This window comes from Dyella ginsengisoli (genome assembly GCF_044904665.1).
GTDB classification, from domain to species: Bacteria; Pseudomonadota; Gammaproteobacteria; order Xanthomonadales; family Rhodanobacteraceae; genus Dyella_A; species Dyella_A ginsengisoli.
In genome coordinates this window covers 733044-899272 of sequence record NZ_JADIKM010000003.1, presented here as the reverse complement: position 1 = coordinate 899272, position 166229 = coordinate 733044, and the positions used below count along the sequence as shown (strand labels likewise).

Below are 166229 nucleotides of genomic sequence, written 5' to 3'. Positions count from 1 at the left end.
CACGCTCACTGCCCAGCAGCTCGCCGTGTTCGGCTCGATCGATCCCGGCGTACTAGCCCAGCTCCGACTACATGTGCAAAGGTGAGCCTAACAATTCGTTCAAGGCGGACGGCTCCGCCGCCGCTTAACTCCAGCGTTAGGACTCACACATGTTGCAGCTAACGGTGATGGTGATGGGCTGGCTTTTCGCGGGCTGCACGGGCACGTACATGTATTCGTTCTGGAAGTTTCGTGACATTGTCAAAGCGGAAAAACCCGAATGGCTTGGGGAAAGTAGTGGCTCGCTAGACTCCATCTATAGTTGTCAGCATATTTTTGGAGGTCGTAGGCACTCGGTAGCATTGATTCGTATCGCCTACGGTCCGCAATTGGGTCAGCTCAACTCTTCTCTCGCCGCTGCATATGCCAGGCGCATTCGGTTTTGCCTACCTTCGTGTCTCGTTCTATTTGCGGTAATCATCGGTTTGGGCCTCGTGCAAGCGTCCTAACCAATCATTCGAGGCGGACGGCTACGCCGCCGCTCAACTCCAGCGTTAGGCCGCAGATGAGCCACTTTCGCGCATTTGAAGTTGAAGCACTTCGGCTTCTTGGCACTGCAACGCTCGGCGACGCTGTAGTGGAGGCCGTCTGCCGTGACGCCGAGTTCGTTAGCTACAACCATTCTGGCGTTGGGTACTTCCTAACCGTTCGCCATCATTTGTTGCCCAAGGCACGCACGGTTCTTAGCCATCCGATGGTTCTTGGCCAAGTGGGCGAAGTAGTTGGTAGCTATCTCGCATTCGTTCAAGACAATGAGCTCATGCTTGAGTACGCTGGCACAACCGATGTTCCAGAAAACGTCCGAGATCTTCCTGTCCAGGTTGTAGCGCAAAGCACTGCAACCTAACCACTCATCCAAGCGGACGGCTGCGCCGCCGCTTAATTCCGGCGTTAGGCTTTTCAGAAGTACGCCCCGCTACTCATAGCCAGGAAGCGACATGTACCTTAGTTCAGAAGTCTATGAGTGGCCGTTTGACGCTTATGAGCGCAGCGGGGTTGATGAGATCGACTTCCTATTCAGAGGGCACACCATTTGGGAGCATGCCGCCAAGCGCCTCGAAGGGGACCCAACAGATCTGCATCGAGTCGACTGCATCGGCGCCTTGCGACGTGCCATCAACCAACGCCTCAAATCGCTGCAAAGTGTCTATCACTTTGACAAACTCCCAACCAATCTGGCCAAGCGTCAGCTCCTCGAAAGGATGCAGGAATTTGGCCTTGTTCGACCAACACTTCTAAAGGAATTGCTTGAGGTCCGGAACCTGATAGAACATCAAGATTCCGACCCGCCAAGCCTGGAGCAATGCCACCGATTCGTGGACATCGTTTGGTACTTCCTGAAAAGTACCGACGAACTGGTAACTTGGTCTGTGGATTGGATCGCATATGAAGAACCGGGAGAGAACTCTAAGGTACTAATCTCGGTCAAACCGGCTGAAAACTGGGCGATCCGTGTGGATGGAACGCTACGACCCGATTTGCTGCTGGAGGAGTCAATGCCAGATGCGTTGAAGTTGGTCAACGTCAAAACTAAGAGCGTCAAAGGTCGCAAGGGTTCTACCCCGTTTTCGCGGACGGTTGAGTTAAGGCCTTAAAGGCCAAGTCCCGAGCATCGAGTCTGCGTTGCATGCGGGGATTGTGGACGCGTTCGATGTAATCGAAAACGTCCGAGCGCGCGGCGCCCAGGGTCACGTAGTGCTGGCGGTGGATCCGTTCGCGCTTGATCATGCCGAAGAAGCCTTCGGCCGCTGCGTTGTCGGCACAGTGGCCGACCGCACTCATGCTGCTGCAGATGTTGTGGTCGGCGAGGAAGCGCTGATAGTCCCCACTGGTGAATTGCGTGCCGCGGTCGGAGTGGAGCACCAAGGGACTCCGGTCCGGACGTTGCCAGCAGGCCATCAGCACCGCCTTGATCACCATGTGCCGATCCTGGATGCCGGACATCGACCAGCCAACAATCTTGTGGCTGTAGAGATCGAGCACGGTGCACAGGTACAGCCAGCCTTCGCCGGTGTGGATGCAGGTGATGTCGGTGACCCATTTGGTGTTCGGTTCCAGCGCTGAGAAGTCCCGTTCAAGGTGATTCCTCACATGACCGGGCCGAACGCCCGTGCGCTTGCCACGGATCGGCCGACGCCGCGGCACGCCAAACAGGCCGTACCGAGACATCAGGCGCGCCACCCGGTTTCGGCTGGCCGTCTCACCGTCGTAGCCCAGCTCTTCGTGCATGCGCGGCATGCCCATCACGCCATCGCTGGCCTCGTGATGCTCGCGGATTCGCGCCAGCAAGCGCTGGTTGTCGAGCGCACGAGCGCTTGTGGGCCGCTTGCTCCAGGCATGGAAGCCGCTGGTCGACACCTTCAGGCATCGACACATCAACTGGACAGGGTAAGCACCGCGACAGCGTTGGATCGTCTGATACTTCAGCTCGATTCCCTGGCGAAGAACGCTGCCGCATCGCGCAAAAAATCCCTTTCCTTCTTCACCCGGGCCAGCTCCCGCTTGAGCGTGGCCATCTCCTGGTCACGGGGCACGCCCGAGCCGGTGAAGGTCTTCGTCTTGCCCGCCTCCAGCTCTCGGCGCCACCGGCCGAGAACACCCGCACCCACCCCGATGTCGCCGGCGATCTGACTGAGGTTGGCACCCGGCTGGCGGGTCAGCCCAACGGCCTCACGCTTGAACTCGTCGCTGAACTTTCTTCGCTTGGTCATGACACTCCTTTTGGCCGATCTTCGACCTTCTTGGAAGTGTCCGCGTTAACGGGGTAGAACCCAACCAATCATTCGAGGCGGACGGCTACGCCGCCGCTCAATTCCAGCGTTAGCGGTCGATGAAGTCCCACGGGGTGTAGGCCAACATGCTCTACGGAAATCCAAATTGGAGTCGGAACCCTGATTGGCCTCGGGAGCTTGCCGAAGAGCTTGGCAACATAGCAATCCAGTTTGCCAATTATGAGTTCGTCTTCAGTCACCTTGTGGGCTTCGCCGAGCGCCTCGACAAGCCCACGCTATACCGCGAAATACTGACGCTTCCGCCATCAGAGAAGTTGAGGAGGTTGAGAGGCTTCGTGGCTGACAAGTCAGACGAAATCTCACGCATCTACTCAAACCTTTGCGATAGATTCGAAGTCGTGCTCACCGACAGAAATCGCTACCTGCACGCTTATTGGTATAAGGCTGCACCTGGCTCCAATGAGTTCGTGTTTGTCGACATACACGGCAAAAAAGACAAGTTGAGCAAGGAGACCCATAAGTGCACGATACGCGATGTCGCGGTGGTGGGCATGGCTTGTGCCATACAAATGCATAACCTTAATATGCTTCGCGGAATGCCTGAAATAGACGGATTTTTTGAATATCTTTCTCTGCCAGATGCCCTCCCGATTCCTAACGCAGCTCCACGTAAGATACCGTACGATCATCGTAAGAAGGCGGCAGAGCGTGATAAATAGTTGTAGTTCCTATCGCTGGCGAAGTACCCAAGGTTCGCGTTGGCCGCTAACATCTCAATGCGGCGGACGCGGTTCCCGCGCCGCTGATTTTGGGCGTTAGATTCACCGGAAGAATGGGCGCCATGCCAAAAAACGCTCAAAAACATTTCGCCACGACGCTATATGCGGCTCTCGGACTTCTCAGCGTGAACAACCTTGTCACTTTAGCCGGAGGGAACATTCGTGCGCTATTGCCACTGACCGTTCAAGCCTTCGTTTTGGCAGTCATCTATTTCGACCCGGCCTGGTCCTATATTGTTGTCAAAATCTGGGCGCTTTTCGGAATATTTGCGGGGCTGGCAATGTGGCTAGCAGTGGCGTTCGATGGCCCCGAGCACTTCGGCTCTTTGTCTGACGCAATATTCAATTCCATCGTATTTGTGGCTAGCCTATACTTTTTCAAATTCGCTAAGACATCTCTCAGTGACGAGCAAAAACAAATCTAACCACTCATTCAAACGGGCGCCGTGCCGGCGCCGCTTAACTCAAGCGTTAGGCGTCACCATACATGCCGGAGGCCCATATGCGACTCGCTCCGCTGATTTGCGTGCAAGACGTTGAGGTAAGTAGCCGCTGGTATCAGCGCTTGCTGGGGTGCGAAAGCGGTCACGGCGGCACCAAGTATGAAAGGCTCAATTCAAAAGGTCGTCTGATTCTTCAGCTGCACGATTGGAACGAGGAACATCAACACGGCCGTCTGGGTGATCCGGACCTGCGCCCTCACGGCAATGGCGTGCTGTTGTGGTTTGAACTGGAGGACTATGAAGCTGCGGTGCAACGAGCGGCCGAGATGCAAGTGGAAGTCACTCGGCCTAGCCACCTCAGCGAGAATCTGAATTGGGAGCTCTGGCTACGTGACCTGGACGGCTACGCCGTTGTGCTGACCAGTCCATTGCCCCAGTCAGGTCAAGACGTGACACCTGGCAATTCGTCCAAGCCGCGCTGAGGACGGCGCCGACGCCTTATCTCACCGTGAAGGCTCATGATTCGCATCTCGACGATTCTTGCTGCACTACTTTGGATCTCGTGCTCTCCCTCGAATGGACAGGGCGCAACGTCGGCTTCTGAACAACAGGTTCTTGCCTTCCGTGCCGCAGTCGCAGTGGGCGATCGCGCCTCCGTGAGGGCGTTGTTTGCGCTTGACACCGACGGTGCGGCGGCAGAAGACAAAGACATCGTGCTAGGTGGTCTGATCCGAGTTCATCCTCGCCTCTTTCTGCAGGAGCTACGGCGGAGCGGCCATGGCAATTGCAGGCCGTGCCTTGAAGGAATTCTCGGGAACCTGGGAGACGAGTTCGTTGACCGCTTTGCCGCACAGGCAGAGGAATTGGGCAAGCGTCGTCAAGCCTTGCTCTCTGTGGCTGACAAGGACCTGGCCCCTCTCAGAGACGCTTGCATTCGAGTGCTGGACGACCAGATCCGGCAAGCAGACGAGCAAGCGCGATGAGGCCCAACCTGGGGCCAGCTGCGAGGCCGGTCGCTTTTAGGCGATTCGCTCTCACGGGACACTGCTGCAATCAGCAATCGACCGTTTCTCGCGATCATCCGTCATTGACGCAAAGAGCTTGTGGTGGATGCCGCGCAAGGCGCGTGCCGGCACGTCATGCACTGGCAGGGCGATGGGTGGTGGGCATGGGTTCTTGCTTGATCCGGGGCCGGAGGATCAAGACAGGGTATCGCCGCGTAGACGGCGCGCGCGGGACGGTGTGTCCCCGGCGCTGCCCAGTCGGCTCCAGGCCCTGCGCAGCTGCACGTCCGAGCTGAAGCCGGCCAGTTCCGCTGCCTGGCCGACGCGGGCACCAGCGCGCAGGGCCGCTTCGGCCGTGGTCAGGCGGATGCGTTGCAGGTAATGCAGCGGCGAGGTGCCGGCGTGCAATGCGAACAGCCGCGCCAGATGCCGGGGCGAGACGCAGGCGACGCGCGCCATTGCCTCCACCGTCCAGTCGGCCTGCGGCTGCTGGCAGATGGCGTCCTGCAGCCGGTGCAACGGCAGGTGCAGGTGGCCGCGGTGGGCGAGGAACGGCGACAGCTCCGGGTCGGCCGGGCCGCGGCGCAGTGCCACCACCATCGTTTCGGCCACGCGCGCGGCGACCAGTGGGCCGCAGACGTCGGCGATGCGGTGCAGGATCAGGTCGATGCCGGTGGTGACGCCGGCGCTGCTCCACACCGCGTCCGCGGTGACGAACACGCGATTGGCCACCACGCGGCAATGCGGTGCCGCCGCGCGCAGTTCGTCCAGATGCTGGTGATGGGTGGTCGCGTCGCGGCCGTCGAGCAGCCCCGCGTGTGCGGCGAGCAGGCTGCCGGCGCACACGCAGACCAGTTCGCGTCGGCCCTCGTGCAGCTGCAGCGGGCGCAGCCAGTCGAGCAGGCGGCGCGTCGTCGTACGGCGCACGTTGAACGCGCTGCCCGGTTGCCCGAGCAGCACGATCCAGGTGGGGCGCGGGTCGTCCTCACCCAGCACCGGCAACGGCGCGATGTCGCGCAGCCGGATGCCGACCGAGGTCATCGGCTCGGGGTCGGGGCCGACGAACTCCACCGCGAAGGCCGGCGGCTGGCCCTGTTCGGCCAGCACGCCGTTGGCGATGCGCAGCGCTTCCGCCGGGCCGGCCCAGTCCAGCGCCAGGCTGTCCGGCAACAGGGCGAACAGCACGCGCACCGGCGTTTTCACGGCTGCGACCTGGCCCGCCGTACGGCCTCGTCCACCGTGCAGAGGGTGGCGAAGCGGTCGCGCAGCACGGTCTCGGTGCGCTGCACGATGTCGTCGGCGCGCAGCACGCCACCATCGGGAATGGTCATGTCGAAGGTCAGCGTGGCGGCGGTCACGTAGTCCACCTCCCAGCCGAGATCGGAGGCGTTGCGCGTGGTGGTCTCGCAGCACTGCTCGGTGCGGATGCCGCTGACGATCAACCGGCGGATGCCGTGCTGCACCAGCCAGACGTCCAGCCCGGTGCCCACCAGTGCGCTGTGCCGGGACTTCACGAACTGTGCGGCGGCGTCGAACTCGACCAGCCCGTCGATCGGGCGGACGTGGCCGGAGCGGGCGGAGAAGGGGTTGTCGGCGGCGTCCGGACCGTCCTGGTGCAGGATGCGCACCACCGGCACGCCGGCGGCGACGCACTGCTCGATCAGCGCGTTCTGGGCAGCCAGGTAGGGCGCGAAGCGGTCCTCCCGGAAGTACGCGCGGTGGCGAAAGGATTCTTGCGCATCGATCACTAGCAGACATGTATTCATGGAAAGCTCCGTTGGGGTTGGAGTCGCCATTTTCAGGAGTTCTCAACGATACCGAGTGCCAGCCTGCGACAGCAAACAGACAAAATCGGACATGGTCATGCGGACTGGTCTGCTGGGGCCTGGCGCCTCAATCGGCGTGCGAATGCGGTGGCGCCGCCTCGCGGCAAACGGCCGCCCGGCTGTCGCGTCAGTCGACTCGACTACCGCCGGGCGGCGACCGGCGCTGACGCAGCGCCGTGCACCGGTTCCGCCGGCTCGCCGGGTTCCGCAGCGGCGGCGGGCAGCGGCTCGCCGGCGGCGTTGATGATCGTGCGCAGCTCCTCGCCGCTCAGCGTTTCGCACTGCAGGAGGCGGGTGGCGGCTTGGTCGAGCCCCGGGCGATAGCGGCGCAGCACATCGAGCGCGGTGAGCAGGGCCTGGTCGAGCAGATGCTTGACGGCCAGGTCGATGGCGGCGGCGGTGACTTCGGCGTACTGGCGCGGACGCCAGGTGTCGAGCGGCACACCCAGCACCGAGGATGCGTCCGGTTCGTAGCTCACGGTGCCCAGCTCGGCGACCATGCCGAACTGGGTGACCATGCTGCGCGCGATGTCGGTAGCCTTGGCCAGGTCGTCCGCCGCGCCGGTAGATACGTCGCCGAACTCGAGCATTTCCGCCGCGCGGCCACCGAGCAGCACGGCCATGCGCTGCTGCAGCTCCGGCCGGCCCATCAGGAAGCGGTCCTCGGTGGGGCGCTGGATGGTGTAGCCCAGCGCGCCGATGCCGCGCGGCACGATGGAGATCTTCTGCACGCGGGTTTCCTGCGACAGCGCGAGCGCCACCAGCGCGTGGCCCACCTCGTGGAAGGCCACCACTTTGCGCTCCTTGGGGGTGAGCACGCGGCTGCGCTTTTCCAGGCCGGCGATGATGCGCTCCAGCGCGCTCACCAGGTCGTCGGCGGTGACCGCATCCGCGCCGCGCCGCGTGGCGAGCAGCGCCGCCTCGTTAGCCAGGTTGGCGAGGTCGGCGCCGCTGAAGCCGGTGGTGAGCGCCGCGATCTGCTCCATGTCCACGCCGGGGTCGAGCACCAGCTTGCGCAGATGCACCTGGAGGATGGCCAGGCGTGCGCTTTTGTCTGGTCGGTCAACCAGGATCTGCCGGTCGAAGCGGCCGGAGCGCAGCAGAGCGGGGTCGAGAATTTCCGGGCGGTTGGTGGCGGCCAGCAGCACCACGCCGCTGCTGGGGTCGAAGCCGTCCAGCTCGTTGAGCAGCTGGTTGAGCGTCTGCTCCTTCTCGTCGTGCCCGCCGCCGGGGAGCGATGCGCCGCGGGCGCGTCCCACCGCGTCCAGCTCGTCGATGAAGATGATGCACGGCGCGTTGGCCCGCGCCTGCTCGAACAGGTCGCGCACGCGCGCGGCACCCACCCCGACGAACAGCTCGACGAACTCCGAGCCGCTGATGGAGAAGAACGGCACGCCAGCCTCGCCGGCCACCGCGCGCGCCAGCAGGGTCTTGCCGGTGCCCGGTGGTCCCACCAGCAAAATGCCCTTGGGCATGTGCGCGCCGAGCCGGCCGTAGCTCTTGGGCTCGCGCAGGAAGCGGATCACTTCCTGCAACTCTTCCTTGGCCTCGTCCACGCCCGCCACGTCGGCGAAGGTGATGCGGATATCGCGCTCCACGTACACCTTGGCCTTGCTCTTGCCGATCGCGGTGAGCCCGGCCGCGCCGGCGCCTCCGGCCATGCGTCGCAGCACCAGCAGCCACACGCCGATGAAGAGCAGGGTGGGCAACATCCAGCCGAGCAGGCGCATGAACAGGCCGGGGCCGGGCGCGGCGCTGAACTCCACCTTGGCCGCAGCCAGCGCATCGGCCAGCTCCGGCGCCACCGGCACGGTGGTGAATTGGCGGGGTTTGCCATCGGCGCCGGTGGCCTTGTAGGTGCCGGTGATCACGTTGTCGCCCACGCGCACGCTCTGGATCTCGCCCGCCTGCAGCGCCGTGCGGAACTGGCTGTAGGGAATGGACTCCACGCTGCCCTGCTGCATGCGGATGGCCAGCTGGAACGCCAGCAGGAGCAGCATCGGCGGCAGCCAGTAGCGCAGGAAGGTCTGGAGGTTGGGCTTCATGGGCGGCGCAGGCCTTCGCGCGGCGGGATCGTTCCCATGAGAGGGGCTGCGGTGCGTGGGCGTGTTGATGCCGGTCAATCGGAGCGGAAGCGTGAAGCCGTGTTCTGACGTGGCGCGGAGGCGCGCATTCCCGCGTTGATGGGGGTCAAGGCCCGGGGTGTCGGCCGGCCCTAGTGTGTGGACGTGGGCGATCGGCCGCGCAGGAAAGGGTGTCGCGATGAGGCTTTCGAGGCGGGGATCGCACGGTTCGACGGCCGGGATGCGCCCGTGGTGACGCCGGTGGACAAGCCCGCGGCGACACCGTCGTCCGGCGCTCCGGCGATGGCGACCGTGCTGGGCACGGCGTCCGGTGGCCGGCGCTGGCGTGGCGCGCTGCGCTGGCTGCTGGTGCTGCTGGGCGTGCTGGTGCTTGCCGGCATGGGCTACGTGCTGCTCCGGCGCAGCAGTGCCGCCGCGCAGCCGCGCTACCAGACCGCCGAAGTCACGCGCGGCGACCTGGTGGTGACGGTGGCGGCCACCGGCAACCTGCAGCCGACCAACCAGGTGGAGGTGGGCAGCGAGCTGTCCGGCATCATGGAAGCGGTGCGGGTGGACGTGAACGACACGGTGAAGCGCGGCCAGGTGCTGGCGCAGCTCGACGTGTCGCGCCTCAAGGACCAGATCGCCAACGCGCGCGGCGCGCTCGACGCCGCCCGTGCGCAGGTGCGGCTGACCGCCGCCACGGTGACCGAGACGCGGCTGCAGGTGAGCCGGCTCACCCGCATGTTCGCCAGCAGCGGCGGCACGGTGCCGGCGCAGGTGGATATCGACACCGCCCAGGCCGCGCTGCAGCGGGCGCTGGCGGCGCAGGCCAGCGCGCAGGCCGCGGTGGCGCAGGCGCAGGCGGCGCTGAGCACCGGCGAGACCAACCTCGCCAAGGCCTCGATCCGCTCGCCGATCGACGGCGTGGTGCTGACCCGTTCGATCGAGCCGGGCCAGACCGTGGCCGCCTCGCTGCAGGCGCCGGTGCTGTTCACGCTGGCCGAAGACCTGTCCAAGATGGAGCTGCAGGTGGACGTGGACGAAGCCGACGTGGGCCTGGTGCGCGACGGCCAGCGCGCCACCTTCACCGTGGACGCGTACGCGGGGCGCGAGTATCCGGCGCAGGTGCGGCGCGTGGGCTTCGGCTCGCAGACCAAGGACGGCGTGGTGTCCTACCTCACCGTGCTCACGGTGAACAACGACGACCTCAGCCTGCGTCCGGGCATGACCGCCACCGCAGCCATCGTGGTGAGCGAGCACAAGCAGGTGCTGCTGGTGCCGAGCGCGGCGCTGCGCTTTACCCCCGCCTCAGCCAACGCTGCGCCGTCCGGTGGGCTGGTGAGCAAGCTGATGCCACGGCCGCCGCACGGCGCCAGCCGCCCCGCCGCCGGCGGCAACGGCAAGGCGCGGCAGGTGTGGGTGCTGCGCGACGGGCAGCCAGTGGCGGTGCCGGTGACGTTGGGGGCCAGCAACGGCCAGCTCAGCGAAGTGGCCAGCGACGCGCTGCAGCCGGGCATGCGGGTGATCACCGAGAGCCTCGGCGGTGCGCCGTGAGCGCGACCGCTGGCGCCGCGCCACCGCTGATCGAGCTGGTCGGCGTCACCAAGACTTACGGCCAGGGCGCGGTGGCGCTGCAGGCGCTGCGCGGCGTCGACTTGGTGGTGGAGCAGGGCGAGTTCGTGGCGATCATGGGGCCGAGCGGCTCGGGCAAGTCCACCGCGATGAACATCCTCGGCTGTCTCGACGTGCCGACCACCGGCAGCTACCGCTTTCGCGGCACGGCGGTGGAGACGCTCACGCGCAACCAGCGGGCGCTGCTGCGGCGGCATTACCTGGGCTTCGTGTTTCAGGGCTACAACCTGCTTGGGCGCACCTCGGCACTGGAGAACGTGGAGCTGCCGTTGCTGTATCGCGGCGAGCCGCCGGCCGCGCGCCACGCCGCGGCGCGTGAGGCGCTGGCCGCGGTGGGGCTGACCGGCTGGGAGCACCACGCGCCGGCAGCGCTGTCCGGCGGCCAGCAGCAACGCGCGGCGATCGCCCGCGCCATCGTCACGCATCCGTCGGTGCTGCTGGCCGACGAACCCACCGGCAATCTCGACACGCTGCGCAGCCGCGAGATCATGGACCTGATCGTGGCGCTCAACCGCGACCGCGGCATCACCGTGCTGATGGTGACCCACGAGCCGGACATGGCCGCCTACGCGCGGCGCGTGGTGCGCTTCGTCGACGGACGGGTGGAGAGCGATACGCGCCAGGCGGTGGCGGCCTGATGTTCTGGAACACGCTGCTGCTGGCGTTGAAGGAGATCCGCCGCAACCTCACGCGGAGCTTCCTCACCGTGCTCGGCATCCTGATCGGCGTGGCCGCGGTGATCACCATGGTGACGCTGGGTAACGGCGCCACGGCCGCGGTGTCCGCGCAGATCTCCAGCCTGGGCAGCAACCTGCTGATGGTGCGCCCGGGCCAGCGGCTGGGTCCTACTCGCGATACCGCGGGTGCAGCGGCGTTCCGGCTGGCCGACGCCAGCGCCATCGAAAGCCAGGTGGGCGAGCTCAGCAGCGTGGCGCCGGTGGTGTCGCGCACGGTGACGGTGGTGCACCTGGCCAGCAACTGGTCCACCAGCGTGGTGGGCACCACCAATGCGTACTTCAGCGCAGGAAGTTGGAAGCTCGCCGCCGGACGGGCGTTCCTCGATGGCGAGCTGCAGGCCGGCAAGGCGGTGTGCGTGCTCGGGGAAACCACCCGCAGCAAGCTGTTCGGCAGCGAGAACCCGGTGGGCAGCGCGATCCGCGTCAAGCAATTCGCCTGCGAAGTGATCGGCCTGCTGGCGGCGAAGGGGCAGTCCTCGATGGGACGCGACCAGGACGACGTGATCGTGATGCCGCTGCGCACCGTGCAGCGTCGCCTCGCCGGCAACCAGGACGTAGGCATGCTGCTGGTGTCGGTGCAGCAGGGCGCCTCCACCGCGCGGGCCAAGCAGCGCATCGAGGCGCTGCTGCGCGAGCGCCGGCATATCGCGCTGGGCCAGGAAGACGACTTCAACGTGCTCGACACGCGCGAGATCGCCGACATGCTCTCCAGCACCACCCGCGTGCTCACCCTGCTGCTGGGCGCGGTGGCGGCGGTGAGCCTGCTGGTGGGCGGCGTGGGGATCATGAACATCATGCTGGTGTCGGTAACCGAGCGCACCCGCGAGATCGGCATCCGCCTTGCCGTGGGCGCGCTGGAGCGCGAGGTGCTGCTGCAGTTCCTGATCGAGGCGGTGGTGCTGTCATCCATCGGCGGCCTGCTCGGCGTGCTGCTGGCGACGGTCGGCTCGATCGTGCTGGCGCGCGTGCTGCTGGTGCCGTACCTGTTCGGCCTGCCGATCAACCTGCTGGCGTTCGCGTTCTCGGCGCTGATCGGCGTGGTGTTCGGCTACTTTCCGGCGCGGCGTGCGGCACGGCTCGACCCGATCGAGGCGCTGCGGCACGAGTGAGCTCCCTTGGCGACGGGTGCCGACGGACGCCATGGCGTGGATACTGGCGCCACACCTTACTCACCGGCGCAGGCACCCATGGGCAAGACCCGACTCGAGGCATTCAGCGATGGCGTGCTCGCCATCATCATCACCATCATGGTGCTGGAGATGAAGGTGCCGCACGGCGAGACGATGGCGGCGCTTTGGCCGCTGCTGCCGGTGTTCCTGAGCTACGTGCTGAGCTTCGTCTACGTGGGTATCTACTGGAACAACCACCACCACATGCTGCACCTGGCGCACCGGGTGAGCGGCGGCATCCTGTGGGCGAACCTGCACCTGCTGTTCTGGTTGTCGCTGCTGCCGTTCGCTACCGGGTGGATGGGCGAAAACCACTTCTCGCAGGGGCCGTCGGCGCTGTACGGCGTGGTGCTGCTGATGGCGGCAGTGGCGTACTGGCTGCTGCAGCGATCGATCATCCGCTCGCAGGGCGAGGACTCGCCGCTGGCGCGCGCGGTGGGCGGCGACTGGAAGGGCAAGCTGTCGCCGGTGATCTATGCGGCGGGGATCGCGGCGTCGTTCTGGGCGGCTTGGCTGTCGCAATTGTTCTACGCGCTGGCGGCGCTGCTGTGGCTGGTGCCGGATCGGCGCATCGAGCGGGTGCTGGCTGGGCGGGAGTCGTGAGGTCGATCGCGATCGGCGCGTAGCGGCGGCGCTTCGACTTCGCCGGCGTGCCGCCGGCTACGCTCGGTGCGAACGGTTCGAGGGGTAGTCCTTCTCCCGCCGGGAGAAGGTGGCGCGCAGCGACGGATGAGGGTGCGCTGCGTAGCGCGGTGACTCGCCTTGCTGCGGACCCTCACCCCAACCCTTCACCCCAGCCTCTCTCCCGGCCAGAGAGGTTTTTTCACCCCGTTGCCGCGCGACGTATCGCCTGATCCGGGTCAGTACGGCCGGTCGGCGAACGCTCCAGAATGTGGATGCACGGTATCGCCCGAGAGCGTGGCGGATCCGGCATTGCACCCACCCAAGGAGAGCGGTTGTGTCGAGCAAGTCGTACAAGCAGATCACCCACGATCTGAATCAGTCGATCGCCAGGATTCGCGCCGAGGCGCCCGGCACCATGGCCGGCTTTTCGGCGATGTCCAAGAGCGCCATGGAAGCCGGCGCGCTGTCGGCGATCGACAAGGAGCTGATGGCGCTGGCCATCGGCGTGGCCACGCACTGCGACGGCTGCATCGGCTTCCACACCAAGGCGCTGGCCCGGCTGGGCGTGGAGCGCGCCAAGCTGATGGAGACGCTGGCGGTGGCGGTGTACATGGGCGGCGGGCCGTCGCTGATGTATGCGGCCGACGCCGTGCGCGCCTACGAGGAGTTCACGGCCGCGGACTGAGCGGCCGCGGCCGGTGTCCGCTCAGCTCGTGGCCCGCGTCGGGAGCGAAGCGCAGGTGCCACACGGTGGAGCTGAGCGACACCACGGTCACCGCGATGAAGGCGAAGGAGAAGTCCATCACCCGCGGCTGAGCGTGCCCGCCCACGCCCATCGCCAGCTTCAGCAGCAGGGCGCCGGCGCAGATGCCGAACGAGAGCATCAGCTGCTGCAGAGTGCTGTACAGGCTGTTGGAGGCACCGAGCCGCTCGCGCGGCACGCCTTCGTAGGCAACCGTGTTGTAGGCGGCGAACTGGAACGACATGAACGCGCCGCAGGCCATCAGCAGGACGAACATCAGCGCGAACGGCCAGTGCGGCCGGAAGAACGCGCACACCGCATAGCCCAGGCTGCTCAGCACGCCGTTGTAGAGCATGCCGTTGCGAAAGCCGACCAGCTGCAGCAGGCGCGGCGTGAACGAGCGGGTGAGCAGGGCACCCAGCGCGGTGGCGAGGATCAGCTGGCCGCTGCGCACGGCGGAAAAGCCGAAGCCGATCTGGAACATCAGCGGCAGCAGGAACGGCTGCGCGCCCTGGGTGATGCGCATCAGCGAGCCGCCGATGACCGAGAGGCGGAATGAGTCGATGCGCAGAAGCGAAAGATCGAGCAGCGGATCGCGCCGGCGCCGCTCGTGCCACAGATAGGCGAGCGAGGCGCCCGCACCGACCAGCAGCAGGCCGAGCGCCACCGGCAGGTCGGCGCTCTGGCCGATCAGCTCCAGCCCGAACAGCAGGCCGCCCAGCCCGACGCCGCACAACGCAAAGCCGCCCAGATCGAAGCGCGGTGGTGCGGCGGCAGGCGGGATCGTCGCGATGAAGCGCTTCACCAGCCAGTAGCCCAGCACGCCGATCGGCAGGTTGATGTAGAAGATCCAGCGCCAGCTGAGGTAGGTGACGATCAGCCCGCCCAGCGGCGGCCCGGTGAGCGGGCCGAGAAACGCCGGCACCAGCGACCACGACATCGCCGACACCAGGTGCTTGCGCTCGATGGTGCTGAGCAGGATCAGCCGGCCGATCGGCGCCATCATCGCGCCACCGGCACCCTGCAGCAGGCGCGCGGCCACCATGGCGGGCAGGTTCGGTGCCAGCGAGCAGGCGATCGAGCCGAGCAGGAACGCGCCGATGGATGCCGCGAACACGCGCGTGGTGCCGAAACGTTCGGCCACCGCGCCGCTGGCCGGAATGAGGATCGCCAGCGCCAGCAGGTAGCTGGTCATGGCGATGCTCATGGCCGGCGCGCCGACGTGGAAATCCCGCGCCATGGTGGGCAGCGCCGTGGCCAGCACGGTGGCGTCCATCTGCTCCATGAAGATCGCGCACGCCACGATCAGCGAAGTGATGCGGTAGTCGGGAAACACCGGCTCCGTCGAGACGGGCGCGGCAGTTTCCGCGGTGGGCTGGCTCACGGGGCGGCTCGGCGGAAAGCGGCAGACACAAGCCAGCGGCGGGCGCGGGGACGGCGTCGATGGCACGGATGCGTGTGGGGTGCACGCGGGCGGCGCAGTATCCCGCGCGGCGGGGTGGGTCACAAGCGAGATGGGCGATTCATGGCGTTGCGCAGGACGGGGCGCGGTTTTCCCTTCTCCCGTCGGGGGAAGGTGGCGCGCAGCGACGGATGAGGGTGTGGGGTGCGCGCGATTGCCGATCGGGAACGATGAGCCCGCCGCTTCGTTCCGAACCCTCACCCCAACCCCTCTCCCGCGGGGAGAGGGGCTTTGCGATCTGGGAGTTCGCGCCGGTCATCGGCTCTGCGGCGCTTTGATTTCGCCGGCGTGCCGCCGGCGACGCTCAGCGCGGACGGGGCGGTGCCCGCAGTGAGCAACCCTGCGTAGAGCCGTTCCTTCTCCCACCGGGAGAAGGTGGCGCGCAGCGACGGATGAGGGTGCGGCACGCGCCCGATTTCCGACCGGGAACGATGGGCCTGTACCGCTTCGTTTCGCACCCTCACCCCAACCCCTCTCCCGCGGGGAGAGGGGTTTTACTGGATGCTTACTGCGCGTCGACCGGCAGGGTGGGAGGAGCCGGCGGCGCGGGCGGCATCGGCGGGCGCGGCGGCGGGGGCGGGACGGGGCTGGCTTCGGCCCATTTGGCCATGGCCTTGTCGCCGATGACGCTGCGGATCTGCTCGCAGCTGGCGGCGTCCTGACTGCGGCGTTGCTCGTCGAACTTCTGCCGTTGCCGGGCCTGTTGCTCGAGCGCCTGCTGCACCTGCGCTGCCTGCGCGGCGCTGATGCCCAGTGTGGTCTGCCAGCGGGTGTCCTTGGTGAAGTCCGGCAGGACCGGATGCGGCGGCGGGGAGGGCATGTCGTGCAGGCAGCCGGGCGGCAGCGGCGGGATGCCGTCGACAATCCAGTGATGCTGGCCGTGCGCGAACAGCGGCGTGTCGACCATCGGCGTGGCGCGTTGGGCCATTGCGCTGCCGGCGACGGTGAGACCGACCAGGGTGGCGATGAGGCGGGTGGTGAGGGTGCGGCGGGTCATGCGGTGATCTCCTTGCGTGGCCGGCGGAATCCGACGCCACTCACGATGACCTGCAACATCGCAGGGAATATGCAGGGATTGAGGACGCGAGGGCCGCGCGCCGCGGCTATGCTCGTGGCCCATGGTTCGCACCCCTTCCTCCGCGCCCGCTGCCGTCCCGCCGCGAACGGGCCTGCGCCTGCGCGTGGCGCACAAGCTGTTCCTGCTGCTGGCGATGGCGATCGGCCTGTCGCTGCTGGCGATGGGCGCGCTGACCGTGCGCAACCTGCGCAGCGGCTTTGTCGATTACGTCAACGCGCTGGATCTGTCGCGCCTCGATCCGCTGGCGCAGGCGCTGGGCCAGCGCGAGGACGCCGGCCGCGGCTTCGACGGCCTGCGCGATCGCCAGGCGTGGGATGCGCTGCTGCACGAGACGCTCGATCATCGCCCGCCCCGCGCGGTACCGGCGGATGCCGAGCCGCCGGAGCCGCCGCTGCCACCGCTTCCGCCCGCTCCGCCGCCTCCACCGCCGCCGCCCCCGGCTCCGCAGGCGCATGTCCCGCCGCCGCTGCCGCTGCCGCCGCGCGTGTCGCTGCTGGATGCCACGCACCAAGTGATCGCCGGCGAAGCGCCGCCAGCCGATGCGATGGAGCGTCCGCTGCGTCGCGATGGTGCTGTCGTCGGCTGGCTGGCGCTGCGTCCGCTGACTCGTCCGGTGGACCGCCGCGACACCGCCTTCCTGGCGGCGCAGGTGCGCGGCATGGCAGAACTGGCGATCGCACTGCTGGTGCTGGCGATGGCGGTGGCGTGGTTTTTCGCGCGGCATCTGCTGGCGCCGCTGCGCGCCGTGGAGGACGCGGCGCGGCGGCTGTCGGACGGTCACTACGGCGTGCAGCTGGCCAGCGATCGCCACGACGAACTCGGCGACCTGGTGCGCCACGTGAACCGCTTGAGCGCGGCGTTGCAGGCGCACGAGAGTGCCCGCCAGCGCTGGATGGCTGATATCTCGCACGAGCTGCGCACGCCGCTGGCGATCGTGCGCGGCGAGCTGGAGGCGATGCGCGACGGCGTGCGCACGCTTGATGCCAGGGGACTGCAGTCGCTGCACGAGGAGGTGATGCGGCTGGATCGGCTGATCGATGACCTGCACCAGTGGTCGATGGCCGATGCCGGTTCGCTCAGCTATCGCCCGCGCTCGCTGGATCTCGCGGCGCTGCTGGCGGACGGCTGCGCGCGCCTCACAGATGCGGCACGCGATGCGGGGCTCACACTGACCTGCAGCGGAGATTCATTGCCCGTGCACGGCGACGCCGATCGCCTGCGCCAGCTGATCGACAACCTGCTCGGCAACAGCCTGCGCTACAGCGATCGCGGCGGTCGGGTGGAGGCGTCCGTGTTTGCCGATGGCGACCAGGCCTGCCTGCGCGTGGACGACACGCCGCCCGGCGTGCCGGCGGCAGACCTGTCGCGATTGTTCGAGCCGCTGTACCGCGGCGAGCATTCGCGCAATCGCGCACGCGGCGGCAGCGGACTCGGGCTGGCCATCGCGCAGCGCATTGCCGTGGCGCACGGCGGCACGCTCGCCGCCGCGGTCTCGCCGCTGGGCGGACTGCGCATGGAACTGCGCCTGCCGCGGGAGGTGTCCTGAGATGGCCCGCGTGCTGATCGCCGAGGACGAGCCGAAGATCGCCCAACTGCTGGCGGACTACCTGGCCCAGGCCGGGCACGAGGCGCTGACGGTGGGTGAGGGCGATCGCGTGTTGGCCAGCGTCGCCGCCGAGCGTCCGGACCTGCTGCTGCTCGACATCATGCTGCCGGGCACGGACGGGCTTTCCATTCTGCGCGAACTGCGCCGCAACAGCGCCCTGCCGGTGATCATGCTCACCGCCCGGGTGGAGGAGATCGACCGCCTGCTCGGGCTGGAGCTGGGTGCGGACGACTACATCTGCAAGCCATTCAGTCCGCGCGAAGTGGTGGCGCGGGTACGCGCGCTGCTGCGACGGGCCGTGCCGAACGCGCCGGCCAACCCCTTCACGGTGGACGAGGACGCGCGGCGCGTGTTCTACCTCGGCCGCCCGGTGCCGCACACCACCACCGAATACCGCCTGCTGCACGCATTGCTCACCCATCCGGGGCGCATCTACTCGCGCGACCAGTTGCTAGACCTCATGCACGACGACCTGCGCGACGTGACCGATCGCGTGGTCGACAGCCACATCCGCAACCTGCGTCGCAAGCTGGAGGACATGGCGCCGGGGCAGACCTTCATCCACTCCGTGTACGGCGCGGGTTATCGCTTCGAGATGTCCGAGGCCTGAGCAGGCGTGGCCTGCCACAAGTCACTGTGAGCTCAGGCCTATGGTGGCAATGGCCGTCCTTTGCTGTCATGCGCACCTCTGAACTGCTCAAGGTGCGCGGGCCATGCTTGCGATAGAAACGCGTGCGCTGACGCGCCGCTTCGATGCCGGCCACGGCGTGCATGGGCTGGACCTGGCCGTGCCGAGCGGCAGCGTGTACGGCTTCCTCGGTCCCAACGGGGCGGGCAAGACCACCACGATCCGCCTGCTGTTGACGCTGCTGCAACCGGACGAAGGCGAGATCCGGTTGTTTGGGCGGCCGCTCACGTTGCAGTCGCGCGAGCTGCTGCGCGAGGTCGGGTCGCTGGTCGAGGGGCCGGCGCTGTATCCGCATCTGTCCGGCCGCGAGAACCTGGAGGTGACGCGTCACCTGCTCGATGTGCCGGCTGAGCGCATCGACGAGGTGCTGGATGTGGTGGGGCTGGTGCAGGACCAGCACCGCCGCGTGCGGATCTATTCGCTGGGCATGCGCCAGCGCCTCGGCATCGCGCTGGCGATGCTCGGCCGGCCGCGGTTGCTGATCCTTGACGAGCCCACCAACGGCCTCGACCCGGCCGGTATGCTCGATCTGCGCCTGCTGCTGCAGCGCATGGCCACGCAGCTGGGCATGACGGTGTTCGTCTCCAGCCATCTGCTGTCCGAGGTGGAGCAGGTGGCCTCGCACGTGGGCGTGCTGCATCGCGGGCAGCTGTTGTTCCAGGGCACGCCGCAGGCGCTGCGCGAGCGGCACGGTGATCCGCTGACCATCCGCTGCAACGACGTGGCGGCGGCATGCGGCGCGCTCGCAGCGCTGGGCGAATCGGTGCAGGCAGTGGACGAGGCGACGCTGCGCGTGGTCGCGCCGCAGCGTCCGGATCACGAGATCAATCGCTGGCTGGTGCAGCGCGGCTACGAGGTGCATGCACTGGGCCGAAGCCCGCGCTCGCTGGAAACGCTGTTCTTCGACATGACCGACGAGAGGGCGTGCGCATGAGTGCCCTGCTGCGTGCCCTGGCGGCCGAGCGGATCAAGCTTCGCCACACGCTGGCGGCCGGCATGGTGGTGCTGGCGCCGATGGTGGTGCTGGTGCTGACCGTGCTGCAGCTGAGCCTGAGCACGCTGCATGGGCGGCCCGCCGGATCGGGCGGCGAAGCCTGGCTGCATTTCAGCAGCGGACTGTTCGTGCTGTGGAGCTTCCTGATGTTGCCGCTGTTCGTGACGCTGCAGGCGGCGCTGCTGGGCAACATGGAGCACGCCAATCGCGCATGGAAGCATCTGCTGGCACTGCCGCTGCCGCGCTGGAGCCACTACGCCGCCAAGTTGTGCGTGCTGGCGGCGATGGTGGCGTTGTCCACCCTGCTGCTGGCGGCGCTGGCGCCGCTGGCCGGCTGGGTGGTGATGCATACGCAGCCGGCCTACGGGCTGGCCGGCCCGCCCCCGTGGCGCTGGCTGGCAGGCCATGCGCTGGCGTGCATGGCGGCGGCATCCTTCCTCACTTCATTGCAGGCGTGGGTGGCGCTGCACTGGCGCAGCTTCACCACGTCGATCTTCGTCGGCGTGGCCGGCACCGTGTCCGGCTTCCTGATCGGCCAGTCGGCGCGGCTCGGGTCGTGGTTCCCGTGGTCGATGCCGTTGCAGGTGTTCGCCACGCGCGCCGATCACGTGGTGCAGGTGGTGACGGCTAGCCTGATCGGCGGTGCGCTGCTGGCATTGCTGGGCATGTGGCAGTTCGATCGCGGCGAAGTGGTCTGAACTGCTCGCTGTCCGGGAAACCGGCGCGGTGCGGACAGGGGCGCGCGCGCCGCGGCATCGCTACACGTACGACAGCTCCAGCAGCACCCGCACCAGTTGCGATTGCCGCCGCGTTTCGGTCTTGTCGAACAGCGAGCGCAGCTGGGTGCGCACGGTGTTCTTGGTCACGTGGGTGCACTCGGCCGCCTCGTCCAGCGACAACCCCTCCATCAGCTGCTGGGCGAGCCGCGCCTCGGCCGGCGTGAAGCCCCACTGGGTCCTCAGGGTGGGCGTGAGGGTGGTGGCCGCGGGCAGCTCCAGCGGCTTGATGAAGGCGATCACGCTGACCCGGGATTCCGACCACTGCGCGCCGGCCAGCATGTCGGCCGGGCACAGCTTGAGCATGCCGCACAGCTGGCCGGCGCGGCTGTGGATCTGCAGCACCGTCGGGGCCGCAGCCGTGTCCGCTGCAAGCTTGGCGAGCGCCTGCTGCAAACGATGATCATCCGGCGCGTACGGCAGGGTCAGGCGGCCATCCGGATGGCGCGCGAACAGCCGGCCGGCCTCCATCTGCCCGGCGGCGCTGTTGCAGAACAGCAGGTGGCCGCCAGCGTCGAGCATCGCGACGCCTTTGCTCAACTGGTCGAGGGTCGAGCGGAATCGCTGCGACTGGCCTTCCAGCCAGCTCAGGCGCTGTTGCAGCACGTAGACATTGCGCAGGTGAGGCAGCAGCGATCGCGCCAGCGCGAGTTCGGCCTCGTCGAAGCAGCCTTCTGCCGCGCCGCGGTTGATCGTGAGGACGGCGAGGTCGCCGGGCCGATGCTGATACAGGCACAGCGCCATCCCGTGGGCGATCCCGGCCGGCTGCATGAATTCAGCGTGGTAGCGGGTGGCCCGGAGCTCGTCGTCTTCCATCAGCCCGCGATCGTCGGCGATACCCTGCGAGAGCAGCGTGCCGACGCCGCGCTCGAACCATGGGCGTTGGCACGACGTGTTCCGATGCACCTTCAGCAGCGCATCGGACAGTCCGATGGATTGCGTCAGCCGTCCGCGGCGGGGGTGCTTGTCATGCACCTGCAGGGCGACCACGTGGGAGCGGAAGGTCGCGGCCAGCAGCGTGAGCAGCGGGCCCCAGTCGGGCGCACGCAGGTCCATGCCGTAGATGGCATCGAGCAAGCTGGTACTGCGCCTCCGATCCATGTCCGCCATCTCCGCGGCGTGGGTGCTGTCATCTCATGCATTTGGATGATGACGGGCCGGAAACCTAGCAGTAGAAAGTTGCTCAGGACGTGAAAACGCAGCGAGCACCTCGGTGATCCACGGGTGGGCATCCGATGGCCTCCAGCGGCACGGTGCTCACGGGTCGCATGGTGATCGATTCGGTGCGACGCGCGATGTGTAACGCATGCTCGGGAAGCGTGTGCATCGTGCCTGTTCGGCAGCGGTCGCGCACCTCGCCGGTTCATCGGCGAGCCCTTGCAGGCAGCGGTGCCGGCAGGGAACCGAGCCGCTGCACTGGCCGGCGCGTTGCGTCATCGGGACGCGCGCTGCGGCGCGCGGTCCGCCCTTCATCACCCGCGGCGTTGCTGGCCTGCTCGCCGCATCACGGAGAACCAACATGATCACCCGAAGGCGCTTTCTCCAGTCATCCCTCACGGCCGCCTTGGTACCGCTGCTCCCGTCGGTACTGCCGGTGTCGGCGCAGGCGACCTCCACGTTGAGGACTCGCCCGAACTGGACCACATTCCGCAAGAGCACGCTGTTCCAGGTCTACCTGAATACGGTGCAGAAAATGCGCGCCAACACCAATTCGGCCGACCCCAACAGCTGGAATTACTGGGTTAACGTGCACAAGAATTTCTGCCCTCACGGGGTGCCGTATTTCCTCGCCTGGCATCGTGGCTTCCTGTATCGAATCGAGACGCAGATGCGCAAGATTTCCGGCGTAGGCGCCCTCAGCGTGCCGTACTGGGACTACTACCAGGATCCGGTGATGCCGGTGGAATTCACCGACACCACCAGTCCGCTCTACATCACCAACCGCAAGGGCACGGACGTGACCAACGCGCTCACCCTCGCGCCGTTCGCGGACACGGTGGTGAATTTCCAGCGCGGCCTGGTGGACGCCTTCGAGACCAGCCTGGAGACGCAGCCGCACAACCCGGTGCACAACCTGATCGGCGGAGCGATGGGCGCAGTGACTGTCTCGCCCCGGGACCCGATCTTCTGGAGTCATCACGCCAACGTCGACCGGCTGTGGGCGGCGTGGGTCGCCGCCGGCAACGGGCGAACCATGCCGCCACGCACCGATGCGTACTGGTCCGGTTCGTTCAACTACGGCCCCGCGGTCTCGAAGATGGCCCGCTACTGGGCCATGTCAACCACCGGCCTGGGTTACCAGTACGAGGATGAGACCATGCCGACCGCGCTGCCGGCGCCCACGCCGTACCTCACTGCCTCTGCGCTGACCGTGCAGGGAGCCTCCTCGACGCTGCCCAATGCGATCTCGGTGTCGCTCGGCAATGGCCGGCCGCTGTCGCTGGATCACCGCTCGCTGAACCTCACTGTGCCGCTGACCGACAAGGATCGGGCCATGGTGCGCTCGTTGCTGTTGCGCCAGGCAGCGACCGACGCGCCGCCGCTGGTCAACACCTCCCTGCGCGTGGTGCTCGATGGCGTGCGGCTGACCCCGCTGGGGCGCCAGGGCGGCTACTTCTACAAATTGTTCATCAACCTGCCGGTCCAGAAAGGCGTGTCGCAGCCCGAGAGCCGGTATCTGATCGGCACGCTCGGTCCGTTCGAAATCACCGGCATGCTCAATCACGAGGCCTTGATGGGTGGGAAGGTGCATGGCGAAAACGACCCGGTGAGCCTGAGCTTCCCGGCGACGGACGCCCTGCAGCGGCTGTGGCCGGTGCAGCTGGACAAACTGACCATCTCGTTCGTGCGGGTCGACGCCGGCGCGCCGGTGAAGGGGGAGGTGATCACGGTGCAGTCGTTCCGGCTGGAGGCGACCGACAACACGGGCATGTAGGCCAGGGGTCCGGCGCCGGGAAAAAACGGCGCCGCACCATCGGAGCTGCAAACGAGAACGGCGCCGCATCGCTGCGGCGCCGTCTCGATGATCCACGAAGCGGATGGCAGGTTTACAGCGCTTCGAAGATGCCCGCCGCGCCCATGCCGGTGCCGATGCACATGGTCACCATGCCGTACTTCTGCTTGCGCCGGCGCAGACCGTGCAGCAGCGTGGCGATGCGGACCGCACCGGTGGCGCCCAGCGGGTGGCCGAGCGCGATGGCGCCGCCCAGCGGGTTGACCTTGGACGGGTCCAGGCCGAGATCGCCCATCACCGCCAGCGCCTGCGCGGCGAAGGCCTCGTTGAGCTCGATCCAGTCCAGCTGATCCTGGGTGATGCCGGTCTGCCGGAGCGCCTTGGGGATCGCTTCCTTCGGGCCGATGCCCATCACGTCCGGCTTCACGCCCGCCACCGAGAAGCCGACGAAGCGGGCCAGCGGGGTGAGGTTGTATTCCTTGATCGCCTTCTCGCTGGCCAGCAGCACGGCGCCGGCGCCGTCGGACATCTGCGAGGAGTTGCCGGCGGTGACGCTGCCGCCGAAACGATCGTTGCGGAACACCGTGCGCAGCTTGGCCAGCACTTCCATGGTGGTGCCGGCGCGCGGGCCCTCGTCGGTGTCGATGGTGCGGCTGTCGGTGACGATGCCGCCGGTGGCGAGGTCGGGGTAGTGGTCGTCGAGCTGGAACGGGGAGATCTCCTCCTTGAACTCGCCGGCGGCGATGGCGGCGAGCGCGCGGCGGTGGCTCTCCACGGCGAAGGCGTCCTGCTGCTCGCGGCTCACCTTCCAGCGCTCGGCCACCTTCTCGGCGGTGATGCCCATGCCGAAGGCGATGGCGCGGTCCTCGTCGTTGGCGAAGATGGTCGGATTCATCGCCACCTTGTGGCCCATCATCGGCACCATGCTCATGCTCTCGGTGCCGCCGGCGAGCATCAGGTCGTCCTCGCCCAGGCGGATGCGGTCGGCCGCCATCGCCACGGCCTGCAGGCCGGACGAGCAGAAACGGTTGATGGTGACGCCGGGCACGGTGTCGGGCAGGCCGGCCAGCAGCACGCCGATACGCGCCACGTTCATGCCCTGCTCGGCCTCGGGCATGGCGCAGCCGATGATGGCGTCGCCGATGCGGTGCGGGTCGATGCCCGGCGCCTGCGCCATCACGGCGCGGATCACGTGGGCGAGCATGTCGTCCGGACGGGTGTTGCGGAACACGCCGCGCGGCGCCTTGCCGACCGGGGTGCGGGTGGCGGCGACGATGTAGGCGTCTTGCACTTGCTTGGTCATGGTCTGTTTCCTTTGAGTGACCTCGAAGCCGGGCTTTTTTGTTCGTCATTCCCGCGAACGCGGGAATCCATCGTGTTTCTGGCGTCAGATCAAGATGGATCCCCGCTTGCGCGGGGATGACGTTCGGCGGCTTCGGGGTTTCCGGTGATGGAGTGGGTCGGTCGCAACGCCTATCAGTTACGCAGCGGTTTGCCGGTGGTCATGGTGTGGGCGATGCGGGCCTGGGTCTTTTCGGTCTTGGCCAGCTCCACGAAGTGCTTGCGCTCCAGCGCCAGCAGCCACTCCTCGTCGACCATTGAACCGCGCTCGATCGCGCCGCCGCAGAGGCAGTCGGCGATGCGGGTGGCGATGTCGATGTCGTGCGGGGAGGCGAAGTAGCCCTCCTGCAGGTTGGCCAGCGAAGCCTTGAAGGTGGCGGTGCCGACGTCGCCGGCCACCGGCACGTTGCGGCCGGGCAGGGGCGGGCGGTAGCCGCTTTCGGCCATCGCCGCGGCGACCTTCTTGGCGATGTAGAGCAGCTCGTAGCTGTTGAACACCACCACGTCGTCCTGCCGCAGCAGACCCATCGCCTTCGCTTCCAGCGCGCTCGCCGAGACCTTGGCCATGGCGATGGTCTCGAACACCTTCTTCAGCTCTTCGAACGGATCGGCGGGGTTGGCCTTCGCCGCGCGCACGGCCAGCTCATGCAGGCCACCGCCGGCCGGCAGCAGGCCCACGCCCGCCTCGACCAGGCCGATGTAGCTCTCCAGCGCCGCCACGGTGCGTGCCGAATGCATCTGGAATTCGCAGCCGCCACCGAACGCCATGCCGCGCACGGCCGACACCACCGGCACCAGCGAATACTTGATCGCCATGCTGGTGGCCTGGAAGTTGGCGACCATCTTCTCGAAGTCGTCGAACTTGCCCGCCTGCAGCAGGCCCAGCGCGCCCTTCAGGTCCGCGCCGGCGGAGAACGGCTCGCCGGTCTGCCAGATCACCACCGCCTTGAGCTTCTCTTCGGCCAGCTTGATCGCGTGCTGCACGCCGTCGAGCACGAAGTCGTTCACCGTGTTCATCTTGGTCTTGAACGAGAGGATGCCGACGCCGTCGTCGCCCAGCGTCCACAGGCGCACACCCTCGTTCTCCCACACCGTGGTGCCCTGGTCGAATTTCTCGCCGAGGATCGGATCGGGGAACAGCTGGCGCGCGTAGACCGGGTGCGACGAGCGCGGCTTGTAGCTGCCGGCGCTGGCCGACCAGGAACCGTCTTTGCCGTGCACGCCGGCGCGGCCGTCGGTGACCCAGCCGGGCAGGGGCGCGCTGCTCATCGCCTTGCCGGCGGCGATGTCCTCGGCGATCCAGCCGGCCACCTGCTGCCAGCCCGCAGCCTGCCAGGTCTCGAACGGGCCGAGCTTCCAGCCGTAGCCCCAGCGGATCGCGAAGTCGACGTCGCGCGCGGTGTCGGCGATGTCGACCAGGTGGTAGGCGGTGTAGTGGAACAGGTCGCGGAACACGGCCCACAGGAACTGCGCCTGCGGGTCGCTCGATGCGCGCAGCTTGCCGAACTTCTCCGCAGGGTCCTTGATCGCCAGGATCGCGGCGACCTCGTCGGAGGCCTTCTGCTCGGACGGGCGGTAGTCCTGCTTGGCCACGTCCAGCACCACGATGTCCTTGCCGGCCTTGCGGTAGAAGCCGGAGCCGGTCTTCTGGCCGAGCGCGCCCTTGTCGATCAGGCCTTTCAACCACACCGGCGCCTGGAAGTACTGGTGCCATGGATCATCCGGCAGGGTGTCGGCCATGGTCTTGATGACGTGCGCCATGGTGTCCAGGCCGACCACATCCGCGGTGCGGTAGGTCGCGCTCTTCGGGCGACCCAGCGCCGGGCCGGTCAGCGCATCCACCGTGTCGAAGCCGAGCTTGAACTGCTCGGTGTGGTACATCGTCGAGAGGATCGAGAACACGCCGATACGGTTGCCGATGAAGTTCGGGGTGTCCTTGGCGATCACCACGCCCTTGCCCACGGTGGTGGTCAGGAACGCTTCCAGGCCATCGACCACGGCCGGGTCGGTCAGGCGGGTGGGGATCACTTCCACCAGGTGCATGTAGCGCGGCGGGTTGAAGAAGTGCACGCCGGTGAAGCGGTGGCGCATTTCTTCCGGCAGCGCCTCGGCCAGGCCGTTGATCGACAGGCCCGAGGTGTTGGAGGCGAGCACCGCGGTGGCGGAGACGTGCGGCGCGATCTTCTTGTAGAGATCCAGCTTCCAGTCCATCCGCTCGGCGATCGCCTCGATCACCAGGTCGACATCCTTGAGATGGTCCAGGTGCTCGTCGTAGTTGGCCGGGATGATCGCGGCGGCGAGGTTCTTGTCGGCGAGCGGGGCGGGCGAGAGCTTGGCCAGGTTGGCTATGGCCTTGAGCGCGATGCCGCTCTTCGGGCCGTCCTTCGCGGGCAGGTCGAAAAGCACGGTCTCGACGCCGGCATTGGTGAGGTGGGCGGCGATCTGCGCGCCCATCACGCCGGCGCCCAGCACCGCGGCCTTGCGAATGCGCAGCGTGGATGAGGAGGTTGGTGCAGCAGTCATTGGCTTCTCCATAAGGTCGAACTCGAAGGATCGGACTCGGCAGGTAAGGTCAGTAAATGGAACGGGACGGTCGGAACCGTCCGGTGGAAGGCATCAGGGGTGGCTCAGGCCGGCGGCGGCGAAGCGGATCAGGTGGGCGGCGGTCTGCTCGCGGTGCTGCTGCTCGCTGACGTTGTCCTTGCGCTGGATCATGCCGAAGCCGGACATGGCATGGGTGAGGGCGCCGGTCACCAGATCGATACGCCAGTACAGCTCGGCCTTCTCCAGGTGCGGCAGCAGGCGCGCGAACTCGGCGGTGAACTGGCGCATGACGTGGCCGTAGTTTTCCGACAGGAACTGGCGCAGGGTGTCGTCGTGCTCGGCAAAAGCCCGCGCCAGCACGCGCATGAACAACGAGCCATTGCCTTCGTGCGACAGTTCCAGCGCCGGCCGGATGTAGGCGGCCAGAACGTCCTCCAGCGTGGTGCCGGGTTGCCCGGCCACCTTGGCCAGTTCGGCCAGGCGGTGCTGGTTGAGTGCGTCGAGGCGCCGCTTGAACACCTGCTCGACCAGTTTTTCCTTGGAGCCGAAGTGGTAATTCACTGCGGCCAGGTTGACCCCGGCCGAAGCCGTCAACTGGCGCAGCGACGCGCCGTCGAAGCCGCGCTGGGCGAACAGCGCCTCGGCAGCGGCGAGGATGCGTTCCTTGGTCGAGGTCGGATTGTTCACGCAGAGGTCCACCGCCAGGGGCAGGAATCAAACGATCGTTTGAGCATACGCGGGAGGCTTCTCAGCCGTCAAACGAACGTTTGCGGCGGCGAGCAGGCCGGTTGCGATTGAGCTAGAATCTGTCAAACTTTCGTGAGCTAAATCCGCATTCCTTGTCGGAATTAGTTCCAATTCGCCGGTTTTGCCGGCCCGAACCTCTTCTCATTTCCCGTATCCCGGAGCAGACCCGTATGGCGCTGGAGCGCACCCTTTCCATCATCAAGCCCGACGCCGTCGCCAAGAACGTGGTCGGCGAGATCTACGCCCGCTTCGAAAAGGCCGGCCTGAAGATCGTGGCCGCCAAGATGAAGCACCTGTCGCGCAAGGAGGCCGAGGGCTTCTACGCGGTGCACAAGGATCGCCCGTTCTTCAACGCGCTGGTGGAGTTCATGATCTCCGGCCCGGTGATGATCACCGCGCTGCAGGGCGAGAACGCCGTGCTCGCCCATCGCGACCTGATGGGTGCGACCAACCCGAAGGAAGCCAAGCCGGGCACGATCCGCGCCGACTTCGCCGAGTCGATCGACGCCAACGCCGTGCACGGCTCCGATGCCGTCGAGACCGCCAAGGCCGAGATCGCGTACTTCTTCGCCGAGACGGAAATCTTTCCGCGCTGAGGTATGCCGTGAACCAGGTGGTGCAACTTCCTTCCGACCCGAACGCCGCTGGCGGCAAGGTCAATCTGCTCGATTTCGATCGCCAGGGTCTGCGGGACTTCTTCTCGCAGATCGGCGAGAAGCCGTATCGCGCCGAGCAGGTGATGAAGTGGATCTACCACCACCTTGAGGACGACTTCGGCAAGATGACCGACGTGGGCAAGGCGCTGCGCGCCAAGCTCGATGCCACCTGCTACGTCGGTCCGCCGAAGACGTTGTTCGACAAGGCCGCCGCCGACGGCACCCACAAGTGGCTGCTCGGCATGGATGGCGGCAACGCCATCGAAGCGGTGTACATCCCCGAGCCGACCCGCGGCACGCTGTGCGTGTCCTCCCAGGTCGGCTGCGGGCTCAACTGCCAGTTCTGCTCCACCGCGACGCAGGGCTTCAACCGCAACCTGTCCACCGCCGAGGTGATCGGCCAGATGTGGGTGGCGGCCAAGTACCTGGGCAACATCACGCACCAGAATCGCCGCATCACCAACGTGGTGATGATGGGCATGGGCGAGCCGCTGCTGAATTTCGACAACGTCACCAAGGCGATGAGCCTGATGCGTGACGATCTGGGCTTCGGCCTGGCATCCAAGCGCGTAACGCTGTCCACGGCCGGTTTGGTGCCGATGATCGACAAGCTGTCCGAGACCATCGATGTCTCGCTGGCGGTGTCGCTGCACGCGGCCAACGACGAGCTGCGTACCGAGCTGGTGCCGCTCAACAAGCGCTATCCGCTCGCCGAGCTCGAAGCGGCCTGCCAGCGCTGGATCGCGCGAAAGCCGCGCACCTCGATCACCTTCGAATACACCTTGATGAAGGGTGTCAACGATCAGCCCGAGCATGCCCGGCAGCTGATCAAGTTCATGCGTCGCCTGCCGACGTGCAAAGTAAACCTGATTCCGTTCAATCCGTTTCCTGGGACACGTTTTGAGCGTTCGGATGCCGATACGATCCGGACTTTCCAGACGCAGTTGCTCAATGCAGGCATTCTCACGATGCTCCGTCGCACCCGCGGCGACGACATCGATGCCGCCTGCGGTCAGCTGAAGGGACAGGTGCTGGATCGAACGCGCCGTCAGGCTGAATTCCAAAAGCGTCTGGATCAGGGGGCTGTCCATGCGGGTTGATCGTTGGGGGGGGGTGCTGTTGTGCGCACTGCTGGCCGGGTGCGTCAGCACGGGCGGCAGTCGATCCGGCAGCGAGGACAGTTCGGGCGACCACTTGCCACGCACCAGCAAGGCCCAGCAGGCCGAGGACGCCGCCCGCATCCACACCGAGCTCGGCCAGCACTATCTGGAAGGCGGCGACCTGCAGACCGCGATGGAAAAGCTCACCAAGGCGCTGCAGTTCGACGACAACTATGCGCCCGCGCACACCGTGATCGCCGTGGTCTACGAGCGCATCAACGACCTTCCCAACGCCGAGCTGCACTATCGCCGCGCCGTGGCGCTGGAACCCGCCAAGGGCGGGCCGAACAACAATCTCGGCGCGTTCCTCTGCCGCGAGGGCAAGCCGCAGGAAGCCGAAGCCTACTTCCGCAAGGCAGTGGCCGATCCGTTCTACAAGACGCCCGACGTGGCGCTCACCAATGCCGGCGTGTGCCAGCTCAAGAGCAACAACGCCGCGGCGGCGCAGGCGGATTTCCGCGAAGCGCTGCAGAAGAATCCGAACAACGCCGAGACCCTGTTCCAGCTTGCCAACCTGCTTTATCAGGGCGGTGATGCGTTTCGCGCACGCGCCTTCCTGCAGCGCTTCGATGCGCTCGGTCGGCCGTCGCCTGACGCGTACCGGCTGGGTTACCTGATTGAATCCCGCCTGGGCAATACGGACGCTGCCCAATCGTACCGCCAGCGGTTGCTGAGCCAGTTTCCGGATTCGGACCAGGCTCGCACCATCGATCAATCCGCCAGTCCATGACCCAGCAGACCCCTTCGCAAGGCCAGGAACTCCGCGATCAGGATCTCTTCGCGTCGCCCGGTCCGATCAGCGCTTCCGCACAGCCCATTGAGCCCAGTTTCGGCAGTTGCCTGCGCGCCGCGCGCGAGCTGAAAGGTTTGGCCCTGGAGGATTGCGGCCACGCCCTGAAGTTGCCGGCGCGCGTGCTGCGCCAGCTGGAAGGCGGCCAGTACGATGGCATCGACTATCAGGTCTACCTGGGCAGCTACATCACCAAGTACGGGCGCCATCTCGGACTCGACGATGCGCTGATCCAGGCCGAGGTGTCGCGCATCCGTCGCCAGGAAGAGCCCCAGCTGGTGGCCACCGGCGGCATTTCACATTCGCGCTATCTGCTTGAACGCTATGCGACTGCGGCGACCTACGTCGTGCTGACGGCGGTGATCATTGTGCCGATGGTGTGGCTGGGCGTGCGTGGCACGCTCAATCGCGACATCAGCCATTTCGCGCCGCTCGATGCGTCGCCGGTGGCGCAGCAGGAGCTGCCGGCCGGCAGCGCGTCAGCCGCTTCCTCTGGCACGGCCACCGCGACGGTTGCGCCCACGCCCTCGGTTAGCCATGCCGACAACGATCAGCCGCTGCTCGCCTCGATGGTGCCCAACATCAGCGTGGAGCCCGTCAAGCCGCCAGTCGCATCGGTTCCAGTGGCGAACGGTGCGGGTACGGGCGGTCACAGCCTCGCGCTCTCGCTGGCCGATGCCAGTTGGGTGGAAGTGATTGCGGCCGACGGCTCGCGCCTGGAGTACGGCCTGCTTCCGGCGGGCAGCCAGAAGACTTATCACAGCGACCAGTCGCTGGAAGTGCGCCTCGGCAACGCCAGCGGCGCCAAGGTGAGTGTCGATGGCGAGGCTCTACCGCTGGACGCCTATCGTCGTGCCAACGTGGCGCATTTCCGCCTCGACCTGCAGGACGGCAAGGTCGTTCCCCGCGGCGTCTGAGCCTTCGGTGGACCGCGCGGTGAGGCACGCACATTCGCGTGCCGGCGCTGGCTTGCTGCCGCTCGGCGGCGGGTTTCGGTTATGCTCCCATATTGATCGCGCGCCCCGTGCGTCGCGGCTTCCTCGGCTCAATCCAGGCGCCGGCTCCGCAGGCGGGGCGGCGGACCTTTCAATGGTGATGGCATGGCATTTGACGCATACGACGATTACGAACAGAGCGAACGCGTACAGAAGTGGCTGCGCGAAAACGGCGTGTCCATCGTCGTGGGTATCGCGATCGGTCTGGTCGGCATCTTCGGCTGGCAGCAGTGGCGCAATCACCAGGCGAGCAATCGGGCGGCAGCTGCCCAGTTGTACCAACAGCTGCAGTCGGCCGAGGCGGTGGGCAACAACGCCAGTGCGGACCAGCTGACCGATCGCCTGCAGAACGAGTTCGGCAAATCGACCTACGCGGTGTTCGCCACCAGTGAACGCGCGCGGCGCCAGGTGCAGGCGAAGGAGCTGGACAAGGCGCGCTCCTCGCTCGACTGGGCGCTTGCCCATGCCGAGGATCCCGCGCTGAAGTCACTGATCAAGCTGCGCGTGGCACAGGTGCAATTCGCCCAGGGCAAGAGCGAGGATGCGCTGTCGACGCTGGGCCAGCTGACCGGCAAGCAGTACGAAGGGTTGCGCGAGGAACTACGCGGCGACGTGCTGGTCAAGCTAGGCCGGGTCGACGACGCGCGCAAGGCGTACCAGTCGGCATTGTCGGCAATGAGCGGAGACGCACCTCAGCGGTCGTCCCTGCAGCTGAAAATCGATGATCTGGCTACGGCCGGGAAGCAGGGTGCATGAAACCGGTTTTGAAGAAATGCGTATGGCTGCTCGCCTTGTCCTCGCTGGTCGTCTTGGCCGGCTGCCATAACAAGAAGAAGGACAACGTCGAGCCGCCGACGCCGCTGGCCAAGGATTTCACGCCGACTGCCAAGGTGTCCGAGCTGTGGACCGCCCGCGTCGGCGACGGTGCCGGCGATTCGGGTGTGCGCATGCGGCCAGCGGTGGTGGCCGGCGTGCTGTATGCCGCCAGCACCGACGGCGAAGTCGCCGCGTTCGATGCGACGAGCGGCAAGACGATCTGGTCGACCAAGTCGAGCACCCACGGCTGGTTTGGCTGGGGCGACAAGAAGCGCAAGGACGCCTTCTATGCGGGCGGCCCGGCTGTGTCGGGCGACCTGCTGGCCGTCGGCACGCTCGACGGCCACGTCTACGGCATGGCGTCGAAGGACGGCTCGCCGCGCTGGCAGGCCGACCTCAAGTCCGAGGTGATCACCGCGCCGGTGATCGTCGGCGACCTGGTGCTGGTTCGCACCCAGGACGGTCGCGTCTACGGACTGGACGCTGCCACCGGCGATCGCCGCTGGGTTTACGACCAGGGCAACGTGCCGCTCCTGAGCGTGCGCGGAAACGGCCCGCTGCTCGCCGCCAACGGCGTGGTGTTCTTCGGCAGTGACGACGGCAAGCTCGTCGCACTGCGCCAGGACACCGGTGACAAGCTGTGGGAACAGCGACTGTCCAGCGGCGAGGGCCGTACCGACATCGAGCGCCTGAATGACGCCGATGGCGCCGTCGTGCTCGATGGCACCACGCTCTACAGCACCGCTTATCACGGCAGTCTCGAAGCGATCGACGGCCCCAGCGGCCGCCCGCTGTGGAACCGCGAGTTCTCCAGCTTCGGCTCTCCGGACGTGGCCGGCAACGCCGTCTACGCGGTGAACGACGAGTCGCAGGTGTGGGCGTTCGACAAGACTGGCGGTGCCGACCAGTGGAAGAACGACGCGCTGAAGTATCGCTGGCTGACCAGCCCGGCGGTGCAGGGCAATTACGTTGTAGTGGGCGACATCGAAGGCTACGTGCACTGGCTGCAGACCGGTGACGGTGCGCTGGCCGCGCGCGAGCGCCTGTCGAAGAAAGCCATCCGCGCCCAACCGGTGGTGGTCGGCGACACCGTGTATGTCGAAGACATCAAGGGCCACATCGGCGCCTATCGTCTCTCGATGCGTTGATCGGTCCGGTCCGGCCTTGGCCGGACCTGCCATCTGGCGGCGGCGTGCACCGGAGCCATCCGGTGCCGCCGCCGCCTCGTTTTTGCCGGCGGCGCGGGGCGGATCGAGCGTCCCGGCGGGGTCTTGCCTTACACTGCCGCCTCCTCTTTTTTCTTGCGCGCAAACCGATTCCGGCGCGGGCTACCCGCCCATAGGAATCCAGGTGCTCCATCATGCTGCCCGTCGTCGCCCTGGTTGGCCGTCCCAACGTCGGTAAATCGACCCTCTTCAACGTGCTCACCCGCAGTCGCGACGCGCTCGTCGCCGACATGCCGGGGGTCACGCGCGACCGTCATTACGGCGTCTGCCGCAGCGGCGAGCGGCCCTTCGTGGTGGTGGATACCGGCGGCTTGTCGGGCGTCGAGGATGCGCTCGACGTGCTCACGGCGCGTCAGGTGCGCCTGGCGATCGACGAGGCGCAGATCATCGTGTTCGTGGTCGACGCGCGCGACGGGCTGCTGCCGCAGGATCACGTGATCCTCGGCGAGCTACGCCGCAGCGGCAAGCCGATCATCGCCGCCGTCAACAAGACCGACGGGCTGGACCTGGCCACCGCGATGGCCGAGTTCTCGGTGTTCGGCATCCACGCCACGCTCCCGTTGTCGGCCGCGCACAACCGCGGCACCGACGATCTGATCGCCACCGTGCTGCCGCTGCTCCCGCCGGAAGAATCCGATGCGCTGGACGAAGGAGAGTCGGGCAGCATCCGGGTGGCCATCGTCGGCCGCCCGAACGCGGGCAAGTCGACCCTGATCAATCGCCTGCTCGGCGAAGACCGGCTGATCGTCTCCGACGTGGCCGGCACCACCCGCGATCCGATCCGCGTGCCGCTGGAACGCGACGGCAAGCGCTACACCCTGATCGACACCGCCGGCGTGCGGCGCAAGGCCCGCGTCGAGGAGGCGCTGGAGAAGTTCAGCGTGATCAAGACGCTGCAGTCGATGGCCGCCGCCCAGGTGGTGGTGGTGCTGATCGACGCGCGCGAGAACCTCGCTGATCAGGATCTCACCCTGATCGGTGCGGCGATGGACGAGGGTCGGGCGCTGGTGATTGCCGTCAACAAGTGGGACGGCATGGACGCCTACCAGCGCGATCAGTGCCAGCGCGCGCTGGAACGCCGGCTGGTGTTCGTCGACTGGGCCAAGACGGTGTTCATCTCCGCCCTGCACGGCTCGGGCCTGCGCGAGCTGATGCGTGCCGTGGTGCGCGCGCATGCTGCGGCGACGCGCGAACTGGGCTCGTCCGAGCTGACCAAGGCGCTGGAAAAGGCCTACGAGAGCTACCAGCCGCCGCTGGTGCGCGGGCACGCGCCGAAGCTGCGCTTTGCCCATCCGGGTGGCAGCAATCCGCCAACCATCGTGATCCACGGCAGCCGCACCAAGCACATCGCGCCGGCCTATCGGCGCTACCTGGAAGGCTTTTTCCGCAAGCGCTTCAAGCTCGAAGGCACGCCGATCCGGATCGACTTCCGCGATGGCGAGAATCCCTACGCCGGCAAGAAGAACGTGCTCACCGAGGCGCAGATGCGCAAGCGCCAGCGCATGATCCGCGAGATGAAGAAGCGCCGCTGAGGCATCCAGGCCGGACTCAGTCCTCAGCCAGGTCGCCCGGCAGCAGGCCGTACACGGCCGCGTCGGCCGGTTGGTCGTGCAACCACAACCGGTGGCGCGCGATCGCTTCGAAGCGCGCCCCGGCCCGTTCGGCCGTACGCCGACTGGGTTGGTTGCCGGGTTCGGCGACGATCTCCACCCGTACCAGCCCCAGCTCGTCGAATCCGAAGCGCGCGATCATCGTCAGCGCGCGGGCAGCCAGTCGCTGGCCCTGCCGGCTGCGCCGTGTCCAGTAGCCGGCATTGGCGCTGCGGTGGATCCGATTGAACTGGTTCAGTCCGGCGCTGCCGACCAGGGTGCCGTCGTGGCGGTCGTACACAGCAAAGGCGAACTGCTGGCCGTCAACCCAGCGGGTTGCGCAGGCGCGAATATGAGCGAGAGCGTCCTCCAGTCCGTAGTCGGCGCTGCACCAGTTCAACCAGGGCTGGAAACTATCGACCGATTCCCGGACTGCCTCTGCCATGGCCGGGGCGTCGGCCAGGCGCCAGGGGCGCAGGAGGAGCCGGTCGTCTTGCAGGAAAGTCGTGTCGATGTCCGGTTTTGATATCGGCATGGCGCGGGCGTTTGTGTGGTCGGCGGCCAGCCGCGATAATGCTCGGCTGGACTGGTAGGGCACGATCATGAGCGCACGCATCCTCGACGGCAAACGCATCGCGCAGGAACTGCTGGAGCGCATCGCCCGGCGAGTGGCCGAGCGCCAGGCTGCCGGCCTCGCAGCGCCGGGCCTGGCGGTGGTGCTGGTGGGCGACGACGCGGCTTCCTCGGTCTACGTGCGCAACAAGCGCAAGGCTTGCCACCAGGTGGGCTTTCGCTCGTTCGACTTCGACCTGCCCTCGGCCACCACTCAGGATGAGCTGTTTGCCCTGATCGACCGGCTCAACGCCGATCCCGAGGTGCACGGCATCCTGGTGCAGTCACCGCTGCCGCCGCACATCGACGAGGACGCGCTGGTCGACCGCATCGATCCGTTCAAGGATGTGGACGGTTTCCAGGCGGTGAACGTCGGCCGCCTCGCGCTTCGCCGCTTCGGCCTGCGCCCTTGCACGCCCAAGGGCGTGATGACACTGCTCGGCCACACCGATCGTCCGGTGCGCGGCCAGCATGCGGTGGTGGTGGGCGTGTCCAACCACGTCGGCCGGCCGCTGGCGCTGGAGCTGTTGATCGCCGGCTGCACCACCACCTGCTGTCACCGCTTCACCCGCGACCTGGAAGGCTTCGTGCGGCAGGCCGACATCGTGATCGTGGCGGTCGGCAAGCCGGGGCTGGTCAAGGGCGAGTGGATCAAGCCCGGCGCGGTGGTGATCGACGTGGGCATCAACCGGCTGGACGATGGCCGGCTGGTGGGCGACGTCGAGTTCGCCCCCGCTGCCGAGCGCGCCAGCTGGATCACCCCGGTACCCGGCGGCGTCGGCCCGATGACCGTCGCCACGCTGATGGAAAATACCCTGGAAGCGGCCGAGGCTGGCGCCCGGGGATGACCCCAAGCCCTTGCGGGCGGCATCCGACCGCACTGCAACATCTGGCGAGAGGGTGGGGGAGGCGCGTATAATTCCCTCTTTGCCGGGAACCCTTTCCATGCGCATCCTCGCCGAGGCCCTGACCTACGACGACGTTTATCTCGTTCCGGCCCATTCGGTCATCCTGCCACGCGATGTGGACACGTCCACCCGGCTAACCCGCGACCTGCACCTGAACATTCCCATCGTGTCCGCCGCCATGGACACGGTCACCGAAGCCCGCCTCGCCATCACCATGGCCCAGTGCGGCGGCATCGGCATCATCCACAAGAACATGACCGCCGAGCAGCAGGCCGCCGAAGTGCGCCTGGTGAAGAAGTTCGAGGCCGGGGTCATCCGCAGCCCGATCACCGTCGGTCCGGATACCTCGATCCGCGACGTGCTGCGCCTCACCCACGCGCACAACATCTCCGGCGTGCCGGTGGTCGACGGCTCCAAGCTGGTCGGCATCGTCACCAGTCGCGACCTGCGCTTCGAGCGCAAGCACGACGACCCGGTGCGCAACATCATGACCCGCCAGGACAAGCTGGTCACGGTGAAGGAAGGCGCCAGCCAGGACGAAGTGCTGCAGCTGCTGCACAAGCACCGCATCGAGAAGGTGCTGGTGGTCAACGACGACTTTCAGTTGCGCGGCCTGATCACGGTGAAGGACATCCAGAAGGCGCGCGACAACCCGCACGCCGCCAAGGATCGCAACGAAGCGCTGCTGGTGGGCGCCGCGGTCGGCGTCGGCGGCGACACCGAGCAGCGCGTGGCGATGCTGGTCGACGCCGGCGTGGACGTGCTGGTGGTCGACACCGCGCACGGCCATTCGCAGGGCGTGATCGAGCGCGCCGCGTGGGTCAAGAAGACCTATCCGAAAGTGCAGGTGATCGCTGGCAACATCGTCACCGGCGAAGCGGCGCGCGCGCTGCTGCACGCCGGCGTGGACGCGGTGAAGGTGGGTGTGGGCCCTGGCTCCATCTGCACCACCCGCGTGGTGGCTGGCGTGGGCGTGCCGCAGATCACCGCTATCGACCTGGTCGCCACCGCGCTGAAGGACGAGATCCCGCTGATCGCCGATGGCGGCATCCGCTACTCCGGCGACATTCCCAAGGCGCTGGCCGCCGGCGCCTCGAGCGTGATGCTCGGCTCGATGTTCGCCGGCACCGAGGAGTCTCCGGGCGAGGTCGAACTGTTCCAGGGCCGCTCGTACAAGAGCTACCGTGGCATGGGTTCGCTGGGCGCGATGGCGCTGGGTTCCAAGGACCGCTACTTCCAGGACGAGGCGGACGCCGACAAGCTGGTGCCCGAAGGCATCGAGGGTCGCGTGCCGTACCGCGGTCCGCTGCGCAACATCATCCACCAGCTGATCGGCGGCCTGCGCGCCTCGATGGGCTACCTCGGCGCGGCGACGGTCGAGGACGTGCGCGCCAACGCGCAGTTCGTGAAGGTGACCAGCGCCGGCGTCACCGAGGCACACCCGCACGACATCCAGATCACCAAGGAAGCGCCGAATTACCGGCTCAATTCGTGACGAACGGAGCCTGGGAGCGCATGCGCGCCCGGGTCTCCAAGCCTTCGTGACGTCATTCCCGCGAACGCGGGAATCCATTTGGCCTGTGCGGCGTGAGCAAGATGGATTTCCGCGTGACCAGCCGCCGGCTGTTGAAACGCGCCTCGCGGGAATGACGCCGCGGTTGTATTTGCACCTCCCAAGGGTCGAACGATGCAAAACATCCACAGCGACAAGATCCTCATCCTCGACTTCGGCGCGCAGTACACGCAGCTGATCGCCCGCCGCGTGCGCGAGCTGGGCGTGTACTGCGAGATCTGGGCGTGGGACCACGATCCGGCCGAGATTGCCGCGTTCGCGCCCAAGGGCATCATCCTGTCCGGGGGTCCCGAATCGACCACGCTGGAAGGCGCGCCCACCGCGCCGCAGCAGGTGTTCGACAGCGGCCTGCCGATCCTCGGCATCTGCTACGGCATGCAGACGATGGCCGCGCAGCTGGGCGGCGCCACCGAGGCGGCCGACGCACGCGAGTTCGGCCATGCCGAAGTCGACATCACCCTGCAGAGCCGCCTGTTCGCGGGACTGAGCGACCACACCGACAGCCACCGTCTCGACGTGTGGATGAGCCACGGCGACCACGTCTCGAAGGCGCCGCCCGGCTTCGTCGTCACCGGCACCACCGACCGCATCCCGGTCGCGGTGATGGAGAACGAGGAAAAGCGCTGGTACGGCGTGCAGTTCCATCCCGAGGTGACCCACACCCGGCAGGGCAGTGCGCTACTCAAGCGCTTCATCACCGAGATCTGCGGCTGCGCCACGCTGTGGACCGCGGCCAACATCATCGAGGACCAGATCGCCCGCGTGCGCGAGCAGGTGGGCGACGACCACGTGCTGCTGGGCCTGTCCGGCGGCGTGGATTCCTCGGTGGTGGCGGCGCTGCTGCATCGGGCGATCGGTGACCGGCTGACCTGCGTGTTCGTCGACACCGGCCTGCTGCGCTGGCAGGAGGGCGACCAGGTGATGGCGATGTTCGCCGCCGAGGCCGAGAAGGGCGGCATGGGCATCAAGGTGATCCGCGTGAACGCGGCCGAGCGCTACTTCGCCGCGCTGGCCGGCGTGAGCGATCCGGAAGCCAAGCGCAAGATCATCGGCGGCCTGTTCGTGGAGATCTTCGACGAGGAGTCGGAGAAGATCATCGCCAGCGGCGGCAACGTGAAGTGGCTGGCGCAGGGCACCATCTACCCCGACGTGATCGAGTCCGCCGGCAGCAAGACCGGCAAGGCGCACGTGATCAAGAGCCACCACAACGTGGGTGGCCTGCCGGCGCACATGAAGCTCAAGCTGGTCGAGCCGCTGCGTGAGCTGTTCAAGGACGAGGTTCGCCGCATCGGCGTCGAGCTCGGCCTGCCGCGCGCCATGGTCTACCGCCATCCGTTCCCCGGCCCCGGACTGGGGGTGCGCATTCTGGGGGAGGTGAAGCCGGAATACGCCGAGCTGCTGGCGCGCGCCGATGCCATCTTCATCGAGGAACTGCGCGCCTGGGATCTTTACGACAAGACCAGCCAGGCGTTTGCCGTGTTCCTGCCGGTGAAGTCGGTGGGCGTGGTGGGCGACGCACGCGCCTACGAATGGGTGATCGCGCTGCGCGCGGTGGAAACGATCGACTTCATGACGGCGCACTGGGCGCACCTGCCGTACGAGTTCCTCGGCAAGGTTTCAAATCGCATTATCAACGAGTTGCGCGGCATTTCTCGCGTTGTTTATGACATAAGTGGCAAGCCGCCCGCCACAATCGAGTGGGAGTGAGGAAAAACAAGGTCTTGCGCGGACGTTGCTCAATGTCTGCGATGGACCGTTTCTCATGAGTATGGCTTAAATAATTGATATGTCGACAGAAGTGGCTCCCGAGGATGTGCCCGATTTCAGCGAGGCCGACGCCACCCACATGCGTCGCGCCCTGCAGCTGGCCGAACACGCCCGCGACGCCGAGAACGAAGTCCCCGTGGGCGCCGTGCTGGTGCTCGATGGCGAGATCGTCGGCCTGGGCTGGAACCGCAACATCACCCTGCACGACCCCACCGCCCATGCCGAAATCATGGCGTTGCGGGCGGCGGGCGAGAAACTGGCGAACTACCGCATCGCCGGCGCCACGCTCTACGTGACGCTGGAACCCTGTGCGATGTGCGCGATGGCGCTGGTGCACGCGCGAGTCGGGCGGGTGGTGTACGCCGCCACCGATCCCAAGACCGGCGCGGCCGGCAGCGTGTTCGACACGCTCGTCGACCCGCGGCACAACCATCGCATCGCGGTGCAGGGCGGATTGCTGGCGGAAGAATCCGCGGACATGTTGCGCAACTTCTTTCGCGCAAAGCGCTGACGTCTAGGAAATTTTCCCGAGGGGTCACCCCCTGGCGTGCAAATGTGATCGAATTCACATTCCCGTGACGTTGCCAGGCATGCACGGGCTCTCCTCTTCGCCGCGCCGGGAACGCCATGCGACTTGTCACCTACCTGCATCACGGCATGACCGGCGTCGGTACGCTGGACGAGCAGAGCGCGCGGATCAGGCCGCTGGACCTGTTCGATGGCCGCCCCATTCCGGACATGCTCACGTTGATCCGCGAGGGACTGGATGCGATCACTCCCAGCGTGATGCGCCCGGCGATCCCGCGCGTGGAGGTGGACCTGCTGGCGCCGATTCCGCGCCCCACACGCAACATTTTCTGTGTCGGCAAGAACTACCGGCGTCACGCGGAGGAGTTCGCCAGGAGTGGTTTCGATACCTCGTCGTCGGCCGCCGTGCCCGAGCATCCCATGGTGTTCACCAAGGTGCCCGAGTCGGTCATCGGCGATCACGACACCATCCTGTATCCGGAAGGCACCAGTAATGCGGTGGACTACGAGGCTGAACTGGCGGTGGTAATTGGCAAGCCGGGCCGCGGCATTTCGCGGGCCCAGGCGATGGGCCACGTGTTCGGCTACACCATCGTCAACGATGTCACCGCACGCGACTGGCAGCAGCGCCACGGGCAGTGGTTCCTGGGCAAATCGTTCGACACGTTCTGTCCGATGGGCCCGGTGCTGGTCACCGCCGACGAGCTCGATCCGTCCGCGCTGGACATCCGCTGCTGGGTCAACGACGAGCTGCGCCAGCAGGCCAACACGCGCGACCTGATCTTCGACATCCCGACGTTGATCGCCACGATTTCGGCGGGCATCACGCTGCAGCCGGGCGACATCATCGCCACCGGCACGCCCGAGGGCGTCGGCGCCGGCTTCGACCCGCCGCGCTTCCTGCGGCGCGGCAACGAAGTGGTGATCGAGATCCAGGGCATCGGCCGTCTCGTCAACGACGTGTTCTGAAGCCGGGTCAGCTCTCGAGCAGGAACTCCAGCGCCTCGGCGCAGGGGGCGTCGATCTTCAGCGTGACCAGCGGATCGGCCCGCGTCACACCCAGGTTCACCGTCGCCACCGGCTTGCCGGCCTTGGCCGCCGCGGCGACGAAGCGGTAGCCGGAAAACACCATCAGCGAGGAACCGACCACCAGTACCGCGTCCGCTTCGGCCCAGGCGCGGGTGGCTGCTTCCACGCGCTCGCGCGGCACGTTTTCGCCAAAGAACACCACGTCCGGCTTCACGATGCCGCCGCAGGCCGGGCAGGGCGGCACGTCGAAGCGGCTGAAGTCGTGGCCGTCCAGATCGGCATCACCGTCCGGGGCGTCGGCGGCATCCAGATGCGCCCAGTCCGCATTGCGCGTCACCAGCTGGTGCTGGAAATCGTGCCGGCCCTGGCGCCAGTCGCAGGCCATGCAGCGCACTTCGTCGAGCCGGCCGTGCAGGTCCACCACGCGCTCGCTGCCAGCTTGCTGGTGCAGGCGGTCGACGTTCTGGGTGACCAGCAGCTCCACCTGGCCGCGCTGCTCCAGTGCGACCAGCGCGCGATGCGTGGCGTTCGGCGCGGCGCGGCCGAAGCGGCGCCAGCCGACCAGGCTGCGCGCCCAGTAACGCTGCCGCGTGGCCAGCTCGTGCATGAAGGCCTGGTAGGTCACCGGCGGCGTGCGCTTCCACTGGCCGGCGCGGTCGCGGTAGTCGGGTATGCCCGAGTCGGTGCTGATGCCCGCGCCGGTAAGCACGAACAGTCGCGGGTGGGCGTCTATGAACTCGCGCAGCCGGGTATCGGCGGCGTCCTGCACCTGGGCACTCATCGACCGCTCCCGGCATGCAGGCGCTCGGGGTGGGTGTAGACGTTGTGGCTGCCGGGGCGGGCGAAGCCGACCAGGGTGAGCCCGGCGCTCTTCGCCAGCTCGATCGCCAGCGCGGTCGGCGCGGAGATGGCGGCCAGCACGGTGACGCCGGCGCTGGCCGCCTTGGTCACCATCTCGTAGCTGGCGCGACTGGTGACCAGCGCAAACCCTGACGCCGGATCGATGTCGCCGCGATGCAGCGCGCCGACCAGCTTGTCCAGCGCGTTGTGGCGACCGACGTCCTCGCGCACCAGCGCGATATCGCCCGCAGCGGAGGCCCAGGCGGCTGCGTGGACGGCGCCGGTGGCGGCATTCATCGGCTGGCGCTGATGGAGGCCGGCGAGCGCGCGCTCCAGTCCGGCGTGGGTCAGGCCGACGTCGCCGTGCACCTGGCCGGGCTGGCGCACCGCGTTCTCCAGTTGGCGCGTGCCGCAGATGCCGCAGCCGCTGCGCCCGGGCAGCAGGCGCTGGCCGTCGGCATCCAGGTGCGCGCCGTGGGCGTCGGCAGCCACGGTCATGGCCAGCTCGGTGCCTTCCAGCAACGGGCGTACCTGCAGGTCGAGCAGATCCGCCGGCGTGCGGATCAATCCCTCGCTGAGCGAAAAGCCCAGCGCGAAGTCCTCCAGGTCATGCGGCGTGGCCATCATCACGGCGAAGGAGCGACCGTTGTAGGTCATCGCGATCGGCTGCTCCTCGGCCACCCAGTCGTCGGCATCCTCCACGGTGCCGTGCCGCCAGCGGGTGATGTGCCGTCGGACGTAACCGAGCTCGTCGTAACCGGGCCCGTCGTGGCCGGGCGTGGGATCGGCAGGGGCAGGAGGCTGTTTCATCGCGCCATCATAGCGAGCCGCCCCCGTGCCTCCACGCCCCTGCGGCATCGCGCATGCGGCGGCCGTGTAACCGCATCGCCGATGATGCCGAATGGCTTGTCACAGGCGTTTGCGCCGCGCTTTTCGACTTTGGCCGCGGTTGTCAAAGTCAGCCACCGGCCCCATGCTTTCCTCTCCAGACGCGGCCAGGCGTCGTTGCCGCGCACGGACGGTTTTCCCACCCCATGAGCGAACTCCCCAGCGTCACCGAAGCCGAGCAGCGGATCCGCGCCAGCCTGCCGCTGTTCGCGACCGAACGCGTGCCGCTGGACGCGGCCGCCGGCCGAGTGCTGCGCCAGCATGTGCTGGCCGAGTGCGACCAGCCGCCGTTCGACCGCGTGATGATGGACGGCATCGCCATCACCCTGGCCGATGCCGCGCGCCGCGACTTCACGGTGGCCGGTCGCCAGATGGCTGGCATGGCCGGACAGGTGCTGGCCGATTCGGCTGGCTGCATTGAGGTGACCACGGGAGCCATGGTGCCGGTGGGCTGCGACTGCGTAGTGCCGGTCGAGCAGACGGTGCGCGAGGGCGATCATGTCCGACTGGTCGACGGCTGGGTGCCGGCGGCGCGGCAGTTCATCCACCCGCGCGGCTCCGATTGCCGCCAAGGCGATCGGCTGCTCGCCCCGGGCGTGCGCCTGCGCGCGCCGGAGCTGGCCGTGCTCGCCGCCAACGGCGTCGCCGAGGTCGAGGTGGCCGCAGTGCCGAAGGTGGCCATCATCGCCACCGGCGACGAACTGGCCGAGGTCGAGCAGCAGCCGCTGGCCGACGGTCAGATCCGCCGCTCCAACGATCGCGCGCTGGCCGCCGCCCTGCGCGATCGCGGCTTCGTCGACGTGCAGCTCACCCGCGTGCCCGACGACCTGGCCGCCACCACCGCGCGACTGGCCGAACTGCTCGCCACCTGCCAGGTGCTGGTGCTGTCCGGCGGCGTCTCGGTGGGGCAGCGCGATTTCGTGCCCGAGGCGCTGCGTGCGCTGGGCGTGGACAAGGTGCTGCATCGCATCGCCCAGCGGCCGGGCAAGCCGATGTGGTTCGGTATCGGCCCGCGGGGGCAGGTGGTGTTCGCGCTGCCGGGCAACCCCGTCTCGGCGCTGGTGTGCGCCGTGCGCTACCTGCTACCGGCGCTGGAGCAGGCGATGGGCCTGACGTCGCGGCCGGCCGAGCGCGTGGTGCTTGCCGCTCCGGCTGGCACCAGCCCGGCCTTGACCTGTTTTGTACCCGTGCGGGTGCATCATGACGATGCCGGTCGCGCCGCGGCCACGCCGGTGCCGGCGCCCACCTCGGGCGACTTCTCCGCGCTGCCGCATACCGACGGCGTGGTGGAGCTGGCACCGTCGGACCACGCCGCACCCGCCGGCACCGTAGCCCCCCTGTATCGCTGGTGACATGACCGATCCGCACGCCATCACCGAGATCGCCACCCAGACGCCGTCGCCGCAGGCGCCGCTGGATCGGCACGGCCGCCCGATGCACGACCTGCGCATCTCGGTGATGGATCGCTGCAATTTCCGCTGCCCGTACTGCATGCCGGAGTCCACCTACGGCGAGCACTTCACCTTCCTGCGCAACGACGAGCGGTTGAGCTTCGACGAGATCGAGCGCATCAGCCGCCTCGCTGCCTCGCTGGGCGTGAGCAAGCTGCGCCTCACCGGCGGCGAGCCGCTGCTGCGGCCAAAGCTGGCCGAATTGGTGGCGCGGCTGCGGCGCATCCCCGGCATCACCGATCTGGCGATGACCACCAACGGCGTGCTGCTGGCGCGCCAGGCACAGGATCTGCGCGACGCCGGTCTGGATCGCGTCACCGTCAGCCTGGACACGCTCGACCCCGCGCTGTTCCACCGCATGAGCGGCGGCCGCGGCGCATTGGAAGACGTCCTCGGCGGCATCGAGGCGGCGCAGGCGGTTGGCTTCCCGCAGGGCATCAAGCTCAACACCGTCGTGCAGCGCGGCGTGAACGAACACAGCGTGCTCGACCTGGTCGAGCGCTTCCGCGGCACCGGCATCATCCCGCGGCTGATCGAATACATGGACGTGGGCAACCGCAACGACTGGAACCGCGAGGCGGTCGTGCCCTCGGCCGAGCTGATCGCCGCGATCCACGCCCGCTGGCCGCTGGATGCGCTGCCGCCCAAGTACGAGGGCGAGGTGGCCACGCGCTTCCGCTTCCGCGACGGGCAGGGCGAGATCGGCGTGATCTCCTCGGTGAGCCAGCCGTTCTGCGGCGATTGCTCGCGCGCGCGGCTGTCGTCCGAAGGCGCGCTCTATACCTGCCTGTTCGCCGTGCAGGGCACCGACCTGCGCACGGCGCTGCGCGATGGCAGCAGTGACGACGCCGTGCGCGAACGTCTGCGCCAGGTGTGGCTGCGCCGCAGCGACCGCTACAGCGAGGAGCGCGAGGAGCGTCGCCAGCGCTCGCGTCCCAAGATCGAGATGCACTACATCGGCGGCTGAGCCGCCCGACGGAACTCCATGTCCCCTACCTCCAGCAAACTCACCCACCTCGACGAGGCCCGTCAGCCGCAGATGGTCGACGTCGGCGGCAAGGCCGTCACCCGGCGCACCGCGCAGGCGCAGGCACGCGTGGTGTTTCCCGCCGAGGTCGCCGCGCAGTTGCACGGCGCCGGCTACGTCACGCCCAAGGGCGCGGTGCTCACGGTGGCCAACCTCGCCGGCGTGATGGGCGCCAAGGCCACCTCGCAGCTGATCCCGCTGTGCCACCCGCTGGCGCTGGACAAGTGCCACGTCGACGTCTCCATGGAAGGCGTCGAGGCGCGCATCGTCTGCACGGTGTCCTGCGAGGGCCGCACCGGGGTGGAGATGGAGGCGCTCACCGGCGCCAGCGTCGCCGCGCTCACCCTGTACGACATGTGCAAGGCGATGTCGCACGACATCGTCATCGCCGAGGTGCGCCTGCTCAACAAGACCGGCGGCAAGAGCGACCTCGACTTCCGGCGGGCCGACGCATGAGTGCCGCACCGATCTTCGGCCTGCTGCTTTCAGGTGGCGCCAGCCAGCGCATGCAGCGCGACAAGGCGCAGCTTAGCTACGCCGGCGAGCCGCAGCTGCTGCGCGCGTGGCGCGTGCTGTCGGCGGTCACCGAGCGCGCCTTCGTCTCGGTGCGCGAGACGCAGCGCCACGATCCGCTGCGCGCGCAGCTGCCGCAGCTGGTCGATACCTACGACGCGGTCGGGCCGGCGGCCGGCATCCTGTCCGCGCAGGATGCGTATCCCGAGGCGGCCTGGCTGGTGATCGCCTGCGACCTGCCGCGCCTGGACGAAGCCACCTTGCGCACACTGATCGCCGCGCGCGATCCGGCGAAGGACGCCACCGTCTTCACCAGCCGTTTCGACGACCTGCCCGAGCCGCTGTGCGCGCTGTGGGAGCCGTCCAGCCACGCGCGGCTGAAGGCACGCTATGACGCCGGCAGCTACTGCCCGCGCAAGACGCTGATCCAGTCCGACATCGTGCTGCTGCCCGCACCCGGCGACGCGCTGGACAACATCAACACCCCGGAGGAATTCGCACAGATGCAGCGCCAGTTGGAGTCGCAGCCATGACCCGCGTGAACCTGCAGTACTACGCGCAGCTGCGCGAACAGGCCGGCGCCAGCGCCGAGCAGGTGAGCACCGCCGCGGTCACCCTACGCGATCTTTACGAAGAGCTGCGCACACGCCACGGTTTCTCGCTGCCGATCGATGCGCTCAAGGTGGCAGTCAACACGCAGTTCAGCGACTGGAACCGCGCGCTCGCCGAAGGCGACACCGTCGTCTTCATCCCACCGGTGGCCGGCGGATGATGCGCTTCGATCTCACCGCGGCACCGGCCGATCTCGCGCAGCTGCGCGAGGAGCTCCAGCATCCCGGCAGCGGCGGCTTCTGCGCGTTCGAGGGCTGGGTGCGCAACAACAACGAGGGCCGCGAAGTCAGCGGCCTGGAGTACGAGGCCTACACCGAGCTGGCGATCGCCGAGGGCGAGCGCATCCTGGCCGAGGCGGCCGAACGCTACGGCGTGCTGGCTGCCAGCGCCGTGCATCGCGTGGGCGACCTGAAGATCGGCGACCTCGCCGTGTGGATCGGCGCCTCCGCCCCGCACCGCGACGAGGCGTTCCGCGCCTGCCGCTACATCATCGACGAGATCAAGCACCGCCTGCCGATCTGGAAGAAAGAGCATTACCTGGAAGGCGACACTGCCTGGGTCGCCTGCTCGCACACCGAGCGCGCGCACGAGATGGAGGCGCCGCATGTGCACGGTAATCACCACGGCCACTCGCACACGCATGAGCATCATCACGCGACCGAGCGCGCCAACTTCACCCCCGACTACTCCCGCCAGACCCGCCTGCGCGACGTCGGCGAATCCGGCCAGGCGAAGCTCGCCGCCGCCCGCGTGCTGGTGATCGGCGCCGGCGGCCTCGGCGTGCCGGTGATCAGCTACCTCGCCGGCGCCGGCGTGGGCACGCTGGGCATCGTCGACCACGACGTGCTCGACGCCAGCAACCTGCATCGCCAGGTGATGTACGACGCCCGCGACGTCGGCCAGCGCAAGGTCGACCTGGCCGCGCGCCGCGTCGCCGCGCTCAACCCCACGGTGCAGGTGCAGACCTATGCCGAGCCGCTCACCGCGGAAACCGTCGTGGACGTATTCGCGCAGTACGACCTGGTGGTCGAATGCACCGACGACCTCGCCAGCCGCTACCTCGCCAGCGACGCCGCCGTGCTCACCGGCACGCCGGTGGTGCTGGCCAGCGTCTACCAGTACGAAGGGCAGCTGCAGGTGGTTACCGGCGTGCCCGGCGAACCCTGCCTGCGCTGCCTGTGGCCCGAACCGCCGGCGCCCGGCCTGGCCGGCAGCTGCGTGGAATCGGGCGTGCTCGGCCCGGTGCCCGGCGTGCTCGGCACGATGCAGGCGATGGAAGCGCTGAAGCTGCTGCTCGGCCTGCCGCGACCGGCCGACCACGCACTGCAGCTGGTCAACCTGCTCGACGGCACCAGTCAGCGCCTGCCGATCGACGCGTCGACCGGCTGCGCGTTGCACGGCGGCTGCGTCGCCGTGGCCCGTCGTGCGCTGGAGCAGGCGCAGGCCGAGGACGACATCGAGCGGCACTTCCACCATCTGGACGAGGCCATTGCCGCGGGGTTTGCCGTGGTCGACGTGCGCGAGGCCGACGAGATCGCCGCCGCGCCGCTGCACGTCACCTCGTTGCGCATTCCCTCGGGCGAGATCGCCGCCTGCTCGCTGGCCGGCATCGATCGCCACGTGCTGCTGGTCTGCGCCAGCGGCAGGCGCAGCGCGCTGGCGGCACGCACGCTGCGCGAGCGCGGGGTCGATGCGTGGTCGCTGGCCGGTGGAGTGGTGGCGCTCACCACGTCGGCCGCGTCCTGATGCTGCCGCGCTCGCGACGCCGATGATCCGCTACGGCGACGCCATCGCGCGACTGCTTGCGGTCGCTGCGCGTCTCCCGGCTGAACGCTGCGCGGTGCGTGACGCGCAGGGTCGCGTGCTGGCCGCGCCGGTGTGCAGCCCGATCGCGCTGCCATCGTTCGATCACGCCGCGATGGACGGCTATGCGCTGGCCGCGCCCGAGCCGCTCGAAGCGGGGAGTGAGCATGCCGTGCACGGCTCACAGGCCGCGGGCGATGCAGCTCGCCGCGCGGACGGCGGTGCGTGGGAAATCATGACCGGCGCGCGCATGCCCGATGATCTGGATGCCGTCATCGCGGTGGAGCGCACCGAACTGCTTGAATCCGCGCCGGACGGCACGCCGCTGCGCATCCGCCTGCGCGACGAGCTCAGCGAGGGGCAGAACGTGCGCCACGCGGGCGTCGACGTGGCGCACGGCGCCGCCGTGCTCGATACCGGGACGTCGCTGCAGCCGGCACAGCTGATGCTGCTGGCTGCGATCGGCGTGGCCGAGGTCGAGGTGGTGCGCCGTCCGCGCGTGATGGTGATCGGTACCGGCAAGGAACTGGTGGTCGATCCGCGCCAGAGTCTGGTCGATGGCCAGATCTACAGCTCCAACGGTCCCTACCTCGCCGCCGCGCTCGCGCTGGCCGGCGCGCAGGTGCTGTCGTGCGAAGTGGTCGACGACACCGCCATCACCTACGCCGACGCGCTGCGTCGTGCGCAGCAGGCCGGCGCGGACCTCGTGGTGAGCACCGGCGCCGTGTCGATGGGCCGCTACGATTTCGTGCCGGATGCGCTGCGCCGGTTGGGCGCGAACGAGCTGTTCCACAAGGTGGCGATGCGCCCCGGCAAGCCGCTGCTGGCGGCCACCTTGCCCGAGGGTCCGCTGGTGATGGCCTTGCCCGGCACGCCGATGGCGGTCGCCGCGGGCATGCGTTTCTTCGTCGCACCCGTGCTGCGCGCCATGCTGGGGCAGGGCGACGAGCCGCCCCCGCATGCCGTGCTCGACACGCCGCAGCAGCCCAAGGCCGGCTTGCGCCACTTCCTGCGCGCCACATTCGCGCTGGACGCCGACGGCCGGCTGCATGCACGGGTGATGTCGCAGCAGCAGCCGTTCCGCATCCTGCCGTTCACGCAGGCCGATGGTTGGGTGGTGCTCGATGAGGATGCCGGCGACTGCGCAGCCGGGCGCATCGTGCAGGTGGCCAGCCTCGATGCGGGCACGGCGTTGCCGCTGCACCCGTTCCACTGATCGCATGGGAGGTCCGCCATGAAGCTCCAGTTCGACGGCCAGCAACTGCGCGTGCGCATCGACGAGGAGGAACTCGCCGTCTTGCTTCGCGGCGACGCAGTGGACGCCGCCACGCATGCCGGTGATGCCTTTACGCTGCACTGCACGCTGCAGCTTCATGCGCAGGCCGAAGCGCGTATGGATGGACCGGCCGAGCGGTGCCAGCTTCATTTGCCCGAACAAGCAGTCCGCGAGCTGGCGTCGCGATTACCCACCCGCGACGGCCTGCAGTTTGCTCTGCCGGGCGCGACGCCGGCCAACACGCTGGCACTGCTGTTCGACGTCGACGTGCGCGACAGCGCGCGCCGGCTCAAGGCCGCCCGTCACGCCGCACCGAAACCGTAGGAGCCCGCTCGCGGGCGACGCTGTTTGCTCCGAGTGTGGATTCAAAGCGGGAGGCATCGCCCGCAAGCGGGCTCCTTCAGGTGGTGCTGCCGGACGATGATCTCCGCGGGCCTTCTCGCCATCGGCAGGCGCGGTCAGAACCCCAGCTTCGCGCCGGCGCCGAGCAGGGTTGCGATGCCCAGCAGGGCGAAGATCGCCGCGGCGATCGAATGCACCAGCTTCATCGGGATTTTCGCGGCGAGGCGATCGCCCACGAACACCGCCGGCACGTCGGCGATCAGCATGCCGATCGTGGTGCCGGCCACCACCATCAGCGGGTTGGGGTAGTGCGCGGCCATCGCCACGGTGGCGATCTGCGTCTTGTCGCCCATCTCGGCGAGGAAGAAGGTGACCAGCGTGGCGGTGAACACGCCCACGCGCTTGGCCACCTGGGTTTCTTCCTCCTCGATCTTGTCGGGGATCAGCGTCCAGATCGCCATGCCGATGAACGAGGCGCCGAGCACCCAGCGCAACACGCCGGGGCTCACCACCGAGGTGATCCACGCCCCCAACGCGCCGGCGAGGCCGTGGTTCACGATCGTTGCGCAGAAGATGCCGGCGATGATCGGCAGCGGCTTCTTGAAACGCGCGGCGAGGATGAAGGCGAGCAGCTGGGTCTTGTCGCCGATTTCCGCAAGAGCGACGACGCCGGCGGATACGAGCAGAGCTTCCATGGGATACGTCCGGGCCGGTCGAAAGACGGTTGACCACACGTCTCCCCGGCCCATGCGAAGACGTGTGGTCAAAGGTCTTGCCAGGCAGGTGGGCTGCTTGCGCCATGGCCGGTGGGCCAAGTGTGTTGACGCGAGCCTCTTCGAGCGAAGAGCGGCTACTCCCCAATGACCCGCGCATGATAGCCGAGGCGGTCCTTCACGGCGATGCCGGGTCCGCCTATGCTGCCGCGCTTCACGGATGGAATGCGCATATGGATCTGGCCCTGTTCGACTTCGACGGCACCATCACCACCGGCGACACCTACACGCCGTTTCTCGGCTATGTCAGTCCGGCTGCGTTCCGCCGTCGGGCGTGGCGGCAGCTGCTGTGGCCATGGCTGGGCTACAAGCTCGGGTTCGTCTCCGGCACGGCGGTGCGGCGACAGGTCACCGCGCACGTGCTCGGCGGACGTGATGCGGAGTCGATCCGCGCGCTGGGCGCGCGCTACGCACGCGAGCGGCTGCCGCACGTGCTGCGGCCCGAGGCGATGGCGCGACTCGCATGGCACCGCGAGCGCGGCGACCGCATCGTGGTGGTGTCGGCCTCGCTCGATGCGTATCTGGTGCCGTGGTGCCGCGCGCACCGGCTGGAGCTGATCTGCAGCGAGCTGGAAGCGGACGGTGGCCGTCTCACCGGCACGTATCGCGGCGGCGACTGCGCGGGTGCGGCCAAGGCGGCACGCGTGCGAGAACAGTTGGCATTGCCCGACTACCGGCGGATCTACGCCTACGGCGACACCATCGAGGACCGCGAGCTGCTGGCGCTGGCGCACCACCCGGTCTATCGCTGGCAGAAGGCCGTGCCGACAGTCTGAGCCGGCGTCTTGTGCCCGGCCTGCGCCATCGGGCAGCTGCGTGCGGCGTTGAGACTGCAACGCCACGGGTTGCTGCAGACGGTGTCCGGGCGGCCGTGCGGCCAGAGCTTCGCGCCGCGCTCAGCGCGCGATGGCGCGCTTGAGCCGGTCGCGCACGGCGGCCCAGGCGGGCTCGTCCGGCGGCAGGTCGATGGCGATCCAGTCGTAGCTATGGGCGTCCAGCTCGTGCAGTGCGGCGTACAGGCGCTGCGCGTAGGCCTCGGGCGTGTCCGGCATCACCTGCAGGTGCGCCACCGGCAGGGCGGCGTAGTGCGCGGGGCGATGGGTGAGCAAGGCGCCGTCGCCGCTGGGCACGGCCATCGACGGATGCGCCGTAAGCGTCATGGTGCGTGGGCTGTAGTGGCGAAAATGCATGCCCGGGGCGGCGTGCGTCTCGCCCTTCGCCGGCGCGGCGCCCGGCACGCGCACCGGCATGCCGATCACCGCCTCGATCGCCTCGCGGCTCACCCCGCCGGGACGCAGCAGCACCGGGCCGTCGTCGTAAAGCGCCAGCACGCTGGACTCGATGCCCACCGTGCACGGCCCGCCGTCAAGGATGAGGTCCACCTCGCTGCCCAGTCCGGCGCGCACGTGCTCGGCGGTGGTGGGCGAGATCTGGGTGAAACGGTTGGCGCTGGGCGCGGCGATCGGCACGCCGGCAGCGGCGATCAGGGCCAGCGCCACCGGGTGGTTGGGCATGCGCACGCCCACATGCGTCCCACCGCCGGTGATGATGTCCGGCACGATGTCGCGCCGCGGCAGCACCAGCGTGAGCGGCCCCGGCCAGAACGTCTCGGCCAGCCGCTGCGCGGCGTCCGGCCAGTAGGTGACCAGTTCGCGCGCCGCCGCGATGCGGTCGACGTGGATGATCAGCGGGCTGGTGCGTGGCCGGCGCTTCACCTCGAAGATGCGCGCCACCGCCGCCGGATCGAGCGCGTTCGCGCCCAGGCCGTAGACGGTTTCGGTGGGGAAGGCGACCAGCTTGCCGGCGCGCAGCGCCTTGGCCGCGCGGCTCATCTGCAGCTTGCCGGGCATCTTGGCGCCGGCCGCGTCGGCGAGCGGACGCAGCCTCATGCCGGCACGTTCTCGCGCAGGTCGCCCAGCCACGCCTCGGGCGAGGCGTCGCTGGGCATGCGCCAGTCGCCGCGCGGCGACAGCGAACCGCCGCCGCCTACCTTGGGCGCGTTCGGCACCGCGCTGCGCTTGAACTGCGCGGCGAAGAAGCGGGTGATGAACAGTTCCATCCAGTGCTTGATCTCGGCCAGCGTGTACGCGCGCCGCTGCGCACCCTGCACCAGCGCCGGCCAGTCGCCGCGGCTCGCCTCGCCCCAGGCCTGGTGGGCGAGGTAGGCGATCTTGCTGGGGCGGAAACCGAAGCGGGTGAGGTAGTACAGGGTGAAATCCTGCAGCGGGTACGGGCCCACGTGTTGCTCGGTGTCCTGCAGCGCACCGCTGGCGTCGGCGGGCACCAGCTCGGGCGAGATGGTGGTGCCGGCGATGGCGTCGAGCACCTTGCAGGTTGCCGCGTCGTGGCGGTCGCCCTGCGCGAACCAGCGGATCAGGTACTGGATCAGCGTCTTGGGCACCGAGGCATTCACGTTGTAGTGCGACATGTGATCGCCCACGCCGTAGGTGCACCAGCCCAGCGCCAGCTCGCTCAAGTCGCCGGTGCCCAGCACGAAGGCGCGATGCTGGTTGGCCAGCCGGAACAGGTGCGAGGTGCGCTCGCCGGCCTGCACGTTCTCGAAGGTGATGTCGTACACCGGCTCGCCCTTCGCATACGGGTGGCCCAGGTCGGCCAGCATCTGCGTGCACGAGGGGCGGATGTCGATCTCCTCGCCGCTGACGCCGAGCGCGCGCATCAGCGCGTGCGCCTGCTCGCGCGTCTGCGTGCTGGTGGCGAAGCCGGGCATGGTGTAGCCGAGGATGTTGGTGCGCGGCAGGCCGAGCCGGTCGAACGCCTGCACCGCCACGAGCAGGGCGAGGGTGGAATCCAGCCCGCCGGAGACGCCGATCACCAGCCGTTCCGCCCCGGTGGCGCGCAGGCGCTGGATCAATCCGTGCGACTGGATGTTGATCGCCTCGTAGCAGCGCTGGTCCAGCGTGGTCGGGTTGGACGGCACGTAGGGAAAGCGCGGCAGCACGCGGCGCAGCGTGTTGTCCTTCAGCGTCGGCACGCGGAACGCGAACGGCACCCGGCGCATCGCGCGCAGCGTGTCGTGCAGGTCGCGCACCTGGTCGTTGTAGCTGGTCATGCGCGAGCGCTCCTGCACCAGCCGCTCCAGGTCCACGTCGGCCAGCAGGCGGTGGTCGTCGCACTGGAAGCGCTCGGACTCGGCCAGCACCGTGCCGTTCTCGGCGATCATCGCCTGGCCGTCCCAGGCCAGGTCGGTGGTGGATTCACCCAGCCCGGCCGAGGTGTAGACGTGCGCGGCGAGGCAGCGTGCCGAGTGGCTCTCGCACAGCAGGCGGCGATAGTCGGCCTTGCCCACGGTGACGTTGCTGGCCGACAGGTTCACCAACACGGTGGCGCCGGCCAGCGCGGCATAAGTGCTCGGCGGCACCGGCACCCACATGTCCTCGCAGATCTCCGCATGCACACGCAGGTGCGGATGCGAGGCGGCGGTAAAGATCAGGTCGGTGCCGAACGGTACCTCGCGCCCCAGCACCGCGGCCGTGTCGGCCACCGACTGCGCCGCCGAGGTGTACTGGCGCGCCTCGTAGAACTCGCGGTAGTTGGGCAGGTAGCGCTTGGGCACCACGCCCAGCAGCTCGCCGCCCTGCAGCGCGGCGGCCACGTTGAACAACTGGCCCTCCACCCGCAGCGGCAGGCCCACGAACACCAGCGGCAGCAAGTGCGTGGTGGCCTCGCGCACCGCGTCCAGCGCGGTGAGGCTGGCGTCGAGCAGGGCATCCTGCTGGGCCAGGTCGTCCAGGCTGTAGCCGGACAGGCCCAGCTCCGGAAACACCACCACCGCCGCGCCTTCCGCCGCCGCCTCGCGCAGCTGCGCGATCGTCCGCTCGGCGTTGAACGCCGGATCGGCCAGCCGCATCGACGGCACGACGGCCGCCAGCCGCACGAAACCGTGGCGATAGGGCGAGTGGAAATCGGACGGCATGCGGGGCTCCAGCCAAGGTGGCGCCTGCGAATGCTACGTGGTTTCGGCGGTGCAGCGAACCCGAGGGCACCCGTTGCGGCTCGGCAGCATCAACCATCACCTCAGGGAACGCGAAGTTTCGGTGCTGCGGCAGACGTGTAGAGCCTGGTTCCCACCGCACAGCGCGATTCAGTAAGCCCGTACAGTGCGGCTGCGAAAGCAGCATCGGGTGGTCCAAAAACGTCGATGCGATTTGGATGGCAAAGCCGGGCAGGAAAGACTCATTTTGAAAAGCATTTTTCTGGCAATCGGCCTGCTTGCGATGACTGCCCATGGAGCCATGGCCCAGCATTCGCTGCCGCAGGGAAGGCAGACAGCACGGCCCGGGGTATCGGAGCCTGCTCTCTCCACCTCGGCTGCTCGCCTCTTGAGCGAACCGAATCCACCACAGCCCGCAACGCCTGGTGGAATCGACGGGTTTGCTCCTGTGGTTGGCTATCTCTGCATTGCTGAAACCGATCTATGGGTCCAGACAACGCCCTGTTCACGCACTCAACTCGCCAAACCCGGCATGCCAACTCAGCCCGTACAACAAAGGCTGTTGAACAGGCAGACGCTTTGCCGATATCTCGCACTCGACGTTCAAGTTGGCCCCGACCTGTCGGCCAGCCGTCAGTTGGATGAGCGGAGCCGGCTTATCAAAGAGCATGGCTGCAGGGGCTGATCCAGCAAACCAAGCACCCGCACACGGGTTCGGTCCCATATCCGATGGCCTCGACTCGACTCTGGAGGCCATCGGGCAACTCGCACAACGGAGGCCGTCGCCTGGCCTCACTCCGGCAACTTGAACGCCACTAGCGCGTCACTCCGCCCGGTATCCAGCTTGCCGTGACCGCCCGCCGCAATCACCACGTACTGTCGGTTGCCCACGGCGTAGGTCATCGGCGTGGCCATGCCCGGCGCCGGCAGCTCGGCGCGCCACAGCTCCTTGCCGGTGGCGCGGTCCAGCGCACGCAGGTAGCCGTCGGTGGCCGCGCCGATGAACACCAGCCCGCTTGCCGTCATCAGCGGCCCGCCCATGCCCGGCATGCCCTTGATCGAGATCGGCCACGGCGCCTTGTGCTTGCCGGTGCCCAGCGGGATCGACCAGTCCAGCTTGCCGGTGCTCAGGTTCAGCGCCACCACCCGGCCCCACGGCGGGGCGATGCACGGCGCCCCCAGCGGCGACTGCAGCACGCGACGGCGCATGCCGTACGGCGTGTGCTTCATGCGCGCGTACTCCCAACCTTTCGCGCCGCCGGCCTTCACCTGAGCCAGCCACTCCTCGCGCGGCAGCAGCTGCACCTGCATCGGCAGGTCGTTGACGTTGGTCACCAGGGTCTGCGTGGCCGGGTCCCAGGCGCCGGAGCCCCAGTTCACGCCGCCGGCGTAGCTGGGCATCTCGATGGTTCCCTGCAGGCTGGGCGGGGTGAAGATGCCCTCGCTCTTCAGCGAGCCGATCAGCGCGCGGCAGCGGCCGCGATCCCAGAAGGTGAGGCCGTGGGCATCTTCGGGCGTCACCGGTCCGTTGCGCACCAGCGAGGGCAGGGCCGAGAACGGCTGGGTCGGCGACAGCTTCTCGCCCACCACGCCGTCCTGCGGCACCGGCTTCTCGGTGATGTCGAACAGCGGCGTGCCGTCGTCGCGGCGGAACACGAACACCTGGCCGGTCTTGGTCAACTGGATCACCGCCGGGATGCTCTGCCCGTCGCGCTTGAGGTCAATGAGCATCGGCTGCGCGGCCAGGTCGTAGTCCCATACGTCGTGGTGAATCAACTGCCGCGCCCACACCAGCTTGCCGGTGGCGGTATCTAGCGCCACCAGCGAATTGGCCCAGTGGTTGTCGCCGGGGCGCTCGCCGCCGTAGGGGTCGGGGCTGGCCGAGCCGGTGGGGATGAACACCAGGTGCCGCGCCGCATCCACCGACAGCACGCCCCAGGCATTCGCCGCGCCGTCCCAGGTGGGGTAGGGCGTGGCGTTCGGATCGCCGGCTTCGGCGGTGCGCTCGATCGGGTCCCAGTGCCAGCGCAGCGCACCGGTGCGGGCGTCGAAGGCGCGTACCACGCCCATGGCGTTGGCGGCCGAATAGTTGTCGCCGATGGATGAGCCCAGGATCAGCGTGTCGCCGTCCACCGCCGGCGGCGAGGTGAAGGCGTAGTCGGCGGGCGAGGTGTCGCGCAACGCCGGGTCCAGGCGCAGCTGACCGTGCTCGCCGAAACCCTCGCAGGGCTTGCCGGTGGTCGCGTCCAGCGCGATCAGCCGCGCGTCCATCGTGGCGTAGAAGATGCGCGCCGCGCAGATCGTGCCAGCTGCCGCAGTGCTGTCTTTCCAGTACGTCACGCCGCGCGAGGACAGTTCGGAAAAATCCTGCTGCGGATTGATGTGCGCGTCGTAGCGCCAGCGCGGCTTGCCGGTGGCCGCATCCAGCGCGAACACCTCGCCGGTGGCGGTGCTGAAGTACAGCGTGCCGTCCACGAACAGCGGCGTCGCCTCGAAGGTCAGCTTCCCCTCGACATCCCAACCCTTGGCCAGCGCCCCGGTGTGAAACGTCCACGCCGGCTTCAGTGCCGCCACGTTGGCCGGGGTGATCTGCGTGAGCGGCGCGAACTTGCTGCCGCCCGCATCACCACCCCAGGCAGTCCACTGGAACGCATGCGCCGCGGCATCCAGCGGCGGAACGTCGACCGGAGCCGAACGGGAACAGCCGCCGAGCAGGGCGGTGACGGCGGCGGCGAGGATGAAGGTGGAACCACGCATCGATGGACGCTCCCTGTGACAGTGGGCGCAGGGTCGCGGGTGGCGTGGGGTGGGGCAAGCGATTTGGGGTGAGTGGGATGGGGAATGACGTGGGCGGGTTCGAATATCAGTGCGGCCCATGCACGGCTTTCGCACTTGTACCGCTTGGTGGCCCGTGGAACGATCCGGAAGTCGGTCGAAGCGCGGCTCGAAGGGGAGGGCGCAAGACCATGCGAATCGACGACATCAGCAGACCACCGCCGTTGGTTTGATAAGGGAAGTGCCGCGCCCAGTGCGCGGAGCTCGAAGGAGCAGGCGGAAGCATGACACCGCATATCCAAACCCACTTTGCGCCAGGCACCACAAACATGGATCGTCTCTACGCCGTCCCGGATGACTTCGAAGCAACCATCCGAATTTTCACGGAAGCCCAGGGCGGACGTAGGACCCCTCCGTTCAATGGCATACGCTGGGATTTCTCTTACCTTGCGGACGGCGGTACGTATCCGCTCTACATGATCTGGCCAGATTTCTTCTCTCCATCCGGAGATAGCCTGCCCATAGATCAGCCGCTTCCTTTGAACATTGAGCTGCCCGCCCGCATGACTGTTGTCGTAGACGAAATGCGTGAACAATTGCACCGAGTCCGCATCAAGCCTGGAATTGAGTTCTACTGCCATGAGGGTCCTAGACGTGTGGCAATCGGGCGAGTTACTTGCATTACCGGGTTGAACAAACCTCGTGCAAGCTGTGGCCAGCCGAGCCAAAACTTGGGGTAGGGTGGAATTTTTTGTGCTATTTTCGAGAAAGTGTAATCTGACCCCAGTTTCTACTATGAGCACTATCTTCACAGCTTCACTCAAAGACCAACACAAGTCATGTTTAACTCAGTAAGCGTCGCCAACTTCATGCGAATCTGCGCTGAAGTAAAGATCCCTTTGGGGCCGGTCACTATCCTTGTAGGTGAAAATGGATCCGGCAAGTCATCGATTCTTCGGGCGATTCATTGGGCAATCCGTTGCGCCGTCTTGAGGGATGGCTCAGATCGCGTAACTCTAGAGCGAATGGATTACGCACCGAGTCGAGATTTCTTGCATCTTTCGCATAAGATTCGTCTGAATAGTGAAGGTGCTTCACCCAAAGTACGCGTGGTGCTGGAATCCGGCCCCGACAAGCTAGAGATAAATATGCATTCAACTCGCAACGATGCCGGAATCAAGGCGATCGTTGCTGGAAGCCTCGCAAGCACAATCACTGCTACAGCGCAGATAACTGCGTATATCCCTGGTTTAGCTGGTCTCTCGGAAGCTGAGTCATTGCTCGCCACGCCGGTACTTCATCGGCGGGCCGCTTCAGGTGAGGGCGGCTCGGTGCTGCGGCACATCTTGCTCGGCCTAGCAATATCCGCAACCGGTCGCGATACCATCGAAAAGCATGAGGAACTTACAGAGCTAAGTCGATGGGTTGGAAAGGTTTTCCCAGGCGTTCGCTTTTGGGTCAAGTTCGATCGATTGAGGGACGTGAACATTGACGCAAAGTTCCTCACAGCTGACATGGTTGAACCTGGCAAGAAACTGGACCTTCAGTGGAGATCGCTGGAGATGGCCGGCACGGGCTTCCTGCAGGTAGTCCAAATCTTTGCCTACCTGCTTCACTTCAAGCCACGGCTCTTGCTAATTGACGAACCCGATTCTCACCTTCATCCCGGGACGCAAGAGAGACTAATCTCAGCGCTTGAAGACGCCGCGAGTGCGTTCCCGGAAACCCAGTTCATGCTTGCAACCCACTCCCCGAGCTTAGTTCGGGCCTCCAGTGCTACCTCTCACGTATTGTGGATGAGCGATGGCGCACTACGAAGCGAAAGAGAGGATCAGGTACGCCAGCGCATGGGGTGGGGGGCGCTAGACAAGGATCTTCTTCTTCTTACCGAAGACGGAAATCTTCAATACATGAAGAATATTCTTGCGCAATGGCCTGAACTAGCCCGCAAGGTGTTGCTGTGGCCGACATTTGGCTCTGGGTCTCTGCCTCGCGGCTCTGCGCTAGCAAAGACTAGGCAGGAGCTCGGCATTGCTGTTGCCGTCCACAGAGATCGAGATTTCTTGTCTGATGCGGATAAGGCCGCTTTGATCAAGAAAATGGAGTACGACATCCACGGCGTTCCCTTCTGGATGCCAGAAGGATCAGACATAGAAGCCGGATTTTGCTTGCCTGAGCACTTAGAGAAGATATTTGACATTGACAGCTCTGACGCAACTGCTCTGCTACGTGAAGCAATTGCCCTCGTCGACGCTGACGCGGCAGAGACAGACTTCAATACGGCTTACCAATCTGCTGTTGGTGGCTTGAGTAAAGAAGAGGTCAGCGTGCCGAGCAAACGTTGGAGAGAACTTGCTGGCCCCTGCGCCGCGACCATTAAAGGAAAAATGCTGTTGACCAAAGTCGAGGAGGCGGCAAAGAAGAGATACATCGGAACGCCTGACGTGAAGAAACTCAAGGGGCTAAAGCAGATTTCGAACCCGGCAGTCCCGATGCACTCTGATCTCAAGGCACTGCTCGAGCAGGCAATCTCGGCACAAAAGCTGCTGTCGTGACGCATTGGAGTTAAGGGGGACGTGGCTAATTAAATGCAGGCTCTGTCCGGCATGGCGGGGGTCTGCTTGGATTAATTAGCCGTCCCCTTAGTGTTATTGGCTTTCGAACGCCAGGCCCTACAAGGAGTCTCCCTATGGCCGAACACACAAATCTCGTCACCCTCGCATCCTCGCTCCCGGAAGCCTGGCGGTCGCATGTGGTGGGCCGGCCTGCCGGCGCCAACTTCAAGGTGGTGCGAATGGACGGCCAGGCCTATCCGAACGAATCCCATCCGTTTGATGAGGCGCTTCTGGTTCTGGACGGACAGATGAATCTGCAGCTTGGCGACGCGGTAACACGCGTAGGCCCCGGCGAGGTATACATCGTGCCGGCCGGCGTGCCGCACGCCGTGGCAGAAGGAAGCCATGGCACGCTCGTCATTATCGATGGCGGGGCTTAGCAATCCTTCGAAGCCGTCGCCGCTTTGCGGCTAGGCTTAGCAGGATCAGAGTCGACTTTTCGATGAGCGTTGGTGGTGAAACTGCGCTCTGACACCTTTTGCTGTTGAGCGAAGTTACTGGAGGCTATCGAGTGCACCTCACGACGATCATTCTTCTCGTGCTGGCTCTGTATGTCGCCCAGATCTTCCTGCAAGAGACCTCGCGCTTCAGGTTCGACCTCAAGGGCATTGTTGGCAATCGCGACGTTCAGCCCGAACCCTCGGTGATCGCGGCACGGCTGGATCGGGCGAAGAACAATCTTCTGGAGGCCTTGCCGATCTTCATCTCCCTGGCACTGCTGGCCCTTACGACGGGAACCAGCCAGGAGGCCGAGGCTCAGGGCGCCCTGGTCTTTCTCGTCGCCCGCGTCGTCTATGTGCCCGCCTACGTCAGCGGTATTCCCTGGCTGCGATCCCTGGTCTGGCTGGTCAGCATCTTCGGTCTTCTGCTGATGGCGTTGCCGATGATCTAGGCCGCGCCGAGAAGCAGGGGGCAGCGGCGATGCTCTGCCTCACCGCCCCCGCAACCGCTCGCGCGCGGCTTGGAATGTCCGAATGCACTACTGGGCGGCGGCCTCTTCCGATTGCTCTTCACTCGGCTTGTCTAGCATGTGCGCCAGCCGGCCCGCGGCGGCACGAATTTCCGGCATGGCCGTGCATTCCCACAAGCTGCCGCGCAGCAGCGAGCCGATACCATAGAGACCCGGCTGAACGCGCCCTTCGGCATCCAGCAGTTGCCCGTCGGGTTCTGCCGCTACACCCAGTTGCAGGGGATCCGGAATGGCTAGTCCATCGTCAAGCAGCTGGGCCAGCAGCGGATCGCGCGCGTATGCGACCGCCGTGTCCAGGCCGGTCGCCTGGATCACCCGGTCCGCCTCGATGGTGCTCAGCAGCTGGGTGGCCCGACTGCGCACGGTCATGGCCAACGGACCGTGCCCTTCCACGGCCAACACGCGGGCGGCATGAATATGCAATCGCCCGGACTCGATCAGTGCCTGTATGTTCTCGGCCGACGCCGGTGCGGTGCGATGGCGCGAAGCCTCCCAGACCCAGCGCACATGTCGTAGAAACTGCAGGCGCTTTTCCACCCTTAGCCCTTCCCACAGCCGTGCATTGACCGGCCGCATGCCATCAATGACGGCACGCCAGTCCGTACCCGCGGGGTCGGCCAGCGCCTGGCGAACGAGCCGCATCATCGGGAGTACGCCGTCGCATGCGAGCAGCGCCGTATTGAGATCGTCCTGGAAAGGGTATGGGGCGACCGGCCGGTCCGGATGGCGAAATGGCAGCAGGCCGTGGCGAGATACTGCTGCCAGCTCGGCATTCGGCCAGCGGGTGGCGGCCGAGATCAGCGTATCGACCGCCGTCAGGCCGGTGCCGATAACCACAATCCGGCGTGGCGCCTGAGCCGGCTCGTCCATGCTCCAGGGGTCCAGCACGTAGGCGCCACTGCCGAGCGCCTCGGCGGACACGGTCTTGAGCGTCCGCGGCGCCAGTGCGCCGATGGCCAGTACCGCTGCATTGACGACCAGCGCCTCGCCTTGTTCCAGCTCGACGCGATAGCGCTCGGCGGTGTCCCTGTGAATCGCCAGCGCCTTCGCATGGTGTACCTGGAAACGGCGACCGCGCGCATGCGCTTCGCTCATCGCTGCGTTTACCTGGGCCTCGATGAATTCGCCGAACAGGCGGCGAGGTAGGAAGTCGCCGCCCTGAGCCTGGCCGAGGGAGCGGCTGGCGTGCTGCAAAAAGTCGTCCTTCTGGTCGGCAAACAACCCCATGCCCGCGGCGCGAACGTTCAGCAGGTGCCGGTCGTCGCGCGAGGCATACGCGACGCCTCGACCAGGGGCGATGCATCCGGTGATCCAATGGATGGTGCCTTGTCGGTTCGGTCTTCGCAGCAGCTCGCCGAATACCGCAGCGCCTGCTGCACCGCCACCGATGATTGCGATGTCAGTCATAGTCTGAATCCTGATGTTGTAGGGACTCGGTCAGAGATCGGCTCGCCGATCGACGAGTCGTCTGAAGCGGCTCTCCCTCTGGCGGGAGTCAGGGGTTTGCGAGCTCCAACCCGGGGCGTTGCAGGGCAGGCTCCCAGCCACCGGCGCCTGTCTGGTCGAACACGTCGTGACGCTGCAGCGCGTCGCCATCGAGGTGCAGCGACAGCGCTGCACGATGCGCCGATGGCTTGATGCCACGACGTGGGTAATCGCTCCTGGCGAATGGGGCCAGTGCCAGGGACTCGACTTGCAACGCGCCGTTGCGCAACTGATCGTGAGCAGGTGTCGCATGAGCGTGCGGGTGAGCGATGTCACCCGGCGCAAGGCGGCGATGACGATTCCTGCCGACATCCCCGGCGGGATCGAGGGCGGCGTTTCCCTCCCGCCGTGTCGTCTGCCCCAGCGCTCGCGCCAGGCGCTTAACCCGTGTGCTAGTCGTGTCGACGCGATGCATAAAATTTCCCCGAACTGATGGGCCCGGCGCCAATGAATCACGCCCTCAGTTAAGGATTCGCTAGACAGATGTCTATGCGCGACGCCTGTGTTCGGCGCTCCCGATCGCGAGGCGAAACGAAACAGGGGGAAGGTTCGACTTTCCGCCGCGTGGTGATTTGGAGGCTGACGAGACACCCCGGGGATAGAGCGATCTGCTCTCGGTTTTTTTGCCGAAGCCAGGGATTAATGGAGGCCATCCCTATGAATTCTCGACGCGCTCCTGCAAACGCTGTTGCAAATAAACTTTGGCACGCATGTTTTCCTTCATGATCGGGCCTACTGGCGCTTTGTCGAGTTGTGCATTGAACAGGCTTCCGCTGGTCTCCATTTCCCAGATCCTTGCGTAATACAGCTTGTCCTCAGCCAGGTGGGCGGTAACCACTAATGCCGTGAGTAGCGGATGGTTATTCGTTATGTTGCTTCCGCGCGTCTTGCCATGCTCAAGCTCAACGGCTAGCGCGTACTGGAACTCCCACAAATGCCCAAGCGTCTTGGCGCGCTTGTATCGCCTTCCCCGCGGGAGGAAATCGGAGATGACGTCGGGCTGTGGGCTGCCCATTTTGGGTTCCAACAACCCCTTGTCGATGGCGTAGCGGAGTTGGGCCAAGACCGCCTTGGCTTCTTTTTCGGGAATGACGTTGGGTCCAAGCGGTGACTTCGGGGCGATCTTGTCGAGCACCAGCATTGACCAGTTTCGGTTGGCGGCAAATCCCAGTGAACGGCAGTAGCCGCCGACAGATTGACGACTCAGGAAATTGAAATCGACGGTTTTTCCCAGGTTGAACGCCGACAATTCATGAATGATGACTTCAGTCAGCCTTGAGACTGGTGCGCCCGCTTCTAGCAACTCCACAAACGATTGCTCTTTCATCGAAGTTCCTGGCAAGTGGTAGGCGATCTACCACCTATGGATTTGAGCTTCCGTAGCCTGGACATGGGAAGGCCGGTATGCAGGCTGTCATCCCGCTCGTGGTGGTGGTGCTCGCCGCGGCAGCTCTCGGCACGAGGAGCACGACCTGGCAGCACGCAGTAATTGTCGCTACCACGCCAAGTCGCGGTTTGACACGGATCAACACTACTTAGGCAGCAGACGGTGAGCCCGCGAAGGGCACGCGGTGCTGCTCATAGGCGCTCACACCTGTGTGCCGACTTCACCGCCCCCGCAACCCCTCCGGCAACGCTTCCCGAAACCTTCGGCTCACCATCACCGTGGTCCCGTCGCGCAGCGTGAGCTCCGCATCGCCATGCCCCCGCGGCGTCAGCGCGGCGATCTGGTCGGCGCGGACCAGGTAGCTGCGGTGCACGCGCAGGAACTGCGCGGGGTGCAGCTGGCTTGCCAGTTGGGTGAGGGTGGCGCGCATCAGGTAGCTGCGCTGCGGGGTGTGCAGTTCCACGTAGTTGCCGCTGCCGACCAGGTGGGTCACCTCGTCCAGTGGCACCACCACGCGCTGGCCGCGCTCGGTGATGACCAGCGGCGTCGGGTTGAACGCCGGTGCGGGCATGGCGGCCTGCAGGCGGCGCAAGTCTTCTTCGGCGGGCAGCGGATCGGCGTCGGCGAGGCGGGCGCGCAGGCGATCGAGCGTGGCGGTGAGGCGCGGGGCGTCGAAGGGTTTGAGCAGGTAGTCCACCGCGGCGACCTCGAACGCGCGCAGCGCGTGCTCGTGGTAGGCGGTCGCGAACACCAGCAGCGGCCACGGCGGCGGCAGCTGGTCCAGCAGGTCGAAGCCGGTGGACTCGCCCAGTGCGATATCCAGGAACAGCGCATCGGCGCCCGCGCTGGGCAGGGTGGCGAGCGCAGCGGGAAGGGTGTCGGCTTCCAGCACCACCTCGACGTCTTCGTGTTCGGCCAGCAGGCGGCGCAGTCGGGTGCGGGCGGGGGCTTCGTCTTCCACGATGGCGAGGCGCAGCGTCATGCTGCGGGCTCCGCCGTCCAGCGCTCGAGCGGAAGGGTGATGTCGACGATGGTGCCGCCCTGCGCGCCGGGGCCGATCTGCCAGTGGTGGCGATCGGGATAGAGCAGGGCGAGGCGCTCGCGCACGTTGGCCAGACCCACGCCCGGTTGCGCATCGGCGGCGAAGCCGACGCCGTCGTCTTCCACCCGGCAATGCAGCTGCTCGCCGTCGCGGTGCAGGGTGACGGCGAGCCGTCCGCGGCCGTTGCGCAGGCCGTGGCGGAAGGCGTTTTCCACCAGCGGCTGCAGCAGCAGGCGTGGCAGGCGCATGGAATCCAGCCCCTCGTCCACGGTGATGTCGACGTGCAGCAGGCCGGGTTGGCGCTCGGCCATCAGCGCGGTGTAGGCGCGCAGCCAGTGCATCTCGTCGGCCACGCGCACCCAGGTGGAGCCGTCGGCGGTCATCGCCGTGCGCAGCAGGTCGGACAGCGCCACGATCATGCGGTCGGCGGCGGGCACGTCTTCGTACATGCGGTTGGAGATGGCATTGAGCGTGTTGAACACGAAGTGCGGTTCGATCTGCGCGGACAGGTGCGCCAGCTTCGCTTCGCTCAGGGCGCGGCGCAGTTCGAGCGCTTCCAGCTGGTGACGGCGGCGCTCGCGGATGGTGCGGATCAACGCGCAGGCGATGACCAGGCTGAGGTAGGTCATCAGGTCTTTCTGGAACTCGTAGACCAGCCCGATCCACACTTCGCCGAACTCGTAGGACGAGCCCATCGCCGCGTACACCGCCTTGCGGATGGCCACGATGATGGCCACGTGCACCAGCGAGAACACCACCGCCGCCGGCAGGTGCACCAGCATGCGTCGCCACGCGCCGGGGCCGGTGATCTTCCAGCGCGATTCGAAAGCGCCCACCGCCAGCGCCAGCGCGCCGATCACCAGCGCGCTGCTCAGCTCCCACGTGTAGTAGTGCCAGGCCACGGCGTTGGGGTTGTCGCGCTGGCTGATCCACACGTTGGTGCCCAGCCACAGGCCGACGAAGGCCCAGCCGGCGAAGTAGAGCGCGAGCAGGGTCGGTCGGGTGAGCAGGGTCATGCGCACGGAGCGCGGCTCGGGCGGGGCGTCGGGGCGGGCTTGGGGATGGGTCGACATGGCGCCGCGGCTGGCCGGAAGGTCGCTATTGATAGCGTGGTGCAAGGGTGGGCGCTACCCCTGTTCATTTTCCAGCCAGCTACTGACGCGATATCCGCGTAGCCTTTGGCGGCTGCATCCTCTGGCTTGAACTCCCATGACTGATCACACCGACGCTCCGCACTCGCGTGCGGCGATCCCGCTTGCGCCCTCGCTCGACGCCACGTTGGCGGAGGCGCACCTGCCGCGCCAGTTCCGCCCGCTGGATCGCCGCGTGCTGGGCATCACGCTGGCCGCGATGGTGCTCGGCGCGGTGGTGGCCGGGGTGGCGTGGCTGCTCACCGCGCTGATCGGGCTGATCACCAACCTGTCGTTCTACGGCCGCTGGGATACCTCGCTGAGCAGCCCGGCCGGCAATCACCTGGGACTGTGGGTGATCGCGGTGCCGGTGGTCGGCGGCCTTATCGTGGGCGTGATGGCGCGCTGGGGCTCGCGCGCGATCCGCGGCCACGGCATTCCCGAGGCGATGGAGCAGATTCTGCTCAACGAGAGCCGCATCCCGCCGCGCATGACCTGGCTCAAGCCGGTGTCCTCAGCTATCGCCATCGGCACCGGCGGCCCGTTTGGCGCCGAGGGGCCGATCATCGCCACCGGCGGCGCGCTGGGCTCGCTGATCGGCCAGCTCGCCCACGTCACCGCCGACGAGCGCAAGACGCTGCTCGCTGCGGGCGCCGCGGCGGGCATGGCGGCGGTGTTCTCCGCGCCGGTGTCGGCGGTGCTGCTGTCGATCGAGCTGCTGCTGTTCGAGCGCCGCGCCCGCTCGCTGATTCCGGTGGCGCTGGCCGCGTTCGTCGGCACGGGCGTGCGCTACCTGCTGGAAGGCAACGAGCCGATGTTCCCGATGCCGGACCTCGCCAGCGCGTCACTCCCGGCGCTGGCGGTGTACGTGCTGCTGGGCTTGATCGTGGGCGTGGTCAGTGTGGGCGTCACCAAGCTCACTTACGCCATCGAGGACGGCTTCGAGAAGCTGCCGATCCACTGGATGTGGTGGCCGGCGATCGGTGGTCTCGCGGTGGGCGTGGTGGGTTATTTCCAGCCGCTTACGCTGGGCGTGGGCTACGCCAACATCACCGCGGCGATCGGCGGGCAGATCGGGCTGGTGGGGCTGCTCACGCTGTGCATCGCCAAGCTGGCTTCGTGGTCGATCGCGCTGGGCAGCGGCACCTCCGGCGGCACGCTGGCGCCGCTGTTCACCATCGGCAGCACGTTGGGTGGGGCGATGGGCCTGCTGATCGCCACGACGCTGCCGGCGCTGCATGTCGATCCGCGCCTGGCCGCGCTGGTGTGCATGGCGGCGATCTTCGCCGGCGCCTCGCGCGCGTTTCTCACCTCGGTGGTGTTCGCCTTCGAGACCACCCAGCAGCCGCATGGCCTGCTGCCGCTGCTCGGCGGCTGCGCGGCGGCGTATCTCGTCTCCGGCCTGATGATGCGCAACACCATCATGACCGAGAAAATCGTGCGCCGCGGCGTGCGCGTGCCGTCCGACTACAGCGCCGACGCGCTGGACCAGATTCTGGTGCGCGATGCGTGCAGCCGCGAGGTGGTGTCGCTGGCGGCCGACCAGCGCATGGGCGAGCTGCGCGCGTGGCTGGCCAGCGCCGGCGACGTGGCGAAGCACCAGGGTTTCCCCGTGCTCGACGCGTCCGGCAAGCCGCTCGGCGTGCTCACCCGCCGCACCTTGTTCGATGCCAGCCTTCCGGATGACGCCACCGTGGGCAGCCTCGTCCAGCGTCCGCCGCTGGCCGTGCACGAGGATCACACCCTGCGCGAAGCAGCCGACCACATGGTGGAGGCCGATGTCGGCCGATTGATCGTGCTGGGCAAGGGCGACTCGCCGCAGATGGTGGGCATCCTCACCCGTGGTGATCTGCTCAAGGCGCACGCGCAACGGCTGCGTGAGGCGCGGCGGATGTCTCGGCATTTAGGGCGAAAATAGGCGGGGAGGGGCTTCGCCGCGTGGAGAGAGGCTGGTCAAGCGCGATCTCCGCCGGGGCTGGCACTCGTTTCAGGTGAAGAGCGCCCCTCACCCCAACCCTCTCCCCGGCGTTGCCAGGGGAGAGGGAGTTTCGGCGTGTGGCTTCTGGTTGATGACCGCGCACAGATGGGATGGAGCAGGAAACATCGGGAAGCCGCGCTTTGCTCCCTCTCCCCTGGCTTTGCCGGGGGAGAGGGTTGGGGTGAGGGGGCTGCTCTTCCGAGGTAGCAGTCGTCACTGCTGGCGGCGAGTTCGGCGTGGCCGGGAGGAGCTCGCTTGCGGACGACGCTGTTGATGCGAGAGCAGGGCGAAAAGCATCGCCCGCGAGCGGGCTCCTACAGGGGGAGCCGGCTGCTTTTCTGTGGATTACTCGAACGCTGCAAGCATTTCGCGTCCGGCATCACCAGACCAGATCGTCCGGCACCTGGAACTGGCTGTAGTAGGCGTCGTCGTCAGTGGACGGTGCGGTATCGGCCGATGGCTGGGCGTGATCGAGCACGATGACGGCCTGATCCCGCTCGCGGATCTTCTCCGCCGCGGCGCGGGGCACTAGTTCGTAGCGGTCGTCCAGCGCGGCGATCACCAGTGCGCCGCTGGCCAGCTGGCTGCGCAGCGATTCGTTCACCAGCACGCTGCGGATGGCGCCGGCGTGGGTGAAGCGGTAGTCGATCTCGCCGCTGCGCTTGACCTTGTGGGTGTCGATGATCTGGCGCACCTGCGCGCGCAGCTCGGCGGCGCGGGCCTGGGCGTTGCGTTCGGCGGCCAGCGCGCGATCGCGTTCGGCCCGCTCGGCCTGCAGGCGTGCGGTGTCGATGGCGTCTTCGCGCGGCGGGGCCGGGGGCGCCTTGGCCACCTTCTGCTTGTTCTGCTCGCGCGCCACCTGGTTGACCTTGGCCTTGTTGACGAGGCCGGCCTTGAGGAGTTGGTCTTGCAACGGATTGCGCATGGGGCGGGTGCGTGGGGGGATCAGCCGGTGATTGTAGCGCCGGGAGCGCCTTGATCCGGCCGGGGCTGGCATCGGGGCGCGATGGGCTGCATGGCTCGACGCCGCCCGACTTGAGCGATGTCATATGGCGGCGTCGGAGTAGCACCCTAGACTGCCGCGATGACGACGGATTCGAACCACGCAGCCAGCAGCACCGACACCGCGCCACGGCCGGTCGGCGAGGCGCTGGCCGAGTTGGCCGCCGCGCGCTGCCGGATGATTGCCCGGGGGCTGTCGCGCAAGAAGGATCGGCACGATGGCGTGCATCGTGCGCGCAAGGCGATTCGCAGCCTGCGCGCGATCCTCGCCCTGGCCGGCGACGAGTTGGGTGACGAGGCGATTCCCATCGATCGATCGTTGCAGCGGCTGGCGCGCGGCCTGTCCACACTGCGCGATGCCCACGTGGCCGTGGCCACGGCGCAGTCGCTGGCGACGCCTGACGACGAGCAACCGTGGCTGGACGTGACGGCGCGCCTGCACGCACGCAGCGAGCGCCTGCTGGCCGATGCGCTGGCGTGCGATCCGGCGTTCTCCACTCGCCGAGCCGGCGTGGCCAGGCTGGCCAAGGCGCTGGCTGCGCTGCCCTGGCGCCGGGTCAGGCGCAAGGCGCTGTACAGCGCGCTGGCGCAGAGCGAACTGCGCGTGGCCAAGGCCGAGCGCAAGGCGAAGGAGCGGATGACCGCCAGCAGGCTGCATCGCTGGCGTCGACGGGTGCGTCGCCTGCGCATGCAGGTGGATGCCATGCGTCGTGCCGAGGTTGGCCACGAGTCATTGCGGGCCATGCAGGGCAAGCGGGTCCGGCAGCTCAAGGCGCGGACGGATCTGCTGGGGCGACGGCAGGACCTTGAAGTGCTCAGGCGTCTGCTGCCACAGGTCTGCAGTGCGGCCGAGCGGGCCACGCTGAACGCCCGGCTGCGGGAGGAAATCGCCGATCTGGACTGCACCGACTGACCGGCCATCCATCGATGGGGCGGCGGGCGGTCGACTCCATCGATGACCGGCGCCGCGTTGTGTCCCGGCGGGAAACCCCGCACGCTAGCGAGCACAGCCCTACGGTGCCCGGACTCCGCCGATGAACAGATTCAGCCTGATGCTCCGATACGTGCTCGGCGCACTGGCGGCAGTGGTGGTGTTCCTCAGCGGCGCCTGGGGCGCGCTGGCGCTGTGGTACCAGTTGCCGGGTGGCAGCGTGGGCCGGGTGCTGGGCAGCGTGGTGTGGGCGTTGCTGGTGCTGGGCCTCGTCGCGCTGGCGGTCGTCCGTCGCAGCCTGTGGCCACTGGCCGGCTACGGCGTGGCCATGCTGCTACTGCTGGTGTGGTGGTGGAGCATCCGCCCGTCGAACCATCGCGTCTGGGCCGACGACGTGGCCCAGATGCTGAGCGGCCAGGTGCACGGCAATCTTGTCACCCTGCACAACGTGCGCGATTTCGACTGGCGCAGCGACAGCGACTACGACGCGCGCTGGGAAACCCGCGACTACGACCTGGACCATCTGGTTTCCGCCGACGCCATCCTGTCGTACTGGGACAGCCGCGCGATCGCCCACGCGATGATCTCGTTCGGCTTCGACGACGGGCGGCACGTGGTGTTCTCGGTGGAGATCCGCAAGAAGAAGGGCGAGGCGTTCTCCGAGATCGGCGGCTTCTTCAAGCAGTTCGAGATGGTGCTGGTGGCCGCCGACGAGCACGACATCGTGCGCGTGCGTACCAACGTGCGCGGCGAGGACGACTACCTGTATCCGCTGGACCTGCAGCGGGCGACGATGCGCACGCTGTTCCTCTCCTACGTCGATGCCGCCAACCAGCTGCACGGGCGGCCGGCGTTCTACAACACCATCACCTCCAACTGCACGACCCTGGTCTATCGCATGGCGCGCCAGATGGACCCGGGCCTGCCGATGGACATCCGCCTGCTGCTCACCGGCTACCTGCCGGGCTATCTCTACGATAATGGCGTGCTCGACCGTCGCTGGTCGCTCGAGGCATGGACCCGCCACGCGCGCATCACCGAGCGGGCGCGGGCAACGAGACCCGGCGAGGATTTCTCGCGGGCGATCCGCGCCGGCGCCCGCACTCCCGGAGCATCCACACCATGACCCAGCGTTATGCAGCAGTACTGCGCGCCGTGAATGTCGGCGGCACCGGCAAGCTGCCGATGAGCGAGCTGGTGGCGTTCTGCGAGGCGGCGGGCTTCACCGACGTGCGCACCTATATCGCCAGCGGCAATGCGGTGTTCACCAGTGCGCTGAAGGAGGCGGCGGTGAAGCAGCGGCTGGGGAAACTGCTGCACGACTACGCCGGCAAACCGGTGGGAGTGATGGTGCGCACCGCCCAGGAGATGGCCCGCGTGCTCGCGGAGAACCCGTTTGCGGACGCTCCCGGCAACCGGGTGGTGGCGATCTTCCTGGACGCCGCGCCGCCGCCGTCCGCGCTGCACGATGTCAGCGGACTGCAGGGCGAGCAGATCGCGCTGGGGCGCCGCGAGATCTATGTGCACTACGGCGACGGCATGGCCGACTCGCGCCTGAAGATCAAGGCGGCCGCGCAGGGCACTGCGCGCAACATGAACACCGTGGCGAAGCTCGCCGCGATGGCGGCGGCCAAGGCGTAGGGCGCACCGCCGCTCAGGCGGCCGGCGCCGCCTCCGCGGGGTCGGGCAGGGGCGTGGCGAGCAGGTGGAAACCCAGTCGCTCGCGCTTGGCGTGCCGCTTGGCGCGTGCGGCCAGGGTGGCGATCATTTCCGGGCGACGGGGAAACGGGGACTGCACCCGCACCGCACCGATCGACACCGTGGTCAGCGTGAAGAACTGCCGCGCCCCGCGCCGGTCCTCGCCGTCGATGCCGCCCTGCGCCACGTCGAGTGGATCGAACAGCGCGCGTGAGCGCTCGTTGAACTCGTCGATGATGGTGCGGCAGCGGGCCGCCCAGTCCTCGCTCTGGAACAGCAGCATGAAGTCGTCGCCGCCGATGTGGCCGACGAAATCGCGCGCCGGATCGATCCGCGCGGTGATCACCGCGGCGAGCAGACGGATCATCTCGTCGCCACGGAAGTAGCCGTACTGGTCGTTGAACGGCTTGAAGTCGTTCAGGTCGACATAGGCCGCGACGAAGCTGCGCTGTTCGCGCATCAGTCGTTCCATGTGCTCCGTCACCGGGATGTTGCCCGGCAGGAAGGTGAGCGGGTTGGCGTAGCGCGCCGCCTCGATGCGCTGCTCGGTGACCCGCCGCACCAGCGACTCGCCCGTGCCCAGCCCCAGGTAGCCGCCGTCGCGGGTGACGATGAAGCCATCGGTGAGGTAGCGCTGGTCCTCGCCGCGCAGCACGTCGGCCATGCTCTCGATCGACTGCTTGTCTTCGCACAGCAGCGGGTCGGGGCGCATGAAGGTTTCGCACGACTTGCGCCCGAACAGCTCGCGCGCGAAGGGCTGTGCCAGGCGTTCGGTGAAGTCGCGCCGGTTGATCAGGCCGATCGGGCGTTGGCCGTCGGTCACCGCCAGTGCATGCAGTTCGGGGTGGCGGGCGAATGTCGCGGCGACGTCCTCGTTGCTCTGCTGGCGGCTTACCGCCGGCGCGTGGATCACCAGATGACCGGCCTGCAGCGGCCGTTGCGTCACCGGTCCGCGCGGCCGCGGCGGCACCGGCACCGTGTGGCCGTGCATGGCCTCGCGCACCTGGTCGCTGATGGTGGTGACGATCTCGCTGGTCGGGCGCGCCAGCAGGAAACCCTGCGCGTAGGAAATGCCCAGCTCGCGCAGCATGCGCAGGTCGTCGAGATCTTCCACGCCCTCGCCGACCAGGTCGGCGCCCAGCGTCTCGGCCACGCTGCACAGCGCGCGCACGATCGCCAGTTTCTCGACGCTGTGGGCCAGCCCGTGCACCAGGTAGCGGTCGATCTTCACCACCTCCGGGTGCAGCTCGTTCCACATCTCGAAGTTGGAATGGCCGTTGCCGAAATCGTCCAGCGCGATGCGGGTGCCGCGGGCGCGCAGATAGCCGACCGCGTGGGCGAGTTCGGCCGGGTTTTCCACGATGTCGCGCTCGGTGATCTCGATGGTGATGCGGTCCAGGCCCACGCCGGCGCCGGAAAGGGCGGCAATCAGTTCGTCCGGTTGCAGGCCGCCGTGGAGGATCGCCTGCGCGCTCAGGTTCACCAGCAGGCGTCCGCGCGTGGGCCGGGCCGCAAAAGCCGTGCAGACGGTGCGCGCGGCCAGCAGCTCGAATTCGCCCAGCCGCCCCTTGGCGCGCGCCAGGTCGAGCAGGTCGAGCACGCTCAGGCCGTCGGACCCCTCGGCCGGCCGGCTCAGGCCCTCGTGCGCGACCACGGTCATGTCGTCGAGCCGGACGATCGGCTGGAACACCGCGCGCAGGCCGGTGCCGCCGGTGGCCAGATCGAGCAGCGACCGGTTGCGGGCATCGGTGCCGGGGGCGGGGGTCATCGGGCGAATCCGCGACTCAGGCCAGGGCGACGCGGCGTGCCGGTTCACGGGCGGCCGCCGGCGACACGGCCGTCGCCGGCATCGGCAGCTCGCCCAGCTGGAAGAAGGCCATCTCCTCGCGCAGGGCCGTGGCGCCTTCCCGCAGGGCCCGACTGGCCGCCGCGGCCTGCTCGCCTAGCGCCGCGTTTTCCTGGGTCATCGCGTCCATCTCGATCACCGAACGGTTCACCTCGGTGATGTCGCTGGCCTGGTCGCGCGCCGAGGCCACGATCACGTGCATCGCCTCGGCCAGGCGGTTCACGCTGGCGCCGATCGATTCGATCACCTCGCCGGTGCGGGCCACGCGGTCCAGGCCACTGCGCACGGCTTCGTCACTGGCGGTGACCAGGCCGCGGATGTCCCGCGCCGCCTCGCTGCAGCGCTGGGCCAGCCCGCGCACCTCGGTGGCGACCACGCCGAAACCGCGCCCGTGCTCGCCGGCACGCGCGGCTTCCACGGCGGCATTGAGGGCGAGCAGCCGGGTCTGGAAGGCGACCTGGTCGATCAGGTCCAGCATGTCGCCCATGCTGCGGCTGGTGCGGTCGATCTCGGCCATCGAGCCGGCGGCCTCGCTCACCGCGGCCCGGCCCTGTGCGGCATGCGTGCGGGCCTCCTCGGCGGCGCGGTCGGCGCTGCGGCCCAGGTGTTCGCTCTCGGCGAGCGAGGCGGCGATGCGCGCCATCGAGCCGGCCGTGCGCTCCAGGTGCAGCGCCTGCGATTCGGTGCGCTGGCTCAGCGCATCGTTGCCCTCGGCGATCCCGGTGGCGTTGTGGTCGAGCGCGCTGGCCCGTTCGCTCACCTGCCGGACCACCGCGACCAGCTGGCGATCCATGCCGTCGAGGCTCTGCAGCAAGCGGCCGATCTCGTCGTCGTGGCCCGGATCGACCGGCTCGCCCAGCCGACCCCGGGCGATGCGCGTGGCGACCCGCGTGGCGACGGCGAGCCGCGCGGTCAGCGAACGCATCAGGCGCAAGTCCATCCAAAGCGTCAGCCCGAGCGCGACCAGCACCATGCCCAGCAGGCCATAGAGGCCACGACGGTTCGCCACATGCTGGCTGGCGGCCTGCGCCTCGCCCTCGGAAAGCGCCAGCGAGAACAGGTTTGAGAAGTCGCTCTTGAGCGGGCCGAACGCGTCCTGCAGGTCGTTGGAAACCTTCAGCCGCGCCAGGTCGTACTGCTCGGCCTTGAGCAGGCCCAGGGTCTCGTCGACGGCCTGGTCCACGGCGACGCGATGCAGTTCGATCAACCCCAGCAGCTGCTTCTGCGTGCTGCCGAGGCCGCTGTCTTCCAGCGGTGCCCAGTGCTTCTTGATGTCGACGCGGCGTGCGCCGATCTGGGTCACGGCATCGTCGAGCGAGGAAGGCAGCTCGGTCAGCGCGGCGTGCGTCACCGTCTGCAGGATGTCGTTGTAGTCGTTCTGGATGCGGCCGACTTCGGCGACCGGAGCGAGCGTGTCGGACACCACGCCCTGCAGGCGCACATCGTCCCGTCCCAGCTGGAAGGCCGCGATCAGGCAGATGCCGAGCAGCAGGCCGATCGTGCCGGCCAGTCGGGCGACGAGCCGCGCACCGAACGAGGCGCGCGGGAACGGAAGTCGGAGACGGATCGTGGGGAGGCGCAGGGACATGGGAGCACGCGAGGCGGACGGTTTCATGCCTAACGGCTATTGCGCCGTGAACTTGAGTGAAAATTCAAATATTTCTCTTATATTTCAATTATTTGAAATATATCTTTCAAGCTCGCCGAGGCGGCCGCATCGGCCTGCGGGCCAGCCGGATATCCGCCGATCGTGCAGGACGCAGAAGACAACTGCATGACCGTGCCGGTCGCCTTTCGCGGCCAACGCCCGGCGGCGCTGGAAGGGTGGTCGTCCACGACGACGGCCCGCCCGGATCGGTTGCGATCAGAGGCTGATCTGGACGCGCGCCTCCACCACGTCCGGATCGACGACCAGGCCGCGCCGGTCGCTGCGGGCCCGCACGTAGTTCGCCTGCAGCTTGAGATGACGGTTGATGTACCAGTTGGCGCCGACCGTCCAGTCGTGCTCCCTGCCGCCGGGCAGCGATGCATCGTCGAGGTTCAGCTCGCTGTAGCGCACGGCCAGTTCGACCGCGCCGGCCGCGCCCGTCGGCTTGACGTCGCCGACGTTGCCGTTGGCGTAGCTGCGCGATTCCCCGGTCAACACCCAGCTGGCGAATGCGTAGTAGCCATCGGCGTGGTAGCGCGGGCGCCCATTCCTCAGCGTGACCCGGGCGTCTAGGTACTCGGCCTGCACCGACCACGGACCACCGATCCACAGCGCCTCGGCGCCTCGGCGGTCGATGCTGTCGACGGGGGCGAGCTTGCCCGAGTCGACCAGCCTCAGCGTGGTCAGCCCCACCTCCGGCCTGGCGCGCAGGCGTGCGGCCGGATCGCTGTGGAGGCCGCGCCCGTCGGTGCTGCCCTGAGGCGTTTCGCGCGAGGCCGAAAGCCCGAGATGAACCACGTCGCCGGCGCTTCTGCGTGGCGTCCATGCAGCGCGCGCGGCGGCCATATGGCCGTCCGAATCGCCCTGCAGGTCGCCGCCCCAGTAGTAGCCCGCATCCACCAGCCAGTGCGGGCGCAGCATCGCCCAGTCTGCGCCGATGCGACGGCTGGCGTAGATCGCCTGGGTCGGCAGCGCGGTTTCGAGGAAGGTGGTCGAGCCGGTACCGGTGTTGCCCTCGAACCCCACCGGAGTCTTGGCATAGCCGACGCGAATCGCGCCGGCATCGGTGCCGAACAATGCCCTGGTCTGCACGCGGGCGTAGACGTCGAGCCAGCTCCTGGCCTGAAAGTCGAACACGGCGGTGGCGCTGTAGACGCCCTTCTTTTTGAGCAAGACGCCGAGCTCCTTGCGGCGATTGGTGTGCGCGTCCCGGAAGCGGCCGCCGTCGTCCAGGAAGCGATCGACGTCGTACTGGTACTTGAAGGCCAGGCCGAGATCCGTGCCGTCGTCGAACACATGATGGGTGGGCCAGTCGCCAGCAGGACCGTATGGCTGATGGCACGCCGCGTGAGCCGCGGTCGAGGCGATCAACGCCAGCGCAACGGGGGCGAGCTGGAGCGGCTTTCATTCTCATCGGTGCGGATCCGGAGGTGGCAGTGGGCCAGGCGGCCGATCGGATGGCGGCGCGGGCCGCCTGGTGCTGCGGCGTTGGCGCACGACTCGCTACACTCGACCTTGGCGCCGGCCGGCGCGCGGAAGCGGTGTATCGATGTTCGAACTCAAGGGCATGCTGTCGCTGCACGCGGGCGATCGCCATGTGGGCGGACTCGACCGGATCGAGCTGCTCGCAGCGATTGCCGAAACCGGCAGCATCAGCGCGGCTGCCCGCGCGGTGGGCATGAGCTACAAGGGCGCGTGGGACGCGATCGACGCGATCAACAACCTCTCCGACGAGCCGCTGGTGACCCGGGCCACGGGCGGGCGGCGCGGTGGCGGAACGCAGCTGACCGCGCGTGGCCGGCAACTGGTGGAGGTGTTTCGGGAGGTGGCGGTGCAGCACGAGCGCTTCATGCAGCAGCTCGGCGTGCTCGGCGCGGATTCCCTGCGCGACCTGCAATTGATGAGGCGATTCATGTTCCGCACCAGCGCACGCAACCAGTTCGCCGGCACGGTAGCGGCAATCCACGCCGGCGCGGTCAACGATACGGTGGAGCTCACCCTGGCCGGCGGCCAGCGCCTGGTGGCCACCATCACCGGCGAGAGCACGCGCGCGCTGGGCCTGGCGGTGGGGCGCGAGGCGATCGCGCTGGTCAAGGCATCCTCGGTGCTGCTGGGCGTGCCCGGGCCGGGCCTGAAGCTCTCCGCGCGCAATCAGTTGTCGTGCGTGGTGAATGGCATCGAGCGCGGCGCGGTGAACGCCGAGGTCGCGCTCGATCTCGACGGCGGCGGCGTGATGGTGGCGGTGGTGACGAACGCCAGCGTCGACGCGCTTGCCCTGGCCGAAGGCCAGCGCGTGGTCGCCATCGTCAAGGCGTCCAGCGTGATCCTCGGCACCACCGACTGAGTCCATCAGGCGGTGTCGCGCGCCGAGTCGCGGTGCAGGCGGCCGTCGCGGATCTCCAGCACGTGCTGGCCCAGCACCTCCACATCCGCCGGATCGTGGGTGATCACCAGCATCTGCACGTCCAGCCGCGCCTGCAGCGCCACCAGCTCGTCGCGCAGGCGGCCGCGCAGCGGCGGGTCGAGTGCGGCGAAGGGTTCGTCCAGCAGCAGCAGTTCCGGCTGCGGCGCCAGCGCGCGGGCCAGCGCCACGCGCTGCTGCTGGCCGCCGGAAATCTGCGAGGGATAGCGGTTGGCCAGGCCGTCCAGCTCGAACGCATCGAGCCAGCGCTGCGCCGCTTCCGGCACCTTTCGTCGCGATGGCTGGCGCAGGCCGGAGGTCAGCCCGAACGCCACGTTCTGCGCCACGGTGAGGTGCGGGAACAGCGCGTAGTCCTGGAACACGTAGCCAATGCGTCGCTCGCGGGCGGGTACGTCCACGCCGCGGAAATCGTCGAACAGGGTGCGGCCGCGTACGCCGATGTGACCGGCATCCGGTCGCATCAGCCCGGCGATGGCGCGCAGGGTGAGGCTCTTGCCCGAGCCGGAAGGGCCGAACAGCACCACGCGCGGGCTGTCCGAGCGGAACGCCAGCTCCAGCGAGAACGGGCGCTGCGGATCGGCCATCACGCGGCGAATGTCGACGTCCAGCCGCATCGCTACGCGCTCCTTCGCGGCGCGCGGCCGCGGGTGAGGCGGCCGGCGAGCACCAGCACCGCCACGCAGGTCACCGAGGCCACGATCACCAGCGTGTTGGCGCCGGCGTCATTGCCCGCCTCGATCGCCGAGTAGATCGCCACCGACAGCGTCTGCGTGCGGCCGGGCAGGTTGCCGGCAATCATCAGGGTGGCGCCGAACTCGCCCAGCGCACGGGCGAAGGCGAGCAGCGCGCCGGCGATGATGCCGCGTGCGGCCAGCGGCAGCGAGACGCGGAAAAAGACCGCGAGCGGCGCCAGGCCGAGCACGCGCGCGGCGTCTTCCAGTTGCGGTTCGACGTTCTCGAACGCAGCGCGCGCCGCCTTGTGCACCAATGGGAAGGCGGCGAGCGTGGCGGCGATCACCGCGCCCTGCCAGGTGAACACCGGGTTGATCCCCAGCTGCTCCAGCCAGCCGCCGATCACGCCGCGCCGACCCAGCAGCACCAGCAGGTAGTAGCCGAGCACCGTGGGCGGCAGCACCAGCGGCAGGGTGAGCAGCGCATCCACCGTGTTGCACCAGCGCGAGCGCCAGCGCGACAGGCCGTAGGCCACCGCCACACCGAGCACGAGGTTCAGCGCGGTCGCCCAGGTGGCGACCTTCAGCGAGAGCAGCAGCGGTTGCCAGATGTCGGGCGTCACGCTCAGGGCGCCAGGAAGCCGGCATCGGCCAGCAGCGCCTGGCCCCTGGCCGAGCGCACGAAGGCGATGAAGGCGCGCGCTTCGTCCGCGTGCCTGCTTCGCGCGACGACGGCGATGGGGTAGGTGATCGGCGTGGTCGATGGAATGCGCAGCGCCACGGTCACCTTGCCGCGGGCGATGGCCGCATCGGTGGCGTAGACGAAGCCGGCATCGACTTCGCCGCGCACCACGTAGTCCAGGCACTGGCGCACGTTGGTGGCGAGCACGGACTTGCTTGCGAGGCGCTTGGTTAGGCCCGCCTTGTCCAGCACGCCCTGCGTGTAGCGGCCCACCGGCACCGAGGCCGGATCGCCCCAGGCGATGCGCTTGAACGAGGCGTTGGTGAGGTCGTCCAGCGTGGTCACCTTCGCGCCGCCCGTCGGCACGATCAGCACCAGCTGGTTGGCGGCGAAATCCACGCGGCTGGCGGGCGCGATGGCACCTTGTGCCTGCGCCTTGTCCATCGCCACCTGGTCGGCCGAGGCGAACACGTCGGCCGGTGCGCCGTTGGCGATCTGCCGCAGCAGGGTGTCGGACGAGGCGAAGTTCAGCACTACGTGGGTGCCCGGGTGCTGCGCCTCGTACGCCTTGGCCACGGTCTGGAAGGCGTTGGTGAGACTGGAGGCGGCCGACACCACCAGGTCGTCGGCGCGTGCGCTGCCGACCAGGCAGGCGAACGCGAAAACCGCGGCGCCGGCGCTGCGGCGCAGCCATGGCGTGGTCATGCGTGGCCCCTCTCGTCCCGTTATGTAGGTCGCTATATAACGACGAAATCCCGCACGGGACAAGCGCCGACGCGCTCAGCGGCTGCGGGCTAGGGCGATGGTGCCGGCCAGCATCAGCACCGCGGCGAGGGCGAAGCCGGCCGCCGGCGAGTGCAGGCTCCAGGCCAGCCCCACCGCGGCGCTGGAGACGAACTTCGCCACGCCGTTCACCGTGCCGAGCGCGCCGTAGCTGGTGGCCAGCCGCTCGGTCGGCACCATCGCCGCGGTCACCGTGGACTCCAGCGCTTCCTGCGTCGCCACGTAAAGTCCGGCCACGAAGAAGATGCCGGCCAGCGCCGGCACGCCCGCGCTGCCACGCCAGAACACCAGCGCGGTCAGCGTGGCGGTGAGCACGCCCAGCGCATAGCCGGCCAGCAGCAGCGGACGATGTCCCACGCGGTCGGCCAGCGCGCCGATCGGATACGAGCCGAGCACCTGCACCACGTTGCGCCCCACGTAGAGCAGCCCGGCCACCTGCGCCGCGCGCACCACGCCCATCAACGGCGTGAGCAGCGTGGTGGCGGCCAGGATCAACAGGCTGTGCGAGAAATCACCGATGCCGAACAAACCGACCGCACCCAGGTAGCGCTTGAATCGCAGTGGCAGCGTGCGCAGCGAATGCATCAACTGCAGAGCTGGATTGATCGAGTGCTGCGGATCGCGCACCAGCAGCAGGAAGGCCAGCACTGCCAGCGCACCGGGGACCAGCGACAGCCACAGCACCAGCCGGAACGGCCACGCCGCATCGTGCGCGGGCAAGCCTTGCGCCCAGCCGAGCAGCACCACGCCCAGCAGCGGCCCGGCCACCGCGCCCAGCGTGTCGGCGGCGCGATGGAAGCCGAACGCGCGCCCGCGCGTTTCCTCACTCACCGCCTGCACCACGATGGCGTCGCGCAAGGGGCCACGCAGGCCCTTGCCGAACCACGACAGCAGCCGTCCGGCCAGCAACAGCGGCCAGCCGGCAGCAAGCGCGATCAGCGCCTGCCCCACCGGCGTCAGCGCGTAGCCCACCAGCACCAGCGCCTTGCGATGGCCCAGCTTGTCCGCCACGTGGCCGGCAATCATCTTGGTGAAACTGGCCACCGCATCGGCCGCGCCCTCGATCAACCCGAGCGCCGCCGCCGGCACGCCGAGCACGGCGAGAAAGCCCGGCAGGATCACCGTGGTGGTCTCGTAGCAGAAATCGCCCAGCGCGCTGGTGATGCCGGCGCCGGCCACCGTGCGGTTCAACCAGCGGGAGCCGGAAGGATGCGGGAGCAGGGGAGCGGTGGTTGGCATCGGTTGTCCCGCGCGCGGATGACATGGCGCGCCTGCCGGAGCTTAACGCGCGATGTCGTCCGTCACGTCCGATCGGCAACGTCCGGGCAGCGCAACCCGCGATACCTCCGGTAGCAGCGGGTCACCGGGCATGCCGGTGACCTGTGTCCGACACGGCCTGCTTCGCCGACGGCAACCGGACGATGCGATCCGGCGTTCCGCCGCGCAAGGGGAAACAGCAGGCCGAGCGTTCATGCGCTCGATGTAGTTGCGGCTCGCCGGGAATCATCCATGCACGAACGGCTTGCGAATCGACCCGTGACAGCCGCGGCAGCGGTCAGCTTTCAGTTGCCTGTGCGGAGACGTCGGATAATGCCCTCGCGCGCAGCCTGCGCCGACTTTTCCGCAATAGCGTGTCCAGTATCGACGCCCGGTCTCCCGCACCGTCGAGGCGACAGTCGAGAAAAACGTCCATGAGCACGCCCGCGTCCACGCCAAGCGCGTCGCAATAACGGACGTATTCGATGACATCGATTCGCCGTTCGCCGCGCTCGCATTTGGAAACATAGGACTGGGTGGTTCGCAGCCGCTGCGCGAGCATGGATTGGGTAACACCCAATGCTTCGCGGACCTGTTGCATGAAGCCAAGCAGCAGGCGGTATTCGTGATTGTGGATAGAACGCATCATTGCGCAACTTCAGCCTGGTGAGGCACCGTAGGGTCCGCTTGCCAATAGTCCAAAACAGAATATTTTGCGTTTAAGATCTATAGCGTGCGGTCGTTAATGACCTCGCTGCCAAGCCGGCCATCGGCTGGGCGGCAGACTGGCATTGCCGGTCGTCGGGAACGACGTGGAGCCGGGCCCATGGCTCGGTCCAGACAAAAGACATTCGAAACAGAACATTCCGAACGGGCTGGCTTCGGCAGATGACAGTGAAGTCATTCGGTTCTCACTTATCTGGAGAACGGGTATGCATTTTCCGCAGTGGTCGATCAAGGTCAGGTTGATAGTCACGTTGGGCACCCTCGCCGCGTTGCTCGCAACGGTAGGAGTCATGGGTATTGCAGATTTGAGTAGCAGCAATGCTGCCCTGCGCGACATGCACGCGAACAAGTTAATACCCGCCATGTCGTTGGCGCGTGGACTGGATTTGCTCGGCGGCGAAAGGACTTCCCTTCATCGCGCCCTGGGTGCACGCGACCCGGATCATGCCGCTACTTTCGAGAAGTCCCTGCGGAGTGATGACGGTGATCTGGCGCAATTGCTTGCAAAATTCCATGCGGCAGAACTTTCTCCGGAAGAAAATGCGATCGGCCATCGGCTGGATGCCGATTACGGCGATTTCCGGAACGCGATGAACAGTGCCGCCAAGGCACTGGACGCGAAGCAGTACGATCTGGCTGCGCAGACCATGGATGGGGCTGGCGAGAAGAGCTACACATCCCTGCGCGGCGACATCGGGGACCTGTTTACCCTGCAGGACAAGATCGCCAAGGCCGCGTATGGAGCGGATGAGCAAAGGGCATCGCGGTCGGCCAAGACCACGATCGCAGCCATCGCATTCGGCCTGGCTTTGAGCGGAGCCATCGGCTTCCAGTTGGTACGGTCGATCTCCCGCTCGCTCGCCGAGGCCATGCGCGTGGCCGACAACATCGCGGGAGGCAAGCTCAACAACCGCATCGAGCGGATCTCGGGAGACGAGGTCGGCCGTCTGCTGCAATCGTTGGCACACATGGACGCGAAACTCGCCGAGGTCGTGGCGGATGTCCGGGCAGGCTCCGAATCGGTCAGCACCGCTGCCCGGCAAATTGCGCAGGGCAACGACGACTTGAGCCAGCGCACCCAGGAGCAGGCTTCCAGCCTGGAGGAAACGGCGGCCTCGATGGAGGAGATGACCGCCACGGTGAAGCAGAACGCCGAGAACGCCTCGCACGCCAATCAGCTGGCACGAGGCGCACGCGAACAAGCCGAGCATGGCGGTGCCGTGGTCAGCAAGACGGTCGAGGCGATGGGGGCGATTTCGGCCTCCAGCCAGAAGATCGCGGACATCGTGGGCTTGATCGACGAGATCGCCTTCCAGACCAACCTGCTCGCCCTGAACGCCGCCGTGGAGGCGGCCCGCGCCGGCGACCAGGGGCGCGGCTTTGCCGTGGTCGCATCCGAGGTGCGCAACCTTGCCCAGCGCAGCGCCCTGGCGGCCAAGGAGATCAAGACTCTGATCGGCGACAGCGTCGAGCGGGTGAAGATGGGCTCCGGGCTGGTCGACGAATCCGGGCGCTCGCTCGCGGCCATCGTCGAAAGCATCAAGAAGGTGACCGACATCGTGGCCGAGATCGCCGCGGCGAGCACCGAGCAGTCGGCCGGCATCGAACAGGTGAACATGGCGGTGACCCAGATGGACGAGGTCACGCAGCAGAACGCCGCACTGGTGGAGGAGGCCGCTTCGGCAAGCCGCGCCATGGAGGAGCAGGCGATGAACCTGCGCAGGCAGGTGGCCTACTTCCACACCGAAGAAATCCAGGAAGCCTCCGTCACGCCCACTCACGATAAACGAACCAGCCGCGCGCATCGGGCGCATGCGCATGCGGGTGACCGCAAGCTTGCTTCGGCGCGGCCGCACCGCGTCGAGGACAAATCCGTCTGGAAGGAGTTCTAGTCGAGCGGCCCATCGGGCGCGCGACGCGCGCTCGGCACGCGGCACCGGGCCTCCCGCGGCATGTAACGGACATCCACCTGCGGAGCGTTGAATCATGCAGCAAGCGACACCTGCCCCCTGGGGCGACCTGCGGCGGCAATCGGGGCGGCTCGCATGGCGCTACGCCCTGCTGGGCATCGCCTGGCTGGCGGTTTCCGACACGGTGGCCGCGTGGCTCCCGGCCGGTTCGGGACGCGAGCTCTACTTTGCCACCAAGGGGCTGGTCTTCGTGGCGATCTCGGCGCTGTTCATCCACGGCCTGCAACACCGCGCGATCAACCGCTTCATCGAAAGCAGGAGCGAGATCGAGCGGCTGGAGCAGGGCTACGCCGAGTTGATCGACAATCTGCCCATTCCCTGCTTCGTGGTGGAGCCGTGCCATGGGGTGATCCTGGAGGCGAACCGGGCAGCACGCGATGTCTACGGGGTCGCGCCGACGTCGCGGCTCGCGCGCTGTCTGGCGGACCTGGATGCGCAGGCGCGCAGCCCCCTCGCGGTGGAACGATCGAACCCCCGCTGCAGCGATCAACTGGTCAAGCACCGGCGTGCCGACGGCAGCGAGTTCGATGTACGGCTGCTGGCGACCCACCTGGGCCGCGCCGACGGCGAGGTCGACCTGGTCATGTGCCTGGACGTCACGGCCCAGCTTCGCGAGCAGGAGCTGCAGCGGCTGCAGGCCGGCATCGATCCGTTGACCGGCCTGCTGACGCGCGGTGCATTGAGGGAGCGCGTCGCGCGTTCGATTCGCGAGGCGCCCGACCAGCACCAGATGGCCGTGCTGTTCATCAACATCGATCACTTCAAGTTGATCAACGACACCCAGGGGCACCCGAGCGGCGATCTCCACCTTCGCGAAGTCGCCACGCGGATCGGTGCGTTCGCCGACCAGGACGTCATGGTCGGACGCTTCGGCGGCGACGAATTCGTCGCCGTGATGACAAGGCCGGTGACACCGATGGCGCCCATCGAGCTGGCCAGGAACATCCGCAGCGCGGTCGCCGGTACCGGCAGCGGCGACGACTTCGCGGTCGCCCGGACGTGCAGCATCGGCATCGCCTGGTGGCCGGAACACGGCACGGACGTCGACACCCTGCTCAGCGCCGGTGACGCGGCCCTCTGCCACGCCAAGCAGGCGGGCAGGGATCGCGTGGTGCAGTTCGATCCCAGCATGCGCCGCGAGGCCTGGCGCTACGTGGAGCTGGTGCAGGGCCTGCGCCAGGCGCTGGCGCTCACTCGCCTGCATCTGCGCTACCAGCCGCAGTTCTGCCTTTCGACGGGAAGAATCGTCGGGCTCGAGGCCTTGTGTGCGTGGCGGGGGAGCGGCGGGGCGGAGATCAAGGCCAGCGAGTTCATTCCCGTCGCCGAGCGCAGTGGACAGATCGTGGAGCTCGGGCAATGGGTGCTCCGCGAGGCGCTGGGACAAGTCTGCCGCTGGCTGGCAGAGGGTACCTACGACGGCCCGGTGGCAATCAACGTGTCGCCGGTGCAGCTTCGGCAGCCGAGCTTCGTCGACTTCGTGCAGTCCACGATCATTTCGACGGGGCTCCGTACCCAGCTGGTGGAATTGGAAATCACCGAGACCGTCGCACTGCATCTGGACGAGGAACTGCGCACGAGCCTGATCCGCCTTGCCGGCATGGGCATCGCCATCGCCATCGACGACTTCGGTCGCGGCTACTCGAGCCTCTCGCATTTCAAGCGCCTGCCGATCACCCGGCTCAAGATCGACGCTTCGTTCGTGCGCAACGTCGACCGCCTCTGCGACAGCCAGGCAATAGTCAACTCCATGCTGCAGATGGCCCGGGCGCTGGGCATCAGCACGGTGGCCGAAGGGGTCGAGCGCAAGGAAAAGGCGCTGTGGCTCAGGGCACACGGTTGCGACGCGGTGCAGGGCTACCTGTATGCCCGCCCGGCCTCCGCCGCGACGCTCGACTTCGCCCGACGTCACGCGCTTGAAGACGAAAGCGAAGCGGATTTTCCGGCATGACCCGAGTTGTCCGCACGAAGGCTGCACAAGTCGGAACCGGCCGCCGCGGCCGCATACTTGCGCCGCGCGGTCCCGCGATGCCCGGACATTGTCGGCTGGCCGCGGCGACGGTTCGCGGACGAGTGTCGTGTTCGGATGGTGTGTGGGGTGGCGCAGAAATCGCCGATCGCAAGCCGAGCAGGTGCTTCAGCGAGGAATCGCGGTGGACGTCTGGACGTCCGCCAGCTCACCGCTCGCCGGTGCGGCGTAGGTCGTCCGGTGTGTCGATGTCGCTGAGGTCGGCACCGTAGCTGGCTGGCTCGACCAGCAGCACGCGGGCGGCTTCACGGTGCAGCCAGTCTCTTGCGCCATGCGGACCTCCGGCCGCAGCGAGTGCAGTGAAATCGGCGTGCGGGAACAGGACCGGCGGACCGGCACGGCCGGCCTGTGCGGTGGCAATGATCTGCGTCGGCGACCGCGCGTGAAGTGCGAGCAAGCGCGCCAGCAGCGCCGTGCCCAGTCGCGGCTGATCGGCCAGCATTACCAGTACGCCGCTGGCTTGCGCATGAGTGGATTGCACCGCACGCACGCCGGCGGCCAGCGAGCTGCCCAGGCCGTCGCGCCAGCCATCGTGCACCACCATCTGCAGCGGCAGGTCGGCCAGCACGGGCGCTACGCGCTCGGCGCCGGCGCCCAGCACCACGATCACCGGCACGCCGCAGGCCAGCGCCTGTTGCGCGGCGCGGCGCACCATCGGTTCACCGTCGATCAGCGCCAGCTGCTTGAGGCTGCCGAAGCGGCTCGCTTCGCCGGCGGCCAGCAGCACGAGCACGGGGGGCTGCGTGTTCATCCGTGGATGGCACCGTCGTTGTCGCGCAGCGGGCCGCCGCTGCGGCGGTTGATCACGGCCATGATTTCGGCAGCTACCGCCAGGGCGATTTCCTCCGGCGTCTCCGAGCCGATGTCCAGCCCGGCTGGCGCGTGCAGACGCAAGCCGGCCAGTTCGGATGCATGGCGCATGCGCGACACCCGCTCGCGCGAGCCGAGCGAACCGACGTAGGCCACCGGCGCAGCGCGCAGCGCGGCGAGCCAGGCGATGTCGCGCTCCAGGTTGTGCGTCATCACCACCACCGAGGTGTGGCCGTCCAGCGGCAGCGCGTCGTGCATTTGATCGGGCGTGGTGCACAGCGTGCGCAGCCCGGGCGGCAGGTCCGGCGCATGCAGCCGCGCCGGATCGTGGTCGACCAGGGTGGTCTGCCAGCCCAGCGCGGTGGACAGCGGCAGCAGGGCGCGGGCGGCAGCGCTGGAGCCGATCACCACCAGCGCATGCGGCGGCTCCAGCGACTCGAGCAGCACGTCCAGCATGCCCAGCGAGGAGGGCAGGCGCAGCGTGGCGGCGCCGCGCTGGTGCCGTGACGCGCAGGCCTCGGCAAGGCTGCGATGGATCGCTGCGTCGTCGGTGGCATCGAACAAGACCTCCTGCCCGCACCACACCATGCGCCGCGGTGCGATCACCTGGCCATCGATGGCGAACAACGTGGCGAGTCGCGCGTCGATGCGTGCGCTCAGGCACTGGGCGAGGCTGTCGACGAAATCCATGGCACGCGGCGGCGACAGCGGTTCGATCAGGATCTCCAGCTCGCCGCCGCAGCCCATCTCCATCAGCACGTCCAGTCCGGACTCGCTGTTGTAGTGGGCCCGCTTGGGCTCTCCGCTGGCGATCACCTCCAGCGCGCGCGCCACGATGTCGCGCTGCGGGCAGCCGCCGGAGAGTTCACACACCACGCTGCCGTCGTGCAGCACCAGCATGTGCGTGCCGGGCCGGCGGAAGGTGGAGCCGCGCGTGCGGGTAAGCGTGGCCAGCGCGGCGCGCGGCTCGGCGCTTTGCCGCAGCCGGTGCAGGGCGTCGAGCAGCTGGGCCAGTTCGTGGGGGGAATTCATCGGAGGGCGGGGCAGGAGTCGGCGGGAGTCACGCGATGCCTTGGCTGCGGTGGGGCAGGTGGGGATGGTATCGGGTTGGTGTGCGAGTGGCTTTGGTAGCGATTGCCGGGATGCCATCGGAGTGGCGGATGCATGGTCAACGGCAAGGTGGATGACCGGCATCCGCCGTTGAAGAACGTTTCCCGCTTGACCAGCCTGCGGCTGTTGAAATGCGTCTCGCGGGGATGACGAAAAGAGCGAGGCTGACGAGGCCCTTGACGAGCTGGAGGCGGAAAGCGCTGCTGCCGCTCTGTTCGAGCGTGGAACGGCCCGCCCCGCGAACAGACAGGCCGCTCCAAATCCTCACACGACCGTCGAGGTCAGCAGCTGCTCGATCTTCACCGGCAGGTCGCGCACGCGCACGCCGGTGGCGTGGTGCACGGCGTTGGTCACCGCGGCGGCAAAACCGGCCAGGCCGATCTCGCCGATGCCGCGGGCACCCAGCGCGTTGAGCTTGGTGTCCGGATAGTCGAGGAACAGCACGTCGATCTGCGGCGCGTCGGCGTGGGTGGTCATCACGTAGTCGGCCAGGTTGCTGTTGATCGCCTTGCCGTGGCGCGGTTCGTACTGCGTCTCCTCGAACAGCGCCATGCCCACGCCCATCGCGATCGCGCCCTCGATCTGGTTGCGGCCGGTCATCGGGTTGAGGATGCGCCCGGCGTCGATCGCGGTGACCACGCGGCTCACCCGCAGCCGCGCGATCGCCGGCTCCCAGGTCACCTCGACGAAGTGCACGCCGTAGGAGTGCATGGAGAATTTCTTCGCCTCGGCGTCGCCGAAGGTGTTGCGCGACTTGCCCTTGCCCTCGACGTGCGCGAGGCGCGCGTCGCCCAGCACCTGCTCGAACGGCACGCCCGATGCGGCCGGTTCTTCCTTGCGGTGCACGCGGCCCTCGGTGAAGGTGAGCTGGTCGGCCCTGGCGTTGGCGAACGCGCCGTGGCCCGCGGCCGTCTCCAGCAGCTGCTCTACCGCCTTGCCGGTGGCCTGCGCCACGGCGGGCACCAGCGAGCCGGTGACCATCGAGCCGCCAGACAGCGGCCCCGGCGGCAGCGCGCTGTCGCCGATCACCACCTGGATGCGATCCATGGCAATGCCCAGGTCGTGCGCGACCATCTGCGCCAGCATGGTGTAGGTGCCGGTGCCGATGTCCTGCGTGCCGCTGGCCACGCGCACGCTGCCGTCGGCGTTGAGCAGCAGCGATACCTCCGCGTCGAGCCGCTGCGCCATCCACGCGCAGCCGGCCACGCCCCAGCCGATCACTTTGCCGTCCGCACGCATGGCACCGATACCCGGGTTGCGCCTGGCCCAGCCGAAGCGGGCCGCGCCTTCGGTGAGGCACTCCTTCATGTGGCGCGAGGAGAACGGCAGGCTGGTGCTTTCGTCGATGGCCGGCTCGTTGCGCAGGCGCAGCTCCACCGGGTCGATCTTCAGCGCCAGCGCCAGCTCGTCCATCGCCGACTCCACCGCGAACAGGCCGGGCACCGCGCCGGGGCCGCGCATGGCGGTGTTGGGCGCAATGTCGCGGCGGGCGCGGCCGCTGGTGATCTTCAGGTTGGGCGTGGAGTACAGGAACGCGGTGACCTCGCCGCAGTCCTCCTTGCTGTGGTCAGTGCGCGAGGTGCGGTAGAGAAAATCCTGCCGCAGCGCGACCAGCTTGCCGTCGTGGGTGGCGCCCAGACGCATGCGCTGCTGGGTGTTGGTGCGGTGACCGACGTTGTGGAACATCATCTGCCGCGTCACCACCAGCTTGACCGGCTTGCCCAGATCACGCGCCGCCGCCGCGGCGAGCAGCGCGTGCGGCCACGGCCACAGCTTGCCGCCGAAGCCCGAGCCGAGAAACTCGGTGACGATGCGCACGTTCTCCTTCGGCACGCCGAGCATCTGCGCCATCACGTCGCGGTGGTTGATGATCGACTGGGTGGTCTCGTACAAGGTGAATGCCTTGCCGTCCCAGGTGGCGACGCTGGCGTGCAGCTCGATCGGGTTGTGGGTCTCCGGCGGGGTCGTGTAAGTCTGGTCGACCGTGACCGGCGCGCTGGCCAGTGCGGTATCCACATTGCCGCGCTCGGAGTCGGTGGTCTGCTTTTCCTCGGCGTTGAGCTGCATGCGCACGTCCGGCGCCGTCACGTTGCGGTAGCTCACTTTCACCGCGCGCGCCGCGGCGGTGGCCTGCTCGAAGGTGTCGGCCACCACCATCGCCACGTACTGGCCGTAGTAGTGGATGGTGTCGTCGTCCAACGGCGGGCGCGCCTCGTCGATGTAGCCGGACTTGCCCGGCTTGTAGAACCGACCGATGTTGGCGCGGGTGTAGACCTTGCGCACGCCGGGCATGGCCGCCGCGGCGCTGTCGTCGATGGCGGCCACTTCGCCGCTGGCGATGGTGGCGCCCACCGGCACCGCGTAGAGCAGGCCGGGGAAGTGGTAGTCGGAGCTGTAGCGGGCGGTGCCGCTTACCTTGAGCGGGCCGTCCACGCGGGCGTGGCCGTGGCCCAGGGCGGGCAGGGTGCGGGGTGCGTCGGGTGCCATGAGTCGGTTCTCCTGCGTGCGGCGCTTACGCGGCCGCTACGGTGGAAAGGGCATGCGTGAGACAGCGCCTGGCGAGCTCCACCTTGAAGGCGTTCTCGCTTTGCGGCTTCGCGTCGCGCAGTGCGGCGCTTGCCGCGGAGGCGAAGGTGGCCGGCTCGGCCATCTGGCCGAGCAGCGCCTGCTCGGCTTCCAGCGAGCGCCACGGCCGCGTGCCCACGCCGCCCAGCGCCACCCGCGCATGGGTGATGCGTCCGCTGTCTGTGCTCAGCACCACGGCGGCCGAGGCCAGCGCGAACTCGTACGAGGCGCGGTCGCGCAGCTTGAGATAGTGCGAGCGGGCGCCGCGCGTTGGCGGTGGCAGCAGCACGTGGGTGATCAGGTCGCCTGGCTGCATCACCGTCTCATGCTGCGGTGTATCGCCGGGCAGCAGGAAAAAATCGGCGATCGGCACGGTGCGCTCGCCGCCGGTACCCTGGATCACAATGCGCGCTTCCAGGGCGGCCAGCGCCACGTTCATGTCGCTGGGATTGGTGGCGATGCAGTGCTCACTGGTGCCCAGGATCGCCAGGCTGCGGTTGGCGCCGTCGATCGCCGGGCAGCCGCTGCCAGGCTCACGCTTGTTGCACGGCATGTGTTCGTCGCGGAAATACATGCAGCGCGTACGCTGCAGCAGGTTGCCGCCGGTGGTGGCCATGTTGCGCAGCTGCGCCGAGGCGCCGGCGAGCAGGGCCTCGGAGAGCACCGCGTAATCGCGCTTCACGTCGGCGTGGTTGGCGAGATCGGCATTGCGCACCAGCGCGCCGATCTTCAGCCCGCCGTCGGGAAGCCGCTCGATGTCGGCCAGCGGCAGGCGGTTGATGTCCACCACCTGCGCGGGCGTTTCAACGTTGAGTTTCATCAGGTCGAGCAAGGTGGTGCCGCCGGCGACGAAGCGCACGCTGGCGCCCTGCTGGGCGGTGGGCGAGCGGGCGCCGGCGTCGATCGCCTGGCGGGCGTCGGTGGCGCGGAGGAAGGTGAATGCCTGCATGGTGTGTCTCCCTCAGCCCTTCCGGACCTGCTGGATGGCGGCGACGATGTTCGGGTACGCGCCGCAGCGGCAGATGTTGCCGGCCATGGCCTCCTTCACGTCCGCATCGTCCGGGCCCCAGGGTTCTTTCAGCAATGCGGTGGCCGACATGATCTGGCCCGAGGTGCAGTAGCCGCACTGGTAGCCGTCGTGCTCCACGAACGCCTGCTGCATCGGGTGCAGGCGACCGGGCTGGCCGAGGCCTTCGATGGTGGTGACCTCTTCGCCCTCGTGCATCGCCAGCAGGCTCAGGCAGGAGTTCACCCGTCGGCCGTTGACGTGCACGGTGCAGGCGCCGCACTGCCCATGGTCGCAGCCCTTCTTGGTGCCGGTGAGGTGCAGGTGCTCGCGCAGCGCGTCGAGCAAGGTGGTGCGCGGATCGACGGTGAGCGTCTTCGGCTGGCCGTTGACGGTGAGCTGCACGGTGAGCTGGCTCGCGTCGCCCGCCCCGCCGGCATCGCCCACCGGCACATGCGCCATCGCGGTGGCGGCCAGCGCGTGGCCGCCCAGGCCCAGCGTGGTGGCCGCACCGGTCATGCCGACCATCTGCAGGAAGCTGCGCCGGCTCAGCGTGACGTTGCCGGTCGCAGCGTGATCAAAGGGCGAGTTGGGATCGGGCTTGCGCTCGGTCATGTCGGGCTCTCCGGAGGCGGATGGCGGGCGGGTGCGGCTGCGCGGGAATCCCCCGGCCGGACGGCGGCGCGGGCGGATTGCCAACGTTACACCCGCACCGGTGAAACGGCAGTCATGGCCTGCGTCCGCACCGTTTGACCTGCATCAACGTGGCCGCCCCCCACGCCGCACAGACTCGTCGATGCGCGACAACCTCGCCGCGCAGCCGCCCCCCGGAGGAACACCCCATGACCACACTCGCTCGCTGGAATCCCTTCAAGGCCGCCACCCGGATGGATCCGATCGGCAACTTCCCGATCAGCAGCTTCGACGAAATGTTCCGCAGCCTGGCCAGCCGCCCGCTGTGGCGTGAGATGGACATTGCGCCGGACATGCGCCTGGACGTCACCGAAAAAGACAACGCCTATCACGTCAAGGCCGACCTGCCCGGCGTGGACAAGCACGACATCGAGATCTCGGTGGAAGGCAACCAGGTGGCGATCAGTGCCGAGGTCAAGCGCAGCACCGAGCAGAAGAACGACGAGCAGATGCTCTGCAGCGAGCGCTACTACGGCAAGGTCTTCCGCACTTTCAGCCTGCCGGCGGAGATCGACTCCAGCAAGGCGGATGCGCACTACGAGGGCGGCGTGCTCACGTTGACCCTGCCCAAGAGCGGCAACGAGAGCAGCCGGCGCATCACGGTGAGCTGATGCGCGCCAGCCGGCGTGCCGCGTGGGTGCGGCGCGCCGGTCATGATGTGCTTGCGCTCAGGCCAGCAGCTGCGGCGGCAGCCGGCTGCGGATCTCGTCGCCGCGCAATGCGGTGAAATCGTGCTGGATCTCGCCGCTGACACAGCCGGCCACTTGCTTGTCGAGCGCACCGTGCAGCGCGCCAAGAAAGCGCGGCGGGGCCACCAGCACCAGATGCTGGTATCGGTGGTCGTCATGGCCACGCTGGAGCGCGTCGCCCAGCATGTGCGCGAATTGATCGGTGCTTTTGTCGCGCAAGGTGGTATGCGGCTCGATCGCGTGGCGCGCGCTGCCCATGCTTTCATTTACCCGCGGCGCGCGTTCGGTGGTGGCATGGCGACCGGGCGCGCGCCCGTCGGGATTGGCGAAGCAGGCGACCTCCTGCCAGGGCTCGCTGCGCCCGGTCGCTTCAAACAGGCGCGCCCGCGCCGCGTCGGCCACCAGAATCCACGTCGAAGTCATGTACGCCTCCTGCCCCTGTGGGCATGTGCTCGTCGTTGTTCGTGACGATCACTCTAGGCAGTGGCGCGGCCGTGGCGCTTGACGCGCATCAACTGCCGGCGCGTGATGCGTGGATAGGCTCACCCACTGGCATTGATGTGAGGAGCACGCCGTGAGCCATCTGCATACCGATCGACTGCGCAACGACCTGGGCCAGATCAGCAGCGACATCGAGCGCCTGCTGCGCGACGCGGCCGACGACGCCGGCGGCCTTGCGCAAGAGACGAAAGACAAGCTGCAAGCCGTGCGTGAGCAGCTCATGGAACTGGAGCGCGACACGGCGGAACGTGCCGGTAAGCGCCTTGCCCGAGCGCGCGAGCGTGTGCGCGAGCAGCCGTGGCTGCTGATCGGCACGATCGCCGCCGGCGCGTTCCTGCTGGGCCTGCTGGGACGCGGGCGCATCGATTGATGTCGCGAGGCTGGGCGGGCAGGCCGGCGTGATGTCCGGATCCTTCCGGTAGCACCATTGCCGGCATGCCGCACCCATCGGAACGGTGCAGCTCCGCGAGGCGACGGCAGTTGATCGCGATCAACTGCACGACAACTCCTCAGCGGCGGGTCTGCATCTCATGCGTTTCCTCGCGGGCCAACGCCTGGCCGAGGTCGACCATATGCGTGCCGAGCGCGCCGACGATGTCGTCGGCGGTCACCATGCCGGCGAGTCCGCCCTTGGCGTTGAGTACCGGCAGGCGGCGCACACCGCGCTCACGCATGGCAAGGATGGCGGCGAACAGGCCTTCCGATTCGGTGCAGGTGGTCACCGGTTGGCTCATCACCTGCGCCAGCGTGAGCGTGGATGGATCGCCCCCCGTGGCCACCACTGCCACCACGATGTCGCGATCGGTGACGATGCCCACCGGGATGCGCTCGCCATTGGGTTTTTCCACCACCACGAGAGAGCCGACGTGATGCTCGCGCATCGCCTCGGCCGCTTCACGCACGGTCGCCGTGGCCTGGATGCTCACGACATGGTGGGTACAGAGGTCGGCAATCTGCATGGGCGCGGTCTCCCGATGGAGCGATGGGTGGGGCCTGGCGAGGTCGGCCGAGCAGATGTGCCGGGGACGATGCTGGCGGTAGTGCGGCGAGCGTCCCGTCATGCCCAAGTCCCGCGCGTGACGGCAGGGCAGACAGGCGCTACGGATGGTTCGGCGACAGGTGTCTCGGCAACGGACATCGGCGCACTCCAGTGCGGCGGGAAGGGGGGAGGTCCACTGTGCGTGGCTGGGTGCGGAGCTTGTTGATCTGCATCAAGCAGGTGCGCCCTCGGGTTGATGCACATCAACGTACGCGCCTCGGGGCTGGCCGAGCATCGCCGAACGGTGCGGTGTATCGATCATCGCCACCATCCACGACACGGCGGAGGACACCATGGCGGCGACCCATGCGCAGAGCTTTCTGGATCGCGCCGATGCCGGCACCCAACTGGCGCGCGCGCTGAACATCTACCGCGGGCAGCATCCGCTGGTGCTGGCGATCCCGCGCGGGGGCGTGCCGATCGGCCGCACCGTCGCTGACGCGCTCGACGGCGAGCTGGACGTGGTGCTGGTGCGCAAGCTCGGTGCGCCGGGCAATCCAGAGCTGGCGATCGGCGCGATCGACGAGCAGGGCCGGGTGTCGCTCAATGAGTACGCCGAGGTCGCCGGCGCCGACGAGACGTACGTGCAGGTCGAGGCCGCCGAACAGCTGGAGCTGATTCGCGCCAGGCGCGCCCGTTACCGGCCGCAGGGCGCATCCATCGATCCGGCGGGGCGGCTGGTGATCGTGATCGACGACGGACTGGCCACCGGCGCCACCATGCAAGCCGCGCTGGCGGCCGTGCGTGCGCGCCACCCGGCACGACTGGTGTGTGCGGTGCCGGTGGCGGCACCGCGCAGCCTGGCCGAGCTCGACGGGCAGGCGGACGACGTGGTTTGCCTGGTCGCCCCACCCGGGTTTCACGCCGTGGGGCAGTTCTATCACCGCTTTCCTGCCGTGTCCGACGAGGAGGTGATCCGCCTGCTGGCATCGGCACCGTCGGCTTCGGCTTCGGGCAACCGCACCGTGCAAAGCGTGCGCCTGCCGGTGGACGGGTTGATGCTGGAGGGCGATCTCACCGTGCCGGCGCAGGCGCGCGGGTTGGTGATCTTCGCCCATGGCAGCGGCAGCAGCCGGCTCAGCCCGCGCAACCGCGCGGTGGCCGAGGTACTGCACCGCGGCGCCATGGCCACGCTGCTGTTCGATCTGCTCAGCCCGATGGAAGACAGCGACCGGCGCATGCGTTTCAACGTGTCCCTGCTCGCGGCGCGGCTGGGCCAGGCGGTGACCTGGGCGCGCGGCGTGCCGGCCCTGCAGGCGCTGCCGATCGGCCTGTTCGGCGCCAGCACGGGCGCCGCGGCCGCGTTGATGGTGGCGGCCGAGCAGCCCGAGGACGTGGCCGCGGTGGTCTCGCGCGGCGGCCGGCCGGATCTGGCCGGTGCCGTCGCCTTGGCGCGCGTCACCGCGCCCACCTTGCTGATCGTGGGCGGCGCCGATACCGACGTGATCACGCTCAACCGGCAGGCGCTGGCGCAAATGAACGGTGTGACCGAACTGGTGCTGGTGCCGCGCGCCACGCACCTGTTCGAAGAGCCCGGCGCGCTCGAACGGGTGGCTGCGCTGGCCTCGGGCTGGTTCAAGCGCTGGCTCGGCGCATGAGCGCCATCGTCACCGCACCGCTGGACGCCATCCGCGCCATGGCGGTGCGCCTGGACGACGCCGACCACGACTACGACGTCCTGCTCGATGCCAGCATCGGACGCCAGTTCGTGCTGCTCGGCGAGGCCACCCACGGCACCCGCGAGTTCTACCGCATGCGGGCGGACATCACGCGGCGGCTGATCGTGGAGCAGGGCTTCGACGGCGTGGCGGTGGAGGCGGACTGGCCCGATGCCTGGCACCTGCACGATTACGTGTGCGGTGGCGGCGCATCGATCGAGCAGGCGTTCGACGCGTTCGAGCGCTTTCCGCGCTGGATGTGGCGCAACGCCGAGGTGTTGCCGTTCATCCGCTGGCTGCGCGAGCACAACGAGCCGCGCCGGCCGGAAGCGCGGGTAGGCTTCTACGGGCTGGACATGTACAGCCTGTATCGATCGGCCGCGGCAGTGGTGGCGTACCTGGAGCGGGTCGATCCCGAGCAGGCCGAACTCGCGCGCGAACAGTACGCCGCGCTCGATCACGTGCGCGATCCGCAGCGCTACGGCTACGAGGCCGTCATGGGGCTGCGTCCGGACTGCCGCGAGGCAGTGCAGCAGCGATTGGCCGATCTGCTCGACCGCGCGCCGGATTATCTGGACCGCGACGGCAGCACGGCGCGCGACGCGCAGTTCGTCGCCGAGCGCAATGCGCACGTGGTGGTCAGCGGCGAGGCGTACTACCGCAGCATGTTCGCCGGCCGGCAGAGCAGCTGGAACCTGCGCGATTACCACATGACCCAGACCCTGTTCGCGCTGCAGGAATATCTGCGCGGCACCGGGCGTACCGGCCGGCTGGTGGTGTGGGCGCACAACTCGCATCTGGGCGATGCGCGCGCCACCCAGATGGGACACGCCGGCGAATGGAACGTGGGCCAGCTGGTGCGCCGCCGGGTGGGTGCGCGCGATGCGCTGCTGGTGGGTTTCACCACTTACACCGGCCACGTCACCGCGGCCAGCGACTGGGGCGGCGAGCCCGCGCGCATGGCCGTGCGCCCAGCGCGCAGCGACAGCTACGAGGCGCTGTTCCACCACAGTCGGATGGACCGCTTTTACCTCCCCCTGCAGGAGCTGACGGCGCGAGTGCTGCACGAGCCGATGCTGGAGCGCGCCATCGGCGTGATCTACCGGCCCGACACCGAATACGCGAGCCACTACTTCAGCGCATCGCTGCCCGAGCAGTTCGATGCAGTGTTCCACCTGGACGAAACCGAGGCGGTCGAGCCGCTCGACGACGGCGAGGCCATCGACGAACTGGCGCGGATCCAGCCGGGCAGCCGATAGCCACCAGCATCGATCGGACGCCCGGTGGCGGGCGGTTCCCCGCGGACGGTCAGTGCCGCAGGAACAGCGGCAGGGTGGTGTGCTGCAACAGGTATTCGGTGGTGTCGCCGAGCCTGGCTTCCCTGCGCCGTGCCTTGCCGCTGACGCCGGCGATCAGCAGATCGCAGCGATGGATCGACGCGACCTCCAGCAGGGTATGGCCGGCGGCCACGCCCTGGCTTGCCACCACTTCCTCCCGCACGTGGATGCCGTGCGCGGCCAGATGCGCCCGCGGGTCGAGCGTGGGCCATTCGCCCGCACGGTGTTCCTCGTGTGGTTGCGCGGCACGCATCAGAAGCACGTCGCCGGCCTTGCGCAGGAGGGGAATGGCCGCGTGCAGGCTGCGCGTGGCCGCGGCGGAGCCGTCCCATGCCAACGCGATGCGCTCCAGTCGCCCCAGCACGCAGAACGCTGTCGGCACCACGATGCACGGCCGGTCGGACAGCACGGCAGCGCGGAGCAGCGTGCTCAGGGTGCTTCCGTCAAAACCGTGGGGCCGATCCAGCACGATGAGATCCGCGGTGGCGCCGGCGGCATCGAGGATGTCGCGCGGGTCGCCCAGCGCCACCTGCCAGCGCGCTTCCTGCGCGCCCAGGCCCAGCGCCCAGGCGGCGAACTCCCGCCCCGCCAGCATCGCGCAGTGGATTTCATTGGTGGATTCGGCCATCCATTCGGCCAGCCCCGAAGCGACGTTGCCGGCGGCGGGCATGGTCGGCAGCGGCCGGCCGGCATACAGCCCGGTAAGCGAGGCACCGAGCACTGCCGCCAGTTCCGCGGCGTATCCCATGCCGGGGCTCCACTGGCGGAAATCGGTGCAGTAGGCCAACAGATCACGCATGCCCGCTCCGGGTTGATCGCGGGGTGCGCGTGCGCTGGTGGATGCCGTCATGCCAGACGCGTACATGCGCACCTGCACGCAAAGAATGAGTCGACGCCACGATGCACGCGCCGCGCGGCAAGGCGCTTGATCCAAATCACCCTTGCGGCTCGGCGCGACGCGCGATTGATCCGGATCAAACATCGCGCCGCGCCGCGCCGGACACTGCATCGCCTCTCATGCGGACCATCGCCGATGAACGATCTGCTTATCCACGTGCGATCGCTCGATCCTTGGACGCGCGCCGCCGAGTACGGCGTCGGGCTGGCTGCACTGCTCGAGGCGTCTGTTACCGGCGCGTTCGTCTATCCCTCGCCGCTGCAGGTGGCACCCACCTACAGCTCGCCCGAGCTGCTCGCGGCGATTTTCGCCAGTGCGCGCGAAACCGCCGGGCTGGCGCGCGCGCAGGCGCAGCCGTTCCTGCACTGGGCGCGCGAGCGGGGAGCGCCGCAAGCGGCATGGCACGTGGCCGAGGGCGATGCGGCCGAAGCGCTGGCGCACATCGGCACGTGGCACGACCTGTTGCTGCTGGATCGCGGCAGCGATGAGCCATCCACGCGCGGACCCGCGGAGCTGGCGCGACTGATCCTGGCGGTGGGATTGCCGTGCGTGGTGGTGCCACGGCATGCCATCGTGCCGGTGTCACTGGATTGCATCGCGATCGGCTGGAACGGATCGCAGGAGGCGGTGCGCGCCATCCACGCCGCACTGCCGCTGCTGCAGCGCGCGACGCGGGTGGTGCTGCTCCAGGGCCCGCTGCGCCGGACCTATCCGGAGATCACCTGGAAGCCTCCGCTGGATATCGACCTCTACCTGCAGCGCCACGCGGTGCACGCCGAGCATCGCCCGCTGGGCAACGATGCAGGCGAGGCCGGCGAGGCACTGCTGGAGGGTGCCGCCCACGTCGGCGCCGACCTGCTGGTGATGGGCGCCTACGGCCGCAGCCGCTTCAGCGAATGGGCGCTTGGCGGCGCGACCCGGCACGTGCTGGCCGATGCCGCACTGCCGGTGCTGCTGCGGCACTGAAACCGCTCAACGCACCAGCAGGATCGGCACCAGGCAACTGCGCATCATCGTGGTGGTGGTGCTGCCCACGATGAACTGGCGGATGCGCGAGTGCCCGTAGGCGCCCATCGCCAGCAGGTCGATGGCATGCAGCCGCACGTAGTCGGCGATCACGGTGTCGGCGTGGCCGGGGATCATTTCGATGCGCGGGGCCACCCCGGCGGCATCCAGCAACTGGCTGGCCCAGTGCATCGCTGCCTTGCTTTCGGGCGACTCGGTGGCAGCGATCACCACATGGCATTCCAGGCCGGCGAGTAGCGGATGCCGTGCGGCCAGCTCCACCGCCTTGCGCGCGCTGGCACTGCCGTCGAAGGCCACCAGCACGCGCTGGATCGGCTTGAACGCGCGCGAGGCCACCAGCATCGGATGATTGATCGCGCGCGCCACGCGCTCCACGTTGCGGCCCAGGTGCAGCTTCGCCATGTCGGCCGCCTCGCCGCGCTTGCCCATCACCAGCAGGTCGAACGCGGTGTCGATCTCGGCGAGGGCGTCCACCAGGTCTCCGTGGCGCAGCCGCGGGTGCACCGGCTCGACGCCCTGCGCGCGGGCTTGCCGTGTCGCTTCGTCGAGCAGGGCGCGGCCCCGTTCCAGCGCCAGCTTGCTGCGCTTCTCATCCAGCGCGGCCAGTTCCTGCAGGAGTTCCTCGCTGGCGCCCAGGCCGATGCTGCCACTGAGGTTGGAGGTGGGGGAGTGCTCGGGATGACGGTCTAGCGTGTGCATCAGCTCCATCCCCGCGCCCAGGCGCGAGGCGGCCCAGATGGCGTGGTCGAGCACGCTCTGCGTGTAGATCGAGTGGTCCAGACAGGTCAGTACGGTTTTCATGGTGTTGTTCTCAATGGCCCATCAGTTGTTCGACGGCGTCGGGCTTGTCGTGCACGCCGAGGCGATCGACCAGGGTGGCGCTGGCTTCGTTGAGGCCATGAACCACCACGTCCGTGCCTTCGCGGCGGAACTTCAGCACCACCTTGTCCAGCGCGGTGACGGCGGTGAGATCCCAGAAGTGCGCGCGGCTCACGTCGATGCGCACGCCATCGAGTGCCTCGCGGAAATCGAAGCCGGCGATGAAGCTCTCGGCGGAAGCGAAGAACACTTGCCCGGTGACGCGGTATTCGCGGATGCGCTCGTCGGCGCTGAGCGCCGAGCCGACGTGCAGCACGCGGCCCACCTTGCGCGCAAAGAACAGCGCGCTGAGCAGCACGCCCACCATGACGCCCTTGGCCAGGTCATGCGTGCCCACGACCACCACTACGGTGGCGACCATCACCACGCTGGAGGACTTGGGATGCGTGCGCAGGTTCTTAACCGACGACCAGCTGAAGGTGCCGATCGACACCATGATCATTACCGCCACCAGCGCACCCATCGGGATCAGGCTCACCCACGGGCGTGCGAACACCACCAGGATCAGCAGGAAGATGCCCGCGCACAGCGTGGACAGCCGCCCGCGGCCGCCGGATTTCACGTTGATCACCGACTGCCCGATCATCGCGCAGCCGGCCATGCCGCCAAACAGACCCGACACGATGTTGGCCGTGCCTTGGCCGATGCACTCGCGACTCTTGTTGCTCGACGTGTCGGTGAACTCGTCCACGATGGCCGCCGTCATCATCGATTCGAGCAGCCCCACCACCGCCATCGGCAGGGAGTAGGGCAGCACGATGCGCAGCGTCTCCAGATTGAACGGCACCTGCGGAAACAGGAACGTCGGCAGGCTGTCCGGCAGCGTGCCCATGTCGCCCACCGTGCGCACGTGCACGCCGGCCAGCACGGTGAAGATCGTCAGCACCACGATGCAGATCAGCGGCGAGGGAATCACCCTGGTGAAGCGCGGCACGCCGTAGATGATTGCCAGCCCGGCCACCACCAGCGCATACACCTGCCACGGCGCGCCGATCAGCTCGGGCAGCTGCGCCATGAAGATCAGGATCGCCAGCGCGTTGACGAAGCCGGTCACCACCGACTTGGAGACGAAGCGCATCAGTGCGCCGAGCTTGAACACCCCGGCGAGAATCTGGAACGCGCCGGTCAGCAGCGTGGCGGCCATCAGGTATTGCAGGCCGTGGTCGCGCACCAGGGTCACCATCAGCAGGGCCATTGCGCCGGTGGCCGCCGAAATCATGCCCGGCCGCCCACCGACGATGGCGACGGTGACGGCGATGCAGAACGAGGCGTACAGCCCCACCTTCGGGTCGACGCCGGCCACGATGGAAAAGGCGATCGCCTCGGGAATCAGCGCCAGCGCCACCACGGTGCCGGCAAGCACGTCGGCGCGAACGTTGGAGAACCACTCCTTGCGGAGGTTCTGAAGATGCATGGGAAATATCCGGACAAACGCGCGTGCCGTGCCCGGATAAGCGGGCCGGCGACGCAAATCAGAGGGAAGCTCGACCGCGGCGCGGGAGCGGAAAACCGAGGGGCGGCGAAGCCTACGGTGGCGGAGCGGGTACGCCGCGAGATGCGCGTGCCGCGGGGGCGTGATCGATCAGGAACATCGCGAAATTCTAGCAGGCGCCAACGGCACCGTCCCGATGGCGGTCAATCAGGGCGTCCGGCGGGCTGTTACACACTGTTACAGACCGTTGCGGGTTTGCGTTTGTCTGGCGCGGGCGGCGGGTTAGGTTCGTGATGCGCCACTGTCTGCCCATGCCGAGGAACTCCCCATGTCCGTGACTGCCCGCGATTTCGCCGTTCTTGCCAGCATGACGCCCGAGCCCACGACGCGGCCGCGCCTGGACGACGTGGACATCGACAAGCTGCGCCAGCACATGATGGTGATCCGTCGCAAGGTGCAGGCCGGGCAGTACGTCTACCGTGCAGGGCAGCCGTTCCACGCGCTGTACCTGGTGCATGCCGGCTTCCTCAAGAGCTGCGAGCTGGCGCGAGACGGTCGCGAGCAGGTCACCGGCTTTCGCATGCGCGGCGATCTGGTGGGCGTGGAGTCGATCGGCCTGGGCCAGTACTCGTGCGACCTGGTGGCGCTGGAAGACAGCGAGCTGTGGGAGCTGCCCTATCCGCCGGTGCTGCTGGCGTGTCGCGAACTGCCGGAACTGCAGGCTCGCCTGACCACGGCATTGGCAGAGGAGATTCGCCGCGACCGCCTGTGGATGCTCTCGCTCGGCACGCTGAGCGCCGAGCGCCGGGTGGCCGCCTTCCTGTTCGACGTGGCGCAGCGGCATGCCACGCTGGGCTTCAGTCCGCGCCATTTCATCCTGCGTATGGGCCGCGCGGACATGGGCAGTTTCCTCGCGCTCAAGCACGAAACGGTGACGCGCGCGCTCTCGCGGCTGGCTGAACTGGGTTACATCACGGTGCAGCGGCGCGAGGTGCGCGTGCTCGATACCGCCGCGCTGGCGCGACTGGCGGGGCAGGGCGAAGCGATCCACTGAATCGCCGTACGTTCGCCGCGGATCAGGCCTTCAATGGCCGGTTCGCGCTACCGTCCAGCACCGTCCGCACCGCCGTGGACAGACTTTCACGGCTGTAGGGTTTGGGTAACAACGTCATCTTGCCGAGGTCATCGGTGATGTCCGGCACGCCCGGCTCGTAACCCGAGGTGATCAGCACGGCCAACTGCGGGTGGCGCCGACGCGCCTCGACGGCGAGCTGCACGCCGCTCATGCCGGCACCCAGCATCACATCGGAAAACAGCAGCGCGACGGGTGGCTGGTTGTCGAGCAGGTGCAGGGCGCTCGCCGCGTCGGCCGCCTCCAGCACCCGGTAGCCCAGCGATTTCAGAAAGGCCACGGCGAGGTACCGCAGGTCCGGCTCGTCCTCCACCACCAGCACGCGCTCGTTGCTGCGAACGACCGGCGCCACGGGCGCCTCGGCAGGCAGCGGCGATGACATCCGTGCCACCGGCAGCATCATTTCCACACGCGTGCCTCGCCCGGGCGCGCTGTCGATGTGCAGCTGGCCACCGGTCTGCCGCACGAATCCGTAAACCATGCTCAGGCCCAGTCCGCTGCCCTTGCCGGCCGGCTTGGTGGTGAAGAACGGTTCGAGGGCGTGCTTGAGTACCTCGCGGCTCATGCCCGTGCCGGTGTCGGCCACTTCAATCACCACGTAGTGACCGGCCGCCAGGCCAAGCGAGTCGATCGCCGCGGGCAGCGTGCGCTCGTGCACGCTCAGCACCAGCTGTCCGCCGCCGGGCATGGCATCGCGAGCGTTGATGGCGAGATTGAGCAGGGCGGTATCGAGTTCGCCGGGGTCGGCGTAGACCGGGGGCAGGCCAGAGGGACAGTCCACGGTAAGCGTGATGGTGCCGCCGAGCGCGCGTTCGAGCATCTCCGCCAGTCCGTCCAGCGCGGCGTGCACCGAAATGGCCACCGGCACCAATCGGCGCTGCCGCGCGAAGCCGAGCAGCTTGCGCGTGAGGCTGGTGCAGCGCTCCACCGCGCGACGGGCACTGGCAATGGTGTGCTGCGCATCGGCGGATCGATCGGCACCAGCCTCCAGCAGCTGCAGGTTTCCCGAGATCACCGTGAGCAGGTTGTTGAAGTCGTGCGCGATACCGCCAGTAAGCTGGCCCAGTGCGTCGATGCGCTGGGCATGCGCGAGCTGCTCCTCGCTGCGGCTGCGCTGGATCGTGGCGGCCAACATGTTGGCCACCGACTGCAGGAAATGCAGCTTGTTGTAGCCGAAGGTGTCGTGGGCCTCGGCAAGCGCCAGCAGCATCCCCATCGGCTTGACGCGATCGAACAGGGGTACCAGCGCCGCGTCGACAAAGCCGGCGTCCTGCAGGGCGCGACGCGTACCGGCAAAGGTCGTTTCATCAGCCTTGTCCAGCGTCAGTACGGTCGGCGCGCGGCGCGCCATGAGATTCCTGAGGCCTTCACCGGAAAAAGTGTCGAGCAGCGCCTGCTGCAGCGGCTCGGACAGTCCGGTGGACGCCCGCACACTCAACTCACCGGTATGTGGCTCGATGAACACGATCGCCACCGCTCCGGCCTCCAGCGCGGCCGACAGCAGCGAGGGCATGCCGTCGATGGCCATGTCGTACTGGGGCGACTCCAGCACCAGCCGTCCTGCCTGGGCCACGAATACGTCGTAGCGCGCCCGCTCCATCGCCTCGCGCGCTCGCTGCGTGGCCGAGATGTCGCGGATCGAGGCGGCGAACAGGGTACCTTCCATCGTCTCGATGGGGCTGAGTGCAACCTCGACGGGGAAGGGGGTGCCATCGCGCCGCACGCCGGTCAATTCATAGCCCGCGCCCATCTTGCGCACGCGCGGGTTGGCCATGTAGCGGGCCCGATGCGCCTCGTGCGCGGTGCGCAGGCTATCAGGCAGCAGCACATCCACCCGCTCGCCGACGAGGTCGCCATGCGCGTAGCCGAACATCGCCTCGGCCTGGGGATTGGCCAGCAGGATGCGGCCGACGTGCCCGGTCACGATCATCGCGTCCGGCGCGGTGTCGAACAGCGCGCGGAACAGCTCCGATTCGGCGACCGGGCGTCGGGACGTGGTCATTCGCGTTGCACCGCCTCGGCAAACAGGTAGCCGGAGCCGCGTATCGCCTTGATCAGGGTGGGGCGGGCGGGATCGGGCTCGATCTTGCGGCGCAGGCGACCGATCTGCACGTCGATGGCGCGGTCGTAGGGGCCGGCATCGCGGCCGTGGATGCGGGTCATCAGGTCGTCGCGCGAAAGCACCTGCTGCGGATGTTCCACGAACAGGCTGAGCAGTTCGAACTCGCCGTGGGTGAGCGGCACGCTGACGCCCTGCGGGTTGGTGAGGCGGCGCGCCTGCGGATCGAGCCGGTAGCCCGCGAAGCCATAACAGGTGGGAGCCGGGCCGTTGGCATTGCCGCGACCGGCCTCGGAGGCGCGGCGCAGCACGCTGCGCACGCGTGCCAGCAGCTCGCGCAGGTCGAACGGCTTGGTGACGTAGTCGTCCGCGCCCAGTTCCAGCCCCACCACCCGATCCACCGATTCGCCGCGCCCGGTGACAATGATCACCGGGCCGCGCCAGTGCTCGTGCAGCTCGCGCGTCAGTTCAAAGCCGTCTTCGCCCGGCAGGCCGAGGTCGAGCAGCACCAGTTGCACGCTTTCCTGCGCCAGGCACGCGCGCATCGTGCGACCGTCGCCCACCGCGCTGACGCGAAACCCCTGGCCGGTGAAATAGCGCTGCAGCAAGGAACCGACCTCGGCATCGTCGTCGACCACCAGCAGATGGGTGGCTGGCGGGCAGGGGGGCGATTCGGTCGGGTGGGGGTTCGACATGGAAATCCTTGCAGGCTGGCAAGCGTGTTCAGGACAGTCGAAGGGCGCGGATCTCGCAACACATTGCGCCGCTGCGAACGATAACACCCGGAGGCCCCCGATTGGCATCAGATAAGGGCGGGCCAGGCGCTTGACCGAGGTCAATACCGGCGCCATCCGCTGCGCGCACGCTGGCGCCGTTCGCTTGTCCCCCAGCAGGAGTACGCACATGAGCAACGATCGTCAACTGCAGCAGGATGTGATCGCGGAGCTGGGCTGGGATGCCGCCGTCAACGCCAGCCGCATCGGCGTGGAAGCCAAGAACGGCATCATTACGCTGTCCGGCCACGTGGAGAGCTACGCCCAGAAATGGGCAGCCGAACGCGCGGCCCAGCGCGTGGGCGGGGTCAAGGGCGTAGCCGTGGAGATGGACGTGGTGCTGCCCGGCAGCAGCCAGCGCACCGACGCCGACATCGCCAGTGCCGCGCGCAACGCGCTGGAATGGAACGTGCTGGTGCCGCGCGACGCCGTGGCCGTGATGGTGGAGGACGGCCACATCACCTTGTCCGGCGACGTCGAGTGGGCCTACGTGCGCAGCGCCGCCGAGTCGAGCGTGCGCGGCTTGCAGGGAGTGAAGGACGTGAGCAACCTCATCCGCATCCGCCCGCAGATCAAGCCGAGCGACGTGAAGACCAAGATCGAAGCCGCCCTGCAACGGCGCGCGCATCTCGACGCCCGCTCGATCAGCGTGGACGTCGACAAGGGTACGGTCACCCTGGCCGGCACCGTGGACTCGCTGGCCGAGCGCGTTACCGTGGAAAACGCGGTGTGGAATGCCCCGGGCGTGCAGAAGGTAGTCGACAACCTGATCGTTGCGCGTTGAGCAGCGAGGGCAGGGCCGGCACACCGCTGCTGCACTGAAGACAGCCGACAGATGTCCGGATCGCCGCCGGGACGGCGCAGCTGCGGTGCTGCCGTCCGCCGCAGCCCGGGCCGTGGGCCGGCCGCATTCCAGAACGCCGGCGCACGGCGCCGCTGACCGGAGCGAAACATGTTCCAGCACATCCTGATCGCCACCGACGGCTCGCCGTTGTCCCAGCGCGCGGCGGATACCGCCATCGCCCTGGCCAAGACCCTCGGCGCGCGGCTGTATGCCTTCCACGCCGTGATGCCGTTTCCGGCCGTGGCCTACTTTGCCGAGATGCTGCTGGCCAGCCAGACGCAGTACACCGAAGCGGCCATCGAACAGGCCCGACGCTATCTCGACCATGTCTGCCAGCATGCCAAGGCAGCCGGGGTGGCGAGCGAGAGCGGCTTCACCGTCAACGCGCATCCGCACGAGGCGATCATCGCGGCCGCCGCCGAACAGCACTGCGACCTCATCGTGATGGCCAGCCACGGCCGCCACGGCGTCGAGCGCGCGCTGCTCGGCAGCGAAACCCACCGAACGATTCTCTATGGGGATGTGCCGGTGCTGGTGTGCCGCTGAACCAACGGCCATTCTTGATTTTACATAATATACAGTTTGACAGCTTCAGCTGACTGACCGGCCCAGGACGGGCCATGGTGGTGGAAAGCATTGCGGCACAACGGCTGGCGCGGCACGCGCCTCCGCAGATTGAGCATGGCACCAGCGCAATGCTGGCGCCTGACCCGGGCATTTCATCCGGTGGGTGGGCGCCATGAGCGACGCCCGAATCAGTATCTCACTGCCTGGCCACCCGAAGACCAAGAAGCTGATCAAGCGGCTCGGTCCAGAAGCGGCATGGTTCCTCGTGCGCCTGTTCCTGTGGGCCGCCGAGAACAAGCCCGATGGGAACCTCACCGGACAGTCGGCCGAGGACATCGAGCTGGCGATCGATTGGACGGGTGAAGAAGGCGCGCTGGTGGCGGCGCTGTCGGAGGTCCGGTTTTTGGATGGCGTTGACGGCTCTTACGCGATCCACGACTGGGCCGAGCACAACCCATGGGTCAGCGGTAGCGATATGCGCTCGGCGAAGGCGCGCTGGAACGCCATCAAGCGACATCACGGGATACGCGAAGCGGATCTGCAGGTGCCGGAGTGGGCGGCGCGGCGCCATGCGGAACCAGATGCTAGTAGCAGTACCACTAGCAATGCTGGCAGCAATGCCACAAACAGCGCAGGCACTACTAGCAGCAATGCTCCGTCTCCGTCTCCGTCTCCGTCTCCGTCTCCGTCTCCGTCTCCGTCTCCGTCTCCGTCTCCGTCTCCGTCTCCGTCTCCGTCTCCGTCTCCGAAACCTCAAGAGCTTCGCGATGTAGGAGAGATTGTTGAAACCCCAAAATCTGAGGCAATAGGGGAAACGCGAGCGCCCCCGGAAAAGCTCACCCCGGCTTTGGCCTGCAGGGAGTTGCATAGCCTTGGGGTCTCCGGATTGAACCCGAGCTACGCACCACTCCACGAGGCCATCGAGGAGGGCGTTGATCGAGAGGGTTTGCTCGCTTCAGCTCGCGCGGCGGTGAAGAAGGGGAAGGGTCGACTGGACTACATCGTGGCCAGGGCGCGAGGCCGACTGCGCGACGGCGAATCTGCCAATCCTCCAATCGCCAAGCAGGCGCAGGTGGAGCAGCGCAACGCTTCAGTGGCCGCGGCCTGGGCTGACCAGGAGGGCGACCATGCAGCCGTCTGATCGTGCTGACTTCGCCCGAGCTCTCGCCGACGTGATGGCGTACTACGGCCGTGATTGCTCTCCGTTCATGCTGGAGATTTTCTGGAAAGGCTTGGCGGGCCACGAATTCGAGGACGTTTCGCGTGCGCTGACCCTGCATGCGCGAGATCCGGATCACGGCCAGTTCGCTCCCAAGCTGGCCGACATCACGCGGCTGCTCGAGGGCACTACCAACACCCAAGGCGCTCGCGCCTGGTCGAAGGTGGAGCGGGCCGTGAAGTCGGTCGGGAAGTATCGATCGGTGGTGTTCGATGACCCGCTGATCCACGTGGTGATCACGGAAATGGGCGGGTGGACGAGCCTCTGCGCCATCAACGTGGAGGATCTGCCGTTCAAGGCCAGAGACTTCGAGCGCCGGTATTCGGCCTACCGCCTTCGGCGCGAAGTGCCGTCGTTCCCGTCGCACCTGATCGGAGAGCACGAGGCCGAGAACCGATTGAACGCTGCACGACTCGGCGGCCTGGAATGGAACTGCAAGCCCGTGCTGATCGGCGATGTTGAGCGTGCTCAACGCGTCCTCGAGCGTGGAAGCGAGCAGCCAGCGCTGCGTATCACCGACTCGGCTAAGGCCGCAGCTGGCGTGCTGGCTGCACTCACGGGAGGTGTGAAGCGTGAAGCTTGAGTGCCTGTCTGCCGAGCGTTCTATCAGGTTAGCTCGCCTTACCGTTGTTCTCCCAGCTACCCACATCACCGGGATAGTGGGGCGCGAGCCCTTGCGCCATGCCATCCGACCCGCTCGGCGCTCGCTGGCGGTCTCATGCCTTCGTGAGATTTGCAGGAACCCGAAAGCCGAAAGCCGGGAGCCCTTGCGGAGCGCGGTCTGCCAGCGGTCGGCTGGGGTCGGGGCAGGACACCCCCCACCGAAAGCAGGCCCCATCGGGTCCGGGCCCCTTACCTGGTGGGCCCTCGAAAAATGGGAAGGGTTTTCAGGTTTTGGCCGCGAGGGGGTACTGCGTGGCTAACCGGGCTGTCACTGAGCGCGATTTCCGGGCCCCTCAATTCCGCGATGCGGATCCGGCTGACTACGAGTTCCGCGATGACGGTGCGATCGTCCGCAAGGATCGATGGGAAATGGCCTTTCGCCGAATCCGTGACCTCGTTGGGGACCAGCGTCGCGAGTTCGAGGTGGCGGATGTGATCGCAGCCGTCGCGGCGCTAGTAGCGGCCATTGAGGGTCCGCTCGAAGAGCTGGAGGAGGACGATCGTGGCTGAGGTGCCGGAGATCCCGCGCGGCCTCGACCTGCCGGCGCAGGAGCTGCGCATTCGCGAGTCGCTGCTCGCGGGCGGCGGGCCGCTGGCGTCGGCGATGCGCGCCGTGGAGGCGCGCGAGTGGCGCACTCCGGGTTGGCTGACGCTGTGCTGGCTGTGGGTGCAGTTCCTGGTGGTGGTGCGCGGGTTCCGCGGCGCGACGACCGTGGCGGACTACGTGGAGGCCGTGGCGCGCTTCGTCGGCTGGGTGGACGAGCAGCGCCTCGACCTGCGCGCTCTTCAGGTGCGCGACCTCGACAACTGGCAGAAGTGGCTGTACATGCGCCGCCGGCTGTCGGTGTCGGCGCGCCGGCAGGCGCTGATGGCCGTGCGCAGCCTGTTTGGCTACATGGCCAGCCGCGACGAGGCGAAGAACGTCACCGTGGGCTATGCCGCGCCGAAGCGCGTCACCAGCACGGCGAAGAAGTACAGCCCAACCCAGCTGCGTTCGCTGTTCGCCGCGGTGAAAGAGGGCGAGACCGAGCTGGTGGTGCAGCGGGATACCGCGATGCTGCTCCTGCTGCTGGCCGGTGGCCTGCGCCGCGAGGAGATTTCCACACTGCGCATCGACCAGCTGGAGCTGGCCAGCGACCGGAAGGGCCAGGTGCACGTGTTCGGCAAGGGCGCGAAAGAGCGCACCGTGCCGATCGAAGGCCCGGTGGTGCGCTCGCTGGTGGTGTGGCTGGAGGCGCGCAGCCGCATCGACGAGCTGCACACCGATGCGGTGTTCGTGAACCTCTCCCGCAACGGCGGAAAGGGCGCCGGCCTGGGCGTGAAGGCGATCGAGGACACCGTGAAGCGCACGGCGCGCCGCGCTGGCCTGGGCAGCTGGGGCGTGCACCGCTTCCGCGTCACCTTCGCCACGATGCTCTACGACGACGGCACCGACATCGAGCGCATCCGCGTGCTGATGGGCCACGAGTCCATCGAAACCACGCGCCGCTACCTCGCGGTGAGTAACCGCATGAACCGCCACAGCCTGAAAGCCCATCGCCAGCACGCCGCCCTCGGCACCGTGCCCGATGACCTGCCGCTGTGGGCCCAAGACCTCGAGAGGAAGCGCCATGGATCCAGCATTCTCCCGCCCCGGTGAGCCGCCCACGGCGTTCGAGGAGCAGCTGCTCGCCGGTGTGCAGATGGAGCACCCCACCAGCGCCAAGGATCTGTGGCTGCTCATCGCCCAGCAGATCGGCCTGGCCGCGCTGGTGCGCGTGCTCGACCAGTTCGGCGACGAGCACGTGTGGGTGCCATCGCGCAGCGGCCTGCTGAAACCGCTGTGGAGCCAGCTGCGTGATGCCGAGATCGAGCGGCTGGTGCGGCAGGAGGGCATGAGCCACCGCGGCATCGCCGACCAGCTGAAGGTGCCGCGCACGACCGTGCAGCGGGTGGCCCGTGCCCGGCATGGCGGCGGGCCACCCCGGCATGGGAAACAGCGCCGATGACCGACCGCAAGGCCAAACGCCCCTACACCATGAGCCCGGCCGCGCTGGAGCAGCGCCGCAGCAACTTGCCGGCCGCTGCCGCGGCGGCCACCGGGCCGATCACGGAGGAGGGCAAGGCCGCCAGCAGCCGCAACGCGTGGGTGCATGGACGCTACAGCGCCATCAACCGGCAGCACTTCGGGCAGAGCGCATCGGCCATCAGCAAGATGTTCGGCAAGCCGTGCGTGACCACGTGTCCGTTCCATCCGGACAACCCCGAGCGCACCGAACACCCCTGCAGCCTAGTGCTGGATGGCCTCACCCGTGCCGGCGGCAGCTGCCTGGACAAAACCGTCTACGTGCACGCGCTCGACTCGCTGATGCGCGCCTTCACCGATGGCGACATGGATGGCATGCACGGCCTGCTCGCCGGGCAGATGGCCGGCAACATGGAGCTGCTGCACAAGATCCGCGAGAGCATCGCCAACGACGGCCTGCTGCTGTCGATACCGTGGGTCAGCAAGGAAGGCGAGGTGGTGTACGACAAGGACGGCCACATGGTCATCGCCGAGTACAAGCCCAACCCGATGCTGGCGGCGCTGATCAAGTTCAACGAGTCGCTCGGCATCAACTTCGCCGAGCTCATGGCCACGCCGCGCGCCCGGGAAAAGCTCAAGGACGACGACGAGGCCGCCGATGGCCTGCAGTCGCTGCTCGGCGCCATCTTCAACCGCGCGCAGAAGCGCCTGCCGTCGCCGGGCCGCGACGATGGCTAAGCGCCGCCGCCTGCCCACCGGCAACCACGACGTGCTTCGCCAGATGAGCGAGCGCGGTGTGTTCGCGCCGGATGAGTTCGAGGCGTGGCTGTGCGAGCGCGGCTGGGCATGGCAGGCGCTGGACCGTGGCGACTACGGCATCACCATGGAGCAGGCGCTGTTCCTGTTCGTGTTCGAAGACCCCGTGCGCTGGGCCGAGACGTTTCTCGTGGAACCACGCACCGGCGACCCGTGGCAGTTCTTCGACTATCAGCGCGAGAGCTGCCGCAGCTGGAGTCAGGACGTAGTGCACCAGGACGGCGCCGAAGTGGGCAAGACGCGCGAGATCACCGTGCTGATCCTGTGGGGCCAGTGCACCAGCATGGGGTTCACCGTGCGCCGGCCGTGGATGCTGGTGGGCGCGCCGCAGCAGACGCACCTGGACGAGATCATCCTGGCGATTGAGGGGCAGGTGGGCGCGCAAGAGAGCGGCGACGCCAAGGGCAGCATCCTCAGCCAGTTCTGGCTGAAGCCCAAGCGCACGCCGCACATGATGCAGCGGTTTCTCACCATCCCGCTGGGCGAGAACGAAAAGCCCGGCATCGGCCGCGTGTACTACCGCCCCGCCGGCCACGACGGCGAGGCGTTCCGCGGCGTGCACGTGAACGCCATGGCGCTGGTGGACGAGGCCGCCAAGCTCAAGCGCGCCGTGCAGTGGAGCGAGTTCTGGCGAAGCTGCGAGCCCGGCTGCCGCAAGCGCGTGTACAGCGTGCCCGATGGCGATCGCAGCACCGGCTTTTTCCAGATGTGCAGCGACGCCGTAGCGAACCTGCCACCCGGTCAGCCCGGCCGGCGGCTGTTCCATTGGCCCAAGACCATCATGCCGCCGCCGTTCTGGAGTCCGGAGCGCGACGCGCAGTTCATCCGCGACTTTGGCGGCCGCCATACCCCGGGCTACAAGCGCAACGTGCTCGGCGAGTGGGGCGAGGCGGAGAACCCGGTGTGGAGTTGGGATCTGTTGCTGCCCAACGTGCAGGATCTGCCCGACTACCGCGTGCTGTCGATCAACATCGACCGCCAGCGCGGCGAGTTCAACGTGAGCGTGAAACGCGTCGTTCTCCACGTGGAACATGGCCGTAAAAGCGGCCAATACGAGGAGCTGTTCGACGGCGCACTGCCGCTTGCCCCGTTCGCCAGCCGCATCGACAGCGAGCGCCGCGAAGCTATGCGCGCGTTGCTGCGCGAGCACCTCGCCGGTTCCAGTGCCGGCGTCTACTGGGCCGGCGCCGACCTGGGCGAAAGCAACGACCCCACGGAGATCATCATCAGCGAGCAGCGCGGCCCCAAGCTGCAGGACGTGCTGCGCGTGAGCGCACGCGGCGTCGACTACTACATCCAGCGCGAGCTGGTGTATTGCCTGCAGGAGTTGTTCGGCGGCCTGCCGCATTGGGGTGTGGATCTGGGCAGCGCCGGCACGGTGGTGGTGAAAGACCTCCAGACGCTGGAGGCCTACGCCGACATGCGGTTCGACGAGGTGATGACGGGCCTGCAGTTCTCCAACGCCGTGGACTGCATCGGCGAAGACGGCGAACCGCTGGTGGACCAGTCCAAGGACGACGGCAGCGGCGAGAGCATTGTGCGTGCACCGGCCAAGCACTGGGCCACGCAATGCATCAGCCAGCGGCTGCAGTCGCTGGGTTACGCCATGGCCTACGACACCGAGGTGCTCAACCACCTCACCAACCACACCGCCCGGCAGGGCACCAAGTGGCCCATCTACGCCAAGAAAGACGACCACGACATCGATGCGCGCCGCATGCAGATGCTGCGCAAGCTGTACGACGAAGTGGGCGGCGAGGTGGATGTTTTCAGCTGTGGGATGGAGGAGCGCGCCGCATGAAGGCTAAATTGCGATGCAGGCTGATGGGCCATCGTCTGGATCCATACGCCAGCTACTACTACGCGATCGACCGCTGCATGCGATGCGATTGCGAAGTGCAGATTGGCGTGCTGAGGGTGGAGCGGATAAAGGTTCGCATCGCCATCGAATGGCAGTTTGCGAAGGAATGGTTTTCGTCTTTCTTGGCCCGGTTCAGGCCATGCCCTGACTGCGGGAAAAAGTGGGGACGCCACGACGAAAACATTGATCACCTTCCTTTCTGACTTCGGGCGCACCCATGAAGATCAACCCGCTCCACCTGATCTACCTTCCCCGCACCGCGGCGATCGCCTACGGCATGACGCACGAAGGGACGCTGTTCGGCGTGCCGGCATGGATGGCGGTGGGCGAGCATGACAACGAGTTCATGGCCGCACCCAAGGTGCCCATCCTCCAGCTTTGGACGCTGCTCGCAGACACCGCGCTGGAGGTACTGACCTATCTGCTGCCTTCCGATCGTTCGATCGAGGCTCCCATCCGCATCCTCAAGCCCATCGGTGACGTATGAACATCCTCCCCCGCACCTGGTTCGCCGGCCGCAAATCCAACGACATCGGCAGCAGCGCCGTGGCGCGTGCCGGCATGGCGCTCGGCCCGTGGAGTGAGCAGATCAACGGGTTCGTGCCGCGGCAGAACAACCCGTGGTTCTTCGAGGCGCTGCGCGAGTCGCTGGGCGTGCTTGATGGCGCCATCAATCGACTGGTGACGGTCGACGGCTTGCTGGCGGTGGAGGGCGGCAACGACAAGCTGGTGCAGGCCATCCAGACCGGGCTGCTGGACAGCATCCCGGTGAGTGACCTGCAGGGCGGCATGCATGCGTTCTACTCGGGGCAGGGCAACGAGCTCTACGAGCAGGGCTTCACCGTGGGCGAAATGGTGTTCGATCGCCGCGGCCGGGAGTTGATCGGACTGCGCGTGGCCGACAGCAAGGGCGTGCTGTTTCACCGCGACGTGGACACCGGCCAGCTGCAAACCTGGTACCTGCCGCCGCTGCCCAATGCCGCTGGGCGAAAGGACGGCACCGACGCCATGGAGACGGTGCTGCGCAACAGCGGCCGCACATTGAACGCGCAGCTTATCCAGGGCAAGGGTTACACGATGATCGACCCCAACCGCATGGTGTACGCCGCCTTCAATCCGGAGAACGACCAGCCTTACGGCGTCAGCCTGCTGCGCTCCATCGAGTTTGTGGGGCAGATCCTGCTGAAGATGCACAACGCCACCGGCCAGGCCTGGGAGCGCTTCGGCGATCCGGTGTTCCACGTGAACTACAAGACCAAGAACCGCACCCTGAAGGATGCCGCGCTGGAGTCCCGGCGCAAGACGCTGGCCGGATCGCTGCAAAGCGCGCTCAACATCAAGCGCAGCGGCAACAGCGCCGATTTCGTCACCGCCGTGGGCGCTGACGACGATGTGTCGGTGAGCATCATCGGCGGCGACGGCAAGGTGCTGAACATCGAAATGCCTGCCCGCCACATGCTCGAGCAGATCCTCGCCAAGACGAGCCTGCCGGCGTGGATGCTCGGCATGCAGTTCTCCACGGCCGAGCGCATGGCCGACAACCAGGCCGAGGTGGTGCTGCAGGAGAGCAAAACCCGGTTTGAGGCCCGCAAGCACGGCCTCAACCGCGTGGTGGAGACCTGGCTGCGCGGCCGCGGCCTCACCTGGAAGCCGGGCGACTGGCAACTGGTGCAGCGCCTACCAAACCTGCGCGATGAGCTGAAGCGCGCCCAGGCGGCGTTCCTCAACGCGCAGACCGCCATGATGGCCGCCAACGGTGGGAAGGCGCCGGCCGCGCCGGCCGGTACCGACCCGCAGAGCGACCCGAGCGCCAAGCACTACGGCGCGCTGGATGAACTGGACCCCGTGGTGCGCGATGCCCTGTACCGCCTGGTGGGCAAGCAGGCGCCACACGTGCACAAGTCCAGCGGCGGCGAGCAGTGGGCGATCGATGACCCGGAGCTGCCGCGCCTCACCACCGCGGCGGTGGCTGCTGCGCAGGCCGCCTGGGTGCAACTGGCCGACGACACCATCGCCGCGCTGTCACTCCCGGCCACCAAGGCGCCCGGCGATGTGTTCGTGTGGGACGCCGCCACCATGCTGCAGAAGCTGCTCAACCTGCAGAGCGACTTCATCATCCGCAACAGCCGCGGCGACAGCGCGCTGGCCAAGCTGGTGTTCGAGATCTGGCAGCGCGGGCTCACGGAGACGCTGGCCAACGCAACGCCCACCGAAACCACCGACATGTTGGTGACGCAGGCGCGCGAGCGCTACAGCGCAGCGCTTCCGGACAGCCTGCAGTCGGCGCTGCAGAAGACCACCGTGCGCGAGTACGAGCAGGGCATCGTGAAGGCCCTGCAGGAAGGCACCTACAACGGTACCAAGCCCACCGAGGTGGCGCGCCAGCTGCGCAAGCAGTTCGGCAACGCCAACTACAACTGGGAGCGGCTGGCCACCTCGGAAATGGTGGCCAGCCATGCCGATGGTGAGGAGGAGGCGCTCAAGGCCAGCAGCATCGCCAAATACGACTGGCTGGTGTCGCCGGACGCATGCAGCATCTGCGTGGGTATCCAGAAGAATGGCCCGTACCTGGTCGGTGCCGGCCCCAAGCCCATGCGCGACAGCCACCCCATGTGCGCCTGCGCGATCACCGCGCACTACGACTAGCGCCAGGCCCCAACGGTGGCCCGCCCCGGCATGGCGGCGGGCCACCTTGAGGCCTTCCACTGCAGCCTACTTCGCACGTGTCGCGCAGAGGCTGCACCCATGGAACAGGTCAATATCGCTGAGCTGCAGGGCCAGATGGTGGAGCAGATCACCGGCCAGTTGCCCGCGCTCAGCCGCGAATCGCTGGTGGAGCTGCAGGCCGCCGAGACGGCCTCCGGCGCTGGGCGCACCACGCTGCTCGCAGCGATCGATGCCGCGCTGCAGGCGCTGGACGATGACGGCGGCGAAGGCAAACCGAATCCTCCTGCGGTGGGGGATGCTGCGGGCGAGCCGGCGGCGCAAGCCGCCGGCAAGCTCGGCAAGGCCCACTGGCAGCACCCGGAATACCACGGCCCGCTCACCGGCGATCAGGCCGCATGGCGCCTGGCCAACCCGGCCGGCGCGGCTGCGGCGAAGGATGCCCAGGCGCCCAAGACCAAGCCCGTGAAGGCGGCACGTACCAAGTGAGCCACAAGGTCAAAAGCCTTGCGTTGCACATCAAGGCCGCCACGGCGGTCGACGAGTCCACGCTGGCGAAGATCAACGCACTGACCCTGCGCGAGTTCACGGCCGACGAGCTGCAGGTGCGCGAGTACGTGCTGGCGCACAACTGCATCGACCGCGACAACGAGTGCTTCGACGAGGCACTGCTCGAGGATTTCAAGAACACGCTGCCGCGCAAGGGTGTGCACATCATTCACCCCACCAGCTACCGCGGAAGCGGTGGCCCGGCCGAGGGCAAGGTGTTCGGCACCGCCACCGCCACCATGTCGCTGGAGGATGCCCGCACGCTGCTGGGCGAGCCCAAGCTGCAGCTGCCGCCCGATCGCAGCATGGTGACCGTGCTCACCGCGAAAGCCTATTTCGCCCGCACACCCGACAACGCCTCGCTGCTGATCAAGCAGGACGCCGGCATTGCCGGCGATGTGTCCATTGGCTTCAACGCCAGCGACCGCGTGGCCATCAAGGACGCCCAGGGCAACGAGCTCACGGCGCGCCGCTGGATGGGCCCGGGTAGCGCTGAGGAAATGTCCCTGGTGTGGCTGGGTGCCCAGCAGGGTGCGCGCGCCATCAAGGCCGCCCCATTCGACACCGATCCCGAACCGGAGAGCACCACCATGACGCCCGAAGAAATCGCTGCGCTGCAGTCCAAGGCCGCCAACGGCGAGAAGTCGGCCACCACGCTGGCCGCCATCAAGACCGCCCTGGGCGATGACGCCGTGCTGCTCGACGACCCGGCCACCCTCAAGGCGCATGTCACCGACGCCAAGGCATTCAAGAGCGCGCTGATCGACGACATCGTGACGATCGAGCGCCAGCTCAAGCTCACCGGCGACAGCGAAGACGACGTGAAGAACGCCAAGGCGTTCCTCGCCGACTTCCCGGTGGCCCGCCTGCAGGCGATGCAGAAGAACTACGAGGCGCGCCTGCCCGGCGGCAACACCGGCGCAGTGAAGGGCGCCAACACCAACGCGCCGGGTCCGGGCACCACCCAGGTGCCGGCGGACTCGCCCCTCAACAACCCGGCCCTCGCGGGCTGATCGCCCCTTTCGTCGCTTAAGGAGACAGCCCCATGTCGCTGCAGATCCGCTCGCCGGCGTCGCAGATCAAGACGCTGCAGTACGCACACAGTGCGGCTACCACCGCGCACACGCCGGTGCTGATCAACGCCCGGCTGCTGATCCCCACGGACTACGCCGACGCCGCGGCCATCAATGGCTACGCCTACGAGGCGGAAATCTACGGCGCCCCCAAGGCGGCCGTGGCCTGGTCCGCGCTGGACAAGCTGTACTGGGACGACACCAACAAGGTGGTGACCAACGTGGCGACCAGCAACACGCTGATCGGCTACGCGCTGGAGGCGGCGATCGTGGGCGATGCCACCACCGGCCTGGTGGCCTTCAACGCTTTCGCGGCTTAAGGAGCCAAGCATCATGCGCACCGTTTACAGCAACTTCGCCAAGCTTGGCACCATCAACGACCCGGCCGAGCAGCTCAAGGCGCTCGCCCAGGCCATCAATACCGACTTCAGCCTGCCGTCCATGTATCTGGAGCTTGGCGGTGCCGCGGCGGTGAAAACGCTCGACCACGGCATCAAGGTGATTGGCGGCAACGATGGCCAGCTCCAGGTGCCCAGCGTGGAGCGCGTCAAGGCGCACCTGCAGCAGAAGTGGGCGGTGCCGGGCGACAACCCGGGCCTGGTGGATGCCAGCAACCGGGTGGTGTCGTTCTTCCACACCAACATGCCCGACATCGACATGGGCTACACCGCCGCCTTCGACTTTGTCGACATGCGCAACAGCATGAACGATACGTTCGAGGTGCTGGACGCCAACAACGGCGTTACCTTCACCCAGAAGAAGGCCGGCGAGGCGGTGAAGATCCGCCGCGGCGTCACCGAGAACGTGCTGCCGGTGAAGTACGTGACCTTCGCCGATGGAGTGGGCATTCTCGACGACTGGCTGCGCTTCCAGAAGTGGTGGGCCGTGAGCGACACGGTGTCCGAGTTCAACGCCAAGGCGTGGGACAAGAAGGCGCAGTGGCATTACGACCTGTTCACCGCTCTGGGTTCGGGCGTCAACGTTGCCTTCGATACCGACGACACCAAGACGCTGAACAAGGCCGCCGCCGGCATCCTGCGCAAGGTGCGCGACAAGGGCTACGGCGCCGGCCAGAACGCGGGCTTCATCATCGTGTGCGCACCGGAAGACGTGGGCCGCATCACCAAGATGCTCACCGCCACCGCCGGCAGCCTGCTGGTGGCCTACAACGCCAACGTGCAGCCGATCAACGTGCGCGTGCAGACCGTGGTGGCCAGCACGTATATCCCGGCCAACGTGGGCGGCTACTACCTGGTGCTGCCGGGTCGCAAGCTGAAGCGGGCGGACTGGCTCAACCTGCAGATCGAGAGCCAGCGCAACGTCTACGTGCGCGCCAATGACTACGTGGGCACGTTCCAGACCAACGCGGTGATCGGCGACGCCGACCAGGTGGCCCGCGTCCTGTTCACCTAACTCCCCGGGCGGCAGTGCCCTGCCGCGCGGTTGCAGCCGCGCGGCTTCTTTTTTAGGCGAGACAGCACCATCGCATGAGCGACCCCAAGGCCAGCGTGCAGGATCTGATCGACGAGGGTTTCAACGCCTCGCAGTTCGGCTCGCCTGCGGATTTCGACACGGTAACCACCGGCTACCTGGCCAAGGTGCTGAAGTCGGCCGGCCTGTGGGTGGAGCAGAAGATGGGCGCGGCCACGTATGCGGCGCTTGCCAGCGGCACTTATGCCGAAGACTGCGCCCGCCAGGCCGAAGTGGGGTACGCCACCGCTGAGCTGTACCGCCGCCGCTACACGTTTGTGGAATCGAACGCCTCCAGCGCGCTGGCGAAAGATCAGGCCATGGTACTCACCGAGCTGCGCCGACGCGCCGCGGCAGCGCTGGACGATGCCAGATATTGGCTGGGCGAGGGAATGCGCGCCAGCGGACAGGATGACAGCGATCTCTACGACGGCAGCGGCCTGGCCAGCGGCGTGGTGGAAACCGGCCGCTACCCCAGCCTTACCGGGGGCGCCGCATGAGCACGCTCGCCAACAGCGCGCTGCTGCAGAACATCCGCGTGATGGTGGACAGCCTCAACAGCACGCTGTCCACCAGTCTTAGCAAGGCGGCGGACGGCGTGAATGCGATCGCCCGGCGCAACCTCTCCGGCGCCAAGAATGCGGAGCCCTGGAGCTACCCGGTGCCGCGCCGCTCCGGCGGCCTGCTGCTCAACCAGAAGGCCCAGCGCACCACGCCGGCCAACCCGTTCACCGCCTACGTGTTCAACCTGGCCGGCTATGCCGGTGCGGTGCACAGCGGCGTGGTGAACGAGTGGGCAGGGCGGGGCAAAACGCGCACCCGCATCAAGGCGGATGGCCGCCCGTTCATCGACGACGCCGCGGCGGAATACCAGCCGTTGATGGTGATCCAGCGTGACCTCGAACAAGGGTGGATTCCGCTGTGGACGTAGCCACCACCACCACGGCCATCCGCGCGCTGCTGACGGGCGATGCCACGTTTGCCGCGGATATCGCTGCCGCCATCGGTCAGCCGGTGGCACGCGTACTGCGCGCCAACACGCCGTGGGAGCAGATCAGCGCCAACCAGCTGCCGTGCTTTGTGATGGAGCAGGGCGACGGCGCCACCTCCAGCTGGGCCAGTGGTGACGAGAGCGGCCTGGTGATCGGCCACCGCTCGCAGGCCTTCTCCTACGAGCTCGACATCTGCCTGCTGTGGAACGAGCAGAACCGCGAGACCGCCGCCGACCAGCGCGCCGCGCTGCCAGGCGCACTCGGCCGCCTGTTTTTGCGCAACCCCCAGCCCGGTGGCTGCAATGCCGCCTGGCTCAAGGAGTGGATGCCCGATCAAGGCGTTCGCCACCCGCTGCAGTGCTGGGTGGCACGCGTGCATTGCGAAATCACCATCGAGGACTGACCCCATGGCCAAGACCAACACCGGCAAGTACACCGTGACGTTCCCCGCCGACGCTCTGCCCGGCGTGCGCGCCGTGGGCCACATCAAGCGCGGCGCCAGCGTCGACGTGGACGCCGCCGAGGCGCTGCGCCTGGTGCGCGCCAAGGGTCTGGCCTTTGCCGACCCCAGCGACAAGAGCCGCGCCGAGGCCGAGGTGAATGCCGCGACCCCGGCCGACGCCATTGAACCGCCTGCCGCGGCTGCGCCGCCGGTGGCGGATGCGCCAGCCACCGAGGAGCAGTGACATGGGAAAGCTGATGGATGAGAGCGATTTCAATCCAAGAATGGCCCGTGCTCGCCGCGAAGAGGCGGCATGCGAGCTTGAATCCCCGGGGGCTGACAACGCGCCGGCGCCCAACACCCTGAGCGAGGAGCACTGACATGGGCAAGCAGGTACGCGGCGCAAACGTCCGCCTGATCGGCCTCACCGAGGCCACTTACGGCACGCCATCGGGTACGCCCACGGCGCTGATTCTGCCGTTCGTGCAGAACAACCTGAAATCCGATCAGACGCGCGACCAGGACGAGACCATCTCCGGCTACCGCGGCATGTCGCGCAGCATCGCCGGCAACCGTAGCGTGGCCGGCACCGTGCAGATCAATGCCGCGCCGCAGACGATCGGGTACTGGCTGAAGCACATCCTCGGCGCCCCCAGCAGCACCACGACCACCGGCGTCACCACGCACGTGTTCGGTGTGGCGTTCGACGGCGCCACGGCGCTGCCGCCGGGCATGACGCTGGAGGAGGACATGGGCGCGGATTTCACCGCCGCCAGCCGCTACGTGCGCTATTCCGGCGTGCGCGTGGCGCAGGCGCAGTTCTCGCTGTCGCCCAGCGGCTTTCTGCAGGTCACCAGCACCCTCGCGGGCTCGGCCTACAGCAAGAGCAGCACGCCCATCGACGCCACCCCCAATGACACCGGCCACGCGGCCTTCAGCACGCTCACGGCGGCGCTCGTGTTCGGCGCCGGCTCGCTGGTGCTCGACCCCACCAAGCTGGATTTCACTTTCAGCAACAACCTCGACGAGGACACCTACGTCATCGGCGGCAACGGTGCCCGCGGCGATCTGCCCGAGGGCATGCTGGCGGTGAGTGGCACCGTGGAGGCCCTGCTCAAGGATGACGCGCTGCTTGCAGCCGCGCTCAGCGACACCGACACCAGCCTGCTGCTCACCCTGCAGAACGGCACCGGTGCCGGCACGGACGGCAACGAGCAGCTGCAGATCAACATCCCCGCGCTGGTGTTTGGCGTGAGCACGCCCACGGTGCCCGGCCCCAAGGGCCTGCGCCTCACCGCGCCGTTCACCGCCCACCGCACCAGTGGCGAGATCGGCGTCACTGCCACGCTCAAGACGCCCATCGCCACCATCGAATAAGGACGCCCCATGTTCCGCTTTGCCACTGACGGCCGCGTGCGCTGGCCGATCACCATCGACCAGGTGCAGGAAGACGGCACCACGCAGGCCCAGGGCTTTGGTGTGGTGTACACCATCCTTACGCGCGGGGAGCTGCGCGACCGCGAGAGCCGCCTGCAGGCCTACACCCGCGCGCTGCATGCGCTGTACCCGCCGGAGGGCCAGCCGGATACGGCGGAGCTGGCGGCCCAGCGTGCCGAGCTGACGGACAAGCGCGTGGTCGAGGACGACACCCTGTTGCTTCAGCGCATCACCGGCTGGGACAGCATTGCCGACCAGAACGGCAAGGACATCCCGTTCTCGGAAGCGATGCTGCGCGCGTTTCTCGCCGATGCCCTGCTGCGCCAGACCCTGCTGGGCGGCCTGATCGACGCCAGCCTGGGAGCGCCGGCAAAAAACTCGTTGCCTGGGCTCGCTGGCATGCCGGCGCGGGCCCAGGCGTAACGGACGAGCAGGGCAATGAGCAGCGCCTATGGGACGCGCAGAGCCAGTGGCCGGATACCGACCTGCAGGATTACTGCCGCAGCTGCCGGAAGGCCGGCGGCTGCGGTGCCTGCCCACAGCCCACGCTGCTGCCGGAGAACGTACCCGCGCTCACGGCGTACCGCCTGTGCGACAGCCAGTGGCGCACCAGCCTCACCGGCGCCACCGGGCTGGACTACACCGCCTGCATCGCCGCGCTGCAGCTGTACCTGCCGCGCTGGCAGGCGGAGGCACCCAACGACCCGCACTGGCAGCGCCACACCCTCACCACGCTACTGGATGACCTGCGCACCATCGAAGACGCCCTGCTGACCGCATGGGATGAGAAAGCGCAAGTCGATCCAAACCCGCAAGAAGAACGCTAACCACCGGAGGAGAAAAGCCATGCACTACCGAAATGGGCGTGAGGCCAAGAACGGCGACAAGATCGTGCGGCTTACCAGCGACGGGAAGATCGAGGCGTTTGGCGTGCTGCATAGCGCTGTGCCGGGCAACGACTTCTGCAACGGCAGCATTGCCGTCGTCCAGTCGGCCAACGAGTACGCGTGCATGTGTGATTGCCTGCACGTGGAAGATCTCGCCGCGCTGCTAGCAGAGAAGGGTCTCGAAAAGCGGCCGGCCGGCAAGTAACCCAAATCAGGTGGTGCGCCCCAAGTGATCACCGAGAACACCCTGCGCCTCAAGCTTGAAGCGACCGGTTCCGGCGATATCAAGGCCGTGCTGGGCGACGTGGCCACGCAGGTCACGGCGGTGGATCAGGCGCAGCAGGGCGCGGCGCAGTCCGCCCAGGCCTCTGCGCAGGCGGAAAAAGCCAACGCCCAGGCCACCAAGGAACTGGGCGAATCCGCGGCCGAGGCAGAGGGCCGCATCAAGGCCATGGTGCAGGCCTCCGTGGCTCGCGCCGAGGCCGAGCGCGCCGCTGCAGAGGCCACCCAGCGAAGCACCGCCACCCAGGCCAGCGCCACCGTGGGGCTGGGCCGGCTGGTGGATGCGCAGAACCGCGCCATGGCCGGCGCCACCCGCATGGTGCAGGCCGAGCAGCAGCAGGCCGCCGCCGCGGCGCGCACCGCCGGCATCGAGGCGCAGCGCGAGGAGCTGGGCAAGCTGGTGGGGCAGATCGACCCCACCATTGCCGCACTGGAAAAGCTCGACCAGCAGCAGGACAAGCTCAACCAGTTTCGCCAGGCCGGCATCATCGGCGCCGACGATTACAAGCGATTCAGCGCGGCGATCGACGAAAGCCGGGTGCGCATTGGGGCGGCCGGCGAGGCGATGTCGCACTTCAGCCTCAACACCGCCGGCGCCAAGCGCGAGCTCGGCTACATGGTGGCTGAGCTGGCGCGCGGCGACATCAGCAACTTCGAGGGTTCGCTGGCCACGCTGGCCAGCCGCACCGGGCTGCTCTCTGCGCTGCTCTCCCCGGCGGTGCTGGGTGTGGGCGCCTTGGCCGGTGGCCTGGTGGTGCTGGGCAAAGCGGCGTACGACGAGTATGAGCAGCAGCAGCGCCTTAATGAGGCCATCGCCACCAGCGGCAACTTTGCCGGCGTCACGCAGGGGCAGGTGATCCAGATGGCGTCGGCCATTGGCGGCGCCACGAACCGTGTGAGCGAGGCGCGCGACATCCTCACCTCACTCGTGGCCACCGGCAAGGTGGGGGGCGATGCGCTGGCGGCGGTGGGCCAGGCCGCCTTCGACATGGCCGAGCTCACCGGCAAGAGCGCAGAGCAGGCCACGCAGTCGGTGATGACCCTGTTCGATGGCACGGCCGCCGGCGCCGTAAAGGCCAACGACCAGTACCACTTTCTCACCGAGGCGACGTACGAGCAGATCAAGGCGCTCGAGGAGCAGGGCAACCAGCAGGAGGCCGTGCGCGTGGAGGCGGAGGCGTTCCACAACGCCATCGGGCCGCGCATTGAGGAGATGAAGGGGCAGGTGTACGGCTTGGCCGCCGCATGGGATTCCGTGAAGGCATCCACCCGTGGTTGGTGGGAGGAGTTCAAGACGGGCGCCAGCCTGCTCGCCGGCACTGCTGACCTGCAGACGCAGATCTACAGCCTGATGGGGCAAAAGGCGAACGCGCAGAGCGGAAACCCGCTCACGTTCGCCTCGTGGTCGCCGGCCGACGAGCGCAAGCTGGCCGACCTGCGTGCCCAGCTGCAGGCGCAAACCGATCGCGCGGACCAGCGCGCTGCGGATACCCAGCGCAATGCCCAGGCTATCCAGGGCGACTCGGAGGTGGACCGCCTCGCGGCGAGCGTCGACAAGCTCTCGGCGAAGAAGCAGGCGATGGACCAGCTCACCGCCTCATTCGAGAAGCTGTGGGCCAATGCAGAGCCAGACAACGCACGCCTCAAGGGCGTGATGCGCATCGTCAACACGGACGGTTCGGCTACCTTTGCCGGCGGCCTGTTCGACACGCTGAAGGCGGGCATCGATCGAAAATTCCAGGCACCTGGAGCATCCGCGCTCGACAGCGCCAGCCTGCAGGCGATGGTCGACGGCTACCGCAACGCGCAGAAGCAGATCGACGATGTGTTCACCAACAGCTCGCGTGAGCTACAGGGAAATGAGCGAGCCGGGCTGATCGACGAGGCCGACTACTACCACCAGCGCATCGCGCTGATCGACGACCACGCCAAGCAGCTGGAGGCATCACTCGCCAAAGAGGCAGATGCGCTGCGCCAGCGCAAGGCCACCGGCGCCGAGCAGATCCGCATCGAGCAGCAGCTGGCCGATGTGGAGGCCAAGCGTCGCGCGGTGGAGACCGATGCCGCCAGCCAGCGCAAGCAGGCTGATAACGATCACCTCACGGCACAGCGCAAGCTGCTGGAGATCAACGAGCAGATCAACCTGTCGCTGCAGACGTACCAGCGATCGCGCGAGCAATCCGCCAGCCGGCAGGTGGATGCCATCGGCCATGGCAGCGACTACAGCCAGCAGGCGCAGATCCTCGACCAGCTGCGCGCCCAGGCTGACGCCCGCCGCGACGAGCTGACCAAGCAGTATCGCAAGCAGGGTGGGCTGGACTCACCGCAGTACCTGCAGGAGCTTCAGTCGATCGACTCGTGGGAGCAGCAGCAGGCCGCGCGTGAGGTGGGCTACTGGCAGCAGCGCAAAGACGCCATGGGCAACTGGGCCAACGGTGCGCGCGCGGCGCTGGAGGACTTCAAGACCCACGCCGAGGACGTGGCCGGTACCGTGAAAGACGGCTTCGGCAACATGTTCGGCGACATGGAAGCGGACGGTGTTGCCTGGGCTACCGGCTCGCACGTGAGCCTCAAGACCGTTGAGCAGGATTTCGAGAAGACCCTCGCGCGCATGGTGGTGCAGGCGCTGGAGGCGCAGGCGGTTTCAGGACTGCTCAGCATAATCGGCGGCTCCAGTACCGCCTTTTCCGGCGGTGGCGCCGGCTACTCAGCTGCATCGGGTGGCTTGGGAGCCTACAGCGGCATGGACAATGGCAGCTTCTCTGGCGGTTTCAGCCTCGCCGGCCATGCCGATGGCGGCCGCATCCGCGGCCCCGGTACCGGCACCAGCGACAGCGTGCTGGCGCGCCTGAGCGACGGCGAGAACGTGATCACCGCCAAGGCCACCAATTACTACGGCCAGCGCTTCATGGACGACGTGAACGCCATGCGCCTGCCGCGCTTTGCGGACGGGGGCCGTGTCGGCGCTGCTGCGGCTACGGCATCTGGCGGTGGCGACATGGCGCCCATCGTCAACATCTACGGCGCGGAAAACGGTGGCCGCGCCGATGCGCGCAAGGATCCATGGGGCCGCTGGGTGATCGATGCCTTCATCAACGCCGCGGCAGATGATGTGGCGCGCGGCGGTCGCCTGGGACAGGCCGTGAACGCCGCAACCGGTACGCGGCGCCCCGGCCGCAGCTACGCGCCGGCGGGAGCCTGACCATGTCAAACCCCACCTGGCCGAGCACCTTGCCTGCACCGCAGGCGGACAACAGTGCCGCCTACGCTGGGGCGGAGGAGGCGATCCGCACCCAGATGGATGCCGGCGTGGCGAAGATGCGCCCGCGGTGGACCGGAACGGCCGAGCCATTTTCCTGCACGGTAAAGCTCACGCAGGCGCAGTGGGCCACGCTGCAGACGTTCTACGCCACCACGCTGCAGCGCACGCTTCCGTTTGACTGGACCGACTTCCGCAGCGGTTCGACGGCGACCTACCGTTTTCTACGCAAGCCGGCGGCCAGCTACATCAAGGGGCTGGTGAATCGCTGGCTGGTAACCCTGCAGCTGGAGATTCTTCCGTGAGCCGCGAGGTATCCCCCAACGCACTGCGCGCCATGCTGGCGCAGGAGACGGGCGAGGTGTTTCTGGTGGGAGTCACCATTACCCACCCCGCCATCGCCACGCAGTACCTGGTGAACAACAACGCAGTGGTGTACCGCGCGGCGGGCGACTTCCGCCCGGCGCCGATGCGGATCACTTTGCCGGCCCAGGTGGATGACCAGATTCCGCAGGTACAGATCGTCATCGACAACGTCGACCGCGAGGTGTTGCGTCTGATCCGCACGGTTTCTGGTGTGCCGCAGATCACGCTCGAGGTGTTTCTCGCCAGCAGCCCGGACACAGTGGAGGCCGGCCCGTTCGACTTCTCGCTGGTGTCGGCAGTGTACGACGTGCTCACCATCACCGGCACCCTGGGCTACCAGGACGACGTGCTCAACCAGATGGTGCCCGCGCAGAGCTATACCCCACCCAACTCCCCGGGGCTGTTCCTGTGATGCCGCTGCCGCCATGGGCTGCCGACTACATCGGCATTCCCTACGTGGACAAGGGGCGCAGCGCCACCGGCGTGGATTGCTGGGGGCTGGTGGTGTGCGTATACCGCGAGGTTTTCCAGCGCGCCCTGCCGGACTGCAGCGAAGCCTACACCGACGGCGAAGACTGGCCTGGCATTGCCGCCGAGATTGAGCGCGTGCGCGGGGATGGCTGGCAGCGCACCGAGCAGCCGCGCATGGGTGACGTGGTGGTGCTCGCCATCGCCGGCCGGCCATGGCACTGCGGCGTCATGCTCAACTCGCTGGCCTTTCTTCACGCGGCCCCCGGCGACAGCGTGAAGTGGGACCGTCTCGACAACCACCGCTGGAATCGACGCATTGAAGGCATCTACCGCCATGACTGATGTCGCCCGTCCCGTACGGTTGGAGCTTCTGCGCCACCCTGCCGCTGAAGAGACCATCTACGCGGAGGCGAAAGCCGGCCAAACCATTGCCGAGCTGCTCGGGGATGGCGCGAGCCACACGGTCTCCGTATGGATAGGTGGTTGCGACGTGCCGCGATCTCTGTGGCCGCGCGTGCGACCCAAGGCAGGCCAGCGCGTGGATATCACGGCTTTCCCTCAGGGCGGAGGAAACAGCAACAAGCTGTTGAAGCTCGTGGTTCTCGTTGTGGCAGCGGTGCTTGTGTACTTTGGCCAATACCAATTGGCAGCTCAGGTGGTTGCCTACGGCTTCACGGTGGTCAACATTCTCGTGCCACCGCCCCAGCCAAAGCTCCCTGGCGCAGGGGATCCATTCAACACGTTGGCCAGCCTAACCGGCACCCAGAACCAGGCCAGCCCGTATAGCCCCATCCCGCTGGTGGTTGGCTCGTGCCGCTTTTTTCCCACGCACGCCGCATTGCCGTACACCGAGATAAGCGGCAACGACCAGTACCTCCGCATGCTGCTCGATCTGGGCTTTGGCGACATCGACGTGAGCGACATCCAGATCGGCTCAACACCTATCGCCAGCTACGACAACGTGGAGTACGAGGTGGGCACCGCGCCTACGCTGTTCACGCAGGACGTTTACGAGCTGCAGGTGGGTACCGCACTCAATACCAGCGGCACCAGCGACCTGCGCACGTCGCAGGCGCTCAGCTCAGAGCTGTCGATCGACGTGCAGTTCCCTGCTGGCCTTTTCGGCAAGGACAACAAAGGCAACTCGGTGACCGGCTACACCTCGTTCACGGTGGAATACCGACCCACGGGAGGCAGCACCTGGACGAATGCGTCAACCGCCAGCGGCATCACCCTGGCCGGTGGATTCACCATCGATACGGGCCTGTTCAAGATCAACAGCGCCGCCTCCAAGACGTTGCGCGCCGGCATCCGGTGGAAGGTAGCCGCTGGCCAATACGACGTGCGCGTCACTCGTGGAGCGAGCAGCTGGCCCGGTGCTGCCTCCGGTGCCACCTTCGGTGATGCGGTGTGGACGGTGTTGCGCTCCATCAGCGCACAGCTGCCAAGCAATACCGGTACCACCAAGCTGGCTATCCGCATCAAGGCCACCGACCAGCTGCAGGGCGTAGTGAGTACCGTCAACTGCAAGGTGACCCAGCGCGTCCGCACCTACGACACGGCTACCGGCCTGTGGACGGAAAGCGTGCCCACCTCCAACTGTGCATGGGTATACCACTGGCTGCTCACGCGCTGCCCGGGCGTGGCACGGCGCATGCCCGACTCGCGTGTGGACATCGACAGTATCGCCGCCTGGGCGGCCGACTGCGACGCCTACAACTTCACCTACAACCACGTGGAGAGCAGCGGCCGCACCCTGTTCGATCTGCTGCAGGACGTGCTGGCTGCTGGCCGCGCCAGCTTCAGCATGCCACGCGGCAAATACGGGTGCGTGCGCGACGTGCTGCAGACCGTGCCTCGTCAGATGTTCACCCCGGCCAACAGCTGGCAGTTCAGTGGCACCCGCACCTTTTACGACCCGCCGCACGCCCTGCGCTGCAAGTGGACCAACCCCGAGGCCAACGACCAGCAGGACGAGCTGGTGGTGTACGCCACCGGCTACAGCGCGGACGGTGCCGGCGGCACCGCTATCGCCACCCGCTTCGAGGAGATGGACCTTCGCGTATGCACCAACCCGGAGGCCGTCTGGCGGCTCGCCAGCTATCACCTGGAGGCGGCAGCGAAGCGCGCCAACACCTACACCTGGATGGCGGACATCGAGCATCTCGTGTGCGAATCGGGCGACTTGGTGACTCATGCGCACGACGTGGTGGAGTGGGGCAGTGGTGCCGCACGCATCAAAAGCATCAGCACCGATCGCCTGAGCCTCACGCTGGCCGGCGCGGTGACCTTGGAAACAGGGAGGCTCTACGGCGTGCAGGTGCGGACCGACACGGGCCTGCAGCTGGTGACCAATACCAGCACCACCGGCGATGGTGACGTGTCCGTATTCACGTTTGCTACCGCATTGGACAGCGCCATCCACGTCGGTGATCTGGCGGTGGTGGGCGAACGCACGCTGGAGACCACACGGCTGATCATCAAGCGGGTGGAGCCATCCGACGACCTCACCGCGCGCATCACCGCCGTGGATGAAGCGCCCAGCGTGCCGGTGGCTGGTACGGGCACGCCGCCAACCTTCGTTTCGTCCATCACTGGCACACCGTGGTGCTCGCCGCCGGATATTCCGGACGTAGTGATCTTTGCCGGCGAGAGCGCGCCAGATGATGCCGGCGTGATTCACGCGGCTCCCGCGTTCTCCAGCACGCCCACGGGGGGCATCTACCGGCTTCCACTCTACAAGCGCCGCCAGCTCGGCGAGCTGGAGGCTGCGTAATGGCCAAGTCCGCCGCCGTGAAAATAGAGGTGCGCTGGCGCGAAACCGGCACAACGCAGTGGAGTGACATCCAGAGCTGCAGCCCCGCCGCCCAGATTGTGGTGGAGGGGCTCGACCGTACCAAGACCTACGATTTCGAATGGCGCGGTGTGAGCGCGTGTGGCGCGCGCAGCTCATGGGGCAGCACCTCCCATGCGATCGCCGACGTGCCTGCCGGAACCATCGTTCTGTCCGACCTCAAGACCGAGGTGGACAACGCGGCTGCCGATGCCGCAGCGGCCAACGCCGAGCTGGCCAACATCGCCAGCGACAATGTGCTGAGCCAGGGCGAGAAGCCCGTGGTGATCCGCGACTACAACGTCATCTCCACTGAGCAGGCCGGCATCGACGCCCAGGCCAGCTCGTTCGGCATCACCACCGAGAAGACCGCCTACGACAACGCCGTCACCGCGCTCACCAGCTATCTCGGGACCCTCACCAGCCCCACCGCGTGGAACAACCTCGCCGGCGACACCACCATCGTCGGCACTACCTTCCGGCAGAAGTTCGCGGACGTCTACACCACGCGGCAGGCGCTGCTGAACGCGATCTACGCGGCGGCGAAGTCGAAGGCGGACGCGGCGCAGAGCACGGCTAATACCGCGAATGCCAACGCCCCAGCCGTCTTCAACCCGCAGTTCTCCAACGGCCTCACATCATGGTCGGGCGCGGGCGACCCGGGCTGGGTTGTACAGACGGGCGGCTCAAATCTGCCTGACCCCATAGTGAACTTTGCCGCGGTGCATGACGCGAGCATTGCCGGGGCTGTCGCGACAAACGTACTTCGCAACGATGCGCACATCCCGGTAGTTCTGGGGCAACAAGTCACGGTTACTTGCTGCGTCAAGGAAGCCGGCGCGAACGCCGGTGCTACCGGTTTTGCTCGGATAAGCTGGCGGGACATGAGCAACACCGAAATCGCGACGTCAATCCCCGACGGCTCGGCGCAATACCCGACGTGCGGTGCGGCAGGTAGCGGCACCTACACCAATTGCGTCACGAAGGTGATCGCTCCGGCCCCCGCCGGAGCCCGTTTCGCCGTGGCAGAGTGTGAGGTGACAGGCCACACGGCAGGCCAGTTCTTGTTTTCCAACGTGTGCATGGTGGCGCAGCCGTCGAGCGTTGATGAAGTACCTGACGGCTCAACCTTCGGGCGACCGGTGAAAACCCGCCTGTCCAGTGGCAAGCCTGTCATCGACTTCTCTGAAGGCATCCATTTCAACAAGCAGCTCGATAACATCGGTGACGGCACAAACTACGGCCGCCCGTTGCTTTCACGGCTATCGTCCGGCAACCCGCTGATCGATTTCGCAGCGGGCTACCATCTGAACAAGAACATCGACAACATCGCAAACGGCACTGTATATGCTCGAACGGCCGGAAATAATGGCACTGGATCTTCGTGGAGCATAGAGAACAACTCTTTCCAGCTGCCTCTAGCAGGTGGTGTAGTACCTAATTGGAAGTCCTACAGCGGCGGCGCTTTCTATTACCAGAGCACGTCGCCATCGCCTGCGGTCGGTTCGCAATACATGGTAGTTGGACCCATAGCTTCGGGCGCCGGTGCCGTTACATCAACGAAGTATCAAGTTAACGTTGGGGACAAACTCTCGCTGAAGGCGCTTGTGTATGCCTTTAGCGGAACGATTAACGTAAGCATCGTTTTTTCCGATGCATCTGGTGCGTTCAAAGGCGCTGCAATCAATGCATCATCTTCAGCGATTGGCTGGAATTGGATTAGTGCGAACGGCGTTGTTCCGGCAAATGCAGTTTATGCTGAGATTTATGTGCAAAATTATATCTCTACAGCTAATTATGTCGGTGTAAATTATTTGATCGTTACGGTTAACGACACGCGTATTGCTGGAAGCGGAGCAAAAGCCTACGTCGATTTCAGCGATAATACGGCGAGCGGTCACCTCAACAAAAACGTCGATAACTTAGGGGATGGCACAACCTATGCGCGTATCAAGGGCAGCGAGCTTTTCAGCGGCGTGCACAAGCTCGGCGTGGCCGGCAGCGGTGCACTGCTCGGCAACCAGCTGAACATCCCCAACAGCCTCACGCTCAACTACGGGTCAGTGCGGTCGACGACCGCGCTCACGGCCAGTTCCACCGGCGCGGTGTCGGTGAATGCCTTCACCTACTACATGGGCGCCGCGGCGGTGGCCTACAGCGCAGTAAGCAACGCCGTGACAGGCCTCACGCAAGGCATCACCTACTACATCTACACCCGCGATCCCGGCGGCACCGGCGGCACCAAGACCTGGTCGGCGACCACCAACGTGAACGCGTTGCTGCAGACCTACGACGACATCGTGGTAGCAGGGCAGGTGACGATTCCCACCAGTGGCTCCAGCGGCGGCGGTGGCGGCGGTTTGTGCGTTTGCGACGACATGCTGGTGGCTGATGGGCTGCTCGCCGGGGACGCGCAGCCGGGCGACGAGTTCGACTGCCTGGACCTTCCAACCTCTGGCATGACCAAGTTCCGGCGCGCGCTGGAGGCGGTCGAGCGATCGGTGACCGAGTGTGTTCGTCTCACGACCCATGGCGGCGCGATCCTGGAATGCAGCACCAGCACGCCGTTCGACCTTCCTGGCGGCGGCGTGGAATGGGCTCCGCGCATGCTTGGCTGCGAAGTAGTCACCGACCTTGGCGTGGAGACCGTGACTGGTGTCGAGCACATCGGAAAGCAGGCCGTATCGCATATCCATCTGGGCGGCTGCAGCTACGCCGCCGGCCGCGACGCGCGGCACCGCATCTACTCCCACAACCTGCAATACAAACCGTGAGGCGCACATGAGCACTCCGATCACCACCATCCCCAACCGGCCGGACGGCAAGCCGGTTTTCGACTTCCAGATCACGCAGGGCTATGCGCGCGTGGTGCTCACGCCGGTCAGCAACGACGGCCAGAACCTGGTGCTGTCCGGCTGGGCATACCAGATCACCGACCAAGGCGTGCCCGAGCTGGATACGGATACCGCCGCGCCGATCGCCACGGCCGACAGCCCGCGCACCGTGGTGCTCTCCGGCGTCATGGCCGGCACCCACACCATGTACGACGGCTGGGTGCGTTACGTGCCCGACTCGCAGACCGTGCTGGACGCGCAGAACCTTCCGGCTGGCTGGACCAGCGGCAGCGGTGCGCCCACCGGTGAGGCCGCCTACGGCGCCGTCTACTACGACACCGCGGCCGGCGTCGGCTACGTCTACACGCAGGGCTGCCTTGCGCAGGCGGCGCAGAGCTTTGCCGATGCCCTGCAGGCCCAGATCGACACCGCGGCGAAACTCGCCACCCTCGGCTTCTGACGGAGAACCCCATGCCCCAGCCGATCGACTACAACGCCTTCGTCGCCAACGTGAACAGCGACGATCTGGCCATGCTCACCACCTTCATCGTGGGGGTGAGCGTGCAGTCGGCGGATGCCACGCAGGCCGACGCGCTGTTCGTGCAGGCGCAGCGGCTATACGGTGCCGGCCTGCTTACCAACCTGCACCGCATCTACAACGACGACGGCAGCGGCAACCTGCAGCAGTCGTTCACCGGGCTGGTGTCGCCCCAAGCCGCCGGCTACGTCGCCCAGCTGGCGCGCGATCGCGTGGTGCTGTCGCGGGCGCCGCTGCCGTGACCGCGGCGATTCTGCTGGCACTGCTCGCCATGGCTGTGCTTTACATCGCCCGGCTGCGCGCCAGGCTCAAGGCGCGCGGCGCGGCAGCAGCGCAGTACGACGCTGCGGTGCTCGCCTTCCAGGCGCGCCAGCGCTGGGAGGATGACGTGCGCAGGGCAACGGGCGTGATCCACACCACCAAAGGAGGCACGTTGTGAAAATCACCATCCAGCCCACGCACCTGGGCAACCTGCCGGCCGGGCATCAGGCGGTTACCGTCAACTGCCACGACGACGACGGCGCCGAGTTGGTGCTGTTCAACGCCGTATACGACGGCAGCGCGCTGACCGCGGTGAACGGCACGCGCAAGCTGCCACAAGACCCGGTGGCCGCTGGCGCGATCGATGCCGCGGCTGAGTTGCTCGCTGCGCGGTTTCTGCCATCTGCAGAGCCTGTGCCCGACGCGGTCTGAGGCATTGGCTGACAGCATCATTTCCCTGGCGCCGGGAAAATGTTCATGCCCCGCACGTCTGGCCCGATCCGACCGCCGCGCCAAGGCCTCCAGCCGGCACGAACGTCAGGTGGAACCGACCGCAGGGCGACTACTCGCCGAGCTGCTGCAGGCGTAGGTACTGCGCGATCCGCCAATCCGGCTGCGGAGCCGGACCGCGCTTTGATGCGCGCCATCCCTTTGACTCCATAACCGGCACGCGCGGGTGAGCCCGAAGCCAAAGCTCGAGGTGTCGCTTTGCCTGAATCAGGCTTGCGCAGTACGCGCCCACAGGAGCCTTCCCGCCGGCGGGCCATGCCTCGGCCCGGTAGAGCCCAAGCTCGCGCCACACGCCGCCGCAGGGCGGGTATTCCGGGGCGGCGACGAACCAGCGATCGTGCTTGCGGCCATCCGGCGATCGGTCCGCATACCACAGCAGGGCGGTGGGGGCAGGTTTCATGGCGTGCAACGTAGCGCGGCACTGTCTCACCGCCTGCAAGCACCGGCCCGCCCCGGCATGGCAGCGGGCCACCCCGCACCGACACCCTGACCGGAAAGCGCCACGCGGTGGCGTGCGACGGGGCAGGCATGGCGGCCGGCAATTTTCAGGCGAGCCTGGCGCTCACGCTGCCGTTTGAAGGCGGCTGGAGCGACCATCCGAAAGACCCGGGCGGCGCCACCATGTGCGGCATCACCCAGGCCGTGTACGACGATGACCGCGATGCGCGTGGCTTGCCGCGGCGAAGCGTTCGCGAGAGCACGGCGGCCGAGCGTGAGGCCATCTACCTGCGCCGCTACTGGCAAAAGGCCCAGTGTGAGGCGCTGCCGGCAGGCGCCGACTTTGCCCTGTTCGACTTTGCCGTAAACAGCGGCGTGAGCCGCGCCACGCGCACGCTGCAGCGCATTGTGGGGGTGGCCGCTGATGGCATCCCCGGCCGGTACACGCTGGCCGCGGCGAGCCGCTACGGCAGCCAGTACGGCCCCAGCGCCTTGGGCGACGCGCTGTGCCATGCGCGGCTGGCGTGGATGCAGGCGCTGCCTACATACGCCACGTTTGGCCATGGCTGGAGGCGGCGCGTGATGGGCGAGCATGATGGCGCCCAGCTCGATGACACCGGCGTGATCGATCACGCGTTCAGCATGGCCACGGGCGCGACCGTGGCGGCCACGCAGCGACCGCTCGTGGTGCCCAAGACCTACCTGGCGCGCGCCGCATGATCACTACGCCGCCCAGCGCCGGCTGGCTCTATGCGTGCATGTGCTCGTGGACCGCGGCGCTCGCCACCTGGACGGCGCCGTTTGACTTTGTAGGCGTGCCGGTACCGGTGGCCTTCATGGCGTTTGCCGGCGCGTGCGCCGGGCTGATTCTGCAGCCGCCCAAGGTGAGCCGCCGCGCCATGTACGCCTGGGCACTGAGCCTTACGTTCTTCGCCACGGTGCTCACCGTGGCCTTGGGCGAGGTACCGCACATGGGCTGGAGCAAGAACGCCGCGCCGGCCATCGCCGGCCTGCTGGCGGTGTTCAGCCAGGCGCTGCTGCCGGCCATCAGCGACCGGTTGCGCCGTGAAGTAAAGGACAGGGGAGCCCCAGGCAACGCCACCGGAGGAGACCCGCCATGATTTCACTGCTCAGCATGCTGGCCGCCGCCGTGGCCATCGCCACCGGCATGGCCATGTTGCATGACGCCACCCCTGTTCCAGCCGATCGCTCCGCCATCGGCTGGTTTCGTCATGGCCTGCGCCTGCTGCTGTTGGTGAGCATCACGGCATGCGGTGGCGTGGTGCTCTGCGTACCAGCCGCGCGGGCCCACTCGATGTACCAGGCCATGTTTGCCATGGCGCTGGCCGGATTCATGGCGATGCAGAGCCCGTGCCCATGGTGGCGCTATGTGCTGCAAGGCCGCCAGCGAACCACCGGCCGCCCCGTCAGCGCACCACCGGAGCCCACGCCGTGAAGGGATACCTGATCGCCGCCGGCATCTTGCTGGTGGCGCTGGCACTGTGGTTCAGCCACGACACCGGCTACTCGGCGGGCTACGCCGCCGGATCCAACGCGGTGCAGGCAGCCGATGCCAAGGGCGCCGAGCAGGCGGGTGCGACTACCGACCAGCGGCAGACCGATGCGGCGGCGGCCGGCTCACAACTGCAGACGCAGATTCAACTGACGATCCCCGCGATCGAGGTGCAAGCCGATGACTCGCAACGCCGCATCCACACGCTCTACCTGGCGCAGCCTGCTGCTGTGGCTGCTGGGTGCCGCCGCCCTGACAGCGTGCAAGCCGAGCTTGACGCGGCCGTCGACCGCGCCAATGAAGCCGCCCGTGGTGACCTGCGACCACACCCCGCCGCCCAGGATGCTGCCCAAGGTGCCGTGGCTGCGCAGCGCGGCGGATCTGGCTGACGGCGATGCGTGGATGGCCATGGCCGCTGGCCTGTACCAGGCCGAGGTGACGCTGCGGCAGCAGGAGCATGCGTGCTGGGCGCAGCTGCGGGCGAACGGCGTGATTCGCTGACTACCACCCTTGGGTACTCGTGCCCACCTCAAAAGGCGGCTTATCCACAGACTTGTTGTCTCGTGGCCTGCGATACGTCCCGCTATGATAGGACCGGGTTCACGAAAAAGGCCGCCCGGATACCAGCCGGGCGGCCTTTGGAAAAACCCGAACCGCCGCGGTAGCACCGAGGCCAGCATCGAGTGGTTTAGCAACCGCACACGATACTGATTCGAGGTTCGTTCCGTCAACGTGACGGAGCCGCGATTACTCCCACCGCAATCAGTAGGTGCTCCAATGAAAAACTACCATCTGACCAAGGGCGGCGACGCCTGGAAGTTAACCGGGGAGGGCGCCTCGCGCGCATCTCTCAGCGCCCCCACAAAAGCAGAAGCCATCCAGAAAACGCACGACTTCATGGCGGGCAAGGTCGGCTCAGTGAAGATCCACAAGGAGAACGGGGTGTTCCAGGAGGAACGTACCTATCCCCGATCAGCCGATCCCAAGAAGTCACCCGGCTAAGTCTGGACCGAAAAGAGAGGGGCCGCCCTGTGCGGCCTCTCTTCATTTGCACACGATAGCGCCCGACCGCATGGCCGCCTCGATCGCATCCAGATCCTTGCTATTCCACGATCCCGCGCGCTTGATGGTGACGATGCTGGCGCGCGAGCCAGCGTTGTCCGCCGACACGGTCAGCCGAAGCACCACCAGGCCGCTGCCGTTGGCTGTCTGCAGCTCTCCGCGCTTTTCGTTAGCGTAGAGGTTGCCCGTGGTGACGTTGGGGCTGAGCCCCACAAAACCGCGTACGCACTGGTTGAGGTAGTCGTTAGCGCGGTGATATGCCTGCTCGTAACTGATGTCTGGCAGGGTTATGTCGCGGCGCTGGCCGTTGCTTCCGTCCGGACGCACGCTGCATGCGGCGAGAACCGCGCAGGCGATGACGGCGACCAGCCGATGACGCACAGGGCGCCCATCACGTCGCGCGAGCTGTGCCAAAACCTGTAACCCCATGGGCTTGCTCCTCCATGTCGCGGTGCGATCCTAACGCTCAACCGTCGAGCAGCACCAGCAACGCACGCAGGCGCTCTGGGCTCCATTTCTTTGCCATCTCCACCACCTTTCCAAGCTCCGGCGACAACGGCGCGACATAACTCGCCGCTGGTTCTCTGACCATCGGTTCGCCAAATACCTTGGGCCCACGCCCCGTGGCAATCCACTCGAACTGCACGCCTGTCACGCGGGCAATCTCGGCCAGATTTTTCACGCTAGGCGTTGTGCCTTGTTCCATCTCCCACTGCGCTACTGCGCCACGGCTTACCTCAAGCACCGCGGCAAACTCCTCCTGAGACTTGCCGGTGCGCCGCCGCGCCTCGCGGACACGCGCATACATCTCCACTTCGTCACCCCTTAGGCATTGCTGCCCCCCGTGGCGGCTGTATAGCGCTGCTAGCAAACCTTGTCGGCTCGTATCGCTTGCAATGCTCGAATTGCTAGCTATACTAGGCGCCATGGACATCAAGCAGGCTCGTAAGGCTAAGGGCTGGACCCAGCAACAGCTGGCGGATCAGCTGAAGGTTTCCCGCGGCGCCGTGGCGCAGTGGGAGATGCAGGAGGGCACCCGGCCAGATCCCGCGAATGCTGTGAACCTCACGCGCCTGCTCCCCGGTCTGAAGCTCGAACACATCTATGCCGTGCAGGGTAGGGCCGCCGCATGAACCTGGTCGGCTACGTGCGCGTGTCCACCGAGGAGCAGGCCCGCGACGGGCATGGCCTTGGCCAGCAGCGCGATCGGCTGGCCGCCTACTGCGCGCTGCACGGGCATCGGCTGGTGGAGGTGATCGCCGACGAGGGTGTGAGCGCCAGCGTGCCGCTGGCCAAGCGGGCAGGGGGCGCTGTGCTGCTGGAGCGCCTGAAGGGCGCGGCCCACGGCGTGGTGGTGATGCGGCTGGACCGCCTGTTTCGCGACGCCTACGACGGCCTGCTGTTTTTCCGAAGCGCCGAGCGCACGCGCAGCACCGTGCACAGCGTGAGCGAGCTGATCGACAGCAGCACGCCGGCCGGCAAGCTGGCGCTCACCATCCAGCTGGCGGCCGCGCAGTACGAGCGCGACCTGGCCGTGCAGCGCGCCACCGAGTGCAACGCCGCCTTGCGCACGCAGGGCAGGGTGTATGGCCACGTGCCTTACGGCTGCGTGGCTGTGGGCGAGGGCGACGATCGCCGGCAGCTGCGTGACCCGGCCACCTGGCCGCTGCGCGAATCCATGGTGCGCGATATCCGCGCCGGCATTTCGCTGCGCGAGGTGCGCTCGCAGCTGGCCGAGCGGGGCGTGCGCAGCCCCACGGGCAAGACCCACTGGTCTCCCAACACCCTGCGCGAACTGATCGTGCACCACGACACCCTGGCAACCCTCCCTTTGGCAACTGATGAGCAGCTTGCCGCAAGCACCCACCGCACGCGTGACCCGGAGGTTTCAACGCATGTATGAGGCAGCCACACAGCCGGCCAGCGCAGCTGGCAAGGTGTTTGCGCAGATGGCGCACATCGCCGCGCACGAGGTGCTGACGCTTCGCGAACTGCGCCAGCGCGCGGTGAACGATGGCGTGCACTCGCTGGGCGAACTCAACCAGCTGCTCGACGCGATGATTGCCGAGCGCTCCCGGTTCATCGGCGGCGGCTATCCCGATGTGACCGGCGACGCCTACGAGGCAGCGGATCTGGAGCGCATCGCGCGGGGTGCGATCCATGCGTGAGAGCCGCAGCCAGATCATTGCCGAGCACGTGATGCTGGCGCTCAGCCGCTGCGCGCTCACCGAGCGCACCTACGCGCAGGCCGTGGCCGACCTCTACATGGAGCGCACGCCGCTGCATGCGCGCACCGTGGGCTTTGCCAGCAGCAGCGACGCCTACGCCGACAGCGAGGCGAACCGCCAGACGGTCAAGCGCATGCTCGATGGCCGCGTGCGCATGGCGGTGGATCTGGAAGAGGCGCTGGTGCTGGCGCTGCCGCAGCCGTTCCGCCACCACCTGCTGACCGACCTCGCCGCACGCGTGGGCCTGCTCGCCGCCGAGCAGCCGGCCGCGCACGCCGCGGGGCAGCAGCACCAGGTGGGCGACTTCATCCGCGACATGGGCAAGGCGCTGGATGGCCTGTCGCCCATGCTGGACGACGGCCTGCTGGACGAGCGCGACGCCGCCTACGCGCCCATCGCGCTGCGCGAACTGCAAGCGCTGTCGGCGCGCATCGAGACGCTGTGCGACGGCATTCGCCAGCACGTGCTGGCGAGCGGTGGCTCGCTGGGCAGCAAGCGATGAGAGGCGGGTGCTCCGCCGATGGCCTGGGCGCGCGCGTGGTGCGCTCCCCCTCCCACCCCGGCAAGCCGTGCCGCGGCCGGGCCATCGGCGCAGCGCCTGACGCTGAAACGAAGAACGCCCGGGGCGGCAACCCCAGGCGTTCGGTTTGTCCCACCGCACTGTGAGGAACGGAAGACATGAGCACTGTACCCCAGGCATTACCCCCGCGCCAGATGGCCGCGGCTGAGGCCGCGCTGCTGCGCTGGTATCCCACGATGCCGCTGCGCATGGCCCGCGCCATCCGCACACGCCGCCCCGGTTACCCGCTGCTGGTGTTTGTGCAGCAGCAAAAGGGGAGGGCGCTGTCATGAGCATCACCACCACCCTCCTGGCCGATGTGTCGGCCGAAGTGTTCCGCCGCGTCCACGGCTTTGCCGCCGATCAGGACGTGCGCTACTACCTCAACGGCGTGCACCTGGTGCCCGGCCGCACCAAGCAACAGGCAGTTCGCATGGAAGGCACCAACGGCCACCTGCTGTACTGCGAGGAAGACAAGAGCGCCGTGGTGCAGGCCGAGCTGATCGTGAGCATCGGCAAGCGCGGCCGCACGCTGCTGCGCGGATCCAACCGCATCAAGGTGTACAGCGACAAGGCGGTGCACATCACCGACCAGAGCGGCGCCGTGCTGTACATCGAGCCGTGCAACGGCGTGATCGATGGCAAGTTCCCGGTGATCGACCACCTGGTGGGCGTGCCCGCCGACTGGCACGAAGGCCTGGTTGCGCCGGTGAACACCGGCTACCTGATGCAGGCGCTGAGCATCCCCGGTTACGTCCGCTTCTTCAGCAGGCGCGACAAAGAGGGCGCGCCGGACATGAAGTCTTCCGTGATGTTCATCATGGATGGCGGCACTGCCAACGGCGGCAAGGCGTTCGGGCTGATCATGCCGACCCGCGGGCAATTCGCCCCCGACTCCGGCGTGGACGCCATGCTGCCCGACAGCCTGGTGCAGCCGAGGGCTGCGGCGTGATCGCCGCGCCGCTTTACGTAGGGCCGGGCACCCCGGCGCGCTGCAAGGCCGCCGCTGATGCCGTGGCCGCCAAGAAGACGCAGCGCGCGGCGGCCGAGGAGTTCGGCGTGTCGCGCAGCACGCTGCGGCGCTACTTGGACGCCGCGGCCAACATGGCGGTGTACGCCATCACCCTGGAGCGCGATGGCAGCCAGCCGCTGCGCGTATGCGACGTGCTCACACCCAAGGGGCCGCTCACCGCCGCCGTCGCTGCGTACCGCGAGTACCCCGGCACGCTCAAGACGCTCGAGCTGCCCGGCTGGAAACTGCGCGTGGGGGGGGCATTGATCGACCTGGACACGGTGCGCAAGGCATCGGGGAGGGCGAAGTAATGCGCGCCCTGGACATGCGACACACCGCCAACGCCGACACCTTCGCCCAGCGCCTGCGCCGCGCGCGCCAGCACAGCGGCCTCACCGTCGATGCCCTGGGCGCCAAGGCCAGCCTGCTGCCGCGCCGCGTGCAGAAGTACGAGGACGGCGGCGGCGCCTCACCGGCGCGCGAGGACATCCACCGCCTTGCCCGCGCGCTCGACGTGGAACCGCTGTGGCTGATGGCCGGCGCGATCGCCGGCGAGAAGTTCGCCCCGGTGTGGGAAGGGGGTGGGCGATGAGCGCGCGTTACTACCAGCTGGATTACCCGGAGGCCATCGCCGCGTGGGATGCCTATGAGCGCGACTGCCATGCGCTTGAAGCCATCGGCAAGGCTTTCGCCGAGCAATACCCCGGCGCGAAGCCCATTTTTGCCTCATCCATTCATGGTCTGCGTTTCCATGGCCTTCGCTTTACCCCGGCCAACGCCTCGCCGCTTTGGACGATCGCAGCTGAACGCGACGGCCTCGTGCAGCGGCCACGTAGCGCGCTGCCCAAGGGTTTCAAGGGTGACCGCGCTCAAGCGAACAGGGAACTGAGCGCGCTCAATAAGGCATGGCATGCAACCGTGCCAAGCGTTGAAAGCGGGCGTGTGAGAAGCGACAAGTTGTGGTCCGCGTTCGGAACGGACTGGGGCGCGCTGCTTTTCAGCGGGATCCAGCGCTTCCGCCGAGGCGACGTGATCTACGTCGCCACCTCCGCCAAGCTCGACCCACGCGCCGTGGAAATCACCGGCAGCGAGTTTGATGCGGCGAAAGGCGGTGCCGTATGACCTCCAACGTCTTCAACCTCGCCGGCCACAGCGTGCCGCCGGTGACGCTGCAGCAGGCCATTGACCACTACCTGCAGCGCAAGCGCCTGCGCGGCGCGGCGCTCAACACGCTGGTGGCGTACGGCGGCGACCTGGGCGACTTCGCAGAGTTTGCCGACACGCAGGGCATCGATCTGGTGGGGCTGGTGGGTGCGCGGCTGGTGGAGCGCTGGCTCGATCGCCTCGGCCACCGCGGACTGTCGCGCCGCACGCAGGCCCGCAAGCTGGTGGTGCTGCGCCAGCTGGTGGCGCACGCCATGCGCGAAGGATGGCTGCGCCACGACCCCACGCAGGATTGCGGCGTCAGCTTTACCGCGCAGCCGGTGATCGCCCCGGAGATGGGCCCGCTGGTGCAGATGCTGGAGCAGCTGCCCACCACCAACGCTGCTGACCTGCGCGACCGCGCCATGCTGCGCCTGGCACTGGATGGCGCCCTGCGCGTGAGCGACGTGACCGGCCTCGACCTGGCCGAGCCGGGCCGCCCGCCGCGCTTTGGCGTGGACATGGCACGCCTCACGGTGAACACGGTGGGGAAGGGTGGCAAGCCCGCCTGCGTGCCCATCAACCAGCGCACGGCCACCTGGCTGCAGGACTGGATGCGCGTGCGCCACACCATGGCACACGAGGGCGAGCCGGCGCTGTTCGTGAGCCAGCAGGGCCGGCGCATCACCCGGCAGCAGGCGCACAACCGCATCCGCGCCATCGGCGATCGCTACCAGATGCCCGGCCTGCACTTTCACCTGCTGCGCCACCGCCGCGTGGGCGATGTGGTGGAAAAGCTGGGGCTGGAAGCCGGCCAGAAGCTGGCCCGCCACGCCAAGAAATCCACCACCGCCAACATCTACGGCGCCCAGGCCGATGCCGTGGTGCGCCACGTACTGCGCGAGCAGGCAGACCTGGACGGCGTGCTGGTGCGGGGAGGTGTGGCATGAGCGCGCCGAAGGTGGATGTGCGGGCGGTGATGGGCATGGCAGCCCAAGTGCTCGACATGGATTGCAACCCGACGCTCGCTGGCGACATGCGAGAAGCCGGCGCGGCCGTGGCCAAGCTGATCGATGCTCAGCGCGGTTGCGCAGACGCGCTGCGCGAGGCAGCTAAGCAAGCGCGCCGGCGAGGGGATAATGGTCATGCGGCGATGTGCAACAGGCATGCACTTGCCGCAGTCGCCGCGCTCGCCGGCATCGGCGGTGCCGCATGAGCGCCTACCCGATGAAACCACAGGTATCGCGCGAGCCCAACGGCAATATCAACGTGTTCGTGGGCGGTGCCTACCAGCGCCTGTCACACGACAAGGCCACGGCCCTGCTGCAGCAACTTGCCGAGGCGCTGCGCCTGCCGTACAGCGAGGGCATCGCGCAGTTTGCCGGCCGGGTGTTGCGCGCCCACCGCCCCGATGGCCTGCCGGACATGGTGGGCGACGTGGACGGCGGCACGCTGCAGGAGCTGGCGCTGGAATGCGCGCTGATCGAGCCGTTCGTATGCCCGCCGCAGGGCTGCTGCGAAGCGTGCGTGTGTGAGGCGGACGACCGCTGTTATCGGCTGTCGTCCACCGGGCGGGCGCTGGTGGATTTTTCTGCACAGGCGGCAGCCGAGGTGGGCCTGTGAGCGGCCCGCCGCCGGGGGATCGGGTGCCCGGCGTCGCCACCCACAACGAGCTGATTCTGCGCTTCGGGTTCTGGATCCAGCAGCAGCGCCACGAACCCAGCGCCGACCACGTCGCCTCCATTTTCAACGTGCACCGAAGCACCGCCCACCGGTGGCTGCGCGATGCCCGCAATGCCAGGGGAGCACCCACCGCATGATGCAGCGACAGATCACGCACCCGCCGGGCACCTTCAGCGCCTGCGCGTGCTGCAAGAAAGAGCCGCGGCACATTCAGGCCAGCGGCCGCACCAGCCGGGAGGCCGTGTTCAGCAGCTTCGGCGATCGCCACCAGCTGGAAACCGCCTGCGGTCGACGCACTGGCTGGCACGCCACGCTGGGCGAGGCAGAAAAGGCCTGGGGCGAGCTTGGCGCCACGCTGCCGCTGCCGCTTCCCGCCATGCGGAGCACCAACGTGCGCCCGCTGCGTGTGAGGTCGCCGCGATGAGCGCGGTATCCATCAACCCGAAGCACCAGCAGGCGGCCGAGAGTGCGATCCGCCAGCGCGCCACCGATCGCATGGATCTCACGAAGGCCGCCCTTCAGGGCCTGTGCGCGGCGGCGGGCGACCGCTGGAGCGATACCAGCCCCGAGCGCATTGCCCGCCGCGCCGTGCACCTCGCCGACGCCACGCTGCTGGCCCTCGCCAACGTCAAGGAGCACGCCGATGAACGCCATCGCTGAGGCGCCACGCGCCGTGATGCAGATGATCGACACCGCCGCCGGCAAGCAGGCGCGCGCCACCGTGCTGAAGGCGGCCCAGCGTCTGGGTGCGGCCCATGGCTCTTTCCGCTGCAGCGCATGCAGGGGGCGCTGCGAGGTGGAGGTGACCTACAAGCGCGACGGCTCCGTCAAGCACAGCAAGGGCGCGTGCCGCACGCCCGGCTGCATTGCGTGGGAGGACTGAGCATGCGCGACCACCTCAGCCCCCAGCACGAAGCCATCCTGGCCGAGCTGCAGAACGGACCGCGCACCACCATGCAGCTCATCCGCCGCTGCGGCGTGATCTGCGTCAGTGCACGCATGCACGAGCTCAAGAACGACCACGGCTACCGCATCGGCATGCAGATGGTGACCGTGCGCGACCGCCGCCGCCACGTGGTGCGCGTGGCCCAATACAGCCTGCTCACCGGCCGCGCCGCCCGGCGCGCCTAACCCCTCAAGGAGAGACCCATGTTTCGACGTTCTGCATTGATGCTCGGCCTGGTGGCCAGCTTCGCCAACATCGGCGGATGGCTCCGCTCGCCGGTGATCTACCTTCCGCACGCCGATGGCGCGCCGCGCTCACGCCGAAGCGGCAAGGGCCGCGGCCGCACCGGCGCCCGCAAGCCCGGCCACACGCCGCCTCGCCATGGCGGCACGCACACCAAGGCCGCGCGCCAGCGCCGCCGCAAGCTGCATCTGCGGAGGGGCTGAGCTATGGAAAGCCGAAGCTGGTACGAGGCCGCTCGCGAGCTGGCCAAGATCATCGAAGAGGAGCGCCGCCAGGCGGAACAGCAGGACATGCTGGCCCAAGGCAACCGGCACGAACGCCGCGCGCAGAAGGCGCTGGAACGTCGTGCAGCCTTTCGCAAGCAGTGCCGGGTAGGTGCATGAGCTACGCCGCCACCAACGCGGTAAGCCGCGCGCTGCAGGACGTTGCCCGGTCCATTGAGCAGCAGCTCAAGGAAGCCAGCGGCGAGCTGCAGGGTTTCACGCTGCTCGTGTTCACCGACCAGGTGGCGAGCTACGTGAGCAACGTCGACCGCGCCACCGCGCGTGAGCAACTCCGTCATCTGCTCGCCTTGTGGGATGCCGGCATGCCCGATATCCCCGCCCACGAACGTCACAACTGACTGGCCGCGCCGCATGGCGCGCCTCTTCACTCAAGGAGCGACCCCATGTTCTTCCGCAATCTCACCCTGTTTCGTTTCTCGCCGGCCGTGGCCGACGACCTCCACCGCCTTGACCAAGTGCTGCACGATCACACGCTGCGCCCAGTGGGCGGGCTGGAGATGTTCACGCGCGGGTTTGTTCCCCCGGTGGAGCGTGGCGACGAGGCGCCGCTCACCCACAGCGTGGCGTTCTTCACCCTGTTCACCGTGGGCGGCCAGGACAAGATGCTGCCGGCGTCGGTGGTGAACGGTGAGCTGCAGCGCAAGGTGCAGAAGATCACCGAGGAGGAGGGCCGCAAGGTCGGCGGCCGCGAGCGCAAGCGCATCAAGGAGGATCTGTTCAACGAGCTGCTGCCGCGCGCGTTTGTGCAGGAGTCGCGCCTGTCCGGCTACGTGGACACGCGCAGCGGGTGGCTGGTGCTGGACACCGCCAGCCGCAAGGCGGCCGAGAACGCGCTCACGCAGCTGCGCGAGGCGCTGGGCAGCTTCCCCGCGGTACCGCTGGCACCGGAGGAGGGGCCGCGCGTGCTACTCACCGACTGGCTGGCCAACGGCACGCTGCCGGCTGGCCTGCAGCTGGGCGACGAGTGCGAGCTGCGCGATCCGGCCAGCAGCACCGGCGCCATCATCCGCGCCCGCCGGCAGGAGATGGATAGCGAGGAGATCAAGGAGCACCTTCGCAATGGCAAGCAGGTGTTCCAGCTTGGCCTGGTGTTCGACGACCGCATCAGTTTCGTGCTCGGCGAAGACCTGGTGGTGCGCAAGCTGAAGTTCCTCGACGTGGTGCTGGACGCGATGGACGACAGCCACGCGGACGCCACCGCCGAGGCCGATGCCAGCCTCGCCCTGATGACGCTGGAGCTGGAGCGCCTGCTGGGCCGCTTGGCCGAGTGGTTCGTGCTGCCGCGGCCGGAGAATGCGTGATGATCGATGCCAAGTACGACCACGTGCTGGTGCCCTTCGCGCGCCTGATGGCCAAGGAACTGCACGCTAACGCCGACAAGGGCGACCGCCCCGGCTGGCTCAGCATGACGCCCTCCATGGCCATGCTGGAGCTCTACTACCACGTGGCCAAGCTGCAGAAGGCCGTGAAGGATGGCGACATGGCCGGCGTTCGCGAGTACGCCGCCGACGTGGGCAACATGTCCATGATGGTACTGGACGTGTGCGGCGGCCTTGTGACGTTTTCGGGCGATCCGAATGCGCCTGCGATCGCCGGTATCAAGACGATGGTGGATCGCTTCCTCAGTTGGCGCCGGCCTGATGCATTCCGGCCAGATGCTGGCGTGAGCTTCACGCGACCGGACAACCCGGCCTGGTGGCCTGTGGGAACCAATCTGCTCGATGCAGATCAGGCTGAGCAGATGGTGCGCTACATGCTCGGCGCCGATGCGGAGGTGGCGACATGCCCAGCCAAGTCGGCGTGACCATCAAACCACTGGTACGCCTGCCGCGCGATCCCGAAGCGTGCTGGGAGTGGCTGGGCCGCGTCGACGACGCCGGCTACAGCCGCAAGGAATACCGCGGCCGCTCCATGACCGGCGCGCGGTGGATGTGGGAAACGCTGTACGGCGCCGTGCCCGACGCGCTCACGGTGTCATGCGCGCACGGCAACCGCACCTGCTGCAACCCGCACCACTTGGTGGCGCGCACGCAGGCCGAGGCGAACCGCCACGGCGTAGCCGCCACTCTCACCCCCAGCGACGTGGTGGTGATCAAGCGCGCCAAGAAGGAACGCGGCCTGCAAACCGCTGCCGTGCTCGCCGACCAGTTCAACGTGCACCCCAGCGCCATCCGCGCCATCTGGCGCGGCGACACGTGGGGCCGGCGCCGCCGCCTTGGGCAATACCAGCGGAAAGGGAATGCAGCGCATGGCTGACGGAACCGAGCACGTTTGCCATTGCGATGAGCGCTCAGCGGTACGAATCAAACGTGCTGATGCTATTGCTCTCATGCAGCTCACGAGCTTGGGAAGCAGCGAATTTCATGGTCGCTTCCTCGGCCGCGACCTTGCTCGGGAAATCGATGCCCATGGGGCCTTCCCTCAGCATCCTTGTCGAGCCATCGGCGAGGATGATGGCGATGTGCCACGTCCCAAGAAACACCTGGCCCGATCCATCAGCTGTCACAGTGGCCGAGGCCCTGAAGTTCCCAAAATCTTCATGCATGGATGTGACTCCTGTCCTGATGAGGTGGCCCATGGTCGCGCCTAAGCGCACCACCCACAAGCCGGCCGCACGGGGATCGATAGTCGATACCTGCCCGCGCTGTGGCACGACGACAAGCGCCAACTGGTGCTGCGGTATTGACCTCAGCGCCGCTCGCCCATGGCAGATGACGCCGGATCGCGTGCGGATGATCCACCTGCTGGCGCGATCGCAGAAGGGTCTGACGGAGGAGGAGTACCGGCTGCAGTTGGGCGCCATGGGCGTGGACAGCAGCAAGCAGCTGAGCCGCAGCCAGTTCCACTTCTTCGTGCAGCGGATGCGCTCACTTCCCGATGCGCCGCGCTGGCTCGAAAAGCGCAGCCGTCTACGGCAGGCGGGCTGACCGATGCCGCGGATGCTTGGCCACTGCTGCGCGCAGATGCTCGATGTCGCAGCCGAGGTATCGCGCGGTGCTGTCGAGGCTGGTGTGCCCCAGCATCTGCATGATGGCGGGCAGGGGGCAGCCGTGGCGGAGCAGGGTAGTGGCCATGCTGGCGCGGAGCAGGTGCGGGTATTGCCCTGTCCACGGCCGCTGCCGCGCGGCGCGGCGCACGCGCTCGTAGTTGACCGCGCCGCCCAGCGCTGCACGCGCATGGCGGGTGACGATGGCCCACACGCTGCGCCGCGATCGCAGCGCGTGGCCGCGGTGCGATACCCACAACGCCGCCAGCTTGCCGGGCCGCGTGGTGTTGCGCAGCTCGAGGTAACCCATCAGCAAGCCATGCAGCTCGCTGCTGATGGGCACCCAGCGGCTTCGGCCGCCCTTGCCGGCCGCCACATAGACGGCATCGGGCTGGATGTCGCCCAGGCCGAGCTGCACCAGCTCACTGGCGCGCAGGCCGGTTTCCCACAGCGTGCGCATCATCAGGCTGTCCCGAAGGCCTACGAAGGTGCCCACATCGGGCGCGGCGAGCATGGCGAGCACCTGCTCATCATTGAAGGTGCGCACCAGGCGCGCCGGCACGTGCCGCCCGTTTGGCAAGTTATTCGATTCTGCTTGCGGCGCGGCGCCGATCAGCGCCATCGTGTCGTAGAAGGCGCGCAGCGCCTTGATGTCCACATTGATGGTGGCCGGAGCAACTCGCTGCGCTCGGCGACCCGCAAGCCATGCGTGCAGCCGGGCAGGCTCCAACCTGTCTACGGCGCCGCCGAACACCAGCCATCGCCGCACCACGCCAACGTACAGGCGCACGGTGCTCGGCGACCGGCTATCCCGCAGGATGCGCGCAAACCGCGCCAGCGCATCCTGCTTGTCTGCATCAACCGCAGTGCTCATCCCAGCAGGGCACTCGGCTTGACCGTAACGGCGTGGTATCACACATCGGGTCCGGTAGCGGACCCATCAACGGCCGGTAAGTCACTGAAGTACCTGTGAAACCACAGGGTCAATCTGCAATTTTACATAATATACATTATGCGCAATTGCTGCTGCGAAGGATCGCCGGCACGGCGCGTGCATGGCTCGCCGCCCTTTTGCCGCATGGACTGCGCACATGCCCCGCAAGCGCTTAGATTGGACGTGGGACGACGAGAAGCAGGAATTCACGACACCTGCAGGCAATCGCATCTCGCTGGCAGAGATAGCAGGCATGGTGCAAGGCCGAGCCGAGTGCAGACACGACTTCGAGGGCGACTGGGCAGGCTGGCGGATGCGCGGCCGCCAGATGATCCCGCCACGCGCCACCAAGAACGGACCACGCATGACACCGGAGAACCTGGCGGCGTTCGTGCGCTGGGCATCACCGTTTGCGGCGTGTCCTGGGCTCCGGGTGGCGAGCGTCATAGACCTTGCGCCGCGCATCGCGGACGAACTCCGACCAGCTCTGACGCTTGACGGGCTTGCGCGGCGCGGACGATCCGGGGCGACGCCGGAGAATGGCAACCGCGAGCGCCACGAGAGACACGACGGCCATGCCGTTCGACAGCAGATGATCCACGGAAACCCCCTTCCCTGAGTGCGTGCAGGATAGCAAAGGCACGGAAGCCCCTACGGGTTTCCGCTCGATCAAGAGCGGCCGAGGCACGAAGAACGCTTCTCCAAAGGTTTTGCCCAAGTGCTGCGCACTTGAGCCCGGTTCGTTCGCGCTGATGCGAGGGAGAAAAGCGGGTTTTGCGGGGGAGGATTGGGGGGAAGGGTTAGCGGGTTATCAGTGCAGGGGGCAGGAGCCCCCTGTGTGCCCTTCCCTGCCTTGCCGACAGCAAAGGAGCGTGTCCGTCCTGCGGACAGCAGAAGCGGGCACTACGAGGCGGGCGTGCCGCCTGCAAGGGCGTTCGGGTTCCAGCTGCCGGGAGCGGCGGGCGGCGTGTACGTCTGCGCACCGACGCCGGCAGGCCACGACGTGCCGGAGGGGGCGCCCGACGCCGGGGGCTGGCTCGGCTGCGCCGAGGCAGTCCCCGACGTGCGGGCTTGTCCCTGCGGGGGCGTCGGGGCGGAGGATGGCGACCTGTACGGGTTGTAAATGCCGCCGTGCGCTACCTGCTGGCACATCACGAACGGTACCTCAGCGCGGGTGCCCTGCTCGGTCTTGCACATGCACTTGTCGTCGCCCTGCTCGCCACCGTAGGCGACGCAGTAGATATCGGGATTCGATTGAACCTTGCGATCATCGTAGATCGGCGCTGACCACGGGATGCCTGCGACTCTCGGCACCTGCTGCTGGATCCATTCGTCGCGAGTGAGCGTCGCGTGTTTGCCGGATAGCGGAGCGGAGCCGGTAGGCGACTCGTGGCCGCCTGCGGCGACGACCTGAGTGCGGTGCATGAACTTGACAGCCAGCCACGCGAGCAGCGGGATAAGCACAAGCGTGATCGCGCCGATGTAGACGAACCGAGGGATACGGCGCTTGACAGTGTGGATCTCGGCCGACTTGTACGCCTGCATAGCGACCTTCGACATGGCGTGCGTCGTCTTGGCCTCGGCGTCCTTCTGAGCGCCCTTCGCGTTCGGGTCCTCTTTGCAGATGCCCCAGCGCCAACGCTCCACGAAGTTGGTGCCGTACTTGCGCACCGTGTGGATATGCACGTCAACCAGAGTGCGGACGTATTTGTCTATGAGGCTCGGGTGTTGCGTGATCAGGATAAAGTCGAGGCCGAGGTGACGGTGCGTGCTCAGATCGCGCACCCACTGCGGCGAGTCGATGGCGCCGCGCTTGGCCGGCATGAGCTTCTGGCACTCATCGATCATGATGATCGAATTAGGCGGGAGGCTCTGCCAGTCCTTGACCTGTTCGACGTCGAGCGGGATGGCGAGACCGTCCTTTAGATCGGTTATGCCGTGCTGGTAGCGCGGGCGGTGCGGCTCGCGTTGCGAGAGCTCGATAAGGTGCTCGACTGCGCCGAGCGTCTTGCCGGCGCCGGGCAGGCCCGTGCGGAGTTGAATGGGCATCAGGCAGCCTTCTTGCGGGTGAGCACAGCGCGCGCGCCGCTGACCGCATAGCGGGCAGCGATGGCGGAAAGGATCATGGTGATCGCCTGATCGAGGCCCAGGAAGCCGAGGATGTTGACGGCCGTCGCGCCGAGGCCGGAGGACTGCGAGAGGATGAAGTTTTTCAGCGGCTCCACGGTGAACTTGTACGTGGTGAAGCCGAGGCCGAGCGAGAGCAGCGCGGAAACGATGATCGAACCGATCGTGGTCTCCAACGCGCCGAGCAACCATGCAATGAGGGCGGGCATGTGCGTTTCCTTTAGGCGGCCACGTCGCGCAGACCGGCGATGATCTGAGCGGCCTTGAGTGCGGCGAGAATGAGGATCAGGGCACGCATCCACGGGCCGTAGTCGCAAACCGGCTGAAAGGGGATCGTGATGGTCTGGCCGTTGAACTCGATGGAGGTATCGGCGAACGGGCACGCGGTGCCCCAGCCGAAGCCGGACGAGTCGAGTTTGCTGGCGTCGCCAACTTCCTGATCACCTTGATCGACTTCGGCCACCGTGTGCTGTCCGAACGGCAGCGGGTCGGTGCCGTCGCCGGACACGGCGCACTTATCCGCCCAGGTGTTCCGCGCAACGGCGCACATGACCTGATCGCCGGAGCACTGCGGAGGGACTTTGCAGTCTGTTTCGGTGTAGGTCTTGGGGTCCTTGTCGGGCCAGTGATCCTCCACCCACTTGTAGTAATCGCAGGCAGCGGTGGCCCATCCGCAGTACGACGGCAGGGAGGTGGGCGCGCGTGGATCGGGGTTCTGATGCACGTAGTCGGCATCAGGGTTCGTCGGCGTGAGCGTCTGAGGGTCTACGCCGTACTCAGGCGCGATCTGCTGCTTGAGCGCATCCATATCGTGCGCGACTTCCGGTGTAATCAACGGCGCACCGGTCTGCGGGTCCGTGAGCATGCCCGGCCACCAGTCGGGATGCTGTTCTGCCATCTGGCCCACGTCGGCCAGAGGCACGGGCGTAGGGTCGGTGATGAATGCTGGATCACTAGTTACGGCGGTGCCAGTTGTCCAGGTGATGATGGTCTGAAAATCATGACTAGTCGTGCCGCCAGGATAGTCGGCGGAATCGTTTCCGGTGGCCGTGCACGTGGCACCCGAGCTCGCGGGAACACAGCCGTCGAAGGTAATAACGATATTCGAATAGGCGGTGTAAGGGTACGTTGCGTAATAGTTCGTATCGTAGTCTCGAACTTTTTTCGCCAGGGCTGGCACAGAGCACGCAGACTGGCTGTCCCACTGACTCGTAAACAGCGGCTCACCAACGCCGCACGAAGTCGCCTGCACCTGCTCTCCCTGCTTCATCAGCGCATTGGTCTGACTGTCCCTGTACCACTTGTACAACTCGTAGGCAGTGACAGCGGCGGCGATCCATGGGATCGCACGAGAACCAACAGCTACGCCAGCGTCGATGATGCCGCCGCCCGTGGCGCGCCCGATGGTGACAAGGCGCGTGGCATAGGTGGCTTCATTCGCAGCGGCAGTCACGCCAGCATCGTTAGCAGCGGCGAGCGGCAGACGCATCTCGTAGGTATAGCGGGCTTGGATGCCGCCACCCGGCGCGACGCCGACAGGCTCGACGCTGACCGGCTGGACAGTAGGCATAACGCCGGTCGCTGACGCGACGCCAGTGCAGAACACGAGGGCGGCGATCAGGAGTCGTCCGATGATCCGCGAAAGAGTATCCACCCTGCCCCCAGCAGTGCGAGCAACACGAAATAGCCCGCGTAATCGTTGATGGTCATTTAGACGTCCATTTGAAAGAGGTTCAGGGGGCGGAAACCGCCCCCACCCCGTGGAACGCTTAGAGCTTGTTCCACACCTTCTTCAGATACTTGAAGCCGACCCACGCCGCGCCAATGGCGGCGATGGCGGCGAGCGCGCCGGTGATGGTCGAGACCACCGAGGACGTGTCGGGCGCGGAGGTCTGGGCCGACGCGGCGCCAGCCATCAGAGCCAGACTCAGCGCCAGCGGCGCGCGGATGTTGCGGAGCTTGTTCTTCATAGAGCGGTTTCCTTTCGTTGAGTTGGGTTTAGAGGTTCTTCCACACTGCCGCGAGCGCCCACACCCCCAAGATGGCGACCGCGATTGCTCCACCGCCTGTGGCGTCGAGTGGAGGAATGAGCATCGGTGCCTGCACGTACTGGACGGCCGTGCATTGCCCCGTGTTGGCGTCGATGTTTGCTTGATCACACACGAGGTAAACGGTCGGACCGGACATAGCTGACTCCGATGGTTAGAGCGTGCTGGCCGCACCGGCAGAGGCGCGAAGCGACGAGCGAAAAGGCGGAGGGGCGAAGATCGCAGGGGAAGCGAACGGCTCCCCCTGCACCCCCCGATGTGCTTAGGCTGCGGCCTTGGCCGGACCGGTCTTGCCAGCGTCGAACGCGCGAACGAGCTCGAACTCGCGGCCGACCTGGAGGCGACCATCGCGGTCGAGGTACATGCCGGTGGCCTTCATTTCGTAGTCACCGGGCGGGAGGAAGTGCTTGTGCTTGGAAGCGTCGAAGTACTGCTCGAACTCCTCCACGCGGCCCTCGCCCTTGACGATGCCGCAGACCTGAAAGCCGTGAACCTGTCCGGCCTTCTTACCGTCGAAGGTGCGGGTCTCGTCATAGACGCGGAGGCGGGTATGGTTGGATTTGTCGCTCATGATGGTTGCTCCTGATGGCCGTCTAGACGGCTAGTTGGTGGGTAGCGAATGCGACCCCGAGGGATTCCCGCGAAAGCGGGTTTTCTTGCACCCAGCGGGGCACGATGGCCCGCGCGATGCGCTGGCGGACGAACGCGCCCAGCGCGTGATCGTCCAGATTGAGACGGCCGAGCAGGTGCATCAGGCCGCCGTACTGGCGTTTGCAGTGACGGATCGCGCTGCCGAGGTTGCCCTTGGCCGTCTCGACGGCGGTGCGCATCAGCGACATGACGGCCGAAAGCCAGTCCATACACGGGAACTCGCCTACGACGTACTCCCACGGGGCTTCGAGTACGGCGGTCGGAATCTCCCGATTCCTGGCGTAGAAGCGAGCTTCCCAGCGGACCCAATCGACACCGTCGTCACCATCGCGGAAACCCTGTTCCCTGCCCTTCTCGTACACGACCATCTGCCGCGTGGCCGTTTTCTTGCCGATGTAGAGGGTCTGACCGCTGCCGTCGTTCCAGCCGACGCGCTGAAGCGCGGGCCGCTTGAACGCACCATCGAAGGCACCGGCCTCGTACATGGCGACGGCGGTGGCAAGGTTGCGGGTGCCGGCATAGTCGTCGTGGGCGGCGTGGTACTCCGTGATGCGTGCGCCGACCGTGTCCAGACAGGCGCGGACGTGACCCCACGCTGCCGCGAAGGGTCGCGACCGCGAGACGAGGGCGCATGCTGCGCCCGTCAACTCAACGGACACGGTCCCTAGCTGGCGGTCGCCACCGAAGGCGATATCCCCGCAGGAAACGCCGTCAGGCGTGAGCAGCTGGAAGTGGTGGGTGTAGCCGCGCCGGCCGCCCTTCTGCTCTGCTTCGAGGACGAGGCCAGCACCGGGGAAGAACTCACAGAGAAAGCGCATAGCCCTACGCGCCATGGCGTCACCGCCGAACGCGTCCTGAAAGACGACCGCTTCGCGGGTCGTAAAACGCAGGAAGTCCGCGACGGCTGGGAGCTGCTCGTTCAGGTTGGTAGGTCCCCTGTTAGCCGACGGGACCACAGCAGCGCGCGCCGTCACTCGCCCGCCTCCACGGCATCGAGCGCAAGCCAGAGCCAGAAATTCTCCGACTCGATGTCGCCGCGCTCTTGGGCGGCATCGGCCTGGGCGAGAGCGAACATGGCGGCACTCACGACCGAGCCCACCGATACAGCGGCGGGTTTGTGACGGCAGGCATGGAAACGTCGTACGGGTTGCGGCCGCAGTGAAGGGCCAGACGCGAGTCCGAGGTTCGCGACGCCCACGACAGCAGCGAGAGGGGGCGAGAGAGCCGAAGAACGAGGCCGAGCATGGCGGCCAGATAGAGAGCGAGCAGTAGCATACTTGTCCCCTGTAGTCGTCAAGTGAATTGCGACGAAGCGGACCGTAAAGTAGATTGCGACAACCGGTCAAGAGGAATGCGACATGTCGGCTGTAAATAATTTGCTTGACAAGTATCGCGAGACGTGCTCGCTGCCCTCAGATAGCGCCGTAGCGGACTCGCTGCACATCAAGCGGCAGGCTGTGCACCAGTGGCGCAAAGGAGTGTCATGGCCGAGCGAAGACCACGTGCTCGAAATGACCAAGGCCATGCAGGAGCCGGCAGAACGGTGGTTCATCGCAATCAGCGCAGACCGAGCGTCGCCGGCAGCGCGCAAGGTGTGGCTTAAGCTTGCTCAGGTGGCAGCGTCGTTGCTGCTAGTCGTAACAGCGGCAGGGCCGCAACGCGTTGAAGCACAAGAGAATTTCGGGGGCGGCCACGCGATCGACAGAAGCGGCACGTCTATACATTATGCGCAATGATGGTGCCGGATCGTGCGGCTGGCTGACATGGCCCGTGCGTGGTTGGCCGCCCTTTCAACGCAAGGATTGCGCGCATGCCACGGCATCGGCTGAACTGGTGTTCTCGGCACTTAAACTTCTACCTCCACGGCAGAAACCCTGCGCATTGCATGCCCATGAAGTTCCACATCGCGGAATGCGCGCCGTAAAACTTCTGCACCGAGGAACGAGTTTCCCAAACTAATCTTGTGATCTTCTCTGCTTGGTGTTGCACGCACTGATGTATACCCAACTAGCGCGCTAACACTCCGCCCATGCGCCGAGAAGGACCGTTACCGGCCTTTAGGTTGCACATTGCTGCGACCTCGATCAGATGTTCGCGGACCGGAACTGCAGCAGCGTCGCCGTGCGGAGCGTCCGCCAGCCGAGCCAAGTCTTCTTTGCCCAGTGCCAGCCACTCGGCCACGCGGGTGGGCTGAAACTCAGTTCCCACCCCGAATCCAAGCCAATCCCGCCCAGGCGCACTGGCACCGATGCTCGAGCCGACGGGGCGATTCGCGCTGACTTCGTCCGTCACGACACGGAGCCTCTTGAGGGGCGTCAAGTCTGCTCTTTCTTGGCGCGTGTCGCTCGCTGCGCACGTTTGGTTGGAGCTTTTTTCTTTGGCTTCGGCGGGATTTGCTGGCTCAGGGCCTTCTCCAGCCCAGCCACCTGTCCCGCGTAACGGGCGATCTCTCGGTCAGAGTCGCGCAGCTGATCTCGCAGCGCTCCGAGCTCAGTTCGGAGGGATGACTCGGTATCCCGATGTAACCGTTCGGCGGTCTCAAGCCGCTGCTGCCATTGTTTGGTTTCTTGGCGCAGACGATCGACTTCCTGGTGGGCGCGATCCTCGAGGTTACGGACATACGCCTCTTGGCGGGCGCGCTCTTCAGCGGCGGCTTGCTGCTGCTCGGCCAGCTGGGCGCGCAGCCCTTGAAGCTCGGCACTCAGCTGATCGGACTGCGCCTGCAGGCGCTCCCGCTGCTGGGCGAGGTCGGCCCGAAGGGCGTGGCTGTCCTGCAGTTGCGCATCCAGAGTGGCGCAGGCGTGTTCGGCCAGATCCTTGGCCGCCAGGGCCCGAGCCCGATCGGTCTCCGCGGCCTCCAAGCGGGCAGCCCACGTCTGGCGTTCGGCCGCGAGGGTGCTCCGGGCCATCTCCAGCGCCGCCTGCTCCTCCGCAAAGCGCCCGGCGATGGCCTGGCTCGCGTGCTCGGTGGCCAGCTGCCACAGGCTCATCATCGCCTGCCCCACGGGCGTCGGCAGCTCCGGCAGCGTGCTGAGCTGCCGTAATCGTTCGCCGAGTTGGCTGCGCCACGCGTCAAGCATGCGCGTCACTGTGTTCGGCGAGCCGGTGCCCAGCTCGGCGCGCACTTTTTCCACGGTCGGATTCTCGCCGGCGCCGAGGATGGCGTCGGCGGCGGTGTTGACCTGGTCCTGGGTGATGCCGCGCGGCATGCGATGGTCTCCTCGATCGGCGCCCTGCCCTCTGGGTTTTCTACTCGCGATAAGTGATGATTATCGCCAGTATGCGCCCAATTTCGTAATGTACATTACATATTATGAAGCATAAACACGAGTTGCCGGCCCTCGCTGCACCCGTCACTGGCTTGGTGCTCCCGGAACAGCTGGCCCAGCAGGCCGCCGACGCGGTACGCGAACTGCTGGCGGAAGCCGCCGCCGCCAACACCACCCGCAGCTACGCCGCCGCACTGCGTTACTGGGCCGGCTGGCACCAGGCGCGCTTCGGCGTCGAGCTGACCCTGCCGGTCAGCGAGGCCGTGGTGATCCAGTTCCTGGTCGACCACATCCAGCGCAAGAACAAGGCCGGGCTGGTCAGCGAGCTGCCGCCGGCGATCGACCAGGCGCTGGTGGCTGCCGGCCTCAAGGCCAAGCTCGGACCACTCAAGCTCGCCACCGTGGTCCAACGCGTCGCCGTGCTGTCGACGGCGCACAAGCTCAAGCGCCTCACCAATCCGTGTGAGCTGGCCAGCGTGCGCACCCTGCTGAGCCGCGCCCGGCGCGCCGCGGTCAAACGCGGCGAGCGGCCGACCAAGAAGACCGCGATCACCCGTCCGGAGCTCGAGGCGATGCTGGCCACCTGTGACGACTCGCTGGAAGGCCTGCGCGACCGTGCCCTGCTCTGCTTCGGCTTCGCCAGCGGCGGGCGCCGTCGCAGCGAGATCGCCGCAGCGGACCTACGCGACCTGCGCAAGGTCGGGGAGGACGGCTACATCTACCGGTTGGAGTATTCGAAGACCCAGCAGGCGGGCGTCAAGGCGGATTCAACGCCCGACAAGCCAATCCTGGGGCGCAGCGCCGAGGCGCTCACGGCGTGGCTGGAGGCGGCCGGGATCCGCGAGGGGGCCATCTTTCGACGCATCTGGAAGGATCGGGTCGGTCGTGCCCTACTCCCGGGTTCGGTGGCCACGATCGTCAAACGGCGGGCCGCCTTAGCCGGGCTGGAGGGGGACTTTGGGGCGCACAGCCTGCGGTCGGGTTTTGTCACCGAGGCCGGCAAACAAGGCGTCCCGCTGCCGGCGGTGATGGCGATGACCGAACACCGTTCGGTGGCGAGCGTGATCGGGTATTTTCAAGCAGGGGCGGCAGAAGACAACCCGGCAGCCCGTCTACTGAAATAGCGCAACTACAGGCCAGTCATGAGATTGAAGTCCAGCTCATCAAAGACAATTTCCCCACTGCACCACGTGAGACTGAATTGATGGGCACGATGATCAGCCTTGCCCTAGGGCGCCTGGAAGTAGATTGGGGCAAAAACAACTTCTTTTCCGATCATGGTCACTTATTTCAGGCCTCTGACCTGAAACAAGTACCCACGTATTACGCCAGTGAGAGCTGGCCGGAAGGCGAGCCGGTCGTTGAGATGGGTGAAGGCTTTGGGAAGCCGCTGCGTCACGTTCGTGATCGATTGGAGCTCATGGGCTACACGCTACGCTCAGTGGAACACATCTACGCTCAACTCCATCGCCTGCATGATGTATCGGGTACGCCTATCCCGTTTCGCACACTGCGAAATGCTCTGTCCAAGGTCGACGTCACCAAGGTCAGTGGTAACTACAGCGAGGACTATGATCCTGGTGAATTCGTCCGGAAGGAAATCCTGAAACGACTGGGGTTGGAATCCGAGCGACACAGCTTCTATCAGGGCGGCCTAAGGCCAGATCATTGGGAAATCGACCTGCTACTTGAGAACTTCGGCGCGAATGGAGCGCTGCGACTGCTGGCCGAAAACGCGGTCAATCATGATCTCGACGTGACTTGGGACTTTGCACCATTGGTTGAGTCCGGATGGGCGTCGCGCGATGACTTTAGGCCCGGGCCAAAGCCAGAGCAGTGCTTTTTGATAGTCACGGAAGGAAGTTCCGACGCGAAGATCCTGCAGAAGGCCTTGAAGTTGCTTCGCCCTCACATCGCTGATTTCTTCCGATTCGTCGACATGGAAGAAGGCTATCCTTTCGCTGGTACAGGTAATTTGTTTCGGTTTACGCAGGGATTAGTCAGCATAGGCCTCCTCAACAATACCGTCTTGGTATACGACAACGACGCGGAGGGCGTGGCGAAATGGCACGACACTATGCAGCTAACGCTACCGGCGAACATGCGCGCAATGAAGCTTCCGGACTTAAATGACTTCAAGAAATTCATGACGGTCGGGCCATCGGGTCGAAAACGCGCCAACATCAATAAGCGCGCTGCTGCGATTGAGTGCTATCTGGACCTGACGCGGCTCGGCTTGCCCGAGCCAGTGGTTCGCTGGGGTCCATTCAACAAGGCGCTAGAGGCCTACCACGGCGAGCTCGAACACAAGGGGCAGTACATGAAAGAGTTCTTGCATCTTCGCGGCGCCGGTAGCGAGTACGACTTCTCCAAGATTGACAGCGTGCTTGACGCTGTCGTCGCCGAGTGCGTGGTGATCGCAGAACACAGCGTTATGGCGTCGTAAGTGACGCTTCTGGGTGATTCGAGCAATGCGCATCACAACTAGCCACCGGAAAATTAAGAGGATTTCGCCGGGTGTTCAATACGCACCGATGTGCTATCAGTGTGCTCTGACCAACACGCTTCGAGAATCGCCCTGTAATGAAAGGAAATGAATTATGCGCGTTGCCCCATTCACTCGGCCAACCTTGCTTGCCGCCGTAGAGTTGCTAGAACTGCACTCACAGGCACGCTTTAATCAAGCTGTACTCAGATTGGGGCTGGAGGATGAGGTTCCGCAGGGCACGGACCTGAGCGTTGGCAAGAAGTGCGCAATCCTTGGCCGTGCGATATTGCAAAGGTCAAACAACATACTGGACACACTCGACGGGTCCATGACGCTGGCAGAAGCTGTGGTCCGAGAGGCTGCGCAACTCGCGCATTCTGCAAGTACCAATGCCGCGTGCGCGGCATTTCTGCTGGGGCTTGCGCGCGATGGTTTCGTCCTGGTGCCTGGCGATCAGGGTGGCGGTGCATCCATCCGTGCGGCCCTACCCAACGAAATCCAGCTGCCGCAGACCGATGACGAAGTACACCATCTCTTGAAGCACTTTCGCTTTAACACCCCGCTTGGCCATTTAGACCAAGCTATTGATGCGCACGCGCGAGGCGATTGGGCTGCGTGCAACAGTCAATTGCGGACGTTTCTTGAGGGTCTTCTTGACGACATCGCGCGAATTGTCCGTCCTCAAGAAGCCGCGCAACTGCCAACTTCGGAGAACCGAAGAGCCCTATTGACGGATGCCGGATTCCTCGCGGCGGATCGCAACGAGTGGACGCGAGACGGAAAAGGTTACCTCAATGGCCTTTTCAAAATGCTGCACACGCAAGGCTCGCACCCGGGGTTGTCCGACGAGGATCACAGCACGTTTCGCCTGCACGCCGTGCTTGTGACCGCCGGCATGCTGCTGCGCCGCTTGTATCGGCAGAATTGATGCCGCTTAACCGGCGACGCTTTCGATAAGCATGTGACGGATGGTTCGATTCTCAAGCTTAGAAACTATCGGGCTACTGTCATCCACGTTTTCGTGAACGTGCATGCCCTCGTTGTAAATGATGCCAAGAAGATACAGGGTGTCGTCGACATCGATGCCATTCGTCACGGCAAAATCTAGCTTGTTTTTTGTCATCAACGTATCAAGAAATTCAGTCTTTCGAGCTGCGTCCGGGATGGCGTCATGAACAATCTTCTCGATTCGAACACGGACATAGCAGCAAACTGCGAATGGGTCGTAGTTGTCTGATTCGTTGACGTACTTATCCCATTCCGCCTCTGTGTGCGCCTGAAACGCGGCTGAATCTCCCCAGGCCTCTCTCAAGCCCAGGGCCGTGAATTTCGCCTTGATCTCAACCGAAGCTGGGTCATAGTGAAGGTAGTGACGACTGACATCCTTTTCGATGGATGGATCCTTGCGCTTCCCAACGAGGGCGCGGAAGTCCTTGTTTATTGCAGGCTTAGATTTCTTCAAGAAATAGATCTTTTGGTCTGCAAATGCGAAATTCTTGAAATAGTACGGATTGAGGTGCGTGAGAATTAGTGGGTATACGCTCCGCTGGTTCTCACGAACTTTCTTGATGAGTTTGGTGATGTAGTACTGGACTGCCACCAGATTTGCGTCATCCAGATAGTCGAACACTTCATCAATAACGAGGATCGCGTCGCGTAACGACACGGATCGCTCAATCTTTCGTAGTTCTGCAGCAAAACACAAGGAGTCGCGCTGACCATTTGAGATATGCATGGCCGACGGGAAAGAGACGACAAGACTCCCCTTGCGCTCAACCGGCCTAACCTTCTTCCATGTCGCCCCGAAAGCCTTGATGATGTCCTCGAAGCTCTCCTTCTCGTTGACGTAAGAAAGATATTTACAGGCATCTTTAAACGTCTTTTTGTCATGCAGATAGAGCAAAGCTACCTGCAGGCCCGAGAGTAGCGCGTCGATGCGGCCCTGCTCTGGAGCAATTGCAGATGTTAGAAGATCGGCTATTTCCCTGACGGCGCTGATCGCCTCAAGGCGTAACCGCAGCGCACCGTCTGCCCATGCCCGTATGTCGTCACCGGTTCCAGTTTGAGCCTGGAGCAACTCGGTCATCGCACGGATGTCATTTTGAATCCGTACGCCCTCTACCTTGTCCATCAGGCCAAAGAGATCAATCAGTCCGTCTGCCAATGTTGGATTCCCGAGCGCTTTGTCGAGATTCCGAAAGGCCTTGCCGGACACCCCAAAGCGGCCCCGCATCGCTGTCACATCATAGACGTGTTGTACTTTCAGAGGGACGGTCTGGACCAATACGAGCTCGCTGATCTCAAGCGATGCCGTTGCGGTCGTAAACTTGCCCATATTGTGCTTAGTTGCTTTTGCACGAAGCCTGCTTGTAACCACGTGGACATCAAAAGTGCCGGCAATGGCATTGCTATTGCCATCTGCGGTCACGGTAAAGGTCTGAGCACCTTGCTTGACGGTCACGGCTAGCTTGGGAGCTAACGATTCATCTCCAAGGTGATGCTGCTCCTTCGGCAGCTCCATTCGCTTGGTTCTGAGCGCCGAAAAAGCTGCGGCAAGTGAGCTTTTGCCAAACCCGTTAGGGGCGACGAGCAGTGACGGCTTGTTGGGGATGATGTCAAGGGAAAACGTTTGATTCTTAATCCCCCTGACGTTCTCTATGCTGATTGATCTAATCATCGTCCCTGCCTTACGAATTCAATAAGCATGTGGCTTAGGTTGTCGTGTCGACTGACTCTCAAGCCGTCAGAGCTAAAGTCGGCGCTAAGTGCGTTGGCGGAACTGAAGCGGGGCCTGGCCGCTCGCGCCTCAAGAGAGCTCGCTGGCAATCTTGGCAAGATGATCTTGTGCTTTTTTAATGATGGCAGGCGCACATGCCATGCAAATGTTTTTGCGCTGTCCCGGAACTGGTTCGTAAGCAAAGTGCTTTTCGCCCGCCACGATTTTGTGTTTTGAACTGACGTCACAAGTTCGCGCGGCCTTGGCTACTTCATAGCGGAAGCTGCTGAGGATATTCCTAGTCGTTGCCATTTACTTTCCTTGTATGTATCCGATGCCGAAAGGTCTTTTTCCAGATGAACCAGTAATCTTTCCGCGGGGCTATACAGGCTGAATCATCTCACACCAAGGACTTTTCTACACCATGAACGCGGCAAGATTCACGTAGTGCGCCAAGTCCATCAGGCGACGCAAGCCAAGGGCTAAGTGCTTCTCATCGGCATTCGGAGGTCTAACTTGAATACCGGATTGGTCACAGTGGTAGGCTGCCCTACGGTCATTGGCAAAGGGTCGCGTAATCCGCGGTCTGAATCTTTCCCTTCCCTACCCTTCATAACACAGCCTAGTCGCTGATCCAGATACCACAGCCCTATCCCTCCCTGCCCCTTCTTACCACCCGCTCCGCCACACCCGCTCTTGACCGAGGCAAATCTCAGTTCTCAAGACTGGGCCGTATAGAATGAGGTGAAGGGAGATTGCCAAGGATCGCGATGAATTCGTTCACTCAGGCAGGACTAGATGATGTCCCCCCACTGTTCGATCGCCTGCCATTGGAGCTCTTCCGTCCGTTGGCTGCCAGCAACGGGCGTCGCTACTGGATCATGCTGTGCCGCCTGATCGGCGAGATGTGGGGCGATGGTGGCCGTTCGCCGGGCGAGGAAGCGCCGAAGCCGGTGGTCATACGCCAGATCGAAACCCTGTTGGCCGCCGACGACCCATGGGACGAAGAACTCGAAACGCCCATCACCATCCGCGCGCATGACATTGCCCGCTTTCTCGTCGATTCGGGTTGGCTGAGCCTGCGCCGCCGGGGTGTGGCCGAGATGGTTACTGTGCGTCCGGTCATCGCCCAGTTCCACACCGTGTTGTGCGAATTCGCGCAACACGAGCCCGAATTTCTCGGCAGCAAGGTGCGCTCGATTTTCCTGAATCTGCGCGCCGCGGTCAGCGGTGACCAAGACCAATATGCCGAAGCTGCCAAGCAGGCCAAGCAGTGCATGGCCTACATTGCCAATACCGGCTGCCGGGTACAGGATCTGATGGATGCGTTGATGAAGCTCGCATCGCCAGGCGAGTTCGTGCGCGGCTTCTTCGAGGAATACGTCGAAAAGATCTTCATTGCCGATTACAGCGAGCTGCGCACCAAGGATCATCCACTGCAGCATCGTTCGCAGATCGTGGCCATGACCTTGCAGCTCCAGCATGACGCGAAACAGCACGAGGCCTTGCTCGCCTGGTACCAGGAGAAGAAAGCCGGCGGTGACCGTAACCGCGCGGAGTATCTGTACGAGCGCGACACCCGCCTGCTGATGCGTCTGAAGGACGTGGACGAACAGTTGCAGCGGTTGGATGAGGAGATCCGCGATGCCAACCAGCGAGCCATTGCCTTCATCGAATACAAGATGCGCGCGCCCAAGCAACTGGACAAGCTGCTTGCGCGCGCCATGCAGGCCACCAACCAGCTCGATGAAGGCCACGTGGCATTGCCCGCAGCCTCCGGATTCCGGCACGCGGGGCCGGAGCTGCTGGCGAAGCCCCGTACCGCAACCAGGCCAGCGGTGGCCACCGCCGTGGAGAAGCGCCCACCCACATTGCAGGAACTGGCCATGGAGCAGTTGCGCAAGCGCATGGCCGACAACCGCCTGGTCGACAGAGTGAAGCTGGCCAACTACGTCGGCCGTCACCTGCGTGATCGCATCTCGGTGACCTCCGACGAACTGGGCATCGAGTCAATCAACGACCTGTGCTGCTATCAGCGCCTGCTGCTGATCGCCGCGCATGATGCGTGTCCGCCATCGCAGCGGCGATCTGATCCGCAACTACAAATGCTCAGGAGCGTACGCATCGAGTTCATGCCCAATGGCACGACGTCCAACCCCTATCTCGAACATCCCCGGTTCCACATCCAGCGTGAGCTTGTCCGATGAGCCATTGGGAGCGGTTGGCCACCCAAAGCCAGATCCATGCTGAAAGCGACTACCAGAAAGCCGGCTACCGGCTGGTCATGGAGCACGTGCTTTATGCCGGCGATTCGCGCAGCCGCACCGCGTACGAGTTGATCGTCCGGCACCGCAAGGACTACGACGCCCTGCTCGCCCAGCTCGGCATGACCATCACCCACAACCCGCATATGGGTTACGTGGTGGCCACACCCAGCCAGTATGTTGCCGACAAGATGCGCCTCTCTGAAACACGACTGGCGCTGGTGTTGCGCCGCCTGTACGACGACAAGATGCATGTTGCCGAGATCGTCGGTGGTGAGGCCTTCGTCGACATGATCGAGCTGGAGCGCGCCTACAAGGATCTCCTCAACCGCGAACTGCCAGCCAGTTCTGCGCTCAACGAGCAATTGCAGGCGATGAAGCGTTACGGCATCGCCCGCCTGGAGGACACGCATGACGAGCAGCGTCAGCAGGTGGTGGTCCGCCCCGGCATCGTCGACGTGTTGGGCGAAACCGCCCTGCTGCAACTGGCCGCACATGCCAATGCACCGGAAGAGGACGCATCCGATGAAACAGCTTGAGTCGCTGGGGTTGGTGCAGTACTTCCTGTACGAGCGAGAGGATCTGCAGCTGGGCGGCAATACCGCCTTTCTCGGACCGAACGGCACCGGCAAGACCGCGTTGCTGGATGCCTTCCAGATCGTGCTGCTGGCTGCCGACAGCAACAGGACCCACTTCAACGCCTCCGGTGAGAGCAAGAAGCGCGCCCGCAGCTTGCGCGAGTATTGCCTGGGTGTGTACGGGCAAAGCGATGCCGAACGCTGCCGCCCCTCGGCCAACACATACATCAACTTGGTATTCCGCGATCCGGAAACGGGCGTGCCGGTCACGGCGGGGGTATCGCTCTCGGCCAGCGTCGACGACCCGGATCACACCTTCAACAGTCTCTACATCCTGCCGGGTGTGGCGCTGGCCACCCGGGACCATATGGATCCCGAGGCCGACCGGGAAACCATCCTGCCTTGGCGTAAGTTCCAGCATGTTGCCAAGGACGCCTGCACGCTGGTCGGCACCA

General features: G+C 66.8%; 183 protein-coding genes, 1 pseudogene and 1 riboswitch (1 of these 185 only partly in view). Of the genes and pseudogenes, 128 read left to right on the top strand and 56 right to left on the bottom strand.

The genetic code is table 11. From position 1 onward, the window contains the following. The first annotated feature begins 544 nt into the window (after positions 1–544). Positions 545–886, top strand: coding sequence for a hypothetical protein (locus ISP17_RS14310; protein WP_404634282.1), 342 nt, complete (start codon positions 545–547; stop codon positions 884–886). A gap of 91 nt (positions 887–977) precedes the next feature. Further along, positions 978–1634: a hypothetical protein gene (locus tag ISP17_RS14305; protein ID WP_404634280.1), complete on the top strand. Its 657-nt coding sequence runs from the start codon at positions 978–980 to the stop codon at positions 1632–1634. Here ISP17_RS14305 and ISP17_RS14300 read toward each other — a convergent pair. After that, positions 1597–2750 (bottom strand): IS3 family transposase gene (locus ISP17_RS14300; protein WP_404634278.1). Its coding sequence is split into 2 segments (ribosomal slippage): positions 1597–2510 and positions 2510–2750, totalling 1155 coding nucleotides; the frame shifts between segments, so codons are not numbered across the junction. The genes ISP17_RS14305 and ISP17_RS14300 overlap by 38 nt on opposite strands. Before the next feature lie 146 nt (positions 2751–2896). Here ISP17_RS14300 and ISP17_RS14295 point away from each other — a divergent pair. The 4 genes from ISP17_RS14295 (at position 2897) to ISP17_RS14280 (ending at position 4976) form a co-directional block, all read left to right on the top strand. Continuing rightward, a complete protein-coding gene (locus tag ISP17_RS14295; RefSeq protein ID WP_404634276.1) occupies positions 2897–3490 on the top strand; it encodes a hypothetical protein in 594 nt (197 codons plus the stop codon). A gap of 122 nt (positions 3491–3612) precedes the next feature. Then, entirely contained in the window at positions 3613–3975 is a 363-nt protein-coding gene (locus ISP17_RS14290) for a hypothetical protein (RefSeq protein ID WP_404634274.1), read from the top strand. A gap of 77 nt (positions 3976–4052) precedes the next feature. After that, entirely contained in the window at positions 4053–4475 is a 423-nt protein-coding gene (locus ISP17_RS14285; protein WP_404634272.1) for a VOC family protein, read from the top strand. Positions 4476–4511: 36 nt separating this feature from the next. Next, entirely contained in the window at positions 4512–4976 is a 465-nt protein-coding gene (locus ISP17_RS14280; RefSeq protein WP_404634270.1) for a hypothetical protein, read from the top strand. A 216-nt stretch (positions 4977–5192) separates the two neighbouring features. On the opposite strand, the gene ISP17_RS14275 is transcribed toward ISP17_RS14280, so the two are convergent. The 3 genes from ISP17_RS14275 to ftsH all read right to left on the bottom strand — a co-directional run bounded on the left by ISP17_RS14275 (position 5193) and on the right by ftsH (position 8868). Beyond that, positions 5193–6200, bottom strand: coding sequence for a GlxA family transcriptional regulator (locus ISP17_RS14275; protein ID WP_404634268.1), 1008 nt, complete (start codon positions 6198–6200; stop codon positions 5193–5195). Continuing rightward, positions 6197–6763: a cysteine hydrolase family protein gene (locus tag ISP17_RS14270; RefSeq protein WP_404634266.1), complete on the bottom strand. Its 567-nt coding sequence runs from the start codon at positions 6761–6763 to the stop codon at positions 6197–6199. Before ISP17_RS14270 ends, ISP17_RS14275 begins: the two co-directional genes overlap by 4 nt. 200 nt (positions 6764–6963) lie before the next feature. Beyond that, positions 6964–8868, bottom strand: coding sequence for an ATP-dependent zinc metalloprotease FtsH (ftsH, locus tag ISP17_RS14265; protein ID WP_404634264.1), 1905 nt, complete (start codon positions 8866–8868; stop codon positions 6964–6966). A gap of 267 nt (positions 8869–9135) precedes the next feature. Between ftsH and ISP17_RS14260 the strand changes: the two genes are divergently transcribed. From ISP17_RS14260 to ISP17_RS14240, 5 genes are all read left to right on the top strand, one after another. Further along, complete coding sequence (locus ISP17_RS14260) at positions 9136–10443, top strand: efflux RND transporter periplasmic adaptor subunit (RefSeq protein WP_404634262.1); 1308 nt, start codon at positions 9136–9138, stop codon at positions 10441–10443. Beyond that, a complete protein-coding gene (locus ISP17_RS14255) occupies positions 10440–11159 on the top strand; it encodes an ABC transporter ATP-binding protein (RefSeq protein ID WP_404634260.1) in 720 nt (239 codons plus the stop codon). The genes ISP17_RS14260 and ISP17_RS14255 overlap by 4 nt, the downstream gene beginning before the upstream one ends. Continuing rightward, positions 11159–12367: an ABC transporter permease gene (locus ISP17_RS14250; RefSeq protein WP_404634258.1), complete on the top strand. Its 1209-nt coding sequence runs from the start codon at positions 11159–11161 to the stop codon at positions 12365–12367. Before ISP17_RS14255 ends, ISP17_RS14250 begins: the two co-directional genes overlap by 1 nt. 78 nt (positions 12368–12445) lie before the next feature. Next, positions 12446–13030: a TMEM175 family protein gene (locus ISP17_RS14245; protein ID WP_404634256.1), complete on the top strand. Its 585-nt coding sequence runs from the start codon at positions 12446–12448 to the stop codon at positions 13028–13030. A gap of 355 nt (positions 13031–13385) precedes the next feature. Next, positions 13386–13736 carry a carboxymuconolactone decarboxylase family protein gene (locus tag ISP17_RS14240; RefSeq protein ID WP_404634254.1) on the top strand — a complete coding sequence of 117 codons (351 nt, stop codon included), beginning with the start codon at positions 13386–13388 and terminating at the stop codon, positions 13734–13736. Here ISP17_RS14240 and ISP17_RS14235 read toward each other — a convergent pair. Both ISP17_RS14235 and ISP17_RS14230 read right to left on the bottom strand, forming a co-directional pair. Beyond that, on the bottom strand, positions 13720–15177 hold the full coding sequence (locus ISP17_RS14235; protein WP_404634252.1) for an MFS transporter: 1458 nt from the start codon (positions 15175–15177) through the stop codon (positions 13720–13722). The two genes, ISP17_RS14240 and ISP17_RS14235, sit on opposite strands and share 17 nt — an antisense overlap. Before the next feature lie 583 nt (positions 15178–15760). After that, a complete protein-coding gene (locus ISP17_RS14230; RefSeq protein ID WP_404634250.1) occupies positions 15761–16252 on the bottom strand; it encodes a hypothetical protein in 492 nt (163 codons plus the stop codon). A gap of 121 nt (positions 16253–16373) precedes the next feature. Between ISP17_RS14230 and ISP17_RS14225 the strand changes: the two genes are divergently transcribed. The 4 genes from ISP17_RS14225 (at position 16374) to ISP17_RS14210 (ending at position 20319) form a co-directional block, all read left to right on the top strand. Beyond that, positions 16374–17879 carry an ATP-binding protein gene (locus ISP17_RS14225; protein WP_404634248.1) on the top strand — a complete coding sequence of 502 codons (1506 nt, stop codon included), beginning with the start codon at positions 16374–16376 and terminating at the stop codon, positions 17877–17879. A 1-nt stretch (position 17880) separates the two neighbouring features. Continuing rightward, positions 17881–18549, top strand: coding sequence for a response regulator (locus ISP17_RS14220; RefSeq protein ID WP_404634246.1), 669 nt, complete (start codon positions 17881–17883; stop codon positions 18547–18549). 103 nt (positions 18550–18652) lie between these two features. Next, positions 18653–19561, top strand: coding sequence for an ATP-binding cassette domain-containing protein (locus ISP17_RS14215; RefSeq protein WP_404634244.1), 909 nt, complete (start codon positions 18653–18655; stop codon positions 19559–19561). Next, on the top strand, positions 19558–20319 hold the full coding sequence (locus tag ISP17_RS14210; RefSeq protein ID WP_404634242.1) for an ABC transporter permease: 762 nt from the start codon (positions 19558–19560) through the stop codon (positions 20317–20319). Before ISP17_RS14215 ends, ISP17_RS14210 begins: the two co-directional genes overlap by 4 nt. Positions 20320–20379: 60 nt before the next feature. Here ISP17_RS14210 and ISP17_RS14205 read toward each other — a convergent pair whose 3' ends face one another. Next, on the bottom strand, positions 20380–21498 hold the full coding sequence (locus tag ISP17_RS14205; protein WP_404634240.1) for a helix-turn-helix transcriptional regulator: 1119 nt from the start codon (positions 21496–21498) through the stop codon (positions 20380–20382). Between the two features lie 418 nt (positions 21499–21916). Between ISP17_RS14205 and ISP17_RS14200 the strand changes: the two genes are divergently transcribed. Next, positions 21917–23332, top strand: coding sequence for a tyrosinase family protein (locus ISP17_RS14200; RefSeq protein WP_404634238.1), 1416 nt, complete (start codon positions 21917–21919; stop codon positions 23330–23332). A gap of 112 nt (positions 23333–23444) precedes the next feature. Here ISP17_RS14200 and ISP17_RS14195 read toward each other — a convergent pair whose 3' ends face one another. The 3 genes from ISP17_RS14195 to ISP17_RS14185 all read right to left on the bottom strand — a co-directional run bounded on the left by ISP17_RS14195 (position 23445) and on the right by ISP17_RS14185 (position 27922). Continuing rightward, positions 23445–24653, bottom strand: a complete 1209-nt coding sequence (locus ISP17_RS14195; RefSeq protein WP_404634236.1) for an acetyl-CoA C-acyltransferase — start codon at positions 24651–24653, stop codon at positions 23445–23447. Between the two features lie 173 nt (positions 24654–24826). Beyond that, positions 24827–27214, bottom strand: a complete 2388-nt coding sequence (locus ISP17_RS14190) for a 3-hydroxyacyl-CoA dehydrogenase/enoyl-CoA hydratase family protein (protein WP_404634234.1) — start codon at positions 27212–27214, stop codon at positions 24827–24829. Positions 27215–27307: 93 nt separating this feature from the next. Continuing rightward, complete coding sequence (locus ISP17_RS14185; protein ID WP_404634232.1) at positions 27308–27922, bottom strand: TetR/AcrR family transcriptional regulator; 615 nt, start codon at positions 27920–27922, stop codon at positions 27308–27310. 230 nt (positions 27923–28152) lie between these two features. Here ISP17_RS14185 and ndk point away from each other — a divergent pair, with 230 nt between their 5' ends. The 7 genes from ndk (at position 28153) to der (ending at position 35157) form a co-directional block, all read left to right on the top strand. Beyond that, a complete protein-coding gene (ndk, locus tag ISP17_RS14180; protein WP_404634230.1) occupies positions 28153–28578 on the top strand; it encodes a nucleoside-diphosphate kinase in 426 nt (141 codons plus the stop codon). An 8-nt stretch (positions 28579–28586) separates the two neighbouring features. After that, positions 28587–29738: a 23S rRNA (adenine(2503)-C(2))-methyltransferase RlmN gene (gene rlmN, locus ISP17_RS14175; RefSeq protein WP_404634228.1), complete on the top strand. Its 1152-nt coding sequence runs from the start codon at positions 28587–28589 to the stop codon at positions 29736–29738. Continuing rightward, positions 29728–30528, top strand: a complete 801-nt coding sequence (gene pilW / locus ISP17_RS14170; RefSeq protein WP_404634226.1) for a type IV pilus biogenesis/stability protein PilW — start codon at positions 29728–29730, stop codon at positions 30526–30528. The genes rlmN and pilW overlap by 11 nt, the downstream gene beginning before the upstream one ends. Further along, positions 30525–31505 (top strand): helix-turn-helix domain-containing protein, encoded by a 981-nt coding sequence (locus ISP17_RS14165; protein WP_404634224.1) that lies wholly within the window; start codon positions 30525–30527, stop codon positions 31503–31505. Before pilW ends, ISP17_RS14165 begins: the two co-directional genes overlap by 4 nt. A 183-nt stretch (positions 31506–31688) precedes the next feature. Beyond that, positions 31689–32339, top strand: coding sequence for a YfgM family protein (locus ISP17_RS14160; protein WP_404634222.1), 651 nt, complete (start codon positions 31689–31691; stop codon positions 32337–32339). Next, on the top strand, positions 32336–33547 hold the full coding sequence (bamB, locus tag ISP17_RS14155) for an outer membrane protein assembly factor BamB (protein ID WP_404634220.1): 1212 nt from the start codon (positions 32336–32338) through the stop codon (positions 33545–33547). Before ISP17_RS14160 ends, bamB begins: the two co-directional genes overlap by 4 nt. A gap of 212 nt (positions 33548–33759) precedes the next feature. Next, positions 33760–35157 carry a ribosome biogenesis GTPase Der gene (gene der / locus ISP17_RS14150; RefSeq protein ID WP_404634218.1) on the top strand — a complete coding sequence of 466 codons (1398 nt, stop codon included), beginning with the start codon at positions 33760–33762 and terminating at the stop codon, positions 35155–35157. A 16-nt stretch (positions 35158–35173) separates the two neighbouring features. On the opposite strand, the gene ISP17_RS14145 is transcribed toward der, so the two are convergent. Beyond that, positions 35174–35818: a GNAT family N-acetyltransferase gene (locus tag ISP17_RS14145; protein WP_404634216.1), complete on the bottom strand. Its 645-nt coding sequence runs from the start codon at positions 35816–35818 to the stop codon at positions 35174–35176. Here ISP17_RS14145 and folD point away from each other — a divergent pair. The 5 genes from folD (at position 35817) to ISP17_RS14120 (ending at position 41571) form a co-directional block, all read left to right on the top strand. After that, a complete protein-coding gene (folD, locus tag ISP17_RS14140) occupies positions 35817–36674 on the top strand; it encodes a bifunctional methylenetetrahydrofolate dehydrogenase/methenyltetrahydrofolate cyclohydrolase FolD (protein WP_404634214.1) in 858 nt (285 codons plus the stop codon). The genes ISP17_RS14145 and folD overlap by 2 nt on opposite strands. A 97-nt stretch (positions 36675–36771) precedes the next feature. Continuing rightward, on the top strand, positions 36772–38229 hold the full coding sequence (gene guaB / locus ISP17_RS14135) for an IMP dehydrogenase (RefSeq protein WP_404634212.1): 1458 nt from the start codon (positions 36772–36774) through the stop codon (positions 38227–38229). Positions 38230–38421: 192 nt separating this feature from the next. Further along, on the top strand, positions 38422–40014 hold the full coding sequence (gene guaA, locus ISP17_RS14130) for a glutamine-hydrolyzing GMP synthase (RefSeq protein ID WP_404634210.1): 1593 nt from the start codon (positions 38422–38424) through the stop codon (positions 40012–40014). Positions 40015–40093: 79 nt separating this feature from the next. Continuing rightward, complete coding sequence (tadA, locus tag ISP17_RS14125; protein WP_404634208.1) at positions 40094–40585, top strand: tRNA adenosine(34) deaminase TadA; 492 nt, start codon at positions 40094–40096, stop codon at positions 40583–40585. A gap of 116 nt (positions 40586–40701) precedes the next feature. After that, on the top strand, positions 40702–41571 hold the full coding sequence (locus tag ISP17_RS14120) for a fumarylacetoacetate hydrolase family protein (protein WP_404634206.1): 870 nt from the start codon (positions 40702–40704) through the stop codon (positions 41569–41571). 7 nt (positions 41572–41578) lie between these two features. On the opposite strand, the gene ISP17_RS14115 is transcribed toward ISP17_RS14120, so the two are convergent. Next, positions 41579–42412: an NAD-dependent protein deacetylase gene (locus tag ISP17_RS14115; protein ID WP_404634204.1), complete on the bottom strand. Its 834-nt coding sequence runs from the start codon at positions 42410–42412 to the stop codon at positions 41579–41581. Continuing rightward, on the bottom strand, positions 42409–43281 hold the full coding sequence (gene fdhD / locus ISP17_RS14110) for a formate dehydrogenase accessory sulfurtransferase FdhD (RefSeq protein ID WP_404634202.1): 873 nt from the start codon (positions 43279–43281) through the stop codon (positions 42409–42411). Before fdhD ends, ISP17_RS14115 begins: the two co-directional genes overlap by 4 nt. 224 nt (positions 43282–43505) lie before the next feature. On the opposite strand from fdhD, the gene ISP17_RS14105 reads away from it, so the two are divergent. The 9 genes and pseudogenes from ISP17_RS14105 to ISP17_RS14070 all read left to right on the top strand — a co-directional run bounded on the left by ISP17_RS14105 (position 43506) and on the right by ISP17_RS14070 (position 50365). Then, positions 43506–44711 (top strand): molybdopterin molybdotransferase MoeA, encoded by a 1206-nt coding sequence (locus ISP17_RS14105; protein WP_404634200.1) that lies wholly within the window; start codon positions 43506–43508, stop codon positions 44709–44711. A gap of 1 nt (position 44712) precedes the next feature. After that, on the top strand, positions 44713–45777 hold the full coding sequence (gene moaA, locus ISP17_RS14100) for a GTP 3',8-cyclase MoaA (protein WP_404634198.1): 1065 nt from the start codon (positions 44713–44715) through the stop codon (positions 45775–45777). Positions 45778–45795: 18 nt separating this feature from the next. Continuing rightward, a complete protein-coding gene (moaC, locus tag ISP17_RS14095) occupies positions 45796–46293 on the top strand; it encodes a cyclic pyranopterin monophosphate synthase MoaC (protein WP_404634196.1) in 498 nt (165 codons plus the stop codon). Then, positions 46290–46883 (top strand): NTP transferase domain-containing protein, encoded by a 594-nt coding sequence (locus tag ISP17_RS14090; RefSeq protein WP_404634194.1) that lies wholly within the window; start codon positions 46290–46292, stop codon positions 46881–46883. Before moaC ends, ISP17_RS14090 begins: the two co-directional genes overlap by 4 nt. After that, positions 46880–47122, top strand: a complete 243-nt coding sequence (locus ISP17_RS14085; protein WP_404634192.1) for a MoaD/ThiS family protein — start codon at positions 46880–46882, stop codon at positions 47120–47122. Before ISP17_RS14090 ends, ISP17_RS14085 begins: the two co-directional genes overlap by 4 nt. After that, positions 47119–47523: pseudogene (locus ISP17_RS19535) on the top strand (molybdenum cofactor biosynthesis protein MoaE); the annotation flags it as partial. The gene ISP17_RS14085 and the pseudogene ISP17_RS19535, both read left to right, overlap by 4 nt. Positions 47524–47553: 30 nt before the next feature. Next, a complete protein-coding gene (locus tag ISP17_RS14080) occupies positions 47554–48708 on the top strand; it encodes a ThiF family adenylyltransferase (RefSeq protein ID WP_449757876.1) in 1155 nt (384 codons plus the stop codon). A gap of 22 nt (positions 48709–48730) precedes the next feature. Beyond that, on the top strand, positions 48731–49981 hold the full coding sequence (locus ISP17_RS14075) for a molybdopterin molybdotransferase MoeA (protein ID WP_404634188.1): 1251 nt from the start codon (positions 48731–48733) through the stop codon (positions 49979–49981). An 18-nt stretch (positions 49982–49999) separates the two neighbouring features. Beyond that, on the top strand, positions 50000–50365 hold the full coding sequence (locus ISP17_RS14070; protein ID WP_404634186.1) for a hypothetical protein: 366 nt from the start codon (positions 50000–50002) through the stop codon (positions 50363–50365). A gap of 134 nt (positions 50366–50499) precedes the next feature. On the opposite strand, the gene ISP17_RS14065 is transcribed toward ISP17_RS14070, so the two are convergent. Continuing rightward, positions 50500–51078, bottom strand: a complete 579-nt coding sequence (locus ISP17_RS14065) for a TMEM165/GDT1 family protein (RefSeq protein ID WP_404634184.1) — start codon at positions 51076–51078, stop codon at positions 50500–50502. Positions 51079–51087: 9 nt separating this feature from the next. Further along, positions 51088–51257: riboswitch (yybP-ykoY riboswitch) on the bottom strand. Positions 51258–51329: 72 nt separating this feature from the next. On the opposite strand from ISP17_RS14065, the gene ISP17_RS14060 reads away from it, so the two are divergent. Further along, positions 51330–51932 carry an HAD family hydrolase gene (locus ISP17_RS14060; RefSeq protein WP_404634182.1) on the top strand — a complete coding sequence of 201 codons (603 nt, stop codon included), beginning with the start codon at positions 51330–51332 and terminating at the stop codon, positions 51930–51932. A gap of 120 nt (positions 51933–52052) precedes the next feature. Here the strand turns inward: ISP17_RS14060 and ISP17_RS14055 are convergent, their stop codons facing one another. Continuing rightward, positions 52053–53045 (bottom strand): L-threonylcarbamoyladenylate synthase, encoded by a 993-nt coding sequence (locus tag ISP17_RS14055; protein WP_404634180.1) that lies wholly within the window; start codon positions 53043–53045, stop codon positions 52053–52055. Further along, positions 53042–55090, bottom strand: a complete 2049-nt coding sequence (locus ISP17_RS14050) for an NAD(+) synthase (RefSeq protein WP_404634178.1) — start codon at positions 55088–55090, stop codon at positions 53042–53044. Before ISP17_RS14050 ends, ISP17_RS14055 begins: the two co-directional genes overlap by 4 nt. 208 nt (positions 55091–55298) lie before the next feature. On the opposite strand from ISP17_RS14050, the gene ISP17_RS14045 reads away from it, so the two are divergent. After that, a complete protein-coding gene (locus ISP17_RS14045; protein WP_404634176.1) occupies positions 55299–55793 on the top strand; it encodes a hypothetical protein in 495 nt (164 codons plus the stop codon). A 107-nt stretch (positions 55794–55900) separates the two neighbouring features. Here ISP17_RS14045 and ISP17_RS14040 read toward each other — a convergent pair whose 3' ends face one another. Beyond that, entirely contained in the window at positions 55901–57865 is a 1965-nt protein-coding gene (locus ISP17_RS14040) for a pyrroloquinoline quinone-dependent dehydrogenase (protein WP_404634174.1), read from the bottom strand. Positions 57866–58722: 857 nt separating this feature from the next. Between ISP17_RS14040 and ISP17_RS14035 the strand changes: the two genes are divergently transcribed. The 3 genes from ISP17_RS14035 (at position 58723) to ISP17_RS14025 (ending at position 61390) form a co-directional block, all read left to right on the top strand. After that, the gene (locus tag ISP17_RS14035) at positions 58723–60438 is read left to right on the top strand and encodes an AAA family ATPase (RefSeq protein WP_404634172.1); all 1716 of its coding nucleotides are present in this window, start codon (positions 58723–58725) and stop codon (positions 60436–60438) included. A gap of 134 nt (positions 60439–60572) precedes the next feature. Next, positions 60573–60878: a cupin domain-containing protein gene (locus ISP17_RS14030; RefSeq protein WP_404634170.1), complete on the top strand. Its 306-nt coding sequence runs from the start codon at positions 60573–60575 to the stop codon at positions 60876–60878. A 131-nt stretch (positions 60879–61009) separates the two neighbouring features. Next, the gene (locus tag ISP17_RS14025; protein WP_404634168.1) at positions 61010–61390 is read left to right on the top strand and encodes an MAPEG family protein; all 381 of its coding nucleotides are present in this window, start codon (positions 61010–61012) and stop codon (positions 61388–61390) included. Between the two features lie 87 nt (positions 61391–61477). Here ISP17_RS14025 and ISP17_RS14020 read toward each other — a convergent pair whose 3' ends face one another. Further along, on the bottom strand, positions 61478–62875 hold the full coding sequence (locus ISP17_RS14020) for an FAD/NAD(P)-binding protein (RefSeq protein ID WP_404634166.1): 1398 nt from the start codon (positions 62873–62875) through the stop codon (positions 61478–61480). A gap of 166 nt (positions 62876–63041) precedes the next feature. On the opposite strand from ISP17_RS14020, the gene ISP17_RS14015 reads away from it, so the two are divergent. Beyond that, positions 63042–63386 carry a hypothetical protein gene (locus ISP17_RS14015; RefSeq protein WP_404634164.1) on the top strand — a complete coding sequence of 115 codons (345 nt, stop codon included), beginning with the start codon at positions 63042–63044 and terminating at the stop codon, positions 63384–63386. A gap of 222 nt (positions 63387–63608) precedes the next feature. Here the strand turns inward: ISP17_RS14015 and ISP17_RS14010 are convergent, their stop codons facing one another. From ISP17_RS14010 to ISP17_RS14000, 3 genes are all read right to left on the bottom strand, one after another. After that, a complete protein-coding gene (locus ISP17_RS14010; RefSeq protein ID WP_404634162.1) occupies positions 63609–64280 on the bottom strand; it encodes a hypothetical protein in 672 nt (223 codons plus the stop codon). 280 nt (positions 64281–64560) lie between these two features. Beyond that, on the bottom strand, positions 64561–65322 hold the full coding sequence (locus tag ISP17_RS14005; protein WP_404634160.1) for a LytR/AlgR family response regulator transcription factor: 762 nt from the start codon (positions 65320–65322) through the stop codon (positions 64561–64563). Beyond that, positions 65319–66455: a sensor histidine kinase gene (locus ISP17_RS14000; RefSeq protein ID WP_404634158.1), complete on the bottom strand. Its 1137-nt coding sequence runs from the start codon at positions 66453–66455 to the stop codon at positions 65319–65321. The genes ISP17_RS14005 and ISP17_RS14000 overlap by 4 nt, the downstream gene beginning before the upstream one ends. A 136-nt stretch (positions 66456–66591) precedes the next feature. Here ISP17_RS14000 and ISP17_RS13995 point away from each other — a divergent pair, with 136 nt between their 5' ends. Beyond that, positions 66592–68430 carry a chloride channel protein gene (locus tag ISP17_RS13995; RefSeq protein ID WP_404634156.1) on the top strand — a complete coding sequence of 613 codons (1839 nt, stop codon included), beginning with the start codon at positions 66592–66594 and terminating at the stop codon, positions 68428–68430. Positions 68431–68869: 439 nt separating this feature from the next. On the opposite strand, the gene ISP17_RS13990 is transcribed toward ISP17_RS13995, so the two are convergent. Next, positions 68870–69415 carry a DUF2058 domain-containing protein gene (locus ISP17_RS13990; protein WP_404634154.1) on the bottom strand — a complete coding sequence of 182 codons (546 nt, stop codon included), beginning with the start codon at positions 69413–69415 and terminating at the stop codon, positions 68870–68872. A 159-nt stretch (positions 69416–69574) separates the two neighbouring features. Between ISP17_RS13990 and ISP17_RS13985 the strand changes: the two genes are divergently transcribed. The 3 genes from ISP17_RS13985 to ISP17_RS13975 all read left to right on the top strand — a co-directional run bounded on the left by ISP17_RS13985 (position 69575) and on the right by ISP17_RS13975 (position 72064). Then, on the top strand, positions 69575–70405 hold the full coding sequence (locus ISP17_RS13985) for a CHAD domain-containing protein (RefSeq protein ID WP_404634152.1): 831 nt from the start codon (positions 69575–69577) through the stop codon (positions 70403–70405). 121 nt (positions 70406–70526) lie between these two features. After that, positions 70527–71549, top strand: a complete 1023-nt coding sequence (locus ISP17_RS13980) for an Lnb N-terminal periplasmic domain-containing protein (protein ID WP_404634150.1) — start codon at positions 70527–70529, stop codon at positions 71547–71549. Further along, a complete protein-coding gene (locus tag ISP17_RS13975; RefSeq protein WP_404634148.1) occupies positions 71546–72064 on the top strand; it encodes a DUF1697 domain-containing protein in 519 nt (172 codons plus the stop codon). Before ISP17_RS13980 ends, ISP17_RS13975 begins: the two co-directional genes overlap by 4 nt. Positions 72065–72077: 13 nt before the next feature. Here ISP17_RS13975 and ISP17_RS13970 read toward each other — a convergent pair whose 3' ends face one another. The 3 genes from ISP17_RS13970 to ISP17_RS13960 form a co-directional block, all read right to left on the bottom strand. Next, the gene (locus tag ISP17_RS13970; protein ID WP_404634145.1) at positions 72078–73889 is read right to left on the bottom strand and encodes an EAL domain-containing protein; all 1812 of its coding nucleotides are present in this window, start codon (positions 73887–73889) and stop codon (positions 72078–72080) included. 16 nt (positions 73890–73905) lie between these two features. Next, entirely contained in the window at positions 73906–75555 is a 1650-nt protein-coding gene (locus ISP17_RS13965) for a methyl-accepting chemotaxis protein (RefSeq protein WP_404634143.1), read from the bottom strand. A 276-nt stretch (positions 75556–75831) separates the two neighbouring features. Next, a complete protein-coding gene (locus tag ISP17_RS13960; RefSeq protein ID WP_404634328.1) occupies positions 75832–76992 on the bottom strand; it encodes an OprO/OprP family phosphate-selective porin in 1161 nt (386 codons plus the stop codon). 172 nt (positions 76993–77164) lie between these two features. On the opposite strand from ISP17_RS13960, the gene ISP17_RS13955 reads away from it, so the two are divergent. Next, entirely contained in the window at positions 77165–77959 is a 795-nt protein-coding gene (locus ISP17_RS13955) for a TOBE domain-containing protein (RefSeq protein ID WP_404634141.1), read from the top strand. A 5-nt stretch (positions 77960–77964) separates the two neighbouring features. Here the strand turns inward: ISP17_RS13955 and ISP17_RS13950 are convergent, their stop codons facing one another. The 5 genes from ISP17_RS13950 to ISP17_RS13930 form a co-directional block, all read right to left on the bottom strand. Further along, positions 77965–78651, bottom strand: a complete 687-nt coding sequence (locus ISP17_RS13950) for an ABC transporter ATP-binding protein (protein ID WP_404634139.1) — start codon at positions 78649–78651, stop codon at positions 77965–77967. Between the two features lie 2 nt (positions 78652–78653). Next, entirely contained in the window at positions 78654–79331 is a 678-nt protein-coding gene (gene modB / locus ISP17_RS13945) for a molybdate ABC transporter permease subunit (RefSeq protein WP_404634137.1), read from the bottom strand. Between the two features lie 2 nt (positions 79332–79333). Beyond that, positions 79334–80095, bottom strand: coding sequence for a molybdate ABC transporter substrate-binding protein (gene modA / locus ISP17_RS13940; RefSeq protein WP_404634135.1), 762 nt, complete (start codon positions 80093–80095; stop codon positions 79334–79336). Between the two features lie 75 nt (positions 80096–80170). Beyond that, a complete protein-coding gene (locus ISP17_RS13935) occupies positions 80171–81412 on the bottom strand; it encodes an MFS transporter (RefSeq protein ID WP_404634133.1) in 1242 nt (413 codons plus the stop codon). 316 nt (positions 81413–81728) lie between these two features. Next, entirely contained in the window at positions 81729–82079 is a 351-nt protein-coding gene (locus ISP17_RS13930; RefSeq protein WP_404634131.1) for a helix-turn-helix domain-containing protein, read from the bottom strand. 283 nt (positions 82080–82362) lie between these two features. On the opposite strand from ISP17_RS13930, the gene ISP17_RS13925 reads away from it, so the two are divergent. Together ISP17_RS13925 and ISP17_RS13920 are read left to right on the top strand one after the other, a co-directional pair. After that, the gene (locus tag ISP17_RS13925) at positions 82363–84048 is read left to right on the top strand and encodes a methyl-accepting chemotaxis protein (protein WP_404634129.1); all 1686 of its coding nucleotides are present in this window, start codon (positions 82363–82365) and stop codon (positions 84046–84048) included. 94 nt (positions 84049–84142) lie between these two features. Next, the gene (locus ISP17_RS13920; RefSeq protein WP_404634127.1) at positions 84143–86074 is read left to right on the top strand and encodes a putative bifunctional diguanylate cyclase/phosphodiesterase; all 1932 of its coding nucleotides are present in this window, start codon (positions 84143–84145) and stop codon (positions 86072–86074) included. Between the two features lie 226 nt (positions 86075–86300). Here the strand turns inward: ISP17_RS13920 and ISP17_RS13915 are convergent, their stop codons facing one another. From ISP17_RS13915 to ISP17_RS13895, 5 genes are all read right to left on the bottom strand, one after another. Further along, positions 86301–86903 carry a nucleotidyltransferase family protein gene (locus ISP17_RS13915; RefSeq protein WP_404634125.1) on the bottom strand — a complete coding sequence of 201 codons (603 nt, stop codon included), beginning with the start codon at positions 86901–86903 and terminating at the stop codon, positions 86301–86303. After that, positions 86900–87994: an XdhC family protein gene (locus tag ISP17_RS13910; protein ID WP_404634123.1), complete on the bottom strand. Its 1095-nt coding sequence runs from the start codon at positions 87992–87994 to the stop codon at positions 86900–86902. Before ISP17_RS13910 ends, ISP17_RS13915 begins: the two co-directional genes overlap by 4 nt. 342 nt (positions 87995–88336) lie before the next feature. Then, positions 88337–90559, bottom strand: coding sequence for a xanthine dehydrogenase family protein molybdopterin-binding subunit (locus tag ISP17_RS13905; RefSeq protein WP_404634121.1), 2223 nt, complete (start codon positions 90557–90559; stop codon positions 88337–88339). A gap of 25 nt (positions 90560–90584) precedes the next feature. Further along, a complete protein-coding gene (locus ISP17_RS13900) occupies positions 90585–91586 on the bottom strand; it encodes an FAD binding domain-containing protein (protein ID WP_404634119.1) in 1002 nt (333 codons plus the stop codon). 12 nt (positions 91587–91598) lie between these two features. Beyond that, on the bottom strand, positions 91599–92258 hold the full coding sequence (locus ISP17_RS13895) for a (2Fe-2S)-binding protein (RefSeq protein WP_404634117.1): 660 nt from the start codon (positions 92256–92258) through the stop codon (positions 91599–91601). Positions 92259–92485: 227 nt separating this feature from the next. Here ISP17_RS13895 and ISP17_RS13890 point away from each other — a divergent pair, with 227 nt between their 5' ends. Beyond that, positions 92486–92947 carry an Hsp20/alpha crystallin family protein gene (locus tag ISP17_RS13890; RefSeq protein WP_404634115.1) on the top strand — a complete coding sequence of 154 codons (462 nt, stop codon included), beginning with the start codon at positions 92486–92488 and terminating at the stop codon, positions 92945–92947. Positions 92948–93004: 57 nt separating this feature from the next. Here ISP17_RS13890 and ISP17_RS13885 read toward each other — a convergent pair whose 3' ends face one another. Then, positions 93005–93448: a host attachment protein gene (locus tag ISP17_RS13885; protein ID WP_404634113.1), complete on the bottom strand. Its 444-nt coding sequence runs from the start codon at positions 93446–93448 to the stop codon at positions 93005–93007. Positions 93449–93599: 151 nt separating this feature from the next. Here ISP17_RS13885 and ISP17_RS13880 point away from each other — a divergent pair, with 151 nt between their 5' ends. Continuing rightward, positions 93600–93896 carry a DUF883 family protein gene (locus ISP17_RS13880; protein ID WP_404634111.1) on the top strand — a complete coding sequence of 99 codons (297 nt, stop codon included), beginning with the start codon at positions 93600–93602 and terminating at the stop codon, positions 93894–93896. 139 nt (positions 93897–94035) lie between these two features. Here the strand turns inward: ISP17_RS13880 and ISP17_RS13875 are convergent, their stop codons facing one another. Beyond that, positions 94036–94485 (bottom strand): CBS domain-containing protein, encoded by a 450-nt coding sequence (locus ISP17_RS13875; protein WP_404634109.1) that lies wholly within the window; start codon positions 94483–94485, stop codon positions 94036–94038. 373 nt (positions 94486–94858) lie between these two features. Between ISP17_RS13875 and ISP17_RS13870 the strand changes: the two genes are divergently transcribed. Both ISP17_RS13870 and ISP17_RS13865 read left to right on the top strand, forming a co-directional pair. Further along, the gene (locus ISP17_RS13870) at positions 94859–96163 is read left to right on the top strand and encodes a phosphoribosyltransferase family protein (protein WP_404634107.1); all 1305 of its coding nucleotides are present in this window, start codon (positions 94859–94861) and stop codon (positions 96161–96163) included. After that, positions 96160–97482 carry an erythromycin esterase family protein gene (locus ISP17_RS13865; protein WP_404634105.1) on the top strand — a complete coding sequence of 441 codons (1323 nt, stop codon included), beginning with the start codon at positions 96160–96162 and terminating at the stop codon, positions 97480–97482. The genes ISP17_RS13870 and ISP17_RS13865 overlap by 4 nt, the downstream gene beginning before the upstream one ends. A gap of 49 nt (positions 97483–97531) precedes the next feature. On the opposite strand, the gene ISP17_RS13860 is transcribed toward ISP17_RS13865, so the two are convergent. Then, positions 97532–98359 (bottom strand): universal stress protein, encoded by an 828-nt coding sequence (locus ISP17_RS13860; RefSeq protein WP_404634103.1) that lies wholly within the window; start codon positions 98357–98359, stop codon positions 97532–97534. A 234-nt stretch (positions 98360–98593) separates the two neighbouring features. Between ISP17_RS13860 and ISP17_RS13855 the strand changes: the two genes are divergently transcribed. Then, a complete protein-coding gene (locus tag ISP17_RS13855; protein WP_404634101.1) occupies positions 98594–99424 on the top strand; it encodes a universal stress protein in 831 nt (276 codons plus the stop codon). 6 nt (positions 99425–99430) lie between these two features. Here ISP17_RS13855 and ISP17_RS13850 read toward each other — a convergent pair whose 3' ends face one another. Both ISP17_RS13850 and ISP17_RS13845 read right to left on the bottom strand, forming a co-directional pair. Continuing rightward, on the bottom strand, positions 99431–100285 hold the full coding sequence (locus ISP17_RS13850; protein WP_404634099.1) for a universal stress protein: 855 nt from the start codon (positions 100283–100285) through the stop codon (positions 99431–99433). Positions 100286–100295: 10 nt separating this feature from the next. Beyond that, complete coding sequence (locus ISP17_RS13845) at positions 100296–101777, bottom strand: SulP family inorganic anion transporter (RefSeq protein WP_404634097.1); 1482 nt, start codon at positions 101775–101777, stop codon at positions 100296–100298. A gap of 346 nt (positions 101778–102123) precedes the next feature. Here ISP17_RS13845 and ISP17_RS13840 point away from each other — a divergent pair, with 346 nt between their 5' ends. Continuing rightward, positions 102124–102849 carry a cyclic nucleotide-binding domain-containing protein gene (locus tag ISP17_RS13840; protein WP_404634095.1) on the top strand — a complete coding sequence of 242 codons (726 nt, stop codon included), beginning with the start codon at positions 102124–102126 and terminating at the stop codon, positions 102847–102849. A 22-nt stretch (positions 102850–102871) separates the two neighbouring features. Here ISP17_RS13840 and ISP17_RS13835 read toward each other — a convergent pair whose 3' ends face one another. Both ISP17_RS13835 and ISP17_RS13830 read right to left on the bottom strand, forming a co-directional pair. Further along, positions 102872–104929 (bottom strand): PAS domain S-box protein, encoded by a 2058-nt coding sequence (locus ISP17_RS13835; protein WP_404634093.1) that lies wholly within the window; start codon positions 104927–104929, stop codon positions 102872–102874. Continuing rightward, positions 104926–105681, bottom strand: coding sequence for a response regulator (locus ISP17_RS13830; RefSeq protein WP_404634091.1), 756 nt, complete (start codon positions 105679–105681; stop codon positions 104926–104928). The genes ISP17_RS13835 and ISP17_RS13830 overlap by 4 nt, the downstream gene beginning before the upstream one ends. Before the next feature lie 208 nt (positions 105682–105889). Between ISP17_RS13830 and ISP17_RS13825 the strand changes: the two genes are divergently transcribed. The 35 genes from ISP17_RS13825 to ISP17_RS13655 all read left to right on the top strand — a co-directional run bounded on the left by ISP17_RS13825 (position 105890) and on the right by ISP17_RS13655 (position 134524). Then, positions 105890–106543 carry a BON domain-containing protein gene (locus tag ISP17_RS13825; protein WP_404634089.1) on the top strand — a complete coding sequence of 218 codons (654 nt, stop codon included), beginning with the start codon at positions 105890–105892 and terminating at the stop codon, positions 106541–106543. A gap of 168 nt (positions 106544–106711) precedes the next feature. Beyond that, on the top strand, positions 106712–107149 hold the full coding sequence (locus ISP17_RS13820) for a universal stress protein (RefSeq protein WP_404634087.1): 438 nt from the start codon (positions 106712–106714) through the stop codon (positions 107147–107149). A gap of 193 nt (positions 107150–107342) precedes the next feature. Continuing rightward, positions 107343–108311, top strand: a complete 969-nt coding sequence (locus ISP17_RS13815; protein WP_404634085.1) for a hypothetical protein — start codon at positions 107343–107345, stop codon at positions 108309–108311. Continuing rightward, entirely contained in the window at positions 108298–108972 is a 675-nt protein-coding gene (locus ISP17_RS13810) for a DUF6475 domain-containing protein (protein ID WP_404634083.1), read from the top strand. The genes ISP17_RS13815 and ISP17_RS13810 overlap by 14 nt, the downstream gene beginning before the upstream one ends. Before the next feature lie 332 nt (positions 108973–109304). Next, entirely contained in the window at positions 109305–109562 is a 258-nt protein-coding gene (locus ISP17_RS13805) for a hypothetical protein (protein ID WP_404634081.1), read from the top strand. Then, positions 109555–110691 carry a tyrosine-type recombinase/integrase gene (locus ISP17_RS13800; RefSeq protein WP_404634079.1) on the top strand — a complete coding sequence of 379 codons (1137 nt, stop codon included), beginning with the start codon at positions 109555–109557 and terminating at the stop codon, positions 110689–110691. Before ISP17_RS13805 ends, ISP17_RS13800 begins: the two co-directional genes overlap by 8 nt. Beyond that, positions 110663–111040, top strand: a complete 378-nt coding sequence (locus ISP17_RS13795) for a hypothetical protein (protein ID WP_404634077.1) — start codon at positions 110663–110665, stop codon at positions 111038–111040. Before ISP17_RS13800 ends, ISP17_RS13795 begins: the two co-directional genes overlap by 29 nt. Further along, positions 111037–111795, top strand: coding sequence for a hypothetical protein (locus ISP17_RS13790; RefSeq protein WP_404634075.1), 759 nt, complete (start codon positions 111037–111039; stop codon positions 111793–111795). Before ISP17_RS13795 ends, ISP17_RS13790 begins: the two co-directional genes overlap by 4 nt. Next, entirely contained in the window at positions 111788–113674 is a 1887-nt protein-coding gene (locus ISP17_RS13785; protein ID WP_404634073.1) for a hypothetical protein, read from the top strand. The genes ISP17_RS13790 and ISP17_RS13785 overlap by 8 nt, the downstream gene beginning before the upstream one ends. Further along, positions 113671–113937, top strand: coding sequence for a DUF1660 family phage protein (locus ISP17_RS13780; RefSeq protein ID WP_404634071.1), 267 nt, complete (start codon positions 113671–113673; stop codon positions 113935–113937). The genes ISP17_RS13785 and ISP17_RS13780 overlap by 4 nt, the downstream gene beginning before the upstream one ends. Positions 113938–113951: 14 nt before the next feature. After that, positions 113952–114221 (top strand): hypothetical protein, encoded by a 270-nt coding sequence (locus ISP17_RS13775; RefSeq protein WP_404634069.1) that lies wholly within the window; start codon positions 113952–113954, stop codon positions 114219–114221. Next, entirely contained in the window at positions 114218–116380 is a 2163-nt protein-coding gene (locus ISP17_RS13770) for a structural protein (protein WP_404634067.1), read from the top strand. Before ISP17_RS13775 ends, ISP17_RS13770 begins: the two co-directional genes overlap by 4 nt. A gap of 99 nt (positions 116381–116479) precedes the next feature. After that, complete coding sequence (locus ISP17_RS13765; protein WP_404634065.1) at positions 116480–116887, top strand: hypothetical protein; 408 nt, start codon at positions 116480–116482, stop codon at positions 116885–116887. Continuing rightward, positions 116884–117960 (top strand): hypothetical protein, encoded by a 1077-nt coding sequence (locus ISP17_RS13760; protein WP_404634063.1) that lies wholly within the window; start codon positions 116884–116886, stop codon positions 117958–117960. Before ISP17_RS13765 ends, ISP17_RS13760 begins: the two co-directional genes overlap by 4 nt. A 32-nt stretch (positions 117961–117992) precedes the next feature. Continuing rightward, a complete protein-coding gene (locus tag ISP17_RS13755; protein WP_404634061.1) occupies positions 117993–118340 on the top strand; it encodes a DUF2190 family protein in 348 nt (115 codons plus the stop codon). A gap of 13 nt (positions 118341–118353) precedes the next feature. Then, positions 118354–119433 carry a hypothetical protein gene (locus ISP17_RS13750; protein ID WP_404634059.1) on the top strand — a complete coding sequence of 360 codons (1080 nt, stop codon included), beginning with the start codon at positions 118354–118356 and terminating at the stop codon, positions 119431–119433. A gap of 74 nt (positions 119434–119507) precedes the next feature. After that, a complete protein-coding gene (locus ISP17_RS13745) occupies positions 119508–119990 on the top strand; it encodes a hypothetical protein (protein WP_404634057.1) in 483 nt (160 codons plus the stop codon). Further along, positions 119987–120421 (top strand): hypothetical protein, encoded by a 435-nt coding sequence (locus ISP17_RS13740; protein ID WP_404634055.1) that lies wholly within the window; start codon positions 119987–119989, stop codon positions 120419–120421. Before ISP17_RS13745 ends, ISP17_RS13740 begins: the two co-directional genes overlap by 4 nt. Continuing rightward, the gene (locus tag ISP17_RS13735) at positions 120412–120885 is read left to right on the top strand and encodes a hypothetical protein (RefSeq protein WP_404634053.1); all 474 of its coding nucleotides are present in this window, start codon (positions 120412–120414) and stop codon (positions 120883–120885) included. Before ISP17_RS13740 ends, ISP17_RS13735 begins: the two co-directional genes overlap by 10 nt. Before the next feature lie 4 nt (positions 120886–120889). Continuing rightward, positions 120890–121168, top strand: a complete 279-nt coding sequence (locus ISP17_RS13730; RefSeq protein ID WP_404634051.1) for a hypothetical protein — start codon at positions 120890–120892, stop codon at positions 121166–121168. A 1-nt stretch (position 121169) separates the two neighbouring features. Beyond that, positions 121170–121304, top strand: coding sequence for a hypothetical protein (locus ISP17_RS13725; RefSeq protein ID WP_404634049.1), 135 nt, complete (start codon positions 121170–121172; stop codon positions 121302–121304). A gap of 1 nt (position 121305) precedes the next feature. Next, positions 121306–122301, top strand: coding sequence for a phage tail tube protein (locus tag ISP17_RS13720; RefSeq protein ID WP_404634047.1), 996 nt, complete (start codon positions 121306–121308; stop codon positions 122299–122301). A gap of 9 nt (positions 122302–122310) precedes the next feature. Then, on the top strand, positions 122311–122784 hold the full coding sequence (locus tag ISP17_RS13715) for a hypothetical protein (protein ID WP_404634045.1): 474 nt from the start codon (positions 122311–122313) through the stop codon (positions 122782–122784). A gap of 62 nt (positions 122785–122846) precedes the next feature. After that, complete coding sequence (locus ISP17_RS13710) at positions 122847–123188, top strand: DUF1799 domain-containing protein (RefSeq protein ID WP_404634326.1); 342 nt, start codon at positions 122847–122849, stop codon at positions 123186–123188. A 19-nt stretch (positions 123189–123207) separates the two neighbouring features. Continuing rightward, complete coding sequence (locus ISP17_RS13705) at positions 123208–123453, top strand: hypothetical protein (protein WP_404634043.1); 246 nt, start codon at positions 123208–123210, stop codon at positions 123451–123453. Positions 123454–123477: 24 nt separating this feature from the next. Further along, positions 123478–126732 carry a phage tail length tape measure family protein gene (locus tag ISP17_RS13700; RefSeq protein WP_404634041.1) on the top strand — a complete coding sequence of 1085 codons (3255 nt, stop codon included), beginning with the start codon at positions 123478–123480 and terminating at the stop codon, positions 126730–126732. Between the two features lie 2 nt (positions 126733–126734). Then, on the top strand, positions 126735–127094 hold the full coding sequence (locus ISP17_RS13695; RefSeq protein ID WP_404634039.1) for a hypothetical protein: 360 nt from the start codon (positions 126735–126737) through the stop codon (positions 127092–127094). Further along, positions 127091–127567 (top strand): DUF1833 family protein, encoded by a 477-nt coding sequence (locus tag ISP17_RS13690; protein WP_404634037.1) that lies wholly within the window; start codon positions 127091–127093, stop codon positions 127565–127567. Before ISP17_RS13695 ends, ISP17_RS13690 begins: the two co-directional genes overlap by 4 nt. After that, the gene (locus ISP17_RS13685) at positions 127567–127968 is read left to right on the top strand and encodes a C40 family peptidase (protein ID WP_404634035.1); all 402 of its coding nucleotides are present in this window, start codon (positions 127567–127569) and stop codon (positions 127966–127968) included. The genes ISP17_RS13690 and ISP17_RS13685 overlap by 1 nt, the downstream gene beginning before the upstream one ends. A 400-nt stretch (positions 127969–128368) precedes the next feature. Then, positions 128369–130402 (top strand): host specificity factor TipJ family phage tail protein, encoded by a 2034-nt coding sequence (locus ISP17_RS13680; protein WP_404634033.1) that lies wholly within the window; start codon positions 128369–128371, stop codon positions 130400–130402. Next, positions 130402–133233, top strand: a complete 2832-nt coding sequence (locus tag ISP17_RS13675; protein ID WP_404634031.1) for an autotransporter outer membrane beta-barrel domain-containing protein — start codon at positions 130402–130404, stop codon at positions 133231–133233. The genes ISP17_RS13680 and ISP17_RS13675 overlap by 1 nt, the downstream gene beginning before the upstream one ends. Before the next feature lie 7 nt (positions 133234–133240). After that, positions 133241–133753 carry a hypothetical protein gene (locus ISP17_RS13670; RefSeq protein ID WP_404634029.1) on the top strand — a complete coding sequence of 171 codons (513 nt, stop codon included), beginning with the start codon at positions 133241–133243 and terminating at the stop codon, positions 133751–133753. A gap of 11 nt (positions 133754–133764) precedes the next feature. Beyond that, positions 133765–134073, top strand: coding sequence for a hypothetical protein (locus ISP17_RS13665; RefSeq protein WP_404634027.1), 309 nt, complete (start codon positions 133765–133767; stop codon positions 134071–134073). After that, positions 134070–134270, top strand: coding sequence for a hypothetical protein (locus ISP17_RS13660; RefSeq protein ID WP_404634025.1), 201 nt, complete (start codon positions 134070–134072; stop codon positions 134268–134270). The genes ISP17_RS13665 and ISP17_RS13660 overlap by 4 nt, the downstream gene beginning before the upstream one ends. Further along, on the top strand, positions 134267–134524 hold the full coding sequence (locus ISP17_RS13655) for a hypothetical protein (RefSeq protein WP_404634023.1): 258 nt from the start codon (positions 134267–134269) through the stop codon (positions 134522–134524). The genes ISP17_RS13660 and ISP17_RS13655 overlap by 4 nt, the downstream gene beginning before the upstream one ends. A 130-nt stretch (positions 134525–134654) precedes the next feature. On the opposite strand, the gene ISP17_RS13650 is transcribed toward ISP17_RS13655, so the two are convergent. Further along, positions 134655–135002 carry a hypothetical protein gene (locus tag ISP17_RS13650; RefSeq protein WP_404634021.1) on the bottom strand — a complete coding sequence of 116 codons (348 nt, stop codon included), beginning with the start codon at positions 135000–135002 and terminating at the stop codon, positions 134655–134657. Between the two features lie 128 nt (positions 135003–135130). On the opposite strand from ISP17_RS13650, the gene ISP17_RS13645 reads away from it, so the two are divergent. From ISP17_RS13645 to ISP17_RS13625, 5 genes are all read left to right on the top strand, one after another. Next, positions 135131–135760 (top strand): glycoside hydrolase family 108 protein, encoded by a 630-nt coding sequence (locus tag ISP17_RS13645; protein WP_404634019.1) that lies wholly within the window; start codon positions 135131–135133, stop codon positions 135758–135760. Then, positions 135757–136161 (top strand): hypothetical protein, encoded by a 405-nt coding sequence (locus ISP17_RS13640; RefSeq protein WP_404634017.1) that lies wholly within the window; start codon positions 135757–135759, stop codon positions 136159–136161. Before ISP17_RS13645 ends, ISP17_RS13640 begins: the two co-directional genes overlap by 4 nt. After that, positions 136158–136496, top strand: a complete 339-nt coding sequence (locus ISP17_RS13635) for a hypothetical protein (RefSeq protein WP_404634015.1) — start codon at positions 136158–136160, stop codon at positions 136494–136496. The genes ISP17_RS13640 and ISP17_RS13635 overlap by 4 nt, the downstream gene beginning before the upstream one ends. Further along, positions 136493–136942: a hypothetical protein gene (locus ISP17_RS13630; protein WP_404634013.1), complete on the top strand. Its 450-nt coding sequence runs from the start codon at positions 136493–136495 to the stop codon at positions 136940–136942. Before ISP17_RS13635 ends, ISP17_RS13630 begins: the two co-directional genes overlap by 4 nt. Positions 136943–137330: 388 nt before the next feature. Then, entirely contained in the window at positions 137331–137555 is a 225-nt protein-coding gene (locus ISP17_RS13625; protein ID WP_404634011.1) for a DUF2188 domain-containing protein, read from the top strand. A gap of 42 nt (positions 137556–137597) precedes the next feature. Here the strand turns inward: ISP17_RS13625 and ISP17_RS13620 are convergent, their stop codons facing one another. Further along, a complete protein-coding gene (locus ISP17_RS13620) occupies positions 137598–138044 on the bottom strand; it encodes a hypothetical protein (protein ID WP_404634009.1) in 447 nt (148 codons plus the stop codon). A 37-nt stretch (positions 138045–138081) separates the two neighbouring features. Then, positions 138082–138423, bottom strand: a complete 342-nt coding sequence (locus tag ISP17_RS13615; protein ID WP_404634007.1) for a helix-turn-helix transcriptional regulator — start codon at positions 138421–138423, stop codon at positions 138082–138084. A gap of 118 nt (positions 138424–138541) precedes the next feature. Between ISP17_RS13615 and ISP17_RS13610 the strand changes: the two genes are divergently transcribed. The 23 genes from ISP17_RS13610 to ISP17_RS13500 all read left to right on the top strand — a co-directional run bounded on the left by ISP17_RS13610 (position 138542) and on the right by ISP17_RS13500 (position 147969). Further along, positions 138542–138748: a helix-turn-helix transcriptional regulator gene (locus ISP17_RS13610; protein ID WP_404634005.1), complete on the top strand. Its 207-nt coding sequence runs from the start codon at positions 138542–138544 to the stop codon at positions 138746–138748. Then, positions 138745–139518 (top strand): recombinase family protein, encoded by a 774-nt coding sequence (locus ISP17_RS13605; RefSeq protein ID WP_404634003.1) that lies wholly within the window; start codon positions 138745–138747, stop codon positions 139516–139518. Before ISP17_RS13610 ends, ISP17_RS13605 begins: the two co-directional genes overlap by 4 nt. Further along, complete coding sequence (locus ISP17_RS13600; RefSeq protein WP_404634001.1) at positions 139511–139783, top strand: hypothetical protein; 273 nt, start codon at positions 139511–139513, stop codon at positions 139781–139783. The genes ISP17_RS13605 and ISP17_RS13600 overlap by 8 nt, the downstream gene beginning before the upstream one ends. Then, the gene (locus ISP17_RS13595; RefSeq protein WP_404633999.1) at positions 139776–140345 is read left to right on the top strand and encodes a hypothetical protein; all 570 of its coding nucleotides are present in this window, start codon (positions 139776–139778) and stop codon (positions 140343–140345) included. Before ISP17_RS13600 ends, ISP17_RS13595 begins: the two co-directional genes overlap by 8 nt. A gap of 176 nt (positions 140346–140521) precedes the next feature. Then, positions 140522–140695 carry a hypothetical protein gene (locus tag ISP17_RS13590; protein ID WP_404633997.1) on the top strand — a complete coding sequence of 58 codons (174 nt, stop codon included), beginning with the start codon at positions 140522–140524 and terminating at the stop codon, positions 140693–140695. Continuing rightward, positions 140692–141354, top strand: coding sequence for a hypothetical protein (locus tag ISP17_RS13585; RefSeq protein WP_404633995.1), 663 nt, complete (start codon positions 140692–140694; stop codon positions 141352–141354). The genes ISP17_RS13590 and ISP17_RS13585 overlap by 4 nt, the downstream gene beginning before the upstream one ends. Next, the gene (locus ISP17_RS13580; RefSeq protein ID WP_404633993.1) at positions 141351–141725 is read left to right on the top strand and encodes a helix-turn-helix domain-containing protein; all 375 of its coding nucleotides are present in this window, start codon (positions 141351–141353) and stop codon (positions 141723–141725) included. Before ISP17_RS13585 ends, ISP17_RS13580 begins: the two co-directional genes overlap by 4 nt. After that, the gene (locus ISP17_RS13575; RefSeq protein ID WP_404633991.1) at positions 141725–142006 is read left to right on the top strand and encodes a helix-turn-helix domain-containing protein; all 282 of its coding nucleotides are present in this window, start codon (positions 141725–141727) and stop codon (positions 142004–142006) included. The genes ISP17_RS13580 and ISP17_RS13575 overlap by 1 nt, the downstream gene beginning before the upstream one ends. Next, positions 142003–142536 carry a hypothetical protein gene (locus ISP17_RS13570; protein WP_404633989.1) on the top strand — a complete coding sequence of 178 codons (534 nt, stop codon included), beginning with the start codon at positions 142003–142005 and terminating at the stop codon, positions 142534–142536. Before ISP17_RS13575 ends, ISP17_RS13570 begins: the two co-directional genes overlap by 4 nt. After that, a complete protein-coding gene (locus ISP17_RS13565) occupies positions 142533–143507 on the top strand; it encodes a tyrosine-type recombinase/integrase (protein ID WP_404633987.1) in 975 nt (324 codons plus the stop codon). The genes ISP17_RS13570 and ISP17_RS13565 overlap by 4 nt, the downstream gene beginning before the upstream one ends. Continuing rightward, positions 143504–143773: a hypothetical protein gene (locus ISP17_RS13560; RefSeq protein ID WP_404633985.1), complete on the top strand. Its 270-nt coding sequence runs from the start codon at positions 143504–143506 to the stop codon at positions 143771–143773. The genes ISP17_RS13565 and ISP17_RS13560 overlap by 4 nt, the downstream gene beginning before the upstream one ends. 11 nt (positions 143774–143784) lie before the next feature. Further along, positions 143785–144180 carry a hypothetical protein gene (locus tag ISP17_RS13555; RefSeq protein WP_404633983.1) on the top strand — a complete coding sequence of 132 codons (396 nt, stop codon included), beginning with the start codon at positions 143785–143787 and terminating at the stop codon, positions 144178–144180. Then, positions 144177–144377 carry a helix-turn-helix domain-containing protein gene (locus ISP17_RS13550; protein WP_404633981.1) on the top strand — a complete coding sequence of 67 codons (201 nt, stop codon included), beginning with the start codon at positions 144177–144179 and terminating at the stop codon, positions 144375–144377. The genes ISP17_RS13555 and ISP17_RS13550 overlap by 4 nt, the downstream gene beginning before the upstream one ends. Beyond that, positions 144374–144664 (top strand): hypothetical protein, encoded by a 291-nt coding sequence (locus ISP17_RS13545; RefSeq protein WP_404633979.1) that lies wholly within the window; start codon positions 144374–144376, stop codon positions 144662–144664. The genes ISP17_RS13550 and ISP17_RS13545 overlap by 4 nt, the downstream gene beginning before the upstream one ends. Continuing rightward, the gene (locus ISP17_RS13540; RefSeq protein WP_404633977.1) at positions 144661–144900 is read left to right on the top strand and encodes a hypothetical protein; all 240 of its coding nucleotides are present in this window, start codon (positions 144661–144663) and stop codon (positions 144898–144900) included. Before ISP17_RS13545 ends, ISP17_RS13540 begins: the two co-directional genes overlap by 4 nt. After that, the gene (locus tag ISP17_RS13535) at positions 144884–145123 is read left to right on the top strand and encodes a hypothetical protein (protein WP_404633975.1); all 240 of its coding nucleotides are present in this window, start codon (positions 144884–144886) and stop codon (positions 145121–145123) included. Before ISP17_RS13540 ends, ISP17_RS13535 begins: the two co-directional genes overlap by 17 nt. A gap of 2 nt (positions 145124–145125) precedes the next feature. Continuing rightward, positions 145126–145371, top strand: a complete 246-nt coding sequence (locus tag ISP17_RS13530; protein ID WP_404633973.1) for a helix-turn-helix domain-containing protein — start codon at positions 145126–145128, stop codon at positions 145369–145371. A gap of 18 nt (positions 145372–145389) precedes the next feature. Next, positions 145390–145632 (top strand): hypothetical protein, encoded by a 243-nt coding sequence (locus ISP17_RS13525; protein ID WP_404633971.1) that lies wholly within the window; start codon positions 145390–145392, stop codon positions 145630–145632. Positions 145633–145635: 3 nt separating this feature from the next. Next, the gene (locus tag ISP17_RS13520) at positions 145636–145812 is read left to right on the top strand and encodes a hypothetical protein (protein WP_404633969.1); all 177 of its coding nucleotides are present in this window, start codon (positions 145636–145638) and stop codon (positions 145810–145812) included. Continuing rightward, complete coding sequence (locus tag ISP17_RS13515; protein ID WP_404633967.1) at positions 145809–146051, top strand: hypothetical protein; 243 nt, start codon at positions 145809–145811, stop codon at positions 146049–146051. The genes ISP17_RS13520 and ISP17_RS13515 overlap by 4 nt, the downstream gene beginning before the upstream one ends. A gap of 45 nt (positions 146052–146096) precedes the next feature. Continuing rightward, entirely contained in the window at positions 146097–147014 is a 918-nt protein-coding gene (locus ISP17_RS13510; RefSeq protein WP_404633965.1) for a recombination-associated protein RdgC, read from the top strand. Continuing rightward, complete coding sequence (locus tag ISP17_RS13505) at positions 147014–147517, top strand: hypothetical protein (protein ID WP_404633963.1); 504 nt, start codon at positions 147014–147016, stop codon at positions 147515–147517. Before ISP17_RS13510 ends, ISP17_RS13505 begins: the two co-directional genes overlap by 1 nt. Then, positions 147496–147969, top strand: a complete 474-nt coding sequence (locus ISP17_RS13500; RefSeq protein WP_404633961.1) for an HNH endonuclease — start codon at positions 147496–147498, stop codon at positions 147967–147969. The genes ISP17_RS13505 and ISP17_RS13500 overlap by 22 nt, the downstream gene beginning before the upstream one ends. A 34-nt stretch (positions 147970–148003) precedes the next feature. Here the strand turns inward: ISP17_RS13500 and ISP17_RS13495 are convergent, their stop codons facing one another. Next, the gene (locus ISP17_RS13495) at positions 148004–148258 is read right to left on the bottom strand and encodes a hypothetical protein (RefSeq protein ID WP_404633959.1); all 255 of its coding nucleotides are present in this window, start codon (positions 148256–148258) and stop codon (positions 148004–148006) included. Positions 148259–148445: 187 nt separating this feature from the next. Here ISP17_RS13495 and ISP17_RS13490 point away from each other — a divergent pair, with 187 nt between their 5' ends. After that, on the top strand, positions 148446–148640 hold the full coding sequence (locus tag ISP17_RS13490) for a hypothetical protein (protein WP_404633957.1): 195 nt from the start codon (positions 148446–148448) through the stop codon (positions 148638–148640). Here the strand turns inward: ISP17_RS13490 and ISP17_RS13485 are convergent. Next, positions 148623–149573 (bottom strand): tyrosine-type recombinase/integrase, encoded by a 951-nt coding sequence (locus tag ISP17_RS13485; RefSeq protein ID WP_404633955.1) that lies wholly within the window; start codon positions 149571–149573, stop codon positions 148623–148625. The two genes, ISP17_RS13490 and ISP17_RS13485, sit on opposite strands and share 18 nt — an antisense overlap. 217 nt (positions 149574–149790) lie before the next feature. On the opposite strand from ISP17_RS13485, the gene ISP17_RS13480 reads away from it, so the two are divergent. Continuing rightward, positions 149791–150252: a hypothetical protein gene (locus ISP17_RS13480; protein WP_404633953.1), complete on the top strand. Its 462-nt coding sequence runs from the start codon at positions 149791–149793 to the stop codon at positions 150250–150252. Positions 150253–150536: 284 nt separating this feature from the next. Here ISP17_RS13480 and ISP17_RS13475 read toward each other — a convergent pair whose 3' ends face one another. The 6 genes from ISP17_RS13475 to ISP17_RS13450 form a co-directional block, all read right to left on the bottom strand. Further along, positions 150537–151682, bottom strand: a complete 1146-nt coding sequence (locus ISP17_RS13475; protein ID WP_404633951.1) for a zonular occludens toxin domain-containing protein — start codon at positions 151680–151682, stop codon at positions 150537–150539. Then, positions 151682–151969, bottom strand: coding sequence for a DUF2523 family protein (locus ISP17_RS13470; RefSeq protein WP_404633949.1), 288 nt, complete (start codon positions 151967–151969; stop codon positions 151682–151684). Before ISP17_RS13470 ends, ISP17_RS13475 begins: the two co-directional genes overlap by 1 nt. Positions 151970–151980: 11 nt before the next feature. Next, positions 151981–153414: a virulence factor TspB C-terminal domain-related protein gene (locus tag ISP17_RS13465; RefSeq protein WP_404633947.1), complete on the bottom strand. Its 1434-nt coding sequence runs from the start codon at positions 153412–153414 to the stop codon at positions 151981–151983. Positions 153415–153529: 115 nt separating this feature from the next. Beyond that, positions 153530–153730: a major capsid protein gene (locus ISP17_RS13460; RefSeq protein ID WP_404633945.1), complete on the bottom strand. Its 201-nt coding sequence runs from the start codon at positions 153728–153730 to the stop codon at positions 153530–153532. A gap of 340 nt (positions 153731–154070) precedes the next feature. Continuing rightward, entirely contained in the window at positions 154071–154379 is a 309-nt protein-coding gene (locus ISP17_RS13455; RefSeq protein ID WP_404633943.1) for a hypothetical protein, read from the bottom strand. Positions 154380–154401: 22 nt separating this feature from the next. After that, positions 154402–155433 carry a replication initiation factor domain-containing protein gene (locus ISP17_RS13450; RefSeq protein WP_404633941.1) on the bottom strand — a complete coding sequence of 344 codons (1032 nt, stop codon included), beginning with the start codon at positions 155431–155433 and terminating at the stop codon, positions 154402–154404. A gap of 384 nt (positions 155434–155817) precedes the next feature. Between ISP17_RS13450 and ISP17_RS13445 the strand changes: the two genes are divergently transcribed. Continuing rightward, positions 155818–156195 (top strand): hypothetical protein, encoded by a 378-nt coding sequence (locus tag ISP17_RS13445; protein WP_404633939.1) that lies wholly within the window; start codon positions 155818–155820, stop codon positions 156193–156195. Positions 156196–156774: 579 nt separating this feature from the next. Here ISP17_RS13445 and ISP17_RS13440 read toward each other — a convergent pair. Next, complete coding sequence (locus ISP17_RS13440) at positions 156775–157668, bottom strand: DNA-binding protein (protein WP_404633937.1); 894 nt, start codon at positions 157666–157668, stop codon at positions 156775–156777. A 104-nt stretch (positions 157669–157772) separates the two neighbouring features. Between ISP17_RS13440 and ISP17_RS13435 the strand changes: the two genes are divergently transcribed. The 3 genes from ISP17_RS13435 (at position 157773) to ISP17_RS13425 (ending at position 161144) form a co-directional block, all read left to right on the top strand. Then, on the top strand, positions 157773–158852 hold the full coding sequence (locus ISP17_RS13435; protein ID WP_404633935.1) for a site-specific integrase: 1080 nt from the start codon (positions 157773–157775) through the stop codon (positions 158850–158852). Between the two features lie 89 nt (positions 158853–158941). Next, entirely contained in the window at positions 158942–160174 is a 1233-nt protein-coding gene (locus ISP17_RS13430; protein ID WP_404633933.1) for a HEPN/Toprim-associated domain-containing protein, read from the top strand. A 154-nt stretch (positions 160175–160328) separates the two neighbouring features. Beyond that, positions 160329–161144: a hypothetical protein gene (locus tag ISP17_RS13425; protein ID WP_404633931.1), complete on the top strand. Its 816-nt coding sequence runs from the start codon at positions 160329–160331 to the stop codon at positions 161142–161144. A 6-nt stretch (positions 161145–161150) separates the two neighbouring features. Here ISP17_RS13425 and ISP17_RS13420 read toward each other — a convergent pair whose 3' ends face one another. Further along, positions 161151–162893: a hypothetical protein gene (locus tag ISP17_RS13420; RefSeq protein WP_404633929.1), complete on the bottom strand. Its 1743-nt coding sequence runs from the start codon at positions 162891–162893 to the stop codon at positions 161151–161153. Positions 162894–163022: 129 nt separating this feature from the next. Continuing rightward, a complete protein-coding gene (locus ISP17_RS13415) occupies positions 163023–163244 on the bottom strand; it encodes a hypothetical protein (protein ID WP_404633927.1) in 222 nt (73 codons plus the stop codon). A gap of 458 nt (positions 163245–163702) precedes the next feature. Here ISP17_RS13415 and ISP17_RS13410 point away from each other — a divergent pair, with 458 nt between their 5' ends. The 3 genes in view from ISP17_RS13410 to ISP17_RS13400 are tightly spaced (each overlapping or abutting the next) and all read left to right on the top strand, a layout consistent with a single transcriptional unit that may run on beyond the window. Beyond that, positions 163703–165139 carry a Wadjet anti-phage system protein JetA family protein gene (locus ISP17_RS13410; RefSeq protein ID WP_404633925.1) on the top strand — a complete coding sequence of 479 codons (1437 nt, stop codon included), beginning with the start codon at positions 163703–163705 and terminating at the stop codon, positions 165137–165139. After that, entirely contained in the window at positions 165136–165735 is a 600-nt protein-coding gene (locus ISP17_RS13405) for a DUF4194 domain-containing protein (RefSeq protein ID WP_404633923.1), read from the top strand. Before ISP17_RS13410 ends, ISP17_RS13405 begins: the two co-directional genes overlap by 4 nt. Then, positions 165722–166229 carry the beginning of an SbcC/MukB-like Walker B domain-containing protein gene (locus ISP17_RS13400; protein WP_404633921.1) on the top strand. Its footprint extends 2915 nt past the window's final position, so 508 of the gene's 3423 nt are visible here — the first part of the coding sequence; it begins with the start codon at positions 165722–165724; the stop codon falls past the right edge of the window. The genes ISP17_RS13405 and ISP17_RS13400 overlap by 14 nt, the downstream gene beginning before the upstream one ends.

Coding starts and splice junctions, on each gene's coding strand:
- ISP17_RS14105 (WP_404634200.1), top strand. CDS start 43,506: ATGAGCGAACTCCCCAGCGTCACCGAAGCCGAGCAGCGGATCCGCGCC.
- ISP17_RS14245 (WP_404634256.1), top strand. CDS start 12,446: ATGGGCAAGACCCGACTCGAGGCATTCAGCGATGGCGTGCTCGCCATC.
- ISP17_RS13870 (WP_404634107.1), top strand. CDS start 94,859: ATGGCGGCGACCCATGCGCAGAGCTTTCTGGATCGCGCCGATGCCGGC.
- ISP17_RS13975 (WP_404634148.1), top strand. CDS start 71,546: ATGACCCAGCGTTATGCAGCAGTACTGCGCGCCGTGAATGTCGGCGGC.
- ISP17_RS13430 (WP_404633933.1), top strand. CDS start 158,942: ATGATCAGCCTTGCCCTAGGGCGCCTGGAAGTAGATTGGGGCAAAAAC.
- ISP17_RS13970 (WP_404634145.1), bottom strand. CDS start 73,889: ATGACCCCCGCCCCCGGCACCGATGCCCGCAACCGGTCGCTGCTCGAT.
- ISP17_RS13560 (WP_404633985.1), top strand. CDS start 143,504: ATGAGCGCGCCGAAGGTGGATGTGCGGGCGGTGATGGGCATGGCAGCC.
- bamB (WP_404634220.1), top strand. CDS start 32,336: ATGAAACCGGTTTTGAAGAAATGCGTATGGCTGCTCGCCTTGTCCTCG.
- ISP17_RS13470 (WP_404633949.1), bottom strand. CDS start 151,969: ATGCCCGCCCTCATTGCATGGTTGCTCGGCGCGTTGGAGACCACGATC.
- ISP17_RS13490 (WP_404633957.1), top strand. CDS start 148,446: ATGATCCACCTGCTGGCGCGATCGCAGAAGGGTCTGACGGAGGAGGAG.
- ISP17_RS14165 (WP_404634224.1), top strand. CDS start 30,525: ATGACCCAGCAGACCCCTTCGCAAGGCCAGGAACTCCGCGATCAGGAT.
- ISP17_RS13705 (WP_404634043.1), top strand. CDS start 123,208: ATGCACTACCGAAATGGGCGTGAGGCCAAGAACGGCGACAAGATCGTG.
- ISP17_RS13815 (WP_404634085.1), top strand. CDS start 107,343: ATGAGCGACGCCCGAATCAGTATCTCACTGCCTGGCCACCCGAAGACC.
- ISP17_RS13645 (WP_404634019.1), top strand. CDS start 135,131: ATGGCGGCCGGCAATTTTCAGGCGAGCCTGGCGCTCACGCTGCCGTTT.
- ISP17_RS14020 (WP_404634166.1), bottom strand. CDS start 62,875: ATGACTGACATCGCAATCATCGGTGGCGGTGCAGCAGGCGCTGCGGTA.
- ISP17_RS13460 (WP_404633945.1), bottom strand. CDS start 153,730: ATGAAGAACAAGCTCCGCAACATCCGCGCGCCGCTGGCGCTGAGTCTG.
- ISP17_RS13720 (WP_404634047.1), top strand. CDS start 121,306: ATGGGCAAGCAGGTACGCGGCGCAAACGTCCGCCTGATCGGCCTCACC.
- ISP17_RS13585 (WP_404633995.1), top strand. CDS start 140,692: ATGAGCATCACCACCACCCTCCTGGCCGATGTGTCGGCCGAAGTGTTC.
- ISP17_RS13455 (WP_404633943.1), bottom strand. CDS start 154,379: ATGAGCGACAAATCCAACCATACCCGCCTCCGCGTCTATGACGAGACC.
- ISP17_RS14205 (WP_404634240.1), bottom strand. CDS start 21,498: ATGGATCGGAGGCGCAGTACCAGCTTGCTCGATGCCATCTACGGCATG.
- ISP17_RS14210 (WP_404634242.1), top strand. CDS start 19,558: ATGAGTGCCCTGCTGCGTGCCCTGGCGGCCGAGCGGATCAAGCTTCGC.
- moaC (WP_404634196.1), top strand. CDS start 45,796: ATGTCCCCTACCTCCAGCAAACTCACCCACCTCGACGAGGCCCGTCAG.
- ISP17_RS13415 (WP_404633927.1), bottom strand. CDS start 163,244: ATGGCAACGACTAGGAATATCCTCAGCAGCTTCCGCTATGAAGTAGCC.
- ISP17_RS13820 (WP_404634087.1), top strand. CDS start 106,712: ATGTTCCAGCACATCCTGATCGCCACCGACGGCTCGCCGTTGTCCCAG.
- ISP17_RS13910 (WP_404634123.1), bottom strand. CDS start 87,994: ATGAATTCCCCCCACGAACTGGCCCAGCTGCTCGACGCCCTGCACCGG.
- ISP17_RS14250 (WP_404634258.1), top strand. CDS start 11,159: ATGTTCTGGAACACGCTGCTGCTGGCGTTGAAGGAGATCCGCCGCAAC.
- ISP17_RS13980 (WP_404634150.1), top strand. CDS start 70,527: ATGAACAGATTCAGCCTGATGCTCCGATACGTGCTCGGCGCACTGGCG.
- ISP17_RS14290 (WP_404634274.1), top strand. CDS start 3,613: ATGCCAAAAAACGCTCAAAAACATTTCGCCACGACGCTATATGCGGCT.
- ISP17_RS13875 (WP_404634109.1), bottom strand. CDS start 94,485: ATGCAGATTGCCGACCTCTGTACCCACCATGTCGTGAGCATCCAGGCC.
- ISP17_RS14075 (WP_404634188.1), top strand. CDS start 48,731: ATGATCCGCTACGGCGACGCCATCGCGCGACTGCTTGCGGTCGCTGCG.
- ISP17_RS14305 (WP_404634280.1), top strand. CDS start 978: ATGTACCTTAGTTCAGAAGTCTATGAGTGGCCGTTTGACGCTTATGAG.
- ISP17_RS13650 (WP_404634021.1), bottom strand. CDS start 135,002: ATGAAACCTGCCCCCACCGCCCTGCTGTGGTATGCGGACCGATCGCCG.
- ISP17_RS13740 (WP_404634055.1), top strand. CDS start 119,987: ATGAGCACGCTCGCCAACAGCGCGCTGCTGCAGAACATCCGCGTGATG.
- ISP17_RS14285 (WP_404634272.1), top strand. CDS start 4,053: ATGCGACTCGCTCCGCTGATTTGCGTGCAAGACGTTGAGGTAAGTAGC.
- ftsH (WP_404634264.1), bottom strand. CDS start 8,868: ATGAAGCCCAACCTCCAGACCTTCCTGCGCTACTGGCTGCCGCCGATG.
- ISP17_RS14215 (WP_404634244.1), top strand. CDS start 18,653: ATGCTTGCGATAGAAACGCGTGCGCTGACGCGCCGCTTCGATGCCGGC.
- ISP17_RS14145 (WP_404634216.1), bottom strand. CDS start 35,818: ATGATCGTGCCCTACCAGTCCAGCCGAGCATTATCGCGGCTGGCCGCC.
- ISP17_RS14195 (WP_404634236.1), bottom strand. CDS start 24,653: ATGACCAAGCAAGTGCAAGACGCCTACATCGTCGCCGCCACCCGCACC.
- modA (WP_404634135.1), bottom strand. CDS start 80,095: ATGACCACGCCATGGCTGCGCCGCAGCGCCGGCGCCGCGGTTTTCGCG.
- ISP17_RS13750 (WP_404634059.1), top strand. CDS start 118,354: ATGCGCACCGTTTACAGCAACTTCGCCAAGCTTGGCACCATCAACGAC.
- ISP17_RS13935 (WP_404634133.1), bottom strand. CDS start 81,412: ATGCCAACCACCGCTCCCCTGCTCCCGCATCCTTCCGGCTCCCGCTGG.
- ndk (WP_404634230.1), top strand. CDS start 28,153: ATGGCGCTGGAGCGCACCCTTTCCATCATCAAGCCCGACGCCGTCGCC.
- ISP17_RS13615 (WP_404634007.1), bottom strand. CDS start 138,423: ATGTATGCGCGTGTCCGCGAGGCGCGGCGGCGCACCGGCAAGTCTCAG.
- pilW (WP_404634226.1), top strand. CDS start 29,728: ATGCGGGTTGATCGTTGGGGGGGGGTGCTGTTGTGCGCACTGCTGGCC.
- fdhD (WP_404634202.1), bottom strand. CDS start 43,281: ATGAAACAGCCTCCTGCCCCTGCCGATCCCACGCCCGGCCACGACGGG.
- ISP17_RS13485 (WP_404633955.1), bottom strand. CDS start 149,573: ATGAGCACTGCGGTTGATGCAGACAAGCAGGATGCGCTGGCGCGGTTT.
- ISP17_RS13515 (WP_404633967.1), top strand. CDS start 145,809: ATGAGCTACGCCGCCACCAACGCGGTAAGCCGCGCGCTGCAGGACGTT.
- ISP17_RS13540 (WP_404633977.1), top strand. CDS start 144,661: ATGAGCGCGGTATCCATCAACCCGAAGCACCAGCAGGCGGCCGAGAGT.
- ISP17_RS13610 (WP_404634005.1), top strand. CDS start 138,542: ATGGACATCAAGCAGGCTCGTAAGGCTAAGGGCTGGACCCAGCAACAG.
- ISP17_RS13965 (WP_404634143.1), bottom strand. CDS start 75,555: ATGTCCCTGCGCCTCCCCACGATCCGTCTCCGACTTCCGTTCCCGCGC.
- ISP17_RS14050 (WP_404634178.1), bottom strand. CDS start 55,090: ATGCCGTCCGATTTCCACTCGCCCTATCGCCACGGTTTCGTGCGGCTG.
- ISP17_RS13920 (WP_404634127.1), top strand. CDS start 84,143: ATGCAGCAAGCGACACCTGCCCCCTGGGGCGACCTGCGGCGGCAATCG.
- ISP17_RS14010 (WP_404634162.1), bottom strand. CDS start 64,280: ATGAAAGAGCAATCGTTTGTGGAGTTGCTAGAAGCGGGCGCACCAGTC.
- ISP17_RS14040 (WP_404634174.1), bottom strand. CDS start 57,865: ATGCGTGGTTCCACCTTCATCCTCGCCGCCGCCGTCACCGCCCTGCTC.
- ISP17_RS13670 (WP_404634029.1), top strand. CDS start 133,241: ATGAGCACTCCGATCACCACCATCCCCAACCGGCCGGACGGCAAGCCG.
- ISP17_RS14270 (WP_404634266.1), bottom strand. CDS start 6,763: ATGAATACATGTCTGCTAGTGATCGATGCGCAAGAATCCTTTCGCCAC.
- ISP17_RS13885 (WP_404634113.1), bottom strand. CDS start 93,448: ATGACTTCGACGTGGATTCTGGTGGCCGACGCGGCGCGGGCGCGCCTG.
- ISP17_RS13830 (WP_404634091.1), bottom strand. CDS start 105,681: ATGTCGAACCCCCACCCGACCGAATCGCCCCCCTGCCCGCCAGCCACC.
- guaA (WP_404634210.1), top strand. CDS start 38,422: ATGCAAAACATCCACAGCGACAAGATCCTCATCCTCGACTTCGGCGCG.
- ISP17_RS13600 (WP_404634001.1), top strand. CDS start 139,511: ATGTATGAGGCAGCCACACAGCCGGCCAGCGCAGCTGGCAAGGTGTTT.
- ISP17_RS13640 (WP_404634017.1), top strand. CDS start 135,757: ATGATCACTACGCCGCCCAGCGCCGGCTGGCTCTATGCGTGCATGTGC.
- ISP17_RS13530 (WP_404633973.1), top strand. CDS start 145,126: ATGCGCGACCACCTCAGCCCCCAGCACGAAGCCATCCTGGCCGAGCTG.
- ISP17_RS13575 (WP_404633991.1), top strand. CDS start 141,725: ATGCGCGCCCTGGACATGCGACACACCGCCAACGCCGACACCTTCGCC.
- ISP17_RS13730 (WP_404634051.1), top strand. CDS start 120,890: ATGGCCAAGACCAACACCGGCAAGTACACCGTGACGTTCCCCGCCGAC.
- ISP17_RS13665 (WP_404634027.1), top strand. CDS start 133,765: ATGCCCCAGCCGATCGACTACAACGCCTTCGTCGCCAACGTGAACAGC.
- ISP17_RS14065 (WP_404634184.1), bottom strand. CDS start 51,078: ATGGAAGCTCTGCTCGTATCCGCCGGCGTCGTCGCTCTTGCGGAAATC.
- ISP17_RS13850 (WP_404634099.1), bottom strand. CDS start 100,285: ATGAAAACCGTACTGACCTGTCTGGACCACTCGATCTACACGCAGAGC.
- ISP17_RS13840 (WP_404634095.1), top strand. CDS start 102,124: ATGTCCGTGACTGCCCGCGATTTCGCCGTTCTTGCCAGCATGACGCCC.
- ISP17_RS14295 (WP_404634276.1), top strand. CDS start 2,897: ATGCTCTACGGAAATCCAAATTGGAGTCGGAACCCTGATTGGCCTCGG.
- folD (WP_404634214.1), top strand. CDS start 35,817: ATGAGCGCACGCATCCTCGACGGCAAACGCATCGCGCAGGAACTGCTG.
- ISP17_RS13925 (WP_404634129.1), top strand. CDS start 82,363: ATGCATTTTCCGCAGTGGTCGATCAAGGTCAGGTTGATAGTCACGTTG.
- ISP17_RS13755 (WP_404634061.1), top strand. CDS start 117,993: ATGTCGCTGCAGATCCGCTCGCCGGCGTCGCAGATCAAGACGCTGCAG.
- ISP17_RS13770 (WP_404634067.1), top strand. CDS start 114,218: ATGAACATCCTCCCCCGCACCTGGTTCGCCGGCCGCAAATCCAACGAC.
- ISP17_RS13420 (WP_404633929.1), bottom strand. CDS start 162,893: ATGATTAGATCAATCAGCATAGAGAACGTCAGGGGGATTAAGAATCAA.
- ISP17_RS13520 (WP_404633969.1), top strand. CDS start 145,636: ATGGAAAGCCGAAGCTGGTACGAGGCCGCTCGCGAGCTGGCCAAGATC.
- ISP17_RS13855 (WP_404634101.1), top strand. CDS start 98,594: ATGAACGATCTGCTTATCCACGTGCGATCGCTCGATCCTTGGACGCGC.
- ISP17_RS13500 (WP_404633961.1), top strand. CDS start 147,496: ATGCCCAGCCAAGTCGGCGTGACCATCAAACCACTGGTACGCCTGCCG.
- ISP17_RS13835 (WP_404634093.1), bottom strand. CDS start 104,929: ATGACCACGTCCCGACGCCCGGTCGCCGAATCGGAGCTGTTCCGCGCG.
- ISP17_RS14225 (WP_404634248.1), top strand. CDS start 16,374: ATGGTTCGCACCCCTTCCTCCGCGCCCGCTGCCGTCCCGCCGCGAACG.
- ISP17_RS13570 (WP_404633989.1), top strand. CDS start 142,003: ATGAGCGCGCGTTACTACCAGCTGGATTACCCGGAGGCCATCGCCGCG.
- ISP17_RS14080 (WP_449757876.1), top strand. CDS start 47,554: ATGGAGGCGCCGCATGTGCACGGTAATCACCACGGCCACTCGCACACG.
- ISP17_RS14200 (WP_404634238.1), top strand. CDS start 21,917: ATGATCACCCGAAGGCGCTTTCTCCAGTCATCCCTCACGGCCGCCTTG.
- ISP17_RS13985 (WP_404634152.1), top strand. CDS start 69,575: ATGACGACGGATTCGAACCACGCAGCCAGCAGCACCGACACCGCGCCA.
- ISP17_RS13590 (WP_404633997.1), top strand. CDS start 140,522: ATGAGCACTGTACCCCAGGCATTACCCCCGCGCCAGATGGCCGCGGCT.
- ISP17_RS13475 (WP_404633951.1), bottom strand. CDS start 151,682: ATGCCCATTCAACTCCGCACGGGCCTGCCCGGCGCCGGCAAGACGCTC.
- ISP17_RS13860 (WP_404634103.1), bottom strand. CDS start 98,359: ATGCGTGATCTGTTGGCCTACTGCACCGATTTCCGCCAGTGGAGCCCC.
- ISP17_RS13900 (WP_404634119.1), bottom strand. CDS start 91,586: ATGCAGGCATTCACCTTCCTCCGCGCCACCGACGCCCGCCAGGCGATC.
- ISP17_RS14220 (WP_404634246.1), top strand. CDS start 17,881: ATGGCCCGCGTGCTGATCGCCGAGGACGAGCCGAAGATCGCCCAACTG.
- ISP17_RS13785 (WP_404634073.1), top strand. CDS start 111,788: ATGGCTAAGCGCCGCCGCCTGCCCACCGGCAACCACGACGTGCTTCGC.
- ISP17_RS13695 (WP_404634039.1), top strand. CDS start 126,735: ATGTCAAACCCCACCTGGCCGAGCACCTTGCCTGCACCGCAGGCGGAC.
- moaA (WP_404634198.1), top strand. CDS start 44,713: ATGACCGATCCGCACGCCATCACCGAGATCGCCACCCAGACGCCGTCG.
- ISP17_RS13445 (WP_404633939.1), top strand. CDS start 155,818: ATGTCGGCTGTAAATAATTTGCTTGACAAGTATCGCGAGACGTGCTCG.
- ISP17_RS13510 (WP_404633965.1), top strand. CDS start 146,097: ATGTTCTTCCGCAATCTCACCCTGTTTCGTTTCTCGCCGGCCGTGGCC.
- ISP17_RS13505 (WP_404633963.1), top strand. CDS start 147,014: ATGATCGATGCCAAGTACGACCACGTGCTGGTGCCCTTCGCGCGCCTG.
- ISP17_RS13425 (WP_404633931.1), top strand. CDS start 160,329: ATGCGCGTTGCCCCATTCACTCGGCCAACCTTGCTTGCCGCCGTAGAG.
- ISP17_RS14310 (WP_404634282.1), top strand. CDS start 545: ATGAGCCACTTTCGCGCATTTGAAGTTGAAGCACTTCGGCTTCTTGGC.
- ISP17_RS13790 (WP_404634075.1), top strand. CDS start 111,037: ATGACCGACCGCAAGGCCAAACGCCCCTACACCATGAGCCCGGCCGCG.
- ISP17_RS14120 (WP_404634206.1), top strand. CDS start 40,702: ATGCGACTTGTCACCTACCTGCATCACGGCATGACCGGCGTCGGTACG.
- ISP17_RS13765 (WP_404634065.1), top strand. CDS start 116,480: ATGGAACAGGTCAATATCGCTGAGCTGCAGGGCCAGATGGTGGAGCAG.
- ISP17_RS13635 (WP_404634015.1), top strand. CDS start 136,158: ATGATTTCACTGCTCAGCATGCTGGCCGCCGCCGTGGCCATCGCCACC.
- ISP17_RS13865 (WP_404634105.1), top strand. CDS start 96,160: ATGAGCGCCATCGTCACCGCACCGCTGGACGCCATCCGCGCCATGGCG.
- ISP17_RS13775 (WP_404634069.1), top strand. CDS start 113,952: ATGAAGATCAACCCGCTCCACCTGATCTACCTTCCCCGCACCGCGGCG.
- ISP17_RS13715 (WP_404634045.1), top strand. CDS start 122,311: ATGTTCCGCTTTGCCACTGACGGCCGCGTGCGCTGGCCGATCACCATC.
- ISP17_RS13625 (WP_404634011.1), top strand. CDS start 137,331: ATGAAAAACTACCATCTGACCAAGGGCGGCGACGCCTGGAAGTTAACC.
- ISP17_RS13535 (WP_404633975.1), top strand. CDS start 144,884: ATGAACGCCATCGCTGAGGCGCCACGCGCCGTGATGCAGATGATCGAC.
- ISP17_RS13565 (WP_404633987.1), top strand. CDS start 142,533: ATGACCTCCAACGTCTTCAACCTCGCCGGCCACAGCGTGCCGCCGGTG.
- ISP17_RS14115 (WP_404634204.1), bottom strand. CDS start 42,412: ATGAGTGCCCAGGTGCAGGACGCCGCCGATACCCGGCTGCGCGAGTTC.
- ISP17_RS13930 (WP_404634131.1), bottom strand. CDS start 82,079: ATGATGCGTTCTATCCACAATCACGAATACCGCCTGCTGCTTGGCTTC.
- ISP17_RS13675 (WP_404634031.1), top strand. CDS start 130,402: ATGGCCAAGTCCGCCGCCGTGAAAATAGAGGTGCGCTGGCGCGAAACC.
- ISP17_RS13895 (WP_404634117.1), bottom strand. CDS start 92,258: ATGACCGAGCGCAAGCCCGATCCCAACTCGCCCTTTGATCACGCTGCG.
- ISP17_RS14035 (WP_404634172.1), top strand. CDS start 58,723: ATGTTTAACTCAGTAAGCGTCGCCAACTTCATGCGAATCTGCGCTGAA.
- ISP17_RS14005 (WP_404634160.1), bottom strand. CDS start 65,322: ATGACGCTGCGCCTCGCCATCGTGGAAGACGAAGCCCCCGCCCGCACC.
- ISP17_RS13905 (WP_404634121.1), bottom strand. CDS start 90,559: ATGGCACCCGACGCACCCCGCACCCTGCCCGCCCTGGGCCACGGCCAC.
- ISP17_RS13915 (WP_404634125.1), bottom strand. CDS start 86,903: ATGAACACGCAGCCCCCCGTGCTCGTGCTGCTGGCCGCCGGCGAAGCG.
- ISP17_RS13725 (WP_404634049.1), top strand. CDS start 121,170: ATGGGAAAGCTGATGGATGAGAGCGATTTCAATCCAAGAATGGCCCGT.
- ISP17_RS14230 (WP_404634250.1), bottom strand. CDS start 16,252: ATGACCCGCCGCACCCTCACCACCCGCCTCATCGCCACCCTGGTCGGT.
- ISP17_RS13780 (WP_404634071.1), top strand. CDS start 113,671: ATGAAGGCTAAATTGCGATGCAGGCTGATGGGCCATCGTCTGGATCCA.
- ISP17_RS14030 (WP_404634170.1), top strand. CDS start 60,573: ATGGCCGAACACACAAATCTCGTCACCCTCGCATCCTCGCTCCCGGAA.
- ISP17_RS14280 (WP_404634270.1), top strand. CDS start 4,512: ATGATTCGCATCTCGACGATTCTTGCTGCACTACTTTGGATCTCGTGC.
- ISP17_RS13995 (WP_404634156.1), top strand. CDS start 66,592: ATGACTGATCACACCGACGCTCCGCACTCGCGTGCGGCGATCCCGCTT.
- ISP17_RS13990 (WP_404634154.1), bottom strand. CDS start 69,415: ATGCGCAATCCGTTGCAAGACCAACTCCTCAAGGCCGGCCTCGTCAAC.
- ISP17_RS13440 (WP_404633937.1), bottom strand. CDS start 157,668: ATGCCGCGCGGCATCACCCAGGACCAGGTCAACACCGCCGCCGACGCC.
- ISP17_RS13405 (WP_404633923.1), top strand. CDS start 165,136: ATGAGCCATTGGGAGCGGTTGGCCACCCAAAGCCAGATCCATGCTGAA.
- ISP17_RS14085 (WP_404634192.1), top strand. CDS start 46,880: ATGACCCGCGTGAACCTGCAGTACTACGCGCAGCTGCGCGAACAGGCC.
- ISP17_RS14160 (WP_404634222.1), top strand. CDS start 31,689: ATGGCATTTGACGCATACGACGATTACGAACAGAGCGAACGCGTACAG.
- ISP17_RS13810 (WP_404634083.1), top strand. CDS start 108,298: ATGCAGCCGTCTGATCGTGCTGACTTCGCCCGAGCTCTCGCCGACGTG.
- ISP17_RS13955 (WP_404634141.1), top strand. CDS start 77,165: ATGTTCGAACTCAAGGGCATGCTGTCGCTGCACGCGGGCGATCGCCAT.
- ISP17_RS13605 (WP_404634003.1), top strand. CDS start 138,745: ATGAACCTGGTCGGCTACGTGCGCGTGTCCACCGAGGAGCAGGCCCGC.
- tadA (WP_404634208.1), top strand. CDS start 40,094: ATGTCGACAGAAGTGGCTCCCGAGGATGTGCCCGATTTCAGCGAGGCC.
- ISP17_RS14060 (WP_404634182.1), top strand. CDS start 51,330: ATGGATCTGGCCCTGTTCGACTTCGACGGCACCATCACCACCGGCGAC.
- ISP17_RS13555 (WP_404633983.1), top strand. CDS start 143,785: ATGAAACCACAGGTATCGCGCGAGCCCAACGGCAATATCAACGTGTTC.
- guaB (WP_404634212.1), top strand. CDS start 36,772: ATGCGCATCCTCGCCGAGGCCCTGACCTACGACGACGTTTATCTCGTT.
- ISP17_RS13795 (WP_404634077.1), top strand. CDS start 110,663: ATGGATCCAGCATTCTCCCGCCCCGGTGAGCCGCCCACGGCGTTCGAG.
- ISP17_RS13845 (WP_404634097.1), bottom strand. CDS start 101,777: ATGCATCTTCAGAACCTCCGCAAGGAGTGGTTCTCCAACGTTCGCGCC.
- ISP17_RS13525 (WP_404633971.1), top strand. CDS start 145,390: ATGTTTCGACGTTCTGCATTGATGCTCGGCCTGGTGGCCAGCTTCGCC.
- ISP17_RS13410 (WP_404633925.1), top strand. CDS start 163,703: ATGAATTCGTTCACTCAGGCAGGACTAGATGATGTCCCCCCACTGTTC.
- ISP17_RS13745 (WP_404634057.1), top strand. CDS start 119,508: ATGAGCGACCCCAAGGCCAGCGTGCAGGATCTGATCGACGAGGGTTTC.
- ISP17_RS14070 (WP_404634186.1), top strand. CDS start 50,000: ATGAAGCTCCAGTTCGACGGCCAGCAACTGCGCGTGCGCATCGACGAG.
- ISP17_RS13495 (WP_404633959.1), bottom strand. CDS start 148,258: ATGCATGAAGATTTTGGGAACTTCAGGGCCTCGGCCACTGTGACAGCT.
- ISP17_RS13545 (WP_404633979.1), top strand. CDS start 144,374: ATGATGCAGCGACAGATCACGCACCCGCCGGGCACCTTCAGCGCCTGC.
- ISP17_RS13825 (WP_404634089.1), top strand. CDS start 105,890: ATGAGCAACGATCGTCAACTGCAGCAGGATGTGATCGCGGAGCTGGGC.
- ISP17_RS14000 (WP_404634158.1), bottom strand. CDS start 66,455: ATGTCGACCCATCCCCAAGCCCGCCCCGACGCCCCGCCCGAGCCGCGC.
- ISP17_RS13435 (WP_404633935.1), top strand. CDS start 157,773: ATGAAGCATAAACACGAGTTGCCGGCCCTCGCTGCACCCGTCACTGGC.
- ISP17_RS14055 (WP_404634180.1), bottom strand. CDS start 53,045: ATGAGGCTGCGTCCGCTCGCCGACGCGGCCGGCGCCAAGATGCCCGGC.
- ISP17_RS14090 (WP_404634194.1), top strand. CDS start 46,290: ATGAGTGCCGCACCGATCTTCGGCCTGCTGCTTTCAGGTGGCGCCAGC.
- der (WP_404634218.1), top strand. CDS start 33,760: ATGCTGCCCGTCGTCGCCCTGGTTGGCCGTCCCAACGTCGGTAAATCG.
- ISP17_RS14190 (WP_404634234.1), bottom strand. CDS start 27,214: ATGACTGCTGCACCAACCTCCTCATCCACGCTGCGCATTCGCAAGGCC.
- ISP17_RS13890 (WP_404634115.1), top strand. CDS start 92,486: ATGACCACACTCGCTCGCTGGAATCCCTTCAAGGCCGCCACCCGGATG.
- ISP17_RS13595 (WP_404633999.1), top strand. CDS start 139,776: ATGCGTGAGAGCCGCAGCCAGATCATTGCCGAGCACGTGATGCTGGCG.
- ISP17_RS13480 (WP_404633953.1), top strand. CDS start 149,791: ATGCCCCGCAAGCGCTTAGATTGGACGTGGGACGACGAGAAGCAGGAA.
- ISP17_RS13620 (WP_404634009.1), bottom strand. CDS start 138,044: ATGGGGTTACAGGTTTTGGCACAGCTCGCGCGACGTGATGGGCGCCCT.
- ISP17_RS13685 (WP_404634035.1), top strand. CDS start 127,567: ATGCCGCTGCCGCCATGGGCTGCCGACTACATCGGCATTCCCTACGTG.
- ISP17_RS13950 (WP_404634139.1), bottom strand. CDS start 78,651: ATGCGGCTGGACGTCGACATTCGCCGCGTGATGGCCGATCCGCAGCGC.